The following is a 225,829-nucleotide window of genomic DNA, read 5'->3' as shown; positions in this document are numbered from 1 at the left end:
CGACGAGGTGCACAAGTGGAAGATCGGCAAGAACGTCATCAAGGCGTTCCGCGAGCACGGCACCACGGCGTCAGCGGCGGGCGGGGATCTGCTCTGACCCACTTCGTCATTCCGGGGCGGCGCGATAGCGCCGAACCCGGAATCTCGAGATGAGGTGAGAAGGCGCCCACAACATCGAGATTCCGGATCGACGCGCGATGCGCGTCATCCGGAATGACCGCGTAAGGCGAGGCCTAAAGCGCGATACGATTAGGATGAATCGTCATCGCGCCTTAGGTTGTTGTTTAAGCATGATCTTTTCGGAAAACCGCTTCGCACTTTTCCGGATCATGCTTTGGCCGCTCGCCGCAAACAGCTCCCATGTCCCGGGCAGTCCCTTCAGCTCGAACGCGCCGCGCTCGGCGAATTTCAACCCGGCGCCCGCGACCAGATCGGTCACCACGCGCGACACCAGCACCTCGTTCGAGCCGCACTGCGACATCACGCGCGCCGCGGCGTGGACCGCTATGCCGCCGATATCCGCCCCCCTCACCTCGATCTCGCCGGTGTGCAGGCCCGCTCGCACCGGCAGGCCGATCTGCCGCGCGGCCGAGCCGAACGCCAGCGCACAGCGTACGGCGCGGCCGGGACCGTCGAAGGTCGCCAGAATGCCGTCGCCGGTGCTCTTCACCAGATGGCCGCGATGGCGGCCGACCATCTGCTGCGCGAGTTGATCGTGATCGTCGAGCAGACGTCGCCAACGATGATCTCCCATCGTCGCGGCGCTGCGGGTCGAATTCGACGATATCGGTGAACAGCACGGTCGCAAGCACTCGGTCGAGTTCGGCATCACCACCATCGCGATGGCCGGTGACGAATTCCTCGACATCGCCGAGCATCGCCTCGGTCTCGCCGACCCAGTAGTAGTGATCGCAGCCGGGATATTCCACGTATTTCGCGCCGGGGATCGAGCGCGCGACGGCACGGCCGAGCGCCACGGGAACGCGGGCATCGCCGGTCCGATGCAGGACAAGCGTCGGAGTCTGGAGCATCGGCAGGATCGTCGTGACGTCGATCGCGCGATTGAGAACGAGCAGCGTCCGCAACGCTCCCGGACTGCTCGACAGCCGCTCGAATTTCGCGATCTGCGCGATCACTTCTGCATTCGTTGCCTGGCTCGGCGCGACAGTCTTGACCGTGTCGCCAGAACCCCAGTTCTGCACGATCTCGTCGCAGCGCTGCTGCCACACGTCGTCCGGCTGGCGGTCCTTCGAGCGGGCAAAACTGCCGAGCAGAACGAGATGCGAAACGCGGTCCGGATAGGTTGCTGCAAACAGCACACTCATCGGACAGCCCTCGGAGAAGCCGAACAACACCGCCTTCGCGGAGCCTATGGCATCCATGATGGCCCGGACGTCGTCCATGCGCTGCTCGAGGGAGGGCGCGCCGGTCATCCGATCCGACAATCCCTGTCCGCGTTTGTCGAAGGTCACGACCCGGGCGAAACGCGACAGGCGGCGCAGTACGGCGGTGTAGCCGGGCATCTCGTGCATGAACTCGATGTGCGAGAACAGGCCGGGGACAAGGATGATGTCGACAGGGCCATCGCCCATCACCTGATAGGCGATGCTCGCGTCGGCGCTTTGCGCGTAGTGCGTCTCGGGCAGTCTGAAATCGGTCATTCGAAGGCCCCGGGGCGCGCCATTGTCGCCGCTGAGGCCGGATTGATCAACCCTTCTCCACCTCGACCGCCTGCCAGGCGATGTCGCGACGGCAGAATCCGTCCGGCCATTTGATGCGATCGATCGCCTGATAGGCGCGGTCGCGCGCCTCGGTCACGGTCTTGCCGAGCGCGCAGACATTGAGCACGCGGCCGCCATTGGCGAGGATCGCGCCGTCCTTCGCGACCGTGCCGGCGTGGAAGATCTCGACGGTCTCGACCTTGGCGGCCTCCTCCAGCCCCCCGATGCGCGTGCCCTTCTGGTAGTCGCCGGGATAGCCCTTGGCGGCCATCACCACGGTGAGCGCGGAGTCCGGATACCAGCGCAGATCGAAATTCTTCAGCTGCCCATCGCAGGCCGCAAGGAAGGCCGGCACGATGTCGCTCATCATGCGCAGCATCAGGACCTGGCACTCGGGATCGCCGAAGCGGACGTTGAACTCGAACAGCTTTGGCCCCTGCGTCGTCAGCATGATGCCGGCATAGAGCACGCCGCGGAACGGCGTGCCGCGGCTCTTCATCCCGGCAACCGTCGGCCGGATGATCTTCGCCATGATCGCGTCATGGACCTGAGGCGTCACCAGCGGCGTCGGCGAATAGGCGCCCATGCCGCCGGTGTTCGGGCCGACGTCGTGGTCGAACACGCGCTTGTGGTCCTGGGCGGAGGCCAGCGGAATGGCTGTCTCGCCGTCGCACAGCGCGAAAAAGCTGATCTCGCGTCCCGGCAGAAACTCCTCGATCACCACCTCGGCGCCGGCCTCGCCGAACGCGCCCTCGAACATCATGGCGATGGCGTCCTCGGCCTCGCGCACGGTCTTGGCGACGACGACGCCCTTGCCGGCGGCGAGGCCGTCGGCCTTGACCACGATCGGCGCGCCCTGGGCGCGGACATAGGCCACCGCGTCCTTCGCATTGTCGAAGCGGCGATAGGCACCGGTCGGAATGCCGAACTCGGTGCACAGCGCCTTGGTAAAGCCCTTGGAGCTTTCAAGCTGGGCCGCGACCTTGCTCGGCCCGAACGCCTTGATGCCGGCGGCGGTGAGGTCATCGACGATGCCGGCCGCCAGCGGCGTCTCCGGCCCGACCACCACGAGCTCGACCGCGTTCGTCTTGCAGAAGTCGATCACCGCGGCATGGTCGGCCACATCGAGCGCCACGCATACCGCCTCCCTGGCGATGCCGGCATTGCCGGGCGCGCACCAGAATTTGGTCACCAGGGGGGAGGCTGCGATCTTCCACGCCAGAGCATGTTCGCGGCCGCCGGAACCGAGCAGGAGGATGTTCATCTGTGTCGCCGATCAGAGGGGTTGTAACGCCATTTCGTCCGGTTTAGCACGCTCCCGAACCGCAGCAACACGCGGTTCGATCAGATGTGGATATGTGATTCGACGCCTGAAACGCGGCGTCCGGACCTTGCACACGGGGTCGAAAACCCCGATTCTATAGATCAGATGACCGCTGCTCCGAATCTCGTCAACGCGCCTGAATTCACCGTCTCGGAACTCTCTTCCGCCCTGAAACGGACGGTCGAGGACGCCTTTGGCCATGTCCGCGTCCGCGGCGAGATATCCGGCTTTCGCGGGGCCCATTCCTCCGGCCATTGCTATTTCGCGCTCAAGGACGAGAGCGCCAAGATCGAGGCGGTGATCTGGAAGGGCGTGCACGGCCGCATGCGCTTCAAGCCCCAGGAGGGGCTCGAGGTCATCGCCACCGGCAAGCTCACGACCTATCCGGGCTCCTCGAAATACCAGATCGTGATCGAGGCGCTGGAGCCCGCCGGCATCGGCGCGCTGATGGCGCTGATGGAGGAGCGCAAGAAGAAGCTCGCGGCCGAAGGGCTGTTCGACGAGGCGCGCAAGCAGCTGCTGCCCTGGCTGCCGGATGTGATCGGCGTCGTGACTTCGCCGACCGGCGCCGTCATCCGCGACATCCTGCACCGGCTGGAGGACCGCTTCCCCCGCCGCGTGCTGGTGTGGCCGGTCAAGGTGCAGGGCGACGGCTCGGCCGAGCAGGTCGCGGCCGCGATCCGCGGCTTCAACGCGATTGCCCCGGGCGGCAGGATTCCGCGGCCCGACGTCCTGATCGTCGCACGCGGCGGCGGCTCGCTGGAGGATCTCTGGTCCTTCAACGAGGAGATCGTGGTGCGCGCGGCGGCAGAAAGCATGATCCCGTTGATCTCCGCGGTCGGGCACGAGACCGACATCACGCTGATCGACTTCGTCGCCGACAAGCGCGCGCCGACCCCGACGGCGGCGGCCGAGATGGCGGTGCCGGTGCGCGGCGAATTGTTCGTCGAGGTTCAGGCGCTCGCCCGCCGCACCATGGTGTGCTGGCAGCGCGCCCAGGAGAGCCGCCGCAGCGAGCTGCGCGCCGCCGCGCGCGCGCTGCCGGCGGCCGGCGATCTGCTCGCGATCCCGCGGCAGCGGCTGGATCATCTCGCAGCGGGATTGCCGCGCGGGCTGAAGGCCAATACGCACGCACATTTCCGCCGCTTTGCCGCCAGCAGTTCGCGCCTCACCATCGGCGTGCTCCGCGGCCAGATCGCGCATGCGCGGCAGCGGCTCACCGCATCCGGCGAGCGCATCACGCTATCGGCGCGCGCGCTGCTGCATCGCCGCCGCGAGCGCTTCAGCGGGCTCGAGATCCGGCTCAAGGCCTCGAAGCTCGCCAACGCCAAGGCCCAGCGCAACGCCATCGCCCGCGATCTCGAACGCACCCACCGCCTCGCCGAGCGCGCCCGCCGTGCGCTGGTGACGACGATGCAGCGGCTCGAGGCGCGCGTCGCCCATAGCGGCAAGCTGCTTTCCGCGCTGTCCTATCGCAGCGTGCTCGCGCGCGGCTTTGCGCTGGTGCGCGACGAGGCCGGCCACCCCCTGCACTCCGCCGCGGCGGTCGGCCCGAATGCCGGCCTGTCGATCGAGTTCGCCGATGGCCGCGTCGCCGCCACCGCTGACGCCAATCAGCCTCCGGCAACGGTAACGCCCGAGAGCCAGCCGAAGCCTCAGCCGCGCGAGGCGAAACCGGCGGCGCCGAAGCGCGTCACCAAGCCGGTGGACCAAGGCAGTCTGTTCTAGCGCGACAGCCACTCGGCGACTTGCTTTTGCGCATCCTTGCGCGCGCCGGTATCGGTGCCGATGTGACCACGCTCGGCGATCTCGGCATCGGAGGCCGCGACCGCGTGCAGCGGCAGGTTGGGCCGGTCGAAGTCGTGATAGGCCTCGGGATAGACCACGATCCGCGCCAGCGCGCTGCGGCCGCGGGCGCCGTCGACCATCTGGTGGCAGGCCGATGACGATGTCACGTCGTCGCGCGCGCCGATCAGGACCAACGTCGGCACCCGCGCGCTCCAGCCGAGGCCGAACGAGGCGCGGCAATCCGGATAGAATGCGACCGCCGAGCGAAAATCCGGCTTGACGTTGCGCGACCACATCTGCGGCCGCACCGCCCACAGCAAAGCGGCGGCGCCGTTGCCCCAGCCGATCAGGCTGATGCGGCGCTTCGCCACCCATTTCTGCTGCACCAGCCACTGCCGCGCCGCGTTGATGTCGGCGACCCGCGCGCGGCGGGTCTGGACCTGATGCTCCCTGACGCGGCATTGCGGCCCGAGCTCGCGCGAGCCGTAGCTGTCAGGCAGCAGCACGGCATTGCCAGCCCTGAGCAGGCGCTCGGCCCAGTCTCGATAGCGCGGCAACACGGGATCGGGATGGCCACCGAGGCCGCCGCAGCCATGCAGCGCGATCACGGTCGGAAACGGGCCTGCGCCCTCGGGCTTGTAGAGCTGCGCATGGAGCGTGATATTGCCTTCGGGGATCTCGACCTGATGCGGGGCCGGGAGTGGCGAAGCGGCCGCGGCCGGCACGGCAAGCATGGCGAGGCACATGAAAACTGGCTTGAGGCGCATCCGATCCGGCCGGCTCGTTATGGCGCCGCAAACATAGCGGACCACGGCCGCAAGGCTACCATGCGCGTCTGCCGCCAAATCATCACAAGTCGGTGGTTTAACGGGCGGACATGACACCCTATCTGTGATAGACGGTTCCATCGACATCCAGATGGCCTCGTCGGAGGCAAGGCGGAGAGCTCAATCGTGCTGAACAAGTTCGGCCCCTCGGGCCATGGCGAAGCGCAGGTGCAGTATCTCGACGGCGATTTCCGCGTGATCTCGCCGGGGACCTACGTGCGCTGCGCGATCACCGACACACGGATTCCGCTCGATGAGTTGAAGTACTGGAGCGTGGATCTGCAGGAGGCCTACGCCACACCCGACGGCCGTGCTGCAGCGCCACCATCCCGGCGTCCTCAAGCCGCAGGCCTAGGCTCGACGCCGGGTTCATTTGCGCAGCCTCCTGTCCCGCGCCCTGAACAGCTGATCGGCCACCAGGCGCCGCAGCGCGTCGCCATCGTCGAATTGCAGCGTCACCGCGAACGGCACGATCGCCTGCGCCCAGGCCGGCATCCCGTCCGGACCACGCAACCGCGCGAGATCCTTTTCCGTCGTCACCAGCGTCAGTCCGTCGCCACGCGCCTCGGCAACGAGCGCTTCGATCTCCTCCTTGGTGAAGGCGTGATGATCGGCGAAAGCCTTGCTGCACACGACGTCGACGCCGCTTGAGCGCAACGTGTTGAAGAAGCGCGCGGGATCGCCGATGCCGGCAAAGGCGAGCGCACGCGTTCCGCTCAGCGCCGCCAGCGAAGCCTGGTCCGGCTTCAGATGCGCCGACAGCACCGGCTTGCCGCGGGACGCCAGATCGGCCGCAATCCTTTGCGCCGCGCTCCCCTCGCCGACCACGATCAGCGCGTCGGTCCGTTCCAGCTGCGGCACCAGCGGCGCGCGCAACGGTCCCGCCGGAATCACGCGGCCACTGCCGACGCCGCGCGTGCCGTCGATCACGATCAGGCAAGCATCCTTCGCCACCGAGGGATTCTGGAAGCCGTCATCCATCAGGATCACGCTTGCGTCCTGCGCGCGCGCCAGCGCCAGGCCTGCGGCGCGGTCGCGCGACACCACGACCGGCAAGCACGCCGCCATCATCAGCGGCTCGTCGCCGACATCGGCCGCCGTGTGGCTGTCGCGATCGACCTTGACCGGGCCAGCGAGCCTGCCGCCATAGCCGCGGCTGAGCACCACCGGCCGCTCGTCAATTTCGCGCAGCAATTTTGTCAGCGCCAGCACGGTCGGCGTCTTGCCGGCGCCGCCGACATGGTAGTTGCCGACGCAGATCACGGGAATGCCGGCGTCCACGCCGGATTGCCGCATCCGCCGTGCGGCGACCGCGCCGTAAAGCGCGGCAAGCGGTTGGAGCAGTTGCGATGTCCAAGACGACGGCCGGTACCAGAAGGCCGGCTCACGCATTCGCAGCCCCCATCTCGATGCGCAACTGCAGCAGATACGGCTCGAGCGCGGTCATGGTGCGATCGAGCGCACCGCCGAGCTGCTCGACCACGCGCTCGGAGGCCGCCAGCGACGTGTCGCGTGCCGCGGAATCCGCGAGGAACAGGCCGAGCTGCTTGACCAGCGCCTCCTGCGTATCGGCCTGGCGCGCTCCGCCGCTGCCGTCGAGCGCTTCATAGACGTCGGCGAAGTTGAAGACGTGCGGACCGTGGACAATCGCCGCGCCGAGCTTGATCGCCTCGATCGGATTCTGGCCGCCATGGTGGATCAGCGATCCGCCCATGAACACGATCGGCGAGAGACGATAGAACAGGCCAAGCTCGCCCATGGTGTCGGCGACATAGATATCTGTTGTCGCGACCGGCAGATCCTCGTGCGAGCGCAGGCCGGGGCGCAGGCCGGCCTCCGTCACCAGCCGCGCCACCGCCTCGCCGCGCGCGGCATGCCGCGGCACGATCACCGTCAGCAGGCCGGGGAAGAATCCCGCGAGCGACTTGTGCGCCTCGATCAGGATCTCTTCCTCGCCGGGATGGGTCGACGCGGCCACCACGATGGCGCGGCCGCGCGTCACCGACATCAGACGCTCCAGCTTGGCCGGATCGGCCGGCGGCGCCGCGACGTCGAGCTTGAGGTTGCCGGTGACGACGACGTTGTGGCTGCCGAGCGCGGCAAAGCGTTCGGCGTCGGTATTCGACTGCGCGAGGCAGATGTCGAACCGGCCGAGCAACGCGCCGATGGTGTTGGAGACCCGGCGCCAGCGCGGGAAGGAGCGCGGCGACATCCGCCCGTTGATCAGCACCATCGGCACCCGGCGCGCCGCGCCGGCGAGGATCAGGTTCGGCCACAGGTCGGATTCGATGAACAGCGCCAGCGACGGCTTCCAGTGATCGAGGAAGCGCGCGACATAGCGCGGAGAGTCGTACGGTACGTATTGATGGATGACGTCAGGCGGAAAGCGCTTTGCCACCACCGCCGCCGAGGTGACGGTGCCCGAGGTGAGCAGGATGCGCAGATTGAGATCGCGCAGGCACCCGATCAGCGCCGCCGCGGCCAGCACCTCGCCGACGCTGGCGCCGTGAATCCAGACCAGCGGGCCATGCGGCCGCACGTCACGGGACAGCCCCCGCCGCTCGCCGACGCGCGCGGGATCCTCCTTACCCTGCTTCAGCCGCCGCTTGATCAGTGCAGGCGCAAGCGGCACCATCGCGGACGACAGCTTGCGGTACACACGCAACGTCATCGGTAGCGAGCTAGCCAAGCGCTGCCTCCGGCCGCCCGACCGCTGCATAGGCACGTCGGGTCGCTTCGTTGAGAAGTTCCTCCACGTGCTGCCGAAGCTTTTCCATCGTCGCGGCGTCGGCGTCGGGCGGCACATAGACCGGCTCAATACCTACCACTGCGCCGCGCCCGAATGGCAAATTGATGGTGGTCGAATCCCAGTTTTTCAACCGGATGAATCGGCTGGTGACCATCGCAAAGGGGATGATCGGCCGGCCGGTCTCCCGCGCCAGCATGATGGCCCCGAGGCCCGCCACCCGCGCCCGCTTCGGCACGTCGGCCGTCGTGGCCATGTTGCAGCCGTCTTCCAGCGCCCGAACCATCTCCAGGAAGGCACCCACACCCCCCTTGCGATGGAACGCCCCGCCATGGTCACCGGAGCCGCGGATGGTGCCGATGCCGAGCCGTTCGGCCGCGATCGCATTGAACTCGCCGTCGCGGTGCCGGGAGATCAGGACCTTGGCCCGATAGCTCTCCTTGGTCTTGATGAACGGCGTCATGAAGTGCTGGCCGTGCCAGAACACGAAGATCGCCGGCATCAGTGGCTCGACGATCCCGTACACGTCATGCGGCTGGTAGCTGAAGCGGTTGGTGTACCACACCAGCCGCAGATACTCGGCCGCAAGCACACCCAGCGCGCGCTGCACGAAGCCGCTGCGCAGCAGATCGCGAAAAAGTCGTTTCAATGGGAATGCTTTGTGTCCTGCTCAGGATCGAGCAACCGGTGGAGATGAACGACGAAATAGCGCATCTGGGCGTTGTCCACGGTCTGCTGCGCCTTCGCCTTCCAGGCTGCATAGGCGGTCGCATAGTTCGGGTAGACGCCGACGATCTCGACTTCGTCCAGATTCTTGAAGGTGTTGTGCTCAAGATCGGTCAACTCGCCGCCGATCACGAGGTGAAGCAGCTGGGGCTGGGCATTGTCTGACATGATGGTGCTTTTCCTAACGAGATGCCCGGCAAACAAATGAAGTCGTGGTCGTCACAGGTCTGGTCGTCACAAGGCTGGTCGTCACAAGGCTGTCGCAACAGGTCTGGTCGTCACAATCGGAAACGCGGCACGGATCGGCGAGGCCTCACGGCAAAGGACGGCTGCGAAAATGCTCGACAATGCGTGCATGACGTTCGCGTCCTGCTGCCACCAGCACCCCATGCGTCACCTCCCGGCGATTGTACTCAATCGCGTCCCCCGAGAGCGCGGTCATCTTACCACCCGCTTCCTGCACGATCAAATTCGCGGCGGCAAGATCCCAGTCGCGGCTTTGCCCGCCTGCAAAGGCCGCGTCAAGTCGACCTTGTGCTACACGGCACAGCCGTAGCGCCAGCGATCCGATCCGCGGATAGAGCGTGATCTCGTCCGGCGTCGGGCTGAGCCGCTGCACCAGCGGCTTCGGTCCCGCCATCCGCGGAAAGTTGAAATCGGTGCCTGCGGTTGCATGCACCGCGCCGTCGTTCAGGGTGGCGCCCTGTCCGCGGGCGGCGAAGAAGAATTCCTCGCTGACCGGCGCATACACCGCCGCGAGCACCGGCGTTGCATTTTCAACCAGCGCCACACTGACGCACCAGTCCTCGCGGCCGGCGAGATAGGCGCGGGTGCCATCGATCGGATCGACGATCCAGGTGAAGCGCCTGCCGAGGCGGGCGTTGTTGTCGGCGCTCTCTTCCGACAGCCAGCCGTAGCCAGGCGTTGCCGAACGCAGCTGCTGCTCCAGCAGGTTGTTGACCGCGATGTCGGCCTCGGAGACCGGCGAGGACGCACCCTTGATCCAGTTCTTCAATTCGGTGCGGAACAGCGACGATGCGAGCCGGCCCGCTTCCTGCACCGATCTGGTCAGCAAGGCGGCATCGCGCGCCTTGGTCCAGTCGTCCGTATCAGCGTCCGCCAAGCGTCAAACCCTCGATGCGCACCGTCGGCGCATTGATGCCGTAGCGGAACTCGAGATTGTTCGCGGGCTGCATCGACTTGAAGATCTCGAACAGATGCCCGGCGATCGTCACTTCGCTGACGGGATAGGTGATCTCGCCGTTCTCGATCCAGAAACCGGAGGCGCCGCGGCTGTAATCGCCGGTGACGCCGTTGACGCCGGAGCCGATCAAATCGGTGACATAGAACCCTTGCTTGATATCGGAGATCAACTCCTTCGGCGTCACCGCACCCGGCTCGAGATGCAGATTATACGTTCCGGGCGACGGCGAGGACGACACGCCGCGATGCGCATGCCCCGTCGTCACCAGGCCGAGCTCGCGCGCGGTGGCGCAATCGAGCAGCCAGGTCGTCAGCACGCCCTCGTCGACCAGCGCGATCCTCTTCGCCGCGACGCCTTCGGCATCGAAGGTCTGCGAGCGCAGGCCGCGCCGGCGCAGCGGATCGTCGATGATGCGGATGTTGTTGGCGAAGAGCTGCTGGCCGAGCTTGTCCTTCAGGAAGCTGGTCTTGCGCGCGATCGAGGCGCCGTTGATGGCGCCGACGAGGTGGCCGACCAGGGAGCCGGCAACGCGCGGATCGAACACGACCGGCACCTTGCAGGTCTCGACCTTGCGCGGATTCGACCGCGCCACCGCGCGCTCCCCGGCCTTGCGACCAACGGTAGCAGGTGAATCGAGGTCGGAGGCATGCGGCGCGCTGGTGAAATCATAGTCGCGCTCCATGCCGGTGCCCTCACCGGAAATCGCCGTCGTCGAGATGCCGTGGCTGGAGCGCAGATAAGAACCGTGGAAGCCGGTCGACGTCACCAGCACCATGCCGCCGATCCCGGTCGAGGCCGACGCGCCGCCGGACTTCGTGACACCCTTGACCGCGAGCGCCGCAGCCTCCGCTTCGATCGCGCGCTGCTCCAGTTCGGCCGTGCTCGGAACCTTGGGATCGAGCAGGTCGAGATCGGGGAAGTCGCGCGCGAGCAGCGCGGGATCGGCGAGGCCGACATATTTGTCGTCGGGCGCAACACGCGCCATCGCGACCGCACGCTCGGCGAGCTTGGTCACGGCATCGCCGCTGACGTCGTTGGTCGAGACCACCGCCTGGCGCTGGCCGACCAGCACCCGCAGGCCGACATCGTCGCCCTCCGACCGTTCGGATTCCTCGACACGGCCGTCGCGGACCTCGACGCCTTGCGAGACGCCGCGCACCGCAACCGCATCGGCCGCATCCGCCCCCGCGCGCCTGGCCGCCTCGACCAGCCGCTGTGCAAGGTCGCTCAGGCCCGATTGGTCGAACAGATCGGAGCTATCGCCGTGTCGCGATGCAGATGGTGAAGAGTTCACGAACGAATTCCTGCGGATTGAGGGGGGCCCGGAACGAGGTCGACAGATCCACCAGATGTGCCGGTTTCACAGGGATTTCAAGCACTTTGCGCCGGCAGGCAACAAAGATTTGAGTGATCGGGGCAAGGCTTCGTCAATCATGCGGGCCAACCTCTTGTCAATCATGGCACGAGGTGAGGAGGGATTAACCAGGCTTTTTAAGGGGGAACGGACATCGCTCGGCTAGGCTCTCACCCAACGACCGGGAACAAAATCCCGGCGGGGAGACAGAGCTTTGAGGCGTCAAACACCAACAAGCGGAATCAATTCCGCCGGGTCGAGCTGCGCATTGCGGCTCGACCCTCTTTCCCTTCCGCTCAGCTTCCACGCGCAGGACGCGCGTGCGGATGGCGGCATGCGGCAGATCGAGCTTCATCGCGAGCGTGTCGTGCTGCGCCGTGCCGTCCGCGGCATGCAGATGGCGATCAACGTTCGCGTCAGCGACTTTCTCGGCGTCGCGGTGCGCGGCATCGACGACGCGCAGATGCTGGTGCTGGTTCACCGCGATCCCGCGCTCAGCATTCCGCTCGGCTCCAGTTCGGACGCCGAGGAGATCAGCTCCGCCTGGCAGATGTGGAGCGACATCTTCCGTCTCCCGCAACTGACCGAGCCGGCGCCGCGGACGCCCTCGCCGCGCCGCCGTCGCCGCAACGCGATCCGCGCGCGGAGACCCAAATTCCTGGTCCGCCGCCGCGCCGGTGTCAGCCGTAACGGCACCAGCGTACATCGCGGCGAACGCGAGATCATCGCGCGGGATTGAGTTCGGCGTTTCTTCGCACGCAGCTTGCCTCACAACGGTTGTCGTCCCTGCGAAAGCAGGGACCCATACGCCGCGGCTTTCGTTGTTGAAGGGACTCGTCGCTCCGGCATCGTCAACCAATAACCATTTGTGGTTATGGGTCCCTGCTTTCGCAGGGACGACGATGAGGATGGGTCTCGATTCATCGTCTCACACCACGCGGTGTCATCACCCGCGCATGCGTGATTTGTCGCACCTCTCGCCGTCATTTCGAGCTGCGTAGGATGGGTAGAGCGAAGCGAAACCCATCTCTTGTCCTGCGGCGAGAATGATGGGTATCGCTTCGCTCCACCCATCCTGCGAAGTCATCACGCCGCGCGCAGCACCGCGTCGACGACCAGGCTCGCGAACAGGATCAAGCCGGCGTCGCGGTTGGACTTGAAGATGCGCAGGCAGAGCGCGCCATCGCCGATGTCGAGCCGCCGGACCTGCCAGGCGAGATGCAACGCGAACGCCGCTAGCCCGATCCAGGCCGGCCACCGCGCCCCCGCGAGTGCGAACGCCACGCCGATCAAGAGCACGGCGAGACCATAGAAGATCACGAGCGCACGATGGGTGCGTGCACCGAACAGGCGCGCGGTGGATTTGACGCCGATCAGCGCATCATCCTCGGCGTCCTGATGGGCGTAGATGGTGTCGTAGGCGATCACCCAGGCGATCGATCCGGCGTAGAGCGCAATCGCGGTCGCATCGATGCGCTCGAGCGTCACCGCAAATCCCATCAGCGCGCCGTATGAGAAGGCGAGCCCGAGCACGATCTGCGGCCACCAGGTGATGCGCTTCATGAAGGGATAGATCGCGACGATCAGAAGCGAGGCGATGCCGGTCGCGATCGCGAAGCGGTTGAACTGCAGCAGCACCAGGAGGCCGATCAGCGCCTGCGCGACCATGAAGGCCAGCGCCTGCTTCGTGGTCACCTGCCCTGACGGCAACGGCCGCGAGCGCGTGCGCTCGACCTTGTCGTCGAGATCGCGGTCGGTGATGTCATTCCACGTGCAGCCCGCCCCGCGCATCACGAAGGCGCCGATGAAGAACAGCACGATGGTGAGCGGCAGGCCGCGGACGTCATGCGCCATGCCGGCGGCGAGCGCCGCCGACCACCAGCATGGCATCAAGAGAAGCCAGGAGCCGATCGGACGGTCGAAGCGCGCAAGCCGCAGATAGGGCCGCGTCCAGACCGGCGCATGGGTATCCACCCAGTTGCCTGTGGAGTTGGCAACGCGGGTGGAGACATCGCTCATGGGTGATCCATCAACGGGTCAGGACGTTGCCGTTGAGCGTATCGAAGGTGCTGCCGCCCTTCTTGCTCGGCGTCGCTTCCGGCAGCGAGGCGGACGAACCGAGCACGTCGCTCAAGGTCGGCCCAGCAGGCCCACGCGGCTGCGCCGCCGCCTGCTCCGCGACGTTGCAGACCTTCTTCAGCAGCGCTTCGGTATTCTTGTGCCCTGCCTTGAGCTGGTCGGCGATCTGCGGCGGAATTCCGCACTTCGCCGCGTTGGTGTCGACATATTTGATCATCTTGATCTCGGCCTGGCTGTAATTGCCGATCAGCTTGCAGGCCTCCTGGGGGCTGGCGTGGCGATCGCTCGCCGCCTTGATCGCCTTGCCGCGCTTCTCCGCATCCTCACGCAGCGGAGTGAAATTCTTCATGCAGGCGTCGCCGGCACCACCAGCTGCACCCGGCGGGGGCGGCGACGACAGCCCGCCACCGGCGATGGGGGCCGCGCCATTGCTCGGAAATGCCGAGGGCGTGGCACCGACCCTGGCCGCCGGCGCGGCCGTTGACCGGCGGGAATGCGGAATCGGAGGCGGTGCCGGCCTGGCTTGGACGCATGCCATTGACCGGCGGAAACGCGGGATCCGAGGCGGTGCCGGCCTTCCCTTGCTGATTGGGCAGCGGGGCCGGAAAGGCGCTCTGGGCGGCGGCCTGCCCCACGGACAGGGCGGTCGCGGCAACGGTCAGCACGATCAGTCGGCGGATCATCGAGGGTGTTTCTCCGGCAAAAGGTCCAGGCAACCCCAGCGCAACAAAAACGAAGCAACGAATTTTGGGGGCGTTTTACGATTCCTGTGAGGCCTTAACAACCCGTGGATTTGGGCGACAGCGCGGCGTAGGGCCACACCGGCCACATTAAATTGTTCCCCGATTCTAAGCCTTTAGGCTACGAACGGCGGTAAAATGGACCATCAAATTTGCCTGAACAGGATTTTCGGCAAGGCCCCGGTTTGGATTTATGGGCCCACGCCGCGGGCGACCGAAATGCAAAAGGGACCGCGTGCAAGCGGCCCCTTGGACTAAAGAAATGACTTGGTGACAGAAGCAATATATCGACGCTCAATATTACCTGGCTGGCGAGTTCCTGAGGAGTCCGCGGGATTACGGTGTCGCGCAGTTTGGTAAACTTGCCACACCGCAATGAAGCCGCCGGACATGCCTGGACTCGATTTCCGCAGCCCCCGCCTGTTTGTCGACGCCCCACTCGGCGCCGGCGCAACCGTTCCGCTCGAACGCGATCAGAGCAACTATCTCGGCAACGTGCTGCGGCTCGGCGCCGGCGACAGCGTGCTGGTGTTCAACGGGCGTGACGGCGAATGGCGCGCCGGGATTTCCGGCCGCAAGCGCCCCGACACGCTGACGGTCGCGGCACAGACCCGGCCCCAGGACCGACTGCCCGACCTCACTTACGTCTTCGCGCCGCTCAAGCATGCCCGGCTGGATTACATGGTGCAGAAGGCGATCGAGATGGGCGCCGCCGCCCTGCAGCCGGTCCTGACACGGTTCACCCAGGCCTCCCGGGTCAATACCGAGCGGATGCGCGCCAATGTGGTCGAGGCGGCCGAGCAATGCGGCATCATCTCGCTTGCCGAGGTCGCCGACCCCCTGCCCCTCGAACGTTTCCTGGCAGGCCGCGACCCGGCGCGGCTGCTGGTGTTTTGCGACGAGGCGGCCGAAGTCGAAAGCCCGGTGCAGGCGCTGGCGGCGGCAACGGCTGCGAATGCCGGGATCGATGTGCTGATCGGCCCCGAAGGCGGCTTCGCCGAGGAGGAACGGGCACTGCTGCTGCGGCAGCCCAAGATCCTGCGGCTGGCCCTCGGCCCCCGGATCATGCGAGCCGACACCGCCGCGGTGGCGGCCCTGGCGCTGGTGCAGGCCGCACTGGGGGACTGGAGAGGTAACGGCTAAAGCATGATCCGGAAAAGTGCGAAGCGGTTTTCCGAAAAGATCATGCTCAAACAAAGAGCTAAGGCGCGATGACGATTCAACCTAATCTCATCGCGCTTTAGCCGGAATGGCGGTCCGCAATCCGTCTATTCGCCGGACAAATCCAGCTCCCCAAGAGACCGCGCGGCATCGATGACGCGCATGATGCGCACGCCGCCTGGCATCATCTCGTACAGCACCAGCCAGCGCGAAATCACCAGCATCCTCGCACCATCGGCGATGTCGGGACGCGCCGGCCCCGATTTAGGGAATTGCGCCAACTGACCACACCGCGCTTCAATACGATCGATCCAATGGTCTGCCGTCGCGGGCCCCTTGTCGGATGCGATGAGAAGCCAGATTTCGGCGAGATCGCTCTGCGCGAGCCGGGAAAGGCGAACCTCTCCCAATTTACTTGCCCGCTGCCTTCAACCGGGCTCGCCCCTGCGCCTTGATCTCGGCAAAATCAGCCGGTCCAGCGTCGCCACTTGCCTGTCCCGCCGCCCAGGCATTGCGAAGGAACGCCAATCGCGCCTCTTCCGTCTGCTCCATGATCCGCAGCGCCTCCCGCACGACCTCGCTTGCCGAGGTGTAGCGGCCGCTCGCAACCTTGGTTTTGACGAACTCGCTCAGCTCATCGGTCAATGAGACGTTCATGTTCATGGTGGAACTCTCCCTACCCCAATTATGGGAGCGACCACAGACTTTAGCAATATTTGCCATCAGCATCGAACGTTCCGGTTTCGCCTAGCCAAGCCGTCGTAAAATCGTTAACGCACGCAATCATTAAGCCACTTGGCCGATCGCGGTCGAAACCCCGATCCGGCCATGGTAAGGGCTGCCCCGAACCACCCTTGGAACCCGCGCCGGAACCTGGTCCGGACCTAGTTGGACGTCGAGATGACCGAAGCTGCCGCACCACGATCCGCCGCCGGATCCGCCGTTTGGGCGGATGCGCTGCTGGCCTCGTTCGCGCAGGCCGGCTATCAAAGGTCCGAGCCGACCATCCTGCAACCGGCCGAGCCGTTCCTGGATCTCTCCGGCGAGGACATCCGCAAGAGCCTGTACCTCACCACGGACCTCTCCGGCGAGGAGCTCTGCCTGCGCCCGGACCTGACGATTCCCGTCGCGCGCGACTATCTCGCCTCGACCCGCGCCGGCCAGCCGGCCGGGTTCAGCTATCTCGGCCCGGTGTTTCGTTACCGTAGCGGGCAGGCCAGTGAATTCCTGCAAGCCGGCATCGAATCGTTCGGCCGCCAGGACCGCGCCGCGGCCGATGCCGAGATGTTGGCCCTGGCGCTGGAGGCGACCGCCGCCTTCGGCGTCCGCGATGTCGAGATCCGCACCGGCGACGTCGCGCTGTTCAATGCCCTGCTGGATGCACTCAACCTCTATCCGGTCTGGCGCCGCCGCCTGGTCAAGGATTTCAACCGCAAGGTCTCGCTGACCGACGACATCGAGCAGCTGACGCTCAAGACCGCACCGGGCCGCAACGAATATGAGGGCGTCCTGGCCGCCCTCGCCGGCTCCGACCGCAAGGCGGCACTCGCCTTCGTGACCGATCTGATGTCGATCGCCGGCACCACCAATGTCGGCGGGCGCACCACGGCCGAGATCGCCGATCGCTTCCTCGAGCAATCGACGCTGAAGGGCGGCGCGCTGCCGCGCGAGGCGATCGCGACCATCAAGCGCTTCCTGGCGATCGCGGGCGATCCCGACGACGCGGTCGCGCAGCTGCGCGCGCTCGCCGCCGACGCCAAGCTGAACCTTGCCGCCGCGATCGACCAGCTCGAGAGCCGGATCGGCTTCATGGCCGCGCGCGGCATCGACATCCGAAAGACCCGGTTCTCCACCGCGTTCGGACGCGGCCTCGACTATTACACCGGCTTCGAATTCGAGCTGCATCACCGGGGCAACGGCGCCGAGCCGCTGGTCGCCGGCGGCCGCTATGATGGACTGATGACCCAGCTGGGCTCGGCTGAACCTATTCCCGCGGTCGGCTTCTCGGTCTGGGTCGAGGCGATGACCCGGCATGGCCAGGCCACCTCCTTCGGAGCCGCCCAATGAGCACGCCCTTCGTCGTCGCCGTTCCCTCCAAGGGGCGGCTGCAGGAAAACGCCGAAAGCTTCTTCGCCCGCGCGGGTCTCAAGCTGTCGAAGGCCGGCGGCGCCCGCGACTACCGCGGCACGATCGCAGGTCTCGACAATGTCGAGGTCGCCTATCTCTCGGCGAGCGAGATCGCCTCGCAACTCGCCCGCGGCTTTGCGCATCTCGGCGTCACCGGCGAGGACCTGGTGCGCGAGAACATCGCCGATGCCGACAAGCGCGTGTCGCTGATCGAAGGGCTCGGCTTCGGCTATGCCGACGTCGTCGTCGCGGTGCCGCAGGCCTGGATCGACGTCCGCACCATGGCGGACCTCGACGATGTCACCACCGGCTTCCGCGAGCAGCACAATCACCGCATGCGGGTGGCGACCAAATACATCAATCTGACGCGCGGCTTCTTCGCCAAACACGGCGTCGGCGATTACCGCATCGTCGAAAGCGCAGGCGCGACCGAAGGCGCGCCGGCGGCCGGCAGCGCCGAGCTGATCGTCGACATCACCACCACGGGCGCAACGCTCGCCGCCAACGGCTTGCGGGTGCTCGACGACGGTATAATCCTGCGCAGCCAGGCCAATCTGGTGGCGTCGAAGGATGCCGACTGGTCGAAGGGCGCCCGCGAGACCGCGCGCGTGATCCTCGACCATATCGCGGCGCGCGCCCGTGCCAGCAAGTATCGCGAGGTCCGCACCCGCTTCGCCGGCTGCAATGATGCGCTGCTCTCCGAGGCGCATAACCGTTTCGGCGTGGTTGCCCCGTTCGGCGGTCCGACTTCGTCAGGCATGCTGACGCTGCACTGCCCACCGGGTCAGCTCTATGCGCTGGCGAGCTTCCTGCGCGAGCACGGCGCCGAGACCGTCTCGGTGGTCTCGCTGGACTACGTGTTCGATCGGGAGAACCCGCTGTTCGCCAAGCTCGAGGCGTTCCTCCGACAATGAGGCGGCCACGCCGTTCATGTTGGCGACAGCTACCCTGCGGTACCATATTGTGTTCGAGGGATCTCTCGTTTTGACGCGGTGTCTTCGTGCGAGGCGGAAGGCCACATCGCTCGAAAACGCTCTAGTTCTGGAACCTGACCGATGATGCTGGGCTCTGACGTTTCCAGCCTGACCACGACCGCCAAGACCGCCGCCGGGCAGGGTCTGTCGATCGTCGTGCCCGTCTACAACGAGGCGGCCGGGCTTGCGGCGCTGCACGAGCGGCTGATCAACCTCGCCAAGACGCTGCGCGCCCGCTACGGCCTCGCCTGCGAGGTGATCTATGTCGATGACGGCAGCGCCGACAACACGCTGATGATCGCGCGCAGCCTGCCCGCCGACGCGATCGACGTCCAGGTGGTGTCGCTGTCGCGCAATTTCGGCAAGGAGGCCGCGCTGATGGCGGGCCTCGACCATGCCCGGCTCGGCGCCGTCCTGTTCATGGACGGGGACGGCCAGCATCCGCCGGCACTGATCGAACAGCTGGTGCGGCACTGGATCGATGACGGCTATGACGTCGTCTACACCGCTAAGGCGCATCGCGACAACGAATCGGCCGCGCGGCGGCTGGCGGTGCACGGCTTCTACGCGCTGATCAATTGGGGCGCACGCCAGAAAATTCCCGAGGACGCCGGCGACTTCCGCCTGCTCTCGCCGCGCGCGGTCACCGCACTCAGGCAGTTGCCGGAACGCAACCGTTTCTTCAAAGGCCTCGCCAGCTGGATCGGCTTTCGCCAGATCCGCGTCGACTACGAGCCTGCGGCGCGCGCCCACGGCGTCACCACCTTCAACGCCGCAAGCCTGCTCGGCCTCTCGATCGAGGGCCTGACCTCGTTCTCGGTGGCACCGCTGCGCTTCGCCAGCCTGCTCGGCGTCATTCTCGCCGGCGGTGCCTTCCTGTTCGGCCTGTCGATCCTCTGGGAGGTGTTCACGACCGGCAAGCAGGTGCCCGGCTATCCCTCGCTCGTGATCGGCCTGATGACGATCGGCGGTGTGCAGCTCATCATGATCGGCATCGTCGGCGAATATATCGGCAAGATCCTGTCCGAGCTGAAGGCGCGCCCGATCTACTTCGTCGCCGAGCACAGCGAGAAGCACGCCGACGGCGGCGCGGCGCAAAATGCCTCCGAGCGGACCGCCGCGGAATGAACACCGATACGCCGCGCCGGATCTGGCTGTGTGCTGACGATTATGGCTTGAGCGACGGCGTCAACCGCGCGATCCGCGACCTGATCGAGCGCGGCCGCCTCAATGCGACGTCGGTGATGACCGTGACGCCGGCGATCGGCCGCGATGCGGCCAGCGCACTCACGGCATCGGTGGCGAGCAGCCCGCGCTGCACGATCGGATTGCACGTGACGCTGTCGGCGCCGTTCCGGCCGCTCACCATGCATTTCCGACCGCTCGACGGCGACATGTTCATGCCGTTTCCGCGGCTGCTGCGCGCCGGCCTGATGCATCGGCTCGACGCCGAACTGGTCCATGCCGAGGTGCTGGCGCAGCTCGACGCCTTCCACGATCTGTTCGGGCGCGCCCCCGACTTCGTCGACGGCCACCAGCATGTGCAGCTCTACCCGCAGGTGCGCGACGGCTTCGTGCGCGCCGTGAAGGAGCGCGCGCCCAACGCCTGGGTGCGGCAGTGCGGCCGCGAAGGCCCGCTGGCGCGCCAGCTGGCGGCGGCGCCGAAGGCGCTGGTGCTGAACGTGCTCAGCACGCAGTTCCGGATCAAGGCGCAGCGAGCAAGCCTGCGATTCAATCCGGCCTTCGCCGGCGCCTATGATTTTACGCGCGGCAATGATTTCGCGGCGCTGATGCAGGGCTTCCTCGACGGCATGCCGGAGGACGGGCTTGTGATGTGCCATCCCGGTTTCGTCGATGAAACGCTGAAGAGCCTCGACCCGCTGACGACGCAGCGCGAGACCGAGCATGCCTATCTTGCAGGCGACGATTTCCCCGCGCTGCTGGCCCTGAATAAAGTTACACTCGAATAAAGTTACACTTGCCTGACCCTTGTTTTTGACGCGTTTTCTTCACGCGAACCGGCCCCCCGCTTCGCTCGAAAACCCTCAAGGTTCACGAAAAGCCGCCGGTCGTATTGTCGCATACATAAATTTAATTCTGGCCCCCACTCCTTGCGCCACAAACCCCGTCCTACATCTCGGACGCGCCGATTCGATCGACGCGATGGAGAACGCCATGACACCGCAAGAACGCCAACTGATCGACGATCTCTTCGACCGGCTCGCCAAGCTGGAGAATGCCCCGCGCGACGGCGAGGCCATGTCCGCGATCATGCAGGGCCTGCGCAGCGCGCCGAATGCGGTCTACGCGCTGGTGCAGACCGCGCTGGTGCAGGACGAGGCGCTGAAGCGCGCCCATGACCGGATCCAGGAACTCGAGGCCGCGGTCGGCCAGCAGCAGGGAGCCCAGCAGCAGGGCGGCGGTTTCCTCGATTCGATGCGCGATGCGATCTTCGGCGGACAGGGCCAGCAGCACGGCTCGGTGCCGCCGGTGCGGGCGCCCGATATGGGCGGCCGCGATCCGGGCAGCCGCCCGGTCTGGAACTCGGGCCAGGCGATGCAGCAGGCCGGCGGCGGCTATGGCCAGCCTTACGGCCAGCCCGCGCAACCCTACGGCCAGGGCTATGGCGGCCCGCAGCCGCCGGCGTTCGGCGGCGCGCCGGGCGGCGGTGGCGGCTCGTTCCTCGGCACGGCGGCAGCGGCCGCAGCGGGCGTCGTCGGCGGCTCGCTGCTGCTCTCCAGCATCCGCGGCATGATGGGTGGCGGCAGCCACCAGTCGCTGGCCGATTCCGGCGGCCTCGGTGGCGGGTCGCGTCCTTGGGGCGGCGACCAGTCGTCAAGCGACCTCGCGCGTGACGCCGGGGTCAACGACATCGGCTCCAACCGCGATAGCGGCTCGCGCTCCGGCCTGTTCGACCAGGCGTCGAACAACAACAATGAGAACAACAACAACGACAACAACAACGACAACGACCACGATTCCGACGACTTCGATAATGATGACGATGACGGCGGCTTCGACGGCGGCGGAGACGACAGCAATTACGCGTAAGCGTCCCACCTGAAACACAGACGGCCGCTCTCATCGAGCGGCCGTTTTGATTCCGACGTCGTCCCGGCGCCGGCCGGGACCCATAACCACCGATCTCGATTGTTGCGCACGATCGGCAACCCACACCGCCTCGAGCCGAGAAGCCGCGGCGTATGGGTCCCGGCCTGCGCCGGGACGACGCAGATTTCGTAATCGTCGTACCCGCTTCGCGCTCGGCTACAACTTCACATTACCACGACCCTGGTGCCGACATTGACGCGGCCGTAGAGGTCGATGACGTCCTCGTTGCGCATACGGATGCAACCGGAGGAGACGTTGGTGCCGATGGTCCAGGGCTCGTTGGAGCCGTGAATGCGGTAGAGCGTCGAGCCGAGATACATCGCGCGGGCGCCGAGAGGATTTTCCGGACCGCCTTCCATGTGCCGGGGCAGATCGGGACGACGCGCGAGCATTTCCTTCGGCGGCGTCCAGTCCGGCCATTCGCGCTTGGCGGTGATCGATTTCACGCCGGACCAGGTGAAGCCGGGCCGGCCGACGCCAATGCCGTAGCGCATCGCCCTGCCGTTGCCCTCGACGAGATAGAGGAACTTGTTCGGCGTATCGACGACGATCGTGCCAGGACTTTCCTTGCCGTTATAGTCAACGAGCTGTTTCTCGAATCTGGGATCGAACGGACGCTGCCGCGGATCGCCCGCGGCCTCTTCCTGCTGCCGGAGCATCTGCTGCTGCGGATCCATCGGCGGCAGCTGACGGTTGCCGTAATAGCCCGGCTGCTGCTGATACATCGGCTGCGGCGAATAACCCTGCGACGACGGCGCATCGCCGAACAGGAATTCGATGAAGCCGCCGCCCATGTTGGGGCGCTGCGGCTGCACGTAGGCGGTGCGCATCGGCGGCTGCGGAGCGCCCTGATTGGCATAGATGACGGCGGGCCCGGCGGGCGCTGCCGCGTCGATCGCCATGGCGTGATGGGGAACGGCAATAAGAGAAGACGCGCCGGCGAGCAGCGCAAGCGTGGTTTTCCTGAACATCGACGTACTCTGTACTGGTTTCGTCGTGACGTGATGCGCGCGGCGCCGACTTTGCGCCGTTGCACGTGGTCAATAAGCAATGAAAACCGCATCGGTTTGGTAAACGGAGCGGCCGTTTCGATTCACCACATCGGCAATGGAGCGCGGTTTTCCCCGACAGCGTTTATTTTGCGTGAACGGCGCGGCGACATGGTTAATCGCCGGTATCGCCGCGTTTGCGCGCTATCCGCGCCAACAGTTCCGGCGTGAACCTGACGTTAAATCCGCTCTGTCTAGAACGGACTTCAGTGAAGGGGCGGGAATGAAATCATGTCAGTGAAGCGCAAGCGTTTTCGTGTCGAGCAGGCGATGGGCGAGGTGGTGATGCCGGAGCCGGATGTTTCCAGCGGCGCCGATCTCGGTCCGATGCATCGCGAGATCATGGCCGAGCTTCGCTCGATCCGCGCCCAGATGGCCGCCGCACCGGCACAGCGCACCGGCGACAGCGTCGATGCCGCGGTCGCCCGCGAAGTCGCCGAGACCCACGCACTGCTCGATACCTACCGGGCACAGATCGAGCAGTGCGAGAAGCTGAAGGTCGAGCTCGACCTCATCCACGATGCCATCGATCGCACCAAGCGCGAGATCGCGACGCTGCACGGCAAGAGCTTCGACGGCGGCGAGATGGCCAAGGTCAATGGCGAGCTCGGCGCGGTGGTCGGCGGCACCGAGCAGGCGACCCAGCAGATCCTCGAAGCGGTGGAGGCGATCGACCAGGCCGCAACCGCGCTGGCCAACAACGTCACGCCCGACCAGCAAAAGCGGCTCAGCGAAGATATTCAGGAGCGCGTGGTCTCGATCTTCGAAGCCTGCAACTTCCAGGACCTGACCGGCCAGCGCATCAGCAAGGTCATGACCACGATGAAGTTCATCGAGCAGCACATCAATGCGATGATGGACATCTGGGGCGGCGTCGACGCCATCAAGGCGCACGTCCCGGCGATCGTCGACACCCGCGAGGGCGATGCCCGCCTGCTCAACGGCCCGAAGCTCGCCGGGGACGTCGGCCATGCCTCGCAGGACGACATCGACGCACTGTTCGACTGAGCGATCGCATCGGCAGAATACAAAACGCCGGCCCTCAGGCCGGCGTTTTTGTTTGAGCCATGGGCCAGCGCTCGCAGCGAGTCACCAGAGATAGACGAACCAACCAAATTGCGGCCACCACATGCAGTTTGTGCCAATTGCGACAATTGGAAAGTTACTGGCAGCTTTGGCATCGCTGACGCATACTGTGCGTGAGGGGAAATTGTCATGCGTATGCCGGGGGCCAACACTGGGTGCCGGTTGCATGGGACTTCCGGAGTAAATCCGGTCGTCCCCGCGCGGGGCTTGCACGTCCACTCATCACACAATCGCAGGTTCGCAGCCATTCGCTGTGCGTATCCAACGAGGGCGGACTGCCATCTTTCGCACGCTGCCGAAGCGCGAGGCCGCCTTTTGCAGCTGTGACGATCAGCGGCGGATCTCTTTCATTCGCGCTGATCGCGTACGCCTTGTTATCAGATCACTGATTTTGGGGGGAGCCACTGGAGTACTCAACACCGGAGATTGAACATGACGCAAGGAATTGTCAGGAATACTGCAATTGCGCTCTCGACTTTCGTTTGTGCGACACTGTTCTCCGTCACCTGGTCTGAGCAGGGCGGCATTTCGGCTTCGGTCGAAAGCGCCCAGGCGCGTGTGGGCCGACCGCTGACGCCCGTGAGCGTCGCGGGCGTTGCGCGTCGTCAAACCCGGCGCGCCGCCTACGGATACGGGGTTGGCGCGGGCGTCGCCGCTACGGCAGCTGTCGCTGCGGCTGCCGCTACTGCGCCGGCCTATTCCGGCTGGGGCACAAACGATTGGACCAATTCGTATGCCGCCCAGACGGATCCCTACTTTGGCCAGCCCTACTATCCGGCACGAGCCTACCAAAGGATCAGCCCGTATTACGGCTATGCCGGATGGACGGAGTACAAGGCAGCCAATGGTATCGGCTGCGAGCCTGGCACGATGACCAAGATGGCTGACGGCCGCATGTACGTCTGTCAGTGAAACCGGCGCAACGCCACCGCAAGAGGGCGGCTCAACGAGCCGCCCTCTTTCACGATGAAGCAGATCGACCTCACGCGGCGACGGGTCGCGCGCGGCGTTGATCTACGTCAACATCGCCTCCCCCTTGCCACTGACGATACCTTGGGCCGCATCTGAAGCGGGCTCCATCACCTTCGGTTCACTTGCGATGAGGAGGATCACCATGCGTCGGACGAACATTGTTTCGACCAAGTCAGTGACGTTTGCGGGAATAGCAGCGAGCCTGATGTTGGGGTTTGCAGGCGCCGCTCTCACTCCGGCACCGGCCAACGCGGTGATCTACTGCACGTATGTCGGTTATCCGGCAGGCTGCGTGGCGCGGGCAGGCGTTGTGCTCAGGCCTCGTCCGGTGGCGCGCGCTGCGGTCCGCCACAATGCGGGCGGCAATTTGAATGGCGGCGTCAATCGGGTTGGCGTGCGGCGATAAGGCCGTGTTTGCGGGTCTTCTTCCCTTCTCCCCTTGTGGGAGAAGGTGGCGCGGACGCAGTCCGCGCCGGATGAGGGGTTCTATCCGCGAGTCAGGAAACGAGAGAGGGTCACGCGCGGAGGGAGACCCCTCACCCGCTCTGCATCTGGCGATGCGATCCGGCCTCTCCCACAAGGGAAGAGGCGAACCGGCTGTGCGGCCGTAGATCGGTCGAAAAACGGATCACTCGCTTTTACGCCCTCGGCGCGCAGCGGACGTAGACCATGTTGCCGTAGCGGGTGGCGGCGTCCTTGTCGATGAAGCGGGTGATCAGGACGCGACCGTCGAAGGAGATGATCTCGCGATCCTGTTCGCCAGGGGTCGGCCCCGCCGGTCCGATGTAGTTCTTGCCGCTCGGCGAGCCCTTCAGCCGCAGCTCCTGCGGCGTCGCCTGGTCGGCCAGATGCATGATCACGCCGCCGTTCTGGCCAGCGGTGATCACATAGGGGTTCTTGCACTGCGCCCGGGCGGCAGCCTCGGTACGGGCGCGGTCGGCCGGGTTCTGGAACGAGGCGAGACCCCAGCGGCCGACGATCTCGTCCGCGCGGATGGTGGCAGGCATTTCGGGGGCGACCCCCGGCTCGGCTGGCGCCGGCTCAGGGTTCGACGACAACGACGGCAGGCTCATGCTGCCGCACGCCCCCAAGAGTGTCGTCAGCGCCGAAACAGCCGCGAACCGTGCGACCAATCGCGCGTTGAATGACCTGATCATATGCATCCCCCGACTATGTCCCGGCCGCACCCGTCCCGCAGCCAAGCGTAAAACTTAAGACGGAGCAATGACGTCTGACAAAATTACGTCATCGCTACGATTTGGTTTCTGGTCCACCATCCTATATTGGCCTCACCAAGGCCTTAACCCGTTTGCTTGACAGAAACTGCGCCAAGCCATATTTCCCGGCCCACAATTAGCACTCTTGCACCACGATTGCTAAAAGCGTCGGGCGTCCTGCCCAGCGCCGACCGGGCCGGCATCCAACGCCGGTCCCGATGAACCGGACCTGAAAGCGAGCCTCCAAAGGGAAACGTCATGGCTAAATCCAAATTTCGTCCGCTGCATGACCGTGTCGTGGTCAAACGTATCGACGCCGAGGAAAAGACCAAGGGCGGCATCATCATTCCCGACACCGCCAAGGAAAAGCCGTCGCAGGGCGAGGTCGTCGCCGTCGGGCCCGGCGGCCGCGATGAGACCGGCAAGCTGATCCCGATCGACCTCAAGGTCGGCGACCGCGTGCTGTTCGGCAAGTGGTCGGGCACCGAGGTCAAGATCGACAACGAAGAGCTCCTGATCATGAAGGAGTCGGACATCATGGGCGTGCTGGCGTAATAAGGCCGGCAATTCCAGAACCCGCCGCACCCTCTAGCTCTCATGCCCGGGCCTGACCCGGGCATCCATCAATCTTCGCAAGATTCTCGCAAGGACGATGGATTGCCGGATCAAGCCCGGCAACGACGAGCGCAGATGCCGGCGCCCGCACCGAAACATTCCAGGAGTTCAAATCAATGGCTGCCAAAGACGTCAAGTTTTCCGGAGACGCGCGCGACCGCATGCTGCGCGGCGTCGACATTCTCGCCAACGCCGTCAAGGTGACGCTCGGCCCGAAGGGCCGCAACGTCGTCATCGAGAAGTCGTTCGGCGCGCCCCGCATCACCAAGGACGGCGTCACCGTCGCCAAGGAGATCGAGCTCGAGGACAAGTTCGAGAACATGGGCGCCCAGATGCTGCGCGAGGTCGCCTCGAAGACCAACGACACCGCCGGCGACGGCACCACCACCGCGACCGTGCTGGCCCAGGCCATCGTGCGCGAGGGCGCCAAGGCGGTTGCCGCCGGCATGAACCCGATGGACCTCAAGCGCGGCATCGACACCGCGGTCGCGGCCGTGGTCAAGGACATCGAGAAGCGCGCCAAGCCGGTCGCCGCCTCCTCCGAGGTCGCCCAGGTCGGCACCATCTCGGCCAACGGTGATGCCGCCATCGGCAAGATGATCGCCCAGGCGATGCAGAAGGTCGGCAACGAGGGCGTCATCACCGTCGAGGAGAACAAGTCGCTCGACACCGAGGTCGACATCGTCGAAGGGATGAAGTTCGACCGCGGCTATCTCAGCCCCTACTTCGTCACCAACGCCGAGAAGATGACCGCCGAGCTCGAGGATGCCTACATCCTCCTGCACGAGAAGAAGCTCTCGGGCCTGCAGGCCATGCTGCCGGTGCTGGAAGCCGTGGTGCAGTCGGGCAAGCCGCTCGTCATCATCGCCGAGGACGTCGAGGGCGAGGCGCTGGCGACCCTGGTCGTCAACCGCCTGCGTGGCGGCCTCAAGGTCGCGGCCGTCAAGGCGCCGGGCTTCGGTGACCGCCGCAAGGCCATGCTGGAGGACATCGCGATCCTCACCGGCGGCCAGCTCATCTCCGAGGAACTCGGCATCAAGCTCGAGAACGTCACGGTGAAGATGCTTGGACGCGCCGGCAAGGTGGTGATCGACAAGGAAAACACCACGATCGTCAAGGGCGCCGGCAAGAAGCCCGACATCGAGGCGCGCGTCGGCCAGATCAAGGCCCAGATCGAGGAGACCACCTCGGACTACGACCGCGAGAAGCTCCAGGAGCGCCTCGCCAAGCTCGCCGGCGGCGTCGCGGTGATCCGCGTCGGTGGCGCCACCGAGATCGAGGTCAAGGAGAAGAAGGACCGCGTCGAGGATGCGCTCAATGCCACCCGCGCTGCGGTGCAGGAAGGCATCGTCCCCGGCGGCGGCGTCGCGCTGCTCCGCGCCAAGAAGGCGGTGGGCCGTCTCACCAACGCCAATGACGACGTCCAGGCCGGCATCAACATCGTGCTGAAGGCACTGGAAGCCCCGATCCGCCAGATCTCCGAAAACGCGGGCGTGGAAGGCTCGATCGTCGTCGGCAAGATCCTGGAGAACAAGTCCGAGACCTTCGGCTTCGACGCCCAGACCGAGGACTATGTCGACATGGTCGAGAAGGGCATCATCGATCCCGCCAAGGTGGTGCGCACCGCGCTCCAGGACGCCTCCTCCGTGGCGGGCCTGCTGGTGACCACCGAAGCCATGGTCGCCGAGCTGCCGAAGAAGGAAACTGCGCCGGCCATGCCGGCCGGCGGCGGCATGGGCGGAATGGGCGGCATGGGCGGCTTCTAAGCCTTACCCGCGCAATCCGCATCGCAATCGAAGGCCGCCTCCGGGCGGCCTTCTTTTTTGCAGTTTGATTACGATCGGGGTGCAAGGATCATCGCATGTCCCGCGACGCCAAATCACTGACGTTGACGCTCGTGCTGTTCTACGCGATCGGCGCGTTGCTTGCGCTCGGCGCTTATGCTTTGGACAGCATCGATGATTTTGCGATCGTCTTGACGTTCTGGTTCAAGCAAACGCTGACGTTTGTCGTCCTCGGCGCGGGTTATGGCGTCTATTACGTCATTTCCGGTTCTGCCGGTCATCGTCCGAAAGCGCCGCTGCGATTTCTGGACATCTCGTTTCTGGCCGCTGCCGCCACGCTCGGGGTCGGCATGCTGGTGCACAGCTGAGCGATCCTTGACGCGACGGCCTGACAGTCCGTTACCCCACGCACACACCCGGGACCGCGACCTTCTGGAACAAGTGCGGCGAGGCCACCGCCGAGGCGGGATAGGCCGAGAGCTTGGCCCTGAACTCCGGGTTCGTGAACGCGGCGCGGAAGGCGGCGGTGGATTCCCAGACCGCGTAGTTCAGATAGGCCGGGCTGTCGCCGATCGCGCGGTGCAGCTGGGTCGAGATGAAGCCCGGCTGCCGCTTCATGATGGCGGCATCGTCCTGCCAGGCCTTGAGAAAGCTGTTCTCATCGGCCGCTTCGAGCGTGAAGAGGTTGACGAGCACGACGTTGCTGGCGTCGACCGCGAGCTGGCGGTCGATCGGGAAAGCGGGGTCCAGGGGGCGCATCTGCGGCATGGTTAGCTCCGTTCGATATGGTGTTATGATGTCATTTCGTTCTGATGAATACATATAGAAATTGACATCATGATGTCAATACGATTGTATGGTGACAAATGCCGAATGCAAAGCGAACGCCGGCGGGCGAAGCCCTGAGCACCCTGATTCCGGACCTGTTCAGGCTCAACAGCCTGCTGTTCACATCAGGCGACCGGCTGGTGGCCGGGCTCGGGCTGACCAGCGCGCGCTGGCAGATCCTCGGCGCAATCGTTGCCGCCGAGCGCCCGCAACCGGTCGCATGGCTGGCGCGCGACCTCGGCGCCGCCAGACAGAACGTGCAGCGGATCGTCAACGACCTCGAACGGGACGGGCTTGTCGCCTTCGAAACCAACCCGCATCACCGCCGTGCCCAGCTCGTCGTACTGACCGCCAAGGGGCGGCAAAGCTTCGACGCGGCCATGCGCCTGCAGCTGCCCTGGGTGAACGGCCTCGCCGACGGGCTGTCGATGAAGGACCTCGAAACCGTGAGCCGCGTCGCGACGGTGCTGCGCGGCCGGCTGGAGAGCGGCGAGGAACCTGACGAACGCACATGACTGCGATCGCGGCGCGAGGCCGCCGTTAGGCGGCCTTCTTTTTTGGCCAATGACATGGAGGTTTGCTAGTTACGACGGAACCGATTCTGCCCTTCGAGGACTTATCGTATGCGCGCGCTCCCGCTCCTGCTGCTCGGTCTTGCCGTCGCCTCGGCGCCTGCTTTCGCCCAGATGAAACTGCAATCGAAGGCGGCGCCCGCCGGCGGCATCGAGACGCGCTATTTCACCTCGATCGACGGACTGATGGACGGCAATGCCGACGTGATCCTGAAGGAGACGCGCCAGGGCAAGACGGTCACCGCGGCGGTGCTCGACGTCTGCTACCCGATCGCGAAAAACTCCGACCGCAAGGACCGCTTCGTCGTCAACCTGACCGTCAGCGGCCAGACGCTTTCCGGCACCGCCCAGAGCGTCGCCGACAAGCAGCCGGTCACCATCAAACTGAACCGCAAGCAAACCGGCGACGGTTTCGAGTTCCGCGGCCAGATTGCGGTCGGCCAGGCGGTGACCGAGGTCACCTCGCCCGACAATTCCGATCTCAGCGAAAGGGAATTTCTGGACAACCAGACCTCCGACGACGGCATCACGCAGCAGCCGAAGGATTTCACCGACGTCTCGCCGGAAGCGATCGGTGTGCGGGTGAAGCTCGATGCGGCGGCGGATTTCCTCAAGACCCTGAAGGGCGAGGCCGTCGAGATCGGCACCTCCAGCCTCGCGGTGACCTGCGATGCGATGCGCTCCGGCGAGCAGACCATCAACCTCACCGTCGACCCCGAGCACGCCGGCGCGCTGCTCGCCAAGGCGAAATCCGCGCCCGGCGTGACCGCGGCCGGCTGGACCAGCGGCGTGGCCGAGATGGACCGCACCATCCGCTTCCCCGCCGCGGACTGGCGCGAGGGCGACAAGATCAACAAGGGCAAGCTCGCATCGACGATCGCGGGCGTGCTGGCGAAGACGCTTGCCGCAAAGCCCGCCTCGGCGACATGGAACGCGAACACCGGCAAGCTCAAGCTGGTGCTGAAGCGGCCCAGCACGACTTACCCGGCACTCGGCCTCACCCAGAACTACGAGGTCACGGCCCTGGTCTCCCCCGACAAGCCCGGAAGCTCTGACCGGCTGTTGCTGTGGGTCTCGAGCCCCACCGTCTCGACATCGGACGACAGCGCCGGCGCCAGGCTGAATCTGTCCGACGATTCCAGCAGCGACGAGGAAGGCAGCGAGACCAGGGACGACAATGGCGCGATCGACGCGCTGCTCAAGGAATTCAAGGGCCAGCGCTGGGACGCCGACAAGTCGGTGTGGCGGTAACGCCTAAACCGGCACGCTTCAGGCCGCCCTCGTCCTCAGCGGCACCACATAGTTGCATTCCGCCGCAGGAGCTGTGTCCGGACCGGACTGAAGCATCCCGTCGCTTCTGACGAACAATTCACAACGAGGCTCGATCGCAACGCGATCGAGCAGTGCCCGCAGCTCGGGACGAAGTCCATCGCCGCGCAGCGCGGCGATCGCATCGAAGTGACGCATGATGGTCTCCTGTGTGATCGCGAACAGGTTTTCGCGCGCGTGTTGTGCGGGCCACCCGCTTCCCGATAGCGCGACGACGTTCGAGAAGCGGCGCTAAGCGCCATATCGACAAAGCGGAATCTCGTCCGAAAGCCGGCTGCACGCCCGATCTGGAATCGGGTGGTCCGACACGCGTCTCAAAATGCCTAATGCGCGCATCGACACAACGCCGGTCGCGATGCCGGCAACATGCAAATGGAGACGAAGAGATGTCAGAGGAAAACAAGAAGGTTGTAGGCCGCTGGTTCGAGGGCTTTTGGGGAAACCCGTGGAATCCGCGCATCATCGAAGAGCTCGCGACGCCAGACATTGTCGTGCACTACCCGATGCATGAACCGAAGAAGGGCCGCGCCGCGGTCACGCAATTCATCACCGAGTTTCGCGAGGCGTTTCCGGATCTGAATTTCTGGGGCGTCGGCGATCTCGTCGCGGAAGGCGACCTCGTGGTCGGCCGCTGGGAAGGCGGCGGCACCCACACCGGGCCTGCGTTCAGCGACTTCCGGCTCGGCTCGCTGCCGGCGGCCTCCGGACGCAAGATGACGTTCGCCGGCACCACCGTGCTACGCGTGCGGGACGGACGGATCGCCGAGGAGCTCGGCCAGGAAGATGCGCTGACCGCCATGTTTCAGCTCGGCCTCATTCGCTTGCCTGAACAGAGCGGCTACGCCGGTTGACCGGCGGCTTCATCGACGATCGCATCACGGCTACCCGAACGCACGTTTCGTGCGTTCGGGTAACGCAATCGAACAGCTCAGTGAAATCGAAGCTCTCTAACGCGCAGGCTCGCTGGACAGATTCCAATGTAGCCGCGCCCGCACGGCATCTCGCGAGGCGGTGCCGGCGGATTCTCTCCACAGCAACTCAGTATCAAGCCGGAAAGATCAGGCACGTCGTCGTGCCGTGCGCGAGCAATCTTCCCTTCCCGTCGGTGACCCTGCCTTCGGCGGTGCCGATGCGGCGGCCGCAATTGAGCACCTGGCCCTCGGCCCTGATCGGACCCGTGTCGGGCGTGATCGGACGCACCAGCGAGATCTTGAACTCGAGAGTTGTCTGGCTGGTGCCGGCATCGAGCGTCGACTGCACCGCAAGCCCCATGCAGCTATCGAGCAGCGTCGCGGTGAGGCCGCCATGCACGGTGCCTGCCGGATTGAGATGCGCGTCGGTCGGCACCAGCGTGACGACGACGCGGCCGCGCTCGGCTTCGGTGACGTCATAACCGAGTGTCCGCGCGATCGTGTTGAGCGGCAATGCGCCGCTGGCGAGGCCCTGCACGAATGCGAGGCCGCTCATCTTAAGCTTCTGTTCCGCACTGACGGTGCCGTAGCTCTTGGCCATTGCCGATCTCCATCGGGGTTTATTGCATCGCGACGGTTGGCCGCTTGCGCCGCAGCGACGCGGCGGAGCGACCGTAGAGTTTTGCGAATGCGGCATTCATGCGCCGCGCGCTGGAGAAGCCGGCGTGCCGCGCCACCAACGCAAGCGGCAACTCGCTGCCGTCGATCAGGCGCTTGGCGCGCTGCACGCGCAGCGACAGCGCGACCTGGAGCGGCGAGGCATCGAGATGCTCAGCGAACAGACGCGACAGATGCCGCGCGCCGACGCCGAGCCGCACCGCCAACGCTTCGACATTGCCGCGGTCGAGCGCGCCTTCCTCGATCAGCGCCAGGGCGCGCTCGACGGTCGTCCTGGTGCCTTTCCAGGCCGGGCAGAACGGCGCCGCCTCGGGACGGCAGCGCAGGCAGGGCCTGAAGCCAGCACGCTCGGCCGACGCCGCGCTGCCATAGAACCGCACATTGCGCGCGAGCGGCGTGCGCGCCCGGCAGACCGGGCGGCAATACACGCCGGTGGTCTTGACCGCGACGAACACGACGCCGTCCCAGGCCGGGTCGCGGCGCTGAAAGGCTGCATATTGTGCGGCGAAATCGAGCATGGGACCGCTATAGCCCCGCCCGCGCGCCGCGACGACCCGCTTTGCGGAGACGACGTCCGGAAACGACCGCTGCATGCGGAAGATACCCGGGCATCTACGGGGGCCTGCGACCAAAAGACTTCGTGCCGCCGCAGTTCGGTCACCGAAAATTAAGGCTCGATTTAGTTTCGAGGATCATGCTTCGCGCCATCGAACACAGGTCACGCCATGCAAGACCGCGAGCCGATCAACGCTGCGAGCATCTGGCCGACAGATGTGACGGAGGGTCATTCGCCGGCACAGACGGCGGACCTCTGGGATGTCACCGGCGAGAACCACGACGCCGCCCTGCTGCTGCGGGAGCCGTTTGCCGACCGCATCGGCACCGCGCTCTTGGCAGCGACCGCACTCGCCGCAAGCTTCGTGCTGGGATGGACCGGCGGAGCCAACTGGCACGACCTTGCAGCTCCCGCCCCGGTCCCGGTGGCCCAGAAGGAAGCGCCGGCCCCGCACATTGCGGAGGTGGCGCCGAGCCGAAAGGAGAGCCCGCGCCGGGCCGCGTCCAACGCCGACCCCCTCGTCACCGGCAGCATTCCGAGGACCGCGCCGGCCAGCCCGCGCCCGCTCGCCCTGGGCGCCGCGCCGACGACCTTGAATGCACAGGCCGCCGCATTGGGGCCGAAGCAGCCGCCGGCGGCGGCGCCGGAAACGCGGCCGAGCACCATCCCGGGATGGTCGGTGGTCGAAGTCCGCGACGGCACCGCCGTGCTCGAGGGGCCCGAGGGCGTCAAGATGGCCGCGCGCGGCGACGTCGTGCCCGGCCTCGGACGGGTCGATTCCATCGTGCGCTGGGGCAACCGCTGGATCGTCGCCACCGCAAGCGGACTGATCGCAACGCCCTGAGCGTTTTGTCTTGACGCGTTTCCTTGACGCGAACCGCCGTCCGCTTCGCTCGATAACGCTTTAGTTGCTGTTGATCACGAAATGCAGCGACTTGCCGCCGGTGAAGGTCACCTCGTCACCGTGCCGGCGCCAGCTCGTCATGTCGCCCAGCACAGCCAGCAGATCCTTGTCCGCCTGCGCCCGCTCCGGCGTGCAGGTGCGGTTCTCCATCGCGCCGGGAACGAAGATCACCGTGTTGCCGGCAACCGAGAACTGGCCCTTGCCGCCCTTGCACCAGAGCTCCAGCACGACTTCGCCATGGTCGCCGATCTCGATCGAGGGAATCCGCTTGGAGCCCGGCATGCGCGCGGCATCGAGCGTCATCACGAAGCCGAACGGGAACTCCTCCTGGGCCCGCGCCGCATCCGCGCCGAGAGTCGCGGCAACCAGCGCCAACGCGGCGATGCCGCCGTTCAAATTTCGCCTCATCGAAATCATGCCAATCCTCGAAATGCGACGCGCAACTGCGCGCCCCTTCTATGGGAGCAGAACTCGATTGGCCAGATTGGCAACGCCAGAAAATGTGCTTGAAACGCAAATCCCCGCGAGCCGTTCGCCCGCGGGGATCCCTGGTTCGACGGACGCGTCGTGGCGCTATTTCAGGACCATCGCCGTGAACGGCCAGACATAGGCCTGCAACGTCACGAGCACGCCGACGAGGCACGCCAGCACGATCGAGTGCCAGAACACGAAGCGCAGGATGGTGCCCTCATGCCCGTACCAGTTCGTCGCGGTGGAGGCGACCACGATCGACTGGGCGTCGATCATCTTGCCCATCACGCCGCCGGAGGAGTTCGCCGCGCTCATCAGGATCGGCGACAGGCCGAGCTGCTCGGAGGTGATCTTCTGGAGGTTGCCGAACAGGATATTGGACGACGTATCCGATCCCGTCAGCGCCACGCCGAGCCAGCCGAGCAGCGTGCCGAAGAAGGGATAGAGCACACCGGTCGCGGCAAAGGCGAGACCCAGCGTTGCGTCGACGCCGGACAGACGCGTCAAGGTGCCGATCGCGAGCATCGCCGAGATCGTGATCAGCGAGATCGCGCACAGACGTATGGTGCGGCCATACTCGGCCATCAGCTTGAGCGGCGAGAAGCCCATCAACAAACCCGAGATGATCGCGGCGATCAGCATGCCGGTGCCGGTGAACGACAGATAGGTGAAGCCGAACACGGCGCCTTCCGGCGTCGGCTTGGCGGCCACCGGCGGCACCTTGAAGATCAGCTTGTCGAGTTCGGGCACGGGATAGTTCCAGACGAAGATCGAGTTCGCCCAGCCCTTGAAGGCGCCGTTGCCCCAGATCAGCATCACGATGCAGACGATGATCCAGGGAAGCAACGCGCTCCACATTTCGCCCTGGGTCAGCGGCGTCTTGTCGAGCGGCGGTGCGGCGGCCATCGTCGCGGCCGATTCATCGTGTCCGCGCAACGCAGGCGAGAGCCAGAGCTGCTTCGGTTGCCACACCTTCAAGAACAGGATTAGGGCACCCATCGAGATCAGTGAGGCGCCGATGTCGACGATCCAGGGATTGATGTAGTTCGAAATCACGAATTGCGGGACGGCAAACGATAAGCCGGTGACGAGGATCGCCGGCCAGACGTCCTTCATGCCTTTCCAACCGGCGAACGCCCACACCACCCAGAACGGCACGATCAGCGAGAAGAACGGTAGTTGCCGGCCGACCATCGCGCCCAGGATGTAGGGATCGAAGCCCGTGACCGAAGCGAGGCCCTGGATCGGCGTGCCCAGCGCGCCATAGGCGACCGGCGCGGTGTTGGCGATCAGCGACAGGCCGGAGGCTGCGAGCGGCGAGAAGCCGAGCCCGATCAGCACGGCGCCGGTGATCGCAACCGGCGTGCCGAAGCCGGAGGCGCCCTCGAAGAACGCACCGAACGAGAACGCGATCAGCAGCAATTGCAGCCGCCGGTCCTCGGTGACCCCGCCGATGGCGCGCTTGAGCAATTCGAAGCGGCCGGTGCTCACCGTCACCTGGTAGAGGAAGATGACGTTGAGGACGATCCAGCCGATGGGGAAGAACCCGGTGACGATGCCCAGCACCGAGGCGCGGATCGACATGTTCGCGGGCATGGTGAAAACGAAGATCGTGACCAGGTTGGTCACGATCACGGCGATGATGGCCGCAATGTGCGCCTTCACCTTGCCGCTGGCGATCAGCACCAGCAGCGTGACCACGGGAATGGCGGCCGCGACGGTCGACAGCGCCGCATTGCCCAGCGGGTTGTAGATTTGATTCCAGGTGTTCATCTCGGGATCCTTCCCACATTTTTATGCAGCGCGCCGGCCTGCATGCGGGCAGGCGCGACTGGTGCGATTGCGGGAGTCCGTCGGAAAAGCTGCAGCCCCGGCTCGCGAATGAACGATCGGTAAGGATCGCTCACATCCTCGCGAAAAATCGAAGGTCCCCCGCCCCTCGCCGTTGTCCTCATGCTAGGGTTGACTCGATTGCCGGGACAAGCCAACGCTTGCATGCCAGACCTACGACTTTAGTCGAGGATTACCCCGATTGTCCCGATTCTTCAGGCCTTTGCGGCCCCTTCCCCGGAGACGATAATCTGTGAACAACATTCGCTCGACGCTCGCGACGGTGTGGCGCATCGCCTCGCCTTACTTCAACTCCGAGGACAAATGGGCGGGCCGCGGGCTGCTTGCGGCGGTCATCGCGATCGAACTGGCGATCGTGGGCATCAACGTTCTGATCACGCAGTGGAACAACCGCTTCTACAACGCGCTGCAGGAACGCAATTGGAACTCCTTCGTCAGCGAGATCATCTATTTCTGCGTCGTCGTCGCGTTCTTCATCCTGCTGGCGGTCTACCAGCTCTACCTCAATCAATGGCTGCAGATCCGCTGGCGGCAATGGATGACGACACACTATCTCGGGGACTGGCTGCATCAGGCCAATCACTACAGGATGCAGCTCCAGGGCGACGCTGCCGACAACCCCGACCAGCGCATGACCGACGACGTCAAGCTGTTCGTCGATCGCACGCTCACGCTCGGCCTCGGCCTGTTGAGCTCGGTCGTCACGCTGGCGTCTTTTCTCACCCTGTTGTGGGGCCTTTCCAATGAGGCACCGCTGCATTTGTTCGGCACGGAATATTCAATTCCCGGCTACCTTGTCTGGTGCGCGCTGATCTACTCGGTGCTCGGCACCGTGCTGACCCATCTGATCGGCTGGCCGCTGGTCGGCATCGATTTCGAGCAGCAGCGCTACGAGGCCGACTTCCGCTTCAATCTCGTCCGCGTCCGCGAAAATTCCGAGCAGATCGCGCTGCTGCAGGGCGAACCGGCCGAGCGCGAGCGCCTGCGCGTTCGCTTCGGACGCGTGGTGGAGAACTGGATCGCCCTCATGAACCGGACCAAGAAGATCACCGCGTTCACGGCCAGCTATCAGCAGGCCGCAGTGATCTTTCCGTACGTGCTGGTGGCGCCGGCCTTCTTCGCCAAGAAGATTCAGCTCGGCGACATGATGCAGACCGCATCGGCGTTTTCGAACGTCCAGGGCGCGTTCTCGTACTTCGTCACCATCTATCGTCAACTGGCCGAATGGCAGGCGGTGGTGAACCGGCTCGATGGATTCGAGGCAGGGATCGCGGCGGCATCAAAGCTCGCCAAACGCGACGACCGAATTCATGTCACGGCGACGCCGGGCGACGGCGCCGTCAGCCTGCAGGATCTGGTGCTGCGGCTGCCGGACGGCACGCCGCTGCTGAACGCGGACCGGTTCGGCTTCCGCAAGGGCGAGCGCACGCTGATGACCGGCCCCTCCGGCGCCGGCAAGTCGACGCTATTCCGCGCGATCGCCGGCATCTGGCCGTTCGGCGACGGCGCGGTCGATATCCCGGCCAATGCCAGCCTGATGATGCTGCCGCAACGTCCCTATCTGCCGATCGGCTCGCTGCATGACGCCGTCGTCTATCCGGGCGAGGCCACGCAATTCGATGCGGGACGGGTCCGCGAGGTTCTCACCGCCGTCGGATTGCCGCAGCTTGCGTCGCGGCTCGAGGAGCAGGCGCACTGGAACCGGATGCTGTCGCTCGGCGAGCAGCAGCGGCTCGGCATCGCGCGGGCGCTGCTGCATGCGCCGCAGTTCCTGTTTCTGGACGAGGCGACGGCCTCGCTCGACGAGCCGTCGGAAGCCGCGCTGTACAGGCTGATTGCCGAGAAGCTGCCCGGCACCACGGTGGTTTCGATCGGCCACCGCTCGACGCTCGACGCCTTCCATCAGCGCAATGTCACGCTGGTCCGCGACGGCGACCGCTTCACCCTGCGCGACGCGGCCAAGGTCGCCGCGTCGTAAGCAGCATGACAGGTCAGCCGCCACGGCTTGCGGCTGACCCCGGCGGGGGCACAGGTTTCGCGAACGCCTTTCGCTATTGTCTGCTCTGCGCCGATCAGACCTATCCGCAAAAACAAAAGGGGCGGCAGATTGCTCTACCGCCCCTCGATCCCCGGAAGGAGAGATTACTTCAGGTTGGACATCGCGGTCAGGTCGACCGAGAGCTTGGCGATGCCGGCCGCGCCGCACCAGTTGGAGCCGAGGCCCGACGGATTGATCGGGGTGACATTGGCGGTCCCGCCCGCGGTGAAGTCACTGGTGAAGGCGTTGCAGTCACCCTTCGACAGATCGGTGTCATAGTAGCGCAGATCGAGCGTGAGCACCTTGTAGGTGAAGCCGACACCGACGTTCCAGGTGTTGTAGTCGGCATATTTGATGCCGCCCGGGAATGCCGGAACGCCGTAGAAGCTGTCCGAGGTGCCGAGCCACTGGCGGCCGAACTCACCCGACACATACATGCCGACGCCACTGGCGCCGAAGGTCGTGCTCGGCGCAGTCCACTTGGCCGTGACCGAGGCGTAGTTGCCCCAGGCGCCGAGGTTCAGGAAGTTCGGCGAATAGTACTCGTTGAGCGTGAACGCCCAGTTGTCGTTCACGGTGTAGGTCACCTTGCCGTAGACTTCGAAGAACGAGACGTCCTTCTTCATCACGTTGAGGTTGGTCAGGGTGTTGGCCTGGCAGTCCGGGCTCAGCGGATTGCCGGCGAAGTCGGCCACCGCACCGCCGCCGTAGTAGCAGCTTCCGCCCGGATAGAGGTAGCCCCAGACACCGAAATCGAAGGCGAACATGCCGAAGGTCGGGCGGATACCGCCGTAGATGTCGACTTCTGCCGCGGCGCGGTTCGGGAACGAGATGCTCGCGGCGGCCGTACCGATATAGAGCTGGAGGTCCTTGTTGACGTTGTAGCGCGGCTCGAAATAGGCCGTCACCGACGGGTTGTGGTTCGACTGGGTAATACCGCGGAAGATGTAATCGCTCATGATGCCGGCGCCGAAAGCGACATCCCACGGATCGAAGGGAGCCGGCGGCGGCGCCTTGACGGCCTTCACCGCCATGTCAGCTGCCATTGCCGAGCTCGAAATCATTGCTAGCGCCGTTGCTAACAAAGCCAGTTTCTTCATGACGATCCCCATCTACTTGTTCAGACAGCCCGGCTCCGGTGGCCCCCAGGGCGGCGCGATAACGGACTGCAACTAAATCGCGTGTGGCCAATCTGAGGCTCGTGCACGGTACCGTGAAGCCAAAAAGACATGCATGTGCCGCCTTTTTAGGCGTTCTAGCCATATTGCCGCATGTTGATTTGCGGGTGTTGCATTTGCACCACAAGACCTCTGCTCCCGCACCGGTTGAATGGGTCACCAGGACAGGGAAACAGCAACAGTCGGCTCGGCGGAAGAGCATCGGCGCGAATCGCCGTGCCCGCAAAAGCACGGATGGTCATCGCATCTACGGAAGAAGCCGCAGCGTGGCGCGCTGCGGCTTCGATCAGTTGAACCTCGGCAATGTGGCAGCGGCTTAGTGGTGCTCGCCCCCGTCGGCCGACCCGGCAATCCAGCCCGGCGCCGGTTCGTGGCTCGGTGTGGCCCAGCTCGGAGCCGGCTGCGGCTCGGGCTCGGGCGCCGGGGGTGCCGCGACCGGGGCAGCCGGCTTCGACGCAGCAGCCTTCTTCGGAGCAGCGGCCTTCTTCGGCGCGCTCTTCTTGGCGGCGGCTTTCTTGGCAGCCCTCTTGGCGGCCTTCTTCGGTGCAGCCTTCTTGGCAGCTTTCTTTGCCGTTTTCTTTGCAGCTTTCCTGGCAGACTTCTTCGCAGCTTTCTTTGCAGTCTTCTTGGCAGACTTCTTTGCGGACTTCTTGGCCGACTTCCTCGCGGTCTTCTTCGCTGCTACGGCCTTCTTCGCTTTCTTGGCCTTCTTGCTTTTCTTCTTCTTCGCTTTCGCCATCGTGGTCCTCCTGTTGCCGCCATCTGAGTCCACCGGGCGTATTGAACTGATCGCTTGCCGGACGTTGGCTGCACCTCGAGGAGAGGCACTCTCCACTTCGCTTGTCGGGCATGATGGCCGCGCGATCGCTTCGCGTCTGTGGCAAGGAAGCGCCGGTCCTTTCACGTTGCGTCAGGGCAAGGCTGAGGTCCGGATCATGCTCGAGTGGCAGTCGATCAATTCAATCCTGGCCGGGGACCTCCTGTCGCCCAATCGAGAAGCTCAATCGTGTGTACGACCGGAACTGACGTGCCACTGGCAATCTGCACCATGCAGCCGATATTGCCCGCGGCAATCATGTCCGGCTTGACGCTTGCGATGTTGGCGACCTTGCGGTCGCGCAACCGGCCCGCAAGCTCGGGCTGGAGAATGTTGTAGGTCCCCGCCGAGCCGCAACACAAATGGCTCTCGGGCACATCTTTCACCACGAATCCATTCTTGGAAAGCAATTCTTTCGGAAGGCCCGTGATTTTCTGCCCGTGCTGCAACGAACACGCAGAGTGATAGGCGACGACGATGTCGCCTTTCTGCGTTGAAGGCGCGAGCTCGAGGCCAGCAAGATACTCGGTGATATCCTTTGCCAGCGCCGAGATTCGCTTGGCCGGCTCCGCGAATGTTTTGTCCTCGCGCAGGAGATAGCCATAGTCCTTGATGACCGTGCCGCAGCCGGAGGTCGTCACCAGGATGGCGTCGAGCCCCTCGCCGTCCGCTTCCTTGCGCCACGCCGCGACGTTGGCGCGAGCTCGCGCCAGCGCGTCCCGGTCGTTGCCAAGGTGATGGGTCAGCGCACCGCAGCACTGCTCGTCCCGGACCAGGACCACCTCGATGCCGTGGCGGGTGAGCAGACTGATGGCGGCCTGGTTGATGCGCGGCGCCAGCACCTGCTGGGCGCAGCCCTGGAGGAGCGCGACCCTGCCGCGCCGCCGGCCGATCGGCGCAAACACGGTTCCCGCAGCCGGCCCCGGCTGCGGCAGGCCGCGCGGCGCGAGCGCCAGCATCGCCTTGATCCGCCGCAGCAGACCCGGACTCGACGCTCCGACCGACGGCGTCGGCAGCAGTGCGGCGAACGGACGTGCGAGCCCGGCCAGGATCATGCTGATTCGGAACAGGCCCGGCCGCGGCAGCACAAGGGCGAGAACCGACCGCAGCAGCCGCTCGGTCAGCGGTCTCCGGTAATCCCGCTCGATCCTGACCCGGGCCTGGTCGACGAGGTGCATGTAGTTCACCCCCGAGGGGCAGGTCGTCATGCAGGCAAGGCACGACAGGCAGCGGTCGATATGCTTGACCACCTCGGCCGTCGGCGCCTGGTCCTTCTCCAGCATCTCCTTGATCAGGTAGATGCGGCCGCGCGGGCTGTCGAGCTCGTCGCCGAGCAGCACATAGGTCGGACAGGTTGCGGTGCAGAAGCCGCAATGGACGCAGGCACGCAGGATCTTGTCGGCTTCCGCGATATCGGGGTCGGCGAGTTGCGCGAGCGAGAATTCGGTCTTCATGAAGCCCCGCCTCGCATCATCCGGCCGCGGTTGAGGACGGACCTCGGATCGAAGCTCGCCCGGACCCGTTCACCGAGCGCGGCAAGCCCGGCCGCCTGCGGCTGGAACACATCGACCGCCCGGCGCACATCCTCGGTGGCGCGGATCAGGGTAGCGTGCCCGCCGATCGCCTCGACCTGGCCGCGGACCAGCGTGGCCTGGGCGTCGGCGCCCGGCGGCACCGCGGCCCAGATCAGCCCCCCGCCCCAATCGTAGATCACGTCGCCACCGGTGGCGCGCGACAACGCCTGGCCCAGCGTGCCGCCAGAGGCCGGCGGGCAAACGATACGCCACACCGGCCAGGCCCCGAGCGCGCCGTTCGCCGCGAACGGCACCACGTCGCGCAGCGCGCTCCAGATTGCGGCCGACGCATCGTCGGCGAGGCTGTCGACCGTGCCATAGGACGAGAGCGTCTGGCTCAGCGAGGCCGCCCGATGTGCCGCCGACGCCGAAATCCCCTCGAGCCGCACCAGCGTGACCGGCTGGCCTGAGGCTGCGAGGCCGGCCAGCGCACCGCCCCCGGACCGCAACGCCGAACCCGGCAGATGCGCGGCACCGGAGACGTCGAAGGGCGAGCCCAGCGCCGCGGTCATGGCCTTGTTGGCGGCGGCATCGTCGAGCCCGCGAAGCAGCAGCGTCCGCTCGGCTTCTGGCTTCGGCATCACCTTGAGCGTGACCTCCGTCATCACCGACAGCGTGCCCCAGGAACCGGCGAGCAGCTTGCAGAGGTCGTAGCCGGTGACGTTCTTCACCACCCTGCCGCCGGTCTTGAAGCTGTCGCCGAAACCCGAGACGGCGTGCGCCCCCAACAGATGATCCCTGATACCGCCGGCCTTGATGCGGCGGGGACCGGCCAGTCCGGCGCCGATCATGCCGCCGATCGTGCCGGCACCCGCGGTGCCGAACAGCACAGAGGTGTTCATCGGCTCGAAAGCGAATTGCTGGTTCTTGGCATCGATCAGCGACAGCACGTCGGCGAGCGGTGCCCCGGCCTGCAGCGTGACGATCAGCTCATTGGGCTCGTAGGAGGTGACGGCATTCAGCGCGGAGACGTCGAGCAGCGCATTGGTTGCCATCGGATGGCCGATGGCGCGCTTCGATCCATGTCCAATGACCTCAAGCGGCTGCTCGCCGGCGATCGCCGCGCGCACCACCTCTTCGACGTCTTTGGCGTCTCTGACCTTGAGCGTATCCACGGCCTAGCCGGTAGCCAAATTCGGCTCCGAAATCAAATGCGCGCGCCGAACAAATTTCTGAATGCGAGGAGTCCGGCGTCGGTGATTTCGACGGAGCGGCCCTGCGGCCGGCGCCGGATCCAGTCCCGTTGCAATGCAAGGTCGGCAACCGCTGCCCCTGCCCGCCCGGCCAGATGCGGACGCCGCTCGCTCCAGTCGAGACACGGCCGGCACAGGACCCGCCGGCTCCGCGCCGGCGAACGCAGGTCGATGCCGAGATCGCCGAGAAAAGCACGGCCGGAAGCAGTCAGCTCGCCGGCCTCCTGGTCGAGATTGAGATGGCCGCGGTCCAGCATCGCGTCGGTGACGGCGACGCCGAGCTCGCCGGCAAGGTGGTCGTAGCAGGTCCGGGCCCGGCGCATCTCGGGATCGATGCGCGGCGGTGGCCGGGACGGGTCCGGATCGATCGCGGCAACCGTCATCATGCCCTCGAGCATCTGCGCAACCAGCGGGGTGGCCAGCCGGTAGAAGCGCCGCGGGCCGCGCCGCTCGACCTTGAGCAGCGCCCGTTCGACAAGCCGCGAAAGGTGCCAGCTCGCCGTCTGCGGCGTCACGCCCGCGACCAGCGCCAGCTCGCTCGCAGTCTGCGCCCGCCCGTCCATCAGCCGCGACAGGATGCTGGCGCGGCCGGGATCGGCGATCAGCCCGGCGAGTTCGGCAAGCTCCGGTGCGATGGTCTGCATGGCCGGCTCCGCTATCGATCGAAATATGCCCCTTGCGCTTGTCGCACGTCACGCCGCTGCAACGCTTCGATCATGATCGAAATGTTCACGACATCGACATTTCGATCATCACCGAACTCGGTTCGCCGAACGATCCATTATCTCTCGCGTTGCGGTTCGGCCGGCAGGACGGTTGGCGCGAATCATCTGGAGGCGAACATGAAACGTTCGGAAGTTTCGACCACGACGATGATCCTCACCCGACGATCGGCCATCGGCTCGTTCGCGATCATGGCGATCGCCGGCGTCTCGCCCTGGGCCGGATCGCAAGCTCGATCGGAGCACAGCAACGGAGGAATGCCAATGAAGCACTATGCGATGAGCACGAGAACCATCAGCGACGCGATCAACACATCAGGCCTTCTGGTTGTGGCGCAATGGGAAGCCAAGGAGGGACAGGCCGACAAGGTCGCGGAAATCCTCGACGGCTTCCTGCCAGAGGCGCAGAAGGACCCCGGCACCAAGCTGTTCCTGATCGGCCGCGGCAAGGACAATCCGGCGCAATTCCTGTTCTACGAATTGTTCCAGGACGAAGCCGCGTTCAAGGCACATCAGGACAGCGCGGCTTTCAAGACCTACATCGCGGAGCAAGCGCTGCCGCTGCTCGCCAAGCGCGAGCGGTCGCAATACGCGCTGCTGTGAAGAAAAGCGCGGCGGGGAGGATGCAAATCCTTCCCGCCGGCGCGGGTCAGATCGACGCGCCGCTGTTGCCGAGCGTTGCGCGCAAGCCGGCCCGCTCGGGCGGCCTGCGCCAGAACCCGACGATCGAGATCCGCGACAGCACCGCCGCCTCGAGGCTCTCGACCCGGGTTCGGAGCCGAAGCGCGCGTTTCTCGACGAGATGCCAGGATGCGACGGCGACGCCGAAGGCGAGCGGCAGGCTGATCAGGAGGTTCAGATACCAGTGCTGAACCGGCGGGCCGAAGGTGGCGACGCATTGCTGGATGACGAAGCCGTAGAGATATAACCCGTAGGAGTAATCGCCTGACGAGACAATCCAGCTCCGCCGCGGGTTCATCAAGCCGAGATAGCAGGCGACATAGGCGGCCGGCACGGGAGCCAGCGCGTCGCCGCGTCCGGTCGCCATGCCGGCGGCGCACAGCACCAGCGCCAGCAGGCACACAGTGCGGTTGAACGGCACCCTGTCGCGCCAGAGGTAGAAGCCGACGCCGGCAAGGAAGCAGAACACCAGAAGGTGCGGGCGAAGCTGGATCGGTACCTCGTCCCAGCGCCAGATGTCGTAGGCGATGAGCCCGATCTGGGCGATCACCATGAAGCCCAGGAACGCCACCCGGTTGAAGCAAATCGTGAGCACGGCGAGCAGCGCCAGGATGACGTAGCACCACAGCTCATACGGCACGGTCCAGAGCTGGGCGTTCACCAGATCCGGCAGCGGATTGTGCAGGAACACGCCCGGCAGCTCGTAATGGATGTCGCCGACGATATTGAGAAAATAGGCGTGGAATTTCGGATCGGCGACATATTGCGCCAACGGCAGCTCGGTGAAGACCGAGCCGACGATGATTGCCGATAGCGTGGTTTCGACCGCGAGCGCCGGCCCGATCCGCAGCACGCGCAGGCCGAGGAAGGAAATCAGGCTCTTGCACCGGAGCAGGCTTGCGGTCACCAAAAAGCCGCTCAGGGCAAAGAACAGCGCAAGGATCATCGCGACGCCGATGCGCAGCGTGCTCTGGATTTCCAGCGCGCGGCCGAGCCCGAGCGTCACGTTCGTGCTGTGCAGGCCAATGATCGACGCCGCCAGCGCGATCCGCATGTAGTCGAAACCCGCGGGCCGATTGCGCGAAAGCGCCAGCTGATCGGCCAGGCTGGGCATCGATGTGCTCCCGAAGACATGCATCTGCGGAAAATACCGAGCAACAGTCTAAGGCCGTGTAAATGGGTCCACGCTGTAATTGCAGCGACGCGCGACGGCGGCCACCGCGCAACGATCGGTTAAGGTTATCGGCCGGCTAGGGCGATGCGTCGAATTGTATCGACTGGTCCTCGCGCGTTGGTGGCCCTGGGCGCACGCTCACGTATGTTGGCCTGGCCTCGGGGCCGATAGCTGGCGTGGCTCCTGATGCCCTAGAAGCAGACTTGGTATCGTCATTCGGCAACCGTTGCTTTGATCCCGGCTCCGCCAGGAGGAAACCACCACGATGCACATCAAACTGACAGCCATCGCGCTGCTCGCCGTGATCGCGCCGGGACAGGCGGGTGCCGCCATGCTCAGCGACGCCGAGGCGTCGTTCCTCGACCAGCTCGCTACCGCAGCCGCGGTGCTCGAACAACGATGCACCGGCTTTGAGGCCAATGGTGCCGGCGGCGTTCAAACGGGCGCCAGACTTCTCGGCAGCCCCGACGCCGCGATGGCGATGATCAATGCGTTCGACGCGGCCATCAAGGCTCACGACGGCAATGACTACGATCCGCGCAAATTCCGCCTCGAGGTGTCCGAAGCGGCCGGCAAGACCTTCAAGCGCGTCCGCGAGGCGTTGATCACAGACCCGGAAGGGGCCTGCGCCGCCTATGGCGATAGCGGCGCGGCGTCGGGGCTGCTCAGACGGTACTAGAACCGCGGCAAATCCGGAAACGCCAGCTTGCCGTCATGGACATGCATGCGGCCGAGCTCGGCGCAGCGGTGCAGGGTCGGAAACACCTTTCCAGGATTGAGCAGGCCCTGCGCATCGAAGGCGCATTTCAGCCGCTGCTGCTGGTTGAGGTCGATCTCGGAGAACATCTCGGGCATGAGGTCGCGCTTCTCGATGCCGACGCCGTGCTCGCCGGTGAGCACGCCGCCGAATTCGACGCAGGCGCGCAGGATGTCGGCGCCGAAGGCTTCGGCGCGCTCGATCTCGCCGGGCTTGTTGGCATCGTAGAGGATCAGCGGATGCAGGTTGCCGTCGCCGGCGTGGAACACGTTGGCGCAGCCGAGCTGGTATTTTTCCGAGAGCTCGCGGATGCGGGCAAGCGCCTTCGGCAACGCGCCGCGCGGGATCGTGCCGTCCATGCAGAGATAGTCCGGCGAGATGCGCCCCACCGCCGGAAACGCGGCCTTGCGGCCGGCCCAGAACAGGTTGCGCTCGGCCTCCGAGGTCGAGATCTGGCACGTGGTCGAGCCGCAGGCATTGGCGATCGTCTCGACGCGCGTGATCAGCTCGTCGACCTCGATCTTGGGACCGTCGAGCTCGATGATGAGAAGCGCCTCGACGTCGAGCGGATAGCCGGCATGGACGAAAGCCTCGGCGGCGTGGATCGCCGGCTTGTCCATCATCTCCATGCCGCCCGGAATGATGCCGGCACCGATGATGCGCGCCACGCATTCGCCGGCCGCCTCGACCTCTGCAAAGCCGACCATCAGCGCGCGCGCCGTCTCCGGCTTCTGCAGGATGCGCACCGTGATCTCGGTGATGACGCCGAGCAGGCCTTCCGACCCGGTGATGACGCCCATCAGATCGTAGCCCGCGTTCTCCGCAGACTTGCCGCCGATGCGCAATATCTCGCCGCTCATCAGCACGATCTCGCAACCGAGCACGTTGTTGGTGGTCATGCCGTATTTCAGGCAATGAACGCCGCCGGAATTCTCGGCGACATTGCCGCCGATCGAGCAGGCGATCTGCGAGGACGGATCGGGCGCGTAATAGAAGCCGGCATGCGCGACCGCCTGGCTGATCGCAAGGTTGGTGACGCCGGGCTCGGTGACGACGACGCGGTTGTCGAAATCGATCTCGCGAATGCGCTTGAACTTGCCGAGCCCCAACAGCACGCCGTCTTCGAGCGGCAGCGCGCCGCCGGACAGCGAAGTGCCGGAGCCGCGCGGCACCACCTTGATGCCTTGCGCAGCACAATATTTCAGGACGAGCGAGACCTGCTCGGTCGTATCGGGCAGCACCACGACCATCGGCGGCTGGCGGTAGGCGGTCAGCCCGTCGGATTCATACGCCCGCATCTCGGCTGCGCTGTCGATCACGCCCTCACCGGGGACGATTGCGCGCAACGCAGCAATGATCTCCGCGCGGCGCGCGAGCACCGCCTGGTCGCTCGCAGGCATCATGATGGTCATCGTTGTTCCCTCGGTGGGCTTTTTGCCCTTCGCCGATTTGTTACGACAAATCAATCACGTCTGCACCTGTTTCAGTGAACCGGCCGAAGGTCGGATTGCCCCACCCCGTAATGGCGAGTTCTCTCTCGGACAAGCGGGCGGCCGCGAAACCTGTCAAAGTTTCGTGGCTTGTCCTGTCCAAGCCGGACATGCCACAAACGATCACTACCTCCCGGGACGAAACGAAGAGAACCCCATGAACCTAAAGACCTTGAGCGCGCTGGCGGTCGTCACATCGCTGGCTTCCGCACCCGCCGCGATGGCGCAGGATGTCGCGGCCGGCAAGACGTCGTTCAACAAATGCCTGGCCTGCCACGCGATCGGCGAAGGCGCCAAGAACAAGGTCGGCCCCGAACTCAACGGCCTCAACGGCCGCAAGTCGGGAACCGCGCCGGACTACAATTATTCGGACGCGAACAAGAATTCCGGCATCACCTGGGATGAGGCCACGTTCAAGGAATACATCAAGGACCCCAAGGCCAAGATCCCCGGTACCAAGATGGCCTTCGCCGGAATCAAGGACGAGACCGAGATCAACAATCTCTGGGCCTACGTCTCGTCGTTCGACAAGGACGGCAAGCAGAAGCAGTAATCGGCGGTATCGGACGTCGTCCGTCCTGCGCGCAAGCCAGGGCGGACGCCAGAAGGGGATGGCCTTTCTTCGAATGCCATCCCCTTCGGGCTCTTTGATTTAAGCATGATCTCCGCGCAAACGCGTTCCGCGTTTGTCGCGAAGGAAAACCGCTACGCACTTTTCCGGATCATGCCCGCCACCGAGATCAGCGCGACAAGAGATTGGTCTTGGCGAGGTCCAGCACCTCGTCGCCGCGGCCGTTCATCACCGCGCGCAGGACCCAGAGGCTGAAACCCTTGACCTGCTCTGCCGTGATGGTCGGCGGCATCGACAGCTCCTGCTTGGCGGTGACGACGTCGAGCAACGCCGGGCCGTCATGCGCGAGCACGTCGCGGATCGCGCCCTCGAGCTCGCCGGGATCCTCCACCCTGACGCCGTGAATACCCATCGCGCGCGCCATCGCGGCGAAATCGGGGTTCTCCAGATCGACACCGGTGTCGACGAAGCCCGCCGCCTTCATCTCCAGCGCGACGAAGCCCAGCACGCCGTTGTTGAACACGACGACCTTCACCGGCAGCTTCATCTGCGTCAGCGTGATGAGGTCGCCCATCAGCATGGTGAAGCCGCCGTCGCCGGAGAGCGAGATGACCTGGCGGCCGGGCTGCGCGGCCTGCGCGCCGATCGCCTGCGGCATCGCATTGGCCATCGAGCCGTGCACGAAGGAGCCGATCAGCCGGCGGCGGCCGTTCATGTCGAGATAGCGCGCGGCCCACACGGTCGGCGTGCCGACGTCGGCGGTGAATACCGCGTCGTCGCTCGCCTGCTCGCTGAGCAGACGGGCCAGATATTGCGGATGGATCGGCTTCTGGCCCGGCTTGCCGCGAGCGAGATCGTCGAGCCCGGCGCGGGCGTCCTTGTAATGCGCGAGGCTGGCATCGAGATGCTTGCGGTCGGTCTTCACATGGAGCTTCGGCAGCAGCGCGGCGATGGTCTCGCCGACGTCGCCGACGAGGCCGAGATCGATCTTGCACCGCCGGCCGAGATTTTCCGGGCGGATATCGATCTGCGCGATCTGGCAATTGGTCGGGAAGAACTGCTTGTAGGGGAAATCGGTGCCGAGCATCACCAGCGCGTCGCAGGCGTGCATGGCGGCATAGCCCGAGGAGAAGCCGATGAATCCGGTCATGCCGACGTCGTAAGGATTGTCGTACTCGACATGCTCCTTGCCGCCGAGCGCATGCACGATCGGGCTCTTCAGCGTCTCGGCAAGCTTGGTCAAGCCGTCATGCGCGCCGGCGCAGCCGCGGCCGCAGAACAGCGTGACGCGCCGCGCGCCATTGAGTAGCGCCGCCAGCGCATTCAACTCGTTATCGGCCGGACGCACGACCGGCGCCGGCGGCAGCAGGCCGGCATTCGGCGCGATATCGCGCTTCGGCGCCGTCCGCATCGCGACGTCGCCCGGCAGCACCAATACGGCAACGCCGCGCAGGCCGACGGCGGCGCGAATCGCGTTCTCCAGCACGTAGGGAAGCTGGCTCGAATCCGAGACCAGCTCGCAATAATGACTGCATTCGCGGAACAGGTTCTGCGGATGGGTCTCCTGGAAATAGCCGCCGCCGATCTCGGCGGTGGGGATCTGCGCCGCAATCGCCAGCACCGGAACGCGGCTGCGGTGAGCATCGAACAGCCCGTTGATCAGATGCAGATTGCCCGGGCCGCAGGAGCCGGCGCACACCGCGAGCGCTCCCGTGATCTGGGATTCGGCGGCGGCGGCGAACGCGGCCACCTCCTCGTGACGCACATGCAGCCAATCGATCGTGCCGCGCTTGCGCAACGCCTCGGTCAGGCCGTTGAGGCTGTCGCCGACGACACCGTAGATGCGTTTGACGCCGGCCTGGGCAAGGGTTTCAGCGATGAGGTCGGCAATGTTGTCGATCCGCATGAGATGTGTCCTTTAATGCAATCCGAAACCGCGTGGTCCGCATGATGTTCGGCGCCACGCGGCGGCGCAAGCCTTGCCGGATCACATTCGCGCGGCGCAAACGCGCGGCAGCTATTGCGCCGTCACCACGTCCGGCACCATCAGGTCGGCCATCGTCTCGATCTCGGACGCCACGAGGTCGGGCACGACGTACTGCACCATGTGACCAGTGCCCGGCAGCACGATGAGCTTGGCGTTCGGTGCCGTGGCGGCGAGCGGCCGCGAGTGGATGCCGGTCGAGACCGTCTTGTCGACGTCGTCCGAAATGATTGACAGCGGTGCCCTGATCTCGGCATAGCGCGGCGCCTGCTCGATGACGGCGGCCTTCAGCGTGACGAGGTCGCGCGCATTGGCGATGAACTCGCGCGGGCGCAGCAGGAGCAATGACTCGCTGTCGCGGACGAAATCGGCCGGCACCGGCTGCGGCGCGAACACGCCGCGCGCAGCCGAACTGGCAATGAGGAGACCGAGCGGCAGCGTGATCGTATGCGCGAGCAACGGCCCGATCAGTGGTGTCGAGATCACATCATTGTAGCGTCCGGCGCCGCCGCGCCACGGATAGGCGACGGGCGCGAGCAGCACGAGGCCGGCGACGCGGTCCGGATGATCCAGTGCAATGCGCAAAGCGAGCGCGCCGGCCCAGGAATGCGCCACGACGATCGCCCGCTCGACGCCGAGCCTGGTCAGCGCCTCCACGATCATCCGGGCCTGGATCGCGGGTGTCGAATCCGCGACGCGCTCGCGCGTGCTCCAGCCGTGACCCGGCCGGTCGATCAGGATCACCCGGCGCGCTTCGGCAACGCGATCGCCGAGCGGCTGCATCGCGCGGAGATTGGAGCTTGCACCATGCAGCATCACGACCGGCGGCCCGACCGCGTCGTGCGAGCCGAGTTCGACCACATGCAGCCGCGCCCCGGCCACGTCGATCATTCGCCCCCGAGGCGGGAAGGCGCGCTGGATCAGCAGGGTGCCGATTTGCGTCGCCAGCGCAAGGGCGAGCCCTGCGGCCGCCAGCGCAATGATTGCGGTCAACATCGAGGAGATCCGAAGGGTCTTAGGCACCTGATTGGGCACCTGACAATTACGACGAAGCCGAAATCAGGTTTCGCGCGGATGTGCCCCCTGCCCGGGCATGCTCTTGTATGGAAAGCCAATTGTCGATTTTCCGGCTCGCGTCCCGGCGCGGAGTTGTCCACAATGCGCCCAGCCTGTGGATAGCGGGTTCATACCTGCGTCATTAGTTATTTCATAGATTGGCGGTGGCAATTTCGCCATCAGACGCGAGGCTTCATCGAAACCGGGACGCCCCTGGAACGCTTCCTGGTTTGTACACAGTATCCACAGGAACCGGCGTCCGCATGACGAGTTCAACGGGAAGTAATCGGAGGAGTACCATGATTTCCGACCCTAGCGATGCGGCCATCGATCAGATCGTGGCGAGCTGCAATGGCGACCTGCGCGGCGCCCTGAAGGCACTGTTGCTGGTGAATGAGCACCTGGAGGCGGAGCTTCAGCAATTCTATGCTGCCGTAGCCCAGGACACCGCGTCCCGCGGCAAGTTCTTGCACTAGCCTCCTGCGCCGGACCGTACCGCGAGCAAGCATCAGGCTCGCGCGCAACGTGCCCATTCGCGGCCATCGCCCCACGATCGCGATCAATCGCACGCAATCAGATATCGCGGCCTTCGACCTTTTCGGTCAGCTGCTTGACGATCTGCGGCACCTTCTCGAGGTAGGGATTGACGGCGAGCGCCTTGCGGTAAGCGTCCAGCGCGCGCTTCTCGTCGCCGACCTCCTGCATGATCATGCCGAGGCCGGCGAGCGCGCCGAAATGGCGCGGTTCACGGGTCAGCACCTGCTGCAGGTCTCCCAGCGAACGAACGTAATCGTTCTTCAAGTAGTAGATCGTCGCACGCCGGTTCCAGGCCTCGACATAGTCGGGGCGGAGCTTGATCACCGCGTCCAACAGCTTCAGCGCGACATCGACATTCTGGGCGTCGATCGCCGCCTTGGCACGCACCATCAGAAGCGCGGCGGTGTCGCTTGGGGTCTGGAGCCAGATCGCCCAGATCCTCGCCTCGACATGCTTGGCGCTGGCCTCGTCGGGAGCGGCCTTCAGCGCGCCGAACAGGAAATCGAGCCCGCGGGTCCGGTCGGCCGGCACCTTCGGCAGCTTGGTCGGAGCCTCAGGTAGTTTTTTCTGGGCCCTGGGCGGCGGGACCACCCGCGGATCGTCCTGCGCGACGGCTGCAACAGGCATGGCCAGAAGCGCGGCGATCAGGATCGCCAGCCAGCGGTTGGTGGATCCCAGGAACTTGAATCCGAGCTTTAATCCCATGGCGGAAGTCTAGACGCACAACGCCGCACTGCAAAGCAGCGCGGCGTCAAAGACCTGTGAAGGAGTGATCGGAATCGGCCGGCGATCCGGGCGGGATCAGCCTTGTCGATCAGATTTGTCGGATCAGCCCTGCCGCGCCTTGAAGCGGCGCTGCACCTTGTTGATCACATAAACCCGGCCCTTGCGGCGGACCAGGCGGTTAGCGCGATGGCGACCGCGCAGCGATTTCAGCGAGTTACGGACCTTCATGGCAGAATCCTGTTACTTCGAAAGGCCCGTGTTGGAGGCCGTACCTGATCAATGCCAATATTTGGCAAAATGGGATTTATCCCGATAAGCGGCCTGCCGCCCGGGACGGCCGCGTTCTAAGCCATCGGACCGTTAAATGTCAACCGAGACGGGCCGATTTTCGGGCCTGTCCTGGCCGGGAACCCGCCCAAGGCACCGCGCCACGCCATTGAGATCGCTTTGGAAACGGCGACGACCACAATTGTCCGGAGCAACGACGCGACCCGCCATCTCTCTTTGACCATGGCGTCACGGCCGCCGAATCGCGTTTTCGTCCTCCTCGCGCCCGCCCACGACCGGACCTCGTGTCGGATTGAGCTCGGCCCACGACCATATCCTCTCGGCGCTTGCGAAAATCGTTATATCATATAATTATTTTCCATCACCAATGAACACGCCCGCCGGGGAAGCCGAATGCCCAAGCTCAAACTGCCCGATATCGAAAAGGTCACAGCGATCGACATCCACACTCATGCCGAGGAGCCCTGTGGCTGCCACGCCGACGATGGCTATGACGATTTCCAGGCGCAGATGGCCGAGTACTTCAAGTCGCCGAACAAGCATCCACCGACCGTGCCGGAGACCGCGGCCTACTACCGCTCCAAGAATATCGCCGCAGTGATCTTCCCTGTCGATGCCGAGCGCGAGACCGGCTTCCGCCGCTACAACAATTACGAGATGCTGGAGGTGGCCTCCGAGCATCTCGACGTCCTCATCCCCTTCGTCTCGATCGACCCGCACAAGGGCAAGCTCGGCGCGCGCGAGGCGCGCAAGCTGATCGAGGAATACGGCGTGCGCGGCTTCAAATTCCACCCGACCATGCAGGGCTTCTACGCCAACGACCGCATGGCCTATCCGCTCTATGAAGAGATCAACAATGGCGGGGCGATCGCGCTGTTTCACACCGGCCAGACCGGCGTCGGCTCGGGCATGCCCGGCGGCATGGGCATGCGGCTGAAATATTCCAACCCGATGTACATGGACGACGTCGCGGCCGATTTCCCCGACCTCAAGATCATCCTCGCCCACCCCTCCTTCCCATGGCAGGAGGAAGCGCTGTCGGTCGCGACCCACAAGCCGAACGTCTATATCGACCTCTCGGGCTGGTCGCCGAAATATTTCCCGCCGATCCTGGTGCGCTACATCAACTCGATCCTGCAGGACAAGATGCTGTTCGGCTCGGACTGGCCGGTGATCACGCCGGACCGCTGGCTGTCCGACTTCGCCAAGATCGACATCCGCGACGAGATCCGGCCGAAGGTGCTGAAGGCCAACGCGCGGAAGATTTTGGGGATCTGAGGGAGTATTGTCGGCGGCAAGCTTCGGAGGTGGTTCATGACGAACTTCACCGGACTTGCCACCCTCTCCGCACTCCTGATCGGAAGCGCAGGGCTATGCTGCGCGGCACGCGGCGGGCAGCCGCCCGCGTTCGTCGAATTCGAGAGCCCGCTTGCAAGTGCGCAGCCGCTGCAAGGCTATCTGCGAACACCCGATGGACCGGGCCCCTCACCCGCCGTGGTGCTGCTGCACGGCTGCGCCGGCTTCTTCAAGCAACTCGACGAGCGCTGGGGCAAGCGGCTGGCGGCCTGGGGTTATGTCACGCTCACGGTCGACCGGTTCGGGCCGCGCGGCATCACCAGCGCCTGCACGAACGGCGCGCCGGCCGCAACCGTCCATGACGCCTATCGTGCGCTGAGCTATCTCGCGCGGCAATCGGCGGTCGATCCCGATCGCGTCGCGGTGGTCGGGTTCTCGCAAGGCGCCTGGCTCGCCCTGCTCTCGGTCGAGCGTGGCGCGATCGAACATAACGCGGCAGAGAAATTCCGCGCGGCCGTCGCGTTCTACCCACCCTGCCTCAGCATCAAGGGCGACATGACGGTGCCGACGCTGATCATGGTCGGCGAGCTCGACGACTGGACGCCGGCCAAGGAGTGCCGGACCCTGGCCGAGGGCCGCGACGACTACGGCATCTCCCGGCAGAATAGTGCGGGACACCCGATCGAGCTGATTGTCTATCCCGGCGCCTATCACGGTTTCGACGTGCCGCATTACAGCACGCCGGTGCAGATGCTGGGTCATCACCTCGAATTCAACGAGGTGGCCAGGGATCAATCCATCGACGCAATCAGGAAATTCCTGTATGCGACAATCGGCGGGCAAGAGAGATCACAATGACCATCAAGGCAATCGTATTCGACGCCTACGGAACGCTGTACGACATTCAATCGGTCGCCGACATCACCGAGGATGCGTTTCCGGGCTATGGCGAGATCATCACGCAGGTCTGGCGCATCAAGCAGCTCGAATACACCTGGCTGCGCTCGCTGATGCGGCGCTACCAGGATTTTGCCGCCGTCACCCGCGACTCGCTCGCCTATACGCTACGCTGCCTCGGCCTGCAATGTGACGCGGCGACCTTCGCCCGCATCATCGACAAATATCAGCATCTGGCGCTGTATCCGGACGCGGTCGGCGCGCTCGAGGCGATGAAGGACAAGAAGCTCGCCATCCTTTCCAACGGCAGCCCTGACATGCTCAATGCGCTCGTGCGCAATTCGGGCCTCGATGCCCTGCTCGATGCCACCATCAGCGTCGATGCCCACAAGGTGTTCAAGCCGGCGCCCGAGGCCTACACGCTGATCGAGGAGGTGCTGAAAGTACCGCCGGCGGAGGTGCTGTTCATCTCCTCCAATCCGTGGGACGCCTGCGGTGCCAAGTCGTTCGGCCTCAACGTCGCATGGATCGAGCGGGTGACGCCGCAGGCGATGGCGCTGGCCTGCGTCGAAAGCGAGACGGTCGCCCCATTGACGATGTTCAAGACGCTACGTACCCAGATGGACGAGCTCGGCGTCGTGCCCGATCACCGGATCCACGGTCTCTCCGAACTTCCCGCCCTGGTGTCTGCAAGGTCCTGAACGACATGAGCCTCGAGTCCGTCCGCGCCTTCTTCGCCGAGAAGGCGCCCGAAATCTCCGTGATCGAATCCACCACGAGCTCCGCGACCGTCGCGCTGGCGGCCGAGGCCTATGGTGTCGAGCCGGGACGGATCGCCAAGACGCTGTCGTTGCGGATCGGCGAGCGCGTGATCCTGATCGTCGCCGCCGGCACTTCACGCATGGACAACAAGAAGGTGAAGGCGCAGTTCGGCGGCAAGCCGAAGATGCTGGGTCTGAAGGAAGTCGCCGAGATCACCGGGCACGAGGTTGGCGGCGTCTGTCCCTTCGGTCTGAAATCGCCGCTGCCGATCTATTGCGACGTCTCGCTGAAGGCGTTCGACGTCGTGGTGCCAGCCGCAGGCTCGACCCACAGCGCGGTCCGCATCACGCCCGACAGGATGGCGGAGCTGACTGCGGCCGAATGGGTCGACGTCTGCGAAGTCAGACCTGGGGACTAGTCTTCATCGTCGAACGGCGGCCGCGATGGCGCCGGCTGCATCGGCTGTGGTGCGCGCGGCCGCTGCTGCATCTGCGGCTGCTGCGGCGCGCGGCCCTGCGCTTGCGGCTGTTGGGCTCGCCCCTGTGTCTGCGACTGTTGCGCGTTTGATTCGAACACGGCACGACAACTGTTGGAAAGTTGCGGCGTGTTCTGCCGCAGGCAAGCCACGATGCGCTGCACGTCGGGCACCTGGTCGCTGCAGAGCCGCCACACGTCCGGTGTGCACGCCATCTGCTGTTCCCAGGTTCCCCGATACTCCTCGGCGACGGCGGCCGTTGCCGTGACAGCTCCGCCGATCGCTATGGCAAGGCTCAGGACGATCCGCTGCGATCGCATGTCGGGCTCCCGTTGTTCCAGATACTGGCCCGCGCGCGCATGTTCCCGCGCCGCGATTTGCTCCAAAGCTGCCCAATGAATGCGGCCAAGGATCGTTCGCGCAGACAACTAAAAGTGAAGAGAGTTTGTCCCGCGAGTTCCCTATTCGACCTTGCCGATCTTCTTCACCGCCGCGATCAACCGCGCGCTGTCCTCTGCAACAAATTTTGAGAACGCCGGCGCGTCCATATAAGCGACAGGACTGCCCGCGGTTTCGAAGGTCTTGATTACCTGCGGCGCCTTCACGGCATCGGCCATCGCCGCGCGCAACCGGTCCATGATCGGCATCGGCAGCGCTGACTGCGCGAACAGTCCCGCCCAGATGTAGAACTCGACGTCCTTGTAGCCGAGTTCCTTGAAGGTCGGCAGATCGGGGAAGCTCGCGATCCGCTCGGCGCCCCAATTGGCGAGCACGCGCATCTTGCCGTCCTCGACCTGCTGCTTGAGCGTGCCCGGCGCCGACGCCAATGCCTGCACGGTCCCGGAGAGCAGCGCGGTGAGCGCCGGGCCTGCGCCACGGAACGGCACGTGCAGCAGCTTTATTCCTGCGCTCGCCGCGAACATCTCCATCGCGACATGCAGCGTGCCGTACGGACCGGACGAGCCGTAGGGGATCTGTCCCGGGCGTTTCTTCGCGTCGTCGACGAATTCCTGCAGCGTCTTCCACGGCGCCGAGGCCGGCACCGCCAGCAGCGTCGGGTCGGCAAGCACACGCGCGATCGGCGCGAACTGCGACACCTCATAAGCCACCGGACGATCGAACAGCCGGTCGGCCTCCGGCAGCACTGCGAGCGAGGACAGCGTCATCAGCAGCGTGTAGCCGTCGGGCTCGGCGCGCGCGGCCTGCGCATTGCCGATCGATCCGCCTGCTCCGCCGGCGCGATTGTCGACGATCACAGGCTTGCCGAGGATACGCTCCAGCGCAAGCGCCACCGGCCGCGCCGCAAGGTCGGCCTGGCCGCCGGCCGGAAACGGCACGATCATCGTGATGTTGCGGTTGGGATAGGCGCCTTGCGCAAACGCTGGCTTGGCGAGCGCAGCCTGCGCAAGCGGCAATGCGGCAGCGGCGCGCAGGAGTTCGCGGCGATTCATCGAGAGTTTCTCCCCAATCATTTTTTGGCGATCGCAGCCGATCGCGATGCCGCGGTCAGAGCCGCGGCTTGATCGCATGGTGCAGGAGCGGAGCGCTGATCTCAAGCGTCCTGCGCGCCGCATCTGACGCCGACGGACCGATGGGGAAGATCGAGCCTAGTCGGGCCGAGTGCATGCTGAGATTCGATCGAATAACGACGGCGCTGTGCTCCCTCTCCCCGTTCTTACGGGGAGAGGGTTGGGGTGAGGGGCTGCCTCCGCGTAAACGGCGACAGTTGGACTTGTGGAGGCCCCCCCTCACCCGGAACGCATCTAGCGATGCGTTCCGACCTCTCCCCGCACACGGGGCGAGGTAAAGCTGAATCCGCTGCGCGATGTGATGTAAGTCATCTTGCTCTAACGCTTGCGCGCCGCCTTGCGGGTCTTTCCGACCGACCGCTTGCTGGCCGCACCGCGCTTGGTCGCGGTCTTCTTGCTGGCGGCTGCGCGTCGGACCGGAGCAGCTGCGGCCGGCCGCCTGCGCGCCACCGCCTTCTTCGGCGCCTTCCTGGCCGTTTCCCTCGCAGCTTTCCTGGCGGCCTTCTTCGCTGCTTGCGGACGCGCGCGTCGCGCGGTTGTCGCGCCGCGGCGCCGCGTGCTGCTGCCTCCGATCGGAACAAGGTGGTCGTCGGCATCCAGTGTGAGCTGCTGGAGCGGGAACGCCGGCAGGAAGCTGGGGTCGTTGTAGAGCTTGCTCAAACTGTCCTGATCGAACTTGCCGCCCTGCCCGCGGTCCTCGCCCGCGCCGGCGCGCCAGGCCGCTTCCCAGACCCGGGCCAGGGTCTTGGCACCGTCCTGCATGCAGGATGCGGTGGCGTCCTTCAGCTTCGACCACAGCGCCTCGACCTGGCCGCTGCCCATATGCGAATTGAACAGGTTGACGATGGTCATCGGCGGCAGCCGCTTCACGGTTCGCTGCATCAGTGCGACCACGGCAACCGCGGCGTCGCGGCCGGTCGGCGTGCCGCCCGGAGCAATCTCCGCGACGTCGCTGGTCCGGGCGTCAGGGATCATCTTGATGAGATCCTTGCCGTGGCGGCCGATCATCGTGGTCTCGTACACGCTGTGCACCTTGGCGTGCGCCTTGTCGTTCGGATCGAGGCCATGGTGGAATTGCGAGATGTGCAGCGGCTGGCAGGCATCGCCGATGTAATGTGCGACGATGCCCGCGGCGCACACGAACTCCAGCTTCTTGTTGGCGGCGGCGTACTCGACCATCTCGTCGAAAATCTGCCAGACCCGGAACGGCAGCGCGCCGCGCCGGTCCTCGCCGATCCCTTCGTAATAGTCGTTCCAGACCTTCGGATCGACGTTGCGCGTCGAACTCCGCGCAAAGATCGAGCAGCGTCTTGCCGTCCCTGCCCGGCTTGTCCATGTCGGCGAAGTGATTGCTTTCGTCGGTGTGCCGGGTGAAACGCCAGACCAGGTCGGCGACATCGGCCAGCGGCGAGAATGTGCCTCGCTGATGCGGCTTGAGGTCGGCGAGCAGCTTGTCGTCGAGGCCGATATTGTCGGAATTGGCGTCCATCATGGTGGCGAGCTTGGGCAGCTTCGCATCGATCAGACCGGTCGCGTAGGCACCGATCTTGACGTGGCCCCATTCGCCCCAATACTCGGTGTGACCGGCATTCCAGTCGCCGATCAACTCGACATCGAGCTCGCGGCACAGTGTCGACATGCAGATGCCGAGCGCGACCTGCATCGGGACCTTGCCGCTCGATCCGAACAATTCCTGGCCGCCCCATTCGAGCGCCAGGGGACTGAGGATCCGCGCGCCGCTGGCGTTCTTCTTGGCGTCCGGATCGTCGACAAACCAGACCGTGCCGGAGTCGCCGGGATAATTGTTGAGCGGCGTGTCGCCGTCGCGCGGGCCGATCACGAAATCGCTGACATATTCCATGCCGCCGACGGTCTTGTAGCGATAGAACAGGCCGAGGATCTTGCCCTTCATCAATCCGCTGGTCGCACCGAACGCGATCAGCGGCTGGTTGATGATGTCGAGACGGAAGGTGCCGACATTCAGGTCGACGACGTCGCCGACCTGGCCGACGCCGTAAACCTGCGCGGTCCAGCCCTTGACGTCATCGACGCGGATCAGGCCGGCATCGAGATTGGCCACCACGCGCGAGCCGGGCCAGCCGGGATAGACCTCGCTGAAGGCGCGCTTGCCGAGTTGCAGCGCATCACTGACGCCGAGGCGGCGATCGGTGTTCTTGAAGCCGGCGAAGATCTCGCGGCCGGCGGCGCCGACCACGTGACGGTTGGAGAGCGCAAACACCGTCTCGCCGTTGGTGACGAGACAGCCGATCGAGCCGCGGTGGATCTTGCCCTGGATCATGGTCTGTACCGGAAAGCCGCCGCCGACCAGATCGCTCCTGAACACCGGCGGATCGACGGTGCCGGGGCTGCCCTCGTTCGGATCGACCTTGACGACGCAGGTGGGCACGACGCGACCGTCCGGCAGATAGAGGAACGGAGGTACCAGCTGGTCCTGCTTCTCGGGATGGTTTTTCAGCTCGGAGCGCTTCATCCAGTCGCGAACGAAGACGAGGATGCAGGGCCACGACCAATCCTTGACCGACGAATTGAACAGCGTGCGCGGACCGAGCGCCTGCGGCTTGGAGTGCGCCTTTCTTTCCGTCGCGTTGCGGTCGTTGTCCCGGATCAGATAGCGGCCGATCGCCGTGGCATAGACCGATTGCAGATGTGCCAGATGCACGTGATAGGCCTCGCGGGCATCGAGCAGGTCCTTCACCGACAATGACGTGAAATCGTGCTTGGTCAGATCAATCATCTGGTTCCTCCGAAAATGCGCTTTGCGGCAACACCGGTCCAGGACGCAGAAATAGACGATCGCGGCAGCCCACGATCATGGGTTAGTTCACATAAGTTATACAATTTAAAAGGGATGACACGAATGTGACGGGGCGGGGCGGATGTCCTTCCACCGGTCCGCGTGCGGATTTCTATTTCCGCTGCGCGCGGCCTTTGGCGAAATGCTTCGCCAGGAAATCCGCCAGCACCTCGACGCGGGCGGGCCGCGGGCCGCCGGGCGGGGTGACGAGATGCACGGCGCCCTCGGGCTGCTTCCAGCCCTTCAGGATCACCTCGACCTCGCCGCGCGCGATCGCTTCGCCGACGATGAACTCGGGCAGCTCGGCGATGCCGAGGCCGGCGATCAGTGCCGGCATCACGGCTTCGCCGTTGTTGACGCGAAGCTGCCCTCCCGGGCGTACGCTGGCCTGCTCGCCGGCCGAATTGGTGTAGTGCCAGACGTTCGGCGTCGAGAGATAGGCGTAGCTGAAGCACTTGTGCTGGGCGAGATGCATCGGATGCGTCGGCCTGCCGTGGCGTTTCAGATATGACGGCGCGGCGACCGTGTAGCGCGGCATGGTGAAGAGCCGCCGCGCGATCAGCGAAGAGTCCGGCAGCCGCGCGATCCGCACCGCCATGTCGAAGCCCTCGCCGATCAGGTCGATGGTCGCATCGCTCAAGTGCAGATCGACCGAGACTTCCGGATAGGCTTCGAAGAACTCCGGCAGCAGCGGCGCCACGGCCTTGATGCCGAACGTCATGGGGACGGCGAGCCGCACCAGCCCGCGCGGCGCGACCGATTGCGCCAGCGCCTCGTTCTCTGCGGCCTCGCCATCGACGAGCAGGCGCGTCGCGCGCTCCGCCAGCTTGTGCCCGGCATCGGTCAGCGCGAGCCGGCGCGAGGTGCGGTTGAACAGCCGCGCGCCGAGCCGCTCCTCCAGCCGGGTCACCGCCTTCGACACCGTCGCCTTGGACATCGCCAGCTCGCTCGCAGCCCCCGCAAACGATCGTAATTCCACGACTTTCGCGAAAATCGCGAGGGCCTCGAAATCGGGAAGTTTCGACATGGGCCGCTGTCCTGATTGCTCAATACTGGAAACAATGTGTTTCAACAGTTTCTATTTCTATACCACAGACGGAGGCTTATCCAAGGGTGATCAGAAATTCGGGACTGGAGAGACCCAATGACCAAGAAGCTTTCAGGGAAGGTTGCCCTCGTCACCGGCGGCTCGCGCGGCATCGGCGCGGCCTCTGCCCGCGCTCTCGCCGATGAAGGCGCGGATGTCGCCATCAGCTACGTCGCTTCGCCCGAGAAGGCCGAGGCCGTCGTCGCTGAATTGAAGGCGAAGGGCGTCAGGGCGCGCGCCTTCAAGGCGGACCAGGCCTCGTCATCCGATGTCGATCAGCTGGTGAAGACTGTCGCCAAGGATTTTGGCCGGCTTGACATCCTGGTCAACAATGCGGGTGTCGCATCGGGCGGCGCGGTCGACGATCCCGAGGCCGACACTGCGACGCTCGCCCGCCAGGAGGCGATCAACATCGACGGCGTGATCACCGCGATCCGCGCCGCCTCCAAGCTGATGGGCGAAGGCGGCCGCATCGTCACCGTCGGCTCGATGCTGGCCGACCGCGCCTCGTTCCCGGGCCTTGCCGACTACGTCGCGACCAAGGCGGCCGTGGTCGGCTACACCAAGGGCGCGGCGCGCGACCTCGGACCGCGCGGCATCACCGTCAACGTGGTGCAGCCCGGCTCGATCGACACCGACATGAATCCGAAGGACGGCGGCGAGTTCGCCGAGACCCAGCGCAAGCAGCACGCGCTCCAGCGCTTCGGCCGTCCCGAGGAAGTCGCAGCCGGAATCCTCTTCCTTGCAAGCCCGGAGGCCTCCTTCGTCACCGGCACGGTGCTCAATGTCGACGGCGGGTTCGGCGCCTGATCGCAAAATTTTCTGGAGACGCCGGGCGCAGAGCGCCCGGCCCGCTCCTCAACATCGACATCAAGGGGAATGACCATGATCGAACTCAGACCTTTCGCAAAGCTCGGCGGCGCCGATCACGGCTGGCTGAAGGCCAAGCATCATTTCTCCTTCGCCAGCCACTACGATCCCGACAATGTCAGCCACGGCGCGCTGCGCGTGTGGAACGACGATGAGATCGCACCGAACACCGGCTTTCCCGCCCATCCCCACGCCAACATGGAAATCATCACCTATGTGCGCGAGGGCGCAATCACCCATCAGGACAGCCTCGGCAACGAGGGCCGGACTGAAGCGGGCGACGTGCAGGTGATGAGCGCCGGCAGCGGCATCCGCCACTCCGAATACAATCTCGAGCCGACCAGAACGCGGATCTTCCAGATCTGGATCGAGCCGACCGCGCGAGGCGGCCAGCCGACCTGGGGCTCAAAGCCGTTCCCGAAGGCGGACCGCTCCGGCAAGCTCGTCACCATCGCGAGTGGCTTCGAGGACGATGCGGATGCACTGCCGATCCGCGCCGATGCGCGAGTGCTCGCCACCACGCTGAAGGCCGGCGAGAGCGCCGAGTACGAGCCGCAGCAGTCGCGGCACCTCTACCTCGTGCCCGCGGCGGGTTCCGTCGAGATCAACGGCGTCCGCGTCAATGCCCGCGACGGCGCCGCGATCCGCGACGAGGCCAAGCTGAAGATCACGGCGCTCGAAGACTCCGAGCTCGTGCTCGTCGACGCGGCCTGATCACCACTCACCCTGCATGCGCGGACCGACGTCCGCGCATGCCCCTCCCCAAATCATCTTCCCCTACCTCAAACCCAACGGAGACCACCATGACCAAAGTTCTCGTCCTCTATTACTCCGCCTATGGCCATATCGAAGCCATGGCCAATGCCGTCGCCGAAGGCGCGCGCGAAGCCGGCGCCACCGTCGACATCAAGCGCGTGCCGGAACTGGTGCCGACCGAAGTCGCGAAAGCCTCGCACTACAAGCTCGATCAGGCCGCGCCGGTCGCCAAGATCGAGGACCTCGCGAACTACGACGCGATCATCGTCGGCACCGGCACCCGCTTCGGCCGGATGGCCTCGCAGATGGCGAACTTCCTCGACCAGGCCGGCGGCCTCTGGGCCAAGGGCGCGCTGCACGGCAAGGTCGGCGGCGCCTTCACCTCCACCGCGACCCAGCACGGCGGCCAGGAGACCACGCTGTTCTCGATCATCACCAACCTGCTGCATTTCGGCATGGTGGTGGTCGGCATGAACTACGGCTTCGCTGGCCAGATGAAGCTCGACGAGGTCACCGGCGGGGCGCCCTACGGTGCCACCACCATCACCGGCGGCGACGGCAGCCGCCAGCCCAGCGCCAACGAGCTCGCCGGCGCACGCTATCAGGGCCGCCAGATCGCGGAGACCGCCAGGAAACTTCACGGCTGATGCGATGGGGGCGGCATTCCCGTTCGCGATTGCCGCCCCTACCTAAGTCGCAACGTCGTTGCCGGACAACGGCGCAAGAGCGATCGCTGCTCCAACGCCAAGAGATGCCAAGAGACGCCAAGAAAAGCCGATAATCGACGTAATAGGCGTCCATGCCCAAGATCGCCTGACAATTGGCCGCGAATCGAGCCCTTGAGCGGCGACAAGCCGCGTGTCATCGTGCGCGTCAATATCCAGGCCGGAGCAACATGACGGTTCCCTGCCGCGTCCTGATGATCTATCCGAAGTTCGTTCCGAATTCGTTTTGGAACTATGCGGATGCCTGCGAACTCGTCGGTGCGAAGTATCCAACGGCGCCACTCGGCCTGATCACCGTCGCCGCTATGTTGCCGAAGCATTGGGACATCCGGCTTGTCAACCGTAACACCGAGCCCTTGACGGACGCCGATCTCGACTCGGCCGATCTTGTCATGATCGGCGGCATGCTCAACCAGCAGCCTGATTTTCTCCACCTGATCGATCTCGCACACCGGCACGGCAAGCCGGTATGTGTCGGCGGACCGGACGTCTCCTCGAGCCCGCATCTTTACGCGGACGCGGATTTTCAGGTGATCGGCGAGGCCGAGCATGTCATCGAGCAGTTCATCGCCGCTTGGGAAAGCGGCGAACGCAAAGGCGTGTTCATCGCCGAGAAATTCAAGATAGATGTCACGCTGAGCCCGATGCCTCGCTACGATCTTCTCAACTTCGATCACTATCTATACATCGGCTTGCAGTATTCGCGTGGCTGCCCGTTCACTTGCGAGTTCTGCGACATTATCGAGTTGTATGGCCGCGTGCCGCGTACCAAGACCAACGATCAGATTCTCGCAGAGTTGCAGGCACTCTACGATCACGGTTATCGCGGGCATGTCGATTTCGTCGACGACAATTTCATCGGCAACAAGAAGAACCTCCGCACCTTGATGCCGCGGCTCAAAGCGTGGCTGGAAGACCACGACTATCCATTCGAGTTCTCAACCGAAGCCTCGATCAACATCGCGGACGACAGCGAACTGTTGCAGGCAATGAAGGATGCGAACTTCTTCGCGATCTTCGTCGGCATCGAGAGCCCGGATCCCGAGACGCTCGTGCAGATGAAGAAGAAGCAGAACACCCGGCGCAACATCGCCGAGTGCATTCACAAGATCTACGGCTACGGCATGTTCGTCACCGCGGGCTTCATCGTCGGGTTCGATAGCGAGAATGGCTCGATGGGGCAGGCAATGATCGACTTCATCGAGGAGGCGAGCATTCCAGTCTCCATCGTTGGACTGCTTTATGCGCTGCCAGGGACGCAGCTTACACGGCGGTTGGCCGCGGAAGGCCGCTTGCACCAGGGCCATGACCTCATGAACGTCGAGCAGGCGGGCGATCAGTGCACGCTCGGCTGTAATTTCGATACCAAGCGTCCGCTTCGTGACATCCTTGCCGATTACAAGGCCGTGCTCGGGCACGTCTACAGTCCGGCAGCCTATGCAGGACGGCTGTCGCGTCTCGCAGCCATGCTCGACCGGTCCGACCGGCGCCGCGATCTCCCGGATGGCGATGTGCGTAAAAGGCTTGGCGGCATCGACAGCGTACACAAGATCATGCGGGCGCTGCCGAAGGTTCGTGAGCCGTTCTGGAAGACCTTCGTCGACGTCGCCAAGACCAATCCGGGCGCGCTGCGTTACATCGTGATGCTGATGGCGCTGTACATGCACCTCGGGCCGTTCTCGGAACGCGTCATCGGCGAGATTGACCGCCGCATTGCCGCCCTCGACGATATGCCGCCGGTGAGGGCCGCGGAGCTTGGGCCGCGAACTAACCTACATGCGGTTTGACGGCAAAGCGCGTTGGTGCGCTTCGCCGACCAGAGCACGTCGCGCGGAACGAGAGGATCGGTTCCCCAAGGTCATCGCGATCAAATCGTGATAGCCGAAACACTGTACGTCGCGCAGCCCAGAGGTTTTGTCATGACCAACACACAAAAGACCCGCTGGCCGGAACTGCCGACCGCGGCGTGGCGCGACAGCTGTGCCACGCTCCAGCTCTTCACCCAGATCGCCGGCAAGATCCGGCTGGTGAAGTCGCCCTGGCTCAATCACTCCTGGCACGTCACGCTCTATGTCACGGCGCGCGGGCTGACGACCTCGCCGATCCCCGACGGCGATCGCACGTTCCAGATCGACTTCGATTTCATCGATCACATGCTGCGCATCTCGACCAGCGACGGCACCGGACGGCAATTCGCGCTGGCCGGTCAATCGGTCGCAAGCTTCTACGCGGCGGTCATGACCAATCTGAAGGACCTCGGCATCGACGTCGCCATTGACGAGATACCGAACGAAGTCGCCGATGCGATCCGGTTCTCGCAGGATACGCAGCATGCGTCCTACGACGCGGATGCCGTGCACAGGTTTCACCGGATCCTCGTGAACTGCGACCGCGTGTTCAAGCAATTCCGGACCGGATTTCTCGGCAAGGCGAGCCCGGTGCATTTCTTCTGGGGTAGCTTCGATCTCGCGGTGACGCGGTTTTCCGGCAGAACCGCGCCGCGGCATCCCGGCGGCGTGCCCCATTTGCCCGATGAGGTGGCGCACGAGGCCTATTCGCACGAGGTCAGCAGCGCCGGCTTCTGGCCGGGCGGCGGCGCGATCGATTATCCCGCATTCTATTCCTACGCCTATCCGGAACCCGCGGGCTATCGCAGCATGCCGGTACGGCCCGATGCTGCGTTCTTCAGTGAGGCGCTTGGCGAATTCATCCTGCCATACGACGCCATGCGGACGGCTGCAGACCCCGACAAGGCGCTGCTCGAATTCCTGCAATCGAGCTATGAGGCCGCGGCCATCAACGCGAACTGGGACCGTGCTGCGCTGGAATGCGCACCGGGCCAGCCGGGCGTGGTCCGAGGGATCTAAAGCATGATCCGGAAAAGTGCGAAGCGGTTTTCCGAAAAGATCATGCTCAAACAAAGAGCTAAGGCGCGATGACGATTCAACCTAATCTCATCGCGCTTTAGCGGCGCGCCGCACCGGCGGCTCAATCCTCTTCGCGCGACGGGGTCGCCTTGCCGAGCGCCTGCTTCAGCCGCGCCGAGAATTTCGGATAGTGACGCAGCGCCAGCACGGCGCGGTCGCGACCAAACGCTGCGTTTGCGATTCTCGTGGACAGTCGCCGAAGGCGCATAAGTTAAATTTTCGTGTTACGTCTTTACCGCATCGTTGCTTGGCCGAGCTATCTTTCGGACGACGCCCGCAACCCCGGCCGACTCGAACACAACAGGCAGTATATTCGTGAGCGCCCCGCAACCCGTCACGATCCCGCGACAGCCATCGCACGCTGATCGGTCATGACGCGGCCATCGATCCTTGCCTTCGCGGTCAGCGCGTCGATTCTGCTGTCGGTCGCCGCGCGGGCCTGCCCCGCCTTGATCGAAGGTGTCCCGGCCGACCGGCTCGAGGCGCTGTCACGCGGCGTGAATGCCGACGGCTGGATCGCCGATCCGCGGTCGGCGCCGCCCCGCGGCCTGCTGCTCGAGCTGCGCAAGGCCGGCATGACCCACATCCGGCTGCCGGTGCCCGCCGACTTCGTCATGCCGCGCTTCGCCGCGAAAGCGGAGATCGACAGCCGCCTGCGCACCGTCGATGCGGCGCTCAAGACCCTGCTCGCGCTCGGCTATGCGGTGTCGATCGATCTGCATTCCGGCGAGCGCTTCAACGCGCTGCACAAGGACGATCCGCCCGGCGCGATGATCGAAATGAAGCGCGCCTGGACCGAGCTCGCACGGGTCATGCAGCGCTATCCGTCCGACCGCGTGTTTGCGGAACTGTTGAACGAGCCGGATGTCGAGGCCGCGCAATGGCAGGGCGAAGTCCGGGAACTGGCCGGCTTCATTCGCGGCCTGCTGCCGCAGACCACGCTGGTCACCGGTCCGGTCAACTGGCAGCGCGCGGATTCGCTGCCGGATTTCACTCCGCTCGACGATCCGAATGTCGTCTATGCCATCCACTTCTATGATCCGATGGTGTTCACCCATCAGGCCCATTGGGATCCGAGTGAGCCGCTGCACGACGTCACCGGATTGCCCTATCCGGTCCGCGCCGACGATCCCAGGGTTGAGCAGCTGCGGGATCAGCTCACCGCGCTGGACAAGCGCAAGGCGCTCGCGATGGTGGACCGCGCCATTCCCGACCGCGGCATCGACAAATGGCTCGAGCCTGCCGCCGCCTGGCAACGGCAATATTCGCGGCCGATCATCATCAATGAATTCGGTGTGCTCAAGGCCGGAGCGCCGCGCGACAGCCGGCTGCGCTGGCTCGCCGGCGTGACGGCCTACGCCCGGCAACAATGCTGGGGCTGGACCCATTGGGAGCTCTCGCAAGGCTTCGGCCTCGCCGACCCGGTCACTGGCAAGGTCGACCGCGAGGCGCTGAGGGCCCTGCTCGGGACACGCTGACCCATCTGGTTAACCGGTTCTTACACAATGCGCGGCTAGATCGACGATGCGGTGTGGCACCCACACGTCCGGTCACGTTAGGTCAGAGCCTGTGCGAGCAGAGATAGCCCCGCGGCCGCTGTTGGCCGGCGATCTGATTCCTGCACTCGGCATCGCCGTGGCATCGATCGCATTCGCGCCGATCATGCAGGCGGCCAACGCCGGACTCGCGATCGTCGTCGAAAGTCTGATCGGCTGCGCCATCGTGCTCGCGGTGCCGGCCTACGCGCCGTCGATCGCCATCTTCATCATCTTCTTCCAGAACCTCTTCGTTTCGATCCTGTCGTCCTACATGACGACCGAGCAGGAGATGGATTTCGTCAAGGGCTATAATTTCCTGGTCATCGCGGTGATGTGGCTGGTCACGCTGGCGCTCTATGCGCTGCACGAGCGGAAACATTCCGCCGAGATCGACCGGATCATGAAATGGGGGTTGATCACGCTCGCAACCGTGACGGCGTATTTCCTGCTCGGCGCCACGCAGGATTCGCACGCGGCCCTCGTCTATCTGCGCAACATAGCGCTGCCGCTGTTTCTGTTTCAGCTATCGCTGCTGACGGCCGCAACCTTCGAGATCCGCATCACGCCCTTCCTGGTGACGGTTGCCGCGCTGCTGATCGTCTGCGGATATGTCGAACTGCTGTTCCGCGATTTCTGGCTCTCCATCACCAACGGCTACACGTTCTGGCACTTCGACGAACTCAAGGCGAGCCGCTCCGGATCCTGGGAAGCCGAGATGCGCGCAACCGGCAGGGTGCCGGTGGATCTGATCGATCGCTTCCGTTTCAGTTTTCTCAACAGCCCGTTGTTCGAGGACCTCGGCCTCTCGTCGTTGCTGCGCATCTTCGGACCGAATATGAGCCCGATCAGCTTCGGTTACGGAATCGCCTTCTCCATCCTGTTCCTGTTCGCGGTCGGATATCGCTGGCTGGCGCTGGCTGCGATCCCGCTGCTGATTTGCTGTAGCGTGAAAGGCGCGCTCATCCTGGTCATCTTCGTCGCCTTGGGCTGGACGGCAACGTGGCTGCTCGGCGCAACCGTCACCCTTGCCGTCGCGCTGGTCGGGCTCGTGCTGTACGCCATCGCGGCGATCTATATCGGACTCCAGATCGGCGACTTCCACGTGATCGGCTTCATGGGCGGATGGGACGGCTTTCGGCAAAATCCCATCGGCCGCGGACTTGGCGTCGGCGGCAACCTCTCCGAAGGTTATTTCTCGATCGACTGGAACGCCGCGCAGGCGGCCGGCACGATGGACGGCGCGGTGGAGAGCGCCGTCGGCGTGCTGCTGTACCAGATGGGGATCGGCTCGCTGGTGCCGCTTGGCTACTTCCTGGCGATGGCGCTGAAGGCCTGGCGGCTCTACGCCTCGTCGGGAATCCTCATCCAGGGGCTCGCCGCCTTCGGCACGATGGTGGTGCTGGTGAACGGCATCTTCCAGGAAGAGGCGCTGTTTGCGCCGCCGGCACTTGGGCTGTTGCTGTGCCTGACCGGGCTCGTGATCGGCCATCATCTGCGCACGCAAGGCGACGATCGGAAGGTCTCTACGACCGACAGTGCTCCTCAATAAGGAGGGGCCTCGTCGCAGTGCGATCGAGGCCCCGCTCAACCGACGCCGTCAGAGCGGCTTGATCTGCACCTTGCGGAACTTGACCACGCCCGAACCATACTGGAGCGCGATATAGCCGTTGGCGTGCTTGGAATCCTGGGCGTCGACGGTCTTCTGGCCGTTCAGCGTCACGACGAAATGCGGCCCCTGCGCCGTGATCTCGTAGACGTTCCACTTGCCGGCCGCCTTCGGCATCGGATCGACCTTGCCGACGTCGACAATCGCGCCGGTGCCGTAGGTCGGGTCCGGCCGCTTGTCGAAGATGTTCACCTCGTAGCAGACCTTGGAGTCGATCACCTTGTTGCCTTCGCAGCGGATGAAGATGCCGCTGTTGGCATCCTCGTCGGTCCAGAACTCCGCCCGGATCTGGAAATCCTTGTATTGGTTTTTGCTGACGAGATAGGAGAGATCCTTGCCGTCGAGCTTGTCGGCGACCAGCGCGCCGTCCTTCATCGCCCAATTGGCCTTGCCGACCTCGTCCCAGTCACCCTTCTTGGAGCTGTCGAGCAGCGTGACCCAGCCGTCGTCCCCCGAGGCGGCGGTGGAAAATTGCAGCGCGGCCGCACCGATCACAAGTCCCGCCGCCAGTATCGACAGATGCTTCTTCAAGGTTATCCTCCCGTCTTTTGGTTGGCGCGCAACCTATCATCGTCTGCGGCGGCGTAAATGCTTTTTCATATTGCAACTGCGTTGTGTCACGGATCGCTGTCGCAATCCTGAGATCAGACATGCACGGACGCGTCTTGCCCGGCGGAAGCGAGGGCGACTAGCTTGCGCGGCATACGGGCGCGGCAGTCGCCCGAGAAATCCGATCTGGGAGCATACCGATGACGGCGTCGAACCGATCATGGCGATACCTGATGATGCCGCTGGCCTTCGCCGGGATGCTGAGCGTCAGCTCCGCGGCTGAGCTCAATCCGGCCGCCGTCACCTACAAGCTGCCGGATCAGATTCCCTGGAGCCCGGTCGACGCACGCGGCGCGCAGAATGCGGTCGTGGTCGGCGATCCCTCGAAGCCCGGCTTCTACATGGTCTACACCAAATGGACCAAGGGCAATCACTTCAGCCGTCCGCATTTCCATCCCAACGACCGCTACATCGTGGTGCTCAAGGGCACCTGGTGGGTCGGCTCGGGTCCAAAATTCGATCCCGATCACGGCACCGTGGCGATGCCGGCCGGCAGCTTCGTCACCCATTTCGGCAAGCAGGTGCACTGGGACGGCGCCAAGGACGAGGACGCCGTGCTGCTGATCATGGGCGAAGGCCCGGCCACCGCGACCGAGGTCGAGCAGAAGTAGCCGGAACCGGCTAGCAACCTTTGCATCCAGGCGGCGTTTCATCCCCATCAGCATGACGAGGAGATGACGCATGGCAAACGCTGCCGACATTCGGGAACATATGGATGTGATCTCGTCGGACAAGAAAACCGTCGGCAAGGTCGACCACATGGAAGGCACCGACAAGATCAAGCTGACCAAGCAAAGCTCGCCTGACGGTCAGCACCATCACTTCATTCCGCTGTCCTGGGTCGATCATGTCGACCAGCATGTCCACCTCAACAAATCGGGCTCCGATGTGACGACGCATTGGCAGCACGGCCGCCAATAGCCGCGTTGCGCGAGGTGGGAGCGATGCTATCATCCCGGCCCAAGGAAGGGCCTTCGATGCATCCCGCCGCCAAGCTGCAATTTGCCCGCATCGTCGACGAGTTCGTGCGCTGGCGCGCCATTCCGGAACCGGAACGGCCGCCCGCGCCGGCCTGGTGGTGGGGGCCGGCATTCGAGATGCGCGATGCCGCCGAACCGCTGCCATCCGCCTGGAGCCGCCAGTTCCGCCTGCCCGACGGCGCGCGCTTTGCGGAAGCTGCCCTTGTGTTGCGCCAGAGCTTGGCCGGCCAGGACATCCTGCCGTGGCCCTATGATTTCTCGCGCAAGGTCGCATCCACAGATTCCGACGTTCGCGACCTGCCCGTACAGCCGTCAGACGACAGCGCGTTTCCGCCCTAGATCCGGCCCGGCCTCGCTGGTCGCCTCGCCATCCAGCGACGGCTGCAACGGCGGTGACGCCTCTGCCTGCGACGGCTTCAACAATTCGGCGAGATCGCGCGGCGGCAGCGGGCGGCTGAACAGGAAACCCTGCATCTCGTCGCAGGCATGGGCGCGCAGGAATTCCTGCTGCTCGGAGTTCTCGACGCCTTCGGCGACGACGGTCATGCCGAGTGCCTTGCCCATGCTGATGATCGCCTGTGCGATCGCCTGATCCTCCGAATCCTGCGGCAGGTCGCGCACGAAGGAGCGGTCGATCTTGATGGTGTCGATCGGAAAGTGCTTCATCAGCGACATCGACGAATAGCCGGTGCCGAAATCGTCGATGGCGAGGCGGATGCCGCGATTCTGGATCGCGTCGAGCACGCGCACCGCGCGCGTCACGTTGCGCATCACCATGCTTTCGGTGACCTCGAGCTGGAGCAGCGCCGGCGACATGCCGCTCTCCTCCAGCGCCGCGTCGATGTCGTCGAGCAAATTCGGATCGCCGAACTGCCGCGGTGAAAGGTTGACCGCCATCGTCACGGCCCTGAGGCCGCGGCGCTGCCAGGCCATGGCTTGCGCGCAGGCCTCATTCAGCACCCAGCGGCCGATCGGCACGATCAGCCCGGTTTCCTCCGCAAGCGGAATGAATTGCGCCGGCGAGACACTGCCGAGATCGGGATGAGCCCAGCGCAGCAGCGCTTCGACCCCCGTGATCTGGCCGGTCCCCATGTCCACCTTGGGCTGGTAGTTCAGCGAGAACTGCTCGCGCTCCAGCGCGCGGCGTAGTGCGCTCTCGAGCGACAGCCGTTCGATCGACTGCGTCTTCACTTCGTTGGAGAAGAAGCGGTAGCCGTTCTTGCCGTCTTCCTTGGCGAGGTACATCGCCATGTCGGCGTTCTTGGTCAGCGTCTGCGCGTCGGAGCCGTTGGCCGGATACATCGCGATGCCGATGGAGGCCGTCGTGTGGCACTCGTGCCCGCTGAGCTGCAGCGGCTGGCTGAGCGAAACCAGAAGATCGCCGGCGATGCGCTCGACGTCGTCCCGCTCGGCGGTTTCCTCGAGGATCACCACGAACTCGTCGCCGCCGAGCCGCGCCACCACGTCGCTCGCGCGCATCGATCCACGCAGCCGCTCGGCGATCGCCACCAGGAGCAGGTCGCCGGCCTCGTGACCCAGCGAATCGTTGATGACCTTGAAACGGTCGAGATCGATGAACAGCACCGCGAGGTGCCGGCGATGGCGATCCGCCGCCGAGATCGCGTGATGCAGCATCTCGTTGAACGTCTCGCGGTTTGGCAGATTGGTCAGGCTGTCGTGCGAGGCAAGATATTCGATGCGCTCATCGGCCTTGTGTTTCTCATCGGCGCGATCGAAGCTCTCAAGCGCGAACGCCAGATTGTCGGCGAGGCGCTGCAGCAACTCGGCGAACTCCGGCGTGAAGGTGTCCTTGTCGATCGCGACGAAGATCATGACCCCGACCACCTGCCCGCTGACGATCAGCGGAAACGAGGCGCTGGACTGCGTTCCATCGAGCCGGGCGCGCTCATGGAAGGCGGCGGTCTCGGGATCGGCAAAATAGTTGTTGATGATGCACGCCTTGCCGGAGCGGAACGCCCGGCCGCAGGCGCCGCGCCCCTCGGGGTGCGCCTCGCTGGTCGAAAGCGTCACTTGGCGCGCGCCCTCCGCCGCCGGCCCCGCAATCGCGACGATCCGCAGATAGTCGCTTCCGGTCTGCGCCAGCGCGATCGTGGTCGAGGTGAACTTGCCGCCGGTCGCCGCCGCCGCGCAGACCAGTCGATACAATTCGGCGCGGGACTTCGCCCGCATGATCGCCTCATTGGTCGCGCTCAGCGCCGCGAACATCCGCGACAGCCGCTCCTTCTGCTCGTCGTCCCGCGCCTTCTCGTCGGCACGATCGAAATTGGCCAGCGCAAACGACACGTTCTCGGCAAGCCGCTGCAGCAGCGCCATCATCTCCGGGCTGAAGGTGCCGAACTCGCTGGAGAGAAACACCAGCGCGCCGATCGCCTCGCCGTTCTTGAGCAGCGGCAGGGCTGCGCCCGATTTGCTGCCGCTGTCGCGCGCGGCCGGATAGACGTGCGATTCGGGGCCGAAATCGCTGAGATAGTCGTTGCTGATGCAGGGCCTGCGCGTGCGGATCGCAACGCCGGTCAGCGTCTGTCCCTCCGGACGCGTCGCGTCGGCCGACAGCTGAACCTCGCGGGCCCGCACCCGGTCGGGGCCCGAGGCGGCCACATTGTCCAGGAAGACCTCGCCGGGGCGCACCAGCCTGATCGTTGCCGAGACGAACTGGCCGCCGACCGCCGCGGCATCGCAGACCAGATCGAACAGTTCGCTGCGGGATTTTGCCCGCATGATCGCCTCGTTGGTCGCACTCAGAGCCGCGAGCATGCGCGTCAGACGCTCCTTCTGCGCCTCGGTGCGGACCTTCTCCTCGGCGCGATCGAAGCTGCCCAGCGCATAGGAGACGTTGTCGGCGAGGCGCTGCAACAGCTCGACGAATTCGGGCGAAAAGGTGTTGCGCTTGGCGGAGATGAACAGCATCACGCCGACCGGCTCGTCGTCGACGATCAGCGGGAATGCCGCGCCCGATCGCGCGTCCTCGCGGTCGATGACGTCGCGGAAGGGGTTGCTGGCGACGTCGCCCAGAAAATCGTTGTTGATGCAGGCGCGCCGGGAGCGGAACGCCCGGCCGCAGACGCCGCGCCCTTCGGGGCGTGCCTCGCTGCGCGAGACGTTGAGGCGGCGCGCATTTGCCGCGGTCGGTCCCGCGACCGCCATCATCTCCAGGAAATCGTCGCCGGGCTTCGCGATCAGGATGCTGGTGGAGTTGAATCCGCCGCCATGCGCCGCCGCCGCGCAGACCAGCTCGAACATCTCGAGCCGTGATCTCGCGCGCATGATCGCCTCGTTGGTCGCGCTCAGCGCCGCGAACATCCGCGACAGCCGCTCGCGCTCGGCGTCGGCCCTGGCCTTTTCGGTGGCACGGCCGAAATTGTCGAGCGCGACCGAGACATTCTCGGCGATCCCCGCAAGCAGCGCGATGATCTCCTCGTCACGCGCCCAGGAATTGCCGGTGAAGAAGATCAGGACGCCGACGCTTTTGCCGAACCGGGTGAGCGGCAGCGCGACGCAGGCCATCAGGCCGCTGCCGCCGATCGGCATATGCGACGGGCTCATCGATATCGGGATATCGTGCTCAACGCAGGGCCGCTGGGTCCGGAACGCCTCGCCGCAAATCCCCTTGCCGTAGACGTTGTCCGGATCGGTCGAGAAGCGCGTCTGCGTGATCAGGTCGAGCGCCTCGCCGGTGCCGGCGACGGGCTCGAACCAGTGCGTGTCGGGTTCGGCCAGCAGCACCACCGTGGCGAAGGACTTTCCGCTGAAAACCGCGGCATCGCACACGAGCTGATACAGCTCCTGCTCGGTCTTGGCGCGCAGGATGGCTTCGTTGGTGGCGCTGATGGCACCGAACATGCGGTTGAGCCGCCGCGTCGCCCGCTCACCGCTCTTGCGCGAGGCTTCGTGGTCGAAATTATCGAGCGCGAAGGACACGTTCGCGGCCATGCGCTCCAGCAGCGAAACGATCTCTTCGCCCAGCGACTGGGCCTCGCGCCGCGTCACCATGAAGACGCCGACGCTGCGCCGGTTGCAGACCAGCGGCAGGGCCGCCGCCGCGCCGACGCCGGCCGCCGCGGCACCGTTGCGCCAGGCGGCCGAACGGGCGTCGTTGACATAGTTGTTGGCGACGCAGGCGTTCTGATCGCGGAACGCCCGGCCGGCGACGCCTTCTCCCTCCGGGGTGTTGGCGATCGCGGAAATGGTGATACTGCGTAGTCGCGCGACATCGTCGCCGAAGCCGGCCGCGAACTTCAGGAGACCGGTATCCGGCTCCAGCAAAAACACGGTCGCGGCCAGGAAGCTCCCGCTCGAGAACGCGGCTTCGCAGACCTTGCCGTACAATTCTTCTGGTGATTTCGCGTACAGGATCGCTTCGTTGGTGGCACTCAACGCCGCGAATGTACGCCCGATGCTCGACTGCACGATTCCTGAAGGCCCCGGGGCCAACCCCTCCAATCTGGCGGGGAACATTGCCCGCGAGAGGCCTAAGTGGTGGTTAGCGTATCCGGCAAGTTGCACGACAAAGTAAACGGCTGACGAACGCGGGCGGCGGTTTTCCGGGATATTACGGACACCGGTGTGCCAGCCTGAGGCGGAGGACGGCGAGGCGCGGATGGACGTCCCGCTCGCGCCGCCGGAGCAGCCAAATTCCGTAACGCGACCGCGCCCGTTCCACTCCGTGAAATCGCGGCGGCGAGCACCCTGCTGGCGGTATGGCCGACCGGATTTTCTGCCCTTGCTCGCCCCTCGGCGCTTTGAGAGCATGACGTCGACTACAGCAAGCACGACCCGCGCATCACGCGGGCAGACCGCGAGGAAAATCCCATGCCGATCGTCCAGGCCGACCGTCTCACGCGCATCGGCGCGGCGCTCCTGCGGGGCGCCGGCGCATCTGAGGAGGAGGCGAACGCAGTCGCCTCCGGCTGCGTCAACGCCAACCTCGCCGGCCACGACTCCCACGGCGTGATCGCAATCCCGACCTATATCGACCGCATCAAGGCCGGCCACATCGTGCCCGGCGCGCAATGGACCATCGTGCAGGAGACGCCGACCACGACCGTGATCGACGGTCATTGGGGCTTCGGCTTCCACGTCAACGCCAAGGCGATGGAGATGACCATCAACAAGGCGAGGACTGCCAATGTCGCGGCCTGCACCGTGTTCCGGCAGAGTCATGTCGGACGGCTCGCGCATTACCCGATGATGGCGATGCGCGAAGGCATGATCGGGATTGCGGCCGCCGATTCCGGCCGCTCGCCGAAACACGTGGCGCCGTTCGGCGGCCGCGAGGCCCGGCTCGGCACCAACCCACTTTCGATCGCGGTGCCCTCCGATCTCGAGGCGCCGTTCTACCTGGATATGGCGACCTCGGCGGTCGCCGCCGGCAAGATCCAGCTCGCGGTGGCGCGCGGCGAGAGCATCCCGAAGGGCTGGATCATCGATGCCGAGGGGCGCGACACCACGGACCCGAAGGACTACCGCAAGGGCGGCGCGCTGCTGCCGCTCGGCGGCAGCGAAGGCTACAAGGGCTCGGGCCTTGCCGCGATGGTCGAGGTGCTGTGCGGCCTCCTGACCGGGCTCGGCTTCGGCGTCGAGCCGACCGGCCGGCACAACGACGGCTGCTTCATGGCGGTGTTCAACGTCGCCGCATTCCGTCCGCTCAAGGACTTCAGGAAGGAAGTCGCCGACTTCGCCCGCTATTTGAAATCGACGCCGCCCTCGGAAGGGAGCCGCGGCGTGTTCTATCCCGGCGAGATCGAATATCTGCGCGAGCAGCAGCGGCGCAAGGACGGCATCGAGATCGAGGATGCGACCTGGGACAAGCTCAAGGCACTCGCCGCCGATTACAAGCTCACCGATGAGCTCGACCTTCGCTGATAGTTCCGGACACAGGAGAACGACATGACACGGCAAATGGCGCTGGTTGGCTTTTTGCAGGCGCAGAACTGCACGAACCTGCCGAGCTCCTGGCGGCATCCTGACTCGCGCAACGATTCGATGTCGGCGGACTATTATCAGGAGATCGCCAGGATCCTGGAGGCCGGCAAGTTCCACATGGCCTTCTTCGACGACCGCCTGGCGATGCCGGACCGCTACGGCAACGACCACGCCCACACCGTCGAATACGGCATCCGCTGCGTGAAGATGGATCCGCTGATCGTGCTGACCACGATGGGCATGGTCACCGAGAAGCTCGGCCTTGGCGCGACCTGCTCGACCACCTACTACGAGCCCTTCGATGTCGCGCGCCGCTTCGCAACGCTCGACCTGATGTCCGGTGGCCGCGCCGCCTGGAACGTGGTGACGTCGGTCAATGACGGCGAAGCGCTCAACATGGGCCGCGAGCAGCACCTCGAGCACGATCATCGCTACGACCGTGCCGATGAGTTCATGGAGGTCGTGCTCGGCCATTGGGACACCTGGGAAGACGGCGCGCTGATCATGGACAAGCAAAGCGGTCGCTTCGCCGATCCGACCAGGGTGAAGCGGCTCGACCACAAGGGACCGGCCTTCAGGTCGCGCGGGCCGTTCACCGTTCCGCGTTCGCAACAGGGCCATCCCGTGATCATCCAGGCCGGCGCTTCGGGCCGTGGCCAGCGCTTCGCAGGGCGCTGGGGCGAGGTGATCTTCACCGCCGCGCGCAATCTCGCCAATGCCAAGCAGGGCTATGATGCGATCCGGGGCGAAGCCGCCAAGGCGGGACGCGATCCCGACCAGATGTTCCTCTGCAATCTGATCACCCCGGTCACCGGCGCGACCAAGGCCGAGGCCGAGGACCGGATGGCGGTGATCCAGAAGCTGCCGCTCGAGATCGATGCGCTGTCGCTGCTCGCCGAAGGCCTCAACTTCGATTTCGGCGCCAAACCGATCGACGAGCCGCTGACCACCGAGGAGCTGCAGGGCATGCAAGGCATGCTCGGCATCCGCGACGGCGTGCTGCGCACCTCCGGCAAGAGCAATCCCTCGACGCGCGACTTCGTCACCTTCTCCGGCCGCGGGCAAGTGCAGGACGCGATGGTCGGCGGTCCCAAGGAGATCGCGGACAAGCTGGAGGAAATGTTCGTGGAGCGCGGTTGCGATGGCTTCGTCATCGCCGCAACCTGCGTGCCCGGCTCCTACGCCGATTTCGTCAAGCACGTGGTGCCCGAGCTGCAGAAGCGCGGGCTGTTCCACACGGATTACGCCGGCTCGACGCTGCGCGAGAATCTTGGGCTCAAGCGCCCGGCCGCGGGCGCCTGGAAGACCCGCGCGCAGGCCGCGGAATAGAGGGACATCATCATGCGCTGGCTGAAATTCACCGCCGCGGGCACGACGTCCTGGGGCCTCGTCGAGGGCGACACCGTCACCACCGTCAACGGCGATCCGTTCGGTGAATGGAGCAAGACGTCGAAGACGCATGCGTTGAAGGACGTCAAGATCGAATTGCCGCTGATCCCGCGCACCTTTTATTGCGTCGGCTTGAACTATCTGAAGCACCTCAAGGAAGCCGCCGACAAGCGCGGCGAAGTGCCGGCCGTCCCGGACAGGCCCGAGATCGGCTATCGCGCGCAGAACGCGCTGATCGCGCATGACGAGGAGGTCGTGATCCCCTCCTTCGCGACGGACAAGATCCATTATGAGGGCGAACTCGTCGTCGTCATCGGCAGGAAGGTGAAGCATCTCACCGAGCAGAACGCGATGGATTGCGTGTTCGGCTACACCATCGGCAACGACGTCAGCGAGCGCAGCTGGCAGAAGGCGGATCGCAGCCTGTGGCGCTCCAAGAACGCCGACACGTTCAAGCCGATGGGGCCGTGGATCGAGACCGATGTCGACCTCGACAGCATGGAGACCGCGGTCCGCGTCAACGGCAAGGAGACCAACCGCTTCGCGACCGCCGACATGATCTTCGGCGTGGTGCCCTTCCTGGTCGAACTGACCAGGTATTTCACGCTATGGCCCGGCGACGTGATCTGGATGGGCACCGACGGCGCCTCGCCGGACCTGAAGGACGGCGACGTGGTCGAGATCGACATCACCGGCATCGGCACGTTGCGAAACAGGTTCGTGAGGGAGAAGGTGTGAGGCCGAGTGGCTCGACCTCCCCGCTGTTGTCGGCGCGCGTGCCTCGTCCTCGGTGTCGTCCTGGCGAAAGCCAGGAGGTAGATTCACATTCGAAGTGCAACACTTGAGCAAAGGCCTCGGCAGGCGTGCGGTAGTCAAGGCATTTGCGCGGGGTGTTGTTGTAGGCGGCGATGAACTGGCGGAATCTGGCGGTCGAGAGGGTTACGAGATCGGTCTTGCGGGGAATAAAGCGGCGCATCCTGCCGATAGCGTTCTCGATGCCGCCCTTCTGCCAGGGGGCGTGGGGATCGCAGAAGAAGGTCTCGATCGAGAGGCGGTGCAGCGCCAGGTGACCGGCGAACTCGGTGCCGTTGTCGAAGGTCACGGTCTGGCGCAGCTCCTGTGGCAGGGTCGCGAAGAAGCCCACGAGATGGCGGGCGACACCGCGCGCGACCTTGCTGGCAAGGCGGATGCCGAGCAGCAGACGCGAGGTGCGCTCGTGCACGGTCAGCACGGCCTGACCGTATTTCGAGAACATCATCAGGTCGGCCTCCCAGTGTCCGGGCACGCTGCGGTCGGCCACTTCGATCGGCCGATTTGCCAAGGAAACACGGCCTTCGATGAAGCTTGCGGGGCTGCCGCCCCTCTTGCCGCGGCGGCCGCGCTTGCTCTTGGCGCGCGGCAGATAGCGCCGCCAGTTGAAATCCGTGGTGCGCCTGAGTTGGGCATAGATGAAGCGGTAGATGGTCTCGTGCGAGATCACCTTGCGCCCGGACTCGCGGGCCAGCCGGCCGGCGACCTGCTCGGGCGACCAGCCCCGGCGAAGGCGTTCCAACACCGCGCGGCGCAGGCCGGGCTCCCGTTCGAGGCGTCCGCCCGTCCAGCGCCGCGCTCGCATCTGGTGCTGGGCATAGTTTGGCTTGTAGCCGACCTGGCTCCCCCGATTGCGCCTCAGTTCCCGAGAGACCGTTGATGGCGAGCGATCCAGAGCTGCCGCGATTTGCCGGACCGAGCTGCCATTGGCCGATAGGCAGGCAATCTCGCATCGGTCGTCCAGAGAGAGCTGCTTGTAAGTCCGCCCCATGGCAACACCTCCTCAAGGAAGTGTTGCACTTCGTTTGCGAACTCAGGGGACCCATAACCACAGGGTTGTGTTGTTGAAGAAAGCTGCGGCCATGGCGTCGCGCAATAATTCACATTCGTGGTTATGGGTCCCGGCCTTCGCCGGGATGACGATGGGGATGGTTCTCGATTCAAGATTTCAAACAGCGCGGTGTCGTCACGCTTCGTTCCACCCATCCTACATTTGGCTCATCGCGCGGCTCCCGGCCGGCGCTTCACATGATCGATGAAGGCGCGCAGCTTCGGCATGATCTGGCGGTGACCGGGATAGTAGAGAAACACGCCCGGCGTGGTCGGCGCGAATGGCTCCAGCACGCGGACGAGCTTCTTCTCCTTCACAGCGCCTGATATCAGCGGTGCGGGGACTTGCGCGAGACCCACGCCTTCGATGGCGGCGCCGACCAGCGTCGGGAAATCATGGCCGATGAAGGATCCCGACACGGCAAGCTCGATCGAACGGCCGTTGTCGTTCAGCGACCATGGCGCGAGCCCGCCGTTCGATCGCCGGAGCCGCAGGCACGCGTGCGCGCGCAGATCGTCCGGACGCTTGGGCCGGCCGCGGCGTGCGAGATAGTCCGGGCTGCCGACGATGGCGAACGGGAACGGCTTGGTCAGTCGCACCGCGACCATGTCCGGGTTGATGAACTGGCCCATCCGGATGCCGGCATCGAAGCCGCCGGCGGCGAGGTCGACCAATTCCTCGCTGGCGGCGAGCTCGACCTCGATCTCGGGATAGGCCTTGCAGAACGAGGCGATCAGCGGCTCCAGCAGGATCGGCACCACCGAGCGCGGCACCGTGAGGCGCAACAGCCCGGCGGGCTTCTGCCCGAGTTCGCGCGCCGCCCCACTCGCCGCGACCAGTTCCTCGAATGCCGGTCTTGCGCGCGCCAGAAACCGTTCGCCGGCGTCGGTCAGCCCGACGCTGCGGGTGGTGCGGATGAACAACACGGCGCCGAGGCGCGCCTCGAGGGCGCGCACCGCCTGGCTGATCGCCGACGGCGTGACGCTGAGCTCGGCCGCCGCGCGGCGAAAACTGCGGTGCTGCGCGACGGCCAGGAATGCCTCGACGCCGTCGAGCGCGCCTTGCCGGACTGTGAAGTTCTGCTTCATGGCCTGTGAACATTATCGCGAATAGTCGCTCGCGGAAAGCCACCCTACATCGGAGCCACAAGCAGCGGCAACGCGACGCGCGCTGCTCCACGCAACATCACGACACCCGTCGCGAGCGAAGACCTGCGACCGATGCGAACAATCCGTCACACAATCCTGGCTCTCACCCTCACTTTGACAGGCACCACTTCCATGACTGCACCATCCCCTGCGCAAGCACAAGCCACCTCCACCGTCACCACCGGCGTGATGGTCATCCTCACCGCGAAAGCTGGCGTCACCCGCGATCAGGTGATGGCCGTGATGCCGGACGAAATCCGGCAGACCGTGCAGCTCTATCTCAACGGCAAGATTCGCGAATGGTATTCGCGCTCCGACGGGCGCGGCGTGGTCTTCCTGTTCGATGCCAAGGATCCATCCGAGGCGCACGCGATCATGGAAGGCCTGCCATTGTCCAAGCTCGATCTGATGGATCACGAGTACATCGGGGTCGGCCCGCTGCTGCCGCTCCGCCTGCTCGTCGCCAAGCCCTGAGCGTCAAGGTCCTGAACGCAAGCCAACCGAACCGATCGACAACAAGGAAATCCGCCGATGCCCCCGGGCTTCAATCTTCCATTCGTCCTCAGCGTCGCCGGCGCGTTTCTGACAAGTGCTGTCGTGGCCGTCACCTATGTCTGGCCGGCAGTCCGCGCGATGCCACGTGACAGCGCGCTCCGACTACTCGCAGCGTTCCATGCGTTCCGGTTCCTGGGCATGAACTTCATGGTGGCCGGGTTCGTGTCGCCGCACTTGAGCGCGGATTTCGCAAGCGAGGTCGGATGGGGCGATCTCGTCGCCGCCGTTCTCGCTCTGCTCGCGATGGCGGCGCTGTCCTGGCGGTGGGCGATCGCGATTCCGATCGTCTGGCTGTTCAACATCTGGGGCACGCTGGATCTGCTCAACGCCTATTACATGGGCGTGAAGATCGGCGATCCCGGCCTGTTCGGCGCGGGCATCTACATTCCGGCGCTCTACGTGCCGCTGCTGCTGGTCAGCCATGTCATGGTGTTCATGCTGCTGACGCGCACCAAATCGGCGGAGGCGTAGATGCCGCATCAAACATCGTCGTCCCGGCGAAGGCCGGGACCCACACTCCGCAGCCGATGTGGTGGACGGGACCCGTCGTTCCAGTCCCGCGCAACAATGCGTATTCGTGGTTATGGGTCCCGGCCTACCCCGGGACGACAGCGCATGTATGGCGCGGCCGTCGCGGCACACTTCAGAACGGCAACGCCACACCCGTCTTGATCTCCTTCAGCACAACATTGCTGCGGACGTAGCGGATGCCGGGGATGCGGAACATGAACTCGTCGAGGAAGCGATTGTAGGCGGCCATGTCCTGCACGACGACGCGCAGATGATAGTCGGCGTCGCCCGTGGTCGCAAAGCACTCCAGCACCTCGCGGCGCGTCGTGACCCTGGCCACGAACTCGTCGACGAACTTCGCGTCATGCCGCTCCAGTGAGACGTGGAGGATGGCCGACATCGCAAAGCCCGCCTGCTCTCGCGCGACCAGCGCCGCATAGCCGCGAGATGACGCCGGACTCTTCCAGCGCACGGACCCGGCGCCAGCACGCCGAGGTCGACATCCCGACGGTTTCCGCAAGCTGCTGGTTGGTGGCGCGGCCGTCCTTCTGCAACTCGGCGAGGATTTTCTCGTCCTGCCCTTCGACCATTGCGAGCCTCTCCGACTTGGTAAACTCTACCATACTATCCCACTTTTCGCAACATCTTGCCGATTTCCCCTCGACGAATGAATGGATAGGTAAGACCTACCAAGCCCACAGGCATAGCCTAGTCGGATCAAACATCGCGAAACCCGGAGGGGTCAGTCATGGGCCAGATGCCGCTGCTCGACGCCTATCAGCTGTCCGAGCGCTACAGCCGCGAACAGGGCCGCGTCTTCCTCACAGGCACGCAGGCCATCGTCCGCATCGCACTCGATCAGGCGCGGCGCGACCGCGCCGCCGGCCTCAACACCGCGGGCTTCATCTCCGGCTATCGCGGCTCTCCGCTCGGCGGCGTTGACCTCGAACTGTGGCAGATCGGCGAGCAGCTCAAGGACAGCCGCATCGAATTCCTGCCCGCGGTGAATGAGGACCTCGCGGCGACAGCGGTGCTGGGCTCGCAGCAGGTCGAAACGCAAGCCGACCGCGAAGTCGATGGCGTGTTCGGGCTCTGGTACGGCAAGGGCCCCGGCGTCGATCGATCCGGCGATGCGCTCAAGCATGGCAACGCCTATGGCTCCTCGCCGCATGGCGGCGTGCTGGTGGTCGCCGGCGACGACCATGGCTGCGTCTCCTCTTCGATGCCGCACCAGTCCGACGTCGCCTTCATGAGCTGGTTCATGCCGACGCTGCATCCGGCAAGCGTCGGCGAATATCTGGCGTTCGGCGAATATGGCTATGCGCTGAGCCGTTTCTCCGGCATGTGGGTCGGCTTCAAGGCGATCTCGGAGATCGTGGAATCAGGCGCCTCCGTCGAACTGCGGCCGCCACGCCGTTTCGTGCAGCCGGATTTCGTGCCGCCTCCCGGCGGCCTGCACTATCGTTGGCCCGACCTCCCGGGCCCGCAGATCGAGGAACGGCTGGAGGCGAAGAAGCACGCGGTCTACGCCTTCGCCAAGGCCAACCCGATCGACCGCCACATCTACGACATTCCGAACGCCACCTACGGCATCGTCACCACGGGCAAGGCGCATCTCGATCTGATGGAGGCGTTGCGGCTGATAGGCCTCGACGAAGCGGCCTGCCGCAGCATCGGCATCGACGTCTACAAGGTCGGCATGGTCTGGCCGCTGGCGCTGCATGATGCGATGGACTTCGTGAAGGGCAAGCGCGAGATCCTCGTGGTCGAGGAGAAGCGCGGCATCATCGAGAGCCAATTCAAGGAATATTTCTACGACTATCCCGGTAGCAAGCCCGAACGCATGGTCGGCAAGCACGACGAGCGAGGGGCAAGGCTGATCTCCTGGATCGGCGAATTGTCGCCGCGGGCGCTCGCTTCTGTGCTCGCGCGCCGGCTCGACCCGATGTTTCCGGAGCTGCAGCTCGCCCGCCGCGTCGCCGCACTGGTGCCCGAGAGCGACCGCATGATCGCGGTGCCGGGCGCAACGCGAACGCCGTATTTCTGCTCGGGATGCCCGCACAACACGTCGACGAAAGTGCCGGAGGGATCCAAGGCCCTCGCCGGCATCGGCTGCCATTTCATGGCGAGCTGGATGGACCGCGAGACCTCCTCGCTGATCCAGATGGGCGGCGAGGGCGTGAACTGGGCGGCATCGTCGAGATTCACCGGCAACAAGCACGTGTTCCAGAATCTCGGTGAAGGCACCTATTATCACTCCGGCTCGATGGCGATCCGGCAGGCGATCGCAGCCAGGGCCAACATCACCTACAAGATCCTGTTCAACGATGCCGTCGCCATGACTGGCGGCCAGCCGGTCGACGGCCCGGTCAGCGTGCAGGCCATCGCCCACAGCGTCCGCGCCGAGGGCGTGGCGCGTATCGCGCTGGTGTCGGATGATCCCGCACAGTTCTCGCCTGCCGGCCTGCCGACCGGTGTCACCATCCATGGGCGCGAGGAGATGGATGCCGTGCAGCGCGAGCTGCGCGACGTCTCCGGCGTGTCCGTCCTGGTCTATCAGCAGACCTGCGCCACCGAGAAGCGACGCCGCCGCAAACGCGGGCAGATGGCCGATCCTAAACGCTTCGCCTACATCAACGACCTCGTCTGCGAAGGCTGCGGCGACTGCTCGGTCGAATCCAACTGCCTCAGCGTCGAGCCGAAGGAGACGCCGTTCGGCCGCAAGCGTCAGATCAACCTGTCGGCCTGCAACAAGGATTTTTCCTGCCTCAACGGCTTCTGCCCGAGCTTTGTGACCGTCGAGGGCGGCAAGCGGCGGGCGAAGAGCGCGAGCGCGATCGATCCGCTGACACGCGCAGCTGCGCTGCCGGTGCCGGAGCTCGCGGGACTCGAGCGCCCCTACGATCTGCTGGTGACCGGCGTCGGCGGCACCGGCGTGATCACGGTTGGCGCGCTGATCGGCATGGCTGCGCATCTCGAACGCCGCGGCGTCTCGGTACTGGACTTCACCGGCTTCGCGCAGAAATTCGGTCCCGTGCTGAGCTATCTGCGGCTGGCGGCTACGCCCGACGCGCTGCATCAGGTGCGGATCGACCAGGGCGCGGCCGACGCGCTGATCGGCTGCGACCTCGTCGTCAGCTCATCGCCGAAGGCGTCCGGAACCTACTGGAAAGGCACGCGCGCTGCGCTCAACACCGCGGAGATGCCGACCGGCGACGTCGTCCGCTTCCGCGACGCTGATCTCGCCTCGCCGGTTCGCTTGCGCGCGATCGAGCGGGTGATCGGGTCGGGCAACCTCACCATGATCGACGCCAACGCGCTGGCCGAGCGGCTGCTCGGCGACAGCGTGTTTGCCAACATCATGATGCTCGGCTTTGCTTGGCAGCAGGGCCTGGTGCCGGTCTCGCTGGAGGCGCTGACCCGCGCGATCGAACTCAACGGCGTCGCCGTCGAGCGCAACAGGCAGGCGCTGGCCTGGGGCCGGATCGCCTTCGCCGATCCGGAGTTCTTGCCGAAGGCCGACGGTGCTGCGGCCGATGTGCCCGAAACGCTGGAGCAGGTGATCGCTCGGCGCGCGGATTTCCTCAGGTCGTATCAGGACGCGGCCTATGCCGCGCGCTATCGGGCGACGATCGACCGCGTACGGCGCGCCGAAGTGGCGCTCGGCAGCGAGACCTTGACCGACGCCGTGGCCCGGTCGCTGTTCAAACTGATGGCGTATAAGGACGAATACGAAGTGGCGCGGCTGCATATGCAGTCGCGCTTCCTCGACGAGCTCAGCCAAGAATTCGACGGCGACTTCACGGTGCAATATCACCTTGCACCGCCGTTCCTTCCGGCACGGCGCGATGCACGGGGACGGCCGAGGAAGCGCGCATTCGGGCAGTGGATCCAGACGCCGCTGCGGCTGCTGGCAAACCTGAAGGCACTGCGCGGCACGGCGTTCGACGTGTTCGGCTACACCGCCGAGCGCCGCACCGAGCGCGAGTTGATCACCTGGTATGAGGCATTGATCGAGACCATGCTCGGCAAGCTCGACAAGGCACGGCTGCCCGATCTCGTCGCGCTGGCAAAGGCGCCGATGGAGATCCGCGGCTATGGGCCGGTGAAGGACGCCGCGATCGAGAAGACCAGGGCGGAGGTCGCGCGGCTCACCGCGCGACTTATCTCCGCCCCGTCAGACCAAGGCGACGGCTCAGGCCGCCGCGCGGCGCTTGGCGGGTGATATCAAGCCGACCACGACGGTCGCGAGCACCGCCACGACGATGTTGAGCAGCAACGCGCCGAGGCCGACATAGAAGCTGTAGCTGGCATCGCCGAGCGTGATGCTGGCGAGCGGCTTCAGCCCGTTGCTCCACGCGGTGTACGTGCCCCAGCCGATGCCGACCGCCCAGCCGAGCAGCAGCCCTTCGGCGCGGAACCAGACGGTGAACAGCCCGAACACCAGCGCCGGCAGGGTCTGCACGATCCAGAGGCCGCCGAGCAGTTGCAGGTCGAGCGCATATTGCGTCGGCAGGAACAGGATGAAGGCGAGCGCGCCGACCTTGACCACCAGCGATGTGATCTTCGCCACCGACGCCTCGCCGGCATGCGAGATGTCCGGATTGACATAGGACTTCCAGACATTGCGGGTGAAGAGGTTCGCGGCACCGATGCTCATCACCGCCGCCGGCACCAGCGCGCCGATCGCGATCGCCGAGAACGCAAAGCCCGCGAACCATTCCGGAAACAGCGTCTTGAACAGCATCGGCACCACGTCGTTCGGCGATGTCACCTTGATGTTGGCGGCATAGGCCATGTAACCGAGCAGCGCGATCAGGCCGAGCAGCAGCGTATAGGCCGGCAGCAGGATCGCATTCTTGCGGATGGTATCCGCCGACTTCGAGGCGAAGATGCCGGTCAGCGTGTGCGGATACATGAAGGCGGCGAGCGCCGAGCCCAGCGCCAGCGTCGCATAGGGTAGATACTGCGAAGGCTTCAGCGTCAGCCCAGTGGCGCCGCCCTTGGCCGTGAAGGCGTCGTTGGCGGCCGAGAACACCGCGCCATAGCCGCCGAGCTTCGCCGGCACCACGACTACGGCGGCCAGCACCACGATGTAGATCATGATGTCCTTGACGAAGGCGATCAGCGCCGGCGCCCGCAGGCCGGAGCTATAGGTATAAAGTGCGAGGATGACGAAGGCGGCGATGATCGGCAGTTCGCCTGATAGCCCCATCGCCTTGATCACGACCTCCATGCCGATCAGCTGCAGCGCGATGTAGGGCATGGTCGCGACCAGGCCGGTCAACGCCACCGCGAGCTCGAGCGCACGCGAGCCATAGGCGCCGTGGACGACGTCCGCGGCGGTGACGTAGCCGCTGGCATGCGCCTTCTTCCACAGCACCGGCATGACGGCGAACACGAAGGGATAGACGATGATGGTGTAGGGCAGCGCGAAGAAACCATAGGCGCCGACCGCATAGACCAGCGCCGGCACCGCGATCACGGTGTAGGCGGTGTAGAAATCACCTCCGACCAGGAACCAGGTGATCCAGGTGCCGAACTGGCGGCCACCGAGGCCCCATTCGTCGAGATGCTCGCTGACCGGGGCGGATTTCCAGCGCGCCGCGAAGAAACCCATCACGGTGACGAGCGCGAAGAAGAAGATGAAGACGCAGAGCGCTACCCAGGCGATGTGATCGGTCATGGTGTCTCCCCCTCACCGCTGCTCGTCGGCATCGGGCCGGCGGCTGCGATAGACCAGCCAGATCAAGAGCGAGGAGATCGGCACCCAGGCGAGCTGGTACCAGTAGAAGAAGGGAAAGCCGAACAGGGAGGGCTCGACGAAATTATAGAACGGCACCCACAGCAAGCCGATGAACGGCAGCAGCAACAAAATCCACATGGCCTACTCTTTGACGCAAGACACAGCTCAAGGCGGGAGGTTCCGCTGATCGTGGCAACGATCCAGGAACCGGTTCGTTGCGTCTAGAATCACGGTTACGGCAATGCGACGCAAAAAGATGTGATCATCACCTGGTGCATGCCGCCTATTCGGCCTTGATGCCGGCGTCCTTTATCACCTTGCGCCAGCGCGCCTCCTCGCCGGCAAAATAGCGGTCGAGTTCGGCCGGCGGAGAGGCCACCATCACCAGGCCCTCATTGACGCTGAGCTTCTTGAAGGCCTCCGCCTGCACGGCCTTGGCCGCCGACTTGTTGAGGCGGTCGATGATGTCCGGCGGCGTGTTGGCCGGCGCGTAGAGGCCGTACCAGGATTCGGCGACATAGCCGGATGCGCCGGCTTCCGAGACCGTCGGCAATTGCGGGAACGCGGGCGAGCGTTCGGCCGACGTCACTCCGATCGCGCGCAGCTGCCCGGCCTCGACCAGCGAGGCGCAGCTTGCCACCGTGGTGAACATCACCTGGATCTGGCCGCCCAAGAGGTCGGTGATGGCAGGCGCCGCGCCCTTGTAAGGAACGGTGGTGAGATTGACCCCGGCCATGTGCTTGAACAGTTCGCCGGCGAGATGCGCCGAGGTGCCGGTGCCATAGGTGCCGTAGGACAGCTTTTCCGGATCGGCCTTCGCGGCCGCGATCAGATCGGCAATCGACTTGATCGGCGAAGCGGGATTGACCACGACGACGTTGAATGAGCGCGCCACCAGCGCCACGGGTGCAAAATTCTTGTGCGCGTCATAGGGCAGCTTGCTGTAAAGGCTCGGATTGACTGCGTTGGCGAAGGTCGCCATCAGCAGCGTGTAGCCGTCGGCTGCGCTCGCCGCGACGCTCTGCGTGCCGATGATGGTGCCGGCGCCCGGCTTGTTCTCGATGATGACGGTGACGCCGAGATCCTTCTGCATCTCCTGCGCCAGCGTCCGCGCGACGACATCGGTGCCTCCGCCCGGCGCGAACGGCACCACGATCTTGACGATGTGGTCTGGATAGGCGGCGCGCGCCGGCAGTTGCAGCAGCAGGTTTGCCGCGAGCGCGAACAGGAGTGATGCGAGAAGACGAAGCGGCATGGCAGGCCCCGGCGGCAGACGCTGCCGTCTTCATACACGCGAACGCCATGCAAGGGATGCCGGGCCGTCATGACGCGGTAGGAAAGCGCTCTGCTGCTAGTTCCGTCATCCGGGGTGGCGCGACGGGCCGCGAGCTTGCGGATGTCTGACTCACCGGTCGTGCAACACACACACTGTCGTCCCGGCCTAGTGCGCAATTGCGCACGGGGGGCCGGGACGACGAACAGAGAGAAATGCGACCAGCTCCATCACCGGAGCGCGGAGGCCGCTCAGTGCAAGCGTGCCTACCCTGCACACCTCCCATCACGAGTACGGATTGATCAGCTTCTGCTGCTCGGTGGCGTGACGGACCAGGAGGTCGATGAAGGTCCTGACCTTCGCCGACAGATGATGGCGATGCGGATAGACCGCGTTCATGGTGAGCTCGACCGGCCGGTATTCGGGCAGCAGGCGGACCAGTTGTCCCGACTCCAGCTCGTCGCGGACCAGGAAGCCGGCCGCGAGGAAGACGCCGACGCCGGCCAGCGCCGCGAGCTTCAGGGTTTCGCCGCTGTTCGAAATCAGATTTCCGGAGACGCGCACCGCAGCCGGCGTGCCCTTGCGGTCGGCGAAGCGCCACTCGTCGCCATAGGGATAGTTGGCGTGGCGCATGCAGTTGCGCGCAGAGAGGTCGGCCAGCAGCGTTGGCTTGCCGTGCTGTTCGATATAGCCGTGCGAGCAGCACAGCACGTGGCGCCAGGTGGCAAGGCTCCGCACGATCAGGCTCGAATCCGGCGGCGGCACCATGCGCACCGCGAGATCGTAGTTCTCGTCGATTAGATCTGCGTTGCGCTCGCCGATCGTGAGATCGACCTTGACCTCGGGATAGGTGGCGAGGAACTCGGCCACCGCGGGCGACAGGAACTGGACGAGATGGGTGTTGGTGAAGATGCGCAGCGTGCCTCGCGGCACCGATTGCTGCGCGCCCGCGATGTCGTCGGCCTGCTCGATGTCGGCGAGGATCTGGACGCAGCGGTCGTAATAGGCCTGGCCGACCTCGGTGAGGCTGACCTTGCGCGTGGTGCGGTTGAGCAGCCGGGCGCCGAGGCGGTCCTCCAGCGACTGCACGTGATTGCTCACCATGGTGGTGGACATGTTGAGCTTGCGGCCGGCGGCGGAGAAGCCGCCGGTATCCACGACCCGGACGAAGGCGGTCAGGCTGGTCAGGCGATCCATGCGGCAAGGTCCGGATTATCAGCGCTGGCTTGATAATGCTTCCAGTTTTATCGGGATTATCACAGCGGGGAGGACATTGCATCTAAGGGGCCGTACTGGGCGCCCTTTCTGGAAGGACGCGAATGTTCGACCCGGAGGCTGTCATGTCGACCACCACTTATGTCCCTGAAGATTCGGCCAAAATCGGCCTCCGCCCGTCGCGGAAAGCGATCAAGCGGGCAGCCCTCGGGCTCGTCGCCATCATCGGCGTCGCCGTGGCAGCCGACTTTGGCTACGACTACGTCACCACCGGCCGGTACCTCGAATCCACTGACGACGCCTATGTGAAGGCCGATTCCACGATCGTCGCGCCGAAGGTGTCCGGCTACATCGCCCGTGTGCTGGTCACCGACAACCAGCCGGTGAAGGCCGGCCAGTTGCTGGCTGAGATCGACGACCGCGATTACCGCACCGCGCTCGGCCAGGCCAAGGCCGATGTCGACGCCGCCAGCGCCTCCGTGCGCAACATCGATGCCCAGCTCGAGCTGCAACAGCCGATCATCGAGCAGAGCACGGCTGACGTTGCTGCCGCGGATGCCAATCTGAAATTCGCACAAGAGGAGCGCGCCCGCTACGACGACCTCATGAAGTCGGGCTCCGGCACGATCCAGCGCGCGCAGCAGACGGACGCGGCGCTACGCGCCAGCAGCGCGCAATTGCAGCACGCGAAGTCGGCGCTGTCGGCGGCGCAGCGCAAGGTCGACGTTCTGACCACGCAGCGCGCCCAGGCCGCAGCGCAGGTGGACCGCGCTCGCGCGGTCGAGCAGCAGGCCGAGCTCAACCTGTCCTACGCCCGGATCACCGCGCCGGTCGACGGTACGGTCGGCGCCCGCTCGCTGCGCGTCGGGCAGTATGTGCAGGCCGGCACCCAGCTGATGGCGGTGGTGCCGCTGGACGCGGTCTATGTGGTCGCCAATTTCAAGGAGACGCAGCTGACCCATGTACGCAACGGCCAGCCGGTCGAGCTCACGGTCGACAGTTTTCGCGGCACCACGCTGAAGGGCCATGTCGACAGCCTGTCGCCGGCGAGCGGACTGGAATTCGCATTGCTGCCGCCCGACAACGCCACGGGCAACTTCACCAAGATCGTGCAGCGCGTTCCGGTGAAGATCGTGCTCGACGACCACAGCCTCACCGGCCTGCTTCGCCCCGGCATGTCCGCGGTGCCGACCATCGACACCAAGGCGACCGTGCTGGCCGAGCGCGAAGAGAAGCGGCGGCTGGCGTCGGCGACGCGGGCGAACGGCGGATAGAGACTACGGTCAACGATAAGAGTGCGAACTTTCTTCGCCTCTCCCGCCTGCGGGGGAGGCCGACGTGCGCGTAGCGCGCGGCGGGTGGGGGCTCTCCCCACGACACGACTCGCGGAGAGAGCCCCCACCCCACCCTTCGCGCTAGCGGGAGAGGGAGCCTGACAGGCGTGCCCATCTCACGAACTGACGGCTGGCAGACGAAGGATCTGCGTCACGCGTCGTAACAGCGCCCGATTATCAACCGCGACAGAACAATCCTTCCAGTCTTTCTCGGATTATCGAAAGTGGCCGCCTAATACATCTTGCGTGTGCAAGCGAGAGAACACGCCGATGACCGCACTTCAGCCCACAGCCGCCGACGCAGCGAACGCCGCCGCACTCCCCGCCCCCGCCACGCCGGCGGCGCCGGCGATCCCGACAAAAACCTGGATCGCGGTGATCGGCGCAACGCTTGGCGCCTTCATGGCGGTGCTGAACATCCAGATCGTCAACGCCTCGCTCGCAGACATCCAGGGCGCGATCGGCGCCGGTATCGACGACGGCGGCTGGATCTCGACCTCCTATCTGATCGCCGAGATCGTAGTGATCCCGCTGTCCGGCTGGCTGGCGCAGGTGTTCTCGATCCGCATCTACCTGCTCACCAACGCGATCCTGTTCCTGGTCCTGTCCGCGGCCTGCGCACTGGCGCATGATCTGTCGCAGATGATCGTGCTGCGCGCCATCCAGGGCTTCACCGGCGGCGTGCTGATTCCGATGGCCTTCACGTTGATCATCACCCTGCTGCCGCGCGGAAAGCAGCCGGTGGGCCTCGCGCTGTTCGCGCTGTCGGCGACGTTCGCACCGGCGATCGGCCCGACCATCGGCGGCTATCTCACCGAGAATTTCGGCTGGCAGTACATCTTCTACGTCAACCTCGTTCCCGGCGCGGTGATGATCGCGATGCTGTACGTCTCGCTCGATCCGAGCCCGATGAAGCTATCGCTGATCCGCCAGGGCGACTGGGCCGGCATCGTCACGATGGCAATCGGCCTATCGGCGCTGCAGACCGTGCTCGAGGAGGGCAACAAGGACGACTGGTTCGGCTCACCCTTCATCGTCAAGCTGTCGGTGATCGCGGCGGTGGCGCTGACCGCCTTCCTGATCATCGAGCTCACGGTGAAGAAGCCGCTCTTGAACCTGCGCCTATTGGTACGCCGCAATTTCGGCTTCGGCATGCTCGCGAACTTCCTGCTCGGCATCGCGCTCTACGGCTCGGTGTTCATCCTGCCGCAGTATCTGTCACGCATCCAGGGCTACAATGCCGAGCAGATCGGCATGGTGCTGGCCTGGACCGGACTGCCGCAACTGGTGTTGATCCCGCTGGTGCCGCGGCTGATGCAGCGCTTCGATGCGCGCATCGTGATCGGCGTCGGCTTCGTGCTGTTTGCGGCCTCCAACTTCATGAACATCTACATGACCAGCGACTACGCCGCCGACCAGCTGCTGTGGCCCAACATCGTTCGCGCGATCGGGCAGGCACTGGTCATGGCGCCGCTGTCGGCAGTGGCAACCGCCGGCATCGAAGCCGAGAACGCAGGCTCGGCGTCGGGCCTGTTCAACATGATGCGCAACCTCGGCGGCGCGGTCGGAATTGCGATCTTGCAGACCGTTCTGACCAAGCGCGAGCAGTATCACTCCAACGTGCTGATGCAGTCGGTCTCGCTGCTGGAACAGGCCACGCGGAACCGGATTGAGCAGCTGACGCAGTATTTCATGAACCACGGCGTCGCCGATCAGGCCGCGGCCGCCCACCGCGCAATCGCGGCGATCGGCAAGATCGTGCAGAAGCAGGCCTATATCCTCGCTTTCAGCGACACCTTCTATCTGCTCGGCATGGCACTGATCATCGCACTCGCGGCGACACTCTTCCTGAAGAAGCCGGGCCAGCTCGCTGGCGGCGGTGCGCACTAACCCAAACCACAACCACGGAGAACGACCATGAAGCCGCGCATGAACTTCTACCAGGCCGCACCCGAGACCATCAAAGCGCTGGTCGCGGTCGAAAACCAGATAGCTGCGACCGGCATCGAGAAATCGCTCATCGAGCTGGTCAAGATCCGGGCGTCGCAGATCAACGGCTGCGCCTTCTGCATCAACATGCACAGCGAGGACGCGCGCAAGCGCGGCGAGACCGAGCAGCGCATCTACCTGCTCGATGCCTGGCGCGAATCCCCGCTCTATACCGAACGCGAGCGCGCCGCGCTGGCCTGGACCGAGTCGGTGACGCTGGTTGCGGAGACGCATGCGCCCGACGCCGACTATGAGGCGGTGCGCGCCCAGTTCTCGGACAGCGAACTGGTCAACCTGACCACGCTGATCGGCGCGATCAACGCCTGGAACCGGATCGCCATCGGCTTCCGCGCGGTGCATCCGGTGAAGGCGAAAGCGGCGGCGTGAGGACCATACTCTCAGCGATATATTCCGCTGTCATGCCCCGCTTCATGCGGGGCATCCAGTACGCCGCGACGCCTCGGCTCAAGCACCGCCGTCTCTGGAATACTGGATCGCCGCGGTCGCGCCGGGCGATGACAGCGTAAAGTGCGGCGACGGTCCTAAACCGCCGTCGCGCGGGCGAACTCGACGTAGATCTCGCGCAGGCGGTCGGTGATCGGGCCGACCTTGCCGCCTCCGACCTTCTTGCCATCGATCGCGACCACGCCCTGCACGAAGACGGAAGCGCTGGTGATGAAGGCTTCCTTGGCGGCGAGCGCTTCCTCGATCGTGAAGGCGCGTTCCTCGACGCGGAGCTGGCGCTCCTCGGCCAGCGCGATCACGGCCTTGCGGGTGCAGCCGGGCAGGATCGCGTTGCCGTTCTGCCGGGTGACGATGACGTCGTCCTTCGTCAGGATGAACGCCGACGACGAGCCACCCTCGGTGACGTAGCCATCCTGCAGCATCCAGGCCTCGCCCGCGCCGGCTTCTGCCGCGGCCTGCTTCGCCAGCACCTGCGCCAGCAGCGCCACGCTCTTGATGTCGCGGCGTTCCCAGCGGATGTCAGGCACCGTGATGACATTGATGCCGGTCTTCGCCGCCGCCGCGTTGATAATGTCCTTCTCGGACGTGAACATCACCAGCGTCGGCTTGACGTCGGCCTTCGGGAAGGCGAAGTCGCGGCCCTTGTCGGCGCCGCGGGTGACCTCGAGATAGACCATGCCGTTGACGAGGTCGTTGCGCGCAACCAGCTCCTTCTGGATCTCCTCGATCCGCTCAAGCGTCTCCGGCAGCGCGAGCTGGATCTCGCCGACCGAACGCTTGAGCCGCGCCAGGTGCGAGGCGTTGTCGATCAGCTTGCCCTCGAGCACCGCCGCCACCTCGTAGATGCCGTCGGCGAACAGGAATCCGCGGTCGAAGACCGAGACCTTGGCCTCCGAATGCGGCACGAACGAGCCGTTGACGTAAGCGATCTTTTCCACGCGAGTTCTCCTGCGGACGAAGGGGGTTTCAGGCCTTCGTATACGCAAATTGTTAACGGGGGAAAACCCTGTAGCCGCCGTCATTCCGGGGCGATGCGCAGCATCGAACCCGGAATCTCGAGATTCCGGGTTCGCCCCTTCGAGGCGCCCCGGAATGACTGGCGGAGAGACTCCCTCAGCTCAGTGCTGCAAGATCTTCGACAAGAACTTCTGCGCGCGGTCGCTGCGCGGCTTGCCGAAGAAGTCTTCCTTCGCCGCGTCCTCGACGATCTCGCCGCGGTCCATGAAGATCACACGGTTGGCGACCTTGCGGGCAAAACCCATCTCATGGGTGACAACCATCATGGTCATGCCCTCATGAGCGAGATCCACCATGACGTCGAGCACCTCGCTGACCATCTCCGGATCGAGCGCCGAGGTCGGCTCGTCGAACAGCATGACGATCGGGTCCATCGCCAGCGCGCGGGCGATCGCGACGCGCTGCTGCTGGCCGCCGGACAGGTTCGGCGGGAAACTTCTTCGCGTGATCCTTCAGCCCGACGCGCTCCAGAAGCTTCATGCCCTTGGCGGTGGCATCCTCAGCCTTGCGGTCGAGCACCTTCTCCTGCGCGAGGCAGAGATTGTCGATGATCTTCAGGTGAGGAAACAGCTCGAAGTGCTGGAACACCATGCCGACCCGCGAACGCAGCTTCGGGAGGTTGGTCTTGGGATCGTTGACCTTGATGCCGTCGACAAGGATGTCGCCGCTCTGGAACGGCTCCAGCGCATTGACGCATTTGATCAGCGTCGACTTGCCCGAGCCGGAGGGGCCGCAGACCACGACCACCTCGCCCTTGGTGACGCTGGTGGTGCAATCGGTCAGCACCTGGAAGCTGGGGCTGTACCATTTGTTGACATGGCTGATTTCGATCATGATGGCTCAGCTTTTTTGTTTAGGCATGACCTTGTCGGAAAACCGGTTCCCACTTTTCCGGGTCATGCCTCAGCGAACGATGGCGATGCGCGCCTGCAGGCGCCGGACGCCGTAGGACGCGATACAGGAGATGGTGAAGTAGACGATTGCTGCGAACAGGTACATCTCGACCAGGCGCCCGTCGCGCTGCGCCACCTTGCTGGCCGCTCCCAGAAAGTCGGTGATAGAAAGCACGTAGACCAGCGAGGTGTCCTGGAACAGCACGATGGTCTGCGTGATCAGAACCGGCAGCATGTTGCGGAAGGCCTGCGGCAACACGACGTAACGCATGCTCTGCGCGTAGGTCAGCCCCAGCGCACTCGCCGCGGCCGGCTGTCCGCGCGAGATCGACTGGATGCCGGCGCGCATGATCTCGGAGAAATATGCCGCCTCGAACATGATGAAGGTGATGAGCGAGGATGCGAAAGCGCCGACGCTGATCGGGCGCGAGGCGCCGGTCACCCACTGCCCGATATAGGGCACCAGGAAGTAGAACCAGAAGATCACCAGCACCAGCGGCAGCGAGCGCATGAAGTCGACATAGACGCCGGCGATGCGGCCGAGCAGCTTGTAGCCGGAGAGCCGCATCAGCGCGATCAGGGTGCCGAACACCAGGCCGCCGAACGCTGCGAGCGCGGTCAGCGTCAGCGTGAAGGTCATGCCCTCGAAGAACAGATAGGGCAGTGCGCGGCGGATGACGTCGAAATCGAGATTGCCGAACATCGCTTATTTCCCCGTGATGTAGCCGGGGATCGCGACCCAGCGCTCGAGAAAGCGCATTCCGGTCACGACGACGGCGTTGACGAGGAGGTAGAGGATGGTCGCGGCGGTGAAGGCCTCGAACACCTGGAACGAGAATTCCTGCATCGAGCGCGCCTGTCCGGTCAGTTCGAGCAGGCCGATGGTGATCGCGACCGCCGTGTTCTTGATGGTGTTGAGGAATTCAGAGGTCAGCGGCGGCAGGATGATGCGGAATGCCATCGGCAGCAGCACGTAGCGATAGGTCTGCACCGTGGTCAGACCCAGCGCGGTTGCGGCCATCTTCTGCCCGCGCGGCAGCGAACCGATGCCGGCCTGCAATTGCACGGCGACGCGGGCCGACATGAAGAAGCCGATGCCGATCGCCGCCGTCCAGAACGGCGCGTTCGGCAGCTGCTTCAGCCAGGTGCCCGCAGCTTTCGGCAGCAGTTCCGGCAGAACGAAGTACCACAGGAAGAGCTGCACGAGCAGCGGCATGTTGCGGAAGAATTCGACACAGCAGAAGCCGATCCACGACGCCGTCCGCGACGGCAGCGTGCGCAGCACGCCGATCACCGAGCCGGACACCAGCGCGATGATCCAGGCCAGCACCGACACCTTGAGGGTCAGCACCAGGCCCGACAGCAGCATGTCGAGATAGGTGCCGGTCCCCATCGGGTTCGGCTGAAGGAAGATGTGCCAGTTCCAATTATAGTTCACAGGTCCCCCACGCGGCCGTGCCGGTCACGCATAACGCCGGCATCGCGCGCGGCGTCTATGCAAATGTCCGGCCATTCTCCTCCAAAAATGGCCGGACATGCTAACTTTCAGGACCCGCTCCCAAAAGGGGGCGACGGGTCATACGCAGCGGTCAGTTGACCAGATAGGCATCCGGATCCGGAGAGTCCGACGGCTTCGCAAACTGCTTCTTCATCTCCGGTCCAGCAGGCGTGTTGAGGTTCAGGCCCTTCGGCGGGATCTTCTGGGTGAACCACTTGTCGTAGATCTTCTGGGCTTCGCCGGACGTATAGAGCGCCGCCGTCGCCGCATCGACCGCCTTCTTGAAGGCTGGGTCGTCCTTGCGCAGCATGATGCCGTAGGGCTCGGGCTTGGAGAACGCATCCTTGGAGATGACGTAGTCGTCCGGGTTCTTCGAGCCGGCGACGAGGCTCGCCAGCAGGATGTCGTCCATGACGAAGGCGACCGCGCGGTCGGTCTCGACCATGAGGAAGGCTTCGGCGTGGTCCTTGGCCGGAATGATGTTGGCGCCGAGGCCCTTCGCGACGTTGGCTTCGGTGAGCTGCTTGATGTTGGTGGTGCCGGCGGTCGAGACGACGGTCTTGCCCTTGAGATCGTCGATCGACTTCAGGCCGCTCGACTTCTTGAAGACATAGCGGCTGGCGGTCAGGTAGTGGGTGTTGGTGAAGGCGACCTGCTTCTGGCGCTCGGCATTGTTGGTGGTCGAGCCGCATTCGAGGTCGATGGTGCCGTTGGCCATCAGCGGGATACGCGTCGCCGACGTCACCGGGTTGAGCTTGACCTCGAGCTTGTCGAGCTTGAGCTCCTTCTTCACGGCGTCGACGATCTTGTAGCAGATGTCCATCGCGAACCCGACGGGCTTCTGGTTGTCGTCGAGATAGGAGAACGGAATCGAGGAATCGCGGAAGCCGAGCGTGATCGCCCCGGTGTCCTTGATGTTCTTCAGCGTGCCGGTCAGCTCGTCGGCTTGCGCCTGGCTCGCGCCGAGCGCGGCGGCGAGCGCGAAGCCGATCAGATAGTTGCGTGTCATACGTCTACTCCTTGCGTGGAAACGGTCGTTCTAGTGCGTGAGAATATCAGCGAGGACGGGTGCGATATAGCGGCGAAACTGCTCCGGATGCTCGCTCATCGGAAAATGACCGAGCTGCTCCATGATCGTGACGCTGGCGCCCCCTATTGCCGCTGCCGTCCGCCTCGTGTCCTCAGGCGTGCAGGAGAAATCATACTCGCCCGTGAGGAGATACAGCTTGCATACTTTAGTATCGATTGACGCGACCCGGCCGCGCAGGTCGCCGTCGACACGGTAGAAATAGAGGTCGCCCTTGAAGATGCCGGGGCCGCCCTGCTTGTAGCCCCACAGCGTCTCGTTGCGCGAAGCTTCCGGGCCGCCAGGCGCGATCAGCCCGGACACCAGGGCGGCGCAGACCTCGCCGCCATGAACGTCGGGCCGGTTCAGCCAGGCCGTGTCGTACCAGGGCTGCTGGAAGTCCGCAGCCTCGAGCCCGATCAGCGCCCGGAACTCGGCGGCATGTTCGATCGCAAGGTTGAGCACGATGCGGCCGCCGATCGAGCAGCCCATCACCACAGGCTTCTCCAGCCCCAACGCCCGACAGAAAGCGCGGATGGTCTCGGTGTAGCGCGCAGTGGTGAGTTGGTATTCATCGCCGGTCCAGCTCATCGGCGGATTCGACTTGCCATGCCAGGGCATATCGAAGGCAATGATGCGGAAATTTTCGGCAAATTGCGCGTCCGCGAGCAGATGGCGCCACTGCCGCGCATCCGATCCCGCGGTGTGCAGGCAGACCAGCGGAATGCCCGCGCCGTTCTCCTCGAAATAGATGCGGTGCAGCTCGCCGCCGATCTCGACGTGAACGTAGCGGCCGACCATCGCCTCGATGTGGCCGTTCATGATCTTGCCGCTCATGATACGGCCGCCGCGAAATGCTGCCGCGGCAGCGCCAGCAGGTCCTTGAAGTATTGCAGATGCGCCATGAAGGGATGCAGGTCGCCTTCCAGCACCGCCTCGCCGCGCTTGGTCAGCGCCAACAGATCGTGCCAGCCGGGTTTTGGCTCGGCCTGCCAATAGGCGGACCAGGCCTGCGGCGTCGCGCGATAGGAAAAGCGCCAGGAGCGCATCAGGACTGGCGAAGGCACGAACTCGACAATACGCCCGGCGCGGATCGCGGCATGAAACGGCCGCGCCATCGGGCCGAGCAGGCAGTCGCAATCGAGCAGCCGCCCGCGCGCGACCAGCCGAGGGGCCTCGTCGAGCAACGCGGGAAGGCCGGCAAACGCCCTCGTCACAGCGTCGTCGGTGGCGTCAGGCGATGGCGTCATCTGTCGGGGAAGCTTCCTGCGGCGGACAACCTATGATGACCGGAAGGGCACAATCCCGCAAGGCGCCGATGCCTTTGGGTTCCCTTGATTATTCGCTTGACCAAACCCGGCTTGCCGGTCATGCGCGCGCACGCCGCGCCCTCTCCGCATGTTGCCGGGAACGGCCAATCCGTCAGACCAAATGCCGATTGAATTCCGCCGCTCGGCAGGTCGCGGCAGACCAATTGTCGCAGCCGGCGCTTCGAGCGCAATTCGCGCTTCCGTTGCCCGCCCCGTTCTGTCCAATGCGCCCTCGGTCCCAGCATGACAGGGACGATCATTGCCAACACCGAACAAGACGCGGCCGCGATCGAACGCGGTCACAAGGGAGAGATCGAGATGTCGCACCGCAATCGCTTGATGGTCCTGCTCGCCGCCGCCGGCATGCTGGTGTCGACAGCGGCGCAGGCGCAGGACTATCCGAGCAAGCCGATCACGTTGATCGTGCCATGGCCGGCCGGCGGATCGACCGATATCTCGATGCGCGCGATTGCCGACAGCGCCTCGAAGATCCTGGGTCAGCCGATCGTGATCGACAACAAAGCCGGCGGCGGCGGCACGGTGGGACCGGCGACCATGGCGGCGGCCGCGAAGCCGGACGGCTATACCATCTCGCAGATCCCGATCACGGTGTTTCGCCTGCCGCTGATGCAGGAGGTGTCGTGGGATCCGGCGAAGGACTTCAGCTACATCGTCCATCTCACCGGCTACACTTTCGGCGTCACGACCAGTGCGGAGTCGCAGTTCAAGAGCTGGAAGGACGTGGTGGAGTTCGCCAAGGCGAACCCGGGTAAGGTGACCTACGCCACGCCGGGTGCCGGCACTTCGCTGCATATCGGGATGGAGCAGATCGCGGGAATGGCCGGCATCAAGCTGACGCAGGTGCCGTTCAAGGGAGGTGCAGAGACCAATGCCGCCGTGCTGGGACAGCACACCATGCTTCAGGCGGATTCCACGGGATGGCGGCCGCTGGTCGATGCCGGCAAGCTCCGGCTCCTGATGGTATGGACCGGCGCCCGCTCGCCGAATTACCCTGATGTGCCGACACTGAAGGAACTCGGCTACCCCATGGTCTATGATTCTCCGTTCGGCATCGCCGGCCCGAAGGGGATGGATCCCAAGATCGTCGCCAAGTTGCACGATGCCTTCAAGAAGGCGCTCGAGGACCCCGCGGTGATCGCGACGCTCGCCAAATACGACATGGTGCCGAACTACAAGAACACTGAGGACTACAAGAAGTTCGTCGTCGAGGTCACGGAATCCGAACGCAAGGTGATCGGCACGCTCGGGCTCACGAAGAAGTAGAGTTCAGTCCGCTACGACGGGACTAACAACGGGATGCGCGAGAACCACCCACTGTGTCGTCCCGGCGAAAGCCGGGACCCATAACCACCGAAGGTTGTTGTCACGCAACGCTGGGGCCACAGCTCGTTTCAACAACCTGACCCCGTGGTGATGGGTCCCGGCTTTCGCCGGGACGACGCGTGGGGAGGTGATGGCGCTTCGCCACTTCAGGACGACGGTGACCTAAAGGCACTCCACATGACTGACCAAACCAATGTCAAGCTCCGCCTCAGCAATTCCGAGCTCTGGGGCGGGGTGATCGGGCTTGCGCTTGGCGGCTTCGTGATCTGGTCGGGCTTCAAGCTCAGGCTCGGCACCATCAACGATCCCGGCTCCGGCTACGTGCTGTTCTATACGGGCATCCTGATGTGCGTGTTCGCAGGCGCCATCATCGTCTCGGCGGTCACCGAGGGCGGTCCGACACTGGCCTCGCGCTGGGAGAATGTGCGCTGGAGCAAGCCGCTTCTCGTCATCGCCTGCCTCACCGCATTCTCGTTCGCGCTGGAGCCGCTCGGATTCCTGTTGTCATCAATCCCGCTGATGCTGCTGCTGTTGCGGCTGATCGATCCCGTGCGCTGGTCGCTGGCGATCCCGCTGTCCATCCTTGCCCCGCTCGGGATGTGGTGGGTGCTGAAGCACCTGCTCGCGATCCAGCTGCCGAGCGGCCTGTTCGGGATCGGTTGATCGCATGGATACGCTTGTCAATGTGGCCCATGGATTCGGCGTCGCGCTGCTGCCGATCAACCTGCTCTACTGCTTCATCGGCGTCTTCATCGGCACGCTGGTCGGCGTGCTGCCAGGCATCGGGCCGATCTCGGCAATGTCGCTGCTGCTGCCTGTGACGCTGTCGGGGACGCCGGAATCCGGCATCATCATGATGGCCGGCATCTATTACGGCTCGATGTATGGCGGCTCGACCACCTCGATCCTGGTCAACATCCCGGGCGAGGCAGCCTCCGTCGTCACCTGCATCGACGGCCACCAGATGGCGAAGCAGGGCCGTGCGGGCCCCGCCCTCGGCATCTCCGCTTTCGGCTCCTTCGCCGCGGGCACGTTTGCGCTGATCGCCCTGATGCTGGTGGCACCGAAGCTTGCAAGCATTGCCATCGCCTTCGGCCCGGCCGAGTATTTCAGCCTGATGGTGCTCGGTCTCGTCGTGCTCACCTTCCTCACCCAGGGATCGATGCCAAAGGCACTGCTGATGGCGTGCATCGGTGTCGTGCTCGGGCTGGTCGGGCTCGACAGCATCACGGCGCAGCCGCGGCTGACCTTCGGCCGCATGGAATTGATCGACGGCATCGGCCTCGTGCCGGTCGTGATGGGCCTGTTCGGCGTCGCCGAGGTGCTGCTCAACACCGAGCAGGCCATCAAGCGCGACATCATCAACACCAAGATCACTCATCTCCTGCCCAGCAAAGAGGACTGGAAGGCGAGCGCAGGTCCGGTCGGCCGCGGCACGATCCTCGGCTTCTTCCTCGGCATCCTGCCGGGCGGCGGCGCGGTGGTGGCGTCCTTCGCCTCCTACGCGCTGGAGAAGCGGCTGTCGAAGACGCCCGAGCGTTTCGGGCATGGCGCGATCGAAGGCGTCGCGGGACCGGAATCGGCGAACAATGCCGCGGCGGGCGGGGCCTTCATTCCGCTGATGACGCTCGGCATCCCGCCGAATGTCGTGATGGCGCTGCTGCTCGGGGCCTTCGTCATTCACGGCCTGCAGCCGGGACCGCTGCTGATCACGCAGAATCCAGGCCTGTTCTGGGGCATCGTCGCCAGCATGTATATCGGCAACGTCATGCTGCTGATCCTGAACCTGCCGATGATCGGCATGTGGGTGCAGCTGCTCAAGCTGCCCTACAACATCCTGTTTCCCCTGATCATCCTGTTCACGATCATCGGCGTCTATTGCTCGAGCAACAACGTGTTCGACGTCCATGTGATGATCGCGTTCGGGATCATCGGCTATTTCATGCGCAAGCTCGGCTATGAGCCGGCGCCACTGGTGCTCGCCTTCGTGCTGGGGCCGATGATGGAGAACAACTTGCGCAAGTCGCTGATCCTGTCGCAGGGCGATCTCTGGACCTTCGTGCAGCGGCCGATCTCGGGAGTGTGCCTGACGCTGGCGCTCGTGCTGCTGATCGCGCCGCTGCTGCCGTCGCTGCGCAAGAAGCGCGAGCTGGTGGCGCTGGATGAGGGCGCGTGAGGAGCGAGGCTGGATCGGGTTGAGAAGCAGCCGCATCGGCACTGCGCTCTCTCGCCCCGTTCTTACGGGGTCGAGACGAGCGGAGCTCGCTCTTGGAGGGTTGGGGTGAGGGGCTGCCTCCGCGAGTTCAGAATGCGGTGATACCTGTACCCCCTCACCCGCAACGCATCTGACGATGCGTTCCGACCTCTCCCCGCGCGCGGGGCGAGGTGAAGCGAGCCGATGCTTGCATCCCGACCGCTCAACCCATCTTCGCCGCACGCCCGTTCTTCGGCGCCTGGGCCAGCGCGCGGGCCAGCACCTGGGCTTCCTTCTTCAGCATGTCGGCGAGCTCACCTTCGCGGCGGCGAATGCGGTCGGACGCGGCGCCGATCGAGAGGGCGGCGACCACCTCGCCGGCATCGTCGCGGACCGGCACGCCGACGCCGCCCATGCCGGGGAACGCGGCGTCGATCAGCACGGTGTGGCCGGCCTTGCGTGCCATGGCGATCCGCTCGCGCAAGAACTTTGGCGTGATGCGCGGCGATTTCGCCAGCCGCGGCACGATCACCTCGATCACAGCCTCGATCTCGGCATCCGGCAGCCAGACCAGCAGCGCCAGCGCGCCGGCGCCGACACCGAGCGGACGGCGGCTGCCAATCTGCAGGTAGTTCGGTTGCAGCGGATGGTTGCCGACCGAGCGCGCCAGATAAAGCGCCTCGACGCCGGATCGCACCGACAGCAGCGCCGTATCGGCCGAGCGCTCCGACAGCCGGAGCAGGCTCGGCTGCGCCAGCTCGGCGATGTCGACCGAACGGCGCGCGCCGACCGCCATCACCCGCGCCTCCTGGCCGAGCTCATAGGTCTTGGCGCCGGCGACGCGACTGACGAAGCCTTCCTCGATCAGCGAGTTGAGAATGCGCAGCGCCGTCGCCTTGTTCAGCGAGGCGGTGTCGGCGATGTCGGTGAGCCGCAGCGGCGAGCGCTGCGCCAGCACGCGCAGGATCGCGCACACCTTCTGGATCGCGTTGAACTTGTCGGGTTGGCCCGGCTCCGGCAGTGGCCTCTTGCGGCTGGTCCGTGCGGTCGCAGTCGTGGAGGCGTTCATGCCCTGGCCTTCCTTGCCGTCAATTCCAAATCCTGAACCGGGACGCAACGAAGAGACGCGCCCGGCGGACATCATCCTAGGACGGATGACGTGCGCCGGACACCGTATACTTTCGTCAGATGAAACTTTGATTTCGACTATCTACGCTGCTCTGCAACAATAAGCATATTTGAATTTCGCATCACGAAATCTGATGCGATTTGTGCATGATCTCTTTGAAAAACCGCTTCGCACTTTTTCGGATCATGCGCTACGCCAGCCGCAGCCTGCGGATCGTGAACAGCGCGCAGAGGCTGAGGATGCAGACCGCGGTGAGATAATAACCCGGCGCGAGCTCGCCGATCGGCGCGAAGCCACCCAGCCAGGTCATGATCGCCGGCCCCATACCGCCGAACAAGGTGACACCGATATTGTAGCTGAGACCGAGCCCGGTCGCACGCGTCGCCGCCGGAAACAGTTCCGACATCAGCGCGGCGAGCGGCCCGTAATACAGCGACTTGAGGACGCCGAGCCAGAGCACGCCGAGCAGGATGATCTCGGGCGTCGGTTTGCCGGTGAGCAAGAGGAAGGCCGGGAAGATCGACACCAGCAGCAGCAGCGCGAACAGGATCATGTGGGTGGTGCGTCCGATCTTGTCGGAGACCATGCCTGCGATCGGCGCCAGCAGCGCAACCGCGGTCTGCGCGGCGAACGAGGCAATGAAGCCGACCGATGGCGCGAGGTTGAGCGTCTTCACCACATAGGTCGGCATGTAGACAATCAAATAGTTGACCGCGGTCGACACGGCGAGCGCGCCGATCGCGAGCATCGTGGCGAGCTTCTGCCGCGCGAGCACTTCCCTGACCGGCGATTCCTGCTTCGCGGCCGGCGGAGGCATCGCATCGTCGACATGGTTGCGGATATAGATGCCGACCGGGCCGATCAGGACGCCGAACAGGAACGGCAGCCGCCAGCCCCAGGACTGTAAATCCTCCGGGCTCATCAGCGAGGTCAGGAGCGCACCGAAGCCCGCGCCCAACAGACCGCTGACGCCTTGGCTCGCGAACTGCCAGCTCGCCACGAAGCCGCGCCGCTCGGGCATGTGCTCGACCAGGAACGCGGTCGAGGAGCCGAACTCGCCGCCGGCGGAAAAGCCCTGCACCAGGCGCGCCAGCAGCACCGCGAGCGGCGCCAGGATGCCGATGGTCTGATAGGTCGGCATCAGCGCCAGCACCAGCGTGCCCAGCGTCATTAGCACGATCGACAGCATCAGCGAGGCCTTGCGGCCGTGCCGGTCGGCATAGGCGCCGAGCACGACGCCGCCGATCGGGCGGATCAGAAACGACAGGCCGAAGCTGCCGAAGGTCAACAGCAGCGAGGTGGTCGGATCATTGGCCGGGAAGAACGCCTTGGAGAGATACACCGCGAAATAGGCATAGACCGAGATGTCGTACCATTCGAGCGCATTCCCGACCGAAGTCGCGACGATCAGGCGGGTGATGTTTTTCTTGTCGACCGCAGTGGCGTGCTGAGCGGCGGCCGAAGTTGATAATGTCATCAGGATTTCCTTGGCAGCGTCAGCCAACAAACTTTCCACTCGTCATGGCCGGCCTTGTGCCGGGCATCCACGTCTTTGTCTCGTAGCGTTAAGACGTGGATGGCCGGGAGAAGCCCGGCCATGACGGAGTAATGGGTGAGGCTCAAGACTTCCGCGGGGCCTCCCCGAGATCCCAGAACAGCCCGGCCATCACCGTCAAGGCCTCTTCGGTCAAGGGCAGCAGGATGTGCTCATTGGGCGCATGCTGGGAGCAGCCGGGATAGGAGTGCGGCACCCAGATCGTCGGCAGACCCAAAATCTCGGAAAACACGTCGTTCGGCAGCGAGCCGCCGAAATTCGGCAGCACGGCCGGCGCCTTTCCGGTGGTGGCGCGGATCGAGTTCGCCGCCCAGTCGATCCACGGGCTGTCCATGTCGGTGCGCGAGGCGGCAAAGCGCTGCGTGCCCGAGACCTCGACCATCGGAAAGCCGTTGCTGTGCAGATAGTCCCGCACCGCGTCGATCACTTCGAGATGCCGGGTGCCGACGACGAAGCGGAGCTGCAGCACGGCGTTGGCCTTGCCGGGAATCGCGTTGGCGGGCTTTTCGATATTGCCCGACGACATCGCCAGCACCTCCAGCGTGTTCCACGCATAGAGCCGCTCCGCCGCGGTCAGGCCCTCCTCGCCCCAGTCTTCCGCCAGCGCCGGTTCGTCCGCCGTCGGCTTGACCTCGACGTCGGCGAGCGCGGCGCGGACGCGGTTCGAAATCGGCGGGGGTTTGAGGATTTCGAGCTTCATGCGGCCCTTGCCGTCGACCAGGCTCGCGATCGCGCTCACCAGGATGGTCGCGGGATTGGCGAGCACGCCGCCCCAATTGCCGGAATGGTGGCCGCCGTCGCGCAGATTCACGTCGAGATGAATGCGGATGCCGCCACGGCAGCCAAGAAAGAGCGTCGGCCGGTCGGCGGACAGGCGCGGCCCGTCGGAAGCCACGAACAGGTCGGCCTTGAGCTCCTCGCGATGCGCCTCGCAGACCTTGCCGAGATCCGGCGAGCCGATCTCCTCGCCCATCTCGACGATGAATTTCGCGTTGAAGCCGAGTTTGCCGCCGCGCGCCTGCTTCACCGCGCGCAGCGCGGCCATGTTGATCGAATGCTGCCCTTTGTTGTCGGCGGTGCCGCGGCCATAGACGCGCTCGCCCTTGACCGTGGTCTGCCAGGGATTGAGCCCGTCGCGCCATTCGCCGACCATGCCGTCGACGACGTCGCCATGGCCGTAGGTCAGCACGGTCGGCCGCGAAGCGTCTTCCTGGTAGTCGGCGATCAGATAGGGCCCGCGGCCGGTCGGCGACTCGATCAGGTGGGTCTTGAAATCGAGCTCGGCGAAGGCCGGTTGCAGATTCTCCACCAGATAGGCGCGCAGCGCATCGGCCTTGTCGGCATTCAGGCTCTCGGTCTGGTAGCCGACCCTGCGGTCCAGTTCCTTCAAGAACTGTCCCGATTGAAAATGCTCTCGCACCTTTGCGATTGCGTCGGCCCGTGTCGCCATGATTGTTCCTTCGTCCGGTCGCGTCGTGGCATGATCGCACCGGAACGCCATGCTTTGCGTCCCGATCATGCTTCTGGAAGCGCGCAACCTATCGGGATCAGATCGCGACCGGAAGGGCGCGAAATGCGAATGGGCCTTGCCAAAACGTGGGAAGTCGCAACAAGTCGAAGCGGGGCGCCCGGCATAGACCGGGCAGCACGGCGCGCAAGGTTTCGACCAAGGTTTTCGACAATGACAAAACAAATCAGGCTCAACGCCTTTGCGATGAATTGCGTCGCACACCAGTCACCGGGCCTGTGGACCCATCCGCGCGACCGCACCGCCGACTATAACCGCCTGCCCTACTGGATCGATCTCGCCAGAACCCTGGAGCGGGGCCGCTTCGACGGGCTGTTCCTGGCGGACGTGCTTGGGGTCTACGACGTCTATGCCGGCAATCCGGATGCGGCGCTGCGCAACGCGGCGCAGACCCCGGCCAACGAACCGTTGATGCTGCTCTCGGCCATGGCCGCGGTGACGCAAAATCTCGGTTTCGGCGTCACCAGCAATCTGTCTTTCGAGCCGCCCTACCCGTTCGCGCGGCGGATGTCGACGCTCGATCACCTCACCGAGGGGCGGATCGGCTGGAATGTCGTCACCGGCTATCTCGACAGCGCCGCGCGCGGCGCCGGCAAGGACAAGCAGACCGGGCACGACGACCGCTACGACATCGCCGACGAATATATGGAGGTGGTCTACAAGCTCTGGGAAGGGAGCTGGGAGGACGATGCCGCGATCCGCGACGTCGCGCGCGGCATCTTCAGCGATCCGAGCAAGGTGCATGCGGTACACCATGACGGCAGCAACTACCGGCTCAACGCGATCCACCTGTCGGAGCCGTCGCCGCAGCGCACGCCCGTGCTGTACCAGGCCGGCACCTCGCCGCGCGGGCGGCAGTTCGCGGCAAAGCATGCCGAATGCGTGTTCATGTCGGGACCGTCGGCCAAGGTGATCGCGCCGCGCGTCTCCGGGATCCGCCGGGAGGCCGCCGCGCTCGGCCGCAACCCGGCCGAGATCCTGATGTTCTCGATGATGTGCGTCGTGGTGGCGCCGACCGAGGCGGAGGCGAAGGCGAAATACGCCGAGTACCGCCGCCACATCAGCCCCGAGGGCGCGCTCGCCCTGATGTCGGGATGGACCGGCGTGGACTTCTCCGGCTACGATCTCGATCAGCAGGTCCGCCACGTCCAGAACGACGCCGGCCGCAGCGCCATGGACAACGTCACCCGCGCCGATCCGGACCGCGTCTGGACCGTGCGCGACGTCATCGAGCATGTCGGCATCGGCGGCGCCGGGCCGGTCGTGGTCGGCACGCCGGAGATGGTCGCGGACAAGATCGAGCAATGGTTCGAAGCAACCGACGTCGACGGGCTCAACGTCGCGTTCGCGATCTCGCCCGGCGATTTCGAGGACATCGCCGACATGCTGGTGCCGGAGCTGACCCGGCGCGGACGGTACAAGCCGGAATACGCGAAGGGCACGTTGCGGGAGAAGCTGTTCGGCCAGGGCCGGGCAAGGCTCGATGCGAAGCATCCGGCAAGCCGTTATCGCGTGAAGCGGAGCGCTGCGGCGGAGTAGACAACGTCATTCCGGGGCGATGCGAAGCATCGAAGCCCAATTCGCAATTGCGAATTTGTGGAATCTCGAGATTCCGGGTCTGGTCCTTCGGACCATCCCGGAATGACGTCCCAACTAATTCACCGAATTGCTCACCACCACCTCGATCAGCTTCGCGCCCGGACGGCTGAAAGCCGACTTCATCACACCCTTCAGCTCCTGTGGGTCGGTGATCCTGATCGCCTCGAGCCCAAGCGAGCGCGCGATGCCGGCGAAATCCACCGGCGGATCGACGAAATCCATGCCGACGTAATTGTCGTCGCCATGGAAGGCGAGCAGGCGCTGCTTGATGATGCGGTAGCCGCCATTGTTGGCGATCACGACGTTGAGCGGCAGCTTGTGGTGCGCCGCCGTCCACAGCGACTGGATCGAGTACATCGCGCTGCCATCGCCCGAGAAGCACACCACGGGGCGATCGGGATTGGCGATGCTGGCGCCGACCGACGCCGGCAAGCCCCAGCCGATGCCACCGGAGGCCAGCGCGTGATAGCCGTAGCGGTCGCGATGCGCGCGCAGCGCGATGATCTGGCGCGACGAGGTCAGGCCCTCGTCCACCAGGATCGCGTTGTCGGGCATCGCCTCCACGACCTGCAGCGCCAGCCAGTCCGGATCGATCGGCGAGGTCTGGCTCGCCTTCGAGATCTGCTCGACCAGCGCCTTGCGCTTCGCCGCCCAGTTCTTCGTCGACAAGGCCGCGAGTCCCTGCTTGGCACGCGTCTCCAGCGCGCCGCCGCCGGCCTCCTTCAACGCAGGGACCAGCGCGCGCAGCGTTTCCTTGACGTCCGCCTTGACCGCGATCTCGGCGCCATAGTTCCTGGCGAGGTCGCTGTCCACGAGGCCGACCTGCACGATGCCGAGACCATCCGGCAGCGCATCGACCTCGCTGTGAACCGACATGCGCAAGGGATCGCCGCCAAGCGCAATCAGGAGATCGTAAGGCGCAAGCGTGTCGCGCGCGACCTTCTGCACGCGCGCGAGCGTGCCGACGAAGCTCGGGCTTTCGGAGAGGAAATGCGAACCAAAAGGCGTCGGCGATTGCCAGGCCGGGCAGCCCAGCGTCTCGGCGAGATCAGCCGCCTCGCGCAGCGCATCGCTTTTCACGATCTCGTCGCCGACGACGACCACCGGTCGCTCCGCCTTCAGGATGCGCGCGGCCAGCGCCTTGAGCGAATCCTCCGACGGCCTCACCCGGGTGTCGATGCGGGTGGACCGGCCGAGATCGATGCCGGCCTCGCTGTTGAGGATGTCGCCGGGCAGCGAGATGAACACCGGTCCGGTCGGCGGCGTGGTCGCCACCTTGGCGGCGCGGCGGACGATGCGCGGCAGGTCCTCCAGCCGCGTCACCTCGACCGCCCATTTCACCAGCGGCTCGGCCATCCGCACCAACGGGCCATAGAGCACCGGCTCCATCAGGCCATGGCCCTGCTCCTGCTGGCCGGCCGTGAGGATCATCGGCGTGCCCGTGAACTGGGCGTTGTAGAGCGAGCCCATGGCGTTGCCGAGGCCGGGCGCAACGTGCACGTTGCAGGCGACGAGCTTGCCCGAGGCGCGGCTATAGCCATCGGCGATCGCGACCACGAGGCTTTCCTGCATCGCCATCACATAGGTGAGATCGGGATGATCTTTCAGCGCGTGCATGATCGGCAGCTCGGTGGTGCCGGGATTGCCGAACAGATGCGTGATGCCCTCGTCCTTGAGCAACGCGAGAAAGGCGGAGCGGCCGGTAATGCGATTCTTCATGTTCCCTCCAGGCCTGTCGGCGCGTTGGCCGACGGGGATCAAGGGAGATGACCAAACTTGCGCAGCCGGAGCAATCGAGCGGGCGGTCATGGCCGCATTCCGCAGGCGCGCGCCTGAGGCAAAACGCTCGCTAGAACATCCCCTCGCGCGCACTGCGCTTCTTCTTTTTCGAGCGCTGCCACACCACGCCCGGAAAACCCTTCAGCGGCACCAGCGGCTCGCCAGTATAGGCCCATTCCTGCAGCTCCTCGATCGCGATGTGATAGAGCGGCTGGCGGCCGGTGCGCTCCTTGAACAGCGCGCGGGGGACGTTGACCATGTGCGGACCGCGCGGACGCTCATAGGCGATGGGCGTGCCGCAATGCGAGCAGAAGCTGCGCGTGGTCTTGCTTTTCGCGTCCTCGTAACGCGACAGCTCGCTCTCGCCCTGCGTGATGCGAAAGCGCTTCTTCCAGCTTCCGACATAGGTCGCATAAGCTGCGCCATGGGCGCGGCGGCTCGCGGCGGAGTGATCGTGCCAGGCCCAGCGCGCGGGCACGTCGATCTCGAACCGCACCTTGCCGCACAGGCATTGACCGGCCGCGGGCTTCGCCAGCGCCACCGGCTTTGGCTTCTTGGTCGGCTCGAACTCGTCGTCCGGAAACATCGCGGTCTCCCGGTTTTGCTGGCCGAGCTATCGTAGCCCGGATGCAGCGTAGCGAAATCCGGGGATGCTTGATCCGCTGATGCAAGGCCCCGGATTTCGCTGCGCTCCATCCGGGCTACGAAGAGTTAAGCCTGCGCCAGCTCGTCGTGCACCGGATAATCCGTGTAGCCCTTCTCCTCGCCGGCATAGAAGGTGGCGCGGTTGTACTTGGTCAGTGGATAGCCGTGCTGAAGCCGGCGCGGCAGATCCGGGTTGGAGATGAAGATGCGGCCGAACGCGATCGCATCGGCATGACCTTCGGCGACCGCGCTCTGTGCGGTTTCGCTGACGAAATTGCCGGCGGTGATCAGCACGCCGCTCCATATCGGGCGGTACAGCACCATCGCGGACGGCACGTTCTGCCAGTCGACCTCGGCGCGGCCGGTGCCCGAGGCGCGCGGCTCGATGAAATGCAGATAAGCAAGCCCGAGCTTGTCCAGCGCCGTAATGGCGTGGCTGTAGAGCGGCATCGGGTCGGCCTCGCCGCTGCCATTGGCGATGCCGTAGGGCGAGAGCCGCACGCCGACGCGGCTCGCACCCCACACCTCGGTCACCGCCTGCGTCACCTCCATCAGGAAGCGGACGCGGTTCTCGATCGAGCCGCCATACTGATCGGTGCGCTGGTTGCTGCGCGACTGCAGGAACTGCTCGAGCAGATAGCCGTTGGCACCGTGGATTTCGACGCCGTCGAAGCCCGCGGCGAGCGCGTTTTTGGCACCCTGCCGGAACGCCTCGACGATGTCCTTGACCTCCTCGGTCTCCAGCGCGCGCGGCGTCTCGTAATCGACCACCTTGCCGTCCGCCGTCATGCACTTGAACTCGGACGGGATCGCGACCGCCGACGGCGCCACCGGCAGCGCGCCGCCGTGGAAGGAAGAATGCGAGACGCGGCCGACATGCCAGAGCTGCAGGAAGATGATGCCGCCCTTGGCGTGCACGGCATCCGTCACCTTGCGCCAACCCGCGATTTGCGCCTCGCTGTAGATGCCGGGAACACCGGGATTGCCGAAGCCGGTCGCAACCACCGGCGAGGCCTCCGCGATCAGCAGGCCGCCCGGGGTGGCGCGCTGCGCGTAATATTCCGCGTTCATCGGCCGCGGCACGAGGCTCGGCCGCGCCGCCCGCATCCGCGTCAGCGGCGCCATCACGACGCGATGTTCGAGCTGGTAAGGACCGATCTTGAGCGGAGAAAACAGCGACGGAGGATTCATGCCTGCCCCAAATATTCTTATGTGGTTTCCGTTATAGTCTGGGCATGATCCGCCCGGAAACCGGTACCCACTTTTCCGGATCATGCCCGTTATCTAACGGGTTCATCTTGTTCATGAAAGCGGGTAGTGGCAATCTGTTGCCACGAGAACAGGTCTCCCATGTCGAAATCGAGCGCCTCATCGCTCCCCTCCCTCAGCGTCCGCATCGACCTCGATGCCGAGGACCGGATCGGACCGGGCAAGATCCTGCTGCTTGAGCGGATCAAGGAATGCGGCTCGATCTCCGCCGCCGGCCGCGCAATGGACATGAGCTACAAGCGCGCCTGGGACCTGGTCGACGAGATCAACCGCATCTGCCGCCAGGCGGCGGTGGAACGGCAGACCGGCGGTAAGAATGGCGGCGGCGCGGTGCTGACCCCGTTCGGCCTCTCCCTGGTGGCGCGCTACCGCAAGATCGAGCGCGACGCGGCAAGCGCCGTGCGCAAGGATCTCGAGGCGCTGCGCAGCGACATCGGCAAGCCGAAGAAGGCAGCCGGGCGGTAAACGCAGGAACCGGCGGCCGTCGCAGGGGCGCGTCGCAAAATATCGAAAACAACCCCATGCAAAGGAGCCGGCGGCGCCCCCGCGCTCGACAAGGCAACTTGACGCGTCGGGCAAATCAGGGATATTCTTCTAATATTCCGAAATCATGCGAGCGTTGGGGTGAGGGCTTCGTTCCGCGAGCACGTCGAGCATCCCGTACCCCTCACCCGGATTGCATCTGGCGATGCAACATCGCCGAAGCTCCGCTTCGGCGTTCTTGAGGACGGCCGCCATAGGCGGCCTATGTCTCTCCCCGCAAGCGGGGAGAGGTGAAGAGAAACAGCGGGACCAGCCCTACGCCGTCTTGATCCAGACCGCCTTCACGTTGAGATATTCCTCGACGTGCTGCTTGCCCGACTCGCGGCCGTAGCCGCTCATCTTGTAGCCGCCGAACGGCACGGCCGGGTCCATCGCCTGGTAGCAGTTGACCCACACCGAGCCGGCCCGCAGCGCCTTCGCGACCTGGTGCGCCTTGCTGACATTGGTGGTCCAGACGCCGGAGCCGAGGCCGAACGTGGTGTTGTTGGCGCGTTTGACCAGCTCATCCATGTCCGTGAACGCGATCGCGGAGATGACGGGACCAAAAATCTCCTCCTGCGCGATGCGCATGTTGTCCTCAACGCCCGCGAACACCGTCGGCGAGACGAAGAAGCCCTTCGACAGCGCGCCTTCGGTGACACGGCCGCCGCCGGCGAGCGCCTTTGCGCCTTCCTTCTGGCCGATGTCGAGATAGCCGGTGACGCGCGCGAGCTGCTGCTCGGAGACGAGCGGTCCGATCTGCACGTTCGGATCGAGGCCGTTGCCGACCTGCAGCTTCTTGCCGAACTCGGCGACGCGGCCGACGAATTCGTCATAGATCGACTGCTCGACGAACAGGCGCGTACCGGCGCTGCAAATCTGCCCCGAATTGGCGAACACCGCCATCGCCGCGCCCGGCACGGCGGCATCGAGATCGGCATCCGCGAACACGATGTCCGGCGACTTGCCGCCGAGCTCGAGCGAGACACGCTTGAGGTTGCCGGCGGAGGCACGGATGATCGACTGGCCCGTGACATGCGAGCCGGTGAAGGCGACCTTGTCGACGTCGTGATGCGAGGCGAGCGCCGCGCCAGCAGTCTCGCCATAGCCGGGCACGACGTTGATGACGCCGGGCGGCACGCCCGCCTCCATCGCCAGCTCGGCGATGCGCAGCGAGGTCAGCGGCGCCTCCTCGGCGGGCTTGAGCACCACCGTGCAGCCGGTCGCGATCGCAGGACCGATCTTCCAGATCGTCGCGGTCAGCGGGCCGTTCCAGGGAATGATGGCGCCGACGACGCCGATCGGCTCCTTCAGCGTGTAGGAGAATATCTCGCCGGGCAGCGAGTTCTCGATGGTCTCGCCGTGGATCGCGGTGGTCTGGCCAGCATAGTAACGCAGCATGCCGACGGCGCGCAGACGATAGGCGCGGGTGCGGCTGAGCGGCGCGCCCATGTCGAGCGTGTCGAGCTGCGACAATTCGTCGAAATTCTTCTCGACGAGGTCGGCGAGCTTCAAGAGCAGGTTCTGCCGCTCGAACGGCTTGACCTTGCTCCAGGGGCCTTCGAAGGCGTGGCGAGCGGCGGCAACCGCACGATCGATGTCCTCCTTGTCGCCTTCGGCGACGGTCGCGAGCAGCTCGCCTGTGGCGGGATTGCGGGTTTCGAAGCGCTTGCCTGAGGCTGCATCGACCCACTTCCCGTCGATCAGCATCTGCTTGTAAGATCCATTTGCAAACGGATGGCGCGTGATCGGAATAGCCTGCGACACAGCCATGGCTGCACTCCCTGTCAAATGTCGGCTGAGGTCTTTTAGAAGCGTTATATCCCGAATTCTACAGCGCAGGCGCGAAACCGTAAAGCCGAGCCGGCGTTGTCGAGGGCGGCGCGTACGAAAACCTGTCATGCGCCTGCGTGCGTGGTGCGGATCGTCGCGGCACGTTCCATGGCTTCATGGTTCGAGACGCGCGGCATTGCCGCGCTCCTCACCATGAGGTCTGCTATAAGGCCTCATCCTGAGGAGCCGCGCAGCGGTGTCTCGAAGGATGAAGCCCGACCCTAAGATATACTTGCCCTCTCGCTTGTCCGGAGACCGCAGATGCCCCACCCCGTGATATCAGCCAATCATGTTGCCGTGATCACCGGCGGCGCCTCCGGCATCGGACTTGCCGCCGCAGTGCGGTTCGCCGAGGCCGGCATGAAGGTCTGCATCGCCGATCTCGGCGACGACAGGCTGAAGGCGGCCGCGGCTAAACTGTCATCTGCGGCACCTGGCGGCGCGGCCGATATCATGACGGCTGCCGTCGACGTCAGCCGCGCCGACGAAGTGGCAAAGCTCGAAGCTGCGGTCGCGAAAAAGTTTGGCGGCACCGACATCCTCATGAACAATGCCGGCATCCAGCCGGGCAGCACGCTGTTCGGCGAGCCCGACCATTGGCAGCGCATCATCGGCGTCAACATGTGGGGCATCATCAACGGCTCGCAGACGTTTGCGCCCAACATGATCAAGCGCGGCCGGCCGGGCCTGATCATCAACACCGGTTCCAAGCAGGGCATCACCACGCCGCCGGGCGACCCCGCCTACAATGTCTCGAAGGCCGGCGTGAAAGCGTTCACCGAGGCGCTCCAACACGAGCTGCGCAACACGAAGGGCTGCCACATCACGGCGCATCTGTTGATCCCGGGCTTCGTCTTCACCGGCCTGACCGCGAAGGGACGCACCGAGAAGCCGGCCGGCGCCTGGACGCCGGAGCAGACGGTCGATTTCATGCTGGCGCGGCTGGAGGCCGGCGATTTCTACATCCTCTGCCCGGACAACGACGTGCCGCGCACCCTCGACGAGAAGCGTATGCTCTGGGCCATGGGCGACATCGTCGAGAACCGGCCGCCATTGTCGCGCTGGCACCCGGATTACGGCGACGCGTTCGCCGCGTTCGTGAAGGGGAAGTGAACCGGGGGGAACATAGGATGGGTCGAGCGAAGCGAAACCCATCACCTCTCCCGCGGTCCGCTATTTGATGGGCATCGCTTCGCTCGACCCATCCTACAAGCTCCTAATTCGCCCGCACCTGCACCCTTGTCACCGGCGGCGCCACCAGCGCCTCGCCGAGCTCGCTCTGCTGGGCGCGCGGAATCGAGAAGCAGACGCTGAAGCCGTCCGTGGTCTTGAGCGTCACCATGCCCTGCGCCGGATCGGTCGACTGTTCGATCACCCAGGAATCCAGCGGATAGGCGTAGCGCAAGGTCTGGTCGCCGAAGCGGGCCTGCAGCGCCTTGCTGATCAGCCCGGGCAAGGTCATGACCAGCGCGCCGACCTGGTTGATCGACAGGCGGATGGTTGCGGGCTCGCCCTTGCCGTCCACGAAGCCAAGCGAAATGGCGCAGCCATCGGACGCGACTTCGCAGGTGGTGAGCTCCTGGGTTTCGATCTGCATGCCGGCACTCCGGATCATCGTTATATTCTGCTTAATATATCGCGAAGACGACCAGCGTCCAGCCCTTAAAAGTATAGCCGCGGCAGCCATCGGCAGGGCCGCGCGCGGCATTAGAATCTATTGAAGCCCGCGGTGCCCCGATTGACGCCGGGCGGGCAACCGCGAATGAATCGGCACGAAGCTCAGGCTGATTTTTCTTCACGATTTTCCAGAGAATTCATTCGGTTCGGCAGTGCCGCGCGCTTGCCCTGAATGGCCGTGGCGTCGAACCCGCATCCGTGATATACACACGAATATAGCGAGGTCCGCGAAGGGCCCGTTTGACCAGGGAGAGCAAGGCCAATGAGTGATTACAAGCTTCTCATCGACGGCAAGATGGTACCCGGCGACCAGACCATGCCGGTGCTCAATCCGGCGACCGAAGAGGTGGTGGCGCAATGCCCGCGCGCCTCCAGGGAACAGCTCGACAAGGCTGTCGCCGCCGCGAAGGCCGCCTACCCGGCCTGGGCCGCCACGCCGATGGAGGAGCGCCGCAAGCTGATTATCAAGATGGCCGAGGTGATCGAGGCCAACGCCAACGAGCTCGCGCATATCCTGACCAGCGAACAGGGCAAGCCGCTCGCCGATGCCACCGGCGAGGTGATGGGCATGGCCGGCTTCTTCCGCTATCTCGGCTCGCTCGAACTGCCGATGCGCGTGATCGAGAATTCCGGCGACCGCAAGGTCGAGGCCTATCGCCGTCCGCTCGGCGTGGTCGGCGCGATCATTCCCTGGAACTATCCGCTGCTGATCCTGGCGTTCAAGCTGCCGTCGGCGCTGCTCGCCGGCAACACGCTGGTGGTGAAGCCTGCGCCGACCACGCCGCTCGCCTCGCTGCGCTTTGCCGAACTGGTCAAGGACATCCTGCCGAAGGGCGTCCTGAACTTCATCGCCGATGCCAACGATCTCGGCGACCACATGACCAAGCATCCCGACATCCGCAAGATCTCCTTCACCGGCTCCTCGGCCACCGGCCAGAAGGTAATGGCGAGCGCATCGCAGACCCTGAAGCGGATCACGCTCGAGCTCGGCGGCAACGACGCCGGCATCGTGCTCGACGACGTCGATCCGAAGAAGGTCGCGCCCGGCATCTTCGAGGGCGCGTTCCAGAACTCCGGCCAGGTCTGCCTCGCCATCAAGCGGCTCTATGTGCACGAGTCGGTCTATGACGAGATCTGCAACGAGCTGGTCGCGATCGCGAAGAACACCGTGGTCGATGACGGCTCCAAGCAGGGCACCAAGCTCGGCCCGCTGCAGAACAAGATGCAGTACGAGAAGGTCAAGGCGTTCCTCGACGACGCCCGCAAGAACGGCAATGTGATCGCCGGCGGCGCCGCGATGGACCGCCCCGGCTATTTCATCGAGCCGACCATCGTGCGCGACATCAAGGAAGGCTCCAAGCTGGTCGACGAGGAGCAGTTCGGTCCGGTGCTGCCTGTCATCAAGTACTCCGACAAGGACGACGTGATCCGCCGCGCCAATGCCACCACTTATGGCCTCGGCGCGTCGGTCTGGTCGTCCGACATCAAGCGCGCGCATGAGATCGCGACCCGGATCGAGGCCGGCACGGTGTGGATCAACAAGCACCTCGACATGGCCCCGAACATCCCGTTCGGCGGCGCCAAGCAATCGGGCATCGGCACCGAATTCGCCGAGGAAGGCCTCGCCGAGTTCACCCAGCTGCAGATCATCAACGGCCCACCGGCCGCCTGACCCATCAACATGCGGCCGCGACGCCTCGGTGCCGCGGCCGCCCCTCCCCTCCATAACGAACAGAGCCCATCATGTTCGACGCCCAATGCGACCTTGCCGCCCTGGTCTATGACGCCGATAACGATCCCGATGCCATCCTGCGCGACTTCGCTGCCGATCTGAGAGCACACGGCGCGCGCGTGGTCGGCATGGTGCAATCAGGCCAATGCGCGGATTCCAGCCTGTCGGCTGTGCTGGTGCATAGCGGCGAGACGCTGCTGCTGGCGCAGCCGTCGAGCCAAACTCCTGCCAGTCCCGGCGCCACCGGCTGCAAGCTCGATCTGTCGCGGCTGCAGGCTGCCGGCGTCCGCGTCGCCGATGCACTTGCTGAAGGCGCCGATCTCGTGGTCATCAACCGCTTCGGCAAGCGGGAGCGCGACGGCAAGGGGCTTGGCTTCCTGATCGAGCGCGCGCTCGGCGCCGACATTCCCGTCGTGATCGCGGTGTCGCGCGCGAGCTTTGCGGACTGGATCAAGTTCGCCGGCGGGATGAGCGTGAAGCTCGCCTGCGACCGCCACGCACTCGATGCCTGGTGGTACAGCGTCTCGCTGCGGACCGCGGCCAGGATCGCGCCGGATCACACCACGGTCTGCGAAGTATTCAAGTAGACCTGCTTCGCAGGATGGGTGGAGCGCAGCGATACCCATCATCCCGCCGCACCGATGCATTGACGGGTATCGCGTCGCTCCACCCATCCTACGCGACTGCTGACTGTGACCGTGAGTATTGTAGCGAGCGGCCTCCGCACGCCGTCGTCCTGGCGAAAGCCAGGACCCATAACCACCGAATTCGATCGAGCGTGCGATAGTGGCCCCAGCATCGCACAACAACAAGCGGTTGGGGTAATGGGTCCTGGCTTTCGCCAGGACGACGCTGAATACATTCACATTCTCTCAGGATGACGGGAGCGCGGCCCCGCTCACAGCGTTTCCTGCTTGTGTCCACACTGCTTGCAGGCGAACTTGACGCGGGCCTGGCCCTTTTCCGCCTGAACCCGGTTCGGGGCGCCGCATTTGCCGCAGACCGCCTCGATGCGGGTCGTGCCCTGCTTGACGACGATGGTCTTCTTTTCCATCGATTCGCGGATCAGGCGTTCGGCCTCCTCGCGCAGGGATTGTTTCGACATCATCTCCACCGGTCGTTGGTTAGCGGGCGGCGTCATAGCACGACCGCGTGAAGTTTTGACAGCGGGGATTGCAGCTTAATTTTCAGACAATGAGCCGGTCAACAGGCAACCGGAAATGCCGCGGTTTGATCGGTTTTGATGGCCGGCCGATGCGGAACACGTTGACGAGGCATAGATCGGCGCCGATTTTGCCGAGCTTTCGCAGCCGGTCGTTAAAGTCAGGATGATCGACCAGCGCCGAAATCGGGCACGCCGCGAAACCGGCGCGATCGATCTCCAGCCAGGCGCGGTAGAAATGCCGTCCGGTCGTGAGTGGATCCTCACCGACGGGACGGCAAAACAGCACGATCGCCGATGCCGACGCGGTCTTGGTGCCGTCGGCAAGCAACAACGCGGCGAAGCCGAGACGATCGAGCGGCTTGAACAGGGTGCCGAGCAGGTAGCGCGCGGCGGTGGCCTCGACCGCATTCATGGCGAGCGCATCACGGTTGAGCCCATCGAGCAGATAGTGCGGATGGCCGGGCGACAGCCGCATCCATGCGAGCAGCTCAGCCCGATAGTCGTCGCCGCGGACAAAGGAGAATTCGGCCCGATCGGCCCAGTTGGCGATATCGGCAATCGCCTGGCGATCTCCAATGCAGATTACATCGTCGCGCGCGGCAGCCAGCTGCGCCAGCGCCGCCGCATCGACCGGCGATGCCGCAAACTTGCCGCGCCACGACATGCGGCGTGCCACAAGGTCCGCCAGCGGATCGGGCTCGGCTCCTTGCCTGATCGCAAAAGAGCACAGCACCGCAAACTGCGGCGACAGCGGCTGCTCGAGCGTGGTGATGCCTGTGATTGCGAAGCCGCGGCGGTTAAGCGCGAGGCTCATGCCCTCCAGCGCCGCGCCATGCGACACCAGCACGTCATGCCCCACGGGGTCGGCAACCGGGGCGCGGACGCCGGTCGCATCGACCAGCGCCAGCCGCTCATCGCCGAGCAGGCGCCAGCGGGTCGGCTGGATGTTGTGGACGCTCGGCGCCAACCGCGCCTCCGCGACCACCTCGCGCAGCAGATCCGGCGTCAGCGCGCTCATGGTGCGGCTAGCCGCTTGGTGAACAGATGCAGCCGGTGCAGCGGCTTCGCCCCGACCTTCTCGGCCTGGCGCAGCGACGGGCCGTTGATGTCAGCGATCCAGGTGCCGCCGAGCGTGCGATAGCCGGCCTCCTGCAACGCCAGCGCGGTGCGGTAGAGCATCGCGCCGTTGAGGCCGCGATTGTGCAGGTCGCGGCAGACCGACTGATAGATCAGCACCGCGCGCCTGTTCATCACGCGGTGCTGCACGAATTTGAACGGCGCTGACAGCCCGACCCGGCCGCCGATCGCCTTGATCAGCGGATTGAGGTCGGGGATCGCGATGATCGCTCCGGCGGGCCGGCCGCGGTGATAGACCACGGTCGAAATCCGCTTGTCGATGATCCACATCATGTCGCCGGCCTGGAACAGATATTCGGCGGCGGTCGGCGGCACGAACATCGGATTGTCGGCAAAGCCGTCATTGAGGATCAGCCGCGCATCCTCCAACCGCACCTTGAAGGCGGAACGCTTGATCGGCTGCCAGACGAAATCCGGATCGGCCAGCACCGCGCGCTGCTTGTCGCCGAGCAATTGCTCCGGCTTGCCGCCGTCGAGCGCGATCTCGAACGTCGTCATCGGGAAGGTCGCGGCATAGCCGGCGCGTTCGAGATGCTTTGCGATGTGCGGCGGCGACTACATCATGTCGGTGAACGGCGCATGGTCGAAGCCATCCGTCATCACGCCGATCTGCTGCATCGCGGTGAGATTGAAATTGCCGGCGACGCGGCTCATGCCGCGGGCCGACAGCCATTGCTCGGCGGCGCGCAGCAGCGCATCGGCCACCTCGACATCGTCGATGCAATCGAAGAAGCCGAATGCACCATGGCGGGTGCCGTGCTTGCGGTTGGACGCGTCGTGGATCGAGGCGGCAATGCGACCGACCGGTCGTCCATCGCGATGCGCGGAGAACAACGCATAGCGGCCGTGGCCTTCGGTGACGAACGGATTCTTCGCGGAATCAAACATCCGGTCGAAATCGCTCCACAGCGGCGGCACGTAGAGGCTGTCGGGCCCGTAGGCATTGAGGGCCGCGTCGAATGCCGCCCTGCGGTCGCCCTCGCGGATCTCTGATGTCATTTGGCCTCCGGGGTCAACGCCAGCAGCCGGCGTACCAGCGCCAGCGCGGTTTCAGTGGCGGGGTCGGCCGCGGTGACGGGCACCGCGAGCACGATCAGGTCGAGCGGATCATGCCCGAGCACGATGACGTGAGAGGCGTTGTTGGCTGCGATCAGCGAGACCATGCGCTCGGCCGCGGGATCGGTCGACGCCAGTCCCCACGGCGCGTCGGACCGCCGCAGCACGCGCCGGGTCGACAGGAAGTCGTGCAGCAGCGGCGGATCGTAGAGCGCGAGCTCGTTCTCGCGGAAGCGCCGCGCGCTTTCGAAGATCGGATGCCGCGCGAGCTCGGCGATCAACTGCTCGCGGGTCTGCGCCGGCGATGCCGCGACCGAATTGAGCACGCCCGGCTCCTGCGATTCGAACAGCGCCCGCAGCGCGTCCGTCATCAACCCGATGGTCAGCACGCCGGCGATCGCAACCGCGACGAAACGGACCATCTGCGCGGCGTCGACGTCGGGCGCCATGAAGGCAGCGGCGAGACCCAAGAGGCCCGAAGAGATCAGCCGCAGCGCCATCATCGCAAGGCCGTGCCGGCGCGTCTCGGCACCGCCGCCGGCGATCAGCATCACCGTCACCGTGAGCAGCGCGCCCAGCGCGCCGAGCCGCACGGGGATATCGGGAAACAGCGTGCGGAAGTCGGTCAGGATGAACGGGATCACGACCAGTGCACCGACCGCCATGCGGCCGATGCTGCGGTTCTCCGCAGCCATCAGCGAGGCGCGATCGCGCGTCGCCAGCAGCAGCGCGCACGTGGCGAAGCCCAGCAGTTGGAACAGCGCCAGCGCGATCGCGTAAGGCATCGCAAGCCGTTGCAGTCCGAACAGGCCGCCAAGACCGAGCAGGATGCCGCCCGCGAGCGCCGCGATCTTGACCGCGCGCGGCGCGTGGCGCCGCAGGATGCCTTCGGTGACGATCAGGGCGCCGAGCGGAACCAGCGAGGCCGGGATCACCGAGAGGCGGTCGAGCAGGCGGCTTCCGGTCCACCAGGCAAGGCCGCGGTCGAGGAACAGGATCGCGATCACGCCGAGTGCGAGCAGCAGGCGGCGCGTCAACGGGCTCCTTGGATCGCGCCGGTAGAACGTCATCATCGCCACGGCGAGCCCGATGGCGCCGCACAGATTGACGATGGAATCGGCAATCACCCCGGACGTCATCTGCTGCCAGTCAATTCGTCGATGGCCCGCCGCACCAGCGGACGCATCAGGGCGGCGACGAGCGCATTGCGCGGCTTCTCGATCGCGGGCCGATGCGGGTTGAGGAACCAGCCACGGCAATCGGTGCCCGAGGTGCGGCCCAGGATCAGCGCGACCGCCTCATAGGCCATCAGCATGCCGGTCGAGATCACCATCGGCGCGAACGACATCCGGCTGCGGCGGCCGGCGGCCACTTCGCCGGCGATGGCGAGGTCGACATAGTTGCGCGACGAGGAATGCAGCATCACGTGCTCGATCTCGGCGCGCATCGCGGCGCGGCGATCGTCCTCGGTGATATCGGTCCAGTCCTTGCCAAGGGTCGGGAAGCCGAGGCGCTGCTCGGGCCGCGGATCGTGCGGGCGCACCACGATCACCGACGGCAGCGGCGACATGTAGGCGTCGATCACGGTGGCATCGGCGCGCTTGGCAGTCCGGTACAGATGCACGCCGGCAGCGATATCGTCCATGCCGTTGACGATGACCGGGCACTGCGCGGCGATCTCCGCCAGCTCGCCGGTCCAGTTCTCGCCAAGCACCTCGATCTCGATGGTCGGATTGATGCGCCTCGCCGCTTCCGCGGCAACCGCCGCCTTCTCGCGTCCGACCTCGTCGGCGAAAGCGAACACCTGGCGGTTGAGGTTGGAGACCTCGAAGCGGTCGATGTCGGCGATCACGAATTTGCCGACGCCGGCGCGCGCCAGCGCCATGAAGGCCGCGCCGCCCATGCCGCCGACGCCGCAGACGAACACCCGCGCCTGACGCAAGAGCTGCTGCTCGTGCTCGTCGATGAAGCCGATATTGCGGCCGGTGAAGGAGTAGTAGTCGAAATTCATCGCGCGGCCCCGCCGTTCTGCTTGCGCGGACGCAGCGTGCCGAAGGCGCGGCTGTCGTCCATCCAGTAGACCACCGGCAGCACCAGCCGCTGCAGCGCCAGCATCCCGGACGCCGCCAGCAGCGCCGGCAGCGAGCCCGGGGGCACCTCGCTCATGAGATAGCGGCGCGCGCCGGCAAGATCGACGCGGCCGATCTGCAGCACGTCGTCGCCGCGCGCGTAGTCCAGCTCGCGCGCGCAAAACTCGTTATAGACGGCATTGCGATGCTTCGGGGCGACCTCGAAGGTCTTCTTCAGCGCGTCCGAGCCGCCGGTATAGGCGTTGGTGATGACCGAGCGCGCCTCGTCGAAGCCGGCTTCCTCGCCGACGCCGAACACCGCGCGATGCCTTGCCATGATGCCGCGCGCCAATTGGAGATGCGCAAAGCTCTGCCGCGCGCCCGGCAGCGGCGACGGAAACACGTCCGAGAACGTATCGCTGACCATGCCGACCACCGCCGGCACCTGGGTGACGTTGGATATCCATTTCGGCCGCAGCCCGTCGCGGGCGAACAGCACCAGCGCGGTCAGGCCGTAGAGCACCCAGGACAGCCCCTGCCCGCGCACATCGGGATCGACCATGACGAGGCCGAGATGAGTGACCTCGGCCGGCTCGCCGTCGAGCGGCACGTCCATCACCGACAGCGCGTTGAAGGCGATCGGCCGCCCGGTGTTTTCTTCGGATATTAGGGTGACGACGGCGCGCGAGAGCCGCTCGGGTTCGCCGGAGAAGATGCCATAGGTCAGGCTCTCCTCGGGCAGCGTCTTGGCGGCGACGATGCGCAGCTGCTCGACCAGCGCGTCGAGCTCGTCCCTCGGCAGCGACAGGCCGGGCGATTCGACGATGCGGGTGCGCTGGCCGGCCTGGGTGCGCAAGCTGAGATCGATGGTCGGCTGCGACAGCGCCCTCAGCCAGAAGCCGCCATGGCTGCGCAGACCGTCAAAGGCGGCGCGCGCCTTGCCAAGGTGCTTGCCAAGGCTCTTGGAAGCCGGCGTGGGATTGTCCGTGGACGCCATTTCTCTGTCCCTCGGGCGCGATCTCTGCACTCACCCCTGTTAAGGAGCCATGAGCGCAACCTGACGCTGTTTGCCGCAGGGTAAACAAGGCCTTCCGGAAACGGAACAAGTTGGCCGCAAGCGCCGGCAGTCCATCCACCCGTCATTGCGAGCCACCGGGTCCGCGCGAACGCGCGGCCCGATGACAGGCTCCGCGAAGCAATCCATGCTTCCGCAGATGCGGGGCGATGGATTGCTTCATCGCTATCGCTCCTCGCAATGACGCGGGGCGAGACCCGCCCCCGACGAAAGCGGCGGGTGGAAAACCACCCGCCGCTTCGACTTGACTTCGGCTCACGCCGCCTTGGAGACTTCCATCAGCAGGCGCTCGGCCTTGGCGTCCTCGATACGGTTCACGAACTTGCTGCTCTCGTAATTGTCGCGCACCGTCTTGGTCAGCGTGACGCAGGTCTGGACCAGCATCACGATGCCCATCGTGAGATAGCCCTTCATCCAGAGGTCGATCGGCAGGAAGAACACGCCGAGGGCGACGAGGAAGGCGGAGGCCGCAAAGGACGCGTAGGTGAAGGTAACCCAGCTGCCGCTGTGGGGTTGGATGGTCTGGTTCATGGTCGTCTCCTTGATGATAGATGGTTTGAAATTGGCTTGGTTTCAGACTTGAAGTTCAGGCTTCAGGTTTCAGGCAGCGGGCGGGCGCCTGGCTTTCAGCCGCGCCAGCACGTCGTCGGCGGTCGATTTCATGCGCGGGCCAAAACCCTGCTCGGCGAGTTTCTCGGCGGTGGCGAGCGGCCCCGCGGCGGCGTCGATCTCGATCAACGCCTCGTCGGCGGCCTGGATCTCCATCTGCCGCTCGCGCAGCCGTTTCAGCGTCGCCTCCGCTTCCGGCAGCGTCGATTCGTAGGGGCGTGCAGCCTCGATGCCGCTCCGGCGCAGCGAACGCACCGCTTCCGATGCGCGGGCCAGCCGACGGCCGCGGTCGAGCTCGGCGATGCGCGCCTCGGCGTTGCCGACATGGCGCTTCAGCCGGGTGATCTCGGAGGCGAACAGCGCGCGTGCGGTCATCGCGGCATCGCGCTCGGCTTCGAGATTGGCGATCGCCTGCGCGGCTTCGCGGGCGAGGTCTTCCCGGCCGCCCTCGAGTGCCGCCGACGCGCGCTGTTCGAGATCGGCGATCCGGGCGTTGGTGGCGTCGAGCCGCCGGCCCTCCTGCTGGTCGCCGGCGATCGCCAGCGCCAGGGTCCGCTTCGAGCGGTCGACGGCGGCGGCGGCATCGCGCATCTGCTGGTCGAGGATGACCAGCGCGGTGCGGTCTTGAAGTTCCTCTTCGGCCACCGCAACGGTGCCGCGGAAAAGAGTGAAAACAGTTTTGAACATTTCATCGCTCCCTGTTATGAGCATCGCTCATGAATCTCTTGTACCACATAATGAGCATTGCTCAAGAATTATTTGAGCGACGCTCAAGGCGATGGTTAACGAAGGATCAAAGATGTCCAAGGCATTGGAACGACGGGCAAAACTGCGGGAAGCGCTGATCGAGGCGGCGGAACGGGCGATTGCGGCAAAGGGTCTCGGCGGCCTGAAAACCCGCGAACTGGCCCAGGAAATCGGGGTCGCCAATGGCGGCGTCTACAATCTGGTCGAGGATGTCGACGAGTTGATCCTGCGCGTCGGCTCGCGCACGCTGGCGCGGCTCGACGCGTCGCTGTCGCTGGCCGAGATCGGCGGGGCTGCGGCGCCGCGCGAGATGCTGGTGCGGATCGCGGTCGCCTATTGCGACTTCGCCGCCGACAATCTCGAACTGTGGCGCGCGCTGTTCGAGCATCGCATGCAGCCCGGCAAGCCGGTGCCGGAATGGGCCATCACCGAGCAGATGGAATTGTTCCGCCACATCTACAAGCCGCTCGCCGCGCTGTTTCCGCAGCGTTCGCCGGCGCAACTCGGCGTCACCGCGCGCAGCCTGTTCTCGGCCGTGCACGGCATGGTCGCGCTCGGGCTGGAGCACAAGCTGATCGCGGTGCCGATCGGCGCATTGCGCAGCGAGATCGCAACGTTGACGCGCGCGATGGTCGACGGGCTGACGGCGAAGAAGGAATAGCGCGGATGCCTGCAACCACACGATGCCCTCGCGAACGCGCCGGCTTGATCACTCTCAACGAAGGACAGAAGATTGCTTTTTGAAATCGTTGCGGACCACCGGACTGAACAATCTGCGCGCCGCGTAAGCTGCGGCAATCGGCGCCATGCTGCTTTTGCAACCAATGTACTAGCAGAGCCGCTGGTTTGGCAACCCCGCGACTTGTCTACCGACCGGGGAGCTACCATTACTCCGCGTGCAATGCCGCCAAAGCCGGGATTTGAGCATCCGGCCGGGCGGCCCGCGCATTGAAACAACTGAGGTCGCGAGCGTGTCCACCAATATCGATCTAGATCAGCAACACGACGACATCATGTACCCGCAGGTCCTCCCGTTTCTGCTGGTCCACGCAGGGTGTCTGGCGGCGATCTGGACGGGCGTCTCATGGCAAGCGACTGCAATTTGCTTCGCGCTGTATTGGCTGCGCATGTTTGCGATCACGGCCGGATATCACCGGTACTTCTCGCATCGAGCCTACGCGACAAGCCGGGTGTTCCAATTCGTCCTTGCCTTCCTTGCCCAGAGCAGCGCCCAGAAGAGCGTGCTGTGGTGGGCCGCGAAACATCGACATCACCATCTTCATTCGGATACCGAGCAAGATGTGCATTCGCCGGGGCATAAAGGCTTCGCGTACAGTCATCTCGGGTGGATTTTTTATCGACAGCACGATGCAACTGATCTGACGAAAGTTGCGGATTTTGCCTCGTATCCGGAGTTGATGTGGCTTCACAGATTGGAGGTCTTGCCGGCGATCGTGGTCGCAGGTCTGTGCTTCCTCATCGCCGGCTGGTCCGGACTCGTGGTCGGCTTCCTCTGGAGCACCGTGGTGCTGTATCACGCCACGTTCTGCATCAACTCGCTGGCGCATGTTCACGGACGCAAGCGGTATGTGACCGGTGACGACTCCCGCAACAACTGGCTGCTGGCCCTGCTGACGATGGGTGAGGGGTGGCACAACAACCATCACGCCTATCAAAGCAGTGCGCGGCAAGGCTTCCGGTGGTGGGAGATTGATGTGACCTATTATGTTTTGGTGACCTTGTCCTTGCTCGGCATTGTCTGGAATCTGAAGGCGCCGCCCACGCAGGTTCTCCGCAACGAGCAGCGCTTAGGATCGCGTGTGATAAAGCGAACGGCTGAACAACTCGCTGGTCGCTTCAATCCCGAGTACATCGCGCAGGCTATCAAATCGTCGGTCCACGAAACCGGATTGTCGGTGCGGGAAGCGCTTGTTCTGTTACAGCATCGCGCCGACTTGCATCTGCCCAGCATACCAACGCGCGACCGGTTGTTGGCTGAAGCCCAGGCCATGTTCGCGAAGACGAGTTCGTTGGACGACATTGTCGACCGTGCGCATGAACTCCTGGTGGAGTCGGTTTGCCTCCTGCTCGCCGTTCCACCTCGGATGGCCGGCGCAAACCCGAAACCTCAGGTGAGCCAACCGTAACATTTTGCCTTGGCCTTTTCCCAACCTCACGGCTCCATCGCGTAGGCGCGCCCGGGTTCGAGCGCGTAGATGGTCAGGAAGCGCAGCGGCCGGTGCGGGTCGCAATTGCGAAACAGCGTGTGCGGAACGTCGGGTCGATCCTGCAAGGTCTCGCCCGCCCGATACTGGCGCGGCGCCTCGTCGCCATAGGCGGACTCGGCAACGCCTTCGACGATGAAGACCACGCCGCCAACGGGGTGCCGGTGCAGCGGAGCGACCCCGCCGGGCGGATAGGTCACCTCGGCAACGACAAGCTCGCGATCATCGCCGGGCAAAGCGAGACGCTCAAGGGTCCTGCGGGTGACGCCGGCAAATCCGGCTTGTTGAGCTTTTGCCTGACCGTCGCTGCTTTCAGCCATTGGAACCCTTCCCTGTCACGCGCGCCTTCGCCCCGATCAGATCAAGTCTGCGGTGACTATGGGGGCGCTTCGACGACGCAACAAGCGCCCAAGCATTTCAACACATGTCGCGCGGGCGAGGCGAAGCCCTTGCCACCCCTGCTCCCACGTTGCAGGATTCCTGCGCCGAGAACCTTCAGCAGTGGGCCTTGCATGAAAACGAGTATCGTCACCACGCGGACGTCGGGGGTCGCCGCCCTGGCGCTCATCTTTGCATTAAATGTCACGCCGGCGTCTTCGGCGCAGCCCGTGCCGGAATGTTCGATGTCGATGACATTGGCGGATTGGGGCGAGAATTCGAGCGGCGATATCGACGTCGCCTCGGGCCAAAGCTGCCAGATCCCGATCGGGATCCGCGGCACGGTGACGGACTCGTCGATCTCGCAGAAGCCGGCCTACGGCAAGCTGAAGAAGATCAACGCATCGACCTTCGAATACAGGGCGAAAGCCAAGTACAAGGGCAGCGATACGTTTGCGATCAAGGCGACGGGCCAGGGGCCAAAGGCATCCGGCACCTCGGTCATCACCGTGCACGCGACGATCAAGTAGTCCCTCGGTCGCGCGCTGAAAGGACCGACTAGATTAGTTCGAATGGCGTTGTGCTCCCTCTCCCCGTTCTTACAGGAAAAGGGTTGGGGTGAGGGCCCGCCTCCGCGCGTACGGCGATAGCTGCGTCCGCGGAGACTCCCCCTCACCCGGAATGCATCTATCGATGCTTTCCGACCTCTCCCCGCACGCGGGACGAGGTGAAGTGGAGTCCGCGGCTCGATTTAAGCCGGCCGCGCGCCGGTGCGGATGATCGACCCGACATGCTGGCCGCGCAGCGCCGCCGTGAGCCGGCCGGGAACGAGGCCGTTCACGACCTGCACGCGTTCGATATGCCGCGCATTGGCCATCACCTCGAGCAGCGCGGGATCGAACGGCAGCGTGCCCTTCAGCTTGGCAAGGTCGGCGAGGCTGGCCTCGCGCAGCAACTGCGCCTTCTTCCCCTCGGGACCATTCGGATCGTCGGTGTAGACGCCGTCGACATCCTCGACGATCGTCAGCCCGGCGGCGCCGAGCGCATCGGCAATCAGGAACGCACCGGTATCGGCGCGATGCAACGGGATGCGCGAGACCGGGAATTCATGATGGTGATAGGGCGGAAACGCGCTGCCCACGACGGCGCGGGCCGCGGAGAGATGGATCGCGAGCTGGCTCGCGATGGTCGGATGCTCGATGTAGGACACGCCCTCCGGCGCGAGCAGGCAGGCTAGGATATGGCCGTTCTGGCCGGCCTCGCTGGCAGCGAGCGGCGCGAGCGAGCCGACCGGCAGTCCGAGGTCGAGACCGACGCTGTAAAGGTGGCGGGCACGGATGCCGGCGCCGGTCAGGATCAGCAGGCGATGCTCGGGCAGCAGTGCGCGCAGTTCGTCGACGATCGGCAGGATCGCCTCATGGCCGCGATCCATGATGGAGCGGCCGCCGATCTTCACCACCTGCACCCAGGGCAGCAGCGGGATCGGGCGACCGCCGGCAACGGGGCGGGTGAGATCGCTGTCGAGCAGGGTCTGGCGCGCGAGCGGCGAGGCGACGTGCTTGATGGTGTCATCCATGGTCGTGTCCCTGCTCAGTTCGCGGTGATGATGGTGCCGACATGCTCGCCCGCGAGCGCACGGGTGAGGTTGCCGGGGACGAGGCCATTGACGACCTGCACCTGCCGGACATGGCGCGCGGTGGCGAGCAGATCGAGCACCGGGAATTCGAGGATCGAATCCTGCAATCCCTTCGCCTTCATCTCGGCGACCGAGATTTTCGGGATGAAGGCCGCGCCCTTCGAGGTCTTGGGGTTCGCGGTGTAGAGGCCGTTCTCGTCCTTCACATAGATCATCGCCTTGCAGCCGAACTGTTCGGCGACAAGGAAGCATCCGGCATCGGTGCGATAGGGCGGGATCATGCCCTCGGGTGCGGGCCGCATCCAGAGGCCGTAAGGCGGCATGCCGCTGAAGATCACGGCGTTCACCTCGGCGAGATAAAGCGGCACGGCCGAAAGTCCGGCGCCGCTGACCGCGGAGATGCCGTGCCTGGCGAGCAGCTGGCCCAGCATCACCGCGTTCTGGTCGGCGACCGAGGCGCCGAGCTGCGAGAGCACGCCGGCCGGCAGCCGAAGCCCGGCCGCGATCGAATAGAGGTGCCGGGCGCGGGTGCCCGCGCCGGTCCCGATCAGCAACTTGTGCGCCTTGCGGGCCGCGACGATCTCGTCGACCAGCGGATAGACGGCGGCGCGGCCGCGGTCGATGACGCTCTGCCCGCCGATCTTGATCACGGTGGCATCCGGCAGGATCCGGAAGTCCGATGCCGCCTCCGCCGTCGCCAGAAGCTGCGGATCGGTCAACGATCGCTGCATCAGGAGCGCTTCAAGCTCCGCCGTCGTGTTCGCCATGAGAACCGTTCCTTATCGCCAATGCGCTCGGCATTGCTGCCGGACTGCACTGGTAACGGCAAGCCGGGCAGGTCTCAAGCTGCAATGACAATGGAGCCGCGCTGACGTCCTAACGTCCCGCAATGACGCAACTATTCCGGGCACGCGCTAGCCGCGGTCTGGCGCAGCGACCATCGCTTCGCGATTCACAACTGCGCCGGCGTACGACGGTCGAGGAGTGATTGCCGCCAGCACAGCGTGGACCGGCACTGGCCGAAGGTGCTGCAGAAGGCGGCAAACCGTCGATCCCAGCGTGTTACCGTCGCGAATCTCGACGTAAGGTTCGACAGCGACGTCCGGGCATTTTGCCGCAGCACTCTTGGCCAGTACAGGTGATTCCTGTCACAGACGTCACATCCCAATTCTGCAATGCTGACCTGATATTGCTGAGTTTTGGAATGCTCTCGGCCCAATGACGCTGGCAGGACCAGCCCGCTTTACGAGGGCAAAGTTGATTGCGCTGCACCTTGGAAATTAGCCGGTGTCGACCGGCCCGCCGCGAGGAAGCAAACCATGGCCAATACCGCACCGGTCGTCACGATTGGCAACCACAGCCTGGCGTCCAACCACTGGCAAAAAATACAGCCGTGGCTGACTTATTTCGACGCCGACGGCAATCCTGCGCAAAGCTTTCAGTTCTTCGACAGCGGTGCGTCCGCAACCAGCGGCTACTTCTGGACTCCTACCAATTCCCACTGGGATGCCAACATTGTCATCAACGTAGCGGCGTCGGACCTTTCCGATGTGTGGTTGAAGTCTGGTTCGGTCAGTGGCTCGGAAACGATGTGGGTGCGTGCCTTCGACGGGACTGATTGGAGTAACTGGGCGTCGTTCACGTTCACGACGATTCCAAACGCAACTCCGGTTGCCACCATCAACGACCAGTCGCTGCACATCAATACATGGTCGAAAGTCGAGAATTGGCTGAGCTACTCTGATGCCAACGGAGACGCCGCCACCAAGTATCAGTTCTGGGACGGCGGCACGTCCGCAACCGGCGCCTATTTCTGGACTCCCACCAATTCCCACTGGGCTGCCAACACCACGATCGAAGTTTCAGCCGACGACCTGACTAACGTCTGGGTCCGCGGCGGCTCGACGACCGGCTCCGAGACGCTGTGGGTCAGAGCATTCGACGGATCGGACTGGGGCAATTGGGACTCGTTCGCACTGACGACGACGAATTCGCTACCTGTGGTGACGATCAGCGATCAATCCGTGCACATGGATCAGTGGGTCACCGTCAACAACTGGTTGACTGCGTCGGATGCCGATGGAGATGCAATCACGACGTACCAGTTCTGGGACGGCGGCACCGCCGCAACCAGCGCCTATTTCTGGACTCCCACCAATTCCCACTGGGATGCCAACACGACGATCGAAGTTTCGGCCGCTGACCTCGCCAATGCCTGGATCCACGGCGGCTCGGCGGTCGGCTCCGAAACGCTGTGGGTAAGAGGGTTCGACGGAACGGCATGGAGCAACTGGGACAGCTTTACGCTGACGTCAACGGTCAACACGGCGCCGGTCGCGACCATCAACGACCAGTCGCTGCACGTCAATCAGTGGACCAAGCCACAGGGCTGGCTCACTACCAGCGATGCCGAAGGTGACACGATCACCAAGTACCAGTTCTGGGACGGCGGCACCGGCGCGAACAGCGCCTATTTCTGGACAGCCGACAATTCACACTGGGCTGCCAACACGACGATCGACGTTTCGGCATCCGATCTGGCCAATCTGTGGATTCAAGGCGGCTCGACAACCGGTTCGGAGACGATGTGGGTAAGGGCATTCGACGGTACCGCCTGGAGCAATTGGGACAGCTTTAATCTGACGTCGACCAATACGGCGCCGACCGCGACGATCAACGATCATACGCTGAACGCTGCGCAGTGGGCGCAGCTCGTCAACTGGACGACAGCGTCCGACGCCGATGGCGATGCAATCACCAAATACCAGTTCTGGGACGGCGGCACGGCTGCGAACAGCGCCTATTTCTGGACGCCCACGAATTCACACTGGGCGTCCAGCACGGCCATCGAGGTTTCGGCGTCCGATCTGGCCAGTGTATGGGTGCAAGGTGGCACCGCGGCCGGTACCGAAACCATGTATGTGCGCGCGTTCGACGGAACGAGCTGGAGTTCCTGGGACAGCTTTAACGTGACCACTCTGGCAAACCATGCACCCGACGCTTCGATCAGCAACCAGACTTTGCACGTCAATGAGTGGAGCCAGATCGGCAGCCTGGTGTCCTATTCCGACGTCGACGGAAATCCCGCGGCTGCCTACCAGTTTTGGGATGGCGGTACCGGCGCCAACAGCGGCTATTTCTGGACCTCTGCAAATTCCCATTGGGCGGCCGGCAGCGCGATCGACGTCAGCGCCGCAGACCTCGATGATATCTGGATGCGTGGTGGCGCCACCACCGGCACCGAAACGATGTATGTGCGCGCGTACGATGGCATTGACTGGAGTGCGTGGCACGCGTTCACGCTCTCGACCATCGTCTAGCTGCTCCGGCGTGACGTCGTGCGGACATGCGCCGACGAAAACGGGCATGGCGGCGCGCCGCGTCGCGCCGGCGAATATCGGGAGGCACGACCTAGCTTGGCGTGAAGATCACCTTGCCCTTGAATGCCGCCGCCTGCGCGATCGCCTGTGAAAAATCCTCCAGGCGATAGGCCCCGACCACCGGCGCGCTGATCGCTCCCGATGCGACCATCGGCACCAGATGGTCGTACATTTCGACCAATGCCTGGTCGGTCGCGGTCTTGTCCCAATGGCCGAGCCAGAAGCCGCGCACCGACACCTCGTTGAAGATCACGCTCAGGGCCGAGCCGGAGAACGGCTGCCCGCTCATCGCGCTGTAAATGACCAGCACCGCCTTCGGCGCCAGACAGTTCATCAGGTTCAGGGTCGAGGTGCCGCCGACGACATCGAGCGCCAGGAGGATCGGCGCCCCGCCCGTTTCATTGGCGACGCGTTTGGCGAGACCGGGGCCGTCAACCAGAACGACATCGCCGCCGATCGCCTTGACCTCCTCTATGACCTCCTCGCGGCGGACAATGTTGACAGTCTTGAGCCCGAGCGACTTGGCGATGGCGATTACCGCCCGCGCCGTGGCCGAGTTGGCGCCGTTCTGGATCACCCAGCCGCCGGGCGGGACTTTCACGAAATCGGTCAGCAACAGATAGGCGGTGGCCGGATTGACGGCGATCATTGAGAGCTGCGTGACATCCGCGTTGTCGGGCAGCGGACGCTGCCATGTTGCGGTGAATTTGACCCGCTCGGTCCAGGTCGGGACTGTGAACGGAATCAGCGTGCGGTCGCCTTCCTTCAGGTTCCTCACCTGCGCTCCGGCGGCGACGACCCGCCCGACACCCTCGATCCCGAGCGTGGCCGGCGGCGACGGCAGATAGCCGTAGCGCCCGGCGATGATCATGAAATCCGAATTGTTGATCGGCGCGGCCTCCACCGCGACCACGACCTCGTCGGGGCCGGGGCTGCCGACGTCCGGCACCTCGTTGAGCTTGACCACCTCCGCTGCACGTCCGAACGCAACGACCTGAACCGCTTTCATGGCGTGATCTCCCGATTTTATTATGTACTTTAAAGTACAGAATGTGAATTGCGTCAATAGCCGGACCTGCCTTCACGGCAAGGTGAAGGCTTCACATCCGACGCGGGAGTACATAAAAGACGGATATGGCAAGGCCGCGCAGCTTCGATCCGGACGATGTCCTGGAAATCGCCCGCCAGATGTTCTGGCAGAAGGGCTTTCAGGCGACTTCGCTCGACGACATCACGGCGGCGAGCGGCGTCGCGAAACCCAGCCTCTATGCGGCGTTCGGCGACAAGAACGCGTTGTTCCTGAAGGTGCTGGACCGCTATCACGACGGCATCCTCGGCTGGGCCGAGCGCGTGCTGGCGCAGCCGGGGCCCGCGCGGGACATCATCAGGCAGTGGCTCATCGGCTTCATTCCCTATTGCTCGGGCGAGAAGGGACAGCGCGGCTGCCTGTCGATCAATTCCGCGACCGACGGCTCGCTCGACCAGGTCGAGCTCCGCAAGAGCATCGAGCGCTACAACCGGCGGCTTGAAGAGCTGCTGCGCACGCGGCTGCGCACCGATCGCGCCCAGTTCAGGAAGGGCTTTGACCCCGACATCACCGCCCACACCATCATGGTGGTGCATGCCGGACTGCTGGCGCTCGCGCACCAGAGGCCGGATTCGAAGCAGGTGAAGGCCGTGATCGACCAGGTGATGAGCCTGCTCGCCTGAGTTTGTCGGCACCCGGCCTTCCGGCAGCAGCTCCGCTGCTCTCACGAATGTGATTATCTTACGATTATCATCTGATTGATGTCCTGATCTCGATGACCATGTCCGGGTTGGCTGTCATGGGCTTTCCGGATTTTGGGGATCAGATGAACAAACGGTTTTGGCGTGCGGCGCTCGTCGTGGTCACCGCCCTGCTGGCGAAGCCGGCGATCGGGCCGGCGCAGGCCCATGATCACCAGCATCCCGAATTGAACGCCTGGTATGAGAGCCTGCGCAGCGTCAAGGGCCCCTGCTGCGACGGCAGCGACGCGAAGCGTGTCGATGACGCCGATTGGGACACCAAGGACGGCCACTATCGTGTGCGGCTCGAAGGCGAGTGGGTCGACGTTCCCGACGAGGCCGTCGTCGCCGGACCGAACCGTGCCGGCCGCACCATGGTGTGGCCGTATTATCTGGACGGGCATCCGAGGCCACGCTGCTTCATGCCGGGCAGCATGGGCTAAAGCGGGATGAGTTTTGGTTGCATCGGCTTGCCGCGATCTCGGTTCACCTCTCCCCGTCGGGGAGACGTGAACTTTCGACGCCGTTCCAGCTCAACCTAATCTCATGGGCTTTAACCACCGCGCAGTCCCAGTGCGGCTGATCAGAGATCCAGCTGGATCCGGTCCTCGCCGTCGGCCTCCGGCTTCGCCGGCACGGCGCAGCAGATCAGCGCCTCGTCATCGGCCACCTCGGCGGCGGGCTGCTTCACATAGGTCACGGCGCCTGCCAGCAATCGCGTTCGGCAGGTTCCGCAATTGCCCTCCCGGCAGCTGAAGGCGGGGCTAAGGCCACGCGCTTCCGCCAGTTCGAGCAGCGTCCCCGCCTCCGGCGTCCAGCGCGCCTCCTTCGACGATGTGGTGAAGGCGACCGGGATCGGCGTCGTCGCCGGCGGTCGGCGCGGCGGCGCTGCGGTGACGAGGTCGGGCTTCCGGACCAGCGATGAAGGACCGAATGCTTCGGCGTGAATCCTGCCGTCGGCAATGTTGTAGCCGCGCAGGGCGTCATAGAGCGATTGGGTGAACTGCGGCGGTCCGCACAGATAGAAGTCGTAGTCATTGAACGGCAGGACGCGCGATAACAGCGCCATGTCGATCCGTCCCGCAGCATCGTAATCTGTGCCCTGCTCGGCGCCGCCGACATCGCCGAGGATGCGGATGATCCGCACCGCGCCGCCGGCGGCATCCACCAGCTGCTGCACTTCATCGCCGAACGCGCGGTCCTGTTTCGCATGCGCGGCCTGAAACAGGAATGTCGGCCGGATGCCGCGGGTGCGCAGCCCCTCATAGACCACGTGGCGCAGCATCGCGAGCAGCGGCGTGATGCCGACACCGCCGGCGAGCAGCACCGCGGGCCGCTTCTCGCGCGCATCGATCGTGAAGCCGCCGGCCGGAGCACGCGCTTCGATGATGTCGCCGACATGGATGGTGTCGTGGAGATGCTGCGATACGACACCGTCGCGCTTCACGCTGATCCGGTACAGGCCGTCCGACGGCGCGACCGACAGCGTGTAGGTGCGGATGACCGGCTTGTCGATACCTGGCAACGAGAGACGGATCGGCAAATGCTGTCCCGCCCGGTGCGGAAGCAACCCCGCACCGTCGTCCGGCTGCAAATGAAACGAGCGGATCAATCGGCTCTCGTCGACGATCCTGGCGACCTTGAACGGCCGCCACTGCGCGGCGCGCTCGGCGGCGCGGATCCGCTCGGCGGTCTGCACCCAGTCGCCGGTCATCAGCGAATTCGGCGACCAGCCTTCGGCCCGGAACGCCCAGCGCAACGGCAGCGCGCCGCGCCGGCGCACGACGCGGCGGGCACGGAAGCTCCACAGCCGCTCTGCGCCCTGAAACGCCGCGATCTCCGGCGAGTCCAGCATCACCTCGGCATCGCCGCTCAGCTGCAGCAGGTCGCCGGTCTCGAAATCGACGAACACCAGCCCGGCCTTGCCGTTGACGAGGATGTTGCCGAGCGTGTTGAAGAACAGATTGCCGGCGAAATCGGGGATCGTCAGCGTGCCGTCGTCGGCGACGCGGACGAAGCCCGCTCGGCCGCCGCGATGCGAGACGTCGACCTGGCGACGGTCCTCACGCTCGGCATAGGACGCCACGAAGAACGTGTCGGCCGCCTTGATCATGTCGCGCGCTGCCTGATCGAGCGACGTGCTCGCCTCGATCTCTCCCGCGAAAGGTTCTTCCGGCGCGCGCACGAAGGCGAAATCGCGGAGCTGGATATACTGCGCGCAATTGCCAAAGCTCTGATCGAGCTCGAAGCTGAGTGCCTTGCCCGACGATGCGCGGAGCAGCCCGTTGGCACGGTTGCGGCGCCGCGTGTGCAATTCGATCCCCAACAAGCCGATCGCATCGCCCTCGCGCATGCCTTCGCTGACGGGATCGCTGGCGTCGGGCCGCGCATCGATCTCGAGGCCGCGCGGCGTCGGCGAGGAGATGAAGCCGGGCTTGCCGGCCAGCAGTGAAGCCCAGGCGTCACCGCTTTGGTCGACGCTGCCGACGACGATGAAGGGAATCTGCGCGAAGAAATCGCGATGCTGGTCGGGCATGAAGTCCCGCACCGCGCGCTGGCCGACAGCCTCCATCTTCTCGACGACGCCGACCTGCTGCTGGATCGCCTTTTCGCCGGCATGCCAGGTCGCGAGCTTGCTCTTGGTTCGCCTGTCGCTCATCGTATCACCCTCCCCTTTAAGGGTTGGACGGGCGCGCCCGACGGCACGCCCGGTCAGCAGGTCACGCAGCGGCCAGACCGACGGGGGTCTTGGCAAAGGCCACAAAGCCCGGCAGCGCCTCGATCCGGCGCAGCCACGCGTTGACGCGCGCATAGGCGGAGAGATCGACATTGCCTTCGGGCGCGCTGGACAGATAGCTGTAGAGCGCGACATCAGCGATTGTCGGCGCCGTACCGACCAGCCAGTCGCGACCGGCGAGATGGGCTTCGAGCCGCTTCAGCAGGACATGCGCCCGCGCGATCACGTCGTCCGGATTGTGCTTCGCGCCGAACACGGTGATGAGGCGTGCCGCAGCGGGCCCAAACGCGAGATCGCCGGCAGCAACCGACAGCCAGCGCTGGACCGCGGCAGCGCCCTTTGCATCCTGCGGCAGCCAGTCGGTGCGGCCGAGTTTGGTCGCGAGATAGACCAGGATCGCGTTGGAATCGGCAATGATGGTGCCGCCATCGTCGAGCACCGGCACCTGGCCGAACGGGTTGAGCGCGAGATATTCCGGCCGCTTCTGCGCGGCGGACTTGAGGTCGACGTCGACAAGTTCGTGCGGAATTCCCAGCAGGGACAAAAACAGGCGCGCGCGATGCGCGTGGCCGGAGAGAGCGAAGTGATAGAGCTTCATGTGCCGTTCCTGATGTGGTGGACGGGTTCATTCCCGACCGCCAGCTCAAGGTGGCCCATTGCATCGGTTATTATAATTGTCGCGATTGGAACTTCATTATTGCAAATATCGCAATAACGAGTTCCGGCTGTCTACATTTCTGCTCGGTAGAAAAGGCGTGGATGGCCGTGACGGCGTTCGGGGCGGCGCCCGCTAAACCTCAACGATCACGTAGTTGTCCTCGATGTGCACCGGGAACGTTTCGGCGACATACGGCCCCTTTTGCAACTCGGCGCCGCTTTCGACCGCGACCGGATAGGCGCGGATTCTGAACCGCTTGGGATCGAACCAGGACTGCCCGCTGCGCATGTCGAATTCCCAGCCGTGCCACGGACAGCGCAGCATCTCGCCGACGCGGTCGCGCTGATAGATGCCGGGCTCCGGCGAGGTCAGGCGCGCGACGCAGGCCGCCTTCTCCAGCGGCGCCCCCTCATGCGGGCAGCGATTGAGCAGCGCGAAGAACTCGCCATTGACGTGGAACACGACGATGTCGCGGCCCTCGAGGCCGAACACCTTGTTGCCGCCGGCCGGAATCTCACTGGTGCGCGCGACGATGTGACGGGTCATCGGAATCCTGCGATATTGGCGGCGAAGGTGGTGCGCTCCCTCGCCCCGTTCTTACGGGGAGAGGGTTGGGGTGAGGGGCTGTCTCCGCATGAACGATGACAGTTGCGTTCGTGGAAGCTCCCCCTCACCCGGAATGCAGTTGACGATGCATCATAGCCGAAGCCTTGCTTCGGCGTTCTTGGGAACGGCCGCCGAAGGCGGCCTATGCCTCTCCCCGCACGCGGGGCGAGGTGAAACCGAGGCCAGCGCTCGATCCGAAGTGAAGTCATCTCGTCCTAGAATTTGTACACCGCGCGGGCGTTGGCATTGAAGATCTTGCGACGCTCGGCGTCCGTCAGCGGTGTCTTGAAGGCGTAGCGCGCGTCGTCATAGTCCCAATGCGGATAGTCCGACGAGAACAACAGCCGGTCGATGCCGACCCATTCGATCAGCTGCCGCAGGTGCCTGGCTTCATCCGGCTCGTCGATCGGCTGGGTCGTGAACCAGAAATGCTCCTTCACATACTCGCTCGGCCGGCGCTTGAGATGCGGCACCTCGCTGCGGAAGCGCTCGAAATGCTGGTCCATCCGCCACATCGTCGCGGGAATCCAGCCGAAGCCGCCCTCGATGAACACGATCTTCAGTTTCGGGAAGCGCTCGGGAACACCTTCCAGCACCAAGCTGGTGAGGTTCGAGGCCACCGTGTGCGCGTTCGACTGATGCTCCTCGCAATAATAGGACGGCCAGCCGCCGCCGGTCGGCGCATGCCCGCCATAGCCGCCGACATGGATGCCGAGCGGCAGGTCGAGCTCTTGCGCGCGTTCATAGATCGGCCAGTAGCGGCGGCGGCCGAGCGGCTCGTTGGCGCGCGGCGAGACGTTGATCTGGATGTATTCGCCGGTCCTGGCGCAGCGCTCGATCTCGGCGAGGCCGAGGTCGGAGCCGTCCTGCCCGACCAGGATCGAGGCCTTCAGGCGCGGATCGCGATGCGCCCAGAACGCCAGTTGCCAGTCGTTGATGGCGCGCTGGATCGCGGCGCCGAATTCCAGATTCTGCTGCGAGAAGATGAAGAGGTCGAGCACCTGCAGGATCCCGAACTCGACGTCGAAGGGATCGAGGTGCTGCTTGCGCATGAAATCGAGATCAGAGCCGGGCACGCCGCCGGTCGGCGGCCAGGCATCGCGCCGCGCGATCAGCGGCGAGGAACGTGGATAGGGCGTGGTGCCGATATAGGGCGTGCGCAGATGGCTGCCATATTCCTTCAGATGCTGCTGCCAGCGCTTCGGCAGGAACTCGTTGAGGTCGCTGTGTGCGTGAATGCTCGGATGGATGTCGCAATCGATGATCTTCAGCCGCGACGCGGCGGTCTTCTCCTGGTCGAGCATCGGGCGGTCGATGACGTCACTCATGCGATCCTCCTTTTTGTTTGCGCATGTTCTTGTCGGAAAACCGGTTCCCACTTTTCCGGATCATGCGCGCGAATTACGAATTCAGTTTCAAACGCGGGAACGTTTCAATCGGATTATCCTCGCACATCCGCTTGACGATGCTGTCGGGCAGATATCGCGGGATCGGATCGTCGCCGTCGAACTGCCAATGCGGATAGTCGGATGCGAACAGGAACATCTTGTCGGAGCCGATCTGGTCGATGATGTCGGCGACGCTTGTAGGATCCAGCGGCGCGTCGAACGGCTGCATGGTGACGCGGAAATGGTCGCGGATGATCGCGGCCGGCTCGCGCTCCACCCACGGCACCTCGACGCGCACGCCGCGCCAGGTCTTGTTGGCGCGCCACATGAAGGCGGGCAGCCAGCTGACGCCCGACTCCATCAGTACGACGGTCAATCCGGGATACTTCCCGAATACGCCCTCATAGATCAGGCTCAGCGTCTGCGCCTGGAACGCCTGCGCCTCGGCGAGATAATATTCGTAGCGATAGGACGGCCAGCCGATCGAGCTTGGCGCGCCGCGGTAGGCGCTGCCGGCGTGGATCGCGATCGGCAGCTTGTACTTCTCCGCGGCCTGATAGATCGGCCAGTAATGGCGCCGGCCGAGCAGCGTCTCACCCTGCGAGGGCACCAGCACCGAGACGAAGCGATTGTCGCCGGCCCTGCGCTCGATCTCCTCGACCGCGAGATCCGGCGCCTGGATCGGCACCACGATCGAGGCGCGCAGCCGCTTGTCCCTGGCGAGCCACTCGGCCGCGATCCAGTCGTTGATCGCCCTGCAGAAGTCCGCGGCCATGTAGGAATCGAACACCGCCTGCGCGCCGTAGACGACGTTGCAGATCGCGTGGCTGGCGCCGAGCTGGTCGAAAGCGCCGCGCTGCACCATGGCAAGATCGCTGCCGGGCTTGCTGCCGTCCGCCGGCCGCCAGTCGGCGCGGCCGGACAGCGGCATCGACGGCGGATAGGAATTGAGGTCGAGCCCGTCGATGGCGCGGCTGACGACCTGTTCCTTCCAGTGATCGCTCAGATAGGGCAGCAGCGTGGTGCGCGTTCCCCCCACCGCGGGATGGATGTCGCAGTCGATGCGCGTGGCCGCCATGGCGTTCCCCGGATTAATCTTCTTGTCGTCATTGTTGGCGGCATCGCTGCCACGGATCGGACTGTGACGCCGATGGCGCGATCGTGCAAGCCGATCCGCGCGGGGCCGCCCTGCCCTGTGCGCGCACCGCGCCTCACGCGAAGTTGCGGCATCGCGTGTGAATGGCGTCACCTGTCCAGACCGCGAGACGTGCTAGCGATTCCGCGCCGCGGAAAGCGCCGATGCAGGAGACGGGAATGAGGCTGGGCCGACTGACGATCCTCGCATGTTCATTGTCGCTGGCCGCGTCAGCCGCATGGGCCGCGCCTGCGGCCACCTCGGGCTCGGTGGCACTGGCGCTCGCCGGCGTGGTGGCGCCCTACTCGCCGTTGCCGGCCAAAGAGAAGATGGCGGTCGCCGCGTTCTTCAATGGCGACAGCAATGTCTCCCATGCCAGCAAGATCGTCGTCACCGCCGACAAGGTGGTCTGCCGCGCCAGCAATGTCGACATCACCTCGCGTTCCTGCGCGCTGGCCTTCGGCGGCAACACCCACACCGTGAAGGGCAGCGAAGCCAATGCGATGTTCGCGACCGTGGCGCTGGCCGGCGTGCCGCCCGACGGCGCCGCCGGCACGATCTACGAGGCGCTGTCGAAACTGTCCTGCACGCTCGATCCGAAAGTGATCAAGGACAAGGCCGGCGGCGGCGCCGATTGCAGCTTCGAGCCGGGAAACTAGTGCTACGAGACGAGGTCGAATAGCGACCGCGCCGGCGCTGCACTCCCTCTCCCCGTTCTTTACGGGGAGAGGGTTGGGGTGAGGGGCCGCATCCGCATATTCGGCGATAGCTGCGGTTGCGGAAACTCCCCCTCACCCGGAACGCATCTTGCGATGCGTTCCGACCTCTCCCCGCACGCGGGGCGAGGTGACACCGAATCGAGTGTTCGGCAAAAGCCTGCACTCAGTCTCCCTGCACGGCGACGCCCAGCCTCGCCGCGACACGGCGCGCGGTTTCCTCCCGCTGCTCCGTGATCGCGCGCACGGCCTGGCGCGACTGCTGCAGGATTTCGGGGGGCGCGGTCTCAGGCGTGCCGCTGTCGAACGGCGGCTCCGGCGCATACACCATATAGAGCTGGATCGCGCGCGCCGCATCGTCGCCGCGCAATTCAGCCGCGAGCCGCAATGCGCCATCGATGCCTGCCGTGACTCCGGCGGCAAAGACAAAGCTTCCGTCCACCACCACGCGTTCGTTCACGGGCGTAGCGCCGAACAACGGCAGCAGATGAAACGACGCCCAATGCGTCGTCGCCCTGCGCCCCTTCAGCAGGCCGGCCGCTCCGCAGATCAGCGCGCCCGTGCAGACCGAAAAGATGCGGCATGCTCCCGCCGCCTGCCGGTTGATCCAGCCGAGCACTTCCGCGTCCTCCATCAGGGCTTGCTGACCGAAGCCGCCCGGCACATGCAGCACGTCGAGCGGCGGCGCATCGGCCAGCGTCGCATCCGGTGTCAGCCGCAATCCCTTGATGTCGCGGACGGGCTCGGCGCTCTTGCCGTAGATGCGGTAGGTCGAATTCGGAATCCGCGACAGCACCTCGAACGGCCCGGTCAAATCGATTTGATCGACGCCTTCGAACAGCAGCGAACCGATCCGCAGATGAACATCGTGAGCAATCATCGAACTTCCCTCGAACTTTCCTTGCGCTATGGACAAAGCGAATCTAGCGCGGCAGGTTTCGGCGATGACGCCAACCAGCCCACGTTTTCCGCCAAACCGCCGCCGCTCGATCGAAGTGCTGGCCTATCCGGCCGTGCAGTTGCTCGACGTCACCGGGCCATTGCAGGTGTTCGCGTCGGCCAATGCGCTGGCGGCTAAGGCAGGCAACGCCGAGCCATATGAAGTCCGCGTGGTTGCAAAGGATGGCCCACACGTCGAGTCGTCCGCCGGTGTCGGGCTCGCGGTGCATCCGCTGCCCGCGATCGACACCGCGGTCGACACGCTGGTGATTCCGGGCGGCGACGGCGTCAACGCTGCGGCGGCCGATGCCGTCCTGGTGGACTGGGTACGCGAGCGCGCCGGGCAAGCGCGCCGCACCGCATCGGTCTGCACCGGCGCGTTCCTGCTCGCCGAATCGGGCGTGCTCAATGGCCGGCGTGCCGCGACCCATTGGGGATTTTGCGCAGAGCTCGCCGAGCGCTTTCCCGATGTCCGCGTCGAGCCCGATCCGATCTTCGTGCGCGACGGTTCGTTCTGGACGTCGGCCGGCGTCACCTCCGGCATCGATCTGGCGCTGGCGCTGCTGGAGGAGGATCTCGGCCGCACGGCGGCGCTTGCCGTCGCCCGCTATCTCGTGGTGTTTTTCAAGCGGCCGGGCGGACAGGCGCAGTTCAGCGAAATCCTGACGCTGCAGGCAACCGACGACAGGTTCAGCGCGCTGCACGACTGGATCAGCAACCATCTGGCCGGCGACCTCTCGCTGTCGACGCTGGCGAAACAGGCCGGCATGAGCGAGCGCAGCTTCAGCCGCCATTACGCCGAGGCGACCGGCTTGACGCCGGCACGCGCGATCGAGCGGCTCCGGGTCGAGGGCGCGCGGCATCTGCTCTCGGAAACGCGCCTGCCGATCAAGCGGATCTCGCAGCGCTGCGGCTTCGGATCGGAGGAGACGATGCGCCGCAGCTTCCTGCGACTGCTGTCGACCACGCCGCAGGACTACCGCGCCAGGTTTGCGATCTGAAGTGCGCGGCCGGCGTCCAATGCTTGACGCTCAAGCGAGACCGTCTCAGCCGTTCCAGGCATATTCCTGCAACGCTGCCTCCAGCGGCGGATTGGTGACGCTGCCGGTGTAGTTGGTGATGGTCGACGCCGCCACGATGGTGATCACCTCGAGCACGAGGTCCTTGTAGAACCCGGCCGCGAGGAATCGTTCGATCTCCTCATCGTCGAGCCGTCGCGCTTTTCGATCAGCGACCGCGCCAGCGTCGAGAGCGCGCCGAGTGTCTTGTCGGCAGGCGAGCGGCCGGCGCGCATCGCATCGACATCGGCCGGATCGAGGCCAGCCTGCAAGCCGAGCGCGGAATGCAGCGCGACCGCCCAGGCGCAGCCATTGGTGACCGCGTCGGTGAGCAGCACGGTCTGGATCTGCTGCTCGGTGAAGCTGCCGCCGTGAACCTTGTCGAAGATGCCGATGAAGCTCTGGATCAGCACAGGCGACGTCGCCATCGTCGCCGCAAGGTTCGGGATCATGCCAAACCGCGCCTCGACCTCGCGCAGGACGGGCTTTGAGGCTTCAGGGGCAGACTCGAGCGTATGGACAGGAAAACGCGCCATCGGAAATGCCTTTCGCGGTGTTGATTGAACCCGAGTCCTCCGGACGCAGCTGAGCAGTTGCGATCCACGTGCGGGCCGGATTCGATGGAGGCTATCTAGACGCGCCCGGACGCGCGCGTTCGCCAAACTCCCCACATTCCGCGCCACCGGCGGCAGCGGCGACGTTGAGCCACGTCGCGCAGTCTCCACTAACCGCCGGCGCGGTCCTTCACCCGCCGCGTCACGATCCCGAGCAGTCGGCCGAGCGTGCCGGCGGCGGGGCCCTTCTTGCGCGCCAGCGCCAGCGGCGCGACGAGGCCCGTGGCGCGGTCGAGGCGAAGATAGGACACGCCGGCGGTCTCGAGCCGCGCCATCGATTCCGGCACGATCGAAATGCCGAGCCCGGCCGCGACCAGGCTGAGCGTCGACACCATCCGCGTCGCCTCCTGCGCCACCTTCGGGCTGAAGCCCGCCGCGCGACAGGCGGCGATGATGCTGTCGTAGAGGCCGGGCCCGGTCGGACGGCGGTAGAGGATCAGCGGCTCGTCGGCGAGCGAAGCCAGCGAAATCCGCCGCCGCGTGTCCTTGCGGGCGCGCGGATGATGGTCCGGCAATGCGACCACCATCTCCTCGTCGAGCAGATGCGTGATCGTGAGGTTCTCCAGCCGCTCGCTTGGCGAGCGCACGAATGCGGCATCGAGCCGATCGGCCTCGACGGCTGCGATCAGCTCGCCGGTCGAGGCCTCCTCGAGCGACAGCGTGATCGCCGGCGCGCGCTCGCGCATTTCGCGCATCACGCCGGTGACGAAAGGATGGAAAGCGGCCGAGGAGGTGAAGCCGATCGCAAGCTGGCCCTCCTGGCCGCGGCTCGCGCGGCGCGCGGCTTCCACCGCGAGGTCGGCGTCGCGCAGGATCGCGCGCGCCTTGCCGACGAAGGCACGGCCGGCGGCGGTCAGCTCGACCCCGCGCGGCTGCCGGCGAAACAGCGGCGCGCCGATCGCGGCTTCCAGCGCGCGGATCTGCTGGCTCAGCGGCGGCTGCTGGATGCCGAGCCGCGCGGCGGCGCGGGTGATATGACCTTCCTCGGCGACCGCGACGGCATAGCGAAGATGGCGCAGTTCGATCATCGGGCAATCCATATGCAACAGATATGCAAATTCCCGTATCCATATATTGGAAATTTGTCACGCGGCCAACTAAAGTCGGCTCAAGAACAAATCGAACCGGAGCCGCCCCGCCGATGGACGCCATCCCCGCCGCGCAAACCACCAAGCATGTCGCACCTGACGTCGGCGAGTTGTTCACGGGCTTCTTCATCCTCGGACTGAGCGGCTTCGGCGGCGTGCTGCCGCTGGCGCGCCACATGATGGTGGAGAAGCGCGGCTGGCTCACCGGCGCGGAGTTCACCGACCTGCTCGGGCTGTGCCAGTTCCTGCCCGGCGGCAACATCATCAACATGTCGGTCGCGGTCGGGTTGAAGTTTCGCGGCATTCCCGGCGCGTTCGCGGCGATCCTCGGCCTGATCGCGGTGCCGACCGCGGTCGTGATCGGCCTTGGTGTGATCTATGGCCGCTTCGCCGACGACCCGGTCGTCCGTCACCTGTTCGGCGGCCTCGCCGCCGCGGCAGCCGGGTTGCTGATTTCCACGGCGATCAAGATCGCCTGGCCGCTGCGGCGCGATGTGCTCGGCCTCTTCATCGGCGCGCTCTGCGTGCTCGCTATTGCCGCGTTCAGATTGCCGCTGCTGCCGACCCTGCTGACGCTGGCGCCGCTCAGCATCTTCCTCAGGTCGAGGCAGACGTCATGAGCGCAACCCTTGTCACGCTCGCGCTGATCTTCGCCGAGCTCTCGCTGCTCGCCTTTGGCGGCGGCAACACCATCCTGCCGGAGATGCAGCGTCAGGTGGTCGACGTCCATCACTGGATGACGGCGCAGGAATTCGGCGCGCTGTTCGCGCTGGCGCAGGCAGCACCCGGGCCGAACATGATGGTGGTGCCGCTGGTCGGCTGGCATGTCGCGGGCTTCTCCGGCGTGCTGGTGACGTCGCTCGCCAAGTTCGGGCCGTCGTCGTTGGTGACAGGCTTCGCGCTGCGGCTCTGGGAACGCTTCAAGGACCGGCCCTGGCGCCGCACCGTGCAGGCCGGGCTGGTTCCGGTCACCGCCGGGCTCGTCACCGCCAGCGCCGTCGTCATCACCCACGCGTCGGCCTCGAGCTGGGGCACGATCCTGATCGCGGTTGGCGTCGCGATCGCCACCACCGCGACGCGCATCCATCCGCTTGTCGCGCTCGCCGCCGGCGCGGTGCTCGGCCTGTCCGGCATCGGACAGCCCTGACGCTCTGTGTGCGGCGATGGCGTCTCGTTCCACGCGGCGGTGTGCGCGCTTTCGCCGCAATGGATGCGACGTCGCCAGCGGCTATGTTGATAATGCCATGATCGACACGCTCCGCATCGACACCCGCATTGCGCGCCGCGAATTGCGCGCCGGACGTCTGCACGCAGGCAATTAGCCGGCCGGCGATCGCACGCCGTCCGGATTCTTCGACGTCACCAAATCATTTCAGTCCGTCGCGTCGCGAGATGTCCGCGCGCCGGCGCTCGTGCGCCTCCGATCAACCGCAAAGATCAACCGATATGACCCGAACTGTTCAAAACAGCTTTACCGCCCCGGCATTGCCGCCGATCGTGATCACCGCGAGCGAGGCGCACCGCCTCAGCGCGCTGGCCGATTCCAGCATGGCGGTGTTTCCCCGCGTCGCCCAGTTCCTCGCACGCGAGACGGACCGCGCCCAGCTGGTCGCCGACGATGCCGATCTGCATGACGTGGTCCGCATGGGCTCGCTTGTCCGCTACCGCGACGACGAAACCGGCGACGTCAGGGAGGTCGTGCTCGTGTACCCGCACGAAGCCGACATCGCATTGCGGCGCATCTCGGTGCTGACGCCGGTCGGTGCGGCACTGATCGGATTGTCGGTCGGCCAGACGATCGATTTTCAGACGCCGAGCCAGCAGACGCGTTCGGTGACGATCCTTGCCGTGACACATGAGGGCTAGCGGCTTTACGCCGCCTGATGACACTGTCCCATCTCGATCCCGTGCCGGCGCCCGCGCGCGATGCCCTCGGCGATTGCCTTCACGACGATCTCGGCGTCGTCGGGGGAGAGATGATCGAGCGGCTGCCAGGCGCGCATGATGTCGCGTGCGCGATCGAGGTCGCCGTAGATTGCAAGGAGAGGAAGCGATTTGCTCGGCATGTCCGTTGCTCCCAACCGCAGCTGGGCGACTCTATCTTATCTGGACAGGTCGAGCCATGCGTCCGGCAACCGCGATCGCACGCTTTGCCGACCGCCGGTGCATGGCGAGGGCGCCCGCCCTCGCCATCAACGCGCGTCACTCCGCGCCGGATCCACCCTGCACGATCTTCTCGTTCAGCTTCTGGTCCACGGTGTCGACGGTGCGGTCGATCTCGGCGTTCGGGACGCCGAGCTGATGCGAAATCAGTTTCACCAGGAGGTCGACGCGCTCGATGAAGGGCGCGCCGCTCGCGACCGCGCGCGCGGCCGAGGACGGCTTGAGCAGGCTTTCGGCGGCCTTGGCGTATTTCGCGAACGGCACCTGGTCCTGCGGGTCGGCGCCGAGCCGGCGGGCGATGCCGTCGACGTGATCATAGATCGTCTGCGAGCGTTTGAGATCGCCGTGCACGGCGTCACGGATCGACTGTGGCTCGCTGGGCGTGATGCAGCGGTAGTTGCCGGTCAGCAGCATCGACCATTTCGCCAGCGGCACGAACAGCGAGTCGAACACTTTCAGCTTCACCGGCACGTCGTGGCCGTCGAGCGTCACGGCGTCGATGTCGGCTTCGAGCTCGCGCAGCAGCTTGTTGTGCCTCTCGTCGGCAAAGACCGATGCCTTGAAGTTAGTCGGCAGGCCGACATGAAGCACGTTGGCGGCCTCTTCCGGCGGACGGAATGCCTGAGGGTCGGGCGAGCACAGCGTCACCAGCCCCGGCTCGAACCGCTCCCACACCAGCGCATTGGTGTAGGCCTCCTCGAGATCCATGCCGGCGAGTGCCGGAATCCGCTTCAGATAGGGCAGCGGCGGCATGTTCATGATCGACAGGCACGGCAGTTTCGCCGCGGCGATCTTGACCATGAGAACGCGCACCGTGTGGTTGGTGTATTGCGGCTCCTGCATCGCAAGGCCGACCAGATCGTAACGGGAAAGGTCGACATTGGCCGGCGTGACCGCATCGAGCTTGCCGGGCAGGTCGCGCGAGAAGATCGCACGGTGCACCGCCTCGTCGCGCAACTTGATGCGCACCTCGGTGCCTTCGCGATTGATCAGGTCGGCGGTGTTCTTCCGGCACACCAGGGACACGTTGTGACCCGCCATCAGCAGCTTGGTCCCCAGCAGGGAGCCGTAGGAAGCTCCCAAAATAAGAATGTTGCGCGCCATGCTCTCTCCAATAGCCCTTCTCACGAAAGGCTTGCTCTCCAAAATCCTGTCCGAAGTTGCTGCCGAACCGATGCCCGGTCGATATTGGCCGTCCCGCACCCACGGGCCGACGGTCGCCAAATCACCAGACAATCAAGACCAGCTGGTGTATGGTATGCCACCGTCTATCGCAGATCGACAAGCGGCTGCCAAGGGGATTATCTCGCGTGCGGACTTTCGTTCCGCGGTCAAGAAGGGCATTCGAGCTTGCAAGTCGCCGCCGACCCGACGGATCGGGCTGAAGAAATTCTAATCTCAGCTTCCCGGCTGTTTGCCCGCCACTCCTATGCCAACGTGACGATGGAGCAGGTCGCGGCATCGGTGCAGGCCGTGCCGGGCGCGCTGTATCACTATTTCCGCGACAAGGAAGATCTCATCTTCCACTGCTACCTGCGCGGCCTTGCGATCTATCGCCACGAAATCGAGGCGGCCGCCGAGCCCGGCATCGACGGGCTCGAGATCATCAGGCGCTTCGTGCGCGGCAGGCTGAGGCCCGAAGGCCAGCGCATGATCCTGTTCAGCGATATCGATGCGCTGGCCGCGCCCTACAGCAGCGAGGTCCACGCCAAGCGCTGGCAGAACGCCGCGCTGCTGGCGGACATCCTCGATCGGGGCGTGGCGGACGGCTCGATCGCCTGCGACGAGCCGCTGCTCACGGCGGTGGCGCTGATCTCCGTCCTGGACTGGGTTCCGTTCTGGCTGTCCGAACGCGACTACTACACGCGGCAACAGGCGATCGATGCCATCGACGACATCATCACGCACGGCGTCTACCGGCGCGAGATCGCCCTTCCCAAGATGCCCGAGCCGCTCAGCCTCGCCCCGTTCCTCGAAGCTCGCGCAGCGTTGAACAAGCGGGCCGCCAAGTTCGACAGGATGCTGTCGATCGCCTCGGACAGTTTCAACCGGAGGGGCGCCTCGGGCACGTCGCTCGAGAGCATCGCAGCCGATGCGGGCATGACCCGCGCCGGCATCTACTATCATTTCAGTGAAAAGGAGAGCCTGCTGCTGGCCTGCCTGCGACGCGGGCTCGCCGGCGAGGTCAGCATTCGGGAGCATCTGCAAGAGCACAGCCTTGGGGCATTCGATCACATCGTGCAGCGAATTCGCCTGCTGCTGATGCTGCACGACACGCCCCGCGGCCCGAAGGCGACCTACCACAACATCAACTATCTCAACGACGCAGACCGAAAAGCCTATGTCGGAGACGTGCTGGCGACGATCCGGCAAGACCAGAACAGCTATCAGCGCTGGATCGACGAGGGCCGTTTCCGCCGCATCGATACCTATTTCGCGGAGCGCATTCTCACCGGAATGGGCCACTGGTATCCGATCTGGTTCAAGACCAGGCGTGACTGGTCTCCAGCCGAGATCGCCGATCATTTCGCGCGGCTATTCCTCGCGGGCCTCAAGCCGCGCCGACGTCCGGGCTAAGGCGCCACGGTCGCAATCTCGGTTTTCTCCTTCCCCCTGAAAGGGGTAAGGTCGGGGGGTAGCGGCAGGCGATGCTGGATGAGAGCCGATCCCCACCCGCTTCGCTCTTGACGAGCGAAACAACCTCCCCTTTTCAAGGGGAGGTTTGGAGGCAGGCTACGACTGGTTCGGAACCGCGAATAAGCGTGAGCCCATCCAAAAGTTTACCTGTAATTCAAAACAGCGCCCGATTTCGGCGTCATATAGCCCATAACATCATAATACCTTCTGCTAAAACTTGACGCAGTATTCAAAGCGAAAGTTGCGAAGGCTCGGCGATTGGGGGTATGAGACGGCCTCGATCGCTAAAGATCAAGAAACACGAGCAAGGGAGAACGCAGGATGCATAGGCTGATCGTTGCCGCCGCGGCAGCGCTGACGGTGTTGGGAGGCGCGGCGTCCGCGCAGGAATCCGTCAAGATCGGCTACATCGATCCACTCTCCGGTGGCGGCGCCAGCGTGGGTGAGGGGGGTCTGAAGACATTCCAGTACCTGGCTGACGAGCTCAACGCCAAGGGCGGCATCCTGGGCCGCAAGGTCGAGATCGTGCCCTTCGACAACAAGACCAATCCGCAGGAGGCCCTGGTGCAGGCCCAGAAGGCGATCGACGCCGGGGTTCGCTACATCACACAGGGCAATGGCTCGTCCGTCGGCCTGGCGCTCGAGGATTTCGTCACGAAGTACAACACGCGCAATCCCGGCAAGGAAGTGCTCTACTTCAACTATGCTGCCGTCGATCCGGCCATGACCAACGAGAAGTGCAGCTACTGGCATTTCCGCTGGGATGCCAGCTCCGACATCAAGATGGAGGCGCTGACGAACTACATCAAGGACGTCGCTTCGATCAAGAAGGTATACCTGATCAACCAGGACTATTCGTTCGGCCAGTCGGTGCGATCAACGGCGCGCAAGATGCTGGGCGAAAAGCGGCCGGACATCCAGATTGTCGGCGACGAACTGCACCCGCTGCTGAAGGTCACGGACTTCTCGCCCTACATCGCCAAGATCAAGGCTTCCGGCGCCGACAGCGTCATCACGGGCAACTGGGGTCAGGACATCGCGCTGCTGCTCAAGGCCGCCGCTGATGCTGGTCTGAAGGTCAATTGGTACACTTACTATGCCGGTGGCGCCGGCGGGCCGACCGCGATCAAGCAGGCCGGCCTCGAGGGCCAGGTGTTCCAGATCAGCGAAGGCGTCCCGAACTCCGGCAACAAGGCGGCGATGGATTTCGAGAAGGACTTCCGCGCCAAGACCGGCATTTCCGTCTGGTATCCGCGCGCGGTCAACGAGATGCGGATGTTCAAGGCGGCCGCCGAGAAGGCCAATTCGATCGACCCGGTGAAGGTCGCGGCCGCGCTCGAAGGCATGAAGTTCGAAGTGTTCGACGGCGGCGAGGGCTTCATGCGCAAGGACGACCATCAGTTCTTCCAGCCCATCTACATCTCCTCCTTCGGCAAGCTTGCCGCGAACGAGCCGTTCGACGAGGAGAACACCGGCTGGGGCTGGCGCATCGTGTCCAAGATCGACACCGCGCAGACGATGCTTCCGACCACCTGCAACATGAAGCGGCCCTGATTGGCCGCCTCTCTCCCGTCATTCCGGGGCGATGCGAAGCATCGAACCCGGAATCTCGAGATTCCGGGTTCGGTCCTGCGGACTGGCCCGGAATGACAGGTAAGTTCCTTCGTTCGACAGGTCTTTGATCACGTGAACCGTTCCAGTCTCAAGCGAGTGCGCCGTGGCTGAGCTGATTGTCATTTCGACCCTGAACGGTGTGCTGTTCGGCATGCTGCTGTTTCTGCTGTCGAGCGGGCTGACGGTCATCTTCAGCATGATGGGCGTGCTCAACTTCGCCCATGCCAGCTTCTACATGCTTGGCGCCTTCTTCGGCTTTCAATTGACGAAATGGATCGGGTTCTGGCCGGCTTTCGTGCTCGCCCCGCTCCTGGTCGGCGCGATCGGCATGGCGGTCGAGCGCTACGGACTGCGCAACACGCACAAGCATGGCCATGTCGCGGAATTGCTGCTGACCTTTGGCCTCGCATTCGCGATCGAAGAGATCGTCGCAATGATCTGGGGCAGGAGCCCGGTCGACTATCGCGTGCCGGCGCTGCTTGACTTCCCAGCCTTCACGATCTTCTCCACCAATTATCCCGCCTACAAGATCTTCATGCTCGTGATCTCGGTCGTGATCTTCATCGCACTGCTGGTCACCTTGAAGAAGACGCGGGTCGGCCTGATCGTGCAGGCGGCGCTGACGCATCCTCACATGGTCGGACACCTCGGCCATAATGTGGGGCGCGTGTTCATGGTGGTGTTTGGTGTGGGCAGCGCGCTGGCAGGCCTTGCCGGTGTCATCGCGGGACCGGCGCTGGTGACGCAGTCCGACATGGCGGCCGCGCTCGGGCCGATCCTGTTCGTGGTCATCGTGTTCGGCGGCCTCGGCTCCCTGCCGGGTGCCTTCGTCGCCTCGCTCCTGATCGGCTTGATCCAGACCTTTGCGGTCGCGCTCAACGGTTCGCTCGCCAGCGTGTTCGGCCCGCTCGATCCGAGCCTCGGCCCCTCGCCGCTCACCGACATCTGGAACGTCACGATCGCGCAGATCGCGCCGATCCTGCCTTATGTGCTGCTGGTGCTGGTCCTGATCTTCCGCCCCATGGGCCTGTTGGGGACGCGCGAGTCATGACCAACGCTTCCACGCCCTCCATCGCCGCGGCCAAGCAGGAGCCCGGCAGCGCCCTGAGCTTCTATGGCGTCTGGCTCCTCGCCGCGGTCGCGCTGGTCGTGCTGCCGCTGGTGTTCGGCACCGGCGGCTCGCTGACCTCGTTCAGCCTGATCGGCATCGCGATCATCTTTGCGCTGTCCTACAACATCCTGCTCGGCCAGACCGGGCTGCTGTCGTTCGGACACGCGGTGCAGTACGGCCTCGGCGGCTTCCTCGCCGTGCATGTCATGAACGCGGTCGCGAGCCACAACTGGCCGGTCCCGCTGCCGGTGATCCCGCTGGTCGGCGGCATCGGCGGCATGGCATTCGCAATCCTCGTCGGCTGGCTCATGACCAAGCGCGCCGGCACCGTGTTCGCCATGATCTCGCTGGGCATCGGCGAGCTGGTGGCGTCTTCGTCTCTGATCCTCCGCTCGGTCTTCGGCGGCGAAGCCGGCATCACGACGGACCGCACAGCGCTGCCGCGCATGTTCGGCTGGACCTTCGGGCCGCAGATCCAGGTCTATTATCTGATCGCGTTCTGGCTGGTGGTCTCGGCGATCGCGATGTACGCACTGACCCGAACCCCGCTGGGGCGGATCAGCAATGCCGTCCGTGACAATCCCGAACGCGTCCAGTTCATCGGCTACGATCCTCACGTGGTTCGTTATCTCGCCTATTGCTTTGCAGGATTCTTCGCCGGCATCGCCGGGGGGCTTGCCGCGATCAGCTTCGAGATCGCGAATTCGGCCTATCTCGGCGCGATCCAGTCCGGCCTGGTGCTGTTTGCAACCTTCATCGGCGGTACCGCCTATTTCTTCGGACCCATTCTCGGCGCGATTCTGGTGACCTATCTGCAGCTCGGGCTGACCAGCGTCACCAGCGTCTGGCAGCTCTATTTCGGCATCATCTTCATCGGCATCGTGATGTTCGCGCCCGGCGGCATCGCTGGGCTCGTGATGATGCACCGGCCGCTGATCCGCGCCGGAACGCTTCGTTCCGTGATCCCGTCCTATCTGGTCGCGGCGATCCCGACGCTGGCGCTGGCGCTCGGCATCATCCTGACCATCGAGACCGTTGCGCGCTTCTCGGGCGGCGATGTGATCAACCTGCTCGGCATCCCGTTCGTCGCCACGGCGCCGACGACCTGGGCGGCCGCAGCGGTCCTGCTCGTCGGCGGCTTCCTGGTCGCGCGCATCACCTGGCGGCGCGTTGCGGAAGCCTGGGACCGCGCCGCGACGGTGGCCCGTGACCGGGGGTATCTCGCATGACCACAGCCATCCAAGTCAACGCCGTCGAGAAGAGCTTCGGCAATGTTGCCATCATCCGCGACCTCAACCTGAGCGTCGCCAAGGGTGAGCGCCACGCCATCATCGGCCCGAACGGCGCCGGCAAGTCGACGACGTTCAACCTGATCAGTGGACATATCAAGCCGACTTCGGGTGAGGTCCGGCTCAATGGCGACGTGATCTCCGGCCTGCAGCCGTTCGAGATCAACCGGCGGGGGCTGTCGCGCTCGTTCCAGGTCACCAACGTGTTCGCCCGCATGACGGTCTGGGAAAACGTCCGCTGCGCCGTGCTGTGGGCCACCGGGCATCGCTACGCGTTCTGGAAGAACGTGGACAGCCTGCCCGAGGTGCGCGAGCGGACCGCCCGGATTCTCGAAGACATTCACCTCACGCACCGCCGCGACGTCCCGGCCGGCCTGTTGACATATGCCGAGCAGCGCGAGCTGGAAATCGGCATCACGATCGCAGGGGGCGCGACCGTCGTCATGCTCGATGAGCCGACCGCTGGAATGAGCCACGCCGAGACGGAGCGCGCGGTGTCGCTGATCCGGCGCCTGACCGAAGGGCGAACGCTGGTCATCGTCGAACACGACATGAGCGTCGTGTTTGGCCTTGCCGACCGCATCTCGGTGCTGGTTTACGGTCATATCATCGCCTCGGGCACTCCCGAGGAGATCAGGCGTGATCCGAAGGTCAGGGAAGCCTATCTTGGCGAGGAGGCACACTGATGCTCGAAGTCAGGAACCTCCACGCCTATTACGGCAAGAGCCACATTCTCCAGGGCGTTGACCTCGACGTCGCCGCCGGCGAAGTGGTGAGCCTGCTCGGCCGCAACGGTGTCGGGCGTTCGACCACGGTCAAGGCGATCATGGGCGAGGTCGTTCCGCAGGGCACGATCCGCTTCAAGGGCAAGGACATTGCGGGCCTGCCAAGCTACAAGATCGCGCGCCTCGGGCTCGGTTACGTTCCCGAGCATCGCGATATCTTTCCGAGCTTGACGGTGCGACAGAATCTTCTGCTCGGCATCAAGGACACGCGACGACCGGGCAAATGGCGGCTGCAGGACATGCTCGACATGTTTCCCAACCTCGCCGCGCGCGCCGACGCGCCTGCTGGGGTCCTCTCCGGCGGCGAGAAGCAGATGTTGACGACATGCCGCACGTTGATGGGCGATCCTGATCTCATCATGATCGACGAGCCGACGGAGGGTCTCGCGCCGCTGATCGTGCAACAGGTGGGCGAGCTGATCGCACGGATCGCCAAGGCCGGCGTCGCCATTCTGCTGGTCGAGCAGAAACTCTCGATCGCGATGAAGATCTCCAACCGGGTCTACATCATGGGCCACGGCCGCGTGGTGTTCGAAGGTACCCCCGACCAGCTCAAGAGCAATGCGGCCGTTCGCGAGGAATGGCTCGAGGTGTAGGCGGACACCGGCGGATCGACAAAGCAATCGAACGTCGACGTAGCAGCGCCATCAGTCAGTTCGCGAACACGACCCAGACCAGCGCCACCAAGAGACTGTGGAAACAAATTATCGAAGCCAGGAATAGCCAGTCGTCCCCGGTCATGGGGCCGAAAACCACGGCCGAAGCGCGGCGACAGCGACACGCGAGCCGGGAAAAGAAGTTCGACTGCATGGGACTGCCCTAGCGGAGTACGCTCCGCCAGGTCTTGCTAGTCTGTGCCAGCTAGTTGAGAGCTGGTGTCAGCCCATCACCGATCGCCATTCGAACTGCGATAGGCCCTCGGCGTGAGGCCGGTCCAGCGGACGAACGCGTGTGTGAAGGAAGAGACCTCGCTGTAGCCCAATAGCCATGCGATCTTGGAAATCGGCAGCTCCTCATCTTCGAGGTAATGGCGGGCAAGGGCAATTCGAAACGCCTTGAGAACGTCTGAGAAGTCCACCCCCTCCGAGGACAATGCGCGAGCGAGAGTTCTCCGGCTCATGCCAAGACGACGCGCGACCGCCTCGGCATTGGCTTTGCCGTGCGGAAGCAGCTGGGCAATGTGTCCTTCGACGCGTGACTGCAAGCTGCTTCGTCTCGGTGCCCGGTTACGAAGCGCTTCATCGGCATATTGGAGCAACATCCTGTTGAGATGCAAATCGGCACCCACGACAGGCAATGCGCCGATCCGGGACGGAAACAAAAGCTCGTCGCTTTCCGCTGCAAATTCGATCTCGCATCCAAGAAGAGATCGCACATCCGACGGCGTTTCTCGTCTGGAGTGCTTCAACTTGATTTGGTTCGGGACCAGCCTGCCGTCAGTCAGTGCGCGGCAAATACGGATCAACGCCACCAGCCAGAATTCCGCATGATGACGATCCGACGACCGATCGATGTTGACATATTCGAACCCGATGGCGAAGCCGCGATCCAGCGAGCTCCGCAACCGCACACCCTCGTTGTTGATCGCGCAGTAGCGTCCGCCGATCTGCAAGGCGTCAACGAGATGCTCCGATGAAGCCATGACGTAGTACAGAAGCCCGATCTCGCCCAGCTCGAAGCCTTGAGCCAGATGGAGTCCGAAGCAGTCGTCCTGCAATTCCCTTGCGGCGAGTTCGAGCAGCCTGACCTGCGCTCGTGCATCGATGCGGCGCTTGCGGTCCTCGACGTCGTCGATTGCCAGGCCTGCAGCTGACACGATCGGGACCGGATCAACCTGCGCATCGCGCAGCCGGGCACATGCGAGACGCGCGATTCCCCCGGCAGAGCTCGGTATCGACGGCAAGGCGCTTTCACGGCGTGTGGCGGCTTTCATTCGGCACCGAATTATGTTCGTGGCTCAACGTCGGGAGCTTCCAGGATCGTATCTTGACCTATGTCAAACGAGCTCATGGGTTCGAGGCATCCGGTCTGACACCTTCTCGCAATTTAACGACCCAGGATCACAAGACGCAACGGACGCAAATCGTCTAGCCGAGTGCTTCGCGGGCACTCCATTTCTGCCTTGAAACGACGGCAGTCGGCTTCCAATGGGCCCGCGCAGGGGCGAACTCGTCATGGGCTTGGTCAAGCATGCAAATTCGCTGGGACAGGCGATTGGTGCCGAAGCGAAAAGCCATATGGGCTAGGTCGTGGTTGGACAAACACCCGCCCAGCATAGCGGCATTCATCGTTCAATTCATTACATGATCATTGAAGGCGAGACTGCGGGCACCTGGCGTTACTCGTTCTCCATCGGCGATCGCAACTACTCGGGAACGGTTCAGGCGGTCCTTGGATTGCTGGCGGCACGCCGCGTAAGGATGAAGATCGATCGGTTGTTAAGGCAAAACGCGTCAATTGATTATCAAAGCCGGCAGCGGGTGGAGAAAGAGGTCGAGACGCCCGCTCCGCTCGTCCCTCCGGCCGATCCCAAGGACTAGCGCGGCTGTAGCCGCCCTAGCCCGGCCGGAGCAACGCCACCACGTCGCCCGCGCGCAGCGTCTGGCCGGGTTTCACCGGCACCGAAGCGATGCGCCCTGCCGCGGGCGCGTGCACGGAGATCTCCATCTTCATCGACTCGATGATGGCCAGCACGTCGCCGGCCGCGACCTTGGCGCCCTCCTCGACCAGCACCTTCCAGATGTTACCAGGCACTTCGGAGAACGCGCCGATCTGACCGTCGGGAATCCCCGTCGCGGCGGCTGCCGCATCGATCGTTTCAGCCGGCGCCTCGTCGAGCTTCATCTCGCGCCAGCGCTGGCGCTCGGCGTCGAACGCGGCCTGCTGCGTTGCCTTGAACGCGGCGATCGATAGCTTGGCGTCGGCCAGTGTCCTGGCGTAGTCGGCGTAGGAGAACTCGCCCTCTTCGATCCTGATGTCGTATTGGCCGTGCGGGAACTCGGCGCGGGCGTCGAGGAGTTCATCGGCGTCGACCGGGAAGAAGCGGATCTTGTCGAAGAACCGCAGCAGCCAGGGATGGCCCGGCTCGAACACCGGCGTGGTGCGCCAGGTGTTCCAGACCTGGACGGTGCGGCCGAACAGCTGGTAGCCGCCCGGCCCTTCCATGCCGTAGATGCACATATAGGCGCCGCCGAGGCCGACCGCGTTCTCCGGCGTCCAGGTCCGCGCCGGGTTGTACTTCGTGGTCACCAGCCGATGCCGCGGGTCGAGCGGCGTCGCCACCGGCGCGCCGAGATAGACGTCGCCGAGGCCGAGCACGAAATAATCCGCGTCGAACACGATGCGGCGAACGTCGTCCTCGCTCGCAAGTCCGTTGATGCGCCGGATGAACTCGACATTCGACGGACACCATGGCGCGTCCGCGCGCACCAGCTCCTGATATTTGCGCATCGCAAGCTCGGCCTGCGGATCGCGCCACGACAGCGGCAGATGCACGGTCCGGCTCGGCACCCGCATCGCGTCGACCGGCGGCAACTCGCGCTCGATCCGCTTGAGCACGTCGAGCAGCTTTTGCCGTGGCAGCGCCGTGCCGTCGTAATGGATCTGCAGCGAGCGGATGCCGGGTGTCAAATCGACAAGGCCGGCGAGCTTCGCCTCTTCCAGCGCCTGCGCCAGCACGTGCACACGCAGCCGCAGCGCGATGTCGAGTTCCATCGGACCATATTCGACCAGGAGATTGTCGTCGCCGGCGCGGCGGTAGACCACCGGAATCCGGCCGTCGTCATTCCGACCAATGATCGCCGATCCGAGCTCGGGCGCGCGCAGCACCGTGGGGCCGGCCACCGGATCGTCGCGTTTAACCGGCACGAAGCGGACCGTGTCGCCGGGCCGGAGCTGGCCGACCTTCCAGAGCTCGTCGCGCGCGACCACGGCCGGACAGACGAAGCCGCCGAGGCTCGGTCCGTCGGGCCCGAGGATGATCGGCATGTCGCCGGTAAAGTCGATCGAGCCGACCGCATAGGCGTTGTCATGGATGTTCGACGGATGCAGCCCGGCCTCGCCGCCGTCGGCGCGGGCCCAGCGCGGCTTCGGCCCGATCAGCCGCACGCCGGTGCGGGCGCTGTTGAAATGCACCTCATAGCTCGCCGCGAACAGCGTCTCGATATCCTCGTCGAGGAAGAAATCCGGCGCGCCGTGCGGGCCATAGACCACGCCGATCTGCCACGCCGATGTGAGCTGCGGCCGCTCGTCCTCCGTGGCGCGCCGCGGCGCCGCAAGGCCCGATGGCTCGGCACCGATATGCAAGACGTCGCCGGCCTTCAGCGATCCCGTCGCATGGCCGCCGAAGGCGCCGAGCGCAAACACAGCACGCGACCCGAGAATTTCGGGCACGTCGATGCCGCCGCGCACGGCGAGATAGGTGCGCTGGCCCGGGCCCTTGATGCTGCCGATCACGAGCGTCTGGCCGGCGCGTATCGCGAGCGGCTCATCGTAGGTGACATCAGTGCCGTCGAGCGACGCCTTCATCTGCGCGCCCGATAGCGCGACGATCGCATCGGTGTTGAAGCGCAAGGTTGGCCCGTTGACCGTCAGCTCCAGTGCGGTCGTCGTCTCCGGATTGCCGACCACGCGATTGGCGAGGCGAAACGACCGTTCGTCCATCGGGCCGCTCGGCGGCACGCCGACATGCCAGAGATGCAGCCGGCCGGGCAATTCCTGCACCCCGCTCTGCGCGCCCGGCGCGACAACGTCGATGGTGCGGGGGCGATAGCCGAATTCGCCAAGCACACTCGTCGCCACCTGCCCGCTGCGGAACACGTCGGACGCCGCAATCGCGCGCAGATAGTCGAGATTGGTCTCGATGCCGGCTACGACCGTATCGTCCAGCGCTTTCGAAAGCCGGGCGATCGCGGCCTCGCGCGTCTCGGCTGAAACGATGATCTTGGCCAGCATCGGATCGTAGAACGGCGACACTTCGGTGCCGGTCTCGATCCAGCCGTCGATTCGCGCATCCGGCGAAAAGCTGACCCGCGTCAGCCGGCCTGCGCTCGGGCGAAAGCCGGCGCCCGGGTTCTCGGCATAGAGCCGCACCTCGATCGCCGCGCCGTTTGGTGCAAGCGAGCCCGCCTGGCCGAGCACATCCTCGCCGGCCGCCTGTCGGATCATCCATTCGACGAGGTCGACGCCGGTGACCTGCTCGGTGACGGGATGCTCGACCTGCAAGCGGGTGTTCACCTCGAGGAAATAGAAATCGTCGCGCTCGACGTCGTAGATGAACTCCACCGTGCCGGCGGACTCGTACGACACGGCCTTGCCGAGCGACACCGCGGCCGCGTGCAGCCGCCGGCGGATGTAGGCGGACAGCCCCGGCGCGGGCGTCTCCTCAAAGACCTTCTGGTTGCGCCGTTGCAGCGAGCAATCGCGTTCACCGAGCGCCACCACGCCGCCCTTGCCATTGCCGAAGATTTGCACCTCGATATGCCGCGCTCGCGCAACGAACCGCTCGAGATAGACCCGGGCGTCGCCGAAGCTGGCCCGCGCCGTGCGCTGCACCGATTCGAATCGCTCGCGCAGCGTCGCCATGTCGTGGCAGAGCTGCATGCCGATACCGCCGCCGCCCGCCGTGCTCTTCAACATCACCGGAAAGCCGATTGCTTCGGCCTCGCGCACCGCCACGTCGATCGTCTCCAGCAGGCCGGAGCCCGGCAGCAGCGGCACGCCACTGCGCTCGGCGATCTCGCGTGCCTTGTGCTTGAGGCCGAAGGCGTCGAGATGCTCAGGCCGCGGCCCGATGAACTTGATGCCGTGCTCGGCGAGCCACTCGGCGAAACGGCGGTTCTCCGACAGGAAGCCGTAACCGGGATGCACCGCCTGCGCACCGGTCGCAAGGCACGCCGCCATGATCGCATCGACGTTGAGATAGCTCTCCGCGGCCGGTGCAGGACCGATCCGCACCGCCTCGTCGGCGTCGAGCACCGGCCGGGTGAAACGGTCGGCGTCGGAATAGACCGCGACCGAACCGATGCCCATGCGGCGCAATGTTCTGCCGATCCGCCCGGCGATCTCGCCGCGGTTGGCAATCAGGACCTTGCTGAACATGCCTCACGCCTCCGGCTCGACGATCGCGACGTCGAAGATCGTCACCTGCACCGGCGTCGGGAAGAAGCCGTTGCAGGGATTGTTGATCTGCGGGCAGTTCGAGATCAGGCACAGCACGTCCATCTCGGCGACCAGCTCGATGGCGTCACCGGGCTTGGAGACGCCATCGACCACGGTGAAATTGCCGGCGGGATCGATCGGCACGTTCATGAAGAAGTTGAGATTCGGCACGATGTCCCGCTTCGACATGCCGTATTTCGCGGCTTCGATCACGAAATTCTCGCGACAGGCGTGCTGGTAGCGGGTCTGGTGCCCGAACCGCACGGTGTTGCTCTCGCAGGAGCAGGCGCCCGCCGAGGTGTCGTGCAGGCCGCAACTGTCGGCCGTGACGCGCAGCATCACGCGACCTTCGTTGGACATGATCCTGGTGCCGAGCCCAACATAGGCCGAGCCCTGTGCGCGCAGCGTATCCTGGCCGCTGTAGCGCTCGCCGAAATCACCGGCGCAATAGAACAGCGTGTCGACCGCCTGCTGGCCGTGGCTATCGGTGATCCGCAGCGTCTGCCCCTTGCGGATGATCGCCGACCACGGCTTGCGCGCGGGAATTTCGACATCGAGAACGATGCGGCGGCCGGTGCGAACAGATTGCATGGTCATCGCACGGCTCCTTCCAGGGTTTCGCCGAGATACAGCGCATTGTTCTGACAGGCGCGGACCGCTTCCGCGGTCGCAGTCCGGCACAGATCGTCGGCCGCCGGTGCGGCCGCGCGGTAGCGCACGATCTCCACGCTGGCCTGCGGATAGGTTTTGGCGGGATCGAGCGGATGCGGGCAGTTCGACAGCGCGATCAGAAGCTCCATCTCCGCGCGCAGGTCGACGAAATCGCCCTGCTGCCGCCGCTGCTCCGACCAGACGAACTTGCCGTCGGCGTCGATCGCGACCGGTGCGAACAAGCTGACACAGGGATGGACGTCGCGACGATCCAATCCGAGCTTGGTCGCGGCGAGAATGAAATTGTCGCGCGTGTTGCGGAAATTGCCGTCGCCGTATTTGGCCTGGTTGGTCGTCGCGGTCGAGCCGCCGACCACCGCATCATGCGCGGCACTGCTGTCCTCGGTGATGCCGAGCAGCGCGCGCCCCATGTCGGACAGCAGCACCCGCCCCTTCTGCAGCCGCGCCGCCCACTGCACCTTGATGGTGTCGGCGTGGTTGAGCCGCTCGGTGGTGTCGGCACTGTTCCAGGCGAGCAGGCTGACGGTCGACGTCCCCGACGTGTTGACGATGCGCAGGGTATCGCCGCGGTTCAACCGCGTGGTCCAGTACCAGCCGGACGGGATCGTCTCACGGTGCATGACCGTGTCGGCATCGATCGGCGCGGCGTCGCGCGCAGTCGGCGCCGGCAGTGCGCGCGGCGCGTGCTCCTGTCCCGCCGCCTTCAGCTCGTTATACCGCCGGGTATGCGCCGCGATCTCGGCCTTTTGTTCCTCTGTGAGGATCATGGTTGCTCCTTCAAGACGAGAGCGCCGGGCCGTCCCGGCTGATGCTCCTTGCCTGACCGGGTCGTCCCGGTCGGAGCTGGTTGAACTGACGATCGCAGCTCTGCGCTGCGGCGCGGAAAGATCTCGAGGTCGCGCGACACGGTGGCACCGTAGCGGTCGCGCTCCTCCGGCCGGTTGCGCTGCCGCTCCAGCGCGATCACCCGCGTCGCGAGCCCGAAGGCTTCACTGAGGTCATGCGTCACCATCACGACGGTGAGATGGGTCTCGTTCCAGAGCCGCTTCATCAGAAGGTGAATGTCGGCGCGGATTCCGGGATCGAGCGCACCGAACGGCTCGTCGAGCAGCAGGATCTTCGGGCCGCGCATGATCGCCTGCGCCAGCGCGAGCCGCTGCTGCATGCCGCCCGACAAAGCGGACGGGTACTTGCCCTCCTGGCCGGCGAGCCCGACCTCGGCGAGCAGCTTGATCGCTTCGTCGGCGGCGGCGCGCCGCGCGGCGCCGAACAGCCGGCCGGTGAATTTGGCGTCGCGCAGTTCGCGCCCGAGCATGACGTTCTGCAAGACCGTCAGATGCGGAAACACCGAGTAGCGCTGGAACACCACGCCGCGGTCGGCGTCCGGCTCGCCGGGCAACGGCTTGCCGTCGACCAGGATCTGGCCGCGGGTCGGCTGCTCCTCGCCGAGCAACATGCGGAGCAGCGTCGTCTTGCCGCAGCCGGACGGGCCGACCAGCGCAATGAAGGCGCGCGGTTCGACCTCCATCGTGATGCGCTCGAGCACGATGTGGTCGCCATATTCCTTCCAGACGTCGTCGAAGCGGATCGCGCTCATTCCGCCCTCACCGAGGCAAACCACGGAAACAACCTTCGCTGCATGACGCGCAGGCCGACATCGATCAGGAACGCCAGCAGCGTGATCCAGGCGACGTAGGGAATGATGACGTCCATCGCGAGATAGCGTCGGACCAGGAAGATCCGGTAGCCGAGCCCGGAATCGGAGGCGATCGCCTCGGCCGCGATCAGGAACAGCCACGCCGGCCCGAGCTGCAGGCGCAGCACGTCGATCAACCGCGGCAGGGTTTGCGGCATCGCGACGCGCAGCGCGATCTGCCAGGTCGAGGCGCCGAGCGTCTGCGCCTTGACGATCTGCTCGCGCGGCAGCTCCTGCACCTTCATGGCGAGATCGCGGATCATGCAAGGCAGCGTCCCGATCACGATCAGCGCGATCTTGGAATTCTCCCCGAGCCCCATCACGATGAACAGGATCGGCAACAGCGCCAGCGGCGGCACCATCGAGGTGACAGACACGAACGGCCCGAGCAGGGCGTTGGCGCCCGGCAACAGCCCGATCACGATCCCGAGCACCAGCGCAGCTGCCGTCGAGATCGCCAGCGCCGAGCCCAGTCGCCCCAGGCTGGCGACGGTGTCGGAGGCCATCAGATAGCCGCCGGTGCGTGCGTCGACCTCGAACGCCATCTGCTTGACCGCCTGCACCATGCTCGGCAGCGCCGGCAGCAGCTTGTCGTTCGGGTTCTGCGCGAGCCGCGCGCTGGAGCCGGCGAAGTAGGCGATTGCGACCAATACGAACGGCAGCGCGAGCAGATAGAATCGCGTCTGCCGTCCCGGCCGTAGGTTCACAAGTCGCATGGGCGGCTCCTGCTTGCGGATGGCGCTGTGCAAAGCGTTTTCGAGCGAAGTGGGTTTCCGGTTCGCGTGAAGAAAACGCGTCAAGCAAGACGTCAGAGCTTGCCCTTGGCGGCTTCGTCCATGTAGGTCGGGTCGAAGCGCAGCTTGACATTCGACTTGTCGCCCAGCACCGACTTGTCGGCGAGTTCGATGCCGACGGCGTCAGCCGATTTCGCCCCCTTGCCGAGCAGGTCCTTCTCGAACAGGAACTTGCGCACGCGATCCATCGTCGCCCCGACGGTCTTGCTGCGCGTAAAAGCTTCGGCGTCGGTTGCCTTGTCGAACAGTTTTGTGGTCGAGAGCTGGCTGTCGAAGCCCGCAAGGTCGGTGCCGGAGGCCTTGGCCATCGCCTCCTTGGCGGCCTTCGCCGCGGCATCGTTCGCCGTCATCTTGGAGAGGGTCTCGTACCAGATGCCGACCAGCGCCTTGGCGAAATCCGGATTGTCTTTCGCGACCGCTGTGTTCACCACCATCAGGTCCATGATCTCGCCGGGGATCTGCGAGGAATCGAACACCTTCTTCGCGTCGGGCGAGCCGAGGATTTCGGTTACGATCGGATTCCAGGTCACCACCGCGCTGACGTCAGGCGTCTTGTAGGCGGCCGCGATATCGGCGTCGGAGGTGTTGATGACCTTGACGTCCTTCTCGCTCAGCTTGCTGGTCTCGAGCGCGCGCGCCAGCAGATAATGCGACACCGAAAACTCGACCAGGTTGACCGTCTGGCCCTTGATCGCGGCGAGATCGGTCTTGTTCTTCAGGATCACCGCATCGTTGCCGTTGGAGAAATCGCCCATCACGACCGCGGTGGTGTCGACGCCACCGGCTGCCGGAATCGAGAGTGCGTCCATGTTGGTGATGGTGACGGCGTCATAGCCGCCGGCGGTGTACTGGTTGATCGATTCGACGTAGTCGTTGAACTGCTTGACCTCGATCGCGATGCCGTATTTGTCGGCCCATTTCTTGACGATGCCGGTGTCGGCCGCATAGCCCCACGGCATCCATCCGACATAGATCGACCAGGCGACCTTGAAGCTTTTCTTCGGCGCGGCGTCGGCCGCAGGCACAGCCGCCAGCGCGACCGCGCAGCCGATGACAACAGAGCGAAGGAAGAAAACGAATTTGTTCATTGCCGATCCCTCTTGCGAAAACTTCACAAAAAGGGACTGGCGAAAAGACCATCGCTCCGCCAATCCCTTGGCTGACGAGGTCTCCCGGGCTTTTATCCCGCCGTGCACCTGCGGGGATGTCTCCCCCGCAAGCGGCTGCTCTCGGACCAGCACCTTGCTTGGCAAGATCGGAACCCTAGCGGCCAACTCGACGCCATTGATGCACGAGGCGTGCCAGCGGGCCGGCAATTGAATCTCATGAGATTTTTCCGCGCGCACGGCGCAGCCACGACCGTGTCTTGCTCAAAGATTGCGCAGACCTGCTCAGAATTGGCTCTGTCCTTTCGCCACCGGCATCAGCAGGATCACGCGATGGCTGATGTCGAGTGGAGTTCGATGCGCAAGCTTCTGAGCGTTCTGTGCGCCGGCCTCTGGCGTGGATTGCACGGCCGGTTCGGCCTGGTGCCGAAGTCCGAACTAAAAGACTGATCGCAAGATCGCAAAAAAGAGCCCCGCTCTGCAGCGGGGCTCCTGCACAGAGATCCTATTTCCGATCGGAGTTTTGCGCCGGCGTCTGCGGGCTCTGGCCTGAGCCTGACGACGGCGGATTGTTGTTCTGGTTGGGCTGGCTGGACTGCGTGTCCCGGCCGGCATTTGGCTGGTTGCCGCTGCCCTGACCGACGGTCGACTGGTTCTGCGGTGCAGCCTGGCCCGTCGTATTCTGCTGCGGGGCCTGCTGCTGAGCGGACGGTTGATTTCCGCTCTGGCCGGTTGTCGACTGGTTCTGCGGCGAGTTCGCCTGACCCGTGGTCTGCCCGGTCGTGTTCTGCTGGGCAGGTTGCTGAGTGCCAGTCTGGCCGGTCGACTGGTTCTGCGGCGCGTTGTTGGTCTGACCGGTCGTCTGTCCAGTCGTGTTCTGCTGGGTGCGGCTCTGGCCGACCGTCGACGATGCGCCCGCGCCCTGACCGATCCGATCCGACAGGCCGAGTGCGGTCACCGTGCGCGTGTCGACGCTGCCGCTGGTCGTGATGCCCTCCTGACGCTGGAAGGTGATCAGCGCCTCGCGGGTCCGCGATCCCAATACGCCGTCGGCCTCGCCGACCAGCAGGCCGCGGTCGATCAGCACCTGCTGCACCTCGCGGATCTGCTGCGGGTTCAGGTCCATCATCGCAACGCTACCGCCGCCACCACCGCCACCGCCGCGATGGCTGAAGCGCGTCCGCGGTCCGACCGGGACCACGTCGACGACGCGGCGCTCGCGATCGAGGAACACGACTTCATCCTCGACGACGAAGAAGCTGTCGTCGCGATAATACGGGAACGCATCGATCAGCGCCGGGAAGGCGGCAACCGACACCGCGTTGAACCTCCGCGGCACCACCACGCCCGGATTGACCGCGAAGTTGATCGTGCTGACATTGACGCGCGGCGCGTTACGCGCCGACAGCACCGAGCGCTGGATCGTGCTCTGCTGCTGCGCGGTCACGGTGCGCCCGGCCTCGGTCTGGATCGTGGCGTTCGACTGGGCCTGGGTCTGAGCGGTTGTCCCGGCTTGTCCCTGGGCCTGACCGGTGGTCTGTCCGGAGTTCATCCGGTTTTGCGTCGTACCGGACTGCGGAGCGGCCGCGCCCGTGGTCTGGCCGGCTCGCGTATTCGGCGCTGCCGTTGTGCCCTGGCCGGTGGTCGTGTTCGCGCCCTTTGCCTGGCCCGTGGTCGTGCTCTGGCCGGTCGTCGTGCCCGCCTTGCCTTGAGCCTTGTCCTGGGCCGTCCCCTGACCGGTCGTGGTGCCCTGGCTGCGGTTCGCGGCGTTGGCGCGATTCTCCGGCTGCTGCTGGCTTTGCCGCGTCGTGGCGCTGCCGCGTTCGCGGGATTCAGATCGGCCCATCTGCTCGCGCTGGCTTCGGCTCTGGCCGACGGTCTGCTCCTGCCGGCTCTGGCTGCGCTGCCCCTGCTCGGCGCGGCCGCTCTCGCGGGCCTGGCCGGTGGTCTGGCTGCGCTCGGCCGCACCGCGGCCCAGCTGACCTTCAGCCCGACCGCTCTCTCGTGCACCCTGGCTTTCTCGTGCGCCCCCTTGGCCGCGACCGACCGTCATGCCTTCGCTTCGCGATGCCCCGGGACCGCCATGCATTGCGCCGCCGGAACTGCCGGCCGACGAGCCTGCGGAGCGGCCGTGTTCACCACCGCCACCGCTCCCGCCGACGCTTCCGCCACCACCCATGCCGCCCCCGCCGCCGCCCTCGCGCATGCCCTGCGCCGAAGCGAGACTGACGCCGGCCAACAGCACGGCCGTCGTCAGCAGAAATTTGCTCTTCATGATCTTGCTCTGCATTACCGATTCCTCCTGCAGTTTTGCGGCTGCCGAATTGCGAAGCCGGCGCCAAATGGCCCGGCACGCTCCGCACCGCGGCCGCGCTCCAACAAAGCCGGCGAACGACGCGACGCAACGGCGCGCGCGTCTCACCGGTGAACTCTGAGAAAACAGCGGCGCCGCCCGCACCGTTCCTAGACACCGCCGCGACGCGACATTTCGCGCCAAGGGAACACCACATGTTCATCTTGAGTTCATCTTGAGCCAGCGGCCCGACGTCTGATCGCGCTTCAGGAACCGATTGCCACGCTTTCCCGTTTTGAATCGACGTGTGCGTTCGTCGTCATGACGATGGTCAGCGAGCTCACGCGGATCATCGTCCGCTGCGACTGGCGCTGGATCGGAACAGGTTCCGTTCGGCTTTGAACATTTGCTTCGCCGTCAACGGCAAGCTGCTGCGCCCACCTCGCTGCCAGGCCCGGATCGTTGCAGGCGTGCGGCCATTCGCAACCAATGCCACTCTCCTCCGTTGACCGGCTGGGCAATCATCATCGAGGAGGATCACATGAGGAAAACAGGCCTTGTTCTTGCAACCGTCGGTACGCTTGGGGTGAGCGCCATCGCAGCCCCGGCTCCCGCCGAAGCACGGTGGGGACACGGAGGTTGGGGTGGCGCGCTCGCAGGCGGACTGATTGCCGGCGCAGTCATCGGTGGTCTCGCCTCGTCAGCCTACGGCTATCCCGGCTATGCCTATGGTTACGGCTACCCCGGCTACGGCTACGGTTATGGCTATTCGCCCGCTTATTACGGCTACGGCAGCTATGCCTATGACGACGGCTATTACGCTGCGCCGTATCGTTGGGGAGGCGGCTATACCACGACATATTATAGCGGATACCGGCCGGCCTATTACGGTTATCGCTATCGCCACGTGGTGCGCCCGGCATACGCCTATTATCGCGGCGGCTATCCGCGCTGGCATCATCGCTGGCGTCATTGGTGAGATCGCCGAGACCGGCGCGGCGCCGCCAGCCGGGCTGACTGGCGCCGGCAAGGGGCCGACAAGGGTCGACCGGGTTGAGCGGCAGCGTTACCCGGCGACCCGCAGCGCGGTCACCGCGACGCAGGCGTTGCCTAACGGAATCAGCACCACCTGCGCGCCGTTCGGCAGCGCCATCGTCGCGAGCTCACCGAGCGTGCCGGTCTGTCCGTTGAGCTTGGCGAGTTCGGCGGCCACCGTCGAACAGCTCTCCGTCCGCGGCGTCACCCGCACCAGATTGCCTTCGCAGGACGATCCAACCGGCGCGGCAAACACAATGCCGGCGGCCTGCTGATTGGCGGCAGGGGTGGCTTGGCCGCCCGGGTTCGGTGCGAGCGCGACCAGCGACTGCACCGAATGCGAATTGCCGGCCTTGGCGTCCCACTGCGACTGCGCGGTGTAGTTGGAGTTCATCGCGAGGCCGCGGCCGAGCGTCCCGAACAGATTGGCGCAGGTCACGATGTTGCCCTGCCGCGCGTGCTCGTCGAACACGGTCGGTTGCTGGCCCGCCTGCTGCGGCGGAACGGAAGCCGCGGCAGACGGCGGCGTCGGCGCTTCCTGCGGACGCTGCTTGTGCGGCTGCGGCTTCGCGGCGGCGGCGGGCTTTTTGGCCGGCGCGGGCGTCGCCGGCTGCAGCGGCATCGGCTGCGACTGGGCCGGCTGCATCTGCTGGGCATAGCCCACGACGCCGGCTGCACTGAGCGCCGCCACGACGACCGCCGTGAAAATCAGGATGGGGGTCTTCAGTCGCATCGGCGTATTCATCCTCTCGTCCCGCACTTCGATGCGTCGCTCCGGCTTCCGGATCCGCATGCAGCCCGTTGTCTCATTTCAGCTTCGCCAGCACACCGGACAGTCCGTCCAGCGGCGCCTCCAGCACGATCGGCCCTTGCGGCAGCTGATAGGACACGCGGCACGGCGTCGCCGCGCGGATGTGCCGCCTCAGCACGTTGCCGATCGCGACCGTGGCGAAGCAGAAACTGGCATCGCAGCGGTCGGTCTGCGCGACGATGCGGTCCGGACTGTCGCCCATCGCGAGCTCGATCTGCGCGCCGACCCCGGCGGCCGCGGGAATCCGCATCGCCATCAGCGGTTTGCCGTCGGCGGTTCCGATCAGCGACCAGTTGAAGGCGACCGCGCCCTGCGCGTTGACGATCGATTGCGTGACGTTGCAGACGCGGCGCTTCGATTTGAGACTCTCGTCGCAAATCAGGGTCCAGTTCTTGAACGGCTGGATCATCCGCCGGAACTCGCCGGGCGTCTCGCCTTCCGGCACCACGACGTCCGAGGGCTTCACGCTGTAGGCGGATGGCGGCGCGCCCTGCGCGGCCGCGTTCGCCGCCGCCCCGAGCCAGATCGCCAAAGCCAGACACGCCAGCCGCCTCGTCGCCGTCAGGGTCAATTGAGCGTCAGGCTCACGCCGGCGCTGACGCCCCAGTCGCCGCCGGCGGTGGTTGCCGCCGCGTTGGTGCGCAGCTTGCCGTTCTCGCTGGTGTAGCCGATGCCGAAGGCGAGCGCGCCCTGGCTGCGCCAGACGCCGCCGCCGGCCGAGGCGCTCACCTTGCCGGGCCGGTCGTCATAGCGCAGCGATGCCGCGGCCATGCCGATCGCGGCCGCACGCCAGGCGTCCTGCCGCACCTCGCCGATCTGGCCGTTGAGCTGCTGGAACGCGCTGTTGAGCTGGTTGACGTTGACCGCATCGGTGCCGGCAACGCCCGGCGCCACGTTGCTGATCGTCACCGGCGCGCCACCGCCGCTGTTCAACGTCAGCTTGTTGGTGGTGCCGCCCGAACCGTCGGAGTCGTAGCGGATCGAGCTCGACGCAACCGCCTGGAGCTGGCTGACATTGACCGCATCGGTCGCCGCCGAGCCCGCGGCAACGTTGGTGACGCGGCGTTCGGCGCCGGATGAGCCGACCGACACTTCGCCGGTCGCAACCCCTGCGACACTCTTGCCGACCACAGGCGTATAGGCCGCATCGCTCAGATTGGCCGTGGTGGTGGCGTTGGCGCCGAGCGCCAGCGAGTTGGCCGCCGTCGCCTTGGCACCGGCGCCGATCGCGACCGAATTGTCGGCCGACGCCGCAGAACCGTTGCCCATCGAGATCGCGTTGGCCCCGCTCGCGACCGACTGCGGTCCGATCGCGACGCTCTCGGCGCCGGTCGCGATGGAATCCGCAGCGGTCGAATTGGCGTGGAAATATTTCACGCCGCCGCCGCCGGTCGAGATGTTGCTGACGGTGGTGTAGAGAGCGGCGAGCGAGGTATTGGTGGCCCAGAGCTGCGAGCCGTTGATCGCATCCGTCGAGGTCTGGCTGATCTGGCCTGCGGCCACGTTGGTGATGGTACGCTCCGCACCGGCGCTGCCGACACTGACGGTCGAAGTCGGCGTCGTGCCGGCGAAGTTGTAGGTGGTGCCGCCGATCGAGGTGCTCGACGTCGCGACCACCGCCTGTGTGGTCGAATTGGCACCGAGCGCGACGTCGCCGGCCTGCGCCGTCGCCTTGGCGTTCGGACCGAGCGCAACGCTGGTCGGGTTGGTGGTCTGGGATCCGGCGCCGATCGACACCGACTGGACGCCGCTCGCCTGCGCGCTGGTTCCGAACGCAATCGAATCGGCGAAGCTAGACAGTGAATTCTGACCGATCGCGATGCCGCCGGGGGCGGTCTGCGCCACGGTTGCGCCAAAGCCCATGCCGATGCCGTTGTCGCCGTTGACCACGGTCGCGGGGCCCACCGCGACCGAATTGTTGCCGACCGCAAGCGAGTCGGCGAGCGTCGAGTTGGCGTGGAAGTATTTCGTCGTCGTGGTCGCGAACGAGGTCAGCGCGCCGGTCAGCTGGCGCACGGTGACGGCGTCGCTGTCCTGGGTGCCGTCGGCCACGTTGGTGATCTGCCGATAGCTCGTCGCATTGCCGACCGACACCGCGCCGAGCAGCGCGAGATCGGTGGTGTTGTAGGGGATGATGGTGCCGCCGATCGTGCCGGACGCCGGCGCGAGCGCACGATTGGAGATCGACCCCGAACCGAGCGCGACGCCGTCGACGACCGTGGCCTGGGTGTTGAAGCCGAGCGCGGTAGAATTCGCCGCCGTCGCCGAGGCCGCCACGCCGGCCGCCATCGAGTTCACGCCGGTCGCGCCATTGTTGTTGTAGTTGGCCTGCTGCGTGCCGCCGTCATTGACGCCATAATAATGCGTCAGGCCGTTGCTGACGACGGTCGACAGGCTGTCGATCGCGGACGTCGCGGCGAACAGCTGCGAGCCGTTGATCGCATCGGTCGAGCCGTTGCTGACCCGTCCCGCCGCGACATTGGTGATGGTGCGCTCATTGCCGACCGAGCCGACGCTGACCGTCGAGGTCGGGGTAGTGCCGGCAAAGCTGTAGGTGTTGCCACCGATGACGATGCTGGCGGTTTGAACCGCCGTGGTGGTCTGGCTGCCCGAGCCGAGCGCGATGTCGTTGGCGTTGGCGGCGGTGGCGCCGTTGCCGATCGACACCGAGCCGCTGCCGGTCGCGGTCGACACCGGTCCGATCGCAACCGAGTCGGTGCCAACAGCGTTGGAATCCGCCAGCGTCGAATTGGCGTGGAAATATTTGATGCCGCCGCCGGTACTGATGTTGTTGACGGTGGTGGCGAGGCCGTCGACCGCCTGGTTGGTGGCCCAGAGCTGCGATCCGTTGATCGCGTCGGTCGAGGAGTTGCTGATGCGGCCGGCCGCGACATTGGTGATGGTGCGCTCGGCGCCGAGCGCCCCGACGCTGACCGTCGAGGTCGCCGTCGTACCCGCAAAGCTGTAGGTGGTGCCGTTGATCACCGTGTTCGGCGTGTTGACAGCGGCAGCGGTGACGCTTCCGGAGCCGAGCGCGACATCGCCGGAGCTTGCCGCCGCCGTGGCGCCGTTACCCAGTGCGATATTGCCCGCAAGACCGGCGGCGCCCGCCGTCGAGCCATTGCCGAGCGCAACCGAGCCCTGCCCGATCGCCTTGTTGTTGTTGCCGATCGCGACGGCGCCGGCGGCCTGGTTGGCGGCGGTGGCGCTCGCCGTGCCGTCACTGTTGGCAATGTTGTTCGCGCCGCCGGTGAAGGCGCCGGTGCCGCTGGCATAGCTGGGATCGCCGATCGCCACGGCGCCGTTGCCATAGGCGACGTTGTTCGCGCCGATCGACACGGCCTGACCGCCGGAGGCCACCGCATTGGTGCCCAAGGCCACCGCGTTGGCGGAACTGGCCGCGGCATTGTTGCCGATGGCGATGGCGCTTGTAGCCGACGCATTGGCGCCGATGCCGAGTGCGGTACTGGCGATTCCGCTGGCGCTGGCGCTGACGCCGGCCGCGAGAGAATTGTCTCCTGTCGCGTGCGCTCCAGACCCGAATGAGGAGGAGTTTTGGCCGCTGGCAACGGCTGTGTTGCCAACCGCAGTGCTGGCGGCGGCACTCGCATTTGAGGCAGTGCCGATCGCCAGCGAACTTGTGCCGGCGGCACTGGCTCCAACGCCGGTCGCGAGCGAACTGATGCCGGCGGATGCCGCATTGTTGCCGATCGCGATGCCGCCCGTCGCTGCACTGTTGACGACCGCGCCCGATCCGATCGCAACCGAGCCTCCGGTACTCAGCGCCTGCGCCTGATTGCCCAAGGCAACAGCGAAATCCGCCGACGCCGCGGCGAGATTGCCGGCCGCCAGCGAGCTGGTACCTGACGCGACCGACTGGATGCCAACAGCGGCGGCGTTGCCGCCGCTCGCATTGGCAAGGTATCCTAGGGATGCGCTGCCGACCGCGGAGGCTTTCGCCCCGTTACCGATGGCGGTGGCCTGATTTGCCGAAGCATTGGCCGACGTTCCGAAGGCGCTGGCTCCTGTCCCTGTCGCTGAAGCGCTTGGGCCGACGCTGGTCGACCAAGCCCCCGTGGCGGCGGAACCGGTGCCAAGCGCAACAGCCTCGAACGTGAAGCCGGCAGGCGCGGTCCCGCTGGCATTGGCATTCGTGCCGATGGCGATTGGAGACCCGCCGCCGACTCCGGCGTTTGCTTTGGCGCTGACGCCGATGGCCGTGCCCGAACCGTTTGAAGATGAGGCAGCGGAGGACAATCCAATGGCGATCGAGGCGCCACCGGAGGCGCTGGCCGTCGAGCCCAGCGCCAAGGCACCCACGCCATTTGCAGTGGTGTTGACGCCAAAGGATGAGGATCCGTCCCCGGTGGAGTGCGCGTTCCCACCGATGGCGAGGGCGTTGGTGCCGGTCGCGTTCGCAAACACACCCATACCGATCGCATTCAAGCCATTCACGGAGTTGGAATAGCCCACGATGATCGAACCGTCGCCGGTTGCGCTGTTCGAATCGCCGATCGCCACGGAGTTCTGGCCATTCGCATTGGTATTAGCGCCAATGGCGGTCGAGGTGGCGCCGGCAGCATGGGCGCCGCAACCAATAGCAGTGCTGCCTGCAGTTGCAGCAGTGGGATTGGTGCAGTTGGCGGGATTGCTCAAAACCCCGTTGCCGATGGCAACCTGCGCGAACGCCGCCTGCGGGGTCATGACTCCCGCTATCGCCAGCATCGCGACGACCGCCGGCCTGCCGACCCCCAACGTCCCGAGACCCAATCGATCCCGCTTCATGCCGAGCGTCCGATGCGCCTGCCGCAGCACGGCCAGCAGCCGGCGCCGCAGCGAATGGCTGCCCGCATCGCTTGACGCGACCCAGCTCCGGACGAAGCCGGTGCGGCCCGGACGCTTCAGCGATCTTGTTGAGTTTTGTGCGACAGCCATAGTGCGCCCCTTTCGCGACATCTTGAAAAGACGCCGGAGGCGACGCGCCATGGACCGGGCCGACGCGCGGGCCCGCCGGCCGCACACGCGAAAAAATAACGATGATCGTACGCACGATCATCGTCCCGTCCTGGCCAACGATGTGTCGAATTCAACGAGCGCATCTTGCCACCCAGCGCTCGCTCGACTGCCCCATCAATGTGCCCCGAGTCGTCATGTCGCAAAATGATAGACACAATTTTGCCAGCGTCACTCAGCAGGCCGTCCAAATATCACGCAGATCGTCTCACAAGTTGAATGATTGGCCGATACACCGTGAGGTGTTTTATCGAATTTTCAACCTTTAGTTGATCGACGGCGCATGCGTTCGCGCATCTCGCGCGGGCTGACACCGAATTCGCGGCGGAAGGCGCGGGCAAAATCGGACGCCAGCTTGAAGCCGTGGCGATAGGCGATCTGCTGCACCTGCCTGTCGGCGGACGAGACAAGTTCTGCATGTGCCGCGCGCAGCCGCTTACGCAGGATGTAGCCGGCAACGCCGCCGACGCTCTCGAATGCACGGTAGAGGGCAGAACGCGAGATCCGCAATTGCAGCGCGATGCGGTCCGGCGTCAGATCGAAATCGCCGAGATGCGACTCTATATAGAGACGCGCACGCTCGAACAGCACCGACTCGACCGCGCCGCGCGCCTGCTCCAGCCGGTCCGAAGAGAGCTGGATGCATGCGGCGATCATCTGCGCGGTCGCCCGCCCCGCCTGCCTCAACTCCTCTGCGGACATCAGGGTGATGCGCGTTTCGAGCCGGTCGAGATAATCGGCCAACAATTCGATCAGATTGCCTTCGAGCAGAATATTGCAAACACCGTCGAGCTGATCGGCCACATCGGCGAACGACTTGCGCGGCAAGCCCAGCACCAGGCCGTCATAGTCCGTGATGCTGCCGCGGAAATCCTCGTCGAGCGAGATCAGGAACATGGCGCCCGGCCCGGCGTGAATCCGCCGCTCTGCGCTCTCGAAGCGGGCTTCGCCGGAGCGCACCCGGTACAGCCACCAGATGTCGACCGGCGCGCCATGCGACGGTTTGATGACGCGGGCGAATGATTGCGCGGCGAATCGCCCCGAGGTGAAGACGACATCGGCCATGTTGCAGGTCAGGTACTCCACCAGGAACCCGTGCGCAGGGCTATGACCTTCCGGTGGCGCAACGTCGACCAGCGAAGCCATCCGCGTTTTCCAGACCTCGAACTGCTCCGAGGGCGGATAGTGTCGTGTCGAGAACAGCCGCGGCGGCGCGGGGGTTACATCCCTGATGTTCCGCGGCTCGCGCGGCAAGGGAACGTGTTCCAGGCGCTGCGCTGCGTGTGCCGGCGTCTTGTCGTCTTCTTGCATGTACTTTCGTGCCCCGTTGGCGCGAACGACGAACGTCGGCTCAACGGAGGCGCATTCCCAAGGTTGCGTCGCCGGCCGCTCACAGACCGGCGAATTTCGGGGAGACAAGGAAGAGGCATTTCGGGAATCGGACATCGACGGCTTACGCCGGCCGCTCCCGATAGGGTTGACGCAGGTTCCTCTGGCAGTCGTGCTCGCACATGGCGTTCATCATTGTCGCGTCATTGCCGTGTCCGGCTCGGATGCTCCGTCACGGGTCGGCTCGATTGATCTAGAGAACAATCTGCGCGAGAACCAGAGGGGCGGCAACGCGCGTCGTGCAGAAATCCAAAATTGCGTTCATGCGATGCGATCGGGCAACGCATCATCGCAGAGTCTTCGGAAAATTTTCTCGATCTCCGCGCCTGGAAGAAACGCATGTCGCTGCAAAGGCGCGACCTAAGCACGGTAGATGTCATATCGAGAATCCCACGCATGATCGCATTGCGAACGCTCGTGCCCAATCATGCGGCAATCCACCGCGTGCGACGTGAATGCAATCCCATACGCATCGAACACGCGCGCGGCGTACATGCGCGCGCACGCTGCGGCATTCACATGTGAGCGTCGAGATGACGAAAGTCACGAGTGCCCGTCGAATTTTTTCGGCGAGCACTACGTCGCAGGCGGCTCGCGCCGTCCCGCGAAATCATGCCTAGCGCAACGCGAGAGAAAACCCTGCGGTTGTTGCTCAAGCCTGCACGCGCGCGGACTTCCTGTACTGCGCGGTTTCAGCGCGCAGCAGATCGCAGAATTGAAGTGCGAGACGGCTTCGCGGCCGCTGCGAAGGAAGCAGCAACATGGTGGCGATCTCCAGTCGTGGCACGAACGGCTTGAGTACAATCTTGGAGCTTGCAAAATCCCGGGCCACGATCGGGTCGACGATCGAGAAACCCAGTCCCTGCGCAACCAGGGCACAACGCTGCATGCTGTACTGGATCTCCGCGACCGTCTTGATCTCGACCTTGGCCTCATCGAGGATGCGCTCAAAGCGGGATCGATGCGGTGCGCTCGGGGAAGCTGCGATCATGGACTCTCCCCGCAGATCTTGCGCTGCGATCGATCGCTTCGAGCGCAACCGGTGCTGGCGGGGCAAGACGCAGACCGCCTCCGTTGTCATGAGGAGTTCGTCGTCGACCGCGGCAAACCCCGCCTGCGGCCGCGCCAGTCCGACGTCGCATTGTCCCGAGGCCACCAGGCTCCAGACGCGCTCGGGGCTGTGGACGGCCACGGATACGACGATGTCGGGATTCTTCCTCAGGAAGCTGCTGACGATCTGCGGCATCAACGAATAGGTGAACGCCGGAAGACACGCGATCCTGAGCGTCCCGCTGCCGCGCTCGCGAATGCCGCGCGCGGCGCGCGCCAGATACTCGAGGCCGGCCTGGTTTCTTTCGACCTCGCGCAGGAATATCTCGCCTTCCGGCGTCAGCGTGACGCCGCCTCGCCCGCGTTCGAACAACGCAAAGCCGATCTCGCGCTCGAGACGTGCGATCGCGCGGCTGATGAAAGGCTGCCCCACCCGAAGGCTCAAGGCGGCCTTCGTGATTCCGTTGTGGCGCACGACCTCTCGAAACAGGTCAACATGTCTTGGATTCAGGGGCATGACCAATTTGCATAAGAACTGGCGTTCCAGTCATTTGACGGCATGCGCATCGGGTGCGTCAATACGGCATGTACCCGTCGAGCAACCATCCAAGCTTCGCCACCGACCGCATCCTGTTGACCAGGATCACCGGCCCGGAGTCTTCGCGCGCACAGCAGCTTCGCGAGGCAGCGATGCTGCGGCGGCTCGATCGCGGCACATCTGACCGGCCGAATACCGCGCGCCTGGCGGCGGGACGGGACCAGGTCGACACCGCGGCCGCGTTCGCAATCGAGGCCGCTGAATCGGGAGACCTGCTCGGCGTGTCCGGGTTCGGCGCAATCGACCGGCACGAAAAGCGGGCGACGTTCGCTCCAATCTGGAGCATCGGGCGACTGGATGAGGCCGTGCTCGTCAGTCACGTTGCACATCTGATGACGCGGTATGCGTTCGAGGTGCTCGTGGTCGAGCGGGCCGAGGTGCATCTGGACTGGCGCCTGAGGCATATGCTTGATCTCTACGCCAACCTCGGCTTCCGCTGCGAAGGCAGGCTTCGCGCATATTTCGCAGCCGATGAAGAGCCGTCCGGCGATGCTGCGGTCCTCAGCGTGGTTCGCTCCGAATGGCCCTCCGTTGTGCGTCGGCAGCGCGGGGTTCTCGCCGGCGAAACGTGGCGCTACCGGCTTCCGTCCGACCGCCCTCCATAGCGGCGGCCAAGCTCGGACAAAACGGCGGCCAAGCTCGGACAAAACGATGTCACGAGAATGCGGGTGTATGACTCAACGGTCGAGCTACACACTCAGTGTCGTCCCTGCGAAAGCAGGGACCCATAACCACGAATGGTCATTGTTGCGCGATGACTGAACGACGAATCCCTTCAACAGCATCCGCCGCGGAGTATGGGTCCCTGCTTTCGCGGGGACGACGGCTGGAGGGAGCCGCGGCCTCTCGGCTCAAGCATGGACGTCTCCGGAATACTGGGTCACCCGCATGCGACGGGTGATGACACCGACAAGCTGTTTGACAGGTTGAATCGGAAACCAACCCCGTCATTGCGAGCGAAGCGAAGCTATCCATCCCGTCGCATATGCCGAGCGATGGATTGCTTCGTCGCCTCGCTTCTCGGGTCGAGAGATTTATGGAGGTATCAAGAAACGGCTTGCCGAGCCGCAGCTCGCGGCCGCTGGCCCGCCTCCGCCCGTTGGATTTCGGCGCCGTCGTCCGTCTTCGCTTTCACTGCGTTCAAGCTAGGCCGGACACGCTTCGACCTGAAGGTCTCCGCGTGGCTGTGCCACGCGAAGCCGAAGGCGAAGCGTGGTGGGCACGACAGGGATCGAACCTGTGACCCCTACCATGTCAAGGTAGTGCTCTCCCGCTGAGCTACGCACCCAAAGCGTATTTGGATCGGGTCCCTATAACGGACGGCGGCGGGGCAGGCAAGGATACAAAGTGAAGGTTTTTTGGCGAATTAGGCCGCCAGCATCTTGTTCACTTCGCTGACCAATTCGCGCAGGTGCACGGGCTTGGACAGCACCTTGGCGTTCTTGGGCGCGTCCGAATCCGAGTTCAGGGCGACCGCGGCAAAGCCGGTGATGAACATGATCTTGATGTCGGGATCGAGTTCCGAGGCGCGGCGGGCGAGCTCGATGCCGTCCATCTCCGGCATCACGATGTCGGTGAGCAGCATCTCGAACGGCTCTTCCCGCAGCCGCTGATAGGCGGCCATGCCGTTGTCATGGGACGAGACCTGGAAACCGGCGTTTTCCAGCGCCTTGACCAGGAAACGGCGCATGTCGTTGTCGTCTTCGGCGAGCAGTATTTTCGGCATGGCAGGAATCGTCGAATCCGGCTTGAGGAGCAGTCCGAACAGTAAGCCCGACAGACGGTAAATTTCGGGTGAAATTTGCGTCAAGCCAGCGGCAAATGCGCGCCACCCATTTGTGGACTGAACCGGACATCGAATCAACCGGGTGCCGCATTTGCTGCTTTTAAGACGCGTTCCAGCTGAAACCACACTCTTTTCACTTGGCAGAATGATCGCGATTACCGACAATGCGTGCCCATAAATCTCCGCTTTTCCGGCAGACTCAGTTGCTGCGGGGCGAGGCGGACGCAAGGGACGGCGCCAAGGGAATGACCGAATTTGCTGGCGAGTTGTCGCCCCCGTTCGAGATCGTTGAGCCGCAGGCCTGGCGCGCGCCGATCATCTTCAATTCCCCGCATTCGGGCTCGGTCTATCCGGCCGAATTCCTCGAGGCGGCGCGAATCGACGTAGTGTCGCTGCGGCGCTCCGAAGACTCCTTCATGGACGAGCTGATCGCGGGCCTGAGCGATCGTGGCTTCCCGACGGTGCGGGTCAACTTTCCCCGCTCCTATGTCGACGTCAATCGCGAGCCGTATGAGCTCGACCCCCGCATGTTCAGCGGACGGCTGCCGAGCTTTGCCAATACCCGCTCGATGCGGGTCGCCGGCGGCCTCGGCACCATTCCGCGCGTGGTCGGCGACGGCCAGGAGATCTACCGCGACCGCATCCTGGTCGACGATGCGCTCGGGCGGATCGAGACGCTGTACAAGCCCTATCACCGCGCGCTGCGCCGGCTGATCAACAAGGTGCACCAGATGTTCGGCACCGTGGTGCTGGTCGACTGCCACTCGATGCCCTCGGTCGGTGTCAGCAGGGATGAGCCGCGCCGGCCCGACGTCGTGATCGGCGACCGCTACGGCACGAGCTGCACGCCGCTGCTTTCAGATCGCGTCGAGGAGACCATGACCGGCCTCGGCTATTCGATCGGCCGCAACAAGCCCTATGCCGGGGGCTTCATCACCGAGCATTACGGCAATCCCGCAAGCGGCCTGCACGCGGTACAGCTCGAGCTCAACCGCGCGATCTACATGGACGAGCGGCGGCGCGAGCGGAGCGCACGCTTTGCGCAAGTGGCCTCCGACTTTGCCACCCTGGCGGATGCGCTGGCGAAAATCCCGTTCGGCGATCTCGGCCCGTTCCAGGCGGCCGCGGAGTAGCGGTCGGTTCAGCCGGGACCGCGGTTGCCAACCGAAGCCGTGAACTTGGAATTCAATTGGCGACCGGGCCTGACGCGAAACTGGATTCCGTATTCACGCGCGGAAGCAATGAGCCAAGAAAAAAGGGCCGCTTCTGATGAAGAAGCGGCCCAAGTCTAGGGAGGAAACGCCCAAGGAGGGCAGCGGTAACGCCAAGCGCTACCGCACCGCAACAATATGCGACCGCGCCGCACAAAGCGCAAGAACTTTCGAAACATTTCTTGGGTAATGTTGGAAAGTCTGGCGAAACTGCAACAGGCCGGCAGGAGCGGCTTTCCTTATGTAGGATCAATACTTTACAAGGGAAGCCCTGGGCGGCCAGCGCTCTGCGCATAGCTTGTATACCAGAATTCGCAACTTCGTGATCGAGGCCGGGACCCGGAGCGCTTTCGAATCCGAAGCCAAATCGAAAGTCCGGAACCGCGTCATCGGGCTGGATAACACTCCGTTAATCGTGCGCGCCGCGCCGGATTGAGCTAGGCAAGAACGCATCCGATTTCTACCGCGTCGTTTGCGCAGTTCAGGGACATGCCGTGACGGTGATCGACTTCTCCGCCTTCATCGGACGGCTCGCCACCACCTCCGGCGAAACCATCCTGCCGTTCTTCCGCACCTCGCTGTCGATCGACGACAAGAGCAAGACCAAGGATTTCGACCCCGTGACGGAGGCCGACCGCGCCGCGGAGGCGGTGATGCGGCGGTTGATCAGGGCCAATTTCCCTCAGCACGGCATCGTCGGCGAGGAATTCGGCAATGAGCAGGACAATGCCGACTATGTCTGGGTGCTCGACCCCATCGACGGCACGAAATCCTTCATCGGCGGCTTTCCGATCTGGGGTACGCTGATCGCGCTGCTGCACAAGGGCGCGCCGGTCTACGGCATGATGCACCAGCCCTTCATCGGCGAGCGCTTCTCCGGCGACAACGGCTCGGCGCATTACTCCGGCCCGTCGGGCGAACGGCGGCTTTCGGTTAGGCGCTGCGCCTCGGTCAAGGAGGCCACTGTGTTCACCACGAGCCCGCTGCTGATGAATCCGGACGACCGCGCCATCTTCGGCCGCATCGAGCAGGGCGCGCGGCTGTCGCGCTATGGCGGCGACTGCTATTCCTACTGCATGCTCGCCGCAGGTCATGTCGATCTCGTGATCGAGACCGAGCTGAAGCCCTACGACATCGCGGCGCTGATCCCGATCGTGACCGGCGCCGGCGGCGTCGTCACCACCTGGGAAGGCAAGCCGGCCCAGGGCGGCGGCCGCATCATCGCGGCCGGCGACGCGCGGGTTCACGAAGAGGCGATGAAGCTGCTGAACGCCTGAGTTCCCGGTCTGATTCTTGAGTTGCCGGGCGTCTGATCTGCGCCCATCCTGACCGCAACCAGAAAAGTCAGGGATGGGCGACATGACGATGTGCGGCAGGCTGCTTGCAGCCGTTCTCCTGCTTCTCGCGCCCGTCACGGCTTTCGCCCAGGATTTCCCGACCAAGCCGATCCGGCTGATCGTGCCGTTCCCGCCCGGCGGGCCGAACGACATCATCGCGCGGGTGATCGGGCAGAAGATCTCGGAGCTCGCAAGGCAGCCCGTCATCGTCGACAACCGCGCCGGCCAGGGCGGCGTGCTCGGCACCGATGCGGTCGCGAAGGCCGCGCCCGACGGCTACACGGTGGCGATCGCGAGCGCCGGCGCGCTGGCGATCAGCCCCAGCATGGAAAAGGTCGCCTACGACACGCTGAAGGACCTCGCGCCGGTGACGCTGGTCGCGACAGTGCCGGAGATGCTGGTGGTCGCCGCCAACGTGCCGGCGAAGAACATGAACGAGCTGGTCGCGCTCGCCAGGGCGCAGCCGGGCAAGCTCAACTTCGCCTCTTCCGGCCCGGGCAGCCTGCCGCATCTCGCCTGCGAATTGTTCAAGCTGACGGCGAAGATCGACATCGTGCACGTGCCCTATCGCGGCGCTGCGCCGGCGCTGAACGATCTGTTGGGTCAGCAGGTGCAGATGACCTTCCTCGACCTGCCGGTGATCCTGCCGCAGATCAAGGCGGGCGCGCTGCGCCCGATCGCGCTCGGTGGGCGCGAACGCGCGCCGATCGCACCCGACGTGCCGACCACCGCCGAGGCCGGCATGCCAGACCTGATCATCGAGAACTGGTACGGCATGGTCGCGCCCGCACGCACGCCGCCCGCGATCCTCGCCCGGCTGAACCAGCTCGCCACCGCGGCGATGGCCGATCCGATCGTCAAGCAGAAGCTCGCCGAGCAGGGTCTGACGCTGGCCGGCGACACGCCGGAGCATTTCCGTGACTTCATCGCCGCCGACATCAGGAAATGGGCGAAGGTGATCTAGGACGCCGGCGTGGTGACGACGAAATGAGCCAGCCGTCAGCGCTGCGCTTCGGCGCGCAGATAATCCACGAGCTGCTTGGCCGCGCGCGGCAGCGCCTTGAAGCTGCGCGCGCAGATCGTCAGCCGGCGGTTGGCCCAGGCGTCGCGGATCCTTATCGTCGTGATCGGCATCGATGCCGCGCAGCGCCGCGCCGCGGTCTCCGGAATCACGGCGATGCCGACATCGGCGCCGACCATCTGGCAGATCGCGTCGAAGCCGCGCAGGCGGGCGCGGAAGCGCAGCCGCGCGCCGAGCTTTGCGGCGTGCCGCGAGATATGGACCTGCAGCGCCGACGTTGCCGTGAGGCCGACGAAATCGCGGCCGACCACCTCCTGGAAGTCGATCTGGCGGCGGCCGCCGAGATCGCTGCGTCGCGACGCTACCAGCGTCAGGCGGTCCTCGCTGAAGACGAAGCGCTCGATATGGTCGGGCAGCGCGTGCTCGGCGGCGAAGCCGAGATCGGCGGCGCCCGTCGTGATCGCCGCCGCGATGTCGGTGCTCTCGCGCTCTTCGATGTCGACGCTGATATCGGGATGCTCGTGCAGGAAGGCCGCGAGCGCCCGCGGCAGATGCTCCGACAGGCCCGAGGTGTTGGCCAGCAACAGCACGTTGGCGCGCACGCCGCTGGCATAGGCGGCGAGATCGCTTTGCAGCGCCTCGACATTGTGAATCACGATGCGGGCATGACCGAGCAGGCTCTCGCCCGCCGCCGTCAGTTCGACACCGCGGCGGCCGCGCTTGAGCAGTGCGACGCCGAGCGCCTCCTCGAGGCCCTTGATCCGCTCGCTGGCGGAAGCCAGCGCAAGATTCGCGCGCGCCGCGCCCTGCGTGATACTGCGCGCATCGGCAACCGCGATGAACAATTGCAAGTCGATCAGGTCGAACCGCATGACGTTTCCCGCCCCATACCTTCGGATCACCCGAAGGCTAACTCCGTAACCTCCAGATTGTGCCGATCGGCTCGATCGGTCAATGTGCCGCCATGGTCGACCATCTCCTGATCTTCATCGCCTTCGCCTTCCTGCTCGCCGGCTTCGTCAAAGGCACGCTCGGCCTCGGCCTGCCGACGGTCGCGATGGGGCTGCTCGCAACCACGATGGCGCCGGGCCGGGCCATCGCCATCGTCATCGTGCCCGCCATCATCACCAACATCTGGCAGACCTTCGTCGGCCCTTATCTGCGCGACATCCTGAGGCGGCTGTGGCCGCTGATGATCGGCACCGTGGTCGGATGCTGGCTCAATGCCGGCGCGCTGACCGGGCCATACGCGGCCTACGGCACCGTCGTGCTGGGCGTGCTGCTGGTGATCTACGCGATCGTCGGCCTGAGCCGGTTCAGCTTCAAGGTCGCGCGGCGCGACGAAAAATGGATCGGCGGCATCGTCGGCGTCATCACCGGGCTGATCTCGGCCTCGACCGGCGTGCAGGTGATCCCCTCGATGCCGTTCATGCAGGCAATCGGCATGGAAAAAGACGAGCTGGTGCAGGCGCTCGGCGTGTTCTTCACGACGGCGACGCTGGCGCTCGCCTTCAACCTGACGGCATCGGGCCTGCTGACAGCGGCCACTGCATTGCCGGGCGCGGTCGCGATGGCGGCGTCGTTCACCGGCATGTTCATCGGCCAGGCGGTTCGCACACGGATGCACCCCGAGGTGTTTCGCCGCTGGTTTCTGATCGCGATGATCCTGCTCGGCCTCTATCTCGCCGGCAGCGCGCTGCCCAAGATCCACGGCTAGAGCGGCGGAGCCAGAGCTACCGCGCCTCCAGCGTCGCGACGCGGACGCCGAGATAGATGAAGAGCGCGCCGAGCGAGCGGTTGATCCAGGCGATCACGCCGGCCGATTGCCTGATGCGGCCGGCAGCCCGCGCCGCGAAGGCCGCAAGACCGAGGCACCACAGCGTGCCCGTCGAGATGAAGATCAGGCCGAGCATCAGGAAGGCGAGCGGCTTGTGCGGCGCGTCGGCTGCGACGAATTGCGGCAGGAAGGCCAGGAAGAACAGCGCGACCTTGGGGTTGAGGATATTGGTCAGCGCCCCCTGCCAGAACACGCGCGAGATCGAGGTCTCGCCGCCCTGCCCGGCGATCTCCGCGAGCGGCTTGGCGCGCGACAACAGCATCTGGAGCCCGGTCACGACGAGATAGGCCGCGCCGACCAGCTTCAGGATCGAGAAGGCGGTCGACGAGGCCATCAGCAGCGCCGAAAGCCCGATCGCCGCGCCCGCGACATGGACCAGGCAGCCGGCGCTGATACCGATCGCCGCAGCGGCGCCGCCGCGCCATCCGAGCTGAATCGTGCGCCCAATGATATAAGCGGTATCCGGGCCCGGTGTGACGTTGAGCAGCAGCCCGGACAGGACAAACAGCCAAAGTTCGTGAATTCCCAGCATGTCAGCGAGGTTAACCTATGCAAGTAACTGCCCGGAAAGGATGATCAGCCAGCCGGCGCCATCCCAGCGACACACGAATTCAGTAGAGAAACGACTGTACGATCCGTTGGTCGCATGCCAATTCTGCTACTATGCATTATAGGTGCCTGCAAACCGGGCTTCCGCCGGACCCGGCCTGTCTTGTAAGTATCGGATTCGGTCACCTCGGCTAAGTGGCCATTCCAGGGCACAGGAGACATGGAAAGACGGCTCGCTGCCATTCTTTGCGCTGACATCGCCGGCTATTCCCGCATGATGGGTGCCGACGAGGCGGGGACGCATGCCTCGTTCAAGGCGCACCGTAGCGCGATTTACCCGATCATCCTCAATCACGGCGGCCGCGTCGTGAAGAACACCGGCGACGGCTTCCTGCTGGAATTCCCCTCCATCGTCGGCGCCACCGAGGCCGCGATCGCGATGCAGACGCTGATGGCGGAGCGCAACCGCCACCTGCCGGCCGACCGCGCCATGCAGTTCCGGATCGGCATTCACATGGGCGACGTCATCGCCGACGAGGACGAGGTCTTCGGTGACGATGTCAACATCGCCGTCCGCCTGGAGACGGTCGCAACGCCCGGCGGCATCGCGGTGTCGGACAAGGCCCGCACTGAAGCGGGACGGCGGCTTGCCGTCACCCTCGTTGACGCCGGCCCGCACCGCTTCAAGAACATCGCCGAGCCGGTCAATGTCTGGACCTGGGCGCCGGCCGGGTCCGATGCCCAGGAGCAGGTTCCGGAGGATGGTCCGCATCTGCCGGGCCAGTATCGCACCGCGATCGTCGGCGTGCTGCCCTTCGCCAATCTCAGCGACGCCCAGGACGAATATTTCTCCGACGGCCTCACCGAGGACTTGATCCATGCGCTGTCGCTGCAATCCTTCTATCGGGTGCTGAGCCGCAACTCGACCTTCGCCTTCAAGGGCAAGAACACGAGCACCCGCCTGATCGCGCGCGAGATCGATGCCACCTATCTGATTCAGGGCTCGGTGCGGCGCGCCGGTGCCAAGATCCGCGTCACCGCCGAGCTGATCGCGCCGGAGACCGGCGAGCAGCTCTGGACCGGCCGCTACGACCGCGACATCGGCGACCTCTTCGCGATGCAGGACGAGATCACCGCGAATCTCTCCGCCGCCGTCGCCCAGGAGATCTATCGCGCCGAGGCGTCGGCACCGGCGCGCTCGCCGAACGCCGAGCTGACGGCGTGGGATCGTTTCCTCAAGGGGCTGTCGCACTACTACCGGCAGACCAAGGAGGATTGCGAAACCGCGATCGCGCTGTTCAAGGAAGCGATCGAGCTCGACCCCGCGCTGTCGATCGCGCATGCCTATCTGGCCACGATCCAGATTCAGAGCATCCAGTTCGGCTGGATTCCGAGCACGCGCGAATTGTGGGCCTCGTCGGTCAGCCTGGCCGAGAGCAGCGTGCGGCTCGACCCGCGCTCCTCGTTCGCGTTTTCGCTGCTGGCCTATCTGCACGCGATGCAGGGCCATTACGAAGCCGCGATGGATGCCATCAAGCGCGCGGTCGCGCTCAACCCCTACGACAATGGCGCGCGCGGCGTGCTCGGCATCTGCCATTTCGTCATCGGCGAGCACCGCGAGGCGATCGAGCTGTTCTCGATGGCCGCGCAACGCGACAACAGCGACCCACGCTACCAATGGGCCGCGCTGAACGCGTTCAGCCATTATCTGCTCGGGCAATATGACGCGTCGCTATCGTGGTCGCGCGAGGGGCTGTATCTGAACCCGAACCATCTGCAGTGCCTTGCGGTGCGCACCGCAGCGCTCGCCCAGCTCGGCCGCGCCGACGAGGCCGCGCAGGCGGCCGAAGCCCTGCTCGCCAACCATCCCGAGCTGACGGTCGAGCGTCACTTGCGCAATTTCCACTGGAAGAACCCGGCCGACATCGCGCATTATCGCGACGGCCTCTTGAAAGCCGGCCTGCCGTTCGGCAAACTCGCTCTGGTTGCATCCACCTCGAAATTCGCCGTCGACTCCTGAGCGAATTCATCCACCGGTAATGGATGCTTTTTAAGCTGAAGCTTTTCAGGATGTGGTTTGATGTCCGATACGGCTGCAAGCGCGGCGCCCGCCCCGCAGATCTCCCCTGACAATCCCTGCCCGTTCCTGCGGGCGCTCGTCGCCGGCAACTATGTCGGCGGCCATATCGTGCCGCTGCCTGAACTGACCGGCACCATCGGGCGCGCAACCGGCAAGACCGGGTTCGAGGGATTCACCGCGCGGGCGAAGATCTTCATGGTGGCGCAGATCGCCAACGGCCTCGGTCCTTTCAGCCAGCTGCGCAGCCTGTTCCAGGGCGCCATTCTCGACGCGTTACGCAACGGCCCGCTCGACAAGCACGGCGCCGGCTCGCGCATCCTCGACCAGCACGCGGTGGTCCATGAGGACGAAATCGCGCGGCTCGCGACCTTCGGCAGCGACTACAAGGCACCCGACGGCAGCGTCGAACGCGGGCTGTCGGCCGCCGAGATCAAGACCTTCATGGCGGCGAACTTCCAGCGCGCCAAGGACGAGCATCCGCCGTCCTACGGCATCCTGCACTGCTACTATCCGCTCCTGATGCTCGGCGAGTGGCCGGTGCTGCTCGACATCATGGGCAAGGGCGAAGGCAAGGACCGCTATCTCAGCGTCGCCGAGGTCAGGACGCTGTTCGTGGACAAGCGCTTTCCCGACCGGATCGTCGCGATGCTACAGCGCTAGACTAGATTTTTGTTGGACGCGTTTTCTTCACGCGAACCGGTATCCGCTTCGCTCGAAAACGCCATGTCTCACTTGAACAGCGGCGTGCCCGGGACGAAGGCGTCGAAGGCGGCCCAGAACTGGGAGCGGTAGCGGTCCTGCTCCTGCAGGATCTCGTGCTTGGAGCCGGCGATCACGAGATGGGCGCCGGCGCGCAGGTGATAGGCAAACTCCTCGATCGCCGCGGTCGAGACCACGGTGTCGTTGGAGGCCGCCAGCATCAGGATCGGCTGGCGGATTTCGGACGGATACGACATGCCGCGGAAGGTGCGCATCGCGGTGAACGCGGTGTCGGCCCAGGCGATCGTCGGCGCCGCGATGCCGAGCGTCGGGTCTTCTTCCAGGATCGCCGCGTTGCGGGCATGGCGCACCGGGTCGCTGGTGACGGGATTGCCGATGAAGGGCGCGAGGCCGACCAGTTCGTCGCTGCCGCCGGGAACATAGCGGCCGCCCTGCCCGGCCAGCCGCATGATCCGAAGCAGCGTGCTCGGGAAGAACGACACGCGGCGGCGCGGCAGGTCGATCATCGGGGCCGACAGCACCATGCGGTCGAACCAGCGCTTGCCGGCATGCGCCACTCGCAGCATCACCGTGCCGCCCATGGAATGGGCGAGCGCGAAGAAGGGCGGCGGGCAATCCGGCAGCACCACCTGCTGCACGAAGGTCTCAACGTCGATCTCGAAATCGGAGAAGTCGCGCACATAGCCCTTGCGCGGATCGCGCAGGCGGCGCGAGGAATGGCCCTGCCCGCGCCAGTCGATCATCGCCACCGCAAAGCCGCGGTCGCGCAGGTCGCGCACGGTCTCGAAATATTTCTCGATCTGCTCGCTGCGCCCGGTGAAGACGCAGACGGTGCCCTTGCGGCCCGCCGGCGGCGCCCAGCGTGCAAAGCGCAACTCAGCCCCGTCTGATGTCTTGATGGTGCCACTGACAACGTCGTCCGGAACCGGGTTGGCGGGAATCGAGACGAGCGTCATGAAGGGGACCGGAGTGGTGAGACAGGGTGGAGATCAAGGACGCCGGCGCCAAAAAATGCGACGCGGTTTCCGCCTCTTGAACGCAACGTGACCCCTCCCATATCATTTTCGTGCAGGCCGCTACCAGTGTTTCGGAACCGGAACATCAGGCTGCACACAGACGAAAGCCCGGCCCGATCGGCGGGCGGGTTGCCTAACAGTCGCTCAATGGAGGACTTGACCATGCGTAGCTACGACCTCACCCCGTTTTATCGTTCCACCGTCGGCTTCGACCGCCTCTTCAGCCTGCTCGACCAGGCCAGTTCGGACGGCAGCCCCGGTTACCCCCCGTACAATATCGAGCGCACCGGCGAGAACGCCTACCGCATCACCGTTGCGGTCTCCGGCTTCGCCAAGGATGAGCTCTCCATCGTCGCGAAGGAAAACACGCTGACGATCAAGGGCGAGAAAGTCGCCAACGAGAACTCGAAGTCCGAAGTGCTCTACCGCGGCATCGCCGCGCGCGCCTTCGAGCGTGCCTTCCAGCTTGCCGACTTCGTGCAGGTGAAGGACGCTTCGCTCGAGAACGGGCTGCTTCACGTCGATCTCGTACGCGAGATTCCGGAGGCGAAGAAGCCGCGCAGCATTCCGATCGGCGGCGGCGAGAAGGCCCCGCAGGTCGTTGACGGCTCGGCCGGCAAGGTCGCCGCCTAAGCACCAAACCCGCGTCAGCAGATATTGGCTGATCGCGAAAACGCCCCGGGAAACCGGGGCGTTTTTTGTTGGCTTCGTAGCCGGATGAAGCCTTCGTAGCCCGGATGGGGCGAAGCGCAATCCGGGGGACCTTCTCCGCGACGGGACCGCCCCGGATTTCGCGGAGCCTGTCATCGGGCGCGCGTTCGCGCGACCCGTTGGCTCCATCCGGGCTACAGAGCGACGCGGGTCACTCCAATCCCTGCACCTTGGGCATTGCCTGGGTCGGCAGGATCGCGGGTGCAGGCGCCGGCGGCGGAGCCCCCTGACCGACGGTCGGAGCCTCGGCTTGCTGGACGGCTTGCGGCGCAGCCTGGGCCTCGGCCGGCTTTGGGGCTGCGGCCTGCTCGGCCGGCACGGGTGCGGCTGCCTGGGCAGGCTGCGGCGTGGCCGCCTGCGGGACGGCGGCCTGGGCCGCCGGGACAGGAGCCTGGGCTGCCGCCGGAGCCTGGGTCGCCGGAACCTGGGCCTTGGCCCCCAGCGGGTTCCGCTTCGGCACCGGCACGCGGCTGGCGACATGCGGGATCGGGAGCGGCGGGCGCGGCACCCGGGCCTGGATTGGCCGCGGCATCGGCCCGACGGGACCGTCGGTCGCGCTCATTTCCTCTTCGTAATTGTTGCCGAGCCGGGAGGCCGGCGTGAAGCGGATGATGTGGCCGTCGCGGGCATCGATCACCAGCCGGCCGTCGTCGCCGCCCTGGTCGATCACCGAGATCGTGTAGACGAACCCGCGCTGCCGGGGCGCGCCAAGCGGCAGATAGCCGTTCTCGCGCAGCACGGTATAGACCTCGACCGGCGGCAACAGGCTCGGGACCCGGCCAAAGCGCGGCGGCGGCGGAACCTCGGGCATGGCGGCATAGGGCCCGTCCATGTCGGATACCCTGACCAGAAGCGGGCTGCCGATCCGGGCGGACGTCGCCAGCTGGGCCTCGGCCGAGGCTGCGCTGAGCGCGAGGGCGGCGGCAGCAACCGAACCTGTGAACAACTTCATCGCCGTAACTCCTGTCTGCCCCGCCCTGGAGCGTTTCCGCTCTCTTGCCGGCTTGCCCGGGGCAAAACTTCAGTTTCAAATTCGGCGGTCCTTGGTCGCTCCTTGGGCCAGATCACGGCGTGTTTGCTTCGAATCGGGGGCGCCTCATCCCCGCCGAGCCGTTCGATCCGAGCATGCGGGCGAGGACTTCCGCGCGCTTGTGTGCTAGACAAAAATTTGGCAAGGTCTAAGTTAGGACAGTAAAGCTGTCTCAATTTCGAGGCCATCCCGGCATAGGGATTGCAACGAGACCTCGGCGCCCCGAGCTCCGAGAATGCTGCAGGCAGGGCCGTCCCTCAGGGGACGTTGAAACGCCCGTCGTCTGAATTTAGGAAAATGCGGCTCGCGGCGGACGAGCGGTGGCCCGGTGGGTGCCGCAACGTCCAAGGTGCGCCAAATACGGTGGGGCCCTTACGAAAGGGAGAGGACACATGAGCGGGTCGGAATTCGAGCGCGAAAACATCGTGGCAGGAACGCTGTCGGCGACCGCGGACTCGAAAGCGGCCGAGCCCGCGCGTGAGTTGCATACTTGGCGCCCGGAAGCCGAAGGCCTGTACGATCCGAGCCTGGAGAAGGATTCCTGTGGCGTCGGCTTCATCGCCAACATCAAGGGCCAGAAGTCGCACGAGATCGTCTCGGACGCGCTGAGCATCCTCTGCAATCTCGAGCATCGCGGCGCCGTCGGCGCCGACCCGCGCGCCGGTGACGGCGCCGGCATCCTGGTGCAGATCCCGCACGCCTTCTTCAGCCGCAAGGCAAAGGAGCTCGGCTTTGCGCTGCCCAACCCGGGCGAATACGCCATCGGCGCGCTGTTCATGCCGCGCGACACCGCCTGGCGCAACGTCATCAAGAGCATCATCGCCGACCAGATCAAGGAGGAGGGCCTGACCCTGCTCGGCTGGCGCGACGTGCCGACCGACAATTCCTCGCTCGGCGTCACCGTGAAGCCGACCGAGCCTGCCTGCATGCAGGTGTTCATCGGCCGCAATGGCGCTGCCAAGACCGAGGACGAGTTCGAGCGCCGGCTCTACATCCTGCGCAAGTCGATCTCGCAGGCGATCTACCAGCGCCGCGACCGCGGCCTTGCGGGCTATTATCCCTGCTCGATGTCCTGCCGCACCGTGATCTACAAGGGCATGTTCCTCGCCGACCAGCTCGGCAAGTACTATCCTGACCTGCACGAGCGGGACTTCGAGAGCGCGCTGGCGCTGGTGCATCAGCGCTTCTCGACCAACACCTTCCCGGCCTGGTCGCTGGCGCATCCCTATCGCATGATCGCGCATAACGGCGAGATCAACACGCTGCGCGGCAACGTCAACTGGATGGCGGCGCGGCAGGCCTCGGTGAGCTCCGAGCTGTACGGCAAGGACATCAACCGGCTCTGGCCGATCTCCTATGAGGGCCAGTCCGACACCGCCTGCTTCGACAACGCGCTCGAATTCCTGGTGCAGGGCGGCTACTCGCTGCCGCACGCCGTGATGATGATGATTCCGGAGGCGTGGGCCGGCAATCCCCTGATGGATGAGAAGCGCCGCGCCTTCTACGAATATCATGCCGCGCTGATGGAGCCGTGGGACGGCCCGGCCGCGATCGCCTTCACCGACGGCCGCCAGATCGGCGCCACGCTCGACCGCAACGGCCTGCGGCCGGCGCGCTATCTCGTCACCAAGGACGACCGCATCGTGATGGCGTCCGAAATGGGCGTGCTGACGATCCCCGAGGACCAGATCATCACCAAGTGGCGCCTGCAGCCCGGCAAGATGCTGCTGGTCGACCTCGAGCAGGGCCGCCTGATTCCCGACGACGAGATCAAGGCCGAGCTCGCCAAGAGCCATCCCTACAAGGAGTGGCTGGAGCGGACCCAGATCGTGCTGGAAGACCTGCCGAAGGTGCCGACCACGGGCGTGCGCTCCAACCTCTCGCTGCTCGATCGCCAGCAGGCGTTCGGCTACAGCCAGGAAGACATCGCGATCCTGATGACGCCGATGGCGGCCACCGGCGAGGAAGCCGCGGGCTCGATGGGCAACGACACGCCGATCTCGGCGCTGTCGGACAAGGCCAAGCCGCTGTTCACCTATTTCAAGCAGAACTTCGCGCAGGTCACCAACCCGCCGATCGACCCGATCCGCGAGGAGCTGGTGATGAGCCTCGTCTCGATCATCGGGCCGCGGCCGAACCTGTTCGACCTGCAGGGCATGGCCACGACCAAGCGCCTCGAAGTGCGTCAGCCGATCCTGACCGATGCGGATCTGGAAAAGATCCGCTCGATCTCGGAAGTGGCCGAGTCGCACTTCAAGTCGCGCACGCTGGACACCACCTTCCACGCCGGCCTCGGCGCGGCGGGCATGGACCAGGTGCTGGACGAGCTCTGCGCACGCGCGGAAAGCGCGGTGCGCGAGGGTGTCAACATCATCATCCTGTCCGACCGCATGGTCGGCACCGACCGCGTGCCGATCCCCTCGCTGCTGGCCTGCGCCGCCGTGCATCACCACCTGATCCGCACCGGCCTGCGCACCTCGGTCGGCCTCGTCGTCGAATCCGGCGAGCCGCGCGAAGTGCATCACTTCGCCTGCCTCGCCGGCTACGGCGCCGAAGCGATCAATCCTTACCTCGCGTTCGAAACCATCATCGCGATGAAGGACCGCCTGCCCGGCTCGCTCGACGACTACGAGATCGTCAAGCGCTACATCAAGTCGATCGGCAAGGGCCTGCTCAAGGTGATGTCCAAGATGGGCATCTCGACCTACCAGTCCTATTGCGGCGCGCAGATCTTCGACGCGGTCGGCCTCAAGGCGGACTTCGTCGGCAAGTTCTTCGCCGGCACGCATACCCGCGTCGAGGGCGTGGGTCTTGGCGAGATCGCGGAAGAGGCGGTGCGCCGCCATGCCGACGCGTTCGGCGAGGCTCAGGTCTACAAGAGCGCGCTCGATGTCGGCGGCGAATATGCCTATCGCAGCCGCGGCGAGGACCATGCCTGGACCGCCGAGTCGGTCGGCCTGCTGCAGCATGCCGCGCGCGGCAATTCGCAGGAGCGCTACCGCGCCTTCGCCAAGATCCTCAACGAGCAGTCGGAGCGTCTCCTGACGCTGCGCGGCCTGTTCCGGATCAAGAACGCGGAGGAAGAAAAGCGCAAGCCGGTGCCGCTCGACCAGGTCGAGCCGGCCAAGGACATCGTCAAGCGCTTCGCCACCGGCGCGATGAGCTTCGGCTCGATCTCGCGCGAGGCGCACACCACGCTCGCGATCGCCATGAACCGGATCGGCGGCAAGTCGAACACCGGCGAAGGCGGCGAGGAAGCCGACCGCTTCAAGCCGATGCCGAACGGCGATTCCATGCGCTCGGCGATCAAGCAGGTCGCCTCGGGCCGCTTCGGCGTCACCACGGAGTATCTCGTCAACTCCGACATGATGCAGATCAAGATGGCGCAGGGTGCCAAGCCCGGCGAAGGCGGCCAGCTGCCCGGCCACAAGGTCGACGCGACCATCGCCAGGGTCCGGCACTCGACGCCGGGCGTCGGCCTGATCTCGCCGCCGCCGCACCACGACATCTACTCGATCGAGGACCTGGCGCAGCTGATCTACGACCTCAAGAACGTCAACCCGACGGGCGACGTCTCGGTCAAGCTGGTCTCCGAGATCGGCGTCGGCACGGTCGCCGCGGGCGTCGCCAAGGCGCGCGCCGACCATGTCACCATCGCGGGCTTCGAGGGCGGCACCGGCGCTTCGCCGCTGACCTCGATCAAGCACGCCGGCTCGCCGTGGGAGATCGGCCTTGCCGAGACCCATCAGACGCTGGTGCGCGAGCGGCTGCGCAGCCGCATCGTGGTCCAGGTCGACGGCGGCTTCCGCACCGGCCGTGACGTCGTGATCGGCGCGCTGCTCGGGGCCGACGAGTTCGGCTTCGCCACCGCGCCCTTGATCGCGGCCGGCTGCATCATGATGCGCAAGTGCCATCTCAACACCTGCCCGGTCGGCGTCGCGACCCAGGACCCCGTCCTGCGCAAGCGCTTCACCGGCCAGCCCGAGCACGTCATCAACTACTTCTTCTTCGTCGCCGAGGAAGTCCGCGAGATCATGGCAAGCCTCGGCTTCCGGACCTTCAACGAGATGGTCGGCCAGGTGCAGCTGCTCGACCAGACCAAGCTGGTCGCGCACTGGAAGGCCAAGGGCCTCGATTTCTCCAAGCTGTTCGTCAAGCAGAAGGAAGAGAAGGGCCAGAAGATCTATCACTCCGAGCGCCAGAACCATCATCTGGAGGCGGTGCTCGACCGCACGCTGATCGAGAAGGCGCAGCCCGCGCTCGACCGCGGCGCGCCGGTGAAGATCGAGGCTGAGATCAACAGCACCAACCGCTCCGCCGGCGCGATGCTGTCGGGCGCGGTGGCCAAGATCTACGGCCATGCCGGCCTGCCGCACGACACCATCCATGTCGGCCTCAAGGGCACCGCCGGACAGGCCTTCGGCGCGTGGCTCGCCCAGGGCGTCACCTTCGAGCTCGAGGGCGAAGGCAACGACTATGTCGGCAAGGGCCTCTCGGGCGGCAAGATCATCGTCAAGCCGCCGAAGAACTCCGCGATCGTGCCGGAAGAGAGCATCATCGTCGGCAACACCGTGATGTACGGCGCGATCGAGGGCGAGTGCTACTTCCGCGGCATCGCCGGCGAACGCTTTGCCGTGCGCAATTCCGGCGCGGTGGCGGTGGTCGAGGGCGCGGGCGATCATTGCTGCGAATACATGACCGGCGGCATCGTGGTCGTGCTCGGCAAGACCGGGCGCAACTTCGCGGCCGGCATGTCCGGCGGCATCGCCTATGTGCTGGACGAGACCGGCGACTTCGACAAGCTGTGCAACCTGTCGATGGTCGAGCTCGAGCCGGTGCTGTCGGAGGAGCTGATCAACGCCGGCACCTACCACCACTCCGGTGACCTCGAGGCGCATGGCCGGGTCGACGTCTTCAAGAACCTGCTCGACTCCGACGTCGAGCGGCTTCACGTCCTGATCTCGCGCCACGCCAAGGCGACCGGCTCCAAGCGCGCCGCCGATATCCTTGCCAACTGGAAGGAATGGCTGCCTAAATTCCGCAAGGTGATGCCGGTCGAGTACCGGCGCGCGCTGCGCGAGATGGCCGCCAACGCGGACGCCGAGCCGAAAATCGCGATCGGGGCGTAAGAAAGAGCCCTCATGGTGAGGAGCGCGGAGCGCGTCTCGAACCATGAGGTCACCATCCGGGCCTCTATCCTTCGAGACGCGGCGCAGCGCCGCTCCTCGGGATGAGGGTCAAACAGAACAGACGAACACATGATGCAGGGGCATCGGGTTTCAATGGGTAAGATCACAGGTTTTCTCGAGATCGAGCGGCATGACCGCAAGTACGAGCCGGTCGCCGATCGACTCAAGAACTTCAGGGAATTCGTCGTTCCGCTCTCCGAGAAGGAGGTGCGCGACCAGGCCGCGCGCTGCATGAACTGCGGCATTCCCTATTGCCACGGCACCGGCTCGGTGGCGCCCGGCACGCCCGGCTGCCCGGTCAACAACCAGATCCCGGACTGGAACGACCTCGTCTATCAGGACAATTGGGAAGAGGCCTCGCGCAACCTGCACTCGACCAACAATTTCCCGGAGTTCACGGGGCGCATCTGCCCGGCGCCGTGCGAGGCGTCCTGCACGCTCAACATCGACGACAACCCCGTCACCATCAAGACCATCGAATGCGCGATCGTCGACCGCGCCTGGGACAATGGCTGGCTGAAGCCGGAAGTGGCGGCCGTGAAGACCGGCAAGAAGGTCGCGGTGATCGGCTCGGGCCCGGCCGGCATGGCCTGCGCGCAGCAGCTGGCGCGCGCCGGGCACGACGTCCACGTCTACGAGAAGTACGCCAAGGCCGGCGGCCTGCTGCGCTACGGCATCCCCGACTTCAAGATGGAGAAGGACGTCATCGACCGCCGCGTGGCGCAGATGGAAGCCGAGGGCGTCACCTTCCACTACGGCAAGGCCGTCGGCGGCTCGACGCCGGGTGCGATCGATCCGCAGGAGCTCGCCAAGCAGTACGACGCGGTGGCGCTGACCGGCGGCGCCGAAGCCCCGCGCGACCTGCCGATCCCCGGCCGCGAGCTGTCAGGCATCCACTACGCCATGGACTTCCTGCCGCAGCAGAACCGCCGCGTCTCCGAGGAGCCGCTCGGCGGCGTCCAGGAGATCTTGGCCGGCGGCAAGCATGTCGTCGTCATCGGCGGCGGCGACACCGGCTCCGACTGCATCGGCACCTCGCTGCGCCAGGGCGCGCTCTCGGTGACCCAGCTCGAGATCATGCCCGCGCCCCCCGAGCGCGAGAACAAGGGCCTGACCTGGCCGAACTGGCCGCTGAAGATGCGGACGTCCTCCAGCCAGGCCGAAGGCGCGATGCGCGAATTCGCCGTGCTGACGACGAAGTTCGAAGGCGTCGACGGCAAGGTGACGAAGCTGCATTGCGTCAAGGTCGACGACAAGTTCAAGCCGCTGCCCGGCACCGAGTTCACGCTGGATGCCGAACTGGTTCTGCTGGCGATGGGCTTCGTGCATCCGGTGCACGAGGGCCTGCTCAAGACGCTGGGCGTCGAGCTCGACCAGCGCGGCAACGTCCGTGCGTCCCTGCTCGACTACCAGACCTCGCGCCCGAACGTGTTCACCGCCGGCGACATGCGGCGCGGCCAGTCGCTGGTGGTGTGGGCGATCCGCGAGGGCCGGCTGTGTGCGCGCTCGATCGATACGTTCCTGATGGGGAAGACGGATTTGCCGCGGTGAGTGCCCCGGCGGTTTCGCCGAACTGCATCCACAAACGCAGCTGTCATCGCCCGCGAAAGCGGGCGATCCAGTATTCCAGAGACGTCAGGGCTTGAACCGATAGGCCGCGGCGTACTGGGTGCCCCGCCTTCGCGGGGCACGACATCTCATTTGAGATGCGACGTGCGCACCCTCGCCGCTAATTCTGCACCCGCACGCCCAGCATCATCACCGTCGACGCCGAGCTCTGTCCCGGCTGATTCGAATCCAGCCAGTTCCGGCTCAGCGTGCCCTTGATCCAGAGGCTGCGGGTCAGCTTGTAGATCAGGTCGCCCGACAACGCGTAGATCTTGTCGGTGCGGTTGTCGCCCTGGTAATCGAGCGTGCCGTAGGTGAACTTGCCGACCGCCGTGAGCCAGCGGCGGAAGTCGTGGTCGACTTCGGCGGCGTAGGTGCGCACCAGGACGCCGGAGGAGCCGGGGATCGTGGTCTCGCCGATCTGGGTGTCGGAATAGAATTTGGCCGTGGTTAGCGGCGTAGCGGTCCAGGTCAGCGAGGCCGTGGTGAGCAGGCCTTCGAGTCGGCTAAGCCGCGGGTCGACATAGTCGCGCATGGCATAGCCGATCGAGATCTCACCGAACAACAGCCGGGTGAACTCGAACGACGTACCGACCTTGGCATAACCGCCCGACGAATTGCGCGCGTAACCGTTGCGGTCGAGATAGAGATCATGGAAGCGGCTGTCGCCCTCGACTTCGACAAAGGGCTTCACGGCCGGATTGAGCTCATAGCTGACGCGGCCGACGCCGCCATATTGGGTGAAGTTGCGATCGTCGTTCGACGACGAGGTGCCGTCGGTGAGCTTCGACCATTGGTAGTCGGTGCGGTCGACCGTGCCGCCGAGCGAGACCTGCATGCGGTTGAAATGCTGGTCGATGCCGAAGGTGCCGCCGACCGTGGTGTAGATCGGATATCTGGCGAGGCCGGCCTGCACGTTGGGGCTGCCGGGATTGTCGGTGGCGAGACCAGCAGGCGGGCCTGTCCCAGCAGATGCGTGTCCTTGGTGACGTCGAGACGGCCGTCGATATGGCCGGTGAAATTCGGACGGTCGATGTCGAGCGGCGCCGACAGCGGCGTGCCGTCGGCGTTCGGCGTCAGCCCGGAGCCATAGCCGTTGAAGGAGCCGCGCAAATCGGCGACGACGGCGTGACGCTCCCAGTCGGAGACCGCGAGGAATTCCGGCGCGACCATGTAGAACGCCCTGCCCTGCGGCGAGTAGAGCCGACCAGGGTTGGTGTCGTAGCCGGCCATCACCTCGACCGCGGTCTTGACCATGAACGAGCCGGCATAATCGCCGACCGCGCCGAACGGATCGTCGTCGATCTTGAGCCGCTTGCGCGGCGGCTGGCCGACGATGGTGCCGGCCATCGCCGGCGGCAGCGGCGTCTTGTTGGCGGTCTCCGAGGGCGGGATCGACAGTCGCAGCTGCCCGGTGGCGTTCAATGGCGCCGGCGTCGGCTGCGGCGAGCCGGGTCCGGCCGGCGGCTTCGGCCTGGCCTGGCCGGGATAATATTTCGGCTTCTGGCGTTTGCGGTTGAGCGAGTCATAGCCCGACGTCGCGGCGCCGTTCGCCGCGGGGAGCCCGTAGGTCGGGACCTGTCCGATCCGCGTCGTCGACGTCGATGTCGATGAAGACGAAGAGGAACGGCGATCGCGATCGGCGTCGGGTAGCTTCAGACCGTTGAGCGGATCCATCGCGTCCGCCGTGGTCCGGCGCAGCGGCGAATCCTGTGTGATCACCTGGCTCTGGCGATTGGCGCTGAACAGATCGGGCGTCACGGTCTGGGCCGCGGCGAACCCGGTGGTCACGGTCAGCGCCAGAGCGGTCACGGCCGGACATGGCAAAACCGCGCGGACGAGGCGTCCACGCCGGTCTGGGCCGCTTGCTGGCCGCCGCAACACGATGGAAAAACTCCAACGAATTCACATACTTGTCGGACGCACTCCACCGGGCGGCGGAAAACGTCGTTAATGGAGTTAAAACAATTATGGTTAATGACCGGTTGAGGATCGGCTGCCGCGCGTCGCATCGCGGAATCGAACGTGCTAAGGGAGATGCCCGGGTGCAAAACCCCTCCCCTGGAATCCGAAATGGCCAAACCGAAACCGCTGATGACCAAATCATCCGGCCCCGATGACGGCGCCGTTCAATCGGCGCTCCGCACCCTCGATGCCGAAGCAAGCGGCGTCGCAGCCCTGTCCGCGGCACTGAAGTCCGACCTCGGCGCGCCGTTCACCGCCGCGTCCGAGCTGATCGGCAAGGCCAAGGGACGGCTGATCGTCACCGGGCTCGGCAAGTCCGGGCACATGGGCCGCAAGATCGCGGCGACGCTGGCCTCGACCGGCACGCCCGCCTTCTTCGTGCACGCCGCCGAAGCCGGCCATGGCGACCTCGGCATGATCACCACCGACGACGTCATCATGGCGCTGTCCTGGTCCGGCGAGCAGCCGGAGATGCGCAACCTGATCGCCTATGCCGCGCGCTTCGGCATTCCGCTGATCGCGATGACGGCCGACAAGGATTCGACGCTGAGCAAGGCCGCCGACGTGCAGCTGACGCTGCCGAAGGCGCGCGAGGCCTGCCCGCACAATCTGGCGCCAACCACTTCGACCCTGATGCAGGCTGCGATCGGCGACGCCATCGCGATCGCGCTGCTCGAAGGCCGCGGCTTCACCGCGACCGATTTCAGCGTGCTGCATCCGGGCGGCAAGCTCGGCGCGCTGCTGAAATATGCCCGCGACCTGATGCATGGCGGCGACGCGCTGCCGCTGAAGCCGCTCGGCACCAAGATGTCGGATGCGCTGGTCGAGATGACCTCCAAGGGTTTTGGCTGCGTCGGCATCGTCGACCGCCACGACCATCTCGTCGGCATCATCACCGACGGCGATCTGCGCCGCCACATGCGGCCTGACCTTTTGACGGTGACGGTCGATGAGATCATGACCAGGACGCCGAAGACGATCAGCCGCGATACGCTGGCCGGCGAAGTGCTGGAATTGCTCAACGCCTCGAAGATCACGACGCTGATCGTGACCGACGCCAAGAAGCCGGTCGGCATCATCCATCTGCACGATCTGCTGCGGGCGGGTGTGGCGTAATTCACTCGGTCATTCCGGGGCACACGAAGCGTGATCCTCAGGTGCGCAATTGCGCACCATAGTTCGATGCTTTCGCATCGCCCCGGAATGACAGCGGCTACCTCGGAAACCGCGCCGCGGTTTCCTCCAGCGGCAGGGCCAGCCGTTGGCGAGGTAGGAGACCGTGCGGTAGAAGCCGCACAGCAGGATGATCTCCAGGATCTGGTCCTCATCGTAATGCGCCGAGAGCGCCGCGAATTCCGTGTCATCCAGTGTCGCGCGGGCATGCAGCGCGTCGACCGCCGCGATCATCGCCTGCTCGGCCGGCGACCAGCAGCCGGCATCGGCCGCACCGCGCACGGTGGCGTGGACCTCCTGCTCCGTCAATTCGGCGGCCGTGCCGAACGCCGTGACGTGGACGCCCCATTCATATTCGCAGGCATTGAGTGCGCAGGTGCGGTCGATCACGATCTCCCGCGCCCTGAGCGACAACGGCCCGCGATCCAGCAGGCTGCCGCCGCGAAACTTCTCCCAGGCGCGCGGATGACCGGCCATCACGCGGAACAGCACCAGCGGTGGCTTGCCGCGCATGATGCGATCGAAATGCTGTTGAACGTCCGCCGGATAAGGCGGATCGAGCGGCGCGAGGCGTGACATGGGCTGATCCCGTTGCTACATTTAATGTAGCGATACGCTACAATATCTGTAGCGACTCGCAAGAGAGATTTCGACAGGAATTCGCGACATGCCGAAGCAGGGCCCAGTCACAAGACCCGCCGTCCGCGGCTCGCGGTCCGGCCGCCCGATCATGGCGCTGCTCGATCTCTTGGGACGGCGCTGGACCTTGCGCATCATCTGGGAGCTGCGCGAGGGCGCGCTGACCTCGCGCGCGCTGCGCACCGCCTGCGACGAGGCCTCGCCGACGATCCTGCAGACGCGATTGACCGAACTGCGCGAGGCCGGCTTCGTCGAACTGACGGATGAGGGTTACGGGCTCACCGCGCTCGGCCGCGAGCTGTTCCAGACCTTCACGCCGCTCCACCGTTTCGCCGAGCGCTGGAGTAAGCGGGGAGGCAGCTAGATCTCAGTGACCGTCAGTGTGTAGCCCGCATGAGCGGAGCGATATGCGGGACCGGTTTACCCGGGTATTGCTGCGCTCACCCCGGGGCTACAGATGACTGGAGCAAGCGCGCCGCCGGCTAGACCGCAGCCACCGTCAGGTTCGCACCGTCGACCTGCACCACCTTCACCCGCGTTCCCGCCGGCGTATCCGGGCCGGCGACGCGCCACACCGTGTCGCCGATGCGCATGGTGCCCGAGCCGTCGATGATCGGCTTCTCCAGCGTGAACTCGCGGCCGACCAGGGCTTCGTTGCGGCGGTTGAGGAAGGGATTGGTCTTGCTGGCCGCCGTCGCGCCCTTCGCGAAATGCCGCCATGCCGGCACCGCCAACGCGGCGAACACTGCGAACATCAAGAGCTGTATCTGCCAGGACGACGTGAAGGCGAACGACAGCAGGCCGACGAGAAGCGCCGCGAGCCCGAGCCAGAACAGGAATACTCCGGGCGCCGCGAGCTCCAGCGCCATCAGGACGAAGCCGAAGATCAGCCAGTTCCAGGTACCCAATGTCGAAAACATCTCGGCCATGACGTGACCTCTACCATTGCGGGCGCGACGCCGTCACGCCCTCACCGCTGCGGCGGCACCGGCGGTGGCACCGGTGGCCCGGCCGGCGGCACCGAACCGCCACGCCGTGCTGCGGCCGTGGCGGACGCCGCACTTTCGCCGAAGGTGGCGCGGGCGATCTCGCCGATGCCGGCGAGCGAGCCCAGCATGCTCATCGCTTCGACCGGAAGCATGATGACCTTCTGGTTCGGCGAGTCCGCCAGCTGCCCGAACGCCTTGATATATTTGTCGGCGATGAAATAGTTCAATGCGGCGACGTCGCCCTTGGAAATCGCTTCACTGACCATCTGGGTGGCCTTCGCCTCGGCCTCCGCCGAACGCTCGCGTGCCTCGGCGTCGCGGAACGCCGCTTCCTTGCGGCCTTCCGCCTGGAGGATCTGGCCCTGCTTGGCGCCCTCGGCGCGCAGAATCTCCGACTGCCGCTGGCCTTCGGCGGCCAGAATATCGGCACGCTTGACGCGCTCGGCCTTCATCTGCCGGCCCATGGCTTCGACGAGATCGGCGGGCGGCACGATGTCCTTGATCTCGATGCGGTTGACCTTCAGGCCCCAGGGCGAGACCGCGGCGTCGACGACGCGCAAGAGGCGCTCGTTGATCTCGTCGCGATGCGACAGCACCTGGTCGAGGTCCATCGAGCCCATCACCGACCGGATGTTGGTCATGGTGAGGACCGTGATACCCTGGTTGAGATTGGCGACCTCGTAGCTCGCCTTTGCGGCATCGAACACCTGGTAGAAGGCGACGCCGTCCACCGTCACGGTGGCGTTGTCCTTGGTGATCACCTCCTGCTCTGGAATGTCGATCACCTGCTCCATCATGTTGATCTTGCGCCCGACGCGATCGAAATAGGGCACGATCAGATTGAGGCCGGGGCTCAGCGTCTGCGTGTACTTGCCGAACCGCTCGATGGTCCAGTCATAGCCCTGCGGCACCGTCTTCACGCCGGCCACCAGCGTGACGATGACGAGAAGAACAAACGCGATCGCGAAGACGTCGAAGCCAGTCATAAATTCCTCCAAGGCCGGCGAGACCGTCGCCAGTCACGGTCGTGCATTGGTCGGCAGGACCACTCCGCCGGTTCAGCCGGCTGTTGTTCTCCCTAGCACATAGGAAGCTGCTGTCGGATGACCAGATGCCAACGAATGCCCGTGCCCGGTGTCACGGATCGTTAACAATCAAATCCAGCCTTGTTAGATCCAGCCCTGAAGCTCGCGCAGCACCAGGGTGCGGATCACGTCCATGCCGGGTTCGCTATCGTTGAGACACGGGATCGCGGAAAACTGCTCGCCGCCATTGTGCTTGAAGATCTCGGCGTTCTCCTGCGCGATCTCCTCCAGCGTCTCCAGGCAGTCGGCGGAAAAGCCCGGCGTCACCACCGCGATGCGGCGCACGCCTTCCTTGGCGAGCCGCTCCATGGTCTTGTCGGTGTAGGGCTGGAGCCACTCGTCATTGCCGAAGCGCGACTGGAAGGTCAGGATCAGCCCGTTGGCATCGAGCCCGAGCCGCTTGCGCAGCGCGTTGGTCGTGGCGATGCATTGCGCCTGATACGGATCGCCTTTGTCGACGTATTCCTTCGGCATGCCGTGGAATGACGCGACGATGATCTCGGGCTGGAACGGCAATGTCGCAAGATGCGCATTGATCGAGACCGCGAGCGCCTCGATGTAGTCGGGATCGTCGTAGTAGGGCGGCGTCACCCGAAGGATCGGCTGCGCGCGCAAGCGGGCCAGCACGCGGAACACTTCGTCGCAGACGGTCGCCGAGGTCGAGGCGGAATATTGCGGATAGAGCGGCACGACCAGCAGCCGGCCGCAGCCCTGCGCCGCCAGCGCGTCGATGCCCGCTTTGATCGAGGGATTGCCGTAGCGCATCGCCCAATCGACGACGACGTGGTCGTGATCGGCGATCGCTTCCGCCAGCTTGTCGGCCTGCGAACGCGTGATGGTCTTCAGCGGCGACTCGTTCCGCTCGGTGTTCCAGATCTTCTGGTAGTCGCGCGCCTTGCGGGCCGGCCGGACGCGGAGGATGATGCCGTTGAGGATCAGCTTCCAGAGCAGGCCTTGATCCTCGATCACCCGCGGATCGGACAGAAACTCCTTGAGATAGACCCGCACGCCGGCGGCATCGGCCGTATCGGGCGTGCCGAGATTGACCAGCAGCACGCCGACGCGTTCCGGCTTCGGCGCCGCGGCAGGCTTCGCGCTCTCGAAGGGGATCACCGTGCTCATGATGGCCTTGCGCTTGATATCCTTCGCCTGGGGGCTTTGGGCTTCGCGCGTTGCTCCAACCTTGTCAAGCCGAGTGCGGGTTGGCTACGTTCCCGTGCGGAATAAGGGGGAACCATGACGATCGCCGAATGGTGCGTCTTCGGGACGCTGATGCTCTCGCTGCTGACGATCGTGTCGGTGAAGTGGGCCGGCTTCCGCAGCTTCGACAATGCCAGGCCGCGCGATCCCGACTTTTACGACGATCCGATCCGCTCGCGGGCTCTCGGGGCGCACCAGAACGGCATCGAGACCTTTCCGTTCTTCGCCTTCGCGGTGCTGCTCGCCGAATACCGGGACTCGCCGCAGCGCCTGATCGACGAGCTCGCGGCGCTGTTCCTGATCGTGCGCCTCGCCTATGTGCTCACCTATCTCGGCAACCGCCCGACCCTGCGCTCGATCCTCTGGAGCATCGGCTTTGCGATCAATCTCGGGATCTTCCTGCTGCCGTCGATCAGGGGCTATCTGACGAGTTGAGCCAGTTTCTTCCCCCTCTCCCCGTTCTTACGCCGTTCTTACGGGGAGAGGGCTGGGGTGAGGGGCCGTCTCCGCAAATTCGATTGAAGGCAGCGTGCGGAGACCCCCTCACCCGAATTTGCGCAGTGCGCGAATTTCGACCTCTCCCCGCAAGCGGGGAGAGGTGACTTCAAAGGCACGTCGTCCGCTCAGCCGCGATGTAGCCGAACAGCAGGCCGACGCCGAACAGCAGCACGAGGCCGGCGGCGCCGAATTCGATGCCGCGCATGATGACCATGCCGCCGCCGTCGCGCGCCGCGCTCAGCCGCTCGGCCACGCCGCGCGCCGACACCGCGACCATCGCGATGGCCGCGACCGTGATCGCGGTGCCGAGACCCATCAGGAAGGTTGCGGCGACGCCGGCCCAGAACAGGCCCTGGGCCAGTGCGAACACCAGGACCAGGATCGCACCCGAGCACGGGCGGATACCGACGGTCAGGATCGCGGCGAACCCGCGCCGCCAGCCGCCAGGACCGGCAAGCTCGGCCGGCGTCGGCCCGTGCGAATGGCCGCAATGCTCGTCATGGACGTGCTGCGCGTCATGCCCGTGATCGTGGCCATGGTCATGATGATGCTCGTGATCGTCATGCGCGTGACGATGATGGTGATCATGGCCGTGATCACGGTGGTCGTGATCGTGCTGATGCGCGCCGGCCATCGCCAGCGCCGGGCGCGGCATCTGCAGCGCGCGGAAGAAGCCGCCGCCCTTGACCCACACCAGTCGGGCGCCGAACGCCGCGATCAGCGCGTAGCTTGCGATCTCGATCGCCTTCTCCGCCCCGCACATGGTCTTCGCGGTCGCGTTGAGCAGCCAGGCACAGATGCCCACGATGAGAACGGCCACCAGCGACTGCATCAGGGCCGAGGCGAAGGACAGCGCAATGCCGCGCCGCGCGGTCTCGCGGTTGGCGACCAGGTAGGAGGCGATCACCGCCTTGCCGTGGCCGGGACCTGCGGCGTGAAAGATGCCATAGGCAAACGAGATGAACAGCAGCGTCCAGACCGCCGATCCGTCGGACTTCGCGGCCCGGATGGTCTGGGAGATCTCGCGGTAAAACTCCGACTGCTTCGCCAGCAGCCAGCCGACCAGCCCGCCCTGCGGCTCTGCCGCGCGCGGCGCACCGAACGGATTTTGCGCCAGCAACGCATGAACGGCGCCGTCGAGCAGCGCAAAGACCGCCAGCACGGCGGCGGATACGGCGAGGCCGCGCATCACGCGGGAGGCGATCGGCGTCATGGGCACTCCACCGAGACCTTGTTGGCGAACATCATGCCGAAATTGCCGTTGCCGCCGTCGAGAAAGGTTTGCTCGCCGAGCTTCTGCGCGGCGGCGGTGCCGTCACTATTCGGCCGTTCGAACTGCATCTTGCAGTTCGCCGCGGCGCCGACCAGCTTGACCGGCTCCTTCTCGGTATACTGGAAGTCGATGAAATAGGTCGGGTCGAACACTTCGAGCGAGAGCTGCCTGGCCTTGAACGGCGTCTTCACCGGCAAGGTGAAGTGCAGCGTCAGCGCCGAATCCTTGTATTCGAGGAAATAGTCGACCGGCTCGGTGAACTTCTGCTTCTTGCCGTCGCCCTTGGCAAAGGTGAAGTAGGCGTATTCATTCAGCGACTCGACATTGGTCTGCGCCAGCGGCGTCAGCTCCTCGCGCGTATAGGCGCCCTTGGTCTTGCTCTCGAGCCCCTGCACCGCATAGGCCGAGAACATGTCGTCGAAGGTCCAGGCATGGCGCACGCCGGTGATGCTGCCGTCCGCCGCGTAGATCAGCTCGCTCTTGGCAACGATCCAGACATGCGGATGGGCCTCGGCGGCCGCCGTGCAGAGCACGACGGACACCGCAAGCACGAGCCAGCCGATCAGCCGATTCAATGACGGCCGCACCTCAGGCCGCCTCAGGCGTTTCGAGCAGGCCACGGCGGCGCAGCAGCGCGTCCGGCTCGGGCTCGCGGCCGCGGAAGGCGACATAGGCCTCCTCCGGATCGCGCGAGCCGCCCGACGAATAGATGTCGTCGTGCAGGCGCTTGGCGACGGCGGGATCAAAGATATCGCCGGCCTCCTCGAAGGCGCCGAAGGCATCGGCGTCCATCACCTCCGACCACATGTAGCTGTAATAGCCCGCGGCATAATGATCGCCGGTGAATATGTGGCCGAACTGCGTCGGCCGGTGCCGCAGCGCGATCTCCTCGGGCATGCCGATCTTCTCCAGCTCGCGTCTCTCGAAGGCGCGGACATCCTGCGCGGCGGCGGCCGGCTGGGTGTGGAATTCGAGGTCGACCAGCGCCGAGGACACGAACTCGACCGTGGCAAAGCCCTGGTTGAATTTTCGCGCGGCAAGGAACCGTTGCAGCAGCTCGTCCGGCAGCGGCTCGCCGGTCTGGTAATGGCGGGCGAACTTCTGCAGCACCTCGGGCCGTTCCTGCCAGTGCTCGTAGAGCTGCGACGGCAGCTCGACGAAGTCGGTGAACACGGAGGTGCCCGACAGCGAGGGGTAGGTCACGTTGGAGAGCATGCCGTGCAGGCCGTGGCCGAACTCGTGGAACAGGGTGCGGGCATCGTCGGGCGACAGCAGCGAAGGCTCGCCGCCGGCCCCCTTGGCAAAATTACAGATGTTGAGAACGAGCGGCGCGACATCCCCGTCGAGCTTCTGCTGGTCGCGCAGCGAGGTCATCCAGGCGCCGGAGCGCTTCGAGGGCCGGGCGAAGTAGTCGCCATAGAACAGCGCCTTGTGCTTGCCGTCCCTGCCCTTCATCTCCCAGACCCGGACGTCCGGGTGCCAGACCGGAACATCCTTGCGCTCCTCGAAGGTGACGCCGAACAGGCGCGTGGCGCAGTCGAATGCGGCGGCGATCATGTTGTCGAGCGCAAGATAAGGCTTGATCGCGGCGTCGTCGAAATTGGCGCGCTGAAGGCGCAGCTTCTCGGCATAGAAGCGCCAGTCCCAGGGCGCGAGGGCGAAATTGCCGCCCTCCTCCGCGATCAGTGCCTGCAGCGCGTCGCGGTCGGCGAGCGCCCGCGCCCGTGCCGGCTTCCACACCCGCTCCAACAGGCTCCGCACCGCATCCGGCGTCTTGGCCATGGAGTCCTCGAGCCGGTAGGCGGCATAGGTCGGGTAGCCCAGGAGCTTAGCGCTCTCCTCGCGCAGCTTCAGGACCTCGACGATGGTCGCGTTGTTGTCGTTGGCGTTGCCGTTGTCGCCGCGCGCAATGAAGGCCTTGTAGACCTTCTCGCGCAGGTCACGCCGGGCCGAGCTCTTCAGGAACTGCTCGACCGAGGAACGCGACAGCGTGACGATGGCCTTGCCCTCCATGCCGCGCTCTTCTGCCGCGGCCTTGGCGGCCGCCACAAATGTGTCGGAGAGGCCGGCGCGGTCGTCCTCGCCGAACTCCATGAACCACTCCTGCTCGTCCCCGAGCAGATGGTGGCTGAAGCCGGTGCCGAGCTGGGCCAGCCTCTCGTTGATCTCGGCCATCCGCGCCTTGGCCTCCTCCGAGAGACCGGCGCCGGAGCGGTGGAAGCGGGTGTAGGTGCGCTCGAGCAGGCGCATTTGCTCGCCGGTCAGGCCGAGATCGGCGCGGTTCTCGTGCAGCTGGGCGATGCGGCCGAACAGCACGGCGTTCATCATGATCGGATTCCAGTGCCGCGCCATCCGCAAGGAGACCTCCTTGTCGATCTCCAGGATGGCCGGGTTGGAATGCGCCGAGACGAGGTCGTAGAAGACCGCCGCGACCTTGCTCAGCAGCTTGCCCGAGCGCTCCAGCGCCGTGATGGTGTTGGCGAAGTCGGGCGCCGCCGGATCGTTGATGATCGCCGCGATCTCGGCGGAGTGGTCGGCGAAGGCCTGCTCGAACGCCGGAAGGAAGTGCTCCGGCTTGATCTCGTCGAAGGGCGGGGTCGCGAACGGCGTCGTCCAGGCCTTCAGCAGCGGGTTGGCGTGAGCGTCTGCGCTGGTTCCTGACATCGAATGTCCCGTTTTTCGCCTTGAAAATGCTGCCCAATCTATATCACGCGATACGGCATTTTTGGGCCTTTTGCGCTTGATAGATGGGCACTTTTCGGAGAGATTGCGCCCCCTGAACAGGACCTATTCCATGACCATGCAGCCCTCCACCTCAGGCAACCGCACCATCGCCTGGCCGAGCGTCATCACCGTCATCAGCGCCGCCATCCTGATCGGCGCCGAGGTGTTCGGCGCGGCCTTTGCCGGCGGCTGGGCGCTCGCGATCCTGTTCGGGCTCGGCGACCAGGGCGCACACATCCTCCAGGCCGTGCTGTTCGCACTCGGCGTGCTCGTGATGACCGCGTTCATCCGCGGAGCGCAGCGCGTCGAGCCGTTCACGCGTCGCGCGTGAGCTTGAGCGATTCAAGAAAGCACTGCGGCACAAGGCCAAAACGCACACACGCTTCGTTAGTCATTCTTAACAGCCGTTCATCCTCAGCGCGTCCGACGCGTGCTCCGCGCGACATCGCAAGCACGCGTTAGGGAAATTTGTCGCTATCGCAAAAAAATTCTTGCGCCACGAAGTCAAAAGACTTATTTCCTGCCTTGCCCAATTTCGCACGTGCCTGTGGTCGTGTGTCAGTCGGTAGGTATCCGGACAAGAGGCCGGACAGCCGCCAAGGGGTGAAGAACCGAGGGTCGCTTACGTCCATCAGGACACGAGGCGGCCAGCATCTCTCTCCAGGGATGCCGCGTTGAAGGTCTCACCACTCTTTGCAACCGTGACTGGCAGCCGGAGGCGAACCGGCGCACCCCGCTCTCAACGGGGGACGCGACTTAAAGCAACGACGGATCGGGCTTTTTTGGTCTCTACCGGCAGTCCAACGCCGGCGCGGGCTACTGAAAAGGCTTGTCCTTCATTGCCAGGTGTGCGGGCGGGAACACTCCCAACCAATCCACGGCAGCACAGTCTGGTTTGAGTCTTGTGGCTTCGTCGCGCCTCCATCGCGCGATCCGGCCAGAGCACTCTTATCCGACGTCATGTTTTGAACGGGATCCCGTCGCTGGGCCGTTTGGGAGAGTGCCATGACCGAACGTATCCAGGAATTCCTGCGCAATCGCCGCAAGGATGGCCTCGACACCGAGCCGTGCCTCGTCGTCGACCTCGAGGTCGTGCGCGACAATTACCAGAGCTTCGCCAAGGCGCTGCCGGACAGCCGCGTGTTCTACGCCGTCAAGGCGAACCCGGCGCCGGAAGTGCTGGCCCTGCTCGCCTCCATGGGCTCCTGCTTCGACACCGCGACCGTCGCCGAGATCGAGATGGCGCTGGCCGCGGGTGCGACGCCCGACCGCATCTCCTTCGGCAACACGATCAAGAAGGAGCGCGACATCGCGCGCGCCTTCGCGCTCGGCATCCGGCTGTTCGCCGTGGACTGCGCCGCCGAGGTCGAGAAGGTCGCCCGCGCCGCCCCCGGCGCGAAGGTGTTCTGCCGCATCCTCTATGACTGCGCCGGCGCCGAGTGGCCGCTGTCGCGCAAGTTCGGCTGCGACCCGGAGATGGCCGTCGAGGTGCTCGACCTCGCCAAGCGCCAGGGGCTGGAGCCGTGCGGCATCTCGTTCCATGTCGGCTCGCAGCAGCGCAAGGTGAAGGCGTGGGACCGTGCGCTGGCGATGGCCTCGCAGGTGTTCCGCGACTGCGCCGAGCGCGGCATCAACCTGTCCATGGTCAACATGGGTGGCGGCTTCCCGACCAGGTACCTGAAGGACGTGCCGCCGGTGGTGACCTACGGCCGCTCGATCTTCCGCGCGCTGCGCAAGCACTTCGGCAACCAGATCCCGGAGACCATCATCGAGCCGGGCCGCGGCATGGTGGGCAACGCCGGCATCATCGAATCCGAGGTCGTGCTCATCTCGAAGAAGAGCGACGAGGACGAGGTCCGCTGGGTCTACCTGGACATCGGCAAGTTCGGCGGTCTCGCCGAGACCATGGACGAGTCGATCCGTTACGCCATCCGCACCCGTCACGACGGCGCGGACATGACGCCGTGCGTGCTCGCAGGTCCGACCTGCGACAGCGCCGACGTGCTGTACGAGAAGAGCCCGTATCCGCTTCCCGTCACGCTCGAGATCGGCGACAAGGTGCTGATCGAAGGCACCGGGGCCTATACGTCGACCTACTCGTCGGTGGCGTTCAACGGCATCCCGCCGCTGAAGACGTATCACATCTGACTTGCCTCCTTTTCGAGGCCCGATAAACCGGGAGCCGGCCCCGCCGGCTCCTCCCCGATCATTTTTGATTTTCCTGAACGACGCTTGCCGCGGCGTACGACATGCCGTTGCAAGCGGGGACTGACGTGCCATGACTGCAAAACGGAACACCCCCGTTGCCCTCATCCGAGATGCCGCCCCGTTCGCGATCCGTGCGGAGCGTGGCTCGGACGTCGTCGCACGCGAAGCGCTGCTGGATGCCTGCTTTGGCTGTAATCGCCATACGCGCACCTGCCAGCGCCTGCGCGACGGACGCGCGCCCGCCGAAGGCCTGAGCCTTGCGGCCGTGCGCCAGGACGGCCGGGTGGTTGGAACCGTGCGGTTGTGGCACGTCAGCGCGGGGGGCCGCAGCGCGCTGATGCTGGGGCCGCTGGCAGTCGACGACGACTGCCGCGGCCTCGGCGTCGGCGCCGCGCTGATGCAGCGTGCGCTGGCGGTCGCTAAGGCGCGCGGCCACGGCGCCGTGATCCTGCTTGGCGATGCGCCCTACTACGCCCGCTTCGGCTTCACCGCCGCCAAAACCGGCGAGCTGTCGCTGCCTGGCACGTTCGAGCGCGAGCGGCTGCTCGGCCTCGAGCTTGTCGCCGGCGCGCTGGACGGCGCCTGGGGCATGATCACGCCGACCGGCGCGCCGCTGCCCGAGGCCAAGGCATCGCGGACGCGATCCCGGAGCCGGAAGGCACCGCTCGCCGTGCCGCACGCGGCGTAAGGCGGGCCGCCATGTCGGAGCACCTTCCCATCACCGATGGCGCGCGCCCGCGTTGGCGCGGCCTCGTCACCACGGTCATGCTGATCCTGATCTCGGTGATGATCGTCAGGGATATCCTGGTCCGGCGCTGGACCGGCACGCCGCCGTCGCCGCCGGACACCACGCTGCAGTCCCGCTAACGCCGGCCGCGCCAGGCCTGAACCAAGGGGTTGCGCGGGCGCCGAAAATGCCCGTAAACCCCGCGCAAAGCCATTTCAGTCGAGGTTCAACATGTCCCGCCGCCTGATCTCCACCGGCTCCCCGCTCGAGAAGACCGTCGGCTACAGCCGCGCCGTGATCGACGGTGAGTTTGCCTTCGTCGCGGGAACGACCGGCTATGACTACACGACGATGACGATGCCGGCCGATGTCACGAGCCAGTCACGCAACTGCTTCAAGACCATCGAAGCCGCCCTGAAGGAGGGCGGATTCGAGATGGCCGATATCGTTCGTGCGACCTACTACGTCACCGACGCCAGCTACATCGACGCCCACTTCGCCGTCTGCGGCGAGGTCCTCGGCGACATCCGCCCGGCCGCAACGATGCTGATCGTCGCGGGGCTCTACAAGCCCGAGATGAAGGTCGAGATCGAAGTCACCGCCAAGCGCCGCAGCCCCTGATCCACTCTATCCGCCGCTAGGCACTCTCCTGGAGAAAATGATGAGCCCCGCCTCGCAGATCTACGCGAAGATCACCGGTCCCATCGTTATGGTCGGCTTCGGCTCCATCGGCAAAGGCACATTGCCGTTGATCGAGCGGCATCTCGACTACGACAAGTCGCGCATCACCGTGCTCGATCCCAAGGACGAGGGTCGCAAGGCGCTTTGCGAGAAGCACAATGTCAGGTTCATCCAGAAGGGCCTGACCAAGGACAATTATCGCGAGGTGCTGACCCCGCTGCTCACCGAGGGCGGCGGCCAGGGCTTTTGCGTCAATCTGTCGGTCGATACCGGCTCGACCGATATCATGGAGCTCTGCAACGAACTCGGCGCTCTCTACATCGACACCGTCAACGAGCCCTGGCTCGGCTTCTATTTCGACCCCTCGAAGGGGCCCGAAGCGCGCTCCAACTACGCCCTGCGCGAAACCACCCTGGCCGCCAAGAAGGCGCGCCCGGCGGGCTCGACGACGGCCGTCTCCTGCTGCGGCGCCAACCCCGGCATGGTCTCCTTCTTCGTCAAGCAGGCGCTGCTCAACGTCGCCGCCGATCTGAAGCTCAATGCTCCCAGGCCGAAGACCAAGGCGGAGTGGGCGGATTTGATGCGACAGGCCGGCATCAAGGGCATCCACATCGCCGAGCGCGACACCCAGCGTTCCAAGACGCCGAAGGAGCCCGATGTCTTCGTCAACACCTGGTCGGTGGAAGGCTTCCTGTCGGAAGGCATGCAGCCGTCCGAGCTCGGTTGGGGCACCCATGAGAAATGGATGCCCGAGAATGCACATGGCCACGAAGCCGGCTGCGGCGCCGCCATCTATCTGATGCAGCCCGGCGCCAACACGCGCGTGCGCACCTGGTGCCCGACCCGCGGCGCGCAATATGGCTTCCTCGTCACCCACAACGAGTCGATCTCGATCGCGGATTACTTCACCGTGCGTGACGCATCGGGCACGGCGGTCTATCGGCCGACCTGCCACTACGCCTACCATCCGGCTGACGATGCCGTGCTGTCGCTGCATGAAATGTTCGGCCGCGCCGGCAAGATGCAGGAAAAGCACCACATCCTCGACGAGAACGAGATCGTCGACGGCATCGACGAGCTCGGCGTGCTGCTGTTCGGCCATGACAAGAACGCCTACTGGTTCGGCTCGCAGCTCTCCATCGAAGAAACCCGCAAGCTCGCGCCCTATCAGAACGCTACCGGCCTGCAGGTGACCTCCGCCGTGCTCGGCGGCATGGTGTGGGCGCTGGAGAACCCGAACGAAGGCATCGTCGAAGCCGACGAGATGGATTTCGATCGCCTGCTGGAGATCCAGATACCCTATCTCGGCCCCGTCAAGGGCTTCTACACCGACTGGACGCCGCTGACGGATCGTCCTGGACTGTTTCCGGAAGACATCGACACCAGCGATCCCTGGCAGTTCAAGAATATTCTGGTGCGCTGACCCGAACGGTCATCCCGGGGTGCGCGCTTAGGCGCGCAGACCCGGGATCTCGAAATCGTTGCGCGAGATTCTCAGGTGCGCGATTGCGCACCAGAGTTCATCGCTGCGCGATGCCCCGGAATGACTTCGTCATCTCGCCATGTAGTCGAACGCGACCGAGCCGAGGCCGAGGGTCAGGTCCGCCTTGAAATGCAGCGCCGAGACCACCTCGCGCACCGGCAGGCGGGCGACGTCGCACAGCGCGTGTGGAAACAGGCCGAGCGCGGCGGGGCCGGTCCAGGCCTCCTTCAGCGTGATGTCTTCCAGATGAAACCGCACCAGCTCGCAGATCCGCGGGCTGCCGTCGACATGCGGGATGATCTTCAGAATGAAGTTCGGCGCCGTCATCGACTTCAAGACGGTGTCGTGGTCGACCTTGCGATGCTTGTAGCCCATGGTGGCGGAGGCGCAGAGCACCGAGCCGTAATGCAGCGAGCCGACCAGCACATCGCTCTCGACCTCGATCCTGGGCTTTGCCAGCTTCTTCGGAAATCCCCACAGCTCGCGGCCGCCGGCGATCGGGCCTTCATCGTCGAGATACATCGCGTGGGTGTAGGCGCCCTCCTCACCCCTGAAGCGAACCGGGATCACCTGCCCGGTCTCGGTGTAGTCGCCGAAACCGGTGGAATCCGGCATGCGGATGAACTCGTAGTTCACCACCGGTTCGGTGACCTCGAGCGGTTCCGGCACCACGGCGGCGAGCGCTTCCGGGTCGGTCTTGTAGGTGATGATGAAATATTCGCGGTCGAAGAACCGGTAGGGCCCCGGCGGAAACGACGGGTTGGTGAGCGGCATCGAATAGGCGGTGCGCCGGATATCCTCGATCTTCATGGCAGGCCCCATCTGTCGTTGGCGAGACGACGGATTATGGGGTGCGCGGGCGGTGGAGGCGAGACCGTATAATCGGCAGCGTCCGTCAAATCCGCGTCACAATGCGGGCCGCGGTGCGCTTACTTTTTCTCGATCGGCGGCGCGGTCTTCTCCGCGGGCGCGGGCGGCAGCACCGGCTTGGCGCCGGCCTTCCGTGCCTCATCGTCGGGACGCGCGGGCTGCGGCGCCGGCGTGGTCGGCCGCTCGCCGCCCGGCTTCGACTCGGCCGGCGGCGCCGTCTTCTGCGGCTCGGGCGTCGGCGTCGGTTGCAGCGGCTGGGTCGCCTGCGCGATCTCTTGCGGCGGGGCGGCATTGATCGCGTGCAGCGAAAGCACCGCGATCGCAACGCCCGCCGCCACCAGCGTCGAGGCGATCAGCATGTCGATTCGCAACCTGGTCCGATCCACAGCCATCTCGTTCACCTGCGCCTTGTCCGCGGGGTCAACGATCCCGCCACGGCATGGTTCCGAAGCGGCGCCTGCGGGAACCTCGGCTCAATCCGTGGTGCTGACCTCCCAGGTCGCGTGCCGCACGCCGGGCTGATGCTGCAGGTCGACCACCACGGCGTTCAGCTCGTTGGGCTCGACCGCGGTCGAGACCAGCGTCGCCACGATCTCGAGGAAGTCGTCACCGGCCTCGGCCACGTCGATATCGGCCACCGAATATTTCGCGGCCTCAAGCTTCTCGACAAGCCGGTCGCGCATATCCGGAAGAGCGTCGGCCGCAACCGCGAGCTTGAAATAGTAGCTCGCCTCCAGCGCCTTCTCGTTCAGCGGGATGCGGTTGATGGCATTGACCAGCGGGCGCAGCATGGTGTTGCCGGCGATGACGAAGACCGTCAACGCGGCCGCCTGCGCGATCATGTCGGCACCGGCGCAGGAGCCGACTGCGGCCGAAGCCCATAGCGTCGCTGCGGTGTTGAGCCCGCGCACGTCCATGCCCTGCTTCATGATGACGCCGGCGCCCAGGAAGCCGATGCCCGAGACGACATAGGCGATCACCCGCACCGCGCCGTCGGCGCCGTCCAGCTGCATGGCGAGATCGACGAAGGCGGCAGCCCCCACCGCGACCAGCACATTGGTGCGCAGGCCTGCCGTGCGCTGGCGGTACTGCCGCTCGGCGCCGATCAGCGTTCCCAGCACGAAGGCCGTGAACAGGCTGATCAACGTGTCGCCGAAGTCGGCAAGCTGGAAGGTCGTCAGAAACCGCATGACGCTGCGGCCCCGGCGCGAGCTTCGTCTTTTGACGCGTTTTCTTCACGCGAACCGGAAACCCACTTCGCTCGAAAACGCTTCGTCTGCCGCGATCTCTTACATTTCCACGATGCCCGCGTCACCATCTTCCGTGCCGAAGGCGAGCAGCGTGCCCTTGGCATTCCATCCGAGCGCCGACACCGCCGTGCCGGCGTTTCTGCGGACCAGGATCTCGGCGCCATCCTCCAGGCGCACCATCAGCACGGTGCCGTCGCTGTAGCCGGCGGCGAGGATGTCGTTCTTCGGATGGCAGGCGACGACCGACACGCGCGCCTGCAGCGGGGCGAGCATCGCAGGCTCCTTGCCCATCGGGCCGTCCTTGCTGCCGAACGGCCATACGATGACGGTGTCGGCCCCCGAGGTCGCCAAACCCTTGCCGCCCGCGCTCCAGGACATCGAGCGGACGCGGCCGGGGTAGCCGGTCATGCGCATGTGCCTGTTGTCGGCCAGCCGCCAGCCATGCAGCGCCGGCTCGTGCATCGCGGTGACCAGGAATTTGTTGTCCGGGCTGAAGCTGACGCCATGATGCGAACCGGCCCAGGGCAGAAATTCGGCTGATCCCGCCATGTTCGGAAACCACAGCGTCACGCCGTTGTAATGCGCGATCGCGAGCCGCAGGCCCTTCGGCGCGAAGGCAAGGCCGCCGACGGTCGAGGGTACCTCGAAGGTCTTCTCTTCGCCCTTGGGATTGCGCACGAACGCGGTCTTGCCCGCCGACCACGCCAGCGTGCCGTCGCCATGCAGCGCGACATTGTCGATCCAGCGCCGCTTGGCGTCGGTCGCAATGACAGAGGTCTCGCCCTTGGCGTCGATCGCGATCAGCTTGCCGTCGTCACCGCCGGTGACGAGCCGCTTGCCGTCGGAGGCGGCGCACAGGATGGCGCCGAAATGCGTCTCCATCCGTGTGATCTCGCCGTCGGCGGTCGCGATCGCAACACCCTCCTCGGCGCCGACGAAGAACGCGCGGTCGCCGAGGAAATGCACCGAGCCCACGGCCGCGCCGAGCGGCAGCGGCTTGACGCGGTCGGTGATCGAAACGATGGAAGAAGGGGCCTCGCCCGGATCGAACTCTTTCATCACGTGGTGATGCACTGCTCGAAGCCGTCGCGGATCGCCTGCTCGGGCAATTCGCGGCCGATGAAGACGAGGCGGCTCTCGCGCGGCTCACCCTCCTTCCACTTCCGCTGGTGGTTGCCCTCCAGCATCATGTGGACGCCCTGGAAGACATAGCGGTCATCATCGTCGTGGAAGGCGAGAATGCCCTTCGAGCGCAGGATCTTCTGACCCTCGGTGGCGACGAGCTGCTGCAGCCAGGGCATGAACTTGGTCGGATCGAGCGGCTTCTCGGAGCGCAGCGACAGCGATTGCATGTCCTCGTCGTGATAATGCTTCAACCCGCCATGGCCGTGGTCGTGATCATGGTGGTGGTGATTATGGTCATGGTGATGACCGTGGTCATGGTCGTGATCGTCGCCGGCCTCGAGGAAATCCGGCTCGATCTCCAGGATGCGGTCGAGATCGAACGCGCCGCGCTCCAGCACGTCGGTCAGCCCGACCTGGCAACGCTCGGTGCGGTGCAGCTTGGCATAGGGATTGATGCCGCGGATGCGGGCTTCGACCTCGGCGAGCTCGCCCTTGGAGACGAGGTCGGTCTTGTTCAGGACGATCACGTCGGCAAAGGCGATCTGGTTCTTGGCCTCGGGTGCATCCTTGAGCCGGTCGGACAGCCACTTGGCATCGGCAACCGTGACCACCGCGTCGAGCCGCGCGTTCTTCTGCACGTCCTCGTCGACGAAGAATGTCTGGGCGACCGGCGCCGGATCGGCGAGACCCGTGGTCTCGACGATGATGGCGTCGAACTTGCCCTTGCGCTTCATCAGTCCGTCCATGATGCGGACGAGGTCGCCGCGCACGGTGCAGCAGATGCAACCATTGTTCATCTCGAACACTTCCTCATCGGCGCCGATGATGAGGTCATTGTCGATGCCGATTTCGCCGAATTCGTTGACGATGACGGCGTACTTCTTGCCGTGGTTTTCGGACAGGATGCGGTTCAGGAGCGTGGTCTTGCCGGCACCGAGATAGCCGGTCAGGACGGTCACGGGAATCTTCTGGGAGGTCGCTTCAGACATAACAACTCCGAAGGAACTTGGGGCCGCGCTCAATCCCGGCAGGGAGGGCTCCTGCCCTAGTCGGCGAGCGCGCTGGTCAGGGCCTTTATATTGTGCCTGACCATGTCAATGTAAGTGGGTGCAGGCCCCTTTTCGCCGGTCAAACCGTCCGAAATCAGGGTCCCGCCGACCTTGGCGCCGCTCTCGGCCGCGATCCGTTCGATCAGGCGGGGATCGCTGATATTTTCGAGAAAAACTGCCGGAATTTTCGCAACCTTGATCTGGGCGATGATCGCGGCGATATCGCGCGCGCTGGGCTCGGAATCCGTGGACACGCTGAGCGGCGAGAAGAACGTGACGCCGTAGGCGTCGGCGAAATAACCGAAGGCGCCATGGGTCGAGATCACCTTGCGCCGCGCCTCCGGCACTTTCGCCACCGCCTCGTGCACCTCGCGGTCGAGCGCCTCGAGCTTGGCCAGATAGGCGTCGGCATTGGCCTTGAAGTTGGCTGCCTGGTCCGGGGCCGCGGCGATCAGCCCGTCGCGAATATTGACGACGTAGATCTTCGCATTGGCCACGGATTGCCAGGCATGCGGATCGTCATGGCCGCCCATCTTCCGCGGCATGATCCCCTTGGTCGCCACCGCGACCGGCGCCTTGCTGCCCGAGGCCTGCAGCAGCCGCGGCATCCAGCCCTCGAAGCCGAGGCCGTTGATGACCACGAGCTTGGCGTCGGCAACCTTCCTGGCGTCCGCCGGCGTCGGCGCGTAGACATGCGCATCGCCGTCGGGCCCGACCAGCGCCGTCACGTCGACATTAGTGCCGCCGACATTGCGCACCATGTCGGCGAGGATCGAGAAGCTCGCGACGACATTGATGCGCTCGGCGGCGCGCGCCGGTCCGCTCGCCAGCAGCAGCGCCAGACCAATCAAACCGAACAATCGCCGCATCGTACTCACGCCTCGAGATGGCGGCCGGGAAACAGCTGCCGCACCAGGCCGCTGACATTGCCGAACAGCAGCGACACAATATAGAGCCCCGCCGCGACCAGGATGATCGCGGGGCCGGATGGAATCCGGGTCTGGTACGACAGCACCAGCCCGGCATAGCCCGACAGCATCGCGCTCGCCACCGCGATGCAGATCATCGTGGTCAGATCGCGCGACCAGAACCGGGCAGTGCCCGCGGGCAGGATCATGAGTCCGACCGCAAGCAGCGTGCCGAGCGCCTGAAAGCCGTTGACGAGGTTGATGACGACGAGCGCCAGGAAGGCGAGATGCGCGGGGCCGCCGGCGCGGCTCACGGCGCGCAAGAACAAGGGATCGACGCTCTCGATGACCAGCGGGCGATAGATCACCGCGAGCACCAGCAGCGTCACCGTGGCATTGAACGCGACCACCAGCAGCGTCTGATCGTCCATTGCGAGGATGTTGCCGAACAGCACGTGCAGCAGGTCGATATTCGTGCCCTTGATCGAGACGATGGTGACGCCGAGCGCAAGCGAGGCCAGATAGAAAGTCGCAAGCGACGCGTCCTCCTTCAATTCGGTGGTGCGGGCGACGAGGCCGGCGAGCAGCGCCACGGCAAAGCCCGCGATCAGGCCGCCGGTCGTCATCGCGAACAGGTTGAGCCCGGACAGCAGGAAGCCGATCGCCGCGCCGGGCAGGATCGCGTGTGCCATGGCATCGCCGACGAGGCTCATCCGTCGCAGCATCAGGAATACGCCGATCGGCGCGCCCGCCAGCGCCAGCGCGATCACGGCGGCGAGCGCCCGCCGCATGAACTCGAATTCGGTGAACGGCGTGACCAGCGCGTCGGATAGCATCGGCGTCAGGCGGCCCGCGAGCGTGGGTCGGCCGCGCAGGCCGCGGCGCTGTCGTCGAAGGCCTCGCACATCCGCATCGCGACGATCAGGTTTTCCGGCGTCAGCACCTCCGCGGTCGGGCCCCATGCCACGGGGCCGCGCGCCAGCACCAGCGTGTCCGGGAAATGGTTGCGTACCATCTCCATGTCGTGCAGCGCGGCAAGCACGGTGCGGCCTTCGCCGTGCCATTGTTTCACCAGCGCGAGCAGATCGGCCGTGGTCTTGGTGTCGATGGCGTTGAAGGGCTCGTCGAGCACGATCAGGCTCGCATCCTGGAGCAGCACGCGCGCGAACAGCACGCGCTGCATCTGGCCGCCCGAGAGCGTGCCGATCGGGCGGTTCTCGAATCCATTGAGGCCGACGGACGCGATCGCGCCGAGGATTTTCTCGCGGGCGGCCTTGCCGATGCCGCCGAACAGACCGGTCGCACGCCACAGCCCGGTGCCGACGAAGTCGAACACCGAGATCGGGAAGCTGCGGTCGATCTCCACGCTCTGCGGCAGATAGGCGATGTCGCGGGCATCGAGGCCACCGAGATGGATGCTGCCCGCGAGTGGCTTGAGGATGCCGACGATACCACGCAGCAGGGTCGACTTGCCGGCGCCGTTCGGGCCGATCACCGCGACCAGCGCACCCGGGCCTCGACGGCGCCATTGAGGTGATGCACCGCCGGGTGGCGGTCATAGCCGAGCGTGACGTCGCGGAAGGTAACAAGAGCAGCCACAGGTCTCACCTCATCGCCAGCCAGACGACAGCCCACAGGCAGGCGCTGACCGCCAGTGCCGCGAGCAGTCGGGCCGGCACGGGCATGCGCAGGATCGACCAGTGCGCGGCCTGCGCCGGATGCGCGTGCGGGGCGTGGCTGTGCCCGTGGGGATGGGCGTGGCCGTGATGGTTTTCCTCATGGGTGTGCGTATGCGCCATGGAATGACTGTTATATTATAACATAACGCGAGTCTACAAACGAGGAACTCATGGCCGACCCGCAAAACCGGGGGAGATTTGAGCCGCGCCGGCAGAGTGACGCCCCGGTCGACAGCTTTGCCGGAAACCTGCCTGGATGGGAACCGTTGGCTACCTGTGCCGGAGCAAAGGCGCACCCGTGCGCAGTTCTCTCCGCGTCGTCCTGGCGACGGCCGAGACAACGGCGAATCCGTGGTGCAGATTGCGAGGCCCACCTGCGCGCCTCAAATTCAGCGTCGTCCCGGCACAGGCCGGGACCCATACGCCGTGGCGCGTGTTGTTGATGGGACTTGTTGTTCCAACGGTGCGTAACAATCGGCTTTTGTGGTTATGGGTCCCGGCCTTCGCCGGGACGACACTAATTGTGCGGTGCCGCGCGTAAGGCAAACTTCAGAGGCAGCCTTTATGCGACCAGCACATAGACCAGCATGGCAGCGGTGATCGCCATCCAGACGAGCGAGAGACGGAAATACAGCAGGTCCCAATTCATGGGCGCGAGCGTACACGCCGGCGCTGACGCCAACCTTTCACCAGGTTAAGGCATTGCGGATTTATTAACTAAGCACGCCAGCGACATGGATCGGTGGTTGGCACGCCGGAAGACACAGCTCCGGCCCTCAGTTTATGAACATGGCAATCGCCACGAGGATGACCGGGCTTAGCCCCATCAGCACGACAAACACGCTGTAAAGTAGGTTGCCCATAACGCCGCCCTACGTTGGACGGGGAAGCTATGCCGGGAGGAACTCGGCAAGCCAGTGCAGTTTGTGCCAGCGGTGTTCGAGCTTTGGGAATTACCGAGTTATCTCAGGGGCCTAGCTGGACACCCCCGTAACACTACGGGGGCGACACAGCTCAGGCAGAGAAAAGGGCGACGAGCGCCACCACCGCCAAAGCGGTAGCGACGCACCCTGCGATCATGACCCAGTCCTGACGCTTCGCCATGCCGGACACGCTCACCCGGCCAGCGCAGGTCGCGTTGACCTAGGTCAACCGGCCAAAATCATTCATCGCCCGTCGAGGCATCACGCAACGCAGCGCCCTCACGCCTCGCGCGCGTAACTCTTCAACCTTGCCTCGAGCACCGCGATCACCTGGTCGCGGACCGGATCGCGGGAGCCTTTCAGCCAGGCGGCGGCGAGCGGCAGGCGGCCGGCGCTGCTCCCACGCTTCAGGCGGAGCGGCACAAAGCGGACGCCGGGGATCGCCA

The 225,829-nt window shown here is 65.1% G+C and carries 208 protein-coding genes, 1 tRNA gene, 7 pseudogenes and 1 riboswitch (2 of these 217 cut by a window edge); of the genes and pseudogenes, 94 read left to right on the top strand and 122 right to left on the bottom strand.

The genetic code is table 11. The features are described 5' to 3' along the window. A protein-coding gene (locus RX327_RS07180) for an acyl-CoA dehydrogenase family protein (RefSeq protein WP_038388024.1) crosses the window boundary here: on the top strand, positions 1-97 show its final stretch. The gene continues 1,136 nt to the left of window position 1, outside the view; 97 of the gene's 1,233 nt are visible here — the last part of the coding sequence; its start codon lies off the left edge, out of view; it ends in the stop codon at positions 95-97. A 187-nt stretch (positions 98-284) separates the two neighbouring features. Here RX327_RS07180 and RX327_RS39210 read toward each other — a convergent pair whose 3' ends face one another. Together RX327_RS39210 and purD are read right to left on the bottom strand one after the other, a co-directional pair. After that, complete coding sequence (locus RX327_RS39210; RefSeq protein WP_410712144.1) at positions 285-1,661, bottom strand: alpha/beta fold hydrolase; 1,377 nt, start codon at positions 1,659-1,661, stop codon at positions 285-287. Between the two features lie 46 nt (positions 1,662-1,707). After that, a complete protein-coding gene (gene purD / locus RX327_RS07165; protein ID WP_317249873.1) occupies positions 1,708-2,985 on the bottom strand; it encodes a phosphoribosylamine--glycine ligase in 1,278 nt (425 codons plus the stop codon). 165 nt (positions 2,986-3,150) lie between these two features. Between purD and xseA the strand changes: the two genes are divergently transcribed. Then, positions 3,151-4,773: an exodeoxyribonuclease VII large subunit gene (xseA, locus tag RX327_RS07160; protein ID WP_317249872.1), complete on the top strand. Its 1,623-nt coding sequence runs from the start codon at positions 3,151-3,153 to the stop codon at positions 4,771-4,773. Here xseA and RX327_RS07155 read toward each other — a convergent pair. Further along, positions 4,770-5,567: a dienelactone hydrolase family protein gene (locus RX327_RS07155; protein ID WP_410712143.1), complete on the bottom strand. Its 798-nt coding sequence runs from the start codon at positions 5,565-5,567 to the stop codon at positions 4,770-4,772. The genes xseA and RX327_RS07155 overlap by 4 nt on opposite strands. A 219-nt stretch (positions 5,568-5,786) precedes the next feature. Here RX327_RS07155 and RX327_RS07150 point away from each other — a divergent pair. Next, positions 5,787-6,015: pseudogene (locus RX327_RS07150) on the top strand (DUF2093 domain-containing protein). Positions 6,016-6,029: 14 nt separating this feature from the next. On the opposite strand, the gene lpxK reads toward RX327_RS07150, so the two are convergent. The 6 genes from lpxK to RX327_RS07120 form a co-directional block, all read right to left on the bottom strand. Next, a complete protein-coding gene (lpxK, locus tag RX327_RS07145; RefSeq protein ID WP_317249870.1) occupies positions 6,030-7,052 on the bottom strand; it encodes a tetraacyldisaccharide 4'-kinase in 1,023 nt (340 codons plus the stop codon). Then, positions 7,045-8,379 (bottom strand): 3-deoxy-D-manno-octulosonic acid transferase, encoded by a 1,335-nt coding sequence (locus RX327_RS07140; protein ID WP_317251213.1) that lies wholly within the window; start codon positions 8,377-8,379, stop codon positions 7,045-7,047. The genes lpxK and RX327_RS07140 overlap by 8 nt, the downstream gene beginning before the upstream one ends. Beyond that, entirely contained in the window at positions 8,342-9,055 is a 714-nt protein-coding gene (locus RX327_RS07135; RefSeq protein WP_317249869.1) for a lysophospholipid acyltransferase family protein, read from the bottom strand. The genes RX327_RS07140 and RX327_RS07135 overlap by 38 nt, the downstream gene beginning before the upstream one ends. Beyond that, positions 9,052-9,300: a DUF4170 domain-containing protein gene (locus RX327_RS07130; RefSeq protein WP_016848023.1), complete on the bottom strand. Its 249-nt coding sequence runs from the start codon at positions 9,298-9,300 to the stop codon at positions 9,052-9,054. Before RX327_RS07130 ends, RX327_RS07135 begins: the two co-directional genes overlap by 4 nt. 145 nt (positions 9,301-9,445) lie before the next feature. Then, positions 9,446-10,255, bottom strand: a complete 810-nt coding sequence (locus RX327_RS07125; RefSeq protein ID WP_317249868.1) for a 3'(2'),5'-bisphosphate nucleotidase CysQ — start codon at positions 10,253-10,255, stop codon at positions 9,446-9,448. Further along, on the bottom strand, positions 10,242-11,630 hold the full coding sequence (locus RX327_RS07120; protein ID WP_317249867.1) for a TldD/PmbA family protein: 1,389 nt from the start codon (positions 11,628-11,630) through the stop codon (positions 10,242-10,244). The genes RX327_RS07125 and RX327_RS07120 overlap by 14 nt, the downstream gene beginning before the upstream one ends. 274 nt (positions 11,631-11,904) lie before the next feature. On the opposite strand from RX327_RS07120, the gene RX327_RS07115 reads away from it, so the two are divergent. Next, complete coding sequence (locus RX327_RS07115) at positions 11,905-12,429, top strand: DUF6101 family protein (RefSeq protein ID WP_317249866.1); 525 nt, start codon at positions 11,905-11,907, stop codon at positions 12,427-12,429. Between the two features lie 347 nt (positions 12,430-12,776). Here the strand turns inward: RX327_RS07115 and ubiA are convergent, their stop codons facing one another. Both ubiA and RX327_RS07105 read right to left on the bottom strand, forming a co-directional pair. After that, entirely contained in the window at positions 12,777-13,709 is a 933-nt protein-coding gene (ubiA, locus tag RX327_RS07110) for a 4-hydroxybenzoate octaprenyltransferase (protein WP_317249865.1), read from the bottom strand. 10 nt (positions 13,710-13,719) lie between these two features. Next, positions 13,720-14,452: pseudogene (locus tag RX327_RS07105) on the bottom strand (hypothetical protein). A 447-nt stretch (positions 14,453-14,899) separates the two neighbouring features. Between RX327_RS07105 and RX327_RS07100 the strand changes: the two are divergent. Then, positions 14,900-15,652 (top strand): 16S rRNA (uracil(1498)-N(3))-methyltransferase, encoded by a 753-nt coding sequence (locus RX327_RS07100; RefSeq protein WP_317249864.1) that lies wholly within the window; start codon positions 14,900-14,902, stop codon positions 15,650-15,652. Between the two features lie 125 nt (positions 15,653-15,777). Here the strand turns inward: RX327_RS07100 and RX327_RS07095 are convergent, their stop codons facing one another. Together RX327_RS07095 and RX327_RS07090 are read right to left on the bottom strand one after the other, a co-directional pair. Then, positions 15,778-16,080, bottom strand: coding sequence for a type II toxin-antitoxin system RelE/ParE family toxin (locus RX327_RS07095; protein WP_317249863.1), 303 nt, complete (start codon positions 16,078-16,080; stop codon positions 15,778-15,780). 1 nt (position 16,081) lies between these two features. Further along, positions 16,082-16,399 (bottom strand): type II toxin-antitoxin system ParD family antitoxin, encoded by a 318-nt coding sequence (locus RX327_RS07090; protein ID WP_244481939.1) that lies wholly within the window; start codon positions 16,397-16,399, stop codon positions 16,082-16,084. A gap of 171 nt (positions 16,400-16,570) precedes the next feature. Here RX327_RS07090 and RX327_RS07085 point away from each other — a divergent pair, with 171 nt between their 5' ends. The 5 genes from RX327_RS07085 (at position 16,571) to RX327_RS07065 (ending at position 21,822) form a co-directional block, all read left to right on the top strand. Further along, the gene (locus RX327_RS07085; RefSeq protein ID WP_317249862.1) at positions 16,571-17,737 is read left to right on the top strand and encodes an ATP phosphoribosyltransferase regulatory subunit; all 1,167 of its coding nucleotides are present in this window, start codon (positions 16,571-16,573) and stop codon (positions 17,735-17,737) included. Beyond that, positions 17,734-18,711 carry an ATP phosphoribosyltransferase gene (gene hisG, locus RX327_RS07080; RefSeq protein WP_317249861.1) on the top strand — a complete coding sequence of 326 codons (978 nt, stop codon included), beginning with the start codon at positions 17,734-17,736 and terminating at the stop codon, positions 18,709-18,711. Before RX327_RS07085 ends, hisG begins: the two co-directional genes overlap by 4 nt. A gap of 141 nt (positions 18,712-18,852) precedes the next feature. Next, positions 18,853-19,899 carry a glycosyltransferase family 2 protein gene (locus RX327_RS07075; RefSeq protein WP_317249860.1) on the top strand — a complete coding sequence of 349 codons (1,047 nt, stop codon included), beginning with the start codon at positions 18,853-18,855 and terminating at the stop codon, positions 19,897-19,899. Further along, positions 19,896-20,741: a ChbG/HpnK family deacetylase gene (locus RX327_RS07070; RefSeq protein ID WP_317249858.1), complete on the top strand. Its 846-nt coding sequence runs from the start codon at positions 19,896-19,898 to the stop codon at positions 20,739-20,741. The genes RX327_RS07075 and RX327_RS07070 overlap by 4 nt, the downstream gene beginning before the upstream one ends. Positions 20,742-20,946: 205 nt before the next feature. Beyond that, positions 20,947-21,822, top strand: a complete 876-nt coding sequence (locus RX327_RS07065; protein ID WP_317249857.1) for a DUF2076 domain-containing protein — start codon at positions 20,947-20,949, stop codon at positions 21,820-21,822. A gap of 224 nt (positions 21,823-22,046) precedes the next feature. Here the strand turns inward: RX327_RS07065 and RX327_RS07060 are convergent, their stop codons facing one another. Continuing rightward, positions 22,047-22,853: a L,D-transpeptidase gene (locus tag RX327_RS07060; protein WP_317249856.1), complete on the bottom strand. Its 807-nt coding sequence runs from the start codon at positions 22,851-22,853 to the stop codon at positions 22,047-22,049. 309 nt (positions 22,854-23,162) lie between these two features. Here RX327_RS07060 and RX327_RS07055 point away from each other — a divergent pair, with 309 nt between their 5' ends. The 3 genes from RX327_RS07055 to RX327_RS07045 all read left to right on the top strand — a co-directional run bounded on the left by RX327_RS07055 (position 23,163) and on the right by RX327_RS07045 (position 25,395). Beyond that, on the top strand, positions 23,163-23,939 hold the full coding sequence (locus RX327_RS07055; protein WP_317249855.1) for a protein phosphatase CheZ: 777 nt from the start codon (positions 23,163-23,165) through the stop codon (positions 23,937-23,939). A gap of 510 nt (positions 23,940-24,449) precedes the next feature. Then, positions 24,450-24,929: a hypothetical protein gene (locus RX327_RS07050; protein WP_244481940.1), complete on the top strand. Its 480-nt coding sequence runs from the start codon at positions 24,450-24,452 to the stop codon at positions 24,927-24,929. Between the two features lie 187 nt (positions 24,930-25,116). After that, entirely contained in the window at positions 25,117-25,395 is a 279-nt protein-coding gene (locus RX327_RS07045) for a hypothetical protein (protein WP_152977546.1), read from the top strand. Positions 25,396-25,627: 232 nt separating this feature from the next. Here the strand turns inward: RX327_RS07045 and RX327_RS07040 are convergent, their stop codons facing one another. Further along, positions 25,628-26,146, bottom strand: coding sequence for a hypothetical protein (locus tag RX327_RS07040; protein WP_317249854.1), 519 nt, complete (start codon positions 26,144-26,146; stop codon positions 25,628-25,630). Positions 26,147-26,464: 318 nt separating this feature from the next. Here RX327_RS07040 and groES point away from each other — a divergent pair, with 318 nt between their 5' ends. The 3 genes from groES (at position 26,465) to RX327_RS07025 (ending at position 28,973) form a co-directional block, all read left to right on the top strand. After that, positions 26,465-26,761, top strand: a complete 297-nt coding sequence (gene groES, locus RX327_RS07035) for a co-chaperone GroES (RefSeq protein ID WP_025033779.1) — start codon at positions 26,465-26,467, stop codon at positions 26,759-26,761. A 176-nt stretch (positions 26,762-26,937) separates the two neighbouring features. Further along, positions 26,938-28,587: a chaperonin GroEL gene (groL, locus tag RX327_RS07030; protein ID WP_317249853.1), complete on the top strand. Its 1,650-nt coding sequence runs from the start codon at positions 26,938-26,940 to the stop codon at positions 28,585-28,587. A 95-nt stretch (positions 28,588-28,682) separates the two neighbouring features. Continuing rightward, complete coding sequence (locus tag RX327_RS07025; protein WP_050384229.1) at positions 28,683-28,973, top strand: hypothetical protein; 291 nt, start codon at positions 28,683-28,685, stop codon at positions 28,971-28,973. 31 nt (positions 28,974-29,004) lie between these two features. On the opposite strand, the gene RX327_RS07020 is transcribed toward RX327_RS07025, so the two are convergent. Next, positions 29,005-29,373: an antibiotic biosynthesis monooxygenase family protein gene (locus tag RX327_RS07020; protein ID WP_050384230.1), complete on the bottom strand. Its 369-nt coding sequence runs from the start codon at positions 29,371-29,373 to the stop codon at positions 29,005-29,007. A gap of 98 nt (positions 29,374-29,471) precedes the next feature. On the opposite strand from RX327_RS07020, the gene RX327_RS07015 reads away from it, so the two are divergent. Then, the gene (locus RX327_RS07015) at positions 29,472-29,948 is read left to right on the top strand and encodes a MarR family winged helix-turn-helix transcriptional regulator (RefSeq protein ID WP_050384231.1); all 477 of its coding nucleotides are present in this window, start codon (positions 29,472-29,474) and stop codon (positions 29,946-29,948) included. 108 nt (positions 29,949-30,056) lie between these two features. Further along, positions 30,057-31,256 (top strand): hypothetical protein, encoded by a 1,200-nt coding sequence (locus RX327_RS07010; protein WP_317249852.1) that lies wholly within the window; start codon positions 30,057-30,059, stop codon positions 31,254-31,256. 18 nt (positions 31,257-31,274) lie between these two features. Here the strand turns inward: RX327_RS07010 and RX327_RS07005 are convergent, their stop codons facing one another. After that, entirely contained in the window at positions 31,275-31,472 is a 198-nt protein-coding gene (locus RX327_RS07005) for a hypothetical protein (protein WP_050384233.1), read from the bottom strand. Positions 31,473-31,720: 248 nt separating this feature from the next. On the opposite strand from RX327_RS07005, the gene RX327_RS07000 reads away from it, so the two are divergent. Beyond that, entirely contained in the window at positions 31,721-32,185 is a 465-nt protein-coding gene (locus tag RX327_RS07000) for an ester cyclase (protein WP_028333023.1), read from the top strand. 193 nt (positions 32,186-32,378) lie between these two features. On the opposite strand, the gene RX327_RS06995 is transcribed toward RX327_RS07000, so the two are convergent. Then, positions 32,379-32,846, bottom strand: coding sequence for a PaaI family thioesterase (locus RX327_RS06995; protein WP_028333022.1), 468 nt, complete (start codon positions 32,844-32,846; stop codon positions 32,379-32,381). Positions 32,847-32,865: 19 nt separating this feature from the next. Beyond that, the gene (locus tag RX327_RS06990; protein WP_050384269.1) at positions 32,866-33,441 is read right to left on the bottom strand and encodes a bifunctional transcriptional activator/DNA repair enzyme AdaA; all 576 of its coding nucleotides are present in this window, start codon (positions 33,439-33,441) and stop codon (positions 32,866-32,868) included. 207 nt (positions 33,442-33,648) lie between these two features. Between RX327_RS06990 and RX327_RS06985 the strand changes: the two genes are divergently transcribed. After that, a complete protein-coding gene (locus RX327_RS06985; protein WP_050384234.1) occupies positions 33,649-34,323 on the top strand; it encodes a hypothetical protein in 675 nt (224 codons plus the stop codon). A 60-nt stretch (positions 34,324-34,383) separates the two neighbouring features. Here the strand turns inward: RX327_RS06985 and RX327_RS06980 are convergent, their stop codons facing one another. Continuing rightward, complete coding sequence (locus RX327_RS06980) at positions 34,384-34,800, bottom strand: META domain-containing protein (RefSeq protein WP_317249851.1); 417 nt, start codon at positions 34,798-34,800, stop codon at positions 34,384-34,386. A 156-nt stretch (positions 34,801-34,956) separates the two neighbouring features. Further along, positions 34,957-36,627: an L-lactate permease gene (locus tag RX327_RS06975; RefSeq protein ID WP_317249850.1), complete on the bottom strand. Its 1,671-nt coding sequence runs from the start codon at positions 36,625-36,627 to the stop codon at positions 34,957-34,959. 310 nt (positions 36,628-36,937) lie between these two features. On the opposite strand from RX327_RS06975, the gene RX327_RS06970 reads away from it, so the two are divergent. Further along, entirely contained in the window at positions 36,938-38,683 is a 1,746-nt protein-coding gene (locus tag RX327_RS06970; RefSeq protein WP_317249849.1) for an ABC transporter ATP-binding protein/permease, read from the top strand. Between the two features lie 164 nt (positions 38,684-38,847). Here the strand turns inward: RX327_RS06970 and RX327_RS06965 are convergent, their stop codons facing one another. The 5 genes from RX327_RS06965 to RX327_RS06945 form a co-directional block, all read right to left on the bottom strand. After that, complete coding sequence (locus tag RX327_RS06965) at positions 38,848-39,843, bottom strand: TorF family putative porin (RefSeq protein WP_317249848.1); 996 nt, start codon at positions 39,841-39,843, stop codon at positions 38,848-38,850. Positions 39,844-40,237: 394 nt separating this feature from the next. After that, entirely contained in the window at positions 40,238-40,660 is a 423-nt protein-coding gene (locus RX327_RS06960; protein ID WP_317249847.1) for a histone, read from the bottom strand. A 215-nt stretch (positions 40,661-40,875) separates the two neighbouring features. Beyond that, the gene (gene glcF, locus RX327_RS06955; RefSeq protein ID WP_317249846.1) at positions 40,876-42,192 is read right to left on the bottom strand and encodes a glycolate oxidase subunit GlcF; all 1,317 of its coding nucleotides are present in this window, start codon (positions 42,190-42,192) and stop codon (positions 40,876-40,878) included. Next, positions 42,189-43,427 carry an FAD-binding protein gene (locus RX327_RS06950; protein WP_317249845.1) on the bottom strand — a complete coding sequence of 413 codons (1,239 nt, stop codon included), beginning with the start codon at positions 43,425-43,427 and terminating at the stop codon, positions 42,189-42,191. The genes glcF and RX327_RS06950 overlap by 4 nt, the downstream gene beginning before the upstream one ends. 32 nt (positions 43,428-43,459) lie before the next feature. Continuing rightward, on the bottom strand, positions 43,460-44,149 hold the full coding sequence (locus RX327_RS06945) for an ArsR/SmtB family transcription factor (RefSeq protein ID WP_050384237.1): 690 nt from the start codon (positions 44,147-44,149) through the stop codon (positions 43,460-43,462). Between the two features lie 198 nt (positions 44,150-44,347). Between RX327_RS06945 and RX327_RS06940 the strand changes: the two genes are divergently transcribed. Then, positions 44,348-44,830, top strand: a complete 483-nt coding sequence (locus RX327_RS06940) for a putative quinol monooxygenase (protein ID WP_225162242.1) — start codon at positions 44,348-44,350, stop codon at positions 44,828-44,830. 46 nt (positions 44,831-44,876) lie between these two features. Here RX327_RS06940 and RX327_RS06935 read toward each other — a convergent pair whose 3' ends face one another. Next, positions 44,877-46,022: an acyltransferase family protein gene (locus tag RX327_RS06935; protein WP_244481942.1), complete on the bottom strand. Its 1,146-nt coding sequence runs from the start codon at positions 46,020-46,022 to the stop codon at positions 44,877-44,879. A 325-nt stretch (positions 46,023-46,347) separates the two neighbouring features. Here RX327_RS06935 and RX327_RS06930 point away from each other — a divergent pair, with 325 nt between their 5' ends. Further along, positions 46,348-46,761 (top strand): hypothetical protein, encoded by a 414-nt coding sequence (locus tag RX327_RS06930; protein ID WP_050384239.1) that lies wholly within the window; start codon positions 46,348-46,350, stop codon positions 46,759-46,761. On the opposite strand, the gene RX327_RS06925 is transcribed toward RX327_RS06930, so the two are convergent. Then, entirely contained in the window at positions 46,758-48,251 is a 1,494-nt protein-coding gene (locus RX327_RS06925) for an FAD-linked oxidase C-terminal domain-containing protein (RefSeq protein ID WP_317249844.1), read from the bottom strand. The genes RX327_RS06930 and RX327_RS06925 overlap by 4 nt on opposite strands. A 235-nt stretch (positions 48,252-48,486) precedes the next feature. Between RX327_RS06925 and cycA the strand changes: the two genes are divergently transcribed. Beyond that, complete coding sequence (gene cycA / locus RX327_RS06920; protein WP_317249843.1) at positions 48,487-48,882, top strand: cytochrome c-550 CycA; 396 nt, start codon at positions 48,487-48,489, stop codon at positions 48,880-48,882. A 187-nt stretch (positions 48,883-49,069) separates the two neighbouring features. On the opposite strand, the gene poxB is transcribed toward cycA, so the two are convergent. Both poxB and RX327_RS06910 read right to left on the bottom strand, forming a co-directional pair. Continuing rightward, entirely contained in the window at positions 49,070-50,806 is a 1,737-nt protein-coding gene (gene poxB, locus RX327_RS06915; RefSeq protein WP_317249842.1) for a ubiquinone-dependent pyruvate dehydrogenase, read from the bottom strand. Positions 50,807-50,917: 111 nt separating this feature from the next. After that, positions 50,918-51,880 (bottom strand): alpha/beta fold hydrolase, encoded by a 963-nt coding sequence (locus tag RX327_RS06910; protein WP_050384242.1) that lies wholly within the window; start codon positions 51,878-51,880, stop codon positions 50,918-50,920. A gap of 359 nt (positions 51,881-52,239) precedes the next feature. Between RX327_RS06910 and RX327_RS06905 the strand changes: the two genes are divergently transcribed. Continuing rightward, complete coding sequence (locus RX327_RS06905; protein WP_018269760.1) at positions 52,240-52,416, top strand: hypothetical protein; 177 nt, start codon at positions 52,240-52,242, stop codon at positions 52,414-52,416. 97 nt (positions 52,417-52,513) lie between these two features. Here the strand turns inward: RX327_RS06905 and RX327_RS06900 are convergent, their stop codons facing one another. After that, positions 52,514-53,182, bottom strand: coding sequence for a tetratricopeptide repeat protein (locus RX327_RS06900; protein ID WP_317249841.1), 669 nt, complete (start codon positions 53,180-53,182; stop codon positions 52,514-52,516). A gap of 123 nt (positions 53,183-53,305) precedes the next feature. Then, positions 53,306-53,431, bottom strand: coding sequence for a type B 50S ribosomal protein L36 (ykgO, locus tag RX327_RS06895; RefSeq protein ID WP_006611362.1), 126 nt, complete (start codon positions 53,429-53,431; stop codon positions 53,306-53,308). Between the two features lie 453 nt (positions 53,432-53,884). Between ykgO and RX327_RS06890 the strand changes: the two genes are divergently transcribed. From RX327_RS06890 to RX327_RS06875, 4 genes are read left to right on the top strand one after another with little or no spacing between them, the layout of a single operon-like run. Further along, positions 53,885-54,769, top strand: coding sequence for an amidohydrolase family protein (locus RX327_RS06890; protein ID WP_317249840.1), 885 nt, complete (start codon positions 53,885-53,887; stop codon positions 54,767-54,769). Positions 54,770-54,805: 36 nt separating this feature from the next. Further along, complete coding sequence (locus RX327_RS06885; protein WP_050384244.1) at positions 54,806-55,645, top strand: dienelactone hydrolase family protein; 840 nt, start codon at positions 54,806-54,808, stop codon at positions 55,643-55,645. Beyond that, the gene (locus RX327_RS06880) at positions 55,642-56,385 is read left to right on the top strand and encodes a haloacid dehalogenase type II (protein WP_317249839.1); all 744 of its coding nucleotides are present in this window, start codon (positions 55,642-55,644) and stop codon (positions 56,383-56,385) included. Before RX327_RS06885 ends, RX327_RS06880 begins: the two co-directional genes overlap by 4 nt. Before the next feature lie 5 nt (positions 56,386-56,390). After that, complete coding sequence (locus RX327_RS06875) at positions 56,391-56,864, top strand: YbaK/EbsC family protein (protein WP_317249838.1); 474 nt, start codon at positions 56,391-56,393, stop codon at positions 56,862-56,864. On the opposite strand, the gene RX327_RS06870 is transcribed toward RX327_RS06875, so the two are convergent. The 5 genes from RX327_RS06870 to RX327_RS06850 form a co-directional block, all read right to left on the bottom strand. Further along, positions 56,861-57,241, bottom strand: coding sequence for a hypothetical protein (locus tag RX327_RS06870; protein WP_168856521.1), 381 nt, complete (start codon positions 57,239-57,241; stop codon positions 56,861-56,863). The genes RX327_RS06875 and RX327_RS06870 overlap by 4 nt on opposite strands. 141 nt (positions 57,242-57,382) lie before the next feature. Further along, positions 57,383-58,372, bottom strand: coding sequence for a tripartite tricarboxylate transporter substrate binding protein (locus RX327_RS06865; RefSeq protein WP_050384270.1), 990 nt, complete (start codon positions 58,370-58,372; stop codon positions 57,383-57,385). A 396-nt stretch (positions 58,373-58,768) separates the two neighbouring features. After that, the gene (locus tag RX327_RS06860) at positions 58,769-59,473 is read right to left on the bottom strand and encodes a hypothetical protein (RefSeq protein ID WP_317249837.1); all 705 of its coding nucleotides are present in this window, start codon (positions 59,471-59,473) and stop codon (positions 58,769-58,771) included. Further along, positions 59,415-61,205 carry a hypothetical protein gene (locus RX327_RS06855; protein WP_317249836.1) on the bottom strand — a complete coding sequence of 597 codons (1,791 nt, stop codon included), beginning with the start codon at positions 61,203-61,205 and terminating at the stop codon, positions 59,415-59,417. The genes RX327_RS06860 and RX327_RS06855 overlap by 59 nt, the downstream gene beginning before the upstream one ends. Positions 61,206-61,377: 172 nt before the next feature. Continuing rightward, positions 61,378-62,292, bottom strand: a complete 915-nt coding sequence (locus RX327_RS06850) for a LysR family transcriptional regulator (protein ID WP_317249835.1) — start codon at positions 62,290-62,292, stop codon at positions 61,378-61,380. A gap of 117 nt (positions 62,293-62,409) precedes the next feature. Between RX327_RS06850 and RX327_RS06845 the strand changes: the two genes are divergently transcribed. The 5 genes from RX327_RS06845 to RX327_RS06825 all read left to right on the top strand — a co-directional run bounded on the left by RX327_RS06845 (position 62,410) and on the right by RX327_RS06825 (position 67,570). Continuing rightward, entirely contained in the window at positions 62,410-63,162 is a 753-nt protein-coding gene (locus tag RX327_RS06845) for a 3-oxoacyl-ACP reductase family protein (protein WP_317249834.1), read from the top strand. 75 nt (positions 63,163-63,237) lie between these two features. Continuing rightward, positions 63,238-63,936: a pirin family protein gene (locus RX327_RS06840; protein WP_317249833.1), complete on the top strand. Its 699-nt coding sequence runs from the start codon at positions 63,238-63,240 to the stop codon at positions 63,934-63,936. Between the two features lie 89 nt (positions 63,937-64,025). Beyond that, entirely contained in the window at positions 64,026-64,625 is a 600-nt protein-coding gene (gene wrbA / locus RX327_RS06835; RefSeq protein WP_317249832.1) for an NAD(P)H:quinone oxidoreductase, read from the top strand. A 248-nt stretch (positions 64,626-64,873) separates the two neighbouring features. Beyond that, on the top strand, positions 64,874-66,490 hold the full coding sequence (locus tag RX327_RS06830; RefSeq protein WP_317249831.1) for a B12-binding domain-containing radical SAM protein: 1,617 nt from the start codon (positions 64,874-64,876) through the stop codon (positions 66,488-66,490). A 132-nt stretch (positions 66,491-66,622) separates the two neighbouring features. After that, positions 66,623-67,570 (top strand): DUF5996 family protein, encoded by a 948-nt coding sequence (locus RX327_RS06825; RefSeq protein ID WP_050384250.1) that lies wholly within the window; start codon positions 66,623-66,625, stop codon positions 67,568-67,570. A gap of 121 nt (positions 67,571-67,691) precedes the next feature. Here RX327_RS06825 and RX327_RS06820 read toward each other — a convergent pair whose 3' ends face one another. Further along, positions 67,692-67,838 (bottom strand): hypothetical protein, encoded by a 147-nt coding sequence (locus RX327_RS06820; protein ID WP_157344531.1) that lies wholly within the window; start codon positions 67,836-67,838, stop codon positions 67,692-67,694. Positions 67,839-68,001: 163 nt separating this feature from the next. Here RX327_RS06820 and RX327_RS06815 point away from each other — a divergent pair, with 163 nt between their 5' ends. Together RX327_RS06815 and RX327_RS06810 are read left to right on the top strand one after the other, a co-directional pair. After that, on the top strand, positions 68,002-69,108 hold the full coding sequence (locus RX327_RS06815) for a glycoside hydrolase family 5 protein (RefSeq protein WP_050384251.1): 1,107 nt from the start codon (positions 68,002-68,004) through the stop codon (positions 69,106-69,108). A 121-nt stretch (positions 69,109-69,229) separates the two neighbouring features. Further along, entirely contained in the window at positions 69,230-70,717 is a 1,488-nt protein-coding gene (locus RX327_RS06810) for a hypothetical protein (RefSeq protein ID WP_050384252.1), read from the top strand. Between the two features lie 48 nt (positions 70,718-70,765). Here the strand turns inward: RX327_RS06810 and RX327_RS06805 are convergent, their stop codons facing one another. Continuing rightward, complete coding sequence (locus tag RX327_RS06805) at positions 70,766-71,365, bottom strand: DUF1080 domain-containing protein (protein WP_028332990.1); 600 nt, start codon at positions 71,363-71,365, stop codon at positions 70,766-70,768. A 218-nt stretch (positions 71,366-71,583) separates the two neighbouring features. Between RX327_RS06805 and RX327_RS06800 the strand changes: the two genes are divergently transcribed. The 3 genes from RX327_RS06800 (at position 71,584) to RX327_RS06790 (ending at position 72,762) form a co-directional block, all read left to right on the top strand. Further along, positions 71,584-72,054 (top strand): cupin domain-containing protein, encoded by a 471-nt coding sequence (locus tag RX327_RS06800; RefSeq protein ID WP_244481944.1) that lies wholly within the window; start codon positions 71,584-71,586, stop codon positions 72,052-72,054. A 70-nt stretch (positions 72,055-72,124) separates the two neighbouring features. Continuing rightward, complete coding sequence (locus RX327_RS06795) at positions 72,125-72,364, top strand: DUF2171 domain-containing protein (RefSeq protein WP_050384253.1); 240 nt, start codon at positions 72,125-72,127, stop codon at positions 72,362-72,364. A gap of 56 nt (positions 72,365-72,420) precedes the next feature. Then, positions 72,421-72,762, top strand: a complete 342-nt coding sequence (locus RX327_RS06790) for a hypothetical protein (protein ID WP_028332988.1) — start codon at positions 72,421-72,423, stop codon at positions 72,760-72,762. On the opposite strand, the gene RX327_RS06785 is transcribed toward RX327_RS06790, so the two are convergent. Further along, the gene (locus tag RX327_RS06785; RefSeq protein WP_317249830.1) at positions 72,736-76,851 is read right to left on the bottom strand and encodes a GAF domain-containing protein; all 4,116 of its coding nucleotides are present in this window, start codon (positions 76,849-76,851) and stop codon (positions 72,736-72,738) included. The two genes, RX327_RS06790 and RX327_RS06785, sit on opposite strands and share 27 nt — an antisense overlap. Positions 76,852-77,253: 402 nt before the next feature. On the opposite strand from RX327_RS06785, the gene RX327_RS06780 reads away from it, so the two are divergent. The 3 genes from RX327_RS06780 to RX327_RS06770 are packed head-to-tail and all read left to right on the top strand — an operon-like array spanning position 77,254 to position 80,493. Continuing rightward, entirely contained in the window at positions 77,254-78,306 is a 1,053-nt protein-coding gene (locus RX327_RS06780) for an Ldh family oxidoreductase (RefSeq protein ID WP_317249829.1), read from the top strand. 24 nt (positions 78,307-78,330) lie between these two features. Continuing rightward, on the top strand, positions 78,331-79,695 hold the full coding sequence (locus RX327_RS06775) for an LLM class flavin-dependent oxidoreductase (protein ID WP_317249828.1): 1,365 nt from the start codon (positions 78,331-78,333) through the stop codon (positions 79,693-79,695). A gap of 12 nt (positions 79,696-79,707) precedes the next feature. Continuing rightward, a complete protein-coding gene (locus tag RX327_RS06770; protein ID WP_317249827.1) occupies positions 79,708-80,493 on the top strand; it encodes a fumarylacetoacetate hydrolase family protein in 786 nt (261 codons plus the stop codon). Here the strand turns inward: RX327_RS06770 and RX327_RS06765 are convergent. Beyond that, the gene (locus RX327_RS06765) at positions 80,444-81,556 is read right to left on the bottom strand and encodes an IS30 family transposase (RefSeq protein WP_317249826.1); all 1,113 of its coding nucleotides are present in this window, start codon (positions 81,554-81,556) and stop codon (positions 80,444-80,446) included. The two genes, RX327_RS06770 and RX327_RS06765, sit on opposite strands and share 50 nt — an antisense overlap. A gap of 227 nt (positions 81,557-81,783) precedes the next feature. Beyond that, on the bottom strand, positions 81,784-82,704 hold the full coding sequence (locus RX327_RS06760; protein WP_028332983.1) for a LysR family transcriptional regulator: 921 nt from the start codon (positions 82,702-82,704) through the stop codon (positions 81,784-81,786). A 192-nt stretch (positions 82,705-82,896) separates the two neighbouring features. Between RX327_RS06760 and RX327_RS06755 the strand changes: the two genes are divergently transcribed. Further along, a complete protein-coding gene (locus RX327_RS06755) occupies positions 82,897-83,238 on the top strand; it encodes a muconolactone Delta-isomerase family protein (protein WP_244482161.1) in 342 nt (113 codons plus the stop codon). 57 nt (positions 83,239-83,295) lie between these two features. Then, positions 83,296-83,790 (top strand): hypothetical protein, encoded by a 495-nt coding sequence (locus tag RX327_RS06750; RefSeq protein ID WP_028332981.1) that lies wholly within the window; start codon positions 83,296-83,298, stop codon positions 83,788-83,790. 172 nt (positions 83,791-83,962) lie between these two features. Here RX327_RS06750 and RX327_RS06745 read toward each other — a convergent pair. Beyond that, positions 83,963-84,419 (bottom strand): annotated as a pseudogene (locus tag RX327_RS06745) (Lrp/AsnC family transcriptional regulator). A 158-nt stretch (positions 84,420-84,577) separates the two neighbouring features. Between RX327_RS06745 and RX327_RS06740 the strand changes: the two are divergent. Next, positions 84,578-88,054 (top strand): indolepyruvate ferredoxin oxidoreductase family protein, encoded by a 3,477-nt coding sequence (locus RX327_RS06740; protein WP_317249825.1) that lies wholly within the window; start codon positions 84,578-84,580, stop codon positions 88,052-88,054. Here the strand turns inward: RX327_RS06740 and mctP are convergent. From mctP to RX327_RS06720, 4 genes are all read right to left on the bottom strand, one after another. Continuing rightward, on the bottom strand, positions 88,025-89,515 hold the full coding sequence (gene mctP, locus RX327_RS06735) for a monocarboxylate uptake permease MctP (RefSeq protein ID WP_317249824.1): 1,491 nt from the start codon (positions 89,513-89,515) through the stop codon (positions 88,025-88,027). The two genes, RX327_RS06740 and mctP, sit on opposite strands and share 30 nt — an antisense overlap. 12 nt (positions 89,516-89,527) lie before the next feature. Further along, positions 89,528-89,713 (bottom strand): DUF3311 domain-containing protein, encoded by a 186-nt coding sequence (locus RX327_RS06730; protein ID WP_028332977.1) that lies wholly within the window; start codon positions 89,711-89,713, stop codon positions 89,528-89,530. A gap of 145 nt (positions 89,714-89,858) precedes the next feature. Then, positions 89,859-90,830 carry a tripartite tricarboxylate transporter substrate binding protein gene (locus tag RX327_RS06725; protein ID WP_050385173.1) on the bottom strand — a complete coding sequence of 324 codons (972 nt, stop codon included), beginning with the start codon at positions 90,828-90,830 and terminating at the stop codon, positions 89,859-89,861. A 303-nt stretch (positions 90,831-91,133) separates the two neighbouring features. Further along, complete coding sequence (locus RX327_RS06720) at positions 91,134-92,045, bottom strand: LysR family transcriptional regulator (protein ID WP_317249823.1); 912 nt, start codon at positions 92,043-92,045, stop codon at positions 91,134-91,136. A 143-nt stretch (positions 92,046-92,188) separates the two neighbouring features. On the opposite strand from RX327_RS06720, the gene RX327_RS06715 reads away from it, so the two are divergent. From RX327_RS06715 to RX327_RS06705, 3 genes are all read left to right on the top strand, one after another. Then, the gene (locus RX327_RS06715; protein ID WP_317249822.1) at positions 92,189-93,337 is read left to right on the top strand and encodes an HlyD family secretion protein; all 1,149 of its coding nucleotides are present in this window, start codon (positions 92,189-92,191) and stop codon (positions 93,335-93,337) included. Positions 93,338-93,667: 330 nt separating this feature from the next. Continuing rightward, positions 93,668-95,287, top strand: coding sequence for an MDR family MFS transporter (locus tag RX327_RS06710; RefSeq protein WP_317249821.1), 1,620 nt, complete (start codon positions 93,668-93,670; stop codon positions 95,285-95,287). Between the two features lie 27 nt (positions 95,288-95,314). After that, the gene (locus RX327_RS06705) at positions 95,315-95,773 is read left to right on the top strand and encodes a carboxymuconolactone decarboxylase family protein (RefSeq protein WP_317249820.1); all 459 of its coding nucleotides are present in this window, start codon (positions 95,315-95,317) and stop codon (positions 95,771-95,773) included. Between the two features lie 155 nt (positions 95,774-95,928). On the opposite strand, the gene RX327_RS06700 is transcribed toward RX327_RS06705, so the two are convergent. The 7 genes and pseudogenes from RX327_RS06700 to RX327_RS06670 all read right to left on the bottom strand — a co-directional run bounded on the left by RX327_RS06700 (position 95,929) and on the right by RX327_RS06670 (position 101,575). Further along, positions 95,929-96,789 (bottom strand): D-amino-acid transaminase, encoded by an 861-nt coding sequence (locus RX327_RS06700; RefSeq protein WP_317249819.1) that lies wholly within the window; start codon positions 96,787-96,789, stop codon positions 95,929-95,931. A 180-nt stretch (positions 96,790-96,969) separates the two neighbouring features. Further along, positions 96,970-97,702 (bottom strand): annotated as a pseudogene (locus tag RX327_RS06695) (amino acid ABC transporter ATP-binding protein). Between the two features lie 69 nt (positions 97,703-97,771). Continuing rightward, complete coding sequence (locus RX327_RS06690; protein WP_317249818.1) at positions 97,772-98,464, bottom strand: ABC transporter permease subunit; 693 nt, start codon at positions 98,462-98,464, stop codon at positions 97,772-97,774. 3 nt (positions 98,465-98,467) lie between these two features. Further along, complete coding sequence (locus RX327_RS06685) at positions 98,468-99,199, bottom strand: amino acid ABC transporter permease (RefSeq protein WP_317249817.1); 732 nt, start codon at positions 99,197-99,199, stop codon at positions 98,468-98,470. A gap of 151 nt (positions 99,200-99,350) precedes the next feature. Further along, positions 99,351-100,268, bottom strand: a complete 918-nt coding sequence (locus RX327_RS06680) for an amino acid ABC transporter substrate-binding protein (protein ID WP_317249816.1) — start codon at positions 100,266-100,268, stop codon at positions 99,351-99,353. A 30-nt stretch (positions 100,269-100,298) separates the two neighbouring features. After that, positions 100,299-101,162 (bottom strand): alpha/beta hydrolase, encoded by an 864-nt coding sequence (locus tag RX327_RS06675; RefSeq protein ID WP_317249815.1) that lies wholly within the window; start codon positions 101,160-101,162, stop codon positions 100,299-100,301. Then, positions 101,159-101,575, bottom strand: a complete 417-nt coding sequence (locus tag RX327_RS06670; protein ID WP_028332966.1) for a hypothetical protein — start codon at positions 101,573-101,575, stop codon at positions 101,159-101,161. Before RX327_RS06670 ends, RX327_RS06675 begins: the two co-directional genes overlap by 4 nt. 378 nt (positions 101,576-101,953) lie before the next feature. Here RX327_RS06670 and RX327_RS06665 point away from each other — a divergent pair, with 378 nt between their 5' ends. From RX327_RS06665 to RX327_RS06655, 3 genes are all read left to right on the top strand, one after another. After that, positions 101,954-102,919: a tripartite tricarboxylate transporter substrate binding protein gene (locus RX327_RS06665; protein WP_317251212.1), complete on the top strand. Its 966-nt coding sequence runs from the start codon at positions 101,954-101,956 to the stop codon at positions 102,917-102,919. A 237-nt stretch (positions 102,920-103,156) separates the two neighbouring features. After that, the gene (locus tag RX327_RS06660; protein WP_317249814.1) at positions 103,157-103,642 is read left to right on the top strand and encodes a tripartite tricarboxylate transporter TctB family protein; all 486 of its coding nucleotides are present in this window, start codon (positions 103,157-103,159) and stop codon (positions 103,640-103,642) included. Positions 103,643-103,646: 4 nt separating this feature from the next. Next, the gene (locus tag RX327_RS06655; protein ID WP_317249813.1) at positions 103,647-105,155 is read left to right on the top strand and encodes a tripartite tricarboxylate transporter permease; all 1,509 of its coding nucleotides are present in this window, start codon (positions 103,647-103,649) and stop codon (positions 105,153-105,155) included. Positions 105,156-105,396: 241 nt separating this feature from the next. Here the strand turns inward: RX327_RS06655 and RX327_RS06650 are convergent, their stop codons facing one another. The 3 genes from RX327_RS06650 to RX327_RS06640 form a co-directional block, all read right to left on the bottom strand. Continuing rightward, positions 105,397-106,242, bottom strand: a complete 846-nt coding sequence (locus RX327_RS06650) for an IclR family transcriptional regulator (protein WP_050385177.1) — start codon at positions 106,240-106,242, stop codon at positions 105,397-105,399. 250 nt (positions 106,243-106,492) lie between these two features. Continuing rightward, positions 106,493-107,779: an MFS transporter gene (locus tag RX327_RS06645; protein ID WP_050385178.1), complete on the bottom strand. Its 1,287-nt coding sequence runs from the start codon at positions 107,777-107,779 to the stop codon at positions 106,493-106,495. Between the two features lie 142 nt (positions 107,780-107,921). Further along, the gene (locus RX327_RS06640; RefSeq protein WP_317249812.1) at positions 107,922-109,307 is read right to left on the bottom strand and encodes a M20 family metallopeptidase; all 1,386 of its coding nucleotides are present in this window, start codon (positions 109,305-109,307) and stop codon (positions 107,922-107,924) included. Positions 109,308-109,538: 231 nt separating this feature from the next. Here RX327_RS06640 and RX327_RS06635 point away from each other — a divergent pair, with 231 nt between their 5' ends. Further along, complete coding sequence (locus RX327_RS06635) at positions 109,539-110,924, top strand: LLM class flavin-dependent oxidoreductase (RefSeq protein ID WP_317249811.1); 1,386 nt, start codon at positions 109,539-109,541, stop codon at positions 110,922-110,924. 114 nt (positions 110,925-111,038) lie between these two features. On the opposite strand, the gene RX327_RS06630 is transcribed toward RX327_RS06635, so the two are convergent. The 3 genes from RX327_RS06630 to RX327_RS06620 all read right to left on the bottom strand — a co-directional run bounded on the left by RX327_RS06630 (position 111,039) and on the right by RX327_RS06620 (position 114,599). After that, the gene (locus RX327_RS06630) at positions 111,039-112,703 is read right to left on the bottom strand and encodes a thiamine pyrophosphate-binding protein (protein WP_317249810.1); all 1,665 of its coding nucleotides are present in this window, start codon (positions 112,701-112,703) and stop codon (positions 111,039-111,041) included. A 130-nt stretch (positions 112,704-112,833) separates the two neighbouring features. Further along, complete coding sequence (locus RX327_RS06625; RefSeq protein WP_317249809.1) at positions 112,834-113,349, bottom strand: GFA family protein; 516 nt, start codon at positions 113,347-113,349, stop codon at positions 112,834-112,836. A 125-nt stretch (positions 113,350-113,474) separates the two neighbouring features. Then, positions 113,475-114,599: an alkene reductase gene (locus RX327_RS06620; protein ID WP_317249808.1), complete on the bottom strand. Its 1,125-nt coding sequence runs from the start codon at positions 114,597-114,599 to the stop codon at positions 113,475-113,477. 159 nt (positions 114,600-114,758) lie between these two features. Between RX327_RS06620 and RX327_RS06615 the strand changes: the two genes are divergently transcribed. Further along, positions 114,759-115,142, top strand: a complete 384-nt coding sequence (locus RX327_RS06615; protein WP_016846469.1) for a winged helix-turn-helix domain-containing protein — start codon at positions 114,759-114,761, stop codon at positions 115,140-115,142. A 333-nt stretch (positions 115,143-115,475) separates the two neighbouring features. Here RX327_RS06615 and RX327_RS06610 read toward each other — a convergent pair whose 3' ends face one another. After that, positions 115,476-116,972, bottom strand: coding sequence for an aldehyde dehydrogenase family protein (locus RX327_RS06610; RefSeq protein ID WP_317249807.1), 1,497 nt, complete (start codon positions 116,970-116,972; stop codon positions 115,476-115,478). A 321-nt stretch (positions 116,973-117,293) separates the two neighbouring features. Between RX327_RS06610 and RX327_RS06605 the strand changes: the two genes are divergently transcribed. Further along, positions 117,294-118,145 carry an SDR family oxidoreductase gene (locus RX327_RS06605; RefSeq protein ID WP_317249806.1) on the top strand — a complete coding sequence of 284 codons (852 nt, stop codon included), beginning with the start codon at positions 117,294-117,296 and terminating at the stop codon, positions 118,143-118,145. 103 nt (positions 118,146-118,248) lie between these two features. Here the strand turns inward: RX327_RS06605 and RX327_RS06600 are convergent, their stop codons facing one another. Beyond that, positions 118,249-118,629 (bottom strand): hypothetical protein, encoded by a 381-nt coding sequence (locus RX327_RS06600; protein ID WP_050385266.1) that lies wholly within the window; start codon positions 118,627-118,629, stop codon positions 118,249-118,251. A 342-nt stretch (positions 118,630-118,971) separates the two neighbouring features. Here RX327_RS06600 and RX327_RS06595 point away from each other — a divergent pair, with 342 nt between their 5' ends. Next, the gene (locus RX327_RS06595; protein ID WP_050385184.1) at positions 118,972-120,381 is read left to right on the top strand and encodes an aldehyde dehydrogenase family protein; all 1,410 of its coding nucleotides are present in this window, start codon (positions 118,972-118,974) and stop codon (positions 120,379-120,381) included. Between the two features lie 71 nt (positions 120,382-120,452). After that, positions 120,453-121,028, top strand: coding sequence for a DUF2478 domain-containing protein (locus RX327_RS06590; RefSeq protein ID WP_193395230.1), 576 nt, complete (start codon positions 120,453-120,455; stop codon positions 121,026-121,028). Between the two features lie 311 nt (positions 121,029-121,339). Here RX327_RS06590 and RX327_RS06585 read toward each other — a convergent pair whose 3' ends face one another. From RX327_RS06585 to RX327_RS06545, 9 genes are all read right to left on the bottom strand, one after another. Next, positions 121,340-121,546, bottom strand: coding sequence for a hypothetical protein (locus tag RX327_RS06585; protein WP_061879056.1), 207 nt, complete (start codon positions 121,544-121,546; stop codon positions 121,340-121,342). A gap of 82 nt (positions 121,547-121,628) precedes the next feature. Further along, positions 121,629-122,624, bottom strand: a complete 996-nt coding sequence (locus RX327_RS06580) for a hypothetical protein (protein WP_317249805.1) — start codon at positions 122,622-122,624, stop codon at positions 121,629-121,631. Further along, positions 122,621-123,241, bottom strand: coding sequence for a hypothetical protein (locus tag RX327_RS06575; protein ID WP_244482167.1), 621 nt, complete (start codon positions 123,239-123,241; stop codon positions 122,621-122,623). The genes RX327_RS06580 and RX327_RS06575 overlap by 4 nt, the downstream gene beginning before the upstream one ends. A gap of 57 nt (positions 123,242-123,298) precedes the next feature. Next, positions 123,299-123,742: a hypothetical protein gene (locus RX327_RS06570; RefSeq protein WP_244482169.1), complete on the bottom strand. Its 444-nt coding sequence runs from the start codon at positions 123,740-123,742 to the stop codon at positions 123,299-123,301. Then, positions 123,739-124,938 carry a hypothetical protein gene (locus tag RX327_RS06565; protein WP_050385187.1) on the bottom strand — a complete coding sequence of 400 codons (1,200 nt, stop codon included), beginning with the start codon at positions 124,936-124,938 and terminating at the stop codon, positions 123,739-123,741. The genes RX327_RS06570 and RX327_RS06565 overlap by 4 nt, the downstream gene beginning before the upstream one ends. Next, complete coding sequence (locus tag RX327_RS06560; RefSeq protein WP_050385188.1) at positions 124,935-125,810, bottom strand: HesA/MoeB/ThiF family protein; 876 nt, start codon at positions 125,808-125,810, stop codon at positions 124,935-124,937. The genes RX327_RS06565 and RX327_RS06560 overlap by 4 nt, the downstream gene beginning before the upstream one ends. Further along, positions 125,807-126,865: a hypothetical protein gene (locus tag RX327_RS06555; protein WP_202814551.1), complete on the bottom strand. Its 1,059-nt coding sequence runs from the start codon at positions 126,863-126,865 to the stop codon at positions 125,807-125,809. The genes RX327_RS06560 and RX327_RS06555 overlap by 4 nt, the downstream gene beginning before the upstream one ends. Before the next feature lie 333 nt (positions 126,866-127,198). Continuing rightward, positions 127,199-127,474, bottom strand: a complete 276-nt coding sequence (locus RX327_RS06550; protein WP_028332945.1) for a YiaA/YiaB family inner membrane protein — start codon at positions 127,472-127,474, stop codon at positions 127,199-127,201. Positions 127,475-127,543: 69 nt separating this feature from the next. Next, positions 127,544-128,239 carry a PspA/IM30 family protein gene (locus tag RX327_RS06545; RefSeq protein ID WP_028332944.1) on the bottom strand — a complete coding sequence of 232 codons (696 nt, stop codon included), beginning with the start codon at positions 128,237-128,239 and terminating at the stop codon, positions 127,544-127,546. A 112-nt stretch (positions 128,240-128,351) separates the two neighbouring features. On the opposite strand from RX327_RS06545, the gene RX327_RS06540 reads away from it, so the two are divergent. Both RX327_RS06540 and RX327_RS06535 read left to right on the top strand, forming a co-directional pair. Then, on the top strand, positions 128,352-128,960 hold the full coding sequence (locus RX327_RS06540) for a TetR/AcrR family transcriptional regulator (RefSeq protein WP_050385268.1): 609 nt from the start codon (positions 128,352-128,354) through the stop codon (positions 128,958-128,960). Between the two features lie 352 nt (positions 128,961-129,312). Next, the gene (locus RX327_RS06535) at positions 129,313-130,446 is read left to right on the top strand and encodes an acyl-CoA desaturase (RefSeq protein WP_317251211.1); all 1,134 of its coding nucleotides are present in this window, start codon (positions 129,313-129,315) and stop codon (positions 130,444-130,446) included. A 26-nt stretch (positions 130,447-130,472) separates the two neighbouring features. Here RX327_RS06535 and RX327_RS06530 read toward each other — a convergent pair whose 3' ends face one another. Continuing rightward, on the bottom strand, positions 130,473-130,844 hold the full coding sequence (locus RX327_RS06530) for a cupin domain-containing protein (protein WP_050385189.1): 372 nt from the start codon (positions 130,842-130,844) through the stop codon (positions 130,473-130,475). A gap of 303 nt (positions 130,845-131,147) precedes the next feature. On the opposite strand from RX327_RS06530, the gene RX327_RS06525 reads away from it, so the two are divergent. Next, positions 131,148-131,432 (top strand): hypothetical protein, encoded by a 285-nt coding sequence (locus RX327_RS06525; RefSeq protein ID WP_050385270.1) that lies wholly within the window; start codon positions 131,148-131,150, stop codon positions 131,430-131,432. A 221-nt stretch (positions 131,433-131,653) separates the two neighbouring features. On the opposite strand, the gene RX327_RS06520 is transcribed toward RX327_RS06525, so the two are convergent. Both RX327_RS06520 and RX327_RS06515 read right to left on the bottom strand, forming a co-directional pair. Continuing rightward, positions 131,654-132,478, bottom strand: coding sequence for a molybdenum storage protein subunit alpha (locus RX327_RS06520; RefSeq protein ID WP_317249804.1), 825 nt, complete (start codon positions 132,476-132,478; stop codon positions 131,654-131,656). Positions 132,479-132,492: 14 nt separating this feature from the next. Next, a complete protein-coding gene (locus RX327_RS06515; protein ID WP_028332938.1) occupies positions 132,493-133,305 on the bottom strand; it encodes a uridine kinase in 813 nt (270 codons plus the stop codon). A gap of 552 nt (positions 133,306-133,857) precedes the next feature. On the opposite strand from RX327_RS06515, the gene RX327_RS06510 reads away from it, so the two are divergent. Continuing rightward, entirely contained in the window at positions 133,858-135,858 is a 2,001-nt protein-coding gene (locus RX327_RS06510) for a hypothetical protein (RefSeq protein WP_317249803.1), read from the top strand. A gap of 91 nt (positions 135,859-135,949) precedes the next feature. Here the strand turns inward: RX327_RS06510 and RX327_RS06505 are convergent, their stop codons facing one another. Then, positions 135,950-136,984, bottom strand: a complete 1,035-nt coding sequence (locus RX327_RS06505; RefSeq protein ID WP_244482175.1) for a zinc-dependent alcohol dehydrogenase family protein — start codon at positions 136,982-136,984, stop codon at positions 135,950-135,952. Positions 136,985-137,052: 68 nt separating this feature from the next. Here RX327_RS06505 and RX327_RS06500 point away from each other — a divergent pair, with 68 nt between their 5' ends. Together RX327_RS06500 and RX327_RS06495 are read left to right on the top strand one after the other, a co-directional pair. Then, positions 137,053-137,628, top strand: a complete 576-nt coding sequence (locus RX327_RS06500) for a TetR/AcrR family transcriptional regulator (RefSeq protein WP_050385192.1) — start codon at positions 137,053-137,055, stop codon at positions 137,626-137,628. A gap of 143 nt (positions 137,629-137,771) precedes the next feature. Beyond that, positions 137,772-138,128 carry a hypothetical protein gene (locus tag RX327_RS06495; RefSeq protein WP_050385271.1) on the top strand — a complete coding sequence of 119 codons (357 nt, stop codon included), beginning with the start codon at positions 137,772-137,774 and terminating at the stop codon, positions 138,126-138,128. A 140-nt stretch (positions 138,129-138,268) separates the two neighbouring features. Here the strand turns inward: RX327_RS06495 and RX327_RS06490 are convergent, their stop codons facing one another. From RX327_RS06490 to RX327_RS06470, 5 genes are all read right to left on the bottom strand, one after another. Beyond that, positions 138,269-140,344, bottom strand: coding sequence for a pyridoxamine 5'-phosphate oxidase family protein (locus tag RX327_RS06490; protein WP_317249802.1), 2,076 nt, complete (start codon positions 140,342-140,344; stop codon positions 138,269-138,271). 61 nt (positions 140,345-140,405) lie between these two features. After that, positions 140,406-141,020 (bottom strand): glutathione S-transferase family protein, encoded by a 615-nt coding sequence (locus tag RX327_RS06485; protein ID WP_028332932.1) that lies wholly within the window; start codon positions 141,018-141,020, stop codon positions 140,406-140,408. A 192-nt stretch (positions 141,021-141,212) separates the two neighbouring features. Then, the gene (locus RX327_RS06480) at positions 141,213-141,626 is read right to left on the bottom strand and encodes a Rieske (2Fe-2S) protein (RefSeq protein WP_050385194.1); all 414 of its coding nucleotides are present in this window, start codon (positions 141,624-141,626) and stop codon (positions 141,213-141,215) included. Between the two features lie 275 nt (positions 141,627-141,901). Then, entirely contained in the window at positions 141,902-143,014 is a 1,113-nt protein-coding gene (locus RX327_RS06475) for an amidohydrolase family protein (protein WP_050385195.1), read from the bottom strand. 73 nt (positions 143,015-143,087) lie between these two features. Continuing rightward, positions 143,088-144,152 (bottom strand): amidohydrolase family protein, encoded by a 1,065-nt coding sequence (locus RX327_RS06470; RefSeq protein WP_050385196.1) that lies wholly within the window; start codon positions 144,150-144,152, stop codon positions 143,088-143,090. 236 nt (positions 144,153-144,388) lie between these two features. Here RX327_RS06470 and RX327_RS06465 point away from each other — a divergent pair, with 236 nt between their 5' ends. Next, positions 144,389-144,868 (top strand): hypothetical protein, encoded by a 480-nt coding sequence (locus RX327_RS06465; protein ID WP_050385197.1) that lies wholly within the window; start codon positions 144,389-144,391, stop codon positions 144,866-144,868. A 223-nt stretch (positions 144,869-145,091) separates the two neighbouring features. Here the strand turns inward: RX327_RS06465 and RX327_RS06460 are convergent, their stop codons facing one another. Next, positions 145,092-145,805: a DJ-1/PfpI family protein gene (locus tag RX327_RS06460; protein WP_028332927.1), complete on the bottom strand. Its 714-nt coding sequence runs from the start codon at positions 145,803-145,805 to the stop codon at positions 145,092-145,094. A gap of 64 nt (positions 145,806-145,869) precedes the next feature. Here RX327_RS06460 and RX327_RS06455 point away from each other — a divergent pair, with 64 nt between their 5' ends. Further along, positions 145,870-146,865 carry a GlxA family transcriptional regulator gene (locus RX327_RS06455; RefSeq protein ID WP_050385272.1) on the top strand — a complete coding sequence of 332 codons (996 nt, stop codon included), beginning with the start codon at positions 145,870-145,872 and terminating at the stop codon, positions 146,863-146,865. Between the two features lie 143 nt (positions 146,866-147,008). Here the strand turns inward: RX327_RS06455 and RX327_RS06450 are convergent, their stop codons facing one another. Continuing rightward, complete coding sequence (locus RX327_RS06450) at positions 147,009-147,458, bottom strand: hypothetical protein (protein WP_317249800.1); 450 nt, start codon at positions 147,456-147,458, stop codon at positions 147,009-147,011. A 188-nt stretch (positions 147,459-147,646) separates the two neighbouring features. Further along, complete coding sequence (locus RX327_RS06445) at positions 147,647-148,564, bottom strand: LysR family transcriptional regulator (protein WP_193395231.1); 918 nt, start codon at positions 148,562-148,564, stop codon at positions 147,647-147,649. 113 nt (positions 148,565-148,677) lie between these two features. Here RX327_RS06445 and RX327_RS06440 point away from each other — a divergent pair, with 113 nt between their 5' ends. The 3 genes from RX327_RS06440 (at position 148,678) to rnk (ending at position 150,490) form a co-directional block, all read left to right on the top strand. Beyond that, a complete protein-coding gene (locus RX327_RS06440) occupies positions 148,678-149,244 on the top strand; it encodes a chromate transporter (protein ID WP_050385199.1) in 567 nt (188 codons plus the stop codon). Then, on the top strand, positions 149,241-149,771 hold the full coding sequence (locus tag RX327_RS06435) for a chromate transporter (protein ID WP_028332922.1): 531 nt from the start codon (positions 149,241-149,243) through the stop codon (positions 149,769-149,771). The genes RX327_RS06440 and RX327_RS06435 overlap by 4 nt, the downstream gene beginning before the upstream one ends. Positions 149,772-150,070: 299 nt before the next feature. After that, positions 150,071-150,490, top strand: coding sequence for a nucleoside diphosphate kinase regulator (rnk, locus tag RX327_RS06430; protein WP_038377294.1), 420 nt, complete (start codon positions 150,071-150,073; stop codon positions 150,488-150,490). Positions 150,491-150,495: 5 nt separating this feature from the next. On the opposite strand, the gene RX327_RS06425 is transcribed toward rnk, so the two are convergent. Both RX327_RS06425 and RX327_RS06420 read right to left on the bottom strand, forming a co-directional pair. Next, a complete protein-coding gene (locus RX327_RS06425) occupies positions 150,496-150,690 on the bottom strand; it encodes a hypothetical protein (protein ID WP_028332921.1) in 195 nt (64 codons plus the stop codon). Positions 150,691-150,826: 136 nt separating this feature from the next. Next, positions 150,827-151,891, bottom strand: coding sequence for a hypothetical protein (locus RX327_RS06420; protein WP_317249799.1), 1,065 nt, complete (start codon positions 151,889-151,891; stop codon positions 150,827-150,829). Positions 151,892-152,137: 246 nt separating this feature from the next. Here RX327_RS06420 and RX327_RS06415 point away from each other — a divergent pair, with 246 nt between their 5' ends. From RX327_RS06415 to RX327_RS06390, 6 genes are all read left to right on the top strand, one after another. Beyond that, a complete protein-coding gene (locus tag RX327_RS06415; protein ID WP_160321762.1) occupies positions 152,138-153,364 on the top strand; it encodes a TetR/AcrR family transcriptional regulator in 1,227 nt (408 codons plus the stop codon). Positions 153,365-153,745: 381 nt separating this feature from the next. Further along, positions 153,746-154,978, top strand: coding sequence for a branched-chain amino acid ABC transporter substrate-binding protein (locus tag RX327_RS06410; protein WP_317249798.1), 1,233 nt, complete (start codon positions 153,746-153,748; stop codon positions 154,976-154,978). Positions 154,979-155,141: 163 nt separating this feature from the next. After that, positions 155,142-156,089, top strand: coding sequence for a branched-chain amino acid ABC transporter permease (locus RX327_RS06405; RefSeq protein WP_317249797.1), 948 nt, complete (start codon positions 155,142-155,144; stop codon positions 156,087-156,089). Then, positions 156,086-157,378, top strand: a complete 1,293-nt coding sequence (locus RX327_RS06400; RefSeq protein WP_317249796.1) for a branched-chain amino acid ABC transporter permease — start codon at positions 156,086-156,088, stop codon at positions 157,376-157,378. The genes RX327_RS06405 and RX327_RS06400 overlap by 4 nt, the downstream gene beginning before the upstream one ends. Next, entirely contained in the window at positions 157,375-158,124 is a 750-nt protein-coding gene (locus tag RX327_RS06395) for an ABC transporter ATP-binding protein (protein WP_317249795.1), read from the top strand. The genes RX327_RS06400 and RX327_RS06395 overlap by 4 nt, the downstream gene beginning before the upstream one ends. Continuing rightward, a complete protein-coding gene (locus RX327_RS06390) occupies positions 158,124-158,819 on the top strand; it encodes an ABC transporter ATP-binding protein (protein WP_317249794.1) in 696 nt (231 codons plus the stop codon). The genes RX327_RS06395 and RX327_RS06390 overlap by 1 nt, the downstream gene beginning before the upstream one ends. Before the next feature lie 290 nt (positions 158,820-159,109). Here RX327_RS06390 and RX327_RS06385 read toward each other — a convergent pair whose 3' ends face one another. After that, positions 159,110-160,156: an AraC family transcriptional regulator gene (locus RX327_RS06385; protein ID WP_244482178.1), complete on the bottom strand. Its 1,047-nt coding sequence runs from the start codon at positions 160,154-160,156 to the stop codon at positions 159,110-159,112. Positions 160,157-160,526: 370 nt separating this feature from the next. Between RX327_RS06385 and RX327_RS06380 the strand changes: the two genes are divergently transcribed. Then, the gene (locus tag RX327_RS06380) at positions 160,527-160,763 is read left to right on the top strand and encodes a hypothetical protein (RefSeq protein WP_050385203.1); all 237 of its coding nucleotides are present in this window, start codon (positions 160,527-160,529) and stop codon (positions 160,761-160,763) included. A gap of 16 nt (positions 160,764-160,779) precedes the next feature. Here the strand turns inward: RX327_RS06380 and uca are convergent, their stop codons facing one another. From uca to RX327_RS06345, 7 genes are all read right to left on the bottom strand, one after another. Continuing rightward, positions 160,780-164,322, bottom strand: a complete 3,543-nt coding sequence (gene uca, locus RX327_RS06375; protein ID WP_050385204.1) for an urea carboxylase — start codon at positions 164,320-164,322, stop codon at positions 160,780-160,782. 3 nt (positions 164,323-164,325) lie between these two features. Then, complete coding sequence (locus tag RX327_RS06370; RefSeq protein WP_152977658.1) at positions 164,326-164,979, bottom strand: urea amidolyase associated protein UAAP2; 654 nt, start codon at positions 164,977-164,979, stop codon at positions 164,326-164,328. Further along, a complete protein-coding gene (locus RX327_RS06365) occupies positions 164,976-165,821 on the bottom strand; it encodes an urea amidolyase associated protein UAAP1 (protein ID WP_050385205.1) in 846 nt (281 codons plus the stop codon). Before RX327_RS06365 ends, RX327_RS06370 begins: the two co-directional genes overlap by 4 nt. Then, a complete protein-coding gene (locus RX327_RS06360) occupies positions 165,818-166,651 on the bottom strand; it encodes an ABC transporter ATP-binding protein (RefSeq protein ID WP_050385206.1) in 834 nt (277 codons plus the stop codon). Before RX327_RS06360 ends, RX327_RS06365 begins: the two co-directional genes overlap by 4 nt. Continuing rightward, positions 166,648-167,466, bottom strand: coding sequence for an ABC transporter permease (locus RX327_RS06355; RefSeq protein WP_050385275.1), 819 nt, complete (start codon positions 167,464-167,466; stop codon positions 166,648-166,650). The genes RX327_RS06360 and RX327_RS06355 overlap by 4 nt, the downstream gene beginning before the upstream one ends. Positions 167,467-167,558: 92 nt before the next feature. Next, positions 167,559-168,632 (bottom strand): putative urea ABC transporter substrate-binding protein, encoded by a 1,074-nt coding sequence (locus tag RX327_RS06350; RefSeq protein ID WP_050385207.1) that lies wholly within the window; start codon positions 168,630-168,632, stop codon positions 167,559-167,561. Positions 168,633-168,711: 79 nt separating this feature from the next. Continuing rightward, a riboswitch (guanidine-I (ykkC/yxkD leader) is annotated at positions 168,712-168,822 on the bottom strand. Between the two features lie 333 nt (positions 168,823-169,155). Next, positions 169,156-170,940 carry a peptidoglycan-binding domain-containing protein gene (locus tag RX327_RS06345; RefSeq protein ID WP_317249793.1) on the bottom strand — a complete coding sequence of 595 codons (1,785 nt, stop codon included), beginning with the start codon at positions 170,938-170,940 and terminating at the stop codon, positions 169,156-169,158. Positions 170,941-171,484: 544 nt separating this feature from the next. Here RX327_RS06345 and RX327_RS06340 point away from each other — a divergent pair. Further along, positions 171,485-171,922, top strand: a complete 438-nt coding sequence (locus RX327_RS06340) for a hypothetical protein (protein ID WP_028332906.1) — start codon at positions 171,485-171,487, stop codon at positions 171,920-171,922. 87 nt (positions 171,923-172,009) lie between these two features. Here the strand turns inward: RX327_RS06340 and RX327_RS06335 are convergent, their stop codons facing one another. From RX327_RS06335 to RX327_RS06315, 5 genes are all read right to left on the bottom strand, one after another. Beyond that, the gene (locus RX327_RS06335; protein WP_152977659.1) at positions 172,010-172,711 is read right to left on the bottom strand and encodes a hypothetical protein; all 702 of its coding nucleotides are present in this window, start codon (positions 172,709-172,711) and stop codon (positions 172,010-172,012) included. 73 nt (positions 172,712-172,784) lie between these two features. Further along, a complete protein-coding gene (locus RX327_RS06330) occupies positions 172,785-173,360 on the bottom strand; it encodes an invasion associated locus B family protein (protein WP_317249792.1) in 576 nt (191 codons plus the stop codon). After that, entirely contained in the window at positions 173,357-177,724 is a 4,368-nt protein-coding gene (locus RX327_RS06325) for a YadA-like family protein (RefSeq protein ID WP_317249791.1), read from the bottom strand. The genes RX327_RS06330 and RX327_RS06325 overlap by 4 nt, the downstream gene beginning before the upstream one ends. Before the next feature lie 336 nt (positions 177,725-178,060). Next, entirely contained in the window at positions 178,061-179,113 is a 1,053-nt protein-coding gene (locus tag RX327_RS06320; protein ID WP_050385210.1) for a helix-turn-helix domain-containing protein, read from the bottom strand. A 730-nt stretch (positions 179,114-179,843) separates the two neighbouring features. Continuing rightward, entirely contained in the window at positions 179,844-180,758 is a 915-nt protein-coding gene (locus tag RX327_RS06315; RefSeq protein ID WP_050385211.1) for a LysR substrate-binding domain-containing protein, read from the bottom strand. A 53-nt stretch (positions 180,759-180,811) separates the two neighbouring features. On the opposite strand from RX327_RS06315, the gene RX327_RS06310 reads away from it, so the two are divergent. Next, a complete protein-coding gene (locus tag RX327_RS06310) occupies positions 180,812-181,444 on the top strand; it encodes a GNAT family N-acetyltransferase (RefSeq protein ID WP_244482180.1) in 633 nt (210 codons plus the stop codon). A gap of 608 nt (positions 181,445-182,052) precedes the next feature. Here RX327_RS06310 and RX327_RS06305 read toward each other — a convergent pair. Together RX327_RS06305 and cpdR are read right to left on the bottom strand one after the other, a co-directional pair. Continuing rightward, positions 182,053-182,127: transfer RNA gene (locus tag RX327_RS06305), tRNA-Val, on the bottom strand. 78 nt (positions 182,128-182,205) lie between these two features. After that, a complete protein-coding gene (gene cpdR, locus RX327_RS06300; protein ID WP_007597092.1) occupies positions 182,206-182,565 on the bottom strand; it encodes a cell cycle two-component system response regulator CpdR in 360 nt (119 codons plus the stop codon). 305 nt (positions 182,566-182,870) lie between these two features. Between cpdR and RX327_RS06295 the strand changes: the two genes are divergently transcribed. From RX327_RS06295 to RX327_RS06285, 3 genes are all read left to right on the top strand, one after another. Continuing rightward, a complete protein-coding gene (locus RX327_RS06295) occupies positions 182,871-183,758 on the top strand; it encodes an N-formylglutamate amidohydrolase (RefSeq protein ID WP_317249790.1) in 888 nt (295 codons plus the stop codon). Between the two features lie 572 nt (positions 183,759-184,330). Continuing rightward, the gene (hisN, locus tag RX327_RS06290; RefSeq protein WP_317249789.1) at positions 184,331-185,113 is read left to right on the top strand and encodes a histidinol-phosphatase; all 783 of its coding nucleotides are present in this window, start codon (positions 184,331-184,333) and stop codon (positions 185,111-185,113) included. Positions 185,114-185,186: 73 nt separating this feature from the next. Beyond that, complete coding sequence (locus RX327_RS06285) at positions 185,187-186,137, top strand: tripartite tricarboxylate transporter substrate binding protein (protein WP_317249788.1); 951 nt, start codon at positions 185,187-185,189, stop codon at positions 186,135-186,137. A 35-nt stretch (positions 186,138-186,172) separates the two neighbouring features. Here the strand turns inward: RX327_RS06285 and RX327_RS06280 are convergent, their stop codons facing one another. Continuing rightward, entirely contained in the window at positions 186,173-187,066 is an 894-nt protein-coding gene (locus RX327_RS06280) for a LysR family transcriptional regulator (RefSeq protein WP_317249787.1), read from the bottom strand. A 92-nt stretch (positions 187,067-187,158) separates the two neighbouring features. On the opposite strand from RX327_RS06280, the gene RX327_RS06275 reads away from it, so the two are divergent. After that, the gene (locus RX327_RS06275) at positions 187,159-187,911 is read left to right on the top strand and encodes a sulfite exporter TauE/SafE family protein (RefSeq protein ID WP_317249786.1); all 753 of its coding nucleotides are present in this window, start codon (positions 187,159-187,161) and stop codon (positions 187,909-187,911) included. A 16-nt stretch (positions 187,912-187,927) separates the two neighbouring features. Here RX327_RS06275 and RX327_RS06270 read toward each other — a convergent pair whose 3' ends face one another. Next, entirely contained in the window at positions 187,928-188,563 is a 636-nt protein-coding gene (locus RX327_RS06270) for a LysE family translocator (RefSeq protein WP_317249785.1), read from the bottom strand. Between the two features lie 237 nt (positions 188,564-188,800). Here RX327_RS06270 and RX327_RS06265 point away from each other — a divergent pair, with 237 nt between their 5' ends. After that, a complete protein-coding gene (locus tag RX327_RS06265) occupies positions 188,801-190,600 on the top strand; it encodes an adenylate/guanylate cyclase domain-containing protein (RefSeq protein WP_317249784.1) in 1,800 nt (599 codons plus the stop codon). A gap of 60 nt (positions 190,601-190,660) precedes the next feature. Beyond that, positions 190,661-191,320 (top strand): hypothetical protein, encoded by a 660-nt coding sequence (locus RX327_RS06260; RefSeq protein WP_050385215.1) that lies wholly within the window; start codon positions 190,661-190,663, stop codon positions 191,318-191,320. Positions 191,321-191,388: 68 nt separating this feature from the next. On the opposite strand, the gene RX327_RS06255 is transcribed toward RX327_RS06260, so the two are convergent. Next, positions 191,389-192,336: an alpha/beta hydrolase gene (locus RX327_RS06255; protein WP_317249783.1), complete on the bottom strand. Its 948-nt coding sequence runs from the start codon at positions 192,334-192,336 to the stop codon at positions 191,389-191,391. A gap of 222 nt (positions 192,337-192,558) precedes the next feature. On the opposite strand from RX327_RS06255, the gene RX327_RS06250 reads away from it, so the two are divergent. After that, on the top strand, positions 192,559-193,029 hold the full coding sequence (locus RX327_RS06250; RefSeq protein ID WP_317249782.1) for an Hsp20 family protein: 471 nt from the start codon (positions 192,559-192,561) through the stop codon (positions 193,027-193,029). A gap of 229 nt (positions 193,030-193,258) precedes the next feature. On the opposite strand, the gene RX327_RS06245 is transcribed toward RX327_RS06250, so the two are convergent. Further along, entirely contained in the window at positions 193,259-194,059 is an 801-nt protein-coding gene (locus RX327_RS06245; protein WP_050385216.1) for a hypothetical protein, read from the bottom strand. 470 nt (positions 194,060-194,529) lie between these two features. On the opposite strand from RX327_RS06245, the gene gltB reads away from it, so the two are divergent. Together gltB and RX327_RS06235 are read left to right on the top strand one after the other, a co-directional pair. Further along, the gene (gene gltB, locus RX327_RS06240) at positions 194,530-199,266 is read left to right on the top strand and encodes a glutamate synthase large subunit (protein ID WP_317249781.1); all 4,737 of its coding nucleotides are present in this window, start codon (positions 194,530-194,532) and stop codon (positions 199,264-199,266) included. Positions 199,267-199,419: 153 nt separating this feature from the next. Continuing rightward, entirely contained in the window at positions 199,420-200,877 is a 1,458-nt protein-coding gene (locus tag RX327_RS06235) for a glutamate synthase subunit beta (RefSeq protein ID WP_317249780.1), read from the top strand. A gap of 178 nt (positions 200,878-201,055) precedes the next feature. Here RX327_RS06235 and RX327_RS06230 read toward each other — a convergent pair. Beyond that, positions 201,056-202,761, bottom strand: a pseudogene (locus tag RX327_RS06230) (outer membrane beta-barrel protein). 246 nt (positions 202,762-203,007) lie between these two features. Here RX327_RS06230 and RX327_RS06225 point away from each other — a divergent pair. After that, complete coding sequence (locus RX327_RS06225) at positions 203,008-204,015, top strand: KpsF/GutQ family sugar-phosphate isomerase (protein WP_317249779.1); 1,008 nt, start codon at positions 203,008-203,010, stop codon at positions 204,013-204,015. Positions 204,016-204,112: 97 nt separating this feature from the next. On the opposite strand, the pseudogene RX327_RS06220 reads toward RX327_RS06225, so the two are convergent. After that, positions 204,113-204,651, bottom strand: a pseudogene (locus RX327_RS06220) (carboxymuconolactone decarboxylase family protein). An 88-nt stretch (positions 204,652-204,739) separates the two neighbouring features. On the opposite strand from RX327_RS06220, the gene RX327_RS06215 reads away from it, so the two are divergent. After that, entirely contained in the window at positions 204,740-205,075 is a 336-nt protein-coding gene (locus tag RX327_RS06215) for a winged helix-turn-helix transcriptional regulator (protein WP_050385219.1), read from the top strand. A gap of 118 nt (positions 205,076-205,193) precedes the next feature. Here the strand turns inward: RX327_RS06215 and RX327_RS06210 are convergent, their stop codons facing one another. The 3 genes from RX327_RS06210 to hemH all read right to left on the bottom strand — a co-directional run bounded on the left by RX327_RS06210 (position 205,194) and on the right by hemH (position 207,907). Beyond that, positions 205,194-205,640: an NfeD family protein gene (locus RX327_RS06210; protein ID WP_317249778.1), complete on the bottom strand. Its 447-nt coding sequence runs from the start codon at positions 205,638-205,640 to the stop codon at positions 205,194-205,196. A 41-nt stretch (positions 205,641-205,681) separates the two neighbouring features. Then, complete coding sequence (locus RX327_RS06205; protein WP_317249777.1) at positions 205,682-206,686, bottom strand: SPFH domain-containing protein; 1,005 nt, start codon at positions 206,684-206,686, stop codon at positions 205,682-205,684. A gap of 183 nt (positions 206,687-206,869) precedes the next feature. Further along, positions 206,870-207,907 (bottom strand): ferrochelatase, encoded by a 1,038-nt coding sequence (gene hemH, locus RX327_RS06200; protein WP_317249776.1) that lies wholly within the window; start codon positions 207,905-207,907, stop codon positions 206,870-206,872. 114 nt (positions 207,908-208,021) lie between these two features. Here hemH and RX327_RS06195 point away from each other — a divergent pair, with 114 nt between their 5' ends. After that, positions 208,022-208,420 carry an MAPEG family protein gene (locus RX327_RS06195; RefSeq protein ID WP_317249775.1) on the top strand — a complete coding sequence of 133 codons (399 nt, stop codon included), beginning with the start codon at positions 208,022-208,024 and terminating at the stop codon, positions 208,418-208,420. 169 nt (positions 208,421-208,589) lie between these two features. Here RX327_RS06195 and RX327_RS06190 read toward each other — a convergent pair whose 3' ends face one another. From RX327_RS06190 to RX327_RS06180, 3 genes are read right to left on the bottom strand one after another with little or no spacing between them, the layout of a single operon-like run. Then, positions 208,590-209,696 carry a nickel/cobalt transporter gene (locus RX327_RS06190; RefSeq protein WP_317249774.1) on the bottom strand — a complete coding sequence of 369 codons (1,107 nt, stop codon included), beginning with the start codon at positions 209,694-209,696 and terminating at the stop codon, positions 208,590-208,592. Further along, entirely contained in the window at positions 209,693-210,331 is a 639-nt protein-coding gene (locus RX327_RS06185) for a DUF1007 family protein (protein WP_317251210.1), read from the bottom strand. Before RX327_RS06185 ends, RX327_RS06190 begins: the two co-directional genes overlap by 4 nt. Positions 210,332-210,344: 13 nt before the next feature. After that, on the bottom strand, positions 210,345-212,420 hold the full coding sequence (locus tag RX327_RS06180; protein ID WP_317249773.1) for a M3 family metallopeptidase: 2,076 nt from the start codon (positions 212,418-212,420) through the stop codon (positions 210,345-210,347). A gap of 130 nt (positions 212,421-212,550) precedes the next feature. Here RX327_RS06180 and RX327_RS06175 point away from each other — a divergent pair, with 130 nt between their 5' ends. The 6 genes from RX327_RS06175 (at position 212,551) to RX327_RS06150 (ending at position 217,519) form a co-directional block, all read left to right on the top strand. Continuing rightward, positions 212,551-212,811, top strand: a complete 261-nt coding sequence (locus RX327_RS06175; protein WP_410712142.1) for a hypothetical protein — start codon at positions 212,551-212,553, stop codon at positions 212,809-212,811. A 674-nt stretch (positions 212,812-213,485) separates the two neighbouring features. After that, positions 213,486-214,628, top strand: coding sequence for a type III PLP-dependent enzyme (locus RX327_RS06170; RefSeq protein ID WP_239620823.1), 1,143 nt, complete (start codon positions 213,486-213,488; stop codon positions 214,626-214,628). A 130-nt stretch (positions 214,629-214,758) separates the two neighbouring features. Beyond that, positions 214,759-215,376, top strand: a complete 618-nt coding sequence (locus tag RX327_RS06165; protein WP_028332861.1) for a GNAT family N-acetyltransferase — start codon at positions 214,759-214,761, stop codon at positions 215,374-215,376. Between the two features lie 11 nt (positions 215,377-215,387). Continuing rightward, a complete protein-coding gene (locus RX327_RS06160; protein WP_167350407.1) occupies positions 215,388-215,555 on the top strand; it encodes a hypothetical protein in 168 nt (55 codons plus the stop codon). 91 nt (positions 215,556-215,646) lie between these two features. Beyond that, positions 215,647-216,036 carry a RidA family protein gene (locus tag RX327_RS06155; protein ID WP_317249772.1) on the top strand — a complete coding sequence of 130 codons (390 nt, stop codon included), beginning with the start codon at positions 215,647-215,649 and terminating at the stop codon, positions 216,034-216,036. 40 nt (positions 216,037-216,076) lie between these two features. Next, positions 216,077-217,519, top strand: coding sequence for a homospermidine synthase (locus RX327_RS06150; protein WP_317249771.1), 1,443 nt, complete (start codon positions 216,077-216,079; stop codon positions 217,517-217,519). A gap of 129 nt (positions 217,520-217,648) precedes the next feature. On the opposite strand, the gene RX327_RS06145 is transcribed toward RX327_RS06150, so the two are convergent. From RX327_RS06145 to RX327_RS06100, 10 genes and pseudogenes are all read right to left on the bottom strand, one after another. After that, positions 217,649-218,389, bottom strand: coding sequence for an acetoacetate decarboxylase (locus RX327_RS06145; RefSeq protein ID WP_317249770.1), 741 nt, complete (start codon positions 218,387-218,389; stop codon positions 217,649-217,651). Between the two features lie 119 nt (positions 218,390-218,508). Further along, entirely contained in the window at positions 218,509-218,841 is a 333-nt protein-coding gene (locus RX327_RS06140) for a hypothetical protein (RefSeq protein WP_028332857.1), read from the bottom strand. 81 nt (positions 218,842-218,922) lie between these two features. Next, positions 218,923-219,639 (bottom strand): MgtC/SapB family protein, encoded by a 717-nt coding sequence (locus tag RX327_RS06135; RefSeq protein WP_317249769.1) that lies wholly within the window; start codon positions 219,637-219,639, stop codon positions 218,923-218,925. 99 nt (positions 219,640-219,738) lie between these two features. Further along, positions 219,739-220,758 (bottom strand): WD40 repeat domain-containing protein, encoded by a 1,020-nt coding sequence (locus tag RX327_RS06130; RefSeq protein WP_317249768.1) that lies wholly within the window; start codon positions 220,756-220,758, stop codon positions 219,739-219,741. Beyond that, positions 220,758-221,813: a GTP-binding protein gene (locus RX327_RS06125; protein ID WP_317249767.1), complete on the bottom strand. Its 1,056-nt coding sequence runs from the start codon at positions 221,811-221,813 to the stop codon at positions 220,758-220,760. Before RX327_RS06125 ends, RX327_RS06130 begins: the two co-directional genes overlap by 1 nt. A 56-nt stretch (positions 221,814-221,869) precedes the next feature. Continuing rightward, entirely contained in the window at positions 221,870-222,742 is an 873-nt protein-coding gene (locus tag RX327_RS06120; protein WP_317249766.1) for a metal ABC transporter substrate-binding protein, read from the bottom strand. A gap of 5 nt (positions 222,743-222,747) precedes the next feature. Then, positions 222,748-223,617, bottom strand: a complete 870-nt coding sequence (locus tag RX327_RS06115) for a metal ABC transporter permease (protein WP_317251208.1) — start codon at positions 223,615-223,617, stop codon at positions 222,748-222,750. Positions 223,618-223,622: 5 nt separating this feature from the next. Continuing rightward, a pseudogene (locus RX327_RS06110) lies at positions 223,623-224,380 on the bottom strand (metal ABC transporter ATP-binding protein). A gap of 5 nt (positions 224,381-224,385) precedes the next feature. Beyond that, entirely contained in the window at positions 224,386-224,580 is a 195-nt protein-coding gene (locus tag RX327_RS06105) for a hypothetical protein (protein WP_028332851.1), read from the bottom strand. 1,082 nt (positions 224,581-225,662) lie between these two features. Next, positions 225,663-225,829, bottom strand: partial view of a LysR family transcriptional regulator gene (locus tag RX327_RS06100; protein WP_317249765.1) — the final stretch only. Its footprint extends 751 nt past the window's final position; 167 of the gene's 918 nt are visible here — the last part of the coding sequence; its start codon lies off the right edge, out of view — the gene reads right to left on this strand; its stop codon occupies positions 225,663-225,665.

The organism is Bradyrhizobium sp. BEA-2-5, from assembly GCF_032918025.1.
GTDB classification, from domain to species: Bacteria; Pseudomonadota; Alphaproteobacteria; order Rhizobiales; family Xanthobacteraceae; genus Bradyrhizobium; species Bradyrhizobium pachyrhizi.
The sequence above is the reverse complement of the archived record's forward strand: the minus strand, read 5'-3'. Positions and strand labels throughout refer to the sequence as shown.

What these genes read in the sequence shown, in the direction of transcription:
- RX327_RS06935 (WP_244481942.1), bottom strand. Translation starts at nt 46,022, where the DNA reads ATGCCCAGCCTGGCCGATCAGCTGGCGCTTTCGCGCAATCGGCCCGCG.
- RX327_RS06705 (WP_317249820.1), top strand. Translation starts at nt 95,315, where the DNA reads ATGAAGCCGCGCATGAACTTCTACCAGGCCGCACCCGAGACCATCAAA.
- hemH (WP_317249776.1), bottom strand. Translation starts at nt 207,907, where the DNA reads ATGAGCACGGTGATCCCCTTCGAGAGCGCGAAGCCTGCCGCGGCGCCG.
- RX327_RS06460 (WP_028332927.1), bottom strand. Translation starts at nt 145,805, where the DNA reads ATGATTGCTCACGATGTTCATCTGCGGATCGGTTCGCTGCTGTTCGAA.
- RX327_RS07045 (WP_152977546.1), top strand. Translation starts at nt 25,117, where the DNA reads ATGAGGAGGATCACCATGCGTCGGACGAACATTGTTTCGACCAAGTCA.
- RX327_RS06215 (WP_050385219.1), top strand. Translation starts at nt 204,740, where the DNA reads ATGCCGAAGCAGGGCCCAGTCACAAGACCCGCCGTCCGCGGCTCGCGG.
- RX327_RS06490 (WP_317249802.1), bottom strand. Translation starts at nt 140,344, where the DNA reads ATGAGCGACAGGCGAACCAAGAGCAAGCTCGCGACCTGGCATGCCGGC.
- RX327_RS06515 (WP_028332938.1), bottom strand. Translation starts at nt 133,305, where the DNA reads ATGGCGAACACGACGGCGGAGCTTGAAGCGCTCCTGATGCAGCGATCG.
- RX327_RS07020 (WP_050384230.1), bottom strand. Translation starts at nt 29,373, where the DNA reads ATGCCGCAGATGCGCCCCCTGGACCCCGCTTTCCCGATCGACCGCCAG.
- RX327_RS06295 (WP_317249790.1), top strand. Translation starts at nt 182,871, where the DNA reads ATGACCGAATTTGCTGGCGAGTTGTCGCCCCCGTTCGAGATCGTTGAG.
- RX327_RS06770 (WP_317249827.1), top strand. Translation starts at nt 79,708, where the DNA reads ATGCGCTGGCTGAAATTCACCGCCGCGGGCACGACGTCCTGGGGCCTC.
- RX327_RS06235 (WP_317249780.1), top strand. Translation starts at nt 199,420, where the DNA reads ATGGGTAAGATCACAGGTTTTCTCGAGATCGAGCGGCATGACCGCAAG.
- RX327_RS06975 (WP_317249850.1), bottom strand. Translation starts at nt 36,627, where the DNA reads ATGAACACCTGGAATCAAATCTACAACCCGCTGGGCAATGCGGCGCTG.
- RX327_RS06260 (WP_050385215.1), top strand. Translation starts at nt 190,661, where the DNA reads ATGTCCGATACGGCTGCAAGCGCGGCGCCCGCCCCGCAGATCTCCCCT.
- RX327_RS06105 (WP_028332851.1), bottom strand. Translation starts at nt 224,580, where the DNA reads ATGGCGCATACGCACACCCATGAGGAAAACCATCACGGCCACGCCCAT.
- RX327_RS06175 (WP_410712142.1), top strand. Translation starts at nt 212,551, where the DNA reads ATGACCATGCAGCCCTCCACCTCAGGCAACCGCACCATCGCCTGGCCG.
- RX327_RS06925 (WP_317249844.1), bottom strand. Translation starts at nt 48,251, where the DNA reads ATGACCATCATGATGCCTGCGAGCGACCAGGCGGTGCTCGCGCGCCGC.
- groL (WP_317249853.1), top strand. Translation starts at nt 26,938, where the DNA reads ATGGCTGCCAAAGACGTCAAGTTTTCCGGAGACGCGCGCGACCGCATG.
- RX327_RS06495 (WP_050385271.1), top strand. Translation starts at nt 137,772, where the DNA reads ATGAACAAACGGTTTTGGCGTGCGGCGCTCGTCGTGGTCACCGCCCTG.
- RX327_RS06425 (WP_028332921.1), bottom strand. Translation starts at nt 150,690, where the DNA reads ATGCCGAGCAAATCGCTTCCTCTCCTTGCAATCTACGGCGACCTCGAT.
- gltB (WP_317249781.1), top strand. Translation starts at nt 194,530, where the DNA reads ATGAGCGGGTCGGAATTCGAGCGCGAAAACATCGTGGCAGGAACGCTG.
- RX327_RS06445 (WP_193395231.1), bottom strand. Translation starts at nt 148,564, where the DNA reads ATGATCGAACTGCGCCATCTTCGCTATGCCGTCGCGGTCGCCGAGGAA.
- RX327_RS06605 (WP_317249806.1), top strand. Translation starts at nt 117,294, where the DNA reads ATGCCCCACCCCGTGATATCAGCCAATCATGTTGCCGTGATCACCGGC.
- RX327_RS06370 (WP_152977658.1), bottom strand. Translation starts at nt 164,979, where the DNA reads ATGACCATGCAATCTGTTCGCACCGGCCGCCGCATCGTTCTCGATGTC.
- RX327_RS06965 (WP_317249848.1), bottom strand. Translation starts at nt 39,843, where the DNA reads ATGAAGAAACTGGCTTTGTTAGCAACGGCGCTAGCAATGATTTCGAGC.
- RX327_RS06650 (WP_050385177.1), bottom strand. Translation starts at nt 106,242, where the DNA reads ATGAACGCCTCCACGACTGCGACCGCACGGACCAGCCGCAAGAGGCCA.
- RX327_RS06195 (WP_317249775.1), top strand. Translation starts at nt 208,022, where the DNA reads ATGACGATCGCCGAATGGTGCGTCTTCGGGACGCTGATGCTCTCGCTG.
- RX327_RS06485 (WP_028332932.1), bottom strand. Translation starts at nt 141,020, where the DNA reads ATGAAGCTCTATCACTTCGCTCTCTCCGGCCACGCGCATCGCGCGCGC.
- RX327_RS06570 (WP_244482169.1), bottom strand. Translation starts at nt 123,742, where the DNA reads ATGACATCAGAGATCCGCGAGGGCGACCGCAGGGCGGCATTCGACGCG.
- RX327_RS06540 (WP_050385268.1), top strand. Translation starts at nt 128,352, where the DNA reads ATGTCCAAGGCATTGGAACGACGGGCAAAACTGCGGGAAGCGCTGATC.
- RX327_RS06155 (WP_317249772.1), top strand. Translation starts at nt 215,647, where the DNA reads ATGTCCCGCCGCCTGATCTCCACCGGCTCCCCGCTCGAGAAGACCGTC.
- RX327_RS06765 (WP_317249826.1), bottom strand. Translation starts at nt 81,556, where the DNA reads ATGGGGCGGACTTACAAGCAGCTCTCTCTGGACGACCGATGCGAGATT.
- RX327_RS06390 (WP_317249794.1), top strand. Translation starts at nt 158,124, where the DNA reads ATGCTCGAAGTCAGGAACCTCCACGCCTATTACGGCAAGAGCCACATT.
- RX327_RS06815 (WP_050384251.1), top strand. Translation starts at nt 68,002, where the DNA reads ATGACGCGGCCATCGATCCTTGCCTTCGCGGTCAGCGCGTCGATTCTG.
- RX327_RS06520 (WP_317249804.1), bottom strand. Translation starts at nt 132,478, where the DNA reads ATGGATGACACCATCAAGCACGTCGCCTCGCCGCTCGCGCGCCAGACC.
- RX327_RS06525 (WP_050385270.1), top strand. Translation starts at nt 131,148, where the DNA reads ATGTCGATGACATTGGCGGATTGGGGCGAGAATTCGAGCGGCGATATC.
- RX327_RS07155 (WP_410712143.1), bottom strand. Translation starts at nt 5,567, where the DNA reads ATGCTTGCCGTGCCGGCCGCGGCCGCTTCGCCACTCCCGGCCCCGCAT.
- uca (WP_050385204.1), bottom strand. Translation starts at nt 164,322, where the DNA reads ATGTTCAGCAAGGTCCTGATTGCCAACCGCGGCGAGATCGCCGGGCGG.
- RX327_RS06475 (WP_050385195.1), bottom strand. Translation starts at nt 143,014, where the DNA reads ATGAGTGACGTCATCGACCGCCCGATGCTCGACCAGGAGAAGACCGCC.
- RX327_RS06865 (WP_050384270.1), bottom strand. Translation starts at nt 58,372, where the DNA reads ATGAATCGCCGCGAACTCCTGCGCGCCGCTGCCGCATTGCCGCTTGCG.
- RX327_RS06655 (WP_317249813.1), top strand. Translation starts at nt 103,647, where the DNA reads ATGGATACGCTTGTCAATGTGGCCCATGGATTCGGCGTCGCGCTGCTG.
- RX327_RS06275 (WP_317249786.1), top strand. Translation starts at nt 187,159, where the DNA reads ATGGTCGACCATCTCCTGATCTTCATCGCCTTCGCCTTCCTGCTCGCC.
- xseA (WP_317249872.1), top strand. Translation starts at nt 3,151, where the DNA reads ATGACCGCTGCTCCGAATCTCGTCAACGCGCCTGAATTCACCGTCTCG.
- RX327_RS06940 (WP_225162242.1), top strand. Translation starts at nt 44,348, where the DNA reads ATGAAACGTTCGGAAGTTTCGACCACGACGATGATCCTCACCCGACGA.
- RX327_RS06270 (WP_317249785.1), bottom strand. Translation starts at nt 188,563, where the DNA reads ATGCTGGGAATTCACGAACTTTGGCTGTTTGTCCTGTCCGGGCTGCTG.
- RX327_RS06325 (WP_317249791.1), bottom strand. Translation starts at nt 177,724, where the DNA reads ATGGCTGTCGCACAAAACTCAACAAGATCGCTGAAGCGTCCGGGCCGC.
- RX327_RS06885 (WP_050384244.1), top strand. Translation starts at nt 54,806, where the DNA reads ATGACGAACTTCACCGGACTTGCCACCCTCTCCGCACTCCTGATCGGA.
- RX327_RS07005 (WP_050384233.1), bottom strand. Translation starts at nt 31,472, where the DNA reads ATGCGTCACTTCGATGCGATCGCCGCGCTGCGCGGCGATGGACTTCGT.
- purD (WP_317249873.1), bottom strand. Translation starts at nt 2,985, where the DNA reads ATGAACATCCTCCTGCTCGGTTCCGGCGGCCGCGAACATGCTCTGGCG.
- RX327_RS07070 (WP_317249858.1), top strand. Translation starts at nt 19,896, where the DNA reads ATGAACACCGATACGCCGCGCCGGATCTGGCTGTGTGCTGACGATTAT.
- RX327_RS06450 (WP_317249800.1), bottom strand. Translation starts at nt 147,458, where the DNA reads ATGGCGCGTTTTCCTGTCCATACGCTCGAGTCTGCCCCTGAAGCCTCA.
- RX327_RS06775 (WP_317249828.1), top strand. Translation starts at nt 78,331, where the DNA reads ATGACACGGCAAATGGCGCTGGTTGGCTTTTTGCAGGCGCAGAACTGC.
- RX327_RS06210 (WP_317249778.1), bottom strand. Translation starts at nt 205,640, where the DNA reads ATGGCCGAGATGTTTTCGACATTGGGTACCTGGAACTGGCTGATCTTC.
- RX327_RS07010 (WP_317249852.1), top strand. Translation starts at nt 30,057, where the DNA reads ATGCGCGCGCTCCCGCTCCTGCTGCTCGGTCTTGCCGTCGCCTCGGCG.
- groES (WP_025033779.1), top strand. Translation starts at nt 26,465, where the DNA reads ATGGCTAAATCCAAATTTCGTCCGCTGCATGACCGTGTCGTGGTCAAA.
- RX327_RS06985 (WP_050384234.1), top strand. Translation starts at nt 33,649, where the DNA reads ATGCAAGACCGCGAGCCGATCAACGCTGCGAGCATCTGGCCGACAGAT.
- RX327_RS06170 (WP_239620823.1), top strand. Translation starts at nt 213,486, where the DNA reads ATGACCGAACGTATCCAGGAATTCCTGCGCAATCGCCGCAAGGATGGC.
- RX327_RS06145 (WP_317249770.1), bottom strand. Translation starts at nt 218,389, where the DNA reads ATGAAGATCGAGGATATCCGGCGCACCGCCTATTCGATGCCGCTCACC.
- RX327_RS07060 (WP_317249856.1), bottom strand. Translation starts at nt 22,853, where the DNA reads ATGTTCAGGAAAACCACGCTTGCGCTGCTCGCCGGCGCGTCTTCTCTT.
- RX327_RS06905 (WP_018269760.1), top strand. Translation starts at nt 52,240, where the DNA reads ATGATTTCCGACCCTAGCGATGCGGCCATCGATCAGATCGTGGCGAGC.
- RX327_RS06205 (WP_317249777.1), bottom strand. Translation starts at nt 206,686, where the DNA reads ATGACTGGCTTCGACGTCTTCGCGATCGCGTTTGTTCTTCTCGTCATC.
- RX327_RS06875 (WP_317249838.1), top strand. Translation starts at nt 56,391, where the DNA reads ATGAGCCTCGAGTCCGTCCGCGCCTTCTTCGCCGAGAAGGCGCCCGAA.
- RX327_RS06720 (WP_317249823.1), bottom strand. Translation starts at nt 92,045, where the DNA reads ATGGATCGCCTGACCAGCCTGACCGCCTTCGTCCGGGTCGTGGATACC.
- RX327_RS06245 (WP_050385216.1), bottom strand. Translation starts at nt 194,059, where the DNA reads ATGAAGTTGTTCACAGGTTCGGTTGCTGCCGCCGCCCTCGCGCTCAGC.
- RX327_RS06910 (WP_050384242.1), bottom strand. Translation starts at nt 51,880, where the DNA reads ATGTTGACCGCAATCATTGCGCTGGCGGCCGCAGGGCTCGCCCTTGCG.
- RX327_RS06995 (WP_028333022.1), bottom strand. Translation starts at nt 32,846, where the DNA reads ATGGCCAAGAGCTACGGCACCGTCAGTGCGGAACAGAAGCTTAAGATG.
- RX327_RS06800 (WP_244481944.1), top strand. Translation starts at nt 71,584, where the DNA reads ATGACGGCGTCGAACCGATCATGGCGATACCTGATGATGCCGCTGGCC.
- RX327_RS06790 (WP_028332988.1), top strand. Translation starts at nt 72,421, where the DNA reads ATGCATCCCGCCGCCAAGCTGCAATTTGCCCGCATCGTCGACGAGTTC.
- RX327_RS06440 (WP_050385199.1), top strand. Translation starts at nt 148,678, where the DNA reads ATGGACGCCATCCCCGCCGCGCAAACCACCAAGCATGTCGCACCTGAC.
- RX327_RS06600 (WP_050385266.1), bottom strand. Translation starts at nt 118,629, where the DNA reads ATGCAGATCGAAACCCAGGAGCTCACCACCTGCGAAGTCGCGTCCGAT.
- RX327_RS06880 (WP_317249839.1), top strand. Translation starts at nt 55,642, where the DNA reads ATGACCATCAAGGCAATCGTATTCGACGCCTACGGAACGCTGTACGAC.
- RX327_RS06315 (WP_050385211.1), bottom strand. Translation starts at nt 180,758, where the DNA reads ATGCCCCTGAATCCAAGACATGTTGACCTGTTTCGAGAGGTCGTGCGC.
- RX327_RS06675 (WP_317249815.1), bottom strand. Translation starts at nt 101,162, where the DNA reads ATGAGCGGCAAGATCATGAACGGCCACATCGAGGCGATGGTCGGCCGC.
- RX327_RS06500 (WP_050385192.1), top strand. Translation starts at nt 137,053, where the DNA reads ATGGCAAGGCCGCGCAGCTTCGATCCGGACGATGTCCTGGAAATCGCC.
- RX327_RS06190 (WP_317249774.1), bottom strand. Translation starts at nt 209,696, where the DNA reads ATGACGCCGATCGCCTCCCGCGTGATGCGCGGCCTCGCCGTATCCGCC.
- RX327_RS06725 (WP_050385173.1), bottom strand. Translation starts at nt 90,830, where the DNA reads ATGCCGCTTCGTCTTCTCGCATCACTCCTGTTCGCGCTCGCGGCAAAC.
- RX327_RS06140 (WP_028332857.1), bottom strand. Translation starts at nt 218,841, where the DNA reads ATGGCTGTGGATCGGACCAGGTTGCGAATCGACATGCTGATCGCCTCG.
- glcF (WP_317249846.1), bottom strand. Translation starts at nt 42,192, where the DNA reads ATGAAGACCGAATTCTCGCTCGCGCAACTCGCCGACCCCGATATCGCG.
- RX327_RS06150 (WP_317249771.1), top strand. Translation starts at nt 216,077, where the DNA reads ATGAGCCCCGCCTCGCAGATCTACGCGAAGATCACCGGTCCCATCGTT.
- RX327_RS06715 (WP_317249822.1), top strand. Translation starts at nt 92,189, where the DNA reads ATGTCGACCACCACTTATGTCCCTGAAGATTCGGCCAAAATCGGCCTC.
- ubiA (WP_317249865.1), bottom strand. Translation starts at nt 13,709, where the DNA reads ATGAGCGATGTCTCCACCCGCGTTGCCAACTCCACAGGCAACTGGGTG.
- RX327_RS06355 (WP_050385275.1), bottom strand. Translation starts at nt 167,466, where the DNA reads ATGCGACTTGTGAACCTACGGCCGGGACGGCAGACGCGATTCTATCTG.
- RX327_RS06180 (WP_317249773.1), bottom strand. Translation starts at nt 212,420, where the DNA reads ATGTCAGGAACCAGCGCAGACGCTCACGCCAACCCGCTGCTGAAGGCC.
- RX327_RS06760 (WP_028332983.1), bottom strand. Translation starts at nt 82,704, where the DNA reads ATGAAGCAGAACTTCACAGTCCGGCAAGGCGCGCTCGACGGCGTCGAG.
- RX327_RS07090 (WP_244481939.1), bottom strand. Translation starts at nt 16,399, where the DNA reads ATGCTGATGGCAAATATTGCTAAAGTCTGTGGTCGCTCCCATAATTGG.
- RX327_RS06125 (WP_317249767.1), bottom strand. Translation starts at nt 221,813, where the DNA reads ATGTCTGAAGCGACCTCCCAGAAGATTCCCGTGACCGTCCTGACCGGC.
- RX327_RS06565 (WP_050385187.1), bottom strand. Translation starts at nt 124,938, where the DNA reads ATGACGTCCGGGGTGATTGCCGATTCCATCGTCAATCTGTGCGGCGCC.
- rnk (WP_038377294.1), top strand. Translation starts at nt 150,071, where the DNA reads ATGACCCGAACTGTTCAAAACAGCTTTACCGCCCCGGCATTGCCGCCG.
- RX327_RS07085 (WP_317249862.1), top strand. Translation starts at nt 16,571, where the DNA reads ATGACCGAAGCTGCCGCACCACGATCCGCCGCCGGATCCGCCGTTTGG.
- RX327_RS07025 (WP_050384229.1), top strand. Translation starts at nt 28,683, where the DNA reads ATGTCCCGCGACGCCAAATCACTGACGTTGACGCTCGTGCTGTTCTAC.
- cycA (WP_317249843.1), top strand. Translation starts at nt 48,487, where the DNA reads ATGAACCTAAAGACCTTGAGCGCGCTGGCGGTCGTCACATCGCTGGCT.
- RX327_RS06825 (WP_050384250.1), top strand. Translation starts at nt 66,623, where the DNA reads ATGACCAACACACAAAAGACCCGCTGGCCGGAACTGCCGACCGCGGCG.
- cpdR (WP_007597092.1), bottom strand. Translation starts at nt 182,565, where the DNA reads ATGCCGAAAATACTGCTCGCCGAAGACGACAACGACATGCGCCGTTTC.
- RX327_RS06530 (WP_050385189.1), bottom strand. Translation starts at nt 130,844, where the DNA reads ATGGCTGAAAGCAGCGACGGTCAGGCAAAAGCTCAACAAGCCGGATTT.
- RX327_RS06635 (WP_317249811.1), top strand. Translation starts at nt 109,539, where the DNA reads ATGACAAAACAAATCAGGCTCAACGCCTTTGCGATGAATTGCGTCGCA.
- RX327_RS06615 (WP_016846469.1), top strand. Translation starts at nt 114,759, where the DNA reads ATGTCGAAATCGAGCGCCTCATCGCTCCCCTCCCTCAGCGTCCGCATC.
- RX327_RS06420 (WP_317249799.1), bottom strand. Translation starts at nt 151,891, where the DNA reads ATGGCGCGCAACATTCTTATTTTGGGAGCTTCCTACGGCTCCCTGCTG.
- RX327_RS06780 (WP_317249829.1), top strand. Translation starts at nt 77,254, where the DNA reads ATGCCGATCGTCCAGGCCGACCGTCTCACGCGCATCGGCGCGGCGCTC.
- RX327_RS06560 (WP_050385188.1), bottom strand. Translation starts at nt 125,810, where the DNA reads ATGAATTTCGACTACTACTCCTTCACCGGCCGCAATATCGGCTTCATC.
- RX327_RS06945 (WP_050384237.1), bottom strand. Translation starts at nt 44,149, where the DNA reads ATGCAGACCATCGCACCGGAGCTTGCCGAACTCGCCGGGCTGATCGCC.
- ykgO (WP_006611362.1), bottom strand. Translation starts at nt 53,431, where the DNA reads ATGAAGGTCCGTAACTCGCTGAAATCGCTGCGCGGTCGCCATCGCGCT.
- RX327_RS07100 (WP_317249864.1), top strand. Translation starts at nt 14,900, where the DNA reads ATGCCTGGACTCGATTTCCGCAGCCCCCGCCTGTTTGTCGACGCCCCA.
- RX327_RS07040 (WP_317249854.1), bottom strand. Translation starts at nt 26,146, where the DNA reads ATGATCAGGTCATTCAACGCGCGATTGGTCGCACGGTTCGCGGCTGTT.
- wrbA (WP_317249832.1), top strand. Translation starts at nt 64,026, where the DNA reads ATGACCAAAGTTCTCGTCCTCTATTACTCCGCCTATGGCCATATCGAA.
- RX327_RS07015 (WP_050384231.1), top strand. Translation starts at nt 29,472, where the DNA reads ATGCCGAATGCAAAGCGAACGCCGGCGGGCGAAGCCCTGAGCACCCTG.
- RX327_RS06820 (WP_157344531.1), bottom strand. Translation starts at nt 67,838, where the DNA reads ATGCGCCTTCGGCGACTGTCCACGAGAATCGCAAACGCAGCGTTTGGT.
- RX327_RS06710 (WP_317249821.1), top strand. Translation starts at nt 93,668, where the DNA reads ATGACCGCACTTCAGCCCACAGCCGCCGACGCAGCGAACGCCGCCGCA.
- RX327_RS06890 (WP_317249840.1), top strand. Translation starts at nt 53,885, where the DNA reads ATGCCCAAGCTCAAACTGCCCGATATCGAAAAGGTCACAGCGATCGAC.
- RX327_RS06115 (WP_317251208.1), bottom strand. Translation starts at nt 223,617, where the DNA reads ATGCTATCCGACGCGCTGGTCACGCCGTTCACCGAATTCGAGTTCATG.
- RX327_RS06690 (WP_317249818.1), bottom strand. Translation starts at nt 98,464, where the DNA reads ATGTTCGGCAATCTCGATTTCGACGTCATCCGCCGCGCACTGCCCTAT.
- RX327_RS06120 (WP_317249766.1), bottom strand. Translation starts at nt 222,742, where the DNA reads ATGCGGCGATTGTTCGGTTTGATTGGTCTGGCGCTGCTGCTGGCGAGC.
- mctP (WP_317249824.1), bottom strand. Translation starts at nt 89,515, where the DNA reads ATGACCGATCACATCGCCTGGGTAGCGCTCTGCGTCTTCATCTTCTTC.
- RX327_RS06380 (WP_050385203.1), top strand. Translation starts at nt 160,527, where the DNA reads ATGATCATTGAAGGCGAGACTGCGGGCACCTGGCGTTACTCGTTCTCC.
- RX327_RS06165 (WP_028332861.1), top strand. Translation starts at nt 214,759, where the DNA reads ATGACTGCAAAACGGAACACCCCCGTTGCCCTCATCCGAGATGCCGCC.
- RX327_RS06320 (WP_050385210.1), bottom strand. Translation starts at nt 179,113, where the DNA reads ATGCAAGAAGACGACAAGACGCCGGCACACGCAGCGCAGCGCCTGGAA.
- RX327_RS06400 (WP_317249796.1), top strand. Translation starts at nt 156,086, where the DNA reads ATGACCAACGCTTCCACGCCCTCCATCGCCGCGGCCAAGCAGGAGCCC.
- RX327_RS06545 (WP_028332944.1), bottom strand. Translation starts at nt 128,239, where the DNA reads ATGTTCAAAACTGTTTTCACTCTTTTCCGCGGCACCGTTGCGGTGGCC.
- RX327_RS06855 (WP_317249836.1), bottom strand. Translation starts at nt 61,205, where the DNA reads ATGATTGATCTGACCAAGCACGATTTCACGTCATTGTCGGTGAAGGAC.
- RX327_RS07130 (WP_016848023.1), bottom strand. Translation starts at nt 9,300, where the DNA reads ATGTCAGACAATGCCCAGCCCCAGCTGCTTCACCTCGTGATCGGCGGC.
- RX327_RS06960 (WP_317249847.1), bottom strand. Translation starts at nt 40,660, where the DNA reads ATGGCGAAAGCGAAGAAGAAGAAAAGCAAGAAGGCCAAGAAAGCGAAG.
- RX327_RS06480 (WP_050385194.1), bottom strand. Translation starts at nt 141,626, where the DNA reads ATGACCCGTCACATCGTCGCGCGCACCAGTGAGATTCCGGCCGGCGGC.
- RX327_RS06870 (WP_168856521.1), bottom strand. Translation starts at nt 57,241, where the DNA reads ATGCGATCGCAGCGGATCGTCCTGAGCCTTGCCATAGCGATCGGCGGA.
- RX327_RS06130 (WP_317249768.1), bottom strand. Translation starts at nt 220,758, where the DNA reads ATGAAAGAGTTCGATCCGGGCGAGGCCCCTTCTTCCATCGTTTCGATC.
- RX327_RS06930 (WP_050384239.1), top strand. Translation starts at nt 46,348, where the DNA reads ATGCACATCAAACTGACAGCCATCGCGCTGCTCGCCGTGATCGCGCCG.
- RX327_RS07055 (WP_317249855.1), top strand. Translation starts at nt 23,163, where the DNA reads ATGTCAGTGAAGCGCAAGCGTTTTCGTGTCGAGCAGGCGATGGGCGAG.
- RX327_RS06795 (WP_050384253.1), top strand. Translation starts at nt 72,125, where the DNA reads ATGGCAAACGCTGCCGACATTCGGGAACATATGGATGTGATCTCGTCG.
- RX327_RS06225 (WP_317249779.1), top strand. Translation starts at nt 203,008, where the DNA reads ATGGCCAAACCGAAACCGCTGATGACCAAATCATCCGGCCCCGATGAC.
- RX327_RS06630 (WP_317249810.1), bottom strand. Translation starts at nt 112,703, where the DNA reads ATGAAGAATCGCATTACCGGCCGCTCCGCCTTTCTCGCGTTGCTCAAG.
- RX327_RS06640 (WP_317249812.1), bottom strand. Translation starts at nt 109,307, where the DNA reads ATGGCGACACGGGCCGACGCAATCGCAAAGGTGCGAGAGCATTTTCAA.
- RX327_RS06160 (WP_167350407.1), top strand. Translation starts at nt 215,388, where the DNA reads ATGTCGGAGCACCTTCCCATCACCGATGGCGCGCGCCCGCGTTGGCGC.
- RX327_RS06645 (WP_050385178.1), bottom strand. Translation starts at nt 107,779, where the DNA reads ATGACATTATCAACTTCGGCCGCCGCTCAGCACGCCACTGCGGTCGAC.
- RX327_RS06255 (WP_317249783.1), bottom strand. Translation starts at nt 192,336, where the DNA reads ATGACGCTCGTCTCGATTCCCGCCAACCCGGTTCCGGACGACGTTGTC.
- RX327_RS06265 (WP_317249784.1), top strand. Translation starts at nt 188,801, where the DNA reads ATGGAAAGACGGCTCGCTGCCATTCTTTGCGCTGACATCGCCGGCTAT.
- RX327_RS06610 (WP_317249807.1), bottom strand. Translation starts at nt 116,972, where the DNA reads ATGGCTGTGTCGCAGGCTATTCCGATCACGCGCCATCCGTTTGCAAAT.
- RX327_RS06535 (WP_317251211.1), top strand. Translation starts at nt 129,313, where the DNA reads ATGTACCCGCAGGTCCTCCCGTTTCTGCTGGTCCACGCAGGGTGTCTG.
- RX327_RS06590 (WP_193395230.1), top strand. Translation starts at nt 120,453, where the DNA reads ATGTTCGACGCCCAATGCGACCTTGCCGCCCTGGTCTATGACGCCGAT.
- RX327_RS06900 (WP_317249841.1), bottom strand. Translation starts at nt 53,182, where the DNA reads ATGGGATTAAAGCTCGGATTCAAGTTCCTGGGATCCACCAACCGCTGG.
- RX327_RS06585 (WP_061879056.1), bottom strand. Translation starts at nt 121,546, where the DNA reads ATGTCGAAACAATCCCTGCGCGAGGAGGCCGAACGCCTGATCCGCGAA.
- RX327_RS06830 (WP_317249831.1), top strand. Translation starts at nt 64,874, where the DNA reads ATGACGGTTCCCTGCCGCGTCCTGATGATCTATCCGAAGTTCGTTCCG.
- RX327_RS06280 (WP_317249787.1), bottom strand. Translation starts at nt 187,066, where the DNA reads ATGCGGTTCGACCTGATCGACTTGCAATTGTTCATCGCGGTTGCCGAT.
- RX327_RS06435 (WP_028332922.1), top strand. Translation starts at nt 149,241, where the DNA reads ATGAGCGCAACCCTTGTCACGCTCGCGCTGATCTTCGCCGAGCTCTCG.
- RX327_RS06665 (WP_317251212.1), top strand. Translation starts at nt 101,954, where the DNA reads ATGTCGCACCGCAATCGCTTGATGGTCCTGCTCGCCGCCGCCGGCATG.
- RX327_RS06620 (WP_317249808.1), bottom strand. Translation starts at nt 114,599, where the DNA reads ATGAATCCTCCGTCGCTGTTTTCTCCGCTCAAGATCGGTCCTTACCAG.
- RX327_RS06550 (WP_028332945.1), bottom strand. Translation starts at nt 127,474, where the DNA reads ATGAACCAGACCATCCAACCCCACAGCGGCAGCTGGGTTACCTTCACC.
- RX327_RS07140 (WP_317251213.1), bottom strand. Translation starts at nt 8,379, where the DNA reads ATGCAGCGGTCGGGCGGCCGGAGGCAGCGCTTGGCTAGCTCGCTACCG.
- RX327_RS06980 (WP_317249851.1), bottom strand. Translation starts at nt 34,800, where the DNA reads ATGATTTCGATGAGGCGAAATTTGAACGGCGGCATCGCCGCGTTGGCG.
- RX327_RS07050 (WP_244481940.1), top strand. Translation starts at nt 24,450, where the DNA reads ATGACGCAAGGAATTGTCAGGAATACTGCAATTGCGCTCTCGACTTTC.
- RX327_RS07065 (WP_317249857.1), top strand. Translation starts at nt 20,947, where the DNA reads ATGACACCGCAAGAACGCCAACTGATCGACGATCTCTTCGACCGGCTC.
- RX327_RS06660 (WP_317249814.1), top strand. Translation starts at nt 103,157, where the DNA reads ATGACTGACCAAACCAATGTCAAGCTCCGCCTCAGCAATTCCGAGCTC.
- RX327_RS06850 (WP_317249835.1), bottom strand. Translation starts at nt 62,292, where the DNA reads ATGTCGAAACTTCCCGATTTCGAGGCCCTCGCGATTTTCGCGAAAGTC.
- RX327_RS06470 (WP_050385196.1), bottom strand. Translation starts at nt 144,152, where the DNA reads ATGGCGGCCACGCGCATCGACTGCGACATCCATCCCGCGGTGGGGGGA.
- RX327_RS06135 (WP_317249769.1), bottom strand. Translation starts at nt 219,639, where the DNA reads ATGCGGTTTCTGACGACCTTCCAGCTTGCCGACTTCGGCGACACGTTG.
- RX327_RS06350 (WP_050385207.1), bottom strand. Translation starts at nt 168,632, where the DNA reads ATGAACAAATTCGTTTTCTTCCTTCGCTCTGTTGTCATCGGCTGCGCG.
- RX327_RS06365 (WP_050385205.1), bottom strand. Translation starts at nt 165,821, where the DNA reads ATGATCCTCACAGAGGAACAAAAGGCCGAGATCGCGGCGCATACCCGG.
- RX327_RS06510 (WP_317249803.1), top strand. Translation starts at nt 133,858, where the DNA reads ATGGCCAATACCGCACCGGTCGTCACGATTGGCAACCACAGCCTGGCG.
- RX327_RS06555 (WP_202814551.1), bottom strand. Translation starts at nt 126,865, where the DNA reads ATGGCGTCCACGGACAATCCCACGCCGGCTTCCAAGAGCCTTGGCAAG.
- RX327_RS07000 (WP_028333023.1), top strand. Translation starts at nt 31,721, where the DNA reads ATGTCAGAGGAAAACAAGAAGGTTGTAGGCCGCTGGTTCGAGGGCTTT.
- RX327_RS06625 (WP_317249809.1), bottom strand. Translation starts at nt 113,349, where the DNA reads ATGTTTCCGGACGACGAGTTCGAGCCGACCAAGAAGCCAAAGCCGGTG.
- RX327_RS06410 (WP_317249798.1), top strand. Translation starts at nt 153,746, where the DNA reads ATGCATAGGCTGATCGTTGCCGCCGCGGCAGCGCTGACGGTGTTGGGA.
- RX327_RS06680 (WP_317249816.1), bottom strand. Translation starts at nt 100,268, where the DNA reads ATGACACGCAACTATCTGATCGGCTTCGCGCTCGCCGCCGCGCTCGGC.
- RX327_RS06580 (WP_317249805.1), bottom strand. Translation starts at nt 122,624, where the DNA reads ATGAGCGCGCTGACGCCGGATCTGCTGCGCGAGGTGGTCGCGGAGGCG.
- RX327_RS06385 (WP_244482178.1), bottom strand. Translation starts at nt 160,156, where the DNA reads ATGAAAGCCGCCACACGCCGTGAAAGCGCCTTGCCGTCGATACCGAGC.
- RX327_RS06730 (WP_028332977.1), bottom strand. Translation starts at nt 89,713, where the DNA reads ATGTGGATTTTGTTGCTGCTGCCGTTCATCGGCTTGCTGTGGGTGCCG.
- RX327_RS06750 (WP_028332981.1), top strand. Translation starts at nt 83,296, where the DNA reads ATGCCCCCGGGCTTCAATCTTCCATTCGTCCTCAGCGTCGCCGGCGCG.
- RX327_RS06740 (WP_317249825.1), top strand. Translation starts at nt 84,578, where the DNA reads ATGGGCCAGATGCCGCTGCTCGACGCCTATCAGCTGTCCGAGCGCTAC.
- RX327_RS07075 (WP_317249860.1), top strand. Translation starts at nt 18,853, where the DNA reads ATGATGCTGGGCTCTGACGTTTCCAGCCTGACCACGACCGCCAAGACC.
- RX327_RS06395 (WP_317249795.1), top strand. Translation starts at nt 157,375, where the DNA reads ATGACCACAGCCATCCAAGTCAACGCCGTCGAGAAGAGCTTCGGCAAT.
- RX327_RS06990 (WP_050384269.1), bottom strand. Translation starts at nt 33,441, where the DNA reads ATGCTCGATTTCGCCGCACAATATGCAGCCTTTCAGCGCCGCGACCCG.
- RX327_RS06465 (WP_050385197.1), top strand. Translation starts at nt 144,389, where the DNA reads ATGAGGCTGGGCCGACTGACGATCCTCGCATGTTCATTGTCGCTGGCC.
- poxB (WP_317249842.1), bottom strand. Translation starts at nt 50,806, where the DNA reads ATGCGGATCGACAACATTGCCGACCTCATCGCTGAAACCCTTGCCCAG.
- RX327_RS06840 (WP_317249833.1), top strand. Translation starts at nt 63,238, where the DNA reads ATGATCGAACTCAGACCTTTCGCAAAGCTCGGCGGCGCCGATCACGGC.
- RX327_RS06285 (WP_317249788.1), top strand. Translation starts at nt 185,187, where the DNA reads ATGGGCGACATGACGATGTGCGGCAGGCTGCTTGCAGCCGTTCTCCTG.
- RX327_RS06340 (WP_028332906.1), top strand. Translation starts at nt 171,485, where the DNA reads ATGAGGAAAACAGGCCTTGTTCTTGCAACCGTCGGTACGCTTGGGGTG.
- RX327_RS39210 (WP_410712144.1), bottom strand. Translation starts at nt 1,661, where the DNA reads ATGACCGATTTCAGACTGCCCGAGACGCACTACGCGCAAAGCGCCGAC.
- hisG (WP_317249861.1), top strand. Translation starts at nt 17,734, where the DNA reads ATGAGCACGCCCTTCGTCGTCGCCGTTCCCTCCAAGGGGCGGCTGCAG.
- RX327_RS06455 (WP_050385272.1), top strand. Translation starts at nt 145,870, where the DNA reads ATGACGCCAACCAGCCCACGTTTTCCGCCAAACCGCCGCCGCTCGATC.
- RX327_RS06755 (WP_244482161.1), top strand. Translation starts at nt 82,897, where the DNA reads ATGACTGCACCATCCCCTGCGCAAGCACAAGCCACCTCCACCGTCACC.
- RX327_RS06670 (WP_028332966.1), bottom strand. Translation starts at nt 101,575, where the DNA reads ATGACGCCATCGCCTGACGCCACCGACGACGCTGTGACGAGGGCGTTT.
- RX327_RS06250 (WP_317249782.1), top strand. Translation starts at nt 192,559, where the DNA reads ATGCGTAGCTACGACCTCACCCCGTTTTATCGTTCCACCGTCGGCTTC.
- lpxK (WP_317249870.1), bottom strand. Translation starts at nt 7,052, where the DNA reads ATGCGTGAGCCGGCCTTCTGGTACCGGCCGTCGTCTTGGACATCGCAA.
- RX327_RS06845 (WP_317249834.1), top strand. Translation starts at nt 62,410, where the DNA reads ATGACCAAGAAGCTTTCAGGGAAGGTTGCCCTCGTCACCGGCGGCTCG.
- RX327_RS06575 (WP_244482167.1), bottom strand. Translation starts at nt 123,241, where the DNA reads ATGACGACGTTCGAGATCGCGCTCGACGGCGGCAAGCCGGAGCAATTG.
- RX327_RS06345 (WP_317249793.1), bottom strand. Translation starts at nt 170,940, where the DNA reads ATGCAGAGCAAGATCATGAAGAGCAAATTTCTGCTGACGACGGCCGTG.
- RX327_RS06335 (WP_152977659.1), bottom strand. Translation starts at nt 172,711, where the DNA reads ATGCGACTGAAGACCCCCATCCTGATTTTCACGGCGGTCGTCGTGGCG.
- RX327_RS06360 (WP_050385206.1), bottom strand. Translation starts at nt 166,651, where the DNA reads ATGAGCGCGATCCGCTTCGACGACGTCTGGAAGGAATATGGCGACCAC.
- RX327_RS06595 (WP_050385184.1), top strand. Translation starts at nt 118,972, where the DNA reads ATGAGTGATTACAAGCTTCTCATCGACGGCAAGATGGTACCCGGCGAC.